Raw genomic sequence first — 230,686 nt, 5'->3', positions numbered from 1 at the left:
GAAAAACAAGCAGGCAGCAAAAAAAGGGCGGGGCTTGTCGCCCCGCCCTTCTTACCAGGCCTGATTCAATGCCCCCACAGAATCAAGGTGTCTCGCCTTGTGCCAGACGTGCCTGGATCGCCTGCACCACAGCCGGGAAATCGGCCACGGTTTCAATCACGTAATGAGCACCCGACTGACGCAAACGTTCGCTGGCACGCTCCACCCGCGCTTGTACCTCTGCCGGATCCGTTTGGGCCAGTTCCTCCAGGGACAGCCCCACTTCATTGCCCGACAGGCTCAACCCTACCGTCCACATACCGGCGCGGCGGCCTTCTTCAATACCCGGTACGGTATCGTCCACTTTGATGCAGCGACGCACATCGCCCACACCCAAAGCCAGCACATTGGCCAGTGCCATGAAGGGGCCAGGTCGGCCACCAGCAGGCAACTCATCACCGGCAATAATGCAGTCCGGCGCAATGCCTTGGCTGGCAGCGGCGGGCAACAAGACATCCAGCACCTGACGCGGATAGCCGGAGCAAGAGCCAATTTTGATACCCTTGGCACGTAACTCTTCCAGCACAGCAGCCGCACCTTCAATCGGGGCCGAGTATTCCGCTACCTTCTCGATCTGCATAGGCATAAAACGCTCATAGATAGCGTCAATGTCGGCATCGGTAGACGCACGATCGAACTGAGCCAACCACTGATTCTGAATCGACTCGGTGGCCAGCAAGGTACGGATGTGATCACGCTTGGACAAACCCATCGGACCACGGGCCTGCTCCAGGCTGATTTGAATGCCAAATGTGGCAAAGGCATCCACAAAAATCTGCGTCGGTGCCAAGGAGCTGAAATCGACCAGCGTGCCTGCCCAGTCAAAAATGACAGCTTCGACCTTGTCCGACATCAGCGTATTGAGCGCATTGAAATTCTGAGTCATTGTTTGCAACCTTCAGTCCTAAAAACAAGCCGGCTTAAAAACCGATTTATACCTGCACCGCATCCAGAGCATGTGCACCAATAAAATTACGTCCGCGTGGTCCTTGCAGTGCCTGGGCAATGCGCTGTTGCCACTGTTCGGGCGATACCCCGTAGCTGGCCGGATCAATGCTGACCCCCAGACTTTGCAAAAAACCACTTAAGGCCGAGACGGCTTGTGGTCCGTTGCGAGCGTCAAAAATCGACAATAAAAACTGATCCAGCTGTTCATCCTGGCCCAAGGCCATCTGCATGACGTGCGGCAAGCTAAAGGAGCATGCAATGCCGTGTGGCAAGCCTTGCTCCAGAGTCAGGTCATAGGACAGGGAGTGCGCCAGAGCTGTCTTGGTATTGGAAAAAGCCAGGCCCGCCATCGCTGCTGCCACAGCCAGTTGAGCACGCAGCTCCAGGTTGGACAGATCCTGCATCAACAAAGGCAAACTGCTGATCACTTGTCGTGCTGCCGATACCGCCAGGCTGGCCGACACGGGATTGCGATTCACGTTCCATAAGGACTCCAGCGCATGCGACAAGGCATCCAGACCACTGGCCAAAGTAGCGCCAGCGGGCAGGCTGCACATCAAGGCCGGATCAATAATCGCGGCCTGAGGCCAGGTCCAGGGCAGATGCAGGGAGTACTTGCGCCCCTGCCCCTTATCCCAAATGGTTGCCCAGGGGGTCACTTCGCTCCCGGTTCCTGCCGTGGTGGGCACGGCAATCAGGCTGCGCACCCGCCCTGGAGGCTGGCTCAGGCTGGTATTGCCCGACAAGCAGTAGAGCAGTTCGGCAAACGTCCCCGAAGGGGTGCTGGTCAACATGGCTTTGGCGCAATCAATCACACTGCCGCCTCCCAAGGCGATAATGCACTCGGCCTCAGGGTAGTCACGCCACAGACGCTCGTACAACGGCGCCAACCAGGACACATCCGGATTCGGTTGAATATCGGTTTCAATCGCAACCAGTTGCTCACCCAACAAGGCTTGCAGGCGCTCGCACTGCCCCAGCTCCCGAGCCTGCGGAAAGGCAATCAGAATGGCCCGGCGGCCGCCCAAGCGTTCAGGCAAACGCTCGAACGCACCATTGCCAGCATCAATCTGAACGGGATTGAAAAAATGCCACATAAGAATCTCGAATAAAAACGGCGATCAATCGCGGCCGTTGTTGCGAATAGCCTCGCGCAGGCGATTGGAAATCAGGTCAGCCACTACTACCATCACCGTAATGACCACGATGCAGGTTGCGGTTTCCTGATACTTGAACAGTTTCAGGCTGCTGACCAGCTCAAAGCCCAAACCACCGGCCCCCACCATGCCCAGCACGGTGGCCGAACGCAGATTGACCTCAAAACGATACAGAATCACCGCAATCCAGGCCGTAATCACCTGAGGCAACACCCCGAACACAATCACTTGCAAGGGACGGGCACCAGTAGCGCGCAAGGCATCCAGCGGACCTTGGTCAATCTCTTCTATGCTTTCCGCAAAAAACTTGCCCAGCATCCCCACACCGTGGACAGCCAGAGCCAGCACACCCGGGAAAGGACCAAGCCCCACCGCGGCCACAAACACCAAAGCCAGGATAAGTTCGTTGATACTGCGTATCACGTTCAAGCTTTGACGGGTAAAACTGTACAGATAACGGTTGACATTCAAGTTACGGGCCGCCAGAAACGACACCGGAACGGCTCCCAGCACACCTAGTACCGTGCCCCAAATTGCGATCTGAATCGTCTCGATAGCAGGCGGGACCAGACTGCCCAAAATACTCCAGTCAGGCGGGAAGGTGCGGCTTAAAAAGTCAGCAATCTGCGGCAGGCCAGCCGCAAACTCGGCGGCGCTTAACTGTGCGCCTTGCGCACTCCATTGCAGCCCCACGACAATCGCCGCGACCAACACAGCCGTAGTGACCCAGCTTTTAACACTCGTAGGCGTGGACATGACCCAGGAATACTTATGTTCCATGATCAGGCTCCCTTGGTCGCAATGGTCAGTGGTTCGTTCAGGAAAGAGGCCGCGGCCTCATTGACCTCTTGGGAGTGCGCACCGCCCTGCCCTGGCTCCGGGCCAGGATAGATACGGGTCAGATCATCTTCCGTCATCAGATCAGGAGCGCCGTTATAAACCACCCGACCATGGGCCAGGCCCACAATACGGTCGGCAAACTCACGGGCGTAATCGACCTGATGCAGGTTGCACACCACGGTAATACCCAGTTCCCGACTGGCGTCGTGCAAATAACGCATCACCAGACGGGCTGTTTTAGGGTCCAGGCTGGCAACCGGTTCATCAGCCAGAATGATGCGGGGACGCTGCGCCAGGGCACGGGCAATGCCCACACGCTGACGCTGGCCACCCGACAAGGAATCCGTGCGGGCCTGGGCTTTATGCGCCAGCCCCACCCGCTCCAGACAGTCTTTGGCCAAGGCAATATCAGCACGGCTGAACAGTTGCAGGATCGAGCTCCACACGGGAACCGCCCCCAAACGCCCGGTCAATACATTGCGCAGCACTGACAAACGAGGCACCACATCGTGATGCTGGAAAATCATGGCAACCTGGCGACGCAAGGCCCGAGTATCCTGAGCCGACATGGCATCAATACCAGCCACCGACATCTCTCCTGTATCGGCCTGCGCCAACCGATTCATGCAGCGCAGCAAGGTGGACTTGCCCGCTCCGGACTGACCCAGCACAACCAGAAACTCACCGGCTTGTGCATCCATGTCCACACCGCACAGGACATCATTGGAGCCATAGCTTTTGTTCAGGCCACGCAAACGGATCATTTCATGCTCCGCAGATCCAGGTTCAGCACCTTGGCGGTATCACGCACTACGTTGTAAGCAGCATCGTCAGTCGCCTGAAAACCATTCAACATGCCCTGATCACCCCAAGGTACATCTTTGATGTTGGCCAAGGCCTTGGCCACTTTCTCTTTCACACTGGGGTCCAGATCCTTGCGCCAGACCATGGGCGACTCGGGAATATCGTTGGAAGACCACACCACTTTCAAATCATCCTGAGCCAATTGGCCTTTGGAAATCGCGCTGGCGTAAATGCGGTCGGCCACAGCAGCAGCATCCACTTTCTTGTTGGCTACCGCCAGCAAGCTGGCATCGTGCGAACCGGAGAACACCACACGGGAGAACAGCTCTTCAGGCTTGTAACCATCGTTTTCCAGACCGGCTTTAGGGAACAGATGGCCGGACGTCGAGCTAGGGTCTACAAAGGCGAAGGTGCGATCTTTCAACTGATCCACCGTGTCAATCCCGCTATCGGCACGCACCACAATCAAGCTCTTGTAGGCGCTTTTACCTGTTTTCTTGGTAACAGCGACTGCGAAGGCTTCTACATCCGCCACCGAGTTGGCCAGCACGTAGGAAAACGGCCCCAGATAGGCCACGTCCAGCTTCTTGGCACGCAGGGCTTCGATAATGCCGTTGTAGTCCGTAGCCACAAAAGGCTCGACCTTCATGCCGGACTCGCGCTCCAGTTGTTCAATCACCTGCTTGCTCGATTCGATCATGGCCTGCGAGTCTTCGGCAGGAATAAGACCAATCGTCAAAGTGTCCTGGGCGGCCTGGGCGGCAGTTCCAAACACCGAAAAGACAATGGTGGCGGCACTTGCCGCGATAAAAGAGCGGCGGGCTGTCTGAAATACGTTCTTGTTCATGGCAGTCGTCCTGAAGGTTGCTGGGAGGAATACCGACATAGTAGAAAGATCACATTGCCTTCATATTATGGATTTAAGATTCAAAACATCAGTTATCTATAGATGGAGTCTATATGTCTGCCGCACGCCTACGTGCCTTTCTGGCTGTTGCCCGACATGGCAGTTTCAGCGCCGGGGCCCGCGCCCTGGGATTGGCCCAACCCACCGTGACCAAGCAAGTACAGGGGCTGGAACAGCAACATGATGTGGAGTTGTTTCATCGCCGGGGCAGAGGTGTCCAACTGACCCAGGTGGGGATGGCGCTGCTGCCGGTCGCGCAACAACTGGGCGCGCTGGAGGTCGATGCCTTCAACCTGCTGCATGACAGTGGGAAACTACATGTAGGCCGACTGCGTATTGGCGCAGTCGGCCCTTTTCATGTCATTGAAATGGTGGAGGCCTATCACCGACTGTTTCCCGGCGTGGACATCTCTATTCATATGGGAAACTCGGCACAGGTGCTGGCCGATCTGGCCGACTACGCCACCGACATTGCCGTGCTGGCCGGAGCCAGCGAGGACCCGGCCTTTCACACCGAACACTACGCCAGCCATGCTGTCATTTTGTTCGCCCCCTTGTCGCATCCTTTGGCCCAACACGACAGTGTGCCTTTAGCTGCCTTGCAGGACGCTCCCTTGCTGCAGCGGGAATCGGGCTCGACCACACGCGCCTGCCTGGAAGCAGCACTGGAAAAAGAAAATATCCGGCCCCGCGCCGTCATGGAAATCGGCAGCCGGGAAGCCTTGCGTGAAGCCGTCGCCCGGGGACTAGGCGTGGGGACAGTGTCCGAGGCAGAGTTCATCCCGGACCATCGTTTCAAAGCGGTTCGTATTCAAGGCGATCCCGTGCGCACCGACACCTATTTGTATTGCCTGACCGAACGCCGGGAGAGCCGAATGATCACACAATTTTTCACTGAGGCTTTGGGATTACGCAAGCAAATACAAACGTCGACATAGACGTATTTGTGAGCTTTCGGCTACTGTGCATAAGAAGGCCATGACAGTCAGCGATGTGTTTCGTCCATTTTCTGCGCGTAGACTCACCGTCTGAAGGCCCGTCAGTTTTGTTTGATTGACCCCCAGGGAGGACGAGAACCATGCTTGGCATGATGATGAATACCCCGCTGTTAGTGTCATCCATACTGCGTCATGCGGCCAACTACCACGCAGACCGCGAAGTTGTCTCACAAACGGTAGAAGGCCATATCCACCGCTACACCTATGCAGACCTGTCCAAGCGCAGCCAAAAACTGGCCAATGCGCTTCAGAAAATGGGCTTGCAGCAAGGAGACCGCGTAGGCACCCTGGCCTGGAACGGCTATCGTCACCTGGAGCTGTATTACGGCGTCTCAGGCTCCGGGCTGGTATGTCATACCATCAACCCGCGTCTGTTTCAGGATCAAATCGGCTACATCATTGAACACGCTGGCGACAGTGTCCTGTTTGCCGATCTGAGCTTCATGCCAATTCTGGAGGCCCTGGCCGAGCAACTGTCCAAGCTGAAAGCCGTGGTCATCATGACCGACGAAGAGCACATGCCCAAGTCGGACTTGCTGCCCAATCTGAAGTGCTATGAAACCCTGATTGCCGCCGAGTCCGATCATTTCGACTGGCCCGTGTTTGACGAGAACACTGCATCGGGCCTGTGCTATACCTCCGGCACCACCGGCAACCCCAAGGGCGTGCTCTACAGCCATCGCTCCACCATCTTGCACGCCTTTGCCTTGAGCCTGCCCGATGCTCTGTGCCTGTCGGCCTCCGATACCATTACCCCGATTGTGCCCATGTTCCACGTCAACGCCTGGGGCCTGCCTTACGCTGCCTTGATGGTGGGCGCCAAACTGGTCTTGCCCGGCCCCAAACTGGACGGCGCTAGCCTGCACACCTTGTTTGAAAACGAAGGCGTCACCATGACGGCCGGTGTACCTACCGTCTGGCTAGGTCTGCTGGACTGGATGCAGGCCAATGGCAAAACCTTCAGCAGCCTGCAACGTCTGGTCATTGGCGGTTCATCTGCACCACCCGTCATGATTACCCGCTTCCAGAAGCTGGGCGTAAAAGTGCGCCACGCCTGGGGCATGACTGAAACCAGCCCCGTCGGTCTGGCCGCCGCCTTGCTGCCCCAGCACGAATCCTTGCCTGAGAACGAAAAACTCAAACTGCTGGCCAAACAAGGGCGTCCGCTCTTTGGCGTCGAGTTCCGGGTAGATGGCGACGATGGCCAGCCCATTGCGCGCGACGGCAAAATGTTTGGTGCCATGATGGTGCGCGGCCCCTGGATTGCCAGCGCTTACTTCAACAATCAGGACAGTTCCGCCCACACAAAAGATGGCTGGTTCAATACAGGCGATGTGGTCACCATCGATAAAGACGGATTTATCCAGATCGTGGACCGCACAAAAGACGTGGTGAAATCCGGTGGTGAATGGATCAGCTCGATCGAGCTGGAAAACATTGCTCAGGCTCACCCGGCAATCAAGGAAGCCGCCGTGGTGGCCAAGCCTGACGAGCGCTGGGGCGAGCGCCCGGTTCTGGTGGTGCAATTGCAAGACGATGCCACCTTCACCAAGCAGGACATGATTGATCTGTTTACAGAACAAGTCTCCAAATGGAGCATTCCTGACGAGCTGATCGTGGTAGATGAACTGCCCCACACGGCAACCGGCAAACTCTTGAAAACCGCTATTCGCAAGCTGATTCAAGAAGATCTGGACAAACTGGCTACGCAAAACAAGGTGGTTTAAGCGACGCCTAGGCAGGCATCAAACCCAGCGTCAGACAGCACAATCAAGGAGCCAATCTAGGCGGCCTTGAAGTGCGATAGCAAACTGCCCTCCGAAGGTGTGGATAGTTATCCAACTTTCGGGGGGCAGTTTTTTTGCTTTTACCTTTACCTTGGCTTTTGCCAGGATCAGAGACATAGACTTGGGTTCTGGCTATGGCTATGGCTATGGTCGCTCAGTTTCAAGGCACTTAGCACTGAAATAGCAAGGCTTTTGTGAAGAACACCGCTTTAGCAGCAGCCTGAACATAATTCATTTTTGTGCAAATGGAAGACTCAGACTGCTGCGCTTGCTACTGCTAACCCACGTCTTTCCTGCAAATTACCCGCTGCATTCACGCTGCTGATGACCAGCCTCAACAGCAGGGCCTTTTCAAGGATGAACAGGGGTAGGAATGTCCCAGATATTCAGGCCCGCGTTCTCACGCTCCCAAGCCCTTACAGAGAACTTGGCACGGTTGAACAGGCCCAGATAGTTTTCATAGCGAATCTTGTTACCGACTTCCACAGGCAGTTCTCCCAGGAAGTCCCGCATCTTGGACAAGTCCGCGTGATACTGCTCTGGCGACATCAAGCCACCCGGCGTCACAGACGTGGGAGGGGTCGATTCAAAGCGGTTACGCGTGAAGATCACCACATCCGAGCCCCACAGAATCCGGTTTTGGTATTCCTTGAAGAAATTAAGCCAATCCTGGCGGCTGGGCATTCCGGGTTCGGGGTGAAGCATATAGTCCTGCACCAGATCCCAGGAAATATCGGTAGACCAGCTTGGGCAAGCATCCAACACTTTCTTTACGCGCGTAATGTGATCCTGAGTCGGCTTCACAAAACGCCCCAATCCAGTATGCGCCCATACCACTCTGGCCTTGGGTGCATGTCCGCACACATGTTTCAAACCCTCCACATAGTCCTGGTCGGGATAGACATGCTCCAGCTCACCCTGATAATTGACCTCTACCCGGTACATATCGTTGTGCAAAATCGCGACCAGGCCAATTTCCTCGATCGTTTTGAACAGATACTCCAGGGATTCGGAATAGAGCGACACCTTGCTGCCATCACCCGCGTCCGGAGGCAAGGGCACGGAGGGCGCCTTGGTTTGCTCTACCGTTTCACCGGCTAGTTTGCTGGACACCAGCTCCTTGTGAATGGTGAATTCGCCCACCCCGGCAAACACGCCTGGAAAACTAAGCACCGCACGCTTGATATGTTGCGAGGCATAGACGTCCATTGGATTGAACGCCGTGATCATGACATCCAGTTTTTCCTGATACTGGGGTGGCAGCCGCTCGTACTCGCGGGCAAACATGGCATCGACAAAGGAGTAGTAATACAGGTCGGCCTTAGGGCCAATATAGTAATTGGGCCCGTACATCTGATTGCCAGGGCCCTGAGCCTGATAGAGCTCGAACCCATCCCAACGCTGCTGCAAAGGAATAGGCATGATGGTCGAGCGCACAATCTGCTGCAAATTGCCGCCCATATACCTTTCTGCATATTCCTTTAAAGGAATCCCCTGCATGGCATAGTTGGATGCATGGAAATGTACGTCGGCATAAAGCTGGCTGGTATCCAGCCTGGGTTCCGGGCTTTGGGCCACAGCATGGCCCTGCAAGGCAGCCAATAAAATCAGACCGTAACCCGCTACTGTTTTTGCGTTTATATGATGACAAGTCATTCGTGTCTCCCTATCTACAAGTCGTGTGCAAAGCCTGATACTGCAACTTGTCGATAATACCGACACACTCATCCATAAATAGCAAAAAATAACAGATATTCTTTTTTAAACTTTATTTATATTATTTTCTATCTATTTAAATTTTCAATATTAATTGCCATACAAAAAAGATCACCACAATAACAAAAAAACCCAACCATAATTTCAAAAAACAATTAACAACAACTTATTAAAACCTGAACAATCAGGCTACTCACACCGCTTGGCTATCCAACTCAACGCCATCAAGCAAGCCGCCCCTAGGAGACAGAATTGGCAAATAGCAGTGATGCACCCAGACCCAGCAAGGCTGCACCAATTCCCTTGTCCAGCCATCTTTGCCGAGCCAGCATGGCGGCCCGCAAGCGTTTATCTGAAAACACCAGTGCCACCACGCTGAACCAGACCCAATGAGCAAAGGACATCCAGAAACCATAGGCAAAATTCAGCCAGAATGGTGCATCCGGCTGTACCAACTGAGTAAAAGTCGCCACCACAAACAACATGGTTTTAGGATTCAAGGCATTGGTTAAAAAACCCATACCAAACGCCTGCCAGGCGGTGGGCACACAAACTGCTTGACCATCGGTATCAGGCACAGCGCGGTTACTGAAAGACTGATAGCCCAGGTACATCAAGTACGCCGCCCCCACCACCTTCATCATCCAAAACAGAGTGGGAGATTGAGTAATCAGAATCGCTACCCCCAACACCGTGTAAACCACGTGCACTTGCACGCCGGCCGCAATGCCCAAGGCTGAAATCAGACCAGTCTTGCGACCAAAGGAATAGCCATTACGAGTGACCATGGCAAAGTCTGGGCCTGGGCTGATCACAGCCAGGATAGTAATGGTGGCAACCGCCAACAGTTCATGCATATTTAACAAGCCTAAGTTTGATGAAATCGGCGTTATGAACGACTGTTCATACAGCCAGAATGCAGTATCAGTCCTACACTCCTACTAATGGAAAAATCTCTGCCCACAGGACCTCACTGTCGAAAAAAAAATTTCTCTCAGAAACAGAGAATATTTTCAGATAATTTATGGCTACATCTAACTTTCAAGTTATTTTTTATTCCTGCTCCAACAACGAATATTTCGTCAAACCCAGAAAATTCATTAACCAAAAAATTATTTATTTCGTCCCAATCTCGCCATCAAAGGATGTCATTATTGATAATCCTGTGCTAATTTAAAAACGATAATTACTGCATCATTTCTGTGAGTTTTCATCGACTATGCAAATTCCCAACCTCACGGCTTTTCGCTACTTTGATACGGCGGCTCAGGCAGGCAGTTTTGTGCAGGCAGCGCAAGTACTCCATGTCACGCACGGCGCTGTCAGCCGACAAATTCGTGCACTGGAAGAATCGCTGGGAGTCGAGCTGTTTGAAAGGCGCAATCGGGCCGTATTTCTGACGCCTGCAGGTCGCCAGCTCTTGCATGTCACCGCCCCTATGTTTGAACGCCTGGAAGATGTTGTTCACCAACTGCAACAAAGCCAGCGCGAACATGCCTTGGCCGTCTCCTGCGAGCCCACTATTGCCATGAAGTGGCTGATTCCGCGTCTGGGGGGGTTCCAGGCCTTGCACCCCAATATCACCGTGCATCTGATTACAGCCGGAGGGCCGGTGAACTTCGCGCAAATGGGGGTGGATCTGGCCATACGCCGCGACGACTTTCATTGGGCGGACTCGGTCTGCGGCCTGAAGTTATGCGAGGAGCGAATAGGGCCTGTCTGCCAAGCGCAATACCCTCACACGCAGGACACGGCCCAACAGGTGCTGATACAGAGCAGTTCTCGACCCCAGGCCTGGGCCACTTGGGCGCGACTTAGTGGCCAGCCCATACGCGCTGCCAACAAGCTGGAACTGGAACATTTTTATTTGTGTATTCAGGCGGCCTTGTCCGGGCAAGGCATGGCGATCGTGTCGCATCTGATGGTGGAGGACGAATTGCAAAGCGGCCAGCTTATCGCCCCGCAGGGTTTTATCCCCGACGGCTCGGCGTACTATCTGCTCTCCCCGCAGGCTCTGGATCAAAACCCACGTGCAGAAGTCTTTGCTGACTGGTTGAGCGAGCAGATGGCGACATAGCCCTACTCACAGACAGCACCAGACACCTTACGGTGCCCTCCCAAAACACAATCATGGCTTTGCCTTTGCCATCCGCGTAGACAAATAGTCTGAAAAAACCACCAGTACACAAATCAACTATTCAATAATTGTTGAATTATTGTATTATATGCCCATGGAAGAATCTCACGTTATCCGCTCCCTGGCCGCCTTGGCCCACGAAGCCCGCCTGCGGGTATTTCGCGCACTGGTTGTAGCCGGTGCGTCCGGGCTGACACCCGGCACCTTGGCCGAACAGTTAAGCATCGCTCCCAATGCCCTGTCCTTTCATTTGAAAGAACTCAGTAATGCCGGCTTGATTCATAGCGAGCGCCAAGGCCGCAACCTGCTCTACAGCGCCACCTTTCCCGCCATGAACGATCTACTGGCCTACCTGACAGAGAACTGCTGTCAGGGTGAAAACTGCCTTACAGCGCCCAACTTGTGCCAACGCCCCTAAAAAAGCCAACTAACACCGATTCAAATCAACCAACCGCTTGTTGGCCTAATACCCAAGGCCTGACCGCCTGCCCCTGACGACAAAATTTGCCATGCTCACATCTGTCCTGATTTTCCTTGCCACCCTGATCTTGGTCATCTGGCAGCCCAAAGGCTTGGGCATAGGCTGGAGCGCCTCTCTGGGCGCGGCCGCGGCCCTACTTTCAGGTGTGGTGCAGTGGAGCGATCTGGATGTGGTGTGGGGTATCGTCTGGAATGCAACCGCTACTTTTATAGCAATCATTATCATCAGCCTGGTGCTGGATGAAGCCGGTTTCTTTGAATGGGCCGCACTGCACGTTGCCCGTTGGGGGGCAGGCAGTGGACGCAGGCTTTTTGCATTTATCGTGATTCTGGGCGCTGCCGTGTCTGCCCTGTTTGCCAACGATGGCGCTGCCCTGATTCTGACGCCTATTGTCATGGCCATGTTGCTGGCCTTGGGCTTCTCGCCCGCCGCGACCTTGGCCTTTGTCATGGCGGCAGGGTTTATTGCCGACACGGCCAGCTTGCCACTGGTCGTCTCCAACCTGGTCAACATTGTCTCGGCCGACTATTTCAAACTGGGCTTCACGGACTACGCCGCCATCATGGTGCCCGTCAATATCGTGTCCGTGCTGGCCAGCCTGCTCGTCTTGATCTTGTATTTCCGACGTGACATTCCTGCCCAATATCGCCTTGAGCAGTTGAAACCACCCGCACAAGCCATTACGGACATGGCGACCTTCAAGGCAGGCTGGATCGTGCTGGCTTTACTGCTGACCGGTTTTTTCGCACTGGAGCCCTTGGGGATTCCCGTCAGTGTCGTTGCCGCTGCCGGAGCCATCATTGTGCTGACGGTTGCCGCTCGTGGCACAGTCATCAGCACAAGGAAAGTGCTGCGCGGTGCGCCCTGGCAAATCGTCGTGTTCTCGCTGGGCATGTATCTGGTGGTGTATGGCCTACGTAATGCCGGGCTGACCAACCATCTGGCCCTGCTGCTCGATGAGTTCGCCCAGGCTGGCGTGTGGGGAGCCGCCATGGGCACAGGCGTCCTGTCTGCCCTGTTGTCCTCGGTCATGAACAATATGCCCACGGTCCTGGTCACGGCCCTGTCAATTGATGCTTCCAGCGCCCAGGGCGCCGTCAAAGAAGCCATGATCTACGCCAATGTCATCGGCAGTGACCTGGGGCCCAAATTCACACCCATAGGCAGTCTGGCCACCTTGCTCTGGCTGCACGTACTGGCCCAGAAAGGCACAAAAATCAGCTGGGGCTACTACTTCAAGGTAGGAGCCATCCTGACCACCCCCGTCTTGCTGATCACTCTGGCGGCCTTGGCCCTACGGCTAGGTATCGCCCACTAACCCCCTGACATCGAGCACAAGGCCATGAGCAACATCACCATCTATCACAACCCCGCCTGCGGCACCTCGCGCAATACCCTGGGCCTGATCCGCAATAGTGGTCAAGAGCCCACCATCATCGAGTACCTGCAAACACCACCAGACCGCGCCACACTGATCAGGCTGATAACAGACTGCGGCCTGAGCGTGCGCGAAGTCCTGCGCCAAAAAGGAACACCTTATGAGGAGCTGCAACTGGGCGACCCCAAATGGAGTGATGAACAACTGATTGATTTCATGTTGCTGCACCCCATTCTGATCAACCGTCCCATTGTGGTCACACCGCTGGGCACACGCTTGTGCCGCCCTTCGGAACAGGTGCTTGAAATACTGCCCCAGCCGCAGCAAGGCGCATTCCGGAAAGAGGACGGCCAAGCCGTCATTGATGAAAAAGGACAAAGAATTGAGCCAGCCTGACTTAGCCAATCTGGACAAGCACGCTTTTACGAGCCCGACACTGTCAGAGTTGCCGCCTCCAAGGCGGGCTACGCATGCGCCTCGAATTCTGCTTTTGTACGGCTCTTTGAGGGAACGCTCCTATAGCCGATTGTTGACGCAAGAGGCGGCGCGACTGCTGAACGCAATGGGTGCCGAAACCAAGATCTTTGACCCACACCAGTTGCCTTTGCCCGATGGCGCAACAGATGAGCACCCCAAAGTGCAGGAACTGCGTCAATGTGTACAGTGGGCCGAGGGCATGGTCTGGACTTCGCCCGAGCGACACGGTGCCATGAGCAGTGTCCTGAAAGCACAAATTGATTGGATTCCGTTAAGCATCGGCTCCGTACGCCCAACGCAAGGCAAAACACTGGCGCTCATGCAAGTCTCTGGCGGGTCCCAGTCCTTTAACGCCTTGAACCAGATGCGCGTCCTGGGCCGCTGGATGCGCCTGATCACCATTCCCAACCAGTCCTCCGTTGCCAAAGCCTTTCTGGAGTTTGACGACCAAGGCCGCATGAAACCCTCCCCCTACTACGATAGGGTGGTCGATGTCATGGAAGAACTGATCAAATTCACCTTGCTGACACGCGACTGTGCGGATTATCTGGTCGATAGATACAGCGAACGCAAGGAGACGGCACAGGAACTGTCAGCGCGGGTACAACAGCGCAGCATCTAGCACCCTGATCAGGGCGGGAAACACAGAGTCTGCCTGCTTTTACAATACAAAGCAGCCGTACAAGCCCTTCTGCGCTTGCGGCTGCTTTGCGCCATGCCTCACACTAGCATCAGATTCCCTTCATCTTTCCCTGCCAGGCTGTGCATATGCGTATTCTCTTAATCGAAGACGATTCCTCGCTGGGCAGTTCCTTGCAGTCCTGGCTACATATGGACGGCTATGCTGTGGACTGGTTACAACGCGGCGATCAAGTTGCCACGGCCTTGGCAACCCATACCTATCAATGCATCCTGCTGGATCGGGGCCTGCCCGGCCTGGACGGCGATGCCGTTTTGCGTAGCTTGCGAGGAGCCGGTAGCCCTCATGCCCACGTTCCCGTCATTGTGATCACCGCCCGCGATACCTTGGCAGACCGAGTGCAGGGCCTGGATCTGGGAGCAGACGACTATCTGGTCAAGCCGTTTGACCTGGAAGAGCTATCCGCACGAGTACGCGCGGCCTTGCGTCGCAGCGCGGCACAGGCCAGCTCCGAATGGCGTCACGGTCCCGTCGCTATTGACCCGACAGCCAAGCGTGTCACATTGAACGATCAGCCTGTGGCTGTAACCGCACGCGAATTTGCTGTTCTGCAGGCCTTGATGCACCACCCCACCCATATTTTGAGCCGCGCTCAGCTTGAAGAAGCCCTCTATGGCTGGAGCGAGGAAGTGGAGAGCAACGCGATCGAAGTCCATATTTACAATCTGCGCAAGAAACTGGGCAGTGACTTCATTGTCACTGTACGCAATCAAGGCTATGTGCTGGCCCCCGCATGAAACATCTGCTCCGTAAACTGACGCGTACCCGCTCCAGCCCTAATGCTTCGGCATCACGCCCGCAAGGCTGGTCCCTACGGCGTCGTCTGCTGCTGACCGTAATGGGAACCAGTATTGGCCTGTGGCTGGTCAGCCTTTCCATTGTGGTCAGTGTCGCCTGGCACGCTACCGGTGATGTTCTTGATGACGCACTGGAGGAAGGTGCCCGTCTGGTCTTGATGTTGGACCCGCAGGAGACTTCACCCGGATCCAATACAACGGGCACAGGCCTGAACCGTGACGAGGCGCTCAAACTGCGCATGTACTACCAGTTGGTCGCGGCAGATGGCCGTGTGCTGCTGCGCGGCGACGACACACCTGAAACGGCTTTTTTACCGCAGGCACACAGCAAGCAAACCACCACCGTCCGGGTCGATGATGAACTCTGGCGGGTTTACGTGCGCCCTGGGTCGGCAGGCGTGACCGCCCAGGTCGCCCAACCTATGGAAGAACGTCTGGAACTGCTGGAGGATATGGCAGAAAATCTAGCCTGGCCCGTGTTGGGACTGCTGGCGCTGCTGGGCCTGTCAAGCTGGTTCCTGATCCGACGCCTGATGCGTCCTTTGGAAGATACCGTCAAACGCATCAACGCCAAATCCCCCGATGACCTCACGCCCGTGCAGGGTGACCATCCGCCCCGTGAACTGCAGGCCATGCTCGATGCCCTCAACACCTTGATGGCACGTCTATCCACAGCACTGGAAAGTGAGCGGCGCTTTACCGCCGATGCCGCCCACGAACTGCGTACCCCTTTGGCTGGGCTGCGGATGCGCGTTCAATTAATTGAACGCGAACTGCAACTACCTGATGCCCATCTACAGCAATTACGCGCTGATCTGGATCGCTGCACCGCCCTGGTAGAAAGTCTGCTCGCCCTGACAAGACTGGAACCACAGGCAGAACCTCTGAAACGTGAAACCGTAGACCTGAATCAAATCCTGGACAACCTTAGCCCATCCCTGCCCTCGGTGTCAGTGAACATGGAAAGAGCCTTGGCCGTGACAAGCTTGCAGGCTGCGCCGGTATTGTTAAGCAGCGCCTTACGCAACCTGATTGGCAATGCCATTCGCTACGGCGGCGCAGGCGTCCGGGTACGAATCGAAACGACACGCAGACACGATGGCGGTGTACGCCTTGCGGTCCGGGACAAGGGGCCTGGTGTTCCCCTCGAACAACGGGCCAGACTGGGAGAACGGTTTTTTCGCGTACTGGGCACCGGCCAAGCCGGCAACGGCCTGGGCTTGTCTATCGTGGCCCGCATCGCGGCCTTGCACGATGCCAAACTATCCTTTGAAGAAGGGCTGGACGGCCAGGGCCTGAGTGTCATACTGGATTTTCCACCCCGTTAAGAGTCTTAAGATTGCCTTCAGGTTCAGGAGTTCTACTAACACTATTCCGCAATCGGCGGAACATTGACCCGATAACCCGATACAGGAAACCCAATCATGCGATTCACTTTACCTACCCTCGCCGCCGTCCTTGCCCTGAGCGCCAGCGCTGCTATCGCACAACCCGCCAGCTACACCGGCCCAAACAATGCACCTCAGGCGAGCAGCGCCGCTGGCTCTTACTCCGGCCCCAACAATGTGCCACTACTGACCGTCAAGCAGTTGCTGGAGACCGGCCGCGACGACCAAATCGCACGTTTACAAGGTCGTCTGGTCTCGTTTGAAGGCGATGAACGCTACATTTTTGAAGATGCCACCGGCCGTATAACCGTGGAGATCGACAACGAAGACTTCCCGGCTGGCCAGACCATCAGTGCTGAGCAAAAAGTGGAACTGACTGGGGAATTCGACAAAGGCCTGCGCAAGACGGAGTTTGAAGTCGACCGCCTGACCTTGGTTCCTTAAACAGCGCCTGTGCTGCGAAGCATCACCACGGCAGAAAGACGCAGACACCCCCAGCAATAAAAAACCCGCCTAGCTTGCGCTGGGCGGGTTTTCATATCGAATTCTTGGCGGACAGAGGGGGATTCGAACCCCCGATACGCTATAAACGTATACACGCTTTCCAGGCGTGCGCCTTCAACCACTCGGCCACCTGTCCTACTTATTTTTTCTGGCCAAGCAATTTGAAGCTGCTAATGCCAAGTCCATAATAATAGCAGCACTTATCCTTATAAGGCAAGTGCTGAAATTTTTTTGGGCTAAGCCTTGTTGCTGAGTGGTTACTGACTGCTGAACCGTAGGATAAGCCTGGTCTCAATTTATCGTGAGTTCGGACTCTTGGCCTGCTTCTAAAGAGACGATTGATACTGCTCGGCAGACTTAATCAAACGACCATCGGCACTTGCCTCAAGGCCACAGTCAAGGTGATAGGGTCGGAAAAACGGTAGGCTCAAATTCACAGGCTTGAAGGCATGCTCTTTGCAGTATCTGGCCGCCAGGCCGAACAGCAATACCTGACTTATTCCGAGTCCGGCGGATACGCCCCACCGACGGCTCGCAGCAAGGCTTCCCAATGATCACGTTGGCGTGCCAGAACACGCAGATCGGCACCTAGCAAGCGCACATCGGTAAACTCGAACGGCTCTACATCGTCCAGCCCGGCCAGCTCGGTAATATCGGCCACGCCTCGTCCCTGCCCCAGAATCTTGGGGGCCAGGTACATCAGCAATTGGTCAACCACACCTGCATCAATCAAGGCACCAGAAAGACGCGCCCCTGCTTCTGCGTGGACTTCGTTGATCTGCTGATCTGTCATCCAGTCCAGAACGGCGCGCACATCCACCTGACCTTCGTGCAAAGGCATGGGAATGACTTGTGCATTGCGATCTGCCAACTCGGCTTCGCGTTCGGGATCCCGACGATGGCTAAATACCCAGCAAGGCGAGCCATCCAGCAAGGCAGCATTGGGGGTCAGACGCAAATGCGTGTCCAGCACGGCTTTGATGGGTGGACGTGGCGTAGAAACCGCCCGTACATTCATTAGCGGATTGTCCGCGTTAACCGTACCTATGCCCGTCAACACGACACAACTGCGAGCGCGCCAATGATGACCATCGTCACGCGCCTGCGGCCCGGTAATCCATTGAGAGCTGCCATCGGGCAAGGCACTGCGGCCATCCAGCGAGGCGGCCATTTTCATCCACAACCAGGGGCGTCCACGTGTCATGCGGGCAAAGAAACCAGCGTTGATCGCCAGCGCCTGCTCGACGCACAAAGGGCCATCTACCGTAATTCCCGCCTGACGCAGGCGCGAAACACCATTGCCTGCCACCAAGGGGTTGGGGTCGTACATGGAAAAGACGACTCGCCCGGCACCTGCTTTAATCAGGGCGTCGGCACAGGGAGGCGTACGCCCGTGGTGACTGCAAGGCTCCAGGGTGACGTAGAAAGTAGCCCCGGCCACATTGACGCCGCGCTCTTTGGCTTGGCGCAAGGCCATCACTTCAGCGTGAGGCCCACCCGCCTGCTGCGTGGAACCTGAAGCCAGCAATTGGCCATCGCGCACAATCAGGCAGGCGACTCGTGGATTGGGAGCACTGATATACAGGGATTTTTCGGCCAGCTCCAGGGCTTGCCGCATCCAGATGACGTCTTCTTGCTCGACCATCGCCTTAGCCGCGGTCGGGATCGTTCATTTCGTCGATCGCCTGTACGAACTCGCGGATGTCCTTGAAGCTCTTGTAGACCGAGGCAAAGCGCACATAGGCCACCTGGTCCAGTTGCTTGAGCTCGGCCATGACCAGCTCGCCTATGGTCTCGGAAGAGACTTCGCGCTCGCCAGTCAGTTGAAGTTTTTCTTCGATGCGCTGCACAGCGGCATCGACCTGAGCCATGGGGATAGAGCGCTTGCGCAGTGCAACACCCATGCTCGCCCGCAGACGTGCGGGATCAAAATCCATACGAGTGCCATTGCGCTTGGCCACGACGGGCAGGCTCAGCTCAGCACGCTCGTAAGTCGTGAAGCGCCGTTCACAGGCCGAGCATTTGCGACGTCGCCGTATGGCGTCGCCTTCTTCGGTGATTCGAGAGTCGATCACCTGGGTATCGGCATGGTGGCAGAACGGACACTTCATTCAAGATCGCGGGCCTTGCGGCCCGCTCCGGCTGGATTACTTGGAGGAGTAAACGGGCAACTTGGCAGTCAGCTCGTGTACACGGCGACGAACGTCCGCCAAAACGGCTTCGTCGTGAGGGTTGTCCAGTACATCAGCAATCAGATGCGCCGTCAATTCCGCTTCGGCTTCCTTGAAACCGCGAGTGGTCATGGCAGGCGTACCCAAACGCACACCGCTGGTGACAAAGGGCTTTTCAGGGTCGTTAGGAATGGCGTTCTTGTTGACCGTGATGTGAGCCTTGCCCAGCGCTTCTTCGGCCACCTTACCCGTGATGCCCTTGGGACGCAGGTCCACCAGCATCACGTGACTTTCTGTGCGACCGGACACGATACGCAGACCACGCTCAACCAGAGTGCGGGCCAGCACGTCGGCGTTCTTTACGACCTGAGCGGCATAATCCTTGAACTCAGGAGCCAAGGCTTCTTTAAAAGCAACGGCCTTACCGGCGATCACGTGAATCAGTGGGCCACCTTGAATACCGGGGAAAATAGCCGAATTGACGGCCTTTTCGTGCTCGGCCTTCATCATAATGACGCCACCACGAGGACCGCGCAGGGACTTGTGAGTCGTAGAAGTCACGAAGTCAGCGTAAGGCACAGGGTTGGGGTAAGCACCACCAGCCACCAGACCAGCGTAGTGAGCAATGTCCACCATGAACAAGGCACCGTTCTCATGAGCAATACGAGCCATGCGTTCAAAGTCGATGCGCAGGGCGTAAGCCGAAGCACCACCGACGATCAGCTTGGGCTTGTGCTCTTTGGCCAGACGCTCCAACTCGTCGTAGTCCAGCTCTTCGTTCTCGTCCAGACCGTAGGACACGAAGTTGTACAGCTTGCCCGAGGCATTCACGGGGGAACCGTGGGTCAAGTGACCGCCTTCAGCCAGGCTCATGCCCAGAACGGTATCACCGGGCTTGAGTACAGCCATGTACACGCCCTGGTTGGCTTGCGAACCGGAGTTGGGCTGCACGTTGGCCGCTTCAGCACCAAACAGCTCTTTCAGACGGTCGATAGCCAATTGCTCGACCACATCCACGAACTCGCAACCGCCGTAGTAGCGCTTGCCAGGATAACCTTCCGCGTATTTGTTGGTCAGTTGTGTGCCCTGGGCCTGCATCACGGCGGGGCTGGTGTAGTTTTCCGAGGCGATCAGCTCGATGTGCTGCTCCTGGCGCACATCTTCGCTTTGGATCGCAGCCCAAAGATCGGGATCAACTTTGTCAAGAGTCGCAGAACGGTCAAACATGAGGGTTCCTAAGGATAAAGTAGGTAGCAAACTAAGAAAGCAATATTTTAGCGCGGAAGCGCATCAAACCACCCAGACAAACGTCTCCGGTGGCAGAAACCCCAAAAAATGCGGAAATAAGTAAGGCGGCAGCGGGCGGACTCAAAAGAATATGAAAAAAACTCAAATAGTCCGCCCAGGGCAATCAGGGCTGCTGAATCAAACGGGGATTCACGGTATATAGGCCGGTCAGGGATGCACGGCCCAGAATATGGCCTTCCATGGCGCGCAACACATCCTGCCCCGTAAAGCGCCCTTCCAAAGGTAGCTCGGCGATATCCAGGGCATAGACCGTAAAGACATAACGGTGCGGCAAGGCATCGTTCCACGGCGGGCACGGGCCGTCGTAGCCAAAGTAATCACCGTTCATGTCGCGGTCGCTGGCAAACCAGTTGGTAAAGTCGTTCACGCCCTGGCGCGTATCGTCCAGAGCCAGTGGGCCGGCTTTACCACGTGGCGTGATGCCCTTGGAATAAGAGCCTTCTGCCAGGCTACGCAGCTCGGGCGAAACGTTAATCAAGACCCAATGAAAGAAATCCACCCGAGGCAAATCCGCCGGTACCTCGCGCCCATCCTGATTCACATCGTCCGGTTTACTAGGGACATCGGGGTCGTGGCAAATAACCACGAAAGATTGGGTCTGCTCGGGAACATCGGACCATTCCAAATGCGGATTGGCGTTACCGGCCAAGGCGACTCTCGATTGTGCGTCGTAACGGCAAAATGCCAGACGCTCGGGAATCACGCTCTGATCTTGAAAAGAATCACTACGCAGTTTCATTGCAGACCTCCACAATCAATCAGCCGGTCAAAGTGACTCGCGCAAACTTGCGCTTGCCCACTTGCAGCACATAGCTGCCCGGCTCCAGTTGTAAACCTTTATCGTCCACACGTTCGCCATTGATGCGCACGCCGCCCTGCTCCACGTTGCGCTGGGCCTCGCTACCGGAAGCAACCAGACCCGCTTCGCGCAAGACGCGCAGCAAGGCCAATTCACCGGCCACGGTGACCTCGGGCATATCTTCGGGCATTTCGCCACGGCGGAAACGGGCATCGAACGTTTCCAGAGCCTGCGCGGCTGCTTGGGCGCTATGGAAACGTGTGACGATCTCCTGTGCCAGCTCCACTTTGACTTCACGTGGGTTACGGCCTTCTTCGATCTGCTTTTGCAGACTGGCAATATCTTCCAGACTACGGAAAGACAACAGCTCGAAGTAACGCCACATCAAGGTATCGGAGATGGACATCAATTTGCCGAACATGGAATCCGGCGTTTCACTGATACCAATGTAATTGCCTTTGGATTTGGACATTTTTTCTACGCCGTCCAAACCCACCAGCAATGGCATGGTCAAAATACATTGCTGTTCCTGACCATATTCTTTTTGCAATTCACGACCAACCAGCAAATTGAATTTCTGATCGGTGCCGCCCAATTCAACATCGGCTTTCAATTGAACGGAGTCGTAGCCCTGCAATAAGGGGTACAAAAACTCGTGCACCGAAATAGGTTGATTCGCCTTAAAGCGTTTGGTGAAGTCATCACGCTCCATCATGCGGGCTACGGTATAACGCGAGGCCAACTGAATCATGCCGCGCGAACCGAGCTTATCGCACCATTCCGAGTTATAGCGAACTTCGGTACGGGCCGGGTCCAGAACCAGTGCAGCCTGATCGTAATAGGTCTTGGCGTTGGCAATAACCTGCTCCGGCGTCAAAGGCGGGCGAGTCGTGTTGCGCCCGCTAGGATCGCCAATGGTCGAGGTGAAATCACCAATCAAAAAAATGACGGTATGCCCCAAATCCTGCAGTTGGCGCATCTTGTTGAGCACCACCGTGTGCCCCAGGTGAATGTCAGGAGCCGTGGGGTCCAGCCCCAGCTTGATACGCAAGGGTTGCCCCGTTGCATGGCTGCGCGCCAGTTTGCGAGCAAACTCGGATTCGACGAGCAATTCGTCGCAGCCGCGTTTAACGATGGCTAAATCAGCCAGGACTTCTGGAGAAAGGGGCTCTGAGGGGGATGACATAACAAATCTGGTGACAAACTAATGAGTAAAAATGCTCGAAAAATTAAGCCTAATGCGCTAGGATAGCCTGCTATTGCGAGACGTGCTTAATAAATGAGCAAGGTTTCGTAAACAAACCATTTTATCATTCCCGCGCAGGTCAGATTGCCAGGGCAGGAATGTTCTGTCCGCCCAGTACAACTGACCTCCGCTTGCCAGCCAAGCGGACAGTAAACCGTACATCCAACAAGGTTCTGGTTTTATGTTCAGCAAAGGGAAACGCTCCTGCTCCCACCTCGACATCCACCAGCCTCGGTTCGCCCGAGCCCTAGTTATCCGCACCGGTTTGATCGCGCTTGCCCTTGGCTCCTTTGTCGCTGCGGGTGCGCTTGCCGTGGTCATGCCCAGCAGCCCGGAACCCCAGATTTACCAAGCCCGCACTGCCTTGACCCTGCCTTCGGAGCTGACGGTGCTACAGGCTCAGGACCAGCAAGCCTACATTACTGAAACCCGTATCCGCCGCGGCGACACCTTGTCCGCCCTGCTCCAGCGCATGGAAATCAGTGAAGAAGGGCTATTGCAATTTCTGACGCATGATAAAAAGGCGCGTTCGATCTACAAGCTGTACCCAGGTCGAGCCATACAAGCCGCACTGGATGCCAACGGCAATTTGCAGTGGCTGCGCTACCGTCATACCCCCTATTCCGAGCAATCCGGCCAAGGCCAAGCCCGCTGGCTGGAAGTGCGCCCTGATGGCAATAACGGCTTTATCGCCCAGGAACAGAGCGATCTGGCCCAAACCCGAGTACGAGTGGCCCAGGCCACCATCAACAGCTCGCTGTTTGGCGCCAGTGATCAGGCCGGTATCCCCGACAACATCACCCTGCAAATGGCGGATGTGATGGGCAGCAAAATCGACTTTCTGAAAGACCTGCGCAAAGGCGACAGCTTCCGCGTGGTCTACGAATCCTACGGCCATGAAGGCCAGGACGTAGGTTCAGGCCGCTTGCTGGCAGTGGAGTTCAATAATCAGGGCAAAACCCATGAAGCCGCTTGGTTCCAGCCCGAAAACGGCTCTGGTGGCTATTACGATTTCAGCGGCCAAAGCCTCAAAGGTGCTTTTCTGCGTACGGCCTTGAAGTTCACCCGTATCAGCTCGACTTTTGGTGGTCGCCGCCATCCGGTGCATGGCGGCTGGCGTAACCACAAAGGCGTAGACTATGCAGCACCCTCTGGCACCCCCATCCATGCCACGGCAGATGGCACAGTGGAATTCATAGGTCGCCAGAACGGTTACGGCAACACCATCATTCTTAAGCATCACGGTCAGTTCACCACGCTGTACGCCCACCAAAGTCGCTTTGCCGCTGGTCTGCGCAAAGGAGACCGCGTAGAACAGGGTCAACTGATTGGGTACGTTGGCTCGACCGGCTGGGCAACAGGTCCGCACCTACATTACGAATTCCGAATTGCCCAAAAAGCCGTTGACCCTCTGTCGGTAGACCTGCCAGTAGCCCGCGTCCTGGATGCGCCGCAGCGCAAACAGTTCCAGCAGACCCTGGCTTCCTACCAGAGCAACTTTGCCTTGCTGCACACAGATGCTGAACCCGTAAAGCTGGCCAGCCGCTAAACCATGCAAGCCCCCCTGTTTATCGGACTGATGTCTGGTACCAGCATGGACGGTGTGGATGCCGTACTGGCATCCTTCGGTCCGCAGGGGGTGCAAGTACACCAAACCCATAGCCTGCCCATGCCAGCCGCTCTGCGAGACGAGCTGCTGGCTTTGCAGCATCCCGGGCACAATGAACTGGCCCGCGCCAGTGTTGCCGCCCTGCAGTTGACAGAGCTCTACGCCCAGGCTTGCCAGCCCTGGACCCAAGGCCCAGAGAAAGATCTGATCCGGGCGATTGGTGTACACGGGCAAACTATCCGCCATACGCCCGACCAGGGCTACACCCTGCAATTGAATGCCCCTGCCCTGCTGGCCGAGCGCTGCGGAATAGATGTGATTGCAGATTTCCGCAGCCGGGATATTGCTGCTGGCGGCCAAGGCGCACCCTTGGTGCCTATTGTTCATGAGGCGCTGTTCCGTCACGAACACGGGCGCGTCATTCTGAATCTGGGCGGGATTGCGAATATTTCCCTGCTACTGCCTGGCTGTGATGTTTTTGGTTTTGATACTGGTCCGGCGAATATGCTGCTGGATGCCTGGGTGAACAAACATCAAGGCCAGTCCTACGACAAAGACGGGCAATGGGCCAATAGCGCCGCCTCTGACCCTGCCTTGCTTGCCAGCCTGCTGAGCGAACCCTGGTTTGCTTTGCCTGCGCCTAAATCAACAGGCCGTGATCTATTTAACTTGGGATGGCTGCAGGAGCATCTGGATCGTATTGATCCGAAAGGCGAGCTTCAGCCTGCTGTGGTGCAATCCACCCTAATGGACCTGACCATACACAGCATTGCGCAGGCCATCCAGCCTTACGCAGATCATATTCAGGACTTGATTGTGTGCGGCGGTGGCGCAGCCAACCCCGCCATGCTGAAACGCCTGGGCGATCTGATGGCGATACCAATCCGTTCCAGCGCGGAACTGGGCATGGATCCGCAATCCATCGAAGCACTGGCCTTTGCCTGGCTGGCCTACGCGCATATCGAGCGTATTCCTGCCGGGCTGCCCGCTGTAACAGGCGCACGGCGCGCGACGGTGCTGGGTGCCTGCTATCCGGCTTGATCGGTATTTTTAGCCTTGCCTAGCAACAATAGCGTCTCGGACTCATCATTCATTGCTCGGAACTACGCGATCAGACTGAATCCGACAAGGCCTCTTTCCTCCTACACCACTAAAGAAGCACAAGTGTTTTCTGGCTAGAGCAGTCAACAATTGATCCGTTTCCAGGATTGAGCTATTCCGCTTCTCTGGCCGACCTCTGAATAGACGCCCACCACTCGACTCATCCAGCCAGGCTCTTGCGGGTCACGTCCTTACACCCCAAAGCCCCCCTCAACACCCCCCCACAAAAAAAACACCCCAGACCCTGCATTCAGAGTCTGGGGTGTTTTCCTACAAACCTGCTAAAGGCAACAACGCCAAGCAATCAGCGCCAGCCTTGCCTTCTTACATCGTGAAGGACGAGCCGCAGCCACAAGTGGTTGTCGCATTAGGATTACGGATAACGAACTGAGCACCGTCCAGGTCGTCTTTGTAATCAATTTCTGCGCCCACCAAGTATTGGAAGCTCATGGCGTCAACCAGTAATTGCACGCCGTCTTTATCAATAATGGTGTCGTCGTCGTTAACCAGCTCATCAAAGGTGAAGCCGTACTGGAAGCCGGAACAGCCGCCACCTTGCACGAAGACGCGCAGCTTCAGTTCGGGGCTGCCTTCTTCAATCAGGAGCTCACGGACCTTCTCAACCGCTGAATCGGTAAAAATCAGTGGGGAAGGAGGGGCTTGCAGATCAACGGATTCGGTAAGAGTGCTCATGTGGTTCTCCTGCCGGCCCCCGCCGGCATGAATAATTATCATGTGATCGCCTTGCACATGACCACCCGCGGGTAAGGTGATTAGTCTGGCGGGGCGATTTTTTCCTGGCGAGAAGCACGGATAACGCTTCCTTCCAGGACGTTCAGCGTCAAGGCGGTGGGTTCAAATCCTGGCGGCAAAGCCAGCCAACCCATGGCGCGCTGAAACTGGTTGAAGTTTAAAACCAAAGGATCGATCTGTTCTACAGACGACTCTGTCAGTACCGAGTCCGGCCCGGAACTGGGTGATAAATCGATTTTAACGTTTTTTCCGTCTTGCCGCCCAGTCAGCTGAAACTGCAGGCGACCTGAAAAAGTCTTTCCTTCTGGGGCGTTACGCTGCAGCAACACCTTGTACTCCAGCAAATCACCCCTTTGGACAACATCCATAGCCCGAACAGTAACAGAACCACTGGGACCGGGCGGGAGCAACTGCTCGTAAAAGGCCAACTGCTCACGTGTCTGCGCCAGCTCAGCCTGAGTAGACGACAAGGACTTTTCCAGCCCCTTACGTGTACTCTCTTCCAGCACCAATTGCCCGCGCAGCACCTCAAACTCGGTTTGAATCTGCTGCAGGGATTGCTGACTACGCGCCAGATTCTGCATCGCCAGCTGAATTTGTTCGGACTGGTCACCAGCTTGAGTCAGACTGCGGTAAAGCCACAGCCCACCGCCGCCCAGAAGCACTCCCAGTAAAACGGCCAGCCCAATCGTCGCCACCCCACCCCGCGAACGGGGAGGAGCGAGTGTATGAGAATGGGTTTGCGGTGATTCAGCCATAAACATTTGACCTATTCACCAAGGCCAAGTTCCCCTTAAGGCAAAATAGCAACGTGCTTCAAGCCGGTTTGCTCGGGCAGGCCGAACAAGATATTCATATTCTGCACAGCCTGACCCGACGCACCCTTAACCAGGTTGTCCTGCACCACCAGAATGATCAGTTGGTCGCCATTGCCAGGACGCTGCACGGAAATACGTAGCTGGTTAGAAGCACGCACCGAGCGGGTTTCTGGCAGGGTACCGGCAGGCAGCACGTCCACAAAAGCTTCTTTGGCATAGCGCTGCTCGTACAAGGCCTGGAAGTCTGTATCCATGGCTTCGGGCTTGATGCGCGCATAGATCGTGGAGAACATGCCACGAATCATAGGCACCAAGTGGGGCACAAAGGTCAGACCGACCGGACCACCAGCAAGGCGCTGCAACTGTTCCACAATTTCCGGATGGTGACGGTGACCCGACACGCCATATGCCTTGAAGTTATCACTGGCTTCGGCAAACAGATTGGGAACCGAAGCCCCTTTACCAGCACCGGACACACCGGATTTGCAGTCTGCAATCAGGTGTTGGGTATCAACCAGCGCGCCTTCCAACAAGGGAGCCAAGCCCAGCAGCACAGTAGTGGGGTAGCAACCAGGGTTACCAATAACCTTGGCTTGAGCAATCTTGTCGCGCAGCAGCTCTGGCAAACCATAAGCCGATTGACTCAGGATGTCCGGGCAACTGTGCTCCATCTTGTACCACTTCTGGAACACGTCCGTATCTTGCAGGCGGAAGTCCGCAGCCAGGTCAATAACACGTACACCCGCTTCCAGCAGACGTTCGACCTGACTCATGGCCACACCATGCGGAGTGGCAAAAAACACCACGTCGCACTGTTCCAGATTGGCGTTTTCAGGGGTAGAGAACTTCAGATTCACATGGCCACGCAAGTTCGGATACATATCCGAGACCGGCACGCCATCCTCTTTACGCGAAGTAATGGCGACCAGTTCCACCTGGGGGTGCTGACTTAACAGACGCAGCAGCTCGACCCCGGTGTAACCTGTACCGCCAACAATCCCTACCTTGATCCGGGTATCGCTATGTGTAGCCATGAACTTTCCTGAAAGAGAGACGAGCAAAAATTCTATCTTAACGTAGTCCTGCCTGTTCTGAAGCACCTGACCGGGCGAAGCAGGACAAATGTAGCCAGCAAACAAAAACCCCGGACAGGTCCGGGGTTTTTGAGCACCATAAACAGGTCGCGAGGCGAATTAACGCTTGCTGAACTGTTTGCGGCGACGTGCTTTGTGCAGACCGACTTTCTTACGCTCAACTTCACGAGCGTCACGAGTCACCAAGCCAGCTTGTTTCAGTTCTGTCTTCAGTGTTGCGTCGTAGTCGATCAGAGCGCGGGTGATGCCGTGACGGGCAGCACCGGCTTGGCCGCTTTCACCGCCGCCATGCACGTTGATCTTGATGTCGAACGATTCAACATGGTTGGTCAGCACCAGTGGCTGACGCACAATCATGCGACCCGTTTCGCGAGCAAAGTATTCGTCAACAGGCTTGCCGTTGACTACGATTTGGCCCGAACCCTTCTTGATGAAGACACGAGCGACGGAGGTCTTGCGACGGCCCGTACCGTAATTCCAGTTACCGATCATGACCTATCCTTAGATGTCCAGAGTTTTAGGCTGTTGAGCACTATGAGGATGCTCGGCACCAGCGTAAACCTTCAGTTTCTTGGCCATGGCGTAGCCCAGAGGGCCCTTAGGCAACATACCCTTGACGGCCTTTTCAACGGCACGGCCAGGGAAGCGCTCTTGCATGGTTTGGAAGTTGGTTTCGTAAATACCGCCTGGGTAATTCGAGTGACGATAGTACTTCTTATCCTGTGCCTTGTTACCGGTCACGGCAATGTCAGCAGCGTTGATGATAATGATGTAATCGCCAGTATCAACGTGAGGGGTGTATTCGGGTTTGTGCTTACCACGCAAACGGCGTGCGACTTCGCTGGCCACACGACCAAGGACTTTGCCTTTAGCGTCAATCACAAACCAGTCACGTTTGACTTCAAGCGGCTTGGCCACGAAGGTCTTCATGATGGTTCCTAAATATTAAAATTCTGGGTCAAAGCAACATGCTTGGCCCATACAATCCACCCGCTTTCTCAAGCCAGGCAGCTCCATTTGACCCTGCCAAGACGTTATATTCCGCCCGTGCATTTATGCCAAATAGCTCGCCATAATAACATAAATAGTGGATAACACTAGGATTTTGTACAAAAACACAGGTTTTTTGCCACATCCGAGAGCGCTCTCATAGAGGGAAAACGCATTTTGGGATCTGCACACTCCTTCAGCAGCATTGGGAGTCTTTGCCGGATTTACACCAGAAACCTCCCCAGCCCCCAAAAAGTTTCGCCTGCCGCCTACCTCTTTAGCTCTTAATAATCCGGCCAAACCTTTGCTCCAGAACACCAACCATCAAAAAACCCCTGCTTCCAACTGGAAAAACAGGGGTTAACAAGGCTAGCCTGTCGAGTCCGCACAGATTGCTCTGCCCGGACCCAGGTACTGGGATCAGCCTTTTTTCCGGTTCGCCAAAGCGATGCCCAGGTAGTTGTCGTAGGAACCTTCAGCGACACGGAACCAAGGCACGATCGCGTCACGAAAGCCCATGTAGTCGTCGTGAATCTTCTTGAACATGGGATCCTTGTCGCAGAATTCCTTGTACAAAATATTGGAGGTCTTGAAAGCCTCGTCCATCACATCACGTGGGAACGCTTTCAGGACAGCACCGCTGGCAATCAGACGACGCAATGCAGCCGGGCTTTGCGCGTCATACTGACAAATCATGCGTTCACCAGCTGCACGCGAAGCCGTTTCAATCAGGGCCTGGTATTGCTTGGGCAGTGCCTGGAAAGCGGCATCGTTCACGTACAGCGACACCTGAGCCGACCCTTCCCACCAACCGGGGTAGTAGTAGTACTTGGCCACTTTCTGGAAGCCCAGCTTTTCATCGTCCACGGGACCGACGAATTCCACGGCGTCCAGTGTGCCTTTTTCCAGCGATGGGTAAATATCGCCTGGCGGCACTTGCTGAGGCACCACACCCATGCGGGCCAGCACTTCACCGGCAAAACCGGCGGTACGCATCTTCAGACCTTTCAGGTCTTCCAGGGAATTGATTTCCTTGCGGTACCAACCGCCCATCTGGGTGCCGGTATTACCGAAAGCAAAGTTGATGATGTTACGGGTGGCGAACAGTTCACGCAGCAGCTTGGTGCCGTTGCCTTCCTGCATCCAGGCATTCATCTGACGAGCGTTCAGGCCAAATGGCACCGCTGTGTCAAAGCTGAAAGAAGGATCTTTACCGTAGTAGTAATACGAGGCCGTCTGACCACATTCGACCGTGCCATTGCTAACAGCGTCCATCACACCAAAACCGGGGACAATTTCACCCGCAGGGTACAGACGGATATTGAAGTTGCCATCGGAGGCTTCCTCAACCATCTTGCAAAACGCCTGGGCAGTCGAAAACAGAGCCGGGGTAGCGGGACCGTAAGTCGAGGTCAGCTTCCAGTTAATCTTGGGATTGCTTTGGGCAATAGCAGGGGCAGCAACAGCGGCGGTACTGGCTACGGCGCCAAGACCTGCCTTTTTCAGAAACGAGCGACGCTGCATGAATAACCTCCTTGTGGGTATTCGACGAAAATGGGGAAATATTTTTATGCTATGGATAGTACACTGGCGCGCCCCGAATGGGGTGCGGTGAAAGCCCGGATTATCCCGCAAATTCGGCCTTATCTTGCCGAGCCTTTGACCTGGAGCCTATGCCAGACACTGCCTGCAACACGGCCTGAACCACAAATAACTCCGAATTCAGGCCATCATCCTCTTGTCGCTGACGGGCCGCTTGCCTGAGCCAAGACATCACAATCTGGCCAGGTACTCCAGACAGCAGCTATCAGGAACCGGCCACCGACATCTGTTCAATCAAGATGGAACCCGTGCGCTTGGAACCGGCGGCAAAGGTATCGGCACCCACAGCCACAATCTGCGCGAACATCTCGGCCAGATTGCCCGCAATCGTGACTTCCTCGACCGCATGCTGAATACGGCCATTCTCCACCCAGTAGCCAAAGGCACCCCGCGAGTAATCGCCTGTCAGGTGATTAATGCCCTGGCCGATCAGCTCGGTAACCAATAAACCACGGCCCATTTTCTTCAACATGGCCTCCAAATCGTCCTCGGGACGGGTCAGACGCGAGCTAAGCAGCAAGTTGTGCGAACCACCGGCGTTCCCCGTAGAGGGCATACCCAATTTACGACCTGCGTAGGAGGACAAGAAATACCCTTTCAGCTCTCCGCCACGCACAACATCGCGGTCGCACGTACGTACCCCTTCCGAGTCAAACGGCGCACTGCCCATAGCGGCCGCCAAATGCGGGCGCTCCAGCACATCAATGTGTTTGGCCATGACAGACTTGCCCAGCGAGTCCAACAAGAAACTGGTCTTGCGATACAGGGCCGACCCGCTGGTGGCCTGCACCAGGGAACCAATCAAGCCTACCGCCAGCGGAGCTTCAAACAAAACCGGATAGCGGCCAGTAGGAATACGGCGGGCCGACAGACGCGACAAGGTACGCTCGGCCGCGTAACGGCCAACCGACTCGGGACTGGCCAGACGGGAAGGATCACGCGAGCTGCTGTACCAGTAATCGCGGTGCATATGATCACCCTTGCCGGCAATGGGGCTGACACTGAGCGAATGACGGCTGTAGGGATAGCCACCCAAAAAGCCGCGGCTGTTGCCCATCACAAAGTGCCCTTCCAGCGTATCGACCGATGCACCTTCGGAATTGCTGATCAGTGGGCTTAGTTCCAGCGCGGCTTGCTCGGCACGGATCGCCAGCTTAGTCGCCTGGTCGGCATCCAGCATCCAGGGGTGATGCAAGTGCAGATCGGGATAGCCCTGGGCCAACATGTCTTTTTCAGGCAGACCGGCGAACGGATCTTCAGCGGTATAGCGGGCAATATGCCAGGCCGCTTCCACCGTTTCACGCAGCGCCTTGACTGAAAAGTCCGAGGTCGAGGCCGAACCACTGCGCTGGCCTGCGAACACCGTCACACCCAAGGAGCGGTCTTGCGTCTGCTCTACCGTTTCCAGTTCCATCTGGCGCACCGAGACGGCCAGACCTTTGTTTTCTGAAATATCGACGGCAGCATCACTGGCGCCCAGTTTTTTGGCATGCCGCAGCGCCTCGTCTACCAATTCGCAAAACTGGAACTGATTGGCACTGATCGACAATTGGGAAATAGTTGGATGACTCATTGCTACTCTTTGAGGGTTAGGCGGTTATCATAGCCAATTGGCGACAATCTTTGCTATTTCACTTCTATGGCCCGTCCACGCACTGAAATCGATGAAAACGGTTACGACCGCCCCAGCAAATCGCAGGTAAAACGCGAAATGCACGCTCTGCTTGACCTAGGCAAACGCCTGATCGAGCTCTCGGACGACCGACTCAAACAACTTGATCTGGGCGAGTCCTTAATGGCCGCCATCAAGGATGCCAAGCGCATCAGCCCGACGGCCCGTGAAGGACGCCGCCGTCAAATCCACTATGTGGGCAAGCTGATGCGCAATGTGGATCCCGAACCGATCCTAAAACAACTGGACGTCTGGGAAAACGGCTCCAAGGAAGACACCCGTGCCATGCACAGGCTGGAAGCGCTGCGCGACCTGTTGTTGCGTGATGACGACGCTCTGACTGAATTCATGAATGAATTTTCCGGCGCCGATATCCAGCAATTGCGCACCCTGATTCGTGCCGCACGCAAAGAGGCGGAGAAAAATGCCACACTGGTACAAGGCCAGGATCCACAGCGCAAACACTACCGCGCCCTGTACCAGTACATCAAGACCTTGGTAGATCTTTCGGAGTCCGCATGAACCCGCTGCTTGAGTCGATTGAAATTGAAACCGGTGCCAATCCCCAGCATGCCGTTATCTGGCTACATGGTTTAGGTGCCGACGGCCACGATTTTGCCCCTATCGTGCCAGAGCTGGGCCTGCAAAACGCCCCCGCTATCCGTTTCATTTTCCCGCACGCCCCCATCCAGCCCGTCACCATCAACGGCGGCATGGCCATGCGTTCTTGGTACGACATTTATGTAGCTGACCTGGTACGTCACGAGGATGAAAGCGGACTGCGTAAATCTCAGATCGAGGTGCAAAACCTGATTGCACGCGAAAATGCCCGTGGCATTCCTACCGAAAACATTGTGCTGGCCGGTTTCTCGCAAGGCTGTGCCATGACCTTGCAAACCGGACTACGCTTGCCCGAACGTCTGGCCGGCATGCTCTGTCTGTCCGGTTACCTACCTTTGGCCGCAGCAGTAGAAAACGAGCGCCATCAGGCCAATCAAAACACACCTATTTTCATGGCGCATGGCAACATGGACCCAGTTGTGCCTCTGACCCGTGCCGAAGCCAGCCGTCAGCAGCTGGAGGCCATGGGCTATCAGGTGCAATGGAATGTCTACCCCATGCCCCACGCGGTTTGCCCGGAAGAAATCAGTGCGATTGGTCACTTTCTGAAGCAGGTACTGCGCTAATCAGCTCACAAGAAAAAAACGCCGCTGCAATCACAGCGGCGTTTTTTCTTGATTCAGCTTTTTATTGATACACCCGAGCGATACGCTCCTGCCATCTCTTTTCCCGAACCAGCACCCCATCCTCCTTTAGCACCCGCGTAAATGTCAGGTAGAAATAAGACTCATCGGACTCGATCCGGGCTTGGGCTGACATATCGATCTCCCGCCCCTGGATGCTAAACACATTGCGCCGATCGCCCTGATAGCGCGCCTTGGCGGGTGCAGCGTCGTTGACCTCCCAACGATACATTTCCTCGGAACGGTATAAATTGTCATGCAACACCCAGCTAAGCTCGTTGCTGGTCGTAAAGATCGCATCACCCGTCTCTTCGTTACGAACGCTGCTGAATACAGGACCGTCGCCGTCGATAGTGCGACCAAAGGGAGCCGCTTCGCTAGCCTGGGGTGGCGACATGATGCAAGCCTGCGTGCCCTGCTCCCGCACAGGCACCACCGGTAAATCCACCCAGGTATCAACCCCCGGAAACAGACTGGTGACACCCGCCGTCGGGCTGGGCCAGACCATGGGAAACTGCGCATTGCTTACCGCCAAACGAATGCGATGGCCCGGCTTGAAACGCCATGTGGTGAAGTGAATGGAGGTCTCCAGGTTGGTCGCCTCACCCGGCACCAAGGCCTGAGGCTCCAGACGCGAAACACGCTGAGAGGGATTGATGATTGCCCCGCTGACCAAAGAAACCTGCCCATCGGGGGCCACATCTTCCAGCCGTACCGTCCATTGATAAAAAGGCGCATCAGCCGCTACCTTCAGGCTTACCTTGGGCATGCCCATGATTTCCATGGCCTGGCTCAAAGGTGCGGAATCATAAACCAGGCTATGGGCATCGTCGGCTGACATGTCCCCCGTCTGCTCGCCCCACCAGCCGCCCCCCGCCAAACCCGTTCCGGCCTTGTAAGGTAAGGTCTGGGCCAAGCCTGAGGCAGGAGCAATAGCCGCCAGTTGGTGCCCGGCTTGAGGATGCAGGCGTTCAGTCCTCGCGCCCTCCACGGGCCATTGCGAATCGCAGCGCCAATAACCAGGCACGGTTTGCCGATCTGTAGCCGGAGCATGGCCGGTACGCATAAAGGCCATCCGGCGGGGTTCATCCAGAATCCCGGTATCTATATCTTTAAGCCAGTAGTCCCACCAGCGCACCGCCTTCTCGCGCCACTCATAATTCGGGCCAGGTACACCATACTCCGGCCAGGCATGGTTCCAGGGTCCCATCTCCACAATCACAGGGGCTTTCGAGGTTCGACTGACATCCAGCGCAAAATCGCGATAACCATCCAGCAAGCCACCAATCAAATAGGCCGGCACTTCCAAAGGCTGCTTCTTGAAGGCCAGAGACTCGGCGCGCCAGAAATCTCCGTCCTGCTGTTGACGCAGCCAGGTAAAAATCCAGGGCTCGCGGTCAAAACGGTTCTTGAAGTACTCCTGATCAATCCGATACTCCGGACTTTGCGGCATGGCGTTATCGGTATCAATCTGGTGCGCATAGGAGTCGATATGCAAGGCACCATCAATATAGTGAACGTCGTTGTAGAACAGATCGGTAGAACCGTGTGCCGCAATAATGGCCTTGAGTGCAGGCGGTTTTCTATGTGCTGTCATCAAGGAATTGAACGCACTCCAGGACAAGCCATACATACCCACCTTGCCGTTGGACCAGCTCTGGCGGGACAGTTGATCAATCAGCTCCTGGGCATCTGCAATCTCGGCAGCGGAATATTCGCTGACAGGGACCGGGCCAGTACTACCTCCCGTGCCACGCACGTCGACCCGCGCCACCACATATCCCCGCTTGGCAAAATAAGAGCCATACTCGTAGTCACCCAGCGCAAAAAAATCGTCCTTGCGATAGGGCAGCATTTCCAGAATGACTGGGAAGGTTTCTCCCGGTGCTTTGGCCAACGGTCGGTAATACGTCACCGCCAGGCGCACGCCATCCCGCATTTCCAAGCTGTCGTTCTCCAGGGAGAACTCGTAATGGTTTTTTTCTGACGACATCGTTGTCTGCCCGGAACAAGCCAGCAGACCGCCAATCAAGAACAAACCAAGCAGCCATCGCTGCACAGCAGCCAGATTCAATCGCATCATTGTGTCCCCGGTATAAAGTGCCGTCGGTGTTGAGCACCATCCATTGATGTGGCGGCAGCCGCGCTCAAACGCTGTGCTGCCTGCCATCACGAGCGCATCATAGTCCCGACACCGTTGAGTGAGTCGGGACATTAGGGGCACAATTAAACGGGTATTTCCCTGACAAACGGATTGAGCTGTCTGTGCTTAATCCGATCGACGCGTCTCACCCAGGTCCAACCAGACACGCCGCATACTGGGGTCCTCCGGATCCGCATCGTTCTGAAAACCCAAGCGCTTCATCAAGGCTTGCATAGGCGAGTTGGAAGCCAGCACATAGCCATCGATGTAGGTCAACCCTTGCTCGGCAGCGGCCTGGATCAGCGCCTCCATCAAGATCACGCCCAGACCGCGCCGCTGCCAGGCATCCCCTATCACCAGGGCATATTCCGCCCCCCGGCCATCGCCATTACGAAGATAGTGGGCAAAGCCAATAATCTCGTCACGGGGATGGTTACGGTTATCAGGATTGGGCGAACGCACGGTAGCAATCAGCGCCAGTTCCCGGTCGTAGTCGATGCGGGTGTAGCGGGACAGCATGCGTGGTGTCAGTTCACGCAACATGGACACAAAGCGCATGTAGCGGCTTTCGTCCGACAGGCCGCGCATAAAGGTCTGCAAAGCCTCGGCATCCTCGGGGCGGATGGGGCGCAAGGTCCAGCGCTGTCCGTCCTTGAACTGACGCCGTTCAATCATGTTGCGCGGATAAGGATGAATCGCCATGTGACGATAGCCGGCTGTCTCAGGCAGCACCAGCATGGACTGCTTGCTCAAGGAGATCGAGATACTCTTGATGTACAGGCTGTTCTCACCCGCCATAATGGGATCGAGCACCACACGACGCACGCCGGGCAGCTCACTCATCAAGTCCGACAAACGCTCCAGCACCTGCAACAACTGCGTCAATACCAAGGGCGTCAATTGCGAGGAAAGGCTCTTGCGCCACAAGGGACTACGCTCGACCAATTGACGCGCCAGATAACGGTTCAAGGGTGGCAGTTCCACCGCCGGATAGGACGAAGAAAGCCAATCCGCGTGATCGGCCCCACCAAAGACCGCATAAGGGCCCAACTTGTCATCGGTTTCAAAGCGCAGGCCCATGGGCGGAACATCGGGATCAGGTTCACCCTGATCGTGTGTCACACGCAAGTCGACAACCGGCACGTGAAAGTAGCGCAGCAAATCGCGACACTCCTGCTCGCTGGCCTCGCGGCGCTCGCTTTGAATCTGGCGCACCAATTCACGGGCAGGTTCTACTTCCGGCAAGGTGCCCAGCGGCAAAGGCGGCAAGGTCTGCTGCGACAAGTGCTGGTTGTAGTGATAGCGGGCCAGCAAGTCGAACGCATTGGCTGCGGTATCCGGAGTCCGGAAAGCCGGCGTCCCCACCCCATCGAGCAAATGACGCAAGGGCCGCATATCCGCATCCCCAATCAAACACGTAATGATGGGCTTGCGAGCACTGGCCGACAACATGGCCAACTCACGCGATACCGCCGGCATATCGGCCAAAGGGTCCGGGGTCAACAAGACCAGCACCCCGTCAATATCCTTATCGTCCAGCAAGGTGGAAATGACCGAGTCGATACGCATGGGCGTCAGTGGTACATAGGTCACCACTGGATTCTGAACCTGATCGCCAGGGGCCAGCAGGTTGTCCAGCGCCCGCTGGGTCGAGGGCGAGAGCTCTGGGCAAGTCACTGCCGCATCCGAACCCAGAACATCCAGGGCCATCTGCGCCGCACCGTTCCCATTGGAAAACAAAGCAATACGCCGCCCTTTGGGCCGACGGGTATAAACCAGCACTTTCAGAGCCGAGAACAACTGCACGAAGTAACGAATGCGCACTGCCCCTACACGTCGCATCAAGGCATTGAATACCGCCTCGTGGGCCTCGCCTTGCTGACGCTGGCCGCCTACCTTCAAGACCACCACCGGTTTGACCGCCGCCACCGCGTGCAAGGCACTGGTGAAACGGCGAGACGCGGGCGTATGTTCCAAATACAGCGCAATACTGTCCGTGCGCGGGTCCATGGCCAGATATTCCAGCACCTCGGGCACATCGATAACGGCCTCGTCCCCCACCGACACAATCGCAGAGAAACCCAGGCTGACATCTTCGGCCCAGTCCATCAAGGCCGAGGTAATGGAACGCGACTGAGATACCAGAGCCACACGGCCCGCCAGTGCCATTTGTGGCTCGTGGCTTAAATTGATGCCCAGATGCGGCCGCTGTATTCCAAAGGCACGTGGCCCCAATATCAGACAATTATTAATGCGGGCCCAGGAGCGCGCATACACCATGTCTTCCATGGGATCGCGGGAGGCCAGGTTCGAGGGCAGGAGCAGGACCACACGGGGTTTGTGTACCCGGATCGCATCCAGAGCCTGCGGCAAACGCACCGGCTCAATACAAACCAGCGCCAGATCCAGGCGCTGTGTCTCCGTCAATCCTTCCAGACGATCCGGCACTTGCACTTGCGTGGCGGTTATACGAGCCTGCGTGATCCGTCCAGCCAATCGGGCTGGCACCTCTTTGAACAGAGGCATAGGCAAGGTGGAGACGACCAACACCGAACGGGGCTCAAACAATGCTGTCAGACGATGCCTTAGGGCTGCCATGATTGTTCCGCCATAAGAAAACCACACACCAAAATAATGAATCCCCTCATCTTAAGCACAGCTGTCTACAAATAAAAGAGACTAGGCCAGCTATCTCTGTCTTGCATCATGCCGTCAGTTTTTACCCTGGAGCAGGCCGTTCATATACTTTCGTATAGAAACCATACGCCAATGCCTGGGGAAAAACGGCTCAAAGCCAGTCGCAAAGCGGCTTGCAAACCGTAAAATAACATTCGTTCGGAAAGCAGGAACGTTCATTTCCTCTGACAGGAAAAACACACTATGTCCAACGACGACAGTCGAAGAAACAGGCTGCACAGGCCCCTCAGACACACCTGATCCGCTCGGTTGTCTGCTGATAGGACTTGCGCAGCACAATCAGGAGCCAACCATGCACCGCATTATTCATACAGAACCGATCCGGGCCTTTGCGCCTTGCCGATCGCCACTTGCTACACCGTGCCATACCGAGCGCGCTGTCCCCAGCCATCGCCCCGCTCTTGCCTGGCGTAACAACACGGCCTGACGCTGACTAAATAAATCCGCTTGTTCTTACCTGTAGTCTGCCGACCCTCAAACCGGTCGGCAGGATCTGCTGCGTCCATCTCTTGGGATGGACGGCACAGTCACGCCTGTACCCCAGGAGCATTACCATGAGCATTCAACAACACCGTTCGCCACTGCGTTCAGTGGACAACGACGCCAAGCTGCGTACGGCCACCGAAACCGGGCTTAGCCTGGAGACAACCCTGGCCGCTGTGCAAGCCAATCTGAACGGCCTGACCGACGCCCAGGCCTTGAGCCGCCTGACCGAATACGGCCCTAATGAGGTCGCCCGGGACAAGCCTGCCCACGCCCTGGTTCAATTGGCCCTGGCCTTCAAGAACCCCTTTATTGCAGTGTTGATGGTGCTGGCTGCGGTCAGCGCCGTCACTGACATCATCCTGCCCATACGCTCAGGCGAAGAAGTGGACTACACCGGCGTGCTGATTATTGTGGTCATGGTCACCTTGAGCGGCCTGCTGCGTTTCTGGCAAGAGTACCGTTCCGGCAAAGCCGCCCAGGCCCTGAAAGCGATGGTGCGCACCACCGCCAGCGTACAACGACGCGCTACCGTGTCCAGTGCCACGGTCATACGCGAGATCCCCATGAGCCAGATCGTGCCCGGCGATATTGTGCGCCTGTCGGCTGGCGACATGATCCCGGCAGACCTGCGCCTGATCGAGTCCCGCGACTTATTCGTCAGCCAGGCTGCCCTGACAGGAGAAGCCCTGCCTGTTGAAAAGTACGATGTCTTTAGCGCCGTCAGCAGCAAGAGCGCCTCTGCTTCCAGCTCCCAGGCCAGTGTGCTGGAACAGAATAATATGTGCTTTATGGGCACCAACGTGGTCAGCGGTACGGCCACGGCTGTGGTTGTAGCCACCGGCGCCAAGACCTATTTTGGTTCGCTGGCCAAAGCCATTGTGGGTTCGCGCGCCGAGACCTCGTTTGACCGGGGCGTAAACAGTGTTAGCTGGCTGCTGATTCGCTTCATGCTGGTCATGGTACCCATCGTGCTGCTGATCAACGGTTTTTCCAAAGGCGACTGGACCGAAGCATTCCTGTTCGCGCTGGCCGTTGCCGTCGGCTTGACCCCTGAAATGCTGCCCATGATTGTGTCCTCCAACCTGGCCAAAGGTGCAGTCGCCATGGCCAAGAACAAAGTGGTGGTCAAACGTCTGAACGCAATCCAGAACTTTGGTGCCATGGACGTGCTGTGTACCGACAAGACCGGCACCCTGACACAAGACCGCATCATTCTGGAACACCATCTAGGCCTGGATGATCGCAACAGCCCACGCATTCTGGAACTGGCCCTGCTCAACAGCCTGCACCAAAGCGGCGTGAAAAACCTGATGGATCAGGCGGTGCTGCGCTTTGCAAAGCAAACCCCCTCTGCCTTGCAAGCTATTGGTTCCTACCGCAAGATCGACGAACTGCCTTTTGACTTTGTACGTCGCCGCCTGTCGGTTGTCGTACAGAATCCGCAGGGCGAACAGTTCATGGTCTGCAAAGGGGCGGTGGAAGAAATGCTTAGCATTGCCACCCACGTGCAAGAGGGCGATCAGCGTTTGCCACTGGATACCGAGCAGCGCGCCCGTCTGCTGAAAATGGCCTACCGCTACAACTCGGACGGCTTCCGTGTCTTGCTGATTGCCACTCGCCGTATTCCCGTCGAACAGGCCAAAAACCGTTACGAAGCCCAGGACGAACGAGAGATGATCGTGCAAGGCTTGCTGACCTTCCTGGACCCTCCAAAGGAAAGTGCTGCCCAAGCGATTGCCGCCCTGACCGAGCACGGTGTGGCCGTGAAAGTCCTGACCGGCGACAACGAAATCATTACCGCGAAAATCTGCCGTGAAGTAGGCCTGGCACCCGGCAAGCCTTTGCTGGGGCCTGAAATCGAGCTGATGCAAGACCCCGATCTGCGTTGCGCTGTCGAGCGTCACTCGGTTTTTGCCAAGCTCACGCCCCTACAAAAATCACGTGTGCTCAAAGCGCTGCAGGCCAATGGGCATACCGTCGGTTTTCTGGGTGACGGCATCAACGACGCCCCCGCCCTGCGCGATGCCGACGTGGGGATCTCGGTTGATAGCGGCACGGATATTGCCAAGGAATCGGCAGACATCATCTTGCTGGAAAAGAACCTGCTGGTTCTGGAAGAAGGCGTGATCAAAGGCCGCGAGACCTTTGGCAACATCATCAAGTACCTGAACATGACGGCCAGCTCCAACTTTGGCAATGTGTTCTCGGTGCTGGTGGCCAGTGCTTTCATTCCCTTCCTGCCCATGTTGGCCATCCACTTGCTGATTCAGAACCTGCTCTACGATATCTCACAACTGGCTTTACCCTGGGACCGCATGGACAAGGACTTTCTGCGCAAACCCCGCAAGTGGGATGCCAAAAATATTGGCCGCTTCATGATCTGGATTGGCCCGACCTCGTCCATTTTTGACATCACTACCTTTGTCTTGATGTGGTACGTGTTTGGGGCGAATACGCCTGAACTGCAATCGCTGTTCCAGTCCGGCTGGTTTATCGAAGGCTTGCTCTCGCAGACGCTGGTTGTTCACATGCTGCGTACACAAAAAATCCCCTTCATCCAAAGCACGGCGGCCCTGCCTGTGATGCTGATGACCTTCCTAATTGCCGCTGTCGGCATTTACCTGCCCTTTTCCGGTGTGGGGGCCATGGTTGGCCTGCAGCCTTTGCCTTGGGAGTACTTCCCTTGGCTGGTCGGCACCTTGCTGGCGTACTGCCTGGTCGCACAGGGTATGAAAATGCTGTACATCCGCCGCTTTGGCCAGTGGTTCTAAACCTGACAGGTCTGGGCTCCCACCCGTCCTGTCGGGAGCCCAGACCTGGATAGGCAATCAGATACAAGTCCAGGTATATGATGACGACACGAAAGATACGATCCTGCTGCCTGCCCCCACACGAAAGACATGAAACCACCTTTTAGCGTCTTGTCGAGCAAAACCTACCGCGCCTTGGCCCTGACCGGCATTTGCATCTTGATGGCGTTGGTCTTTATTGCCGATACCATCACCAACTACGCTATCGCCGCTGCGGTCTTTCATACTCCGCTGCTGCTGATAGCGATTCGTTTTCTGTCGGCCCGACAAGTCATTACCCTGGCAAGTTTCAGTATGGTGCTGACAGTGGTCAGCGTCCTGTTAACCCGTGCGGGCGACTACGAGGTGGGTCTGATCAATACCGGAATCAGCCTGGTTGCCATCGCCATCACCACGTATCTGGGACTCAAGCTCAAATCCGTGCAGGCAGCCGCACATGAAACGCGCGAACATTTGCTGCGCTTATCCCGTTTGACCACGCTGGGCCAGCTCAGTACCTCCATTGCCCATGAGGTCAGCCAGCCCCTGGCAGCCATCAACAGCAGCACCGGTGCCTGCCAGCGCTGGCTGCAAGCCTCGCCGCCAAATATAGAGAAGGCACAGGCTGCCGCACAGCGGATTGCGGACGACGCCCAACGTGCCAAAGATGTACTGGACCGGGTGCGCAGCATTACCCGCAACGAAGCCCCAACCAGCAGCGCTTTTGATTTGAACCTGGCCTTGACGGAACTACTCAAGCTGTCAGATGGCGAGATGCGGCGTCAGCATATTGATCTACGCCTGGCCTTGCAATCCGATCTGCCCCAGGTCTTTGCCGATCGGGTTCAGATTCAGCAAGTGATGGCCAATTTGCTGCTCAATGCCATCGAGGCCCTGTCACCCGCCTCGGACTTTCATGCGGCTCGTATCACGATAGAAACCCGCCTCTTGCCCGGCGATAAACCGCAAACCAGCAAGGTGCTGTTTTCCATTAAAGACAATGGTCCCGGCTTGTCGGACACGCAGTTACCCCAATTGTTTGATACGTTCTGGACCACCAAGGCTACCGGTCTGGGCCTGGGCCTGACCATCAGCCGCAGCATTATTGATGCCAATAACGGCCATATCTGGGCCACTGACCAAGCTGATGGCGGTGCTGCCTTTCATTTCACCTTACCTTTGGCGCCATGACAGATCATCTGGACTCTTCTCTGAACACGCCCACGGTCTACATCATTGATGATGACCCCTCCATTCGCGCCGCCCTGGACGACTTGCTGGCCAGCGTGGGGGTGAACGCACTGAGCTTTGCCTCTACGCGGGATTTTCTGGCGCATCCCTTATCTGACGCCCCCGCCTGTCTGGTGCTGGATGTGCGCATGCCCGAGCAAAGCGGCACGGACTTTCATTTACAGATGGAGTCGCGCGGGCTGCACATGCCGGTCATCTTTATTACGGGCCACGGCGATATTCATATGGCGGTCAAAGCCATCAAACACGGGGCCTGGGATTTTCTGACCAAACCTTTCGGGGATCAGGCCCTGATTGACGCCGTGCAATCGGCTCTGGCCGCGGATGCGCAACGCAAGGAACAGGCCAAAGCCCAGATGAGCTTGCAGCAACGCTGGGACAGCCTGAACGCGGGCGAACGTGATGTGTTTGTGCGCGTGGTGCAAGGCCTGCTGAACAAGCAGATCGCTGCCGAGCTGGATGTGAAGGAGGTCACAGTCAAAGTGCGACGTGCCCGCGTCATGCAAAAAATGCAGGCCGCTTCGCTGGCGGAGCTGGTGCGCCAGTTCGATCAGCTCAATACGGAAACAGGCCAGTAGGACACTTCTGCGCGGTGATTCTTTCTTAGTTGACGCGCTGGGTTAAAATACGCAGATTCGGTCCCGTATGCGGGCTTCCCAAGGTCAAGGCCACACACAAGTTATGAGCACGTCTACTTCCAACGTCATCCGTACCCGTTTTGCCCCCTCGCCCACTGGTTATCTGCACCTGGGCGGCGCGCGCACCGCACTGTTTTCCTGGGCTTTTGCCCGTCATCATCAAGGCTCTTTTGTGCTGCGCATTGAGGATACGGATCTGGAGCGCTCTACCCCCGAGGCGGTGCAAGGCATTCTGGATGGTATGCAATGGTTGGGCCTGGATGCGGACGAAGGTCCGTTCTACCAGATGCAGCGCATGGATCGTTACCGCGAGGTCATCGCCCAGTTGCTGAAAGACGGCCATGCTTATTACTGCTACAGCAGCCCCGAGGAAGTGGAAGCCATGCGCGAGAAAGCGCGTGTTCAGGGTTTGAAGCCTCGTTATGACGGCACCTGGCGTCCTGAGGCCGGCAAGCAATTGCCTGCCATCCCGGCGGACCGCAAGCCTGTGGTTCGTTTCAAGAGCCCGCAGTCCGGCGCAACCAGTTGGGACGATATGGTCAAGGGTCGCATCAGCTTTGATAACAGCGAGCTGGACGATCTGGTCATTGCCCGTCCTGACGGTACCCCTACGTACAACTTCTGCGTGGTGGTGGACGATTGGGACATGGCAATCACTCATGTGATTCGTGGTGATGACCACGTGAACAACACGCCACGTCAAATTGTGATTTTGCAGGCCTTGGGCGCGACTTTGCCCGAGTACGGTCATGTGCCCATGATTCTGGGCCCCGATGGCGAGAAACTGTCCAAGCGCCATGGTGCGGTCAGCATCATGGATTACGACAAGGATGGTTATTTGCCTGAAGCCATGGTCAACTATCTGGCTCGTTTGGGCTGGAGCCACGGCGATGACGAACTGTTCACCCGCGAGCAGTTGGTGGAATGGTTTGATACGCGCAGCCTGAGCAAGTCGGCTTCGCAGTGGGATCCCAAGAAGTTGAACTGGGTAAATGCCCACTACATCAAGGCCAGCGACAATGCGGATCTGGCCGAGCGCGTGGCTCCCCGTATTGAAGCCTTGGGAGGCAAGACCGACGGGCAGGATTTGCCTGGCATCATGGGTTTATTAAAAGACCGCGCCGAGACCTTGAATCAACTAGCTGAAGGTGCCCTGTTATTCTGCCGTCCTTTCGAGCCTGCCAGTGATGAGCTGCTGGCCGAGGTGTTGACGCCGGAAGCGCGTGTCTTGCTGCGTGATTTTGCCAGCAAGGCAATCAGCTTGCCACAGTGGAATACGGAGAATCTGGCTGCTTTGATCAAGCAGGTTCTGGCCGATCACGAGGTAAAAATGCCCAAGCTGGCAATTCCTTTGCGTGTCGCTGTGACAGGACAGAAACAAACGCCTGCGGTAGATGCGGTGCTGGCTCTGGTTGGACGCGATAAGGTTTTGGGGCGTTTGGCTGGGCTGTAAACATTATCGCCAAGTGCTTGAAGGGCATCTCATTCGAGGTGCCCTTTTTGTTTTTATCGCTTTTTATCGTTCGGTCCGTATCGCCAGAAAATGCAAGACAGCTACCGGATTCACACTCCCCCTTGTTGGGGGCCAACCGCCCACACAGTAAAACCATTGAAATGATGCCCCATACACTTGCCCTCGCCCCAAGGCTATGGGAAGCACTCAAACAGGCGCATTCAGGTGGCTGACTTCAACCGTGGCTTCACCTTTGTCACTGCTGGCCCAGACCGTGCCGTCCTGAACATTCAGATTGATGGTCATGCCACGCTCGGCCAGAGCGGCTAAAGCATCGGTCCCGGCGGCATCCAGCGCATAAACCTGTATATTGCGAGCGCGGCTGATCTTGTCCTTGATACCACTCCACCAGACGGACACATTGCGGCCATAGGCCAATACCGTCACTTTTTCAGCACGGCCACTGGCTTTGATCAGACGTCTATCGTCCGGCAGGCCCACTTCCAGCCAATGCAACAGATTGCCGCCCAGATCATGCTCCCACAGGGCGGGTTCATCCGAGTCGCTTAGCCCGCGTGAGAAGCTCAAAGCGTCATCCGCTTGCGCATACAAACCGTAAGCCAGCAAACGCACCATCAGCCGCTCTTCGGTCTCGGAAGGATGACGGGCCAGTGTCAGGGTATGACTGCCGTAGTAGGCCCGATCGTTATCGGCCACATTAAGTTCAGCTTTATAAATCGTTGCGCGCAGAGCCATGGAGCATCCAGCAAAAGAAACAGACAAAAAACTGGCCGCCCCCAGGACGGCCAGGAATCATTCAAACCGCCGCAATCAGAATGGCAGGCGGTAGCCAGGCGACATTCTGGTCAGGCGATAAGTCGTACCACTTTGATCACGCAGCACCAGATTGCGGGCTGTCAGGGTGACGATGTTGTAGTGGTTTTCGTAAATCGGGTCGCCCGGCTCGGTGATGACCCCATTGGATTCTTGCGTGTGGATCTGCAAGTCATTGCCCTTGCGTACCCAGCAACCGCTTTCGTTCAAACCTTGCGACGGCTTGTTGGGGCGTTTGACCTGTTCGGTGTACGCCATGGACCCATCGGCCTGCAGGGTGAACAAGGTACGCAGCTCGCCAACCACGCCTTTTTGGCGGTGCTTGCTTAACCAGTTACCAGCCAGTTGATCTCCAGCCGCAGCGGGCTGACATGCTGGATGAACAGGTTTGGCAGGAACAGTTTGTGCAGCAGGCTCGGGAGCTGGCGCCTTGACCGCGCAGGCGCTCAAAAAAACGGTCGCCAGCACAGCAACCCAGCAAGTGCGTCGCAAGATATTCGCCTTCGTCATAAAACCCCGTCTTTCATGCTTTTATACCGACCCACCGCAGGTCGGCGAATCCTGTTTATTCTACCCGAAGGCGCTTGTATTACCCCATAACAAGATGCTTCAAAGTGGCAAAGGCAGGCGGGTCACATTCTTGATCTCGCGCATGGCCACAATCGTGCGGGTTTGGCGCACACCCGGCATATTGAACAAGAAGCGGTGCAGGAAATCGTCGTAGGACTCGGCGCTGGGCACCATGATCTTCAGCAAAAAATCCGCATCACCGGTCACGGCGTGGCATTCCAGAATCTCGGGCGCATCGCGTACGGCACGGATGAAGTTATCGACAATTTCACCCGAATGACGGTCCAGACTGATCTGGGTAAACATGCAGCTTTGCAGGCCCACCTGACGCCGATCCACGCGCGCATAATAGCCCTGGATGACCTTGTTTTTTTCCAGGTTCTTGATGCGCCGCCATACGGGCGCAGTGGACAAACCCACCTGCTCGGAGACCTGCTGAGCCGAGGCTCGACCATCCAGCTGCAAGGCATCCAGGATTTTTAAGTCAGTTTTATCCATATTTAAACATTTACGAAATGAACATTTCAAAGAATAGGGAATACACGCAACTATAACGCAAAAAAAAGCGAGGACAGACTCTCTATCATGATCTCTATCTGGAGGTTTCATCATGACGCAGTCCGTCGACACTCAATACAAGCTAAGCGACAACCTGACCGCCCAATCAGGACGCATCTTTTTAACTGGCACACAGGCCCTGGTGCGCATGTTGCTGACCCAGGCTCGCCTGGATAAAGAGCACGGTTTGAACACCGCCGGTTTTGTTTCCGGCTACCGTGGTTCGCCACTGGGTGGCGTGGACATGATCATGTGGAAGGCCCAGAAGCATCTGGACCAGGCCAAGGTCCGTTTCCAACCTGCTATTAATGAGGACCTGGCTGCTTCCATGATTATGGGCACCCAGCAAGCGGGCGAGCGTGACGACCGCACTGTCGATGGCGTGTTCTCCATGTGGTATGGCAAGGGCCCCGGTGTAGACCGCGCGGGCGATGCCTTGCACCACGGCCATGCAGCCGGTGCGTCCCAGCACGGCGGCGTCCTGATGATTGTGGGTGATGACCACGTGGCCTCGTCCTCGTCCATCCCTCACGCCAGCGAACAATCCCTGATCGCCTGGGGCATCCCGGTGGTCAACCCCAGCTCTGTTGAAGAATACGAGCGCTTTGGCATTTGGGCTTGGGCCTTGTCGCGTTACTCCGGTTCCTGGGTAGCCTTCAAAGCCATTACCGAAACCGTGGAAAGCGGCCGCTCTTTCGAGATCACCCCTTTGGATGATCTGGCCCCAGCCTTGGCCGACAAGCAAGGCGGCAAACACCCCTATGACCCCAGCAAATTCCTGACGCCATCCATGGAAGGCACTCTGGATGCCCGCCTGGATAGCGTGCGCGAGTTTGCCCACAAGTACAGCCTGGACCGCATCCTTGAAGCGGCACCTGATGCGCGTATCGGTATTGTGTCCACCGGCAAAGCCACACTGGACACGCTGGACGCACTGCAACAGCTCAGCAGTCTGAAGGATCTGCCCGCCATTCGTCATCTGAAAATCGGTTTGAGCTGGCCAGTTAACCCGCAATCGCTGAACGATTTTATTGAAGGTCTGGACCACGTTCTGGTCATTGAAGAAAAAGGCCCGATCATTGAAGACCAGTTAAAGAACCTGCTCTTTAACCGTGCCCAGCGCCCCACTGTGTCGGGCAAGCGCGATATTGAAAATGAAGTACTGATTCCTGCTGATGGTCAGCTCAGCCCTGCCCGTGTGGCCGTGGGTCTGCGTCGCTGGCTGAGCCATCACGCCAATGTGCAATTGCCTGCCTGTACGGTGCAAAACCTGGCACCGATTGACACCAATGGTCTGACCCGCCGCCCCTACTTCTGTTCAGGCTGCCCGCACAATACCTCCACCAAAGTGCCCGAAGGCAGCCAGGCCATGGCCGGTGTGGGTTGTCATTACATGGCGACCTGGATGGACCGCAAAACCCGTGGTCTGACTCAAATGGGTGGTGAAGGCACGGACTGGGTGGGCCTGTCCCCCTTTATCCAAACGGGCCACATGTTCCAGAACATGGGTGAAGGCACCTACTTCCACTCTGGCTATCTGGCGATTCGGCAGGCCATTGCCGCCAATGCCAACATTACCTACAAGATTCTGTTCAACGATGCCGTCGCCATGACGGGCGGTCAGCCCGTTGACGGCCCGATCTCTGTGCCCCGCATTTGCCAGCAAACCATTGGGGAAGGTGCGCGTCGTGTGGTCATCACCACCGATGAGCCCGAGCGCTATCGCGGTGTCAGCCTGCCTGCCGGTGTGGACGTTCATCATCGTCGCGAGCTGGACCGCTTACAGCGCGAACTGCGCGAAATCCCAGGCGTCACCATTTTGATTCACGACCAGACCTGTGCGGCTGAAAAGCGCCGTCGTCGTAAAAAGAACGAGTACCCCGACCCTGCCCGTCGCCTCTTTATTAATAAGGCGGTCTGCGAAGGCTGTGGGGATTGCGGTGTGCAATCGAACTGCCTGTCTCTTGTGCCTGCTGAAACGCCCGAGGGTCGCAAGCGTCAGATCGACCAGTCCAGCTGTAACAAGGACTACTCCTGCGTGGACGGTTTCTGCCCCAGCTTTGTGTCGGTGATGGGCGGAGCCCTGCGCCGTGGTGATCAAAACGGTCAGGCCGACATGAAGGCCCAGTTGCTGGCCAAACTGGACACGCTGCCGCAAGCTGCCATTCAAGCTCGCGACTGCAATGTGATTGTGGCCGGCGTGGGGGGGACGGGTGTGATTACCATTGGTGCGGTGCTCTCCATGGCCGTGCACCTGGAAGGTCGCTCCAGCTCCGTGCTGGACATGACAGGTCTGGCGCAAAAAGGCGGCACAGTCATCAGCCACATTCGTCTGTCAGCCAACAAAGAGAACACAGGTGCCGTGCGTGTAGATCCCGGCCAGGCCGACCTGGCCATTTTGTGCGACGTGGTGGCAGCCGCCCACCCCAATGCCCTGTCTTGCCTGCGTCCTGGACATACTCACGCCATCATCAACGAATACCTGGCCCCTACCGCCGAATTCACCCGCAACCCCGATGCCCCGCTGGATGCACAGCACTTGCTGAGTCAATTGAAGGCCACCGCTGGCGAGAACCAGGTACGTTCTTTCAATGCTCACCAGGCCGCCACCCTGCTGTTTGGCGATAGCCTGCTGTCCAACATGCTCCTGATGGGCATGGCGTGGCAGCAAGGCTCCCTGCCCGTCAGCAGCGCGGCGATTGAACAGGCCATCCGCCTCAATGGTGTGGCTATTCAAGCCAACCTGGATGCCTTCCATTTGGGGCGCGTACTGGCTCACGACGAAAAAGCATTGGTCAGCCTTTTGGCTCCAGCCGCTCAAGTCGTAACCTTGCAGCGTCGTGAAACGTTGGAACAAATCATGCAGCGCTGCACCAGTAGCCTGGAGCAATACCAGAACGCCGCCTATGCCCAGCGCTTTTCCAGCACCATCCATGCGCTGCGTGAAGCCGAACAAAAACTGCGTCCTGGCCAGCGTCCCGTCTTGACTGAAAAAGCCGCGCGCAGCTTGTACAAGCTAATGGCCTACAAGGATGAGTACGAAGTGGCTCGCCTATTTAGCTCGCCCGCGTTCCGCCAGGATCTGGAACAGCAATTTGAAGGCGACTTCTCCTTGCGCTTTCATTTCGCACCGCCTTTACTGGCACGCCGTGATCCGGCCACAGGTCGCCCACGCAAGATCACCTTGGGCCCCCGCACGGCCACCTTGCTGCGCTGGATGGCCAAAGGCAAAGGTCTGCGCAACACACCGCTAGATCCCTTTGGCTACACCCATGAGCGCCGTATGGAGCGTCGCTTCTGGCGCGAATACCAGAGCCTGCTCAACAGCTTGAGCAAGAATCTGGATCAGACCAACTACGCCACGGCATTGGAACTGGCCGAACTGCCCCAACAATTGCGCGGCTTCGGTCCCGTGAAAATGGAGTCAGCCAAGCAATACGAAGCCCGGTTCGCGGAGTTAACGCAGCAATTGAAAAACACAGGTCTGACAATTCAGGCGGTTCCCGCCTAAGCCTTGCCCGCTACGACTGTCGCAACCATTAACCTGCCCTTTCAGCCCTGCCTATGCGGGGCTTTTTTTTGGGGGAATTGATGGCACAGGTACAGAACGCAACTTATTGGAGACAGCAAGCGGGGATTAACAAAGCCATATGCTTGTGCTACATGATTATTACTTGACTGTGTAAGGGCTTGCGTTAGACTGCTAAGCGTATAAGGTATTAACCTTAGACGCCTGCGTCATTTGAAAAAGGCCATTGCAGTTTTCCAGGCCAGGTCAAATGGGTGTGGACAAACTAAAGACTTGTTCTCAAGGAGCATGATCATGGCAACAGCCAAGAAAGGCGCAGCAAAAGCAGCAAGCACCAAAACAGCTAGCCCCAAAAAAGCAACGCCAGCCAAGCCCGCTACAGCACCAGTAAAAGCTTCCGCTACCAAGACCAGTCCCAGCAGCAAAACCGCTGCCCAAAAGTCCCCCACTAAAACCACTGCGACCAAGACCAGCAAGGCTGCTGTAAAAGCGCCTGCCAAGTCTGCAACCAGCGCACCGGCCAAGAAAACGGTTGCGAAAAAAGCAGCGGTGAAGAAAACCACTGCGGCAAAGAACACGACGGTCAAAGCTACCGCGACCAAAACAGCCGCCGTAAAAACCGTAGCCAAAAAAACAGCAGCGAAAAAAACGGTCGCTAAAAAAGCCGTGGCCAAAAAGGCCGTCGCTAAAAAAACAGTAGCTAAGAAAGCGACTGCGCCCAAAGCATCCAGCGCTAAATCTGCTCCTAAAAAACCTGCTGCCCCCGCTGCCGCAAAAAAAACGGCCAGCACCAAGGCAAGCAAACCCGTGGCCAAAAAAGCCACTCCCAGCAAGGCGGCAGCAAAACCTGCCACTAAAGCCGGCACCAAAGCAGCAGTAAAGACCGCGGCAAAAAAAGCCAGTCCTGCTGCCAGTGCCAAGAAACCCGTAGCTCCAAAGAAGAAAGAAGTTAAATCCGTGACCGCAGAAACCAAGACCCCAAAGACCAGCACAACGCCTAAAACCACCGCTAAGGTAGGTAATAAAACCGCAGCCCGCAAAGCGAGCAAAACGGCAGCATCACCAGCCGAACCGCTGCGCGACGACGTCAACCCCGCTGGCTCCTGGCCCTTCCCAACTGGCAAGCGTCCTTAATCACACGCCGCTTTTATATTTTTCCCCAAAGAGCCACCCTGGTCAGGGTGGCTCTTTGGTTTGTAGCACTTGCATGCGACAATTCCCTCTCCCATCAATTCATACCAAGCAACTATGTTCAGTGAAGTCGCCCTCTTCCTAATCCATATTGTTCTGTCGCTGCTGGGCACGATTTTGCTACTGCGTGCCTGGGTTTATGCGCTCAGAATCCATCCCTTCAACCCTTATTCGCAAGCCATGTTCAAAGTCACGGACTGGCTGGTCATGCCTTTGCGGCGCGTGATCAAAAGCGGCAACCGTTGGGACTGGACCTCCTTGGTCGCAGCCTGGCTAAGCGCACTGGTCTACCTGGTCCTCAGTGCGATGGTGCTGACCGGATCCATGTCTATGCTCTCGAACTTCCCCATGTTCTTGCTGGCAGCCGTCTTTACCTTGCTGCGCTGGGCCTTGAGCCTGATCTTCTGGGTTGTGCTGTTGCAAGCCCTGCTATCCTGGATTCAGCCACAATCACCCAGCATGCCTTTGCTGCGCTCGATTACTGCCCCCTTGCTGGACCCGATACGCCGTGTCCTGCCCGACTTGGGTGGCCTGGATCTGTCGCCGCTGGTCATCTTGCTGCTGACCCAAGTGCTTAATATGGTTATCACGCGCACGGCTTTCAGCCTGGTGCCAATCTAAGCACGACACGCTGCACGCTTAAAAAAACCTGGGCCACGCCCAGGTTTTTTACTTTGATGCGTCGCCATGCTTGATATTTGCCAACTTTCTGAACCGCATCAGAGTCATCCTCTAGAACACGGCAACCCGCAGCCATATTCAAGCAAACAAACTCATTCTGAATTAGGCTGATCTCCTCCAAAGTCTGGAAAAAACCTTCCTTTCCTGCCCCGAATTCAAGAGCAAGAACCAGGGTGTCTTGTCCCAAGGCGGACTTTATACTGGTCTCATCGCCAATCAGCACACCACTTCCATGACTCGTCTTCCATCAAAACAGGACCGGGCCCACCGCTACCGCGAGGCCGAACAATTCCTGGCCGCACTGGACCCGGACTGGCAAGCCTTGGTCACCCATGTGGGCCCTTGCATCCATCAACCGCGCCCCGAGCGCGACCCCTACGAGGCCCTGATCCGCTCGGTGGTGTATCAGCAATTGCACACCCGTGCGGCTGAACGCATCCTGCAACGCCTGATTGATATTTATCCGCACGGCCACTGCCCAACACCTGAACAGGTGCTGGCCACTCCCTATGAAACCTTGCGTGCTTGTGGCTTGTCCGGCGCCAAGGCCAACAGTATTTTGGGGCTGGCTCAGGCGCGTTTGGATGGCATCATTCCCGATCAGGCCACCGCTTTGCAAATGCCTGATGAAGAGCTGATCAAGCAATTGACCACGCTACGCGGCATAGGCCGCTGGACGGTGGAAATGATGATGATGTACACACTGGAACACGAGGATATTTTGCCTGCAGACGACTTTGGGGTGCGGGAGGGCTATCGCCATTTAAAGCGCCTGGACAAAGCCCCCTCAGCCCGAGCTTTACGTGACATTGGCCAAGCCTGGGCCCCCTATCGCAGCGTCGCATCATGGTATTTGTGGCGTATGCCCAAACACACACCCGTAGCGGCTCCTGCCCCAAACAAGGTACATCGAAGTCAACGCCTGCAGGCCAAAACGCCTCGCCCACAAGGCCCAGGCAAGCCAATTCGTTTTGCAATTACCCAATCCAGCTTGGGAGCACTGATGGTCGCAGAAAGCGAGCGCGGGATTTGTGCCATTGCTTTAGGCGATGATCCCAACATCTTGCTGGAACAGTTGCAGGATCGCTTCAAGACTGCCGAACTGATTGGTGCAGATTCCCTATTCAATCAGCGGGTCGCTCAAGTACTGGCTATGGTAGAAGAACCGACCCAAGGCTTAGATCTGCCCCTGGACATTCAAGGCACCGCCTTTCAACAGCGTGTCTGGGAGTTTCTGCGTCAGATCCCGGCAGGCCAGACCTTAAGCTATACCGAGCTTGCCAAACGCTTGAATATGCCCAATGGAGCCCGTGCAGTCGCACGAGCCTGTGCCAGCAATATTCTGGCCATTGCCATCCCCTGCCATCGAGTCTTGCGACAAAGCGGTGATCTGGCAGGCTATCGCTGGGGACTGGAGCGCAAGAAAACCTTGCTGGAGCGTGAACGCGCACAATAGAGGCACGACTTTTTAGCAGACATGAAAAACCCGGCCATTGGCCGGGTTTTGTGTGCGCAAAGCCCTGAGGCCTTGATTACATCGGCACCACACGAGTTGGGCCGTTACCGCTAAGCATACGGACACGCTGACCTACGGACAGAGGAACGTCGGCTTCCTGAGCCACCACACGGGTTTCGCCATTATCCAGTTGCACCGTGATCTCCAGCCCCTGGGTCTTGCCCATGCGGTTTTCAACCGCATTACCAACCAGACCACCCAAAATAGCACCACCAATACTTGCCAGGATGCTGCCACGGCCACCACCAATGCTGCTGGCGGCCACTCCACCCAAGGCCGCGCCACCGACGGTGCCCACGCCGGAGTTCTGATCTTCCTGAATAGTGACAGCGCGTACCGAAACAACGGTACCCAAACGCACGATTTGCTCTCGCTGAGCCTGACCGTAGCTGTACACCGAGCTGGATGCTGATTTATTGGCACAACCGGCCAACAAAAACACCGGGGCCGCCAAGCTTGCCACTACCAGCAGACGCACTTTGGGTCGATCAAAAAAAGAGACGTACATACGGTTTACTCCAAAAAACGTAGCTGGCCGAACCATAAAAAATGGTAGAACGCAATCTTACAGACTGCGCTCAATCCCATAGTGCTGTTTTAGCATGGCCGAGATATCTGACCGTTTAAATTCATGATTTTGCGGGCCATCGACCTGGATTTTAATACTGCCCATCAAGTTGCCCAAGCAGCAAGCCTCCTGCCAGCTCCAACCTTTTGTAAGTCCATATAACAAACCTGCGCGATGGGCATCGCCACAGCCGGTAGGATCAACCACATGGTCCACTGGCACAGGGGCAATGTCATAAGCCTGCCCGTTGTGGTAAAGCGTGCTTCCATACTCCCCACGCGTCACAATAGCGGCCTGCAAACCCTGTGCGATCTCGGCCATGCTCTTGGCGGTACGTTGCTCAATGACTTCGGCTTCATATTCGTTCGCCGTAAGAACTTGACACAGTTCCAACATTTCCAGCAGATCTTCGCCCGTAAACAAAGGCATGGCTTGGCCCAAGTCGAAAATGAACGGCGTGCCTTGTGCGTTCAGGCGACGAGCATGCGCAAACATACCATCTTTGGAGTCCGGAGCCACAATGCCCCACGCCGCTTCTTGACCGGACAGATCAATTTGGGCCGAACTGATCATGGCACCCGGGTGGAAAGAGGTAATCTGGCTGGCAGCCAAGTCTGTAGTGATAAAGCACTGAGGGGTGAACATATCAGGCATCACGCGCACCATGCTGGTATCAATACCCAGATTCTGCAGACGCTGCACATAATCCACACCATCACTACCTACCGCCCCCACGGGCACAGGACGGCCACCCAACATATTTAATGTGTAGGCCATGTTGCCAGCACAGCCACCCCACTCTTTACGCAAACTGGGCACAAAAAAGGACACACTCAGGGTTTTGATGCTATCGGGCAAGATGTGATCTTTGAAGTACCCCTCGAAAACCGCGATCGTATCAAACGCGATCGAACCACATACCAGCACTCGCTCGGTCATAAATTACCTTATGGAAAAAAAGGGCTAATCTGGTAGCCATTAACCTGGAGCGGCCCGGTATTCAAAGGCAGACGCACCATAATTTCACTGCGCGCTGCAAACGCGGGCTCGCGTCGCTCGGGAGCCAGATACTGATCGGGCGCGATATTGCGCCGGGCGATCAAGGCTCCGGAAAAATCTTTCAAGTCCAGAACCAGTGTCGGCCACTCCTGGGGCCGCTCAAACTCGTTGCGCAGCGTAAAACCCAACGTAGATTGCCCTGGCTGATTCGGCGCTTTATGCAAAGCCGAAGCCTGTACACGGATCTGGTCCAGACGGCGCTCGTAGGGCACCTTGCACGACAAGGTCTGGCAAGTACGCTCAAACACGGGCCGCAGCATCGGTATCTGGCTGACAATCTGCACGCGATACACGTACATCAGCTGCAATACGAACACGACAATGCCAAGGACACACAAGCTGGTCCAGATCAGCGAACCCACACGCTGGCCAAAACTGGCCTCACCCTCGTAACGCGTCTCGCGTTGCAAGGCGGGGTTGGGATCAATCACCCAACCTTGCTGGACGTGGTCCCCATCATCATCGTGGGTGCCGTCAGCCTGCCGTGAGGGGAAAGACGCACGCAAAGCACTGGCACGATCCCCCACACTGAATTGGGGCTCGGCAGCCGACCAGGGAGCCTGGCCAATATGGTGTCCACCCTCTGGTTCAGCGGCGGTGCCGGCCGATACAAAAAAAGCAGCGTCTTGATCCCCCCTGGTTACAGGCTCGGCTCGAGAGCGGGCGCGGATGACAGAAGGTTCTGACGGCCGCAAAGAGGGCTCTATAGACTCAACAGACGGTTCTGCCAGCCGCACAAAAGGCTCCGCAGCATTAACAGAAGACGCTGCCGGCGTAAGCGGCGCCTGTGCCAGAATGGAGTCGGGAAATTTGCGTACCTGCAAGGAGTCGTGCGCAGTGCCTTCATCACGCGGTGGTGCGTGACGAGAATGCTCTACAAAACGCGGCCCTGGAATAGGGCTTTGCAAGTCCACTGTCTGCACCTGCTCTTGCCGGTGTGAGGCCAATGGTTCAGGCCCCAGACGCGGCTCGGTCTGAACCGGTACAAGCGGGGAACGATAAGAAGGCTCAGGAGCTTGATCATCAATGACCTCTTCAAAGCCATCGAAGATATGCGCACATTGAATACAGCGTATATAGCCTCGGCGGCGCTGCAGCGTTTCTACACTGGCTGCAAACGATGTCCCGCAACGGGGGCAGCGAGTCTTTAGCTCCATGAACTCACCTTAGGTTCTACCGTCTTACAAGGGGCGTTGACCAGCCAAACACACCCAGCCATCACGCTCTTGCCAGACCGACAAGGGTAGGTAGGCGGAATAGACCTCGATCATTTCCTCGGCCTGCCAATCGTAAATGCCGGACAGAATCAAGTGCCCTCCCGGTTTGACACGGTTGGCCAGCATAGGGGCCAGCATACGCAGGGGATTGGCCAGAATATTGGCGACCACCAGATCGGTTTGCCCGGCGGGCATGGCATCGGGCAGCAAGCCTTCAACCTCGACCTGATTGACTTGCGCATTGTAGCGCGTGGCAATCACGGCCTGCTCGTCAATGTCCACACCCACAGTATGGCCGGCGCCCAGCTTGCGAGCCGCAATCGCCAAAATGCCGGAGCCGCAACCGTAGTCCAGCACTGTCTGGCCAGACCGCACATGATGGGCCAACCAATCCAGACACAGGTGCGTCGTGGGGTGGCTACCGGTACCAAACGCCAGGCCAGGATCCAGTTCAATACGAACCAAGCCATCATCACCTTCCTGGGCGACGGGCAGATCCTCGTCATCCTTGTGCCAGCTAGGCACGATCAGGATACGATCGCCCACCGGGATGGGGCCAAACTGCGACTGCGTCAAACGTACCCAATCCTCATCGGGCACTTCGCGCACGCTCCATTGAGCCTTTTCAGGCTCCAGTACACCGGCGTCAAAAAGCGGTTGTAGCAACTCTTCAGGCTCCAGCTCCTCGGGCAGCAAAGCGACGACCCGATTGCGGTCCCAGGCCAGCACATCCGGCTCGATACCGGGTTCGCCAAACAGGGGCTTTTCCTGGTCGGTATCACCGTCGGCATCTTCCACCGACACCGACAAGGCGCCTGCTTCAAGCAAGGCATCGGACAAGCGCTCGGCCTCGTGTTCCTGACAGCTCAGTAAGAGTTCACGCATACATAGTTTCCATAAAGCAAAACAGGGGGCTCGCCCCTGTTTTACGTAATCATTATTCTTATCAGGTCAGGCCTGTGGCCTGACCTGTTGCTGCCCTTACTTGTTACGTTGGGCCAGCTTTTGTTCCAGGTAGTGAATACTGGTGCCGCCAGCCTTGAAGCTGGCATCCTGCATCAACTCCCGGTGCAGCTCCACATTCGTCTTGATCCCTTCCACCACCATTTCAGACAAGGCAATGTCCATACGGGCGATGGCTTGCTCACGCGTTTTACCATAGGTAATCAGCTTGGCAATCATCGAATCGTAGTACGGGGGCACGGTATAACCGGTAAAGACATGCGAGTCGATACGCACGCCAGGGCCGCCAGGGGTGTGCCACTTGCTGACCAAACCTGGGCTGGGTACGAAATTGAACGGATCTTCTGCGTTGATACGGCACTCGATCGAGTGACCTTCAAACTCAATGTCACGCTGGCGCAGCACGAACTTCTCGCCCGCAGCCACTTTGATCTGCTCTTGAACCAGATCAATGCCGGTGATCATTTCAGTGATGGTGTGCTCAACCTGAATACGGGTGTTCATCTCAATAAAGAAGAACTCGCCGTTTTCGTACAGAAACTCGAAGGTACCTGCGCCGCGGTAACGCATCTTGCGGCAGGCATCAGCACAGCGCTCGCCAATACGCTCGATCAGGCGACGGGCAATACCAGGGGCCGGTGCTTCTTCAATCACTTTCTGGTGACGACGCTGCATGGAGCAATCGCGCTCGCCCAGCCAAATAGCATTGCGTTCACCGTCAGCCAATACCTGAATTTCGATATGGCGTGGATTCTCGAGGTACTTTTCCATGTAGACCTCGGGATTGTTGAACGCCGAAGCCGCTTCAGTCTTGGTCGTGGCAACCGCAGTCAGCAAAGCCGCTTCGGTGTAGACCACGCGCATGCCACGGCCACCACCACCGCCAGAGGCTTTAATGATGACTGGGTAGCCTACTTCACGCCCGATGCGAATGATTTCAGCCGGGTCGTCCGGCAAGGCGCCATCCGAACCGGGAACCACAGGCACACCGGCCTCGATCATGGCCTTTTTGGCCATGACCTTATCGCCCATCGTACGGATGCTCTCGGGACGTGGGCCAATAAAGACAAAACCGCTCTTTTCAACACGATCAGCGAAGTCCGCGTTTTCAGCCATGAAGCCGTAGCCAGGGTGAATGGCCTCCGCATCGGTCACTTCTGCTGCCGAGATAATGGCAGGCATGCTCAGGTAGCTGTCACGAGCCTGGGCGGGGCCAATACACACGGCCTCATCAGCCAGCCGCACGTACTTGGCATCACGATCTGCTTCAGAATAAACGACGACTGTCTTGATACCCATCTCGCGGCAAGCGCGCTGGATACGCAAGGCAATTTCGCCCCGATTGGCGATTAGGATTTTTTCAAACATATCATCAACCGATGACGAACAAAGTCTGGCCGTATTCCACCGGCCCGCCATTTTCAACCAGAATTTCTTTGATCACGCCGGACTTGTCGGCTTCGATCTCGTTGAGCAGCTTCATGGCTTCGATAATGCACAAAGGCTCGCCTTCCTTGACCGTTTGGCCCACTTCCACAAAAGGAGAAGCGCCTGGGCTAGGAGCACGGTAGAAGGTGCCAACCATAGGAGCCTTGACGGCGTGGCCTTCAGGAGCGGCGGGTGCAGCGGGAGCGGCGGCAGGAGCGCCAGCGGCAGGGGCTACCACCTGGGCTACCGGAGCCTCGGGTGCATAGACCACGGGAGCAGCCGAGCTTTGCGAAAATTTAACAATGCGAACCTTGTCATCGCCTTCAGTGATTTCCAGCTCGGCAATGCCAGACTCGGCGACCAGATCGATCAGGGTTTTGAGTTTTCTAAGATCCATGCGTACTTCCCGCAACGCCGCACTAGCCACTGACTGGGTCAGGACGGCATTAAAAAATATTGGTCAAAAAAACGAAATGAACCGCTTAACTATTCAAAGCGAACCGCAGGGCGGCTTCATAACCATACGCCCCCAAACCAACAATGACACCGCTAGCGATGTCAGAGAGATAGGAGTGGTGACGGAACGGCTCACGACGGTGAACATTGGACAGATGAACTTCAATAAACGCAATACCGACACCGGCAAGTGCATCCCGTATCGCTACGCTGGTATGGGTATAGGCCCCAGCATTGATCAGGATGAAATCGACGCCCTCGGTACGGGCTTGATGAATTCGATCAACGAGCCCGCCTTCGTGATTGCTTTGAAAAAAATGACACTGCGCACCATGCTGGTCGGCCAGCACCTGTAAACCGCTATTGATATCGTCGAGAGTCTGATGTCCATAGACATCGGGTTCCCGGGTACCCAGCAGGTTGAGGTTAGGCCCGTTAAGGACCAGGACATGTTTCGCCATAGCGGATTTTTCGTCAAGACAGACCGCCTTTTTACGCTAAATAACGTCATTTGTCCATAAACCTGCTTGGCTTACAAATAGTTAGCATTGGTTCAATGCCGTTTTAAACAGAGAAGCACCAGGTCTGCAATTTGACGAAATTAAGCGAAAAAGTCGGCCAGTTAGCGTTGAGCTTTAATAACTTCGTCCAACTTTTCGGGATCTATCTGGCCCAAAATGCGTTCACTGATCCGGCCATTGCTGCCGAACACCACGGTAAAGGGCAATCCACCCTTTTTATTACCCACGCTGCGCATTTGTTTCAAACCACCCGAGCCAGCCAGCAAAATGTCGTAGCTGACCGGCACGCGCTGCAGAAACTCCGTTACGTTATCCAGCGAGTCCACCGCAATGCCCACAAAGTTCACATCCGGATAGCGTTTGTGCAGCTCCTGCAGATCCGGCATCTCCTTGACGCACGGTGCGCACCAGGTAGCCCAGAAGTTGACCACCAGTGGCTTGCCTATATAAGTAGAGAGCGCGTGATCTTCGCCCTGAAGGTCCTTGAAACTTTGCGCCAGGAAAGGGTCTGAAGGCAGCAAACTGGCCCAAGGAGCGGGATGCAAGGCTAAAAGACTTGCACACACTAGCGATTTCTGCAAAAAAAGACGCCTACGCATACCGGCTCACACCTGAAAAATGTCATCCGGGCATGATAGCACCGGCCCTCACCAAAGCTCACGCATCAGATCAAACAGTCGTCTAGAATACAGGCCGGAGGATTGTCATGCACATACATATACTAGGCATTTGCGGCACATTCATGGGTGGTCTGGCCCTGATTGCCCGTTCGGCTGGCCATACAGTCACAGGTTGCGACGCCGGGGTCTACCCCCCCATGAGCACGCAACTGGAAGAACAAGGCATCGAGCTCATCGAAGGCTTTGGCGCAGAACAGACCGAGTTGGCCCCTGATCTCTATATAGTGGGCAATGTGGTCACGCGCGGCAATCCTCTGATGGAAGCCATTCTGGATCAGGGCCTGCCCTACACCTCCGGCCCGCAGTGGCTGGGCGAGAACATCCTGCACAAGCAACACGTTCTGGCCGTGGCCGGCACGCACGGCAAAACCTCCACCAGCTCCATGCTGGGCTGGATTCTGGAACAGGCCGAGCTGTCCCCCAACTTTCTGATCGGTGGTGTGGCTCCAGGCCTGGGCGTGTCGGCCCGTTTCAATCCTGAGCAATCCTTGTTTGTGATCGAGGCCGACGAATACGACACCGCTTTTTTCGACAAACGCTCCAAATTTGTTCACTACCGCCCCCGCACAGCCATTCTGAACAATCTGGAATACGATCACGCTGATATCTTCCCTGATCTGTACGCTATCCAGACACAATTTCACCATCTGGTACGCACCATCCCCTCCACCGGGCTGATTCTGCGCCCCACCCACACCCCAAGTCTGGACGAAACCCTGGCCCGAGGTTGCTGGACGCCGGTCGAACAGTTTGGCCCCGAAGGCGACTGGGACAGTCGAGCAATCAGCCCCACCTCGTTTGAAGTGATTTTCAAAGGCCAGACTCAGGGCACCGTCCAGTGGACACTGACGGGCGAACACAATCGTCTGAACGCCCTGGCCGCTATCGCCGCTGCCTACCATGTTGGCGTCAAGCCCGCACAAGCTTGCGCTGCGCTGAGCCAGTTCGCCGGTATCAAGCGCCGCATGGAAGTACGTGGCGTGGTCAAGGACATTACCGTCTACGACGATTTTGCCCACCACCCCACTGCCATTGCCACCACCCTGGCGGGTCTGCGTGGCCAAACCGGCAAGGCCTCCCGAATTCTGGCCGTACTGGAGCCACGCTCCAACACCATGAAGCTGGGTGCCATGGCGGCTCGCCTGCCCGGTTCACTGGAAGATGCCGACCTGGTGTTTTGCTATGGCCAGACCCAGGGCAAACACGCACTGGGCTGGGACGCAGCCCAGGTACTGGCGCCATTAGGCGATCGCGCCACAGCGTGGACTGATTTGGATAAAATGGTTCAAGCCATTGTTCAGGCCAGCCAGCCCGGCGATGCCATTGTCGTCATGAGTAACGGCAGCTTTGGTGGCATTCATCAGCGTCTGCTGGATCAACTGTCACGCTGACCCTCTTATCTATATAGCAGGTGCCCCCATGATCCTCTATCTACACGGCTTTCGTTCCTCGCCTTCGTCCTATAAAGCGCAGCGCCTGAAACAAGCCCTGCAAGACAGGGGCTTGCTGCACCTGTGGCGCTGCCCGCAGTTGCCCGCCAGCCCGGCCCAGGCCATTGCCATGTGCAAGCGTATTGTGGACACACAAATGCAGGCGGGCATGGACGCCGATCAATTATGTGTAATCGGCTCCTCGCTGGGCGGTTACTATGCCAGCCACCTGGCACAGCACTATCACAGCCGCGCCGTGCTGCTTAACCCGGTGGTCTACGCAGGACGGGATCTGGCAACCCAAGTGGGCGAACACGTCTGCTATCACTCGCCCGATCCCTTCCATTTCCTGCCCGACCATGTAGATGAGCTTAACGACATTCACGTACCGCGCCCCAGCGATCCCCAGCGCTTTTACTTGCTGGCCGCCAAAGGAGATGAAGTCCTGAGCTGGCGCGAAATGGCGGACTGGTACAAAGGCAGCCAAGGACACATTCTGGAGGGCGGAGATCACGGCCTGACCGACTTTGATCCTTGGATCGACGAAATTTTGCGCTTTGCCCTGCCACAACCTTAACTATCTTTACCGGATGGCCAGTCCCATCCAGATGGAAAATCATGTACGTCCTTTTTGAAGACAGCGGTAATTTCAAAGCAGAAAAAATCTTTTCTGACAGCGATACCACCATGCAGGTGGAATCCGCGTCTGGCAAACGCAGCAAAATCAAGAAAAACAGCGTTCTATTTACCTTCGAGCAGCCCGGCCCGGCAGAACTGCTGGAAAAAGCCCAGGCACTGGCCGAATCCCTGGATATCAACTTTTTGTGGGAATGCGCCCCTCAGGACGAATTTGAGGCCTCCACGCTGGCACAGGAATATTTTGGCCACGCACCCAACGCTATCGAAAAGACCGGCACCCTCTTTGCCTTGCATAGTGCGCCCGCCTACTTCCACCGTCGTGGCAAGGGACTGTATCGCCCCGCCCCTCCGGAAATTTTGCAAGCTGCCCTGGCTGCCATTGAGAAAAAGCGCCTGCAGCAAGAGCAAATCCAGACCTGGGCCGAACAGATGATCAAGGGCGAACTGCCGCCTGAAATCGCTCAGAAGGCAAGCACCTTCCTGACTCAGCCAGACAAGAACACACTGGAATGGAAAGCCTTTGACCAGGCCCAGAAAGAATTGGGTGTCAGCACGGAAAAGCTGCTGCTATCGCTGGGTGCCTGGTCCAATCCGCTGACCTTGCATCAACATCGCTTTCTGGCCGCGCATTTCCCCAAAGGCACGGGCTTTCCCCATATTTCCCTACAAGACTGGGGACAGGATCTGCCCGAGGCCAATGTCACCGCTTATTCAGTGGACGACGCCAATACGATTGAAATTGACGATGCCCTGTCCGTCCAGCATCCAGAACCGGGGCGCCTGCGTGTCGGGGTTCACATCGCTGTGCCTTCACTGGCCATGACACGCGGCAACGAGATCGACCAAATTGCCCGCAATCGCATGGCTACGGTGTACACGCCAGGCCATAAGATTCCCATGCTGCCGCCCGAACTGATCGCGCGTTTCTCGCTGGATCAAGGCCAAACTCGCCCTACCCTTTCGCTGTATGTAGATGCGGATATCAGCACCGGCGAAATCCTGTCACATCAAACCCGTCTGGAACGCATTACTGTGGCGGGCAACTTGCGTCAGCATGAACTGGACCCACTGATCAGCGAAGCAGCCCTGGCCGACGAAAACGCCGAGCTGCCTTACGAACAATGGCTGCGCCCCCTGTGGAACTTCTCACGCCAATTATCGGCTCAGCGTGAAGCGGTAAGGGGCAAGCCAGAAAACAATAACCGGGTCGAGTACAGCTTCGAGCTGGATGGCCCGCACGACGATCCCAACTCCATCATTCGCCTGGTGCCTCGTGTGCGCAATGCGCCGCTAAGCCTGTTGATTGCTGAATACATGATTCTGGCCAATCAGTTGTGGGGCGGCTTGCTGGCCGAGCACAATGTACCTGGCATCTATCGCTCCCAGCAGTTCATGCGTACCCGCATGTCCACCACGCCCGGCCCGCACGAATCCATTGGTGTGCCGCAATACATCTGGTCCACCTCGCCCCTGCGCCGTTATGTGGACCTGATCAACCAGGGCCAGATTCTGGCGGCTGCCGAGCACGGGATCTCTGCACGTCTGGCGGCCCCCTTTCAGCCCAAAGATGCGGATTTGTACGCCATCATTGGGGCCTTTGAATCGCAATACACCCAGTGGTCGGACTACCAGTCCTCTCTGGAGCGCTTCTGGTGCCTGCGCTGGCTGCAACAAAACGACATCAAACAGGTCCAGGCCAGCTTCATCAAGGAAGATCTGGTGCGCCTGACCAATGCGCCACTCGTGCTTCACGTACCTGGCCTGCCCACGCTGGAACGTGGCCAGGAAGTCACGCTGGATCTGTTGTCTTTCGACGAACTGGCTTTGACGGTAGAAGCCCGCTTGCGCTCGGTCGCCACGGCGGACTGACGACCATGGTCAAACCCGACCGCCGCCACGCGCCCAAAGATTATCTATGGCTGGCGGTCGCCCTTTCAGCACTGATTCACCTTTTGCTGATCTTCTGGCCCAGCCGCCCTCCCTCACCAGCGCCGGCCAATCATCTGGATGTAGCACTGGTCAATTTCAGTACCGATTCGGTGCCCTTAAGCCCGCAACTCTTGGCGCAACTGAATCTGGATGGAGGTGGAGAGCATCAGCAAGGACAGGCCAGCAACCCTTTGCCACTGACGGATCCTAATCTACCCAATCAGTTGGTGCTGGAAGCCTTGCGTGCCCGCCAGCAAAGCCTGGAAGCTGAACAGCAGCGCCTGCTCGGTGAGCTGGAAAGCCGGGACAAAGCCCCGCCTTCCACACCCAACCCTGAATATATTGGAGCTTCCATTGAGCCCGGCCCGGACGACCATGATCTGGACCCGCACATTCAAAATAGCCAGCTAGCTATTTTGCGCGAGCAAATCCGTGAACAGCAACGCCAACCACGCTATCACTATGTAGGCCCCAGCGCCAAAGCCAGCGAGCAGGCCCAGTATCTAGACCAGTGGCGTCAAAAAATTGAGCAAACCGGCACGCGTCACTACCCGAAACAGGATGGCAAACAGCTATACGGTCAGTTGCAAATGACGGTTTACATCCGACGCGATGGCAGCTTGCTGCGCGCCCAGATTACTGAACCCTCGGACCAGGCCGCCCTGAATCTGGCTGCACGACGTATTGTTGAGCTGGCCGCCCCCTTCGCCCCCCTACCTGAGCACGTGGCCCCCGGCGCGGATGTACTCGTCATTACCCGCAGTTGGAGCTTTACGCATGACAAACTCAGTATGCAAGGCGGGGGTACGCAGTAAGAGCGTATTGTCCACAGCAAGCCCAAGCAAGAGCAGCCCCTAGGGTAAAATACCTGCTTTCAGCCTGAGTGCTGAGTCCTCACAACAAGACACGCATCGCCTAACCATGCCCGACACGACCCCCGCCAAGCGCTACGGCGTTATTGGCCACCCTATCGAGCACAGCCGCTCCCCACACATTCATACGCAGTTTGCCAGCCAATTCAACCTGGCCCTGAGCTACGAGCGTATCCTGGCGCCGCTGGATGGCTTTGCCGCCACCGTGGAGGAGTTTTTCAAGAACGGCAGCGGCCTGAACGTCACTCTGCCTTTCAAAGAGCAGGCTTATGATCTGGTCGGCCCACGTCTGAGTCGTCGGGCCCGCATGGCCGGAGCCGTCAATACCTTGTGGCTGGAAGACGGCCAACTACATGGATGCAATACCGATGGCGTGGGCCTGTGCTCGGACCTGCTGCGTATCGGCCACAAGCCGGAAGGCAAACGTATCTTGCTGATCGGTGCAGGGGGTGCTTCACGTGGGGTGGTGTTCCCTTTGCTGGAGGCCGGTTGCGAGATGCTGCACATCATCAATCGCACCAGTGCCAAAGCCTACGACATTCGTGAACAGGTCGTCGCGCTAGACCCAGATGCCTCCCGCCGCCTGAGCGCAGGCGGTCTGGATGACCATTGTGGCGACTGGGATATTGTGATCAATGCCACCTCGGCCAGCCTGAACCAAAATCTGCCCGAACTGCCCAACGCGCGTTACCGCAGCAATTCCCTGGCCTACGATATGTTCTACGCCAGTGAGCCCACCGCTTTCATGCGCGCCGCCGAGCAAGCCGGTGCCACACAGAGCATAGATGGCCTGGGCATGCTGGTCGGCCAAGCGGCCGCCAGCTTTCAAATCTGGCACGGTGTGAAGGCCGATGTCGAACCTGTACTGGCCAAGCTGCGCCAGGAAATCGGGCAAGTCTGACGTGCGTCGCCTACTGGTCCACCCCTGGAAACTGGCGGGCCTAGCCGCCTTGGCTGTGGCTGCCGGTGTCCTGATCTATCAGATCGCCCTGTTTGTAATGGTGCTCTGGTACAGCGTGATGCCACCACGCATGACAACCTTCATGGCGGCAGAACAGGGCCAGTTACGCAGCGCCAATGCAGACGCCGAACTGCACTACCAGTGGGTCCCCTACGACAGGATCAGCGTCAACTTGAAACGTGCCGTGATTGCCTCCGAAGACTCAAACTTCCTGAACCACTCCGGTGTCGAATGGGATGCCATTCGTCAAGCATGGGAATACAACCGCCGCCAGTCAGAAAAAGGCTCTGCCCGCCGTCGCGGCGGCTCTACCATTTCCCAACAATTGGCCAAGAATCTGTTTCTGTCAGAGTCCCGAAGCTATTTGCGCAAAGGTCAGGAACTGATTTTGACCTATATGATTGAAACCGTCATGAGCAAGGAGCGTATCCTGGAGCTGTACCTGAACGTGGCTCAATGGGGAGAAGGTGTATTTGGTGCCCAGGCGGCAGCACGCCACTACTTCAAAGTCGATGCGGCCAAACTCAGTGCCATGCAATCGGCCCGTCTGGCAAGCATGTTGCCCAATCCGGCCTACTATGACAAAAACCGTAACAGCTCCTACTTACAATCGCGCACACGCACCATCAGTCAACGTATGCGACAAGTCGCTATTCCCTGACTGCAATCTGCATTTTTGTTAAGCTAGCCACGTCTTTCCTGGGCCCTATTTTCATGCGCACCGCTCGCCGCTATCTCGCTTCCGAAATCTATCGCTCCAGCGCTGTGGTGCTGATTGCCTTGCTTGGCCTGTTCAGCTTTTTTGCCCTGATCGAAGAGCTGGACAACGTAGGCTCCAAATTCACCCTGATGAATCTTTTTTACATCCAGGCCCTGGAGCTACCCACCCGTTTGTACGATCTGCTCCCCATCGGCCTGCTGATTGGTGCCACCCTGGCCCTGGCCAGCCTGGCACAACGCAATGAGCTCGTGATTTTGCGCGCCTCAGGCGTCAGCGGCCTGCATATGATGCTGATGCTCTGGACCATTACCTTGCCCTTGGTGGCCGGTGCTTTTGTCCTGTCCGAGTACGTCACCCCTATGGCCGAGATCAAATCCAGCGAGCAAGGCATGGCCTTACTGGGCCGCTCTGGTGGCGGGCGCCTGGACAGCGGCTACTGGTTCAAGGAAAGCAACGATAGTGGTGGGGTGCGCATCATCAATATTGCCAATCTGCAAGGCGATGGCAAAGTCAGCGATGTCAGCGTGTTTGACTTCTCGGACGGACAACGCCTGAGCTCAATGACACAAGCGCCAACGGGTCAATTCCACAAAAACCAGCTGGACTTGCAGGACGTGACCGAAACCTACGTCAGCGAACAATCCCACGAGGCCTTGGCCCAAGACAAGGCGCCGGACCAGCCTCTGGTTCGCATAGAAAAACGTCCAGACCTGTCACTGACCACCACACTGACACCTGATCGTCTGATTGCCCGAGTGGTCACACCCGAACGCATGTCCATTCTGGATTTGAAGGATTACATTGGCTATCTGGATGCGAACAAGCTGCAAACCAAACGCCAGGTTGTCGCCTTGTGGCGCAAAGTTGCCTACCCCTTCACCTTGCTGGTCATGATTACCATTGCCGCACCTATCGGCTTTATGCAGACCCGCCACGGCGGTGTAGGAACAAAAGTCTTTACAGGCATCTTGCTGGGCGTAGGCTTTTTCATGATCAACCAGTTGGCCTTGAACGTAGCCATGCTCAGTAACCTGGCGCCGTGGGTCACCGCACTGGTTCCAAACCTGATTGCCATGGCCATGGCCTTGAGTGCCCTTATCATGATGGAAAACCGGCACAATCGGCGTCGCCGAAACTCCAGTACGACTAACTAAATCATGTCCTTAGCTACTTCCCCTGCCATCTGGGCGATTGGTGATATTCAAGGCTGCTGCCGCCCCCTGGACAGCTTGCTCAGCCACCCTGATGTCGCAGCCGATAACCAGGCCAAGTTCTGGTTCGCAGGCGACCTGGTCAACCGTGGCCCGGACTCGCTCGGTGCGCTGCGCCTGATTCGCTCCCTGGGGGATCGCGCCGTCTGCGTGCTGGGTAACCACGACATCCACTGTCTGGCCGTAGCGGCCGGAGTGCGCAAATCCGGTAAACAAGACACCTTGCAGCCATTGCTGGCTGCCCCTGACGCAGCAGAACTGCTGGACTGGTTACGACACCAGCCGCTCGCCCACTACGAACATGGTCATTTGATGGTGCATGCTGGCGTGCATCCCGACTGGAGCCCACTACAAACGCTGGAATACGCCCACGAGCTGGAGGCACTGCTGCGTGCGGATGACTGGCAAGACAAAATTATCGAATTGTTCGGCAACAACCCGGATCGTTGGGATGCCGGACTGCAAGGCTATGACCGCCTGCGTGCCCTTGTCAGCACCCTAACGCGCATGCGTATGTGTGATGTGAATGGTCGCATGGACTTCAAGCACAAAGGGGCACCGGATGCCGAATCGGGTTTGTTGGCGTGGTTTGAATTGCCAAATCGCGCCTGTGCCCAGGTGCCTATTATTTTTGGTCATTGGTCTACGCTGGGCTTGCTGAACACGCCTACGGTGATCAGTCTGGATACCGGCTGCGTCTGGGGTCGTCAGCTTAGCGCTGTGCGTCTGCAAGACCGACACCTGGTTCAGATTCACTGCCCGGAAAGCAAAAAACCGGGCTGAGCCTCTCAGGCCTCGACGGTGACAGCTTCGGGACAAACGACGGCGCGAATCTGTTCACGGGCATTTTGTGCCGTTTGTGAGCGCCCCCACTCCGTACAGGACTGGGCTGGGATCAGGTCAAGAAAATGGCAATGCACCGACACCTTGCGGGCGCTTAGCAACACCCAGATGTTAGCTACCAGGGATTGCTCCCCCACAAAGGCAAAACGCTCACTGCGTTGCCCAGCTTGCTCAAACAACAAAGCCATCGGTTGAATATCGACATTCAAGGCAATGGCAGCCTCAAACAAACTGGCGTGGAAAGGCCGGACATCCATTCCTGTGGAGGTAGTGCCTTCAGGAAAAAGCCCTACAGCATCGCCACGCTCAAAGCAGCTTGCCATTTGCTGGCTGACAACCTGAATGGCACGACGCTGGCCACGCTCGATAAACACGGTCCCTGCACCGGCAACCAGCCAGCCGATGACAGGCCAGCGTCGAATATCGCTTTTGGCAATAAAAGACGTGCAGCGCACACTATTGATGACGAAGATATCCAGCCAGGACACATGGTTGGATACGTACAGTACAGCGCGATCCTGAACCGCCTGACCATGTGCAATAACACGCACCCCGCAGATACACATCAAAAGGCGCGACATGCGCAGCACCATGACGCGACGTCCACCTGGACGCAATACCGGAAAAAGCAGACCGACGCTTAACAAGCCGACCACGACCCACACAATCAGAACGACAGCGCGCCAACTAAAACGAAATAAACTAATCAAAAGGCTGCAACCTTATAGAGGGCTCAGGCCGATGGCAGGCTGTCCAGATATCGCTGCAGGATCACGCAAGCTGCCATGGCATCATCATCGTCATTATTGCCCAGCAATTCTTGAGCCTCCATGCTGGAGCCCCGCTCATCGACCAGGTCTACTACAACACCGTAGCGACCGTGCAGTTGGTTGGCAAAACGCCGACACCGCAGCGAAGCATACTGCTCGCCGCCATCCAGGGTCAAAGGCAAACCTACCACGACGCGATCGGGCTGCCACTCCTTGAGCAAAGCCTCGATAGCCGCAAAGCGCTGTTCCCGTGTAACGGGCCGCAAAATCGTATAAGGACGGGCCTGGCGCGTCAAGGTATTGCCCAGCGCCACGCCAATTTTTTTCAAGCCATAGTCAAAGGCCAGCAAGGTTTGCGCCGAGCTGACCATTGACGGTGTTTCATGTTCAGGCATGGCCCGCAGCACCTGTCAGGGTAAAAGGACTGATTCCCAGCAAAGCCAGGGCGCGATCGTAGCGCTCCCCAACCGGAGTAGAAAACAAGATTTCATGGGTAGCCTTGATGCTCAGCCAGGCATTGTCGGCCATCTCGCTTTCCAGCTGACCGGCGCCCCAACCGGCATAGCCCAGCGTGACCAGCATATGCACCGGTCCCTGGCCTTGAGCCACATCCTGCAGCACATCGCGGGAGGTTGTCAGGGTCAGATCACCCACCCCCAGGCTGGAGGTATAGGTTTTGTCGGAGTCATGGAGAACAAAGCCGCGATCCGTTTGCACGGGCCCACCGAAGTAGACCGAAGTCCCGGCCAGATCAGCCCGGTTTTCCACGTCCACTTCAATGCGCGACAACAATTCAACCAGGCTAAGATCCGTTGGTCGATTAATGACCAGGCCCAAAGCACCTTGTTCATTATGTTCACAGACATAAATCACCGTGTCGGCCAAGCTGCCCGATACCACACCGGGCATGGCAAGTAACAGGTGGTGCGTTAGGTCAGCGCTTTCTTGGATTAGCGGGGACTGGCTAGTGGCACTCATACACACCTCCCGTCAAAACAAACCACCTTGGAACTTGAGATGATCACACTTGGATCATTTCGAAGTCTTCCTTACGAGCGCCGCATTCGGGACAGACCCAGTTCGGAGGGACATCTTCCCAGAGTGTGCCCGGTGCAATGCCTTCCTCAGGCAAACCAGCTTCTTCATCATAAATCCAGCCGCAAATCAGGCACATCCACGTACGCATAGTATTCCTACTGTATTTGTAAACATAGTCCGATCCGCGTGCAAATCGGGGCAATCCATTAAAATGGGGTTCATATTACTAAATTACTCAACCTGTGACATCCAGAGCCTTGCTGGCCCTGCAGGTGTATCCAAGACAAGATGGCTGCTGAAATCAAAAATTCAAGTCCTGCCCTGGCGCTCGTGCTGGCTCCTTATGACCCAAGCGGTGGCGCCCACCTGCCTGCCGATGCCATTAATGGCGCCCATCTGGGCTGCCATATCGTCAGCGTACCCACTGCCTTGCTGGTACGCGACAGTGCCCAGCAAGAAAACATCCAAACTCTGGCCGAAGACATTGCCGACGATCAGGCACGCTGCTTGCTGGAAGACATGAACATTCAGGCCATCAAGTGTGGCCCCGTCTACAGCCCGGAAATCGCCAGCATGGTGGCCGAGCTTTGTTCCGACTATCCCGAGCTGCCTTTGGTGCTGCATCTGAGCGCCATGCCCACCGGACTGGACGAGCAGGATGCGGACGACGCTCTTGATGCCAGTTTACGCCTGCTCCTGCCTCTGAGCTCCTTATTATTGATCGACCACCCAAGCCTGGAGCGCTGGCAAGCCGACGAGCTACTGGGCGATACCCCGGACGCTGTAGAAACCCTGCTGAACAACGGTGCCAATGCTGTGCTGGTGACAGGCGTGCCAGGGGCTGCCGGGCAATGGCACACACGGTTCCAGGGACATCATGGCCGTCTGGACTACAGCATGCCGCTTGATGGCGGCCTGCGTCAGCAAGACATAGACAGTTTGCTGGCTACCGCCTGCCTGAGCTTTCTGGCTCAAGGTCACGAGCTGGATAACGCGGTAGAATCAGCCTTGCTGCATCTACAGGCACGCGCCACCGACACCTTCCAGCCCGGTATGGGCCACCGCCTGTTCAACCCTGTTACCCCCCAAAATGACTAACGCCGCCACCCTGCGCTTTCCTGCCGGTCTCTACGGCATTACTCCCGAATGGGACGACACTGCCCGCTTGCTGAACGCCGTACGTGCTGCTCACGAAGGGGGTTTGCAGGTGCTGCAATTTCGTCGCAAGAATGGCCCGGAACCAATCCGTCAACAACAGCTCAAAGAGTTGATCAAGTTATGCCTGTCTTTGGATCTGCCGCTATTGGTGAACGATCACTGGAGCTGGGCGCAAGAGTTTGACGTGCAAGGCGCACACCTGGGCAAAAGCGATGGCGAGCTGACCCAGGCCCGTCAGGCACTGGGGCCGCAAGCCCTGCTGGGACGCTCCTGCTACAACAGTCTGGATCTGGCTCGCCAGGCCTTGGCGGACGATGCAGACTACATTGCCTTTGGGGCCATGTACCCGTCCAGCGTCAAACCCGAAGCACCACCGGCTGAACTGAACACCTTGCGACAAGCTCGACTGCTTTGCCAAGAACAAGAACACGAGGGACGGCGTGCTGCCATTGTTGCGATTGGCGGCATCACACCCGAGAAAATGCCCGAACTGCTGCAAGCAGGGGTCGATAGCGTTGCCGTTATCAGCAGCCTGTTTGAGACCAGCGATATACGCGCCACGGCGCAACGCTTTACCGACTACTTTCACGCCCAGGACTGATCGCCTTTCGTGCGCTGATTTATCTAGCCTGGCCTTGACCTTTTCACATCTGGATTTTTGCCTCATGTCCCGTAACTCCGAACTTTTTGAACGTGCCTGCAAAGTCATCCCCGGCGGCGTCAACTCGCCCGTCCGTGCCTTCGGTTCCGTGGGCGGTACACCTTGCTTTGTCGAGCGCGCCCAAGGCCCTTACATCTGGGATGCAGACGGCCAGCAATACACAGACTACGTCGGTTCCTGGGGCCCGGCCATTTTGGGCCACTCCGATCCGGACGTCATCAAGGCCGTACAAGAAGCAGCCGTTCATGGCCTGTCCTACGGCGCGCCTACCGAAGGCGAAGTCGTTCTGGCTGAAACCCTGACCCAAATGCTGCCATCCATCGAGCAAGTGCGTTTGGTCAGCTCCGGCACCGAAGCCACCATGAGCGCCATCCGCCTGGCACGTGGCTTTACCGGCCGCAATACCATCATCAAATTTGAAGGCTGCTACCACGGCCATGCTGACAGTCTGCTGGTCAAAGCCGGTTCCGGCCTGCTGACCTTTGGCAATCCCACCTCCGCAGGTGTACCGGCCGAATTCGTAGCCCACACCCTGGTACTGGACTACAACAATCTGGATGCCGTACGCGACGCCTTCAAACAAAAGGGCGACGAAATCGCCTGCATTATCGTTGAGCCCTTTGCCGGCAATATGAACCTGGTTCGCCCAGCCCCCGGTTTCCTGGAAGGTTTACGCGAGCTGTGTACCGAATACGGCGCCGTGCTGATTTTTGACGAAGTCATGACCGGCTTCCGTGTTGGCCCCCAAGGCGTGCAAGGCCTGACCGGCATTCGCCCCGACCTGACCACATTGGCCAAGGTGATTGGTGGCGGCATGCCCGTCGGTGCGTTCGGTGGCCGCCGCGATATCATGCAATGCGTGGCTCCTGTCGGTGGCGTTTACCAGGCAGGCACACTGTCAGGTAACCCTGTCGCTGTGGCTGCGGGTCTGGCCACCTTGAAGAAACTGGCTCAACCCGGCTTCTACGACACCCTGACCGCCAACACCGCCAACTTGATTCAGGGCCTGAAAGCCGCAGCGCAAGAAGCCGGTGTCCCCTTCACCGCCGACCACCAGGGCGGCCTGTTCGGTATCTACTTCAGCGAGAACGTCCCCACTTCCCTGGCCGAAGTCTCCGCAGGCGACATCGAACGCTTCAAGCAGTTCTTCCACGCCATGCTGGATAAGGGTGTGTACTTTGCACCGTCAGCCTTTGAAGCCGGTTTTGTGTCGGTGCAGCACACCTCCGACATTACCGACACAACCGTGCAAGCGGCCCGCGAGGTTTTTGCCAACTTTAAAAACTAAACGCGCCGGACACAAAAAAGCGGGCCTAAGCCCGCTTTTTTATTGTCTGATGAGTCAGTCCTGTGCCATCTGACGCAACACAAAGCGCTGCAGCTTGCCAGTTTCGGTACGTGGCAAAGACGCCACGAACTCGATGGCACGCGGGTATTTGTAAGGCGCCGCATTCTCCTTCACAAAATCCTGCAGCTTTTTCTTGAGCTCGTCGCTACCGGTAAAGCCGGGTTTAAGCACAATAAAAGCCTGCACAATCTGGCCCCGCTCTTCATCGGCGGCGCCCACCACGCCACACTCGGCAACAGCCTCGTGCTTGAGCAAGGTGCCTTCCACCTCTGGGCCGGCAATGTTGTAGCCCGAGGAAACAATCATGTCGTCGTTACGGGCCTGGTAATACAGGTAGCCGTCCTCGTCCATCTTGAAGGTGTCGCCAGGGAAGTTCCAGCCACCCTGAACAAATTGCTTCTGGCGTTCGTCGTTCAAGTACTTGCAGCCCGTTGGGCCTTTCACTGCCAAACGACCCACCGTACCAACGGGCACCGGATTCAGATCATCGTCCAAAATCGTGGCGACATAACCGGGTACCACTTGGCCAATCGCACCGGCACGTACTTTTTCTGGTGGGCTGGATACATACACGTGAATCATTTCCGTGCCACCAATGCCGTCCGTCATCTCGATGCCGCTGGCCTGCTTCCAAAGCTGACGTGTGGCGTCCGGCAAGGCCTCACCTGCCGACACAGTGGCACGCAAGCTGGCCAAGGAGTACCGATCCACCAAACCGGCCATCTGACGATAGAAGGTGGGCGCAGTAAAGCTCATGGTCACCTTGAAGCGATCAATCATGCCCAGCAGATCCGAAGGCGTCAGACGCTCCAGCAATACCGTGGATGCCCCCGCACGCAACGGGAAGCACAGCAAACCACCCAAGCCAAAGGTAAAGGCCAAAGGAGGGGTACCGCAAACCACATCATCAGGCGTTAACCGCAACACATGACGCGAGAAGGTATCGCACATGGCCAGTACATCGCGGTGAAAATGCATACAACCTTTAGGCTGTCCGGTCGTGCCACTGGTGAAGGCGATCAGGCAAACATCATCGGCCGCCGTATCGCAGGCCGTGAAGTCCTCGGGTTTGCCAGCCAGCAGGGCTTCCAAACCCTGAGCGCTTTCATCGTTAAAGCACAGCAGTTGCTTGAGAGCCGGCGTATAAGAGTCATGCGCGCAATCCATGCAGTGTTCCAATTCTTCACGCAGGCGCTCGTCACATAAGGCAGCATGGATTTCGGCCTTGTCCAGAATCGTCTTTAGCTCCACGGCACGCAACAAAGGCATGGTGGGAACAGTCACCAAACCGGCCTTGATGCTGGCCAACCAGCAAGCGGCCATCATGGGGTTATTGGGGCCTCGTAGTAAAACCCGGTTCCCGGGCACCAACTTCATGTCCTCAACCAGAACATGAGCGATACGGTTGGTCAGCACATCCAGCTGCTTGTAGGTCAGGCTGCGATTCTCATCGCCCTGTGCCCACTGTAAAGCCACGCGATCACCATGCCCCGCTGCTACCTGCTCACCCAACAGCGCCACGGCGCAATTGAGACGAGCGGGATAATCCACATCCGGATTTCCTTCCAGCAACATCTCTGGCCACCACTCGATGGGTGGCAGATTGTCGCGTGCAAAGGTATCAAGGTGCGCTGAACGTTCCATCCTTATCTCCTGCGTAGATTACGCCCCACTCAGGCGTAGACCCTGTGCCATCCAAGGCGCCAGCCAAATTGGCAAGGTCTATATTGTTTAGTTCTAAAGGATATTAGCAAAAAAAACGCCTCAATATCCGCAAACCCAACTACGGGTTATCCGCAGTAGCGCGTCATTACTCGTCGTTTTCAGATGGCACCCCAGACTAGCTTGAAAATCCGTAAAGCCTTGCCCGCACATCGTAAAATTTAATAAAAAATTTCAAGATATAAGAAATAAATCAATCCGTAGCCTGATAATTTTTCAATTAAGAAAAATCACCCCAAGCATTATTCCCAAAACCCAAAAAAACATCGTAAATAGCAGAAAAATGATTAAGCAAACGGACGATACAGAAGCAAATGCCTTATACTTCAACTAAATAATCACTTGCAGTCAGACAGCTTAGCGCATCGAACCAAAGTAAAAGCACGGTCTACAGCGTAATCAAAGCTACGGTTACAAAAGTAAATAGCAGACAAGAGTTTGCATTTTTTTACTCAATGCTTTGTCACCCTTGCCAGTGCTTTCTATCAAGTTGATTAATTTAAGCTTAAAAACGAATTTACTTTGATCTGTCGCAATGTCAAACTTCGAACCAGCCCCTAAGATACCTTCCAAGCTAACCCAGCTTGCTCATGGCTGCGGTCTGCGTCCTTCAAAGCTAAATATTTTGGACATGCACCATTAAGGCAAGCTATCTATGATCATGAACGATATCCCCGCTTCCGCCGTCGCCGATGCCGCTCCCGACTTGGAAAGCCGTGCCCACAGCGACGACCACTTCGACACCCGACTGTGGTTGCGCTTGATGGCTTGCACCAATCTGGTTGAGGGCGAAATTCGCAGCCGTCTGCGTACCGAACACACCACCACCCTGCCCCGTTTTGACTTGATGGCGCAATTGCAACGTCAGCCCGCCGGCATGAAAATGAGCGAGCTGTCCCGCCACCTGATGGTCACCAACGGCAATATCACCGGCATTACGGACCAGTTGGAAAAAGAAGGCCTGGTCGAGCGCATCAAGGTGCTCACCGATCGTCGCAGCTCCCTGATCCGCCTGACACCCAAGGGCAAGCGCCAGTTCAAGAAAATGGCTGCCTCCCACGAACAGTGGTTGCAGGAGATGTTTGCCAACCTGTCGGAAAAGGCACGGGTCAACCTGTTTGAAGCCCTGGGCGAACTCAAACTGATCACTCGCAACAACGTCGCCATGGCGGCTCGCGAAAGCTAACAACGCCGCGCGACCAAAGCTATGCTCAGGCGGCTCAAAGCAAGTATCATGATTGCTTTGAGCCGCCTTTAACATTGTTTTTCGGATCGCGTCATGGCCGTCAATCTGTTCATCCCCTCTGAATCTGATATTCACCCCGTTGCCGGTGTCAAAATCGGTATTGCCGAAGCCGGTATTCGCAAGGCCAACCGACGCGACCTGACCGTGTTTGAATTGGCCCCGGGCACCAGCGTGGCCGGTGTGTTCACCACCAACCGTTTCCGCGCCGCGCCGGTGCAAGTGTGCGAAGCGCACCTGGCTACTCACGATGGCATCCGCGCCCTGGTTATCAATACCGGCAATGCCAACGCCGGCACAGGTCAACTTGGCCTGGAAAAAGCCCAGCAAACGTGTACAGCAACCGCAGGCCTGCTAAACATCCTGCCCCAGCAAGTGCTGCCTTTCTCTACCGGCGTGATTCTGGAACCCCTGCCTATGGATCGCCTGTTGGGCGCTCTGCCCGCAGCGGTCAGCGATCTGTCCGACAACAACTGGTTCAATGCTGCTCACAGCATCATGACCACCGACACGCAACCCAAAATCGTGTCTCGTCAAATCCAGCTATCGGGTAAAACGGTGACCTTGACCGGTATCAGCAAAGGCGCGGGCATGATTCGCCCCAATATGGCCACCATGCTGGGTTACCTGGCTACTGACGCCGGTATCGCTCCCGAACTGCTGCGTGATATGTGCCGTCTGGCGGCGGATCGCTCCTTCAACCGCATTACGGTTGATGGCGACACCTCCACCAATGACTCTTTCATCATCATGGCAACCGGCCAAAGCGGTGTCACGGTGGAATCGATTGCAGACCCGAACTACAACACCTTGCTGGACGCCCTGGTCGACGCCTCTCGCGAACTGGCCCAGAAAATCGTGCGGGACGCTGAAGGTGCCACCAAGTTCATGACCATTCAGGTTGATGACGCCGGTTCCAGCGAAGAAGCCCTGAAAGTGGCTTACGCGATCGCCCATTCGCCGTTGGTCAAGACCGCATTCTTTGCCTCCGACCCGAACCTGGGCCGTATTCTGTGCGCCATCGGCTACGCAGGCATTAGCGATCTGGACGTCAACAAGCTGCGTCTATGGCTGGGTGATGTGCTGGTCGCCGTGAACGGCGGTCGCAATCCGGACTACCAGGAAGAGGACGGCCAGCGCGTCATGCAGGAAGCCGAGATTCTGGTGCGTGTGTCCCTGGGTCGTGGTCAACACAGCGAAACGGTCTACACCTGCGACTTCTCGCACGAGTACGTCACCATCAACGCTGACTACCGCTCGTAATAAAAAAACCGCCTCCACCCAATGGGTGGAGACGGTTTTGCAGTTCAGACAGGCCCGCCTCTTTGCGGGCCTGTTCTATTTCTTGCCCATGCCCTTGACCAGCGAGAGCACCGCAAGAATCAAGAACACAACAAATAGTATTTTGGCAATGGACGCGGCACCAGCGGCAATACCGCCAAAGCCCAACACAGCGGCCACAATAGCAACAATAAAAAAGATGACGGCGTAGTAAAGCATACGATTCTCCTCATTATCAGTATGTACAGGATCATGGCTTTGTCTGGCGGGCCGTTTTTTACGGCTCAAGAAACAAGCATCAGACAAAAAACTGCTCCCGCCTCACTAACGGTCATACTTGTCGTAGAAATCCTTTACTTCGCGCTCTGCCTCTTCGCGGGTACGACCATAGCGCTCTTGCACCAAACCAGCCAACTGAGTGGCATCGCCCTTGATTTTGGCCCAATCATCATCGGTGATCTCACCCCAGACGCTGCGAGCCTTACCCGCCAATTGTTTCCATTTGCCTTCGATCGTGTCCTTATTCATACGTTTCCCCTAGTCAGGTTCGAAAAATAAATGACTTACGCTTCTGTGAACGCAACACCTCTACCGTAACGGAAGGACGGCAAAACAAAGGCCACAGATTGAGGGGAAATGTAACAAGTTAGCGCTTCTGCCCTGATCGGGGGAATCTCCCGCTCTGACCTGCCTTACACAGTCTGCGTCCTTGCCCAACCCTCTACAGCCTAGGGGAGACGAAAGGATTGGATGCAAAATACTGACAGGAGAAGGCCCAAGCCATTGACAGCAAAGCCTTTTTACTCTATTATTTTTTGCTTGGCATTTTGCGTGTCAAGATTTTTTTATGTTAGATGGCATTACAGCGGGCTGTTATTTGTTATTGGCCTTTTAAGCGATGCCTGTTTGACTCTTTAAGGGATTCCCTATGTACGCGGTTATAAAAACCGGCGGTAAGCAATATCGCATTACTGCTGGCCAAAAACTCAAAATAGAACAGATACCGGCAGACATTGGGCAAGAAATTTCGCTTGACCAGGTTCTGTCCGTCGGCGAAGGTGAAGCACTGCAAATCGGTGCTCCTTTCGTTGCTGGTGCTGTGGTCAAGGCTACCGTTCTTGCGCAAGGCCGTCACGACAAAATCAAGATTTTCAAAATGCGCCGTCGCAAGCACTACCGCAAAACGCAAGGCCATCGTCAAAACTACACCGAAATCCGCATCGAAGCGATCAACGCCTAAGTTGTTGCTAAAAGCGAATTTGGTATTTTCTTCATCTAGGAGCTAAAGAAATGGCACAGAAGAAAGGCGGCGGCTCTACGCGGAACGGCCGTGACTCACAGGCCAAACGTCTGGGCGTTAAAGTCTACGGCGGTCAGGTAATTTCGGCTGGCGGCATCATTGTTCGTCAGCGCGGCACTCAGTTTCACCCCGGCGTGAACGTGGGTATTGGTAAAGACCACACCCTGTTCTCCCTGGTCGATGGCAAAGTCAAATTTTCCGTCACTGGTGCTCTGAACAAGCGTACCGTTTCGGTCGTTGCTGGCGAATAAGCCACCCGATCCAAGCGTACTCGCTGCGAAAAAGCCCTGCCGCCCTAGGCAGGGCTTTTTTTATGCATGGCCCCTGTGCCATCCTGAAAACCCGCCCACCCGGCTTAGCCAGTCTCCCTACGGCCACAGCAAGAGATTAAAAATCGGCCACTATCACGGCACATACCGGCAGCTAAGCCAATCTCCTATACACTAAGCAATTGGGGTTTTTGTTTAAAATGGTCTGCTCCCAGACCAGCAGCAAATACTGTTCTGCGGCCCCTGGACCTATACAGCACTCATCACCATGAAATTCGTAGACGAAGCGACCATTGAAGTGGTCGCAGGCAAAGGTGGAAACGGCGCTGCCAGTTTCCGCCGAGAAAAATTTATTGAAAAAGGTGGCCCCAATGGCGGCGACGGCGGACGCGGTGGCAGCATTTATGCCCAGGCCGACCGTAACGTCAACACCTTGATCGACTACCGCTACGCCCGCCTGCACCGCGCTCGCAACGGCGAAAATGGCCGTGGGTCTGACCAGTACGGCGCGGGTGGTGAGGACATCACCCTGCGTGTGCCGGTAGGCACCATGATTTTTGACGCGGAAACCGGCGAGCAGCTGTTTGACATGAAGCGCCATGGCGAGAAAATCACCCTGGCCCAAGGCGGCGCCGGTGGTTTGGGTAACCTGCACTTCAAATCCAGTGTGAACCGTGCTCCACGTCAATTTACTTATGGCAAGGAAGGCGAGCATCGCAAGCTGCGCCTGGAACTGAAGGTACTGGCCGATGTCGGTCTGCTGGGCATGCCCAATGCCGGTAAATCCACGCTGATCACCCGCATTTCCAACGCCAAGCCTCGCATTGCGGACTATCCCTTTACCACCTTGCATCCTAACCTGGGTGTGGTGCGTTCGTCCGAAGCACACAGCTTTGTGGTTGCCGATATTCCTGGCCTGATCGAAGGTGCCTCTGAAGGTGCTGGCCTGGGCCACTTGTTTTTGCGTCACCTGACTCGCACCCGTATTTTGCTGCATCTTCTGGACGTATCCAGCCTGGATCCGGACGAGGATATTGTGGCCAAAGTAGCTGCGGAAGCCCGTGCCATTGTTGAAGAACTGCGTCTGTACAGCGAGGAGTTGTACGCCAAGCCACGCTGGCTGGTGCTGAACAAGCTGGACATGGTGTCTGATCCTGAAGACCTGAAAGCCCGCCTGCTCAAAGAGCTGAAATGGGAAGGCCCGGTATTCGGCATCTCCGCTCTAACCGGTGTGGGCACGCAAGATCTGGTGTATCAGCTGCAATCCTGGTTGGACGAAGAAAGCCGCAAAGAGCATATCGAGCAAGATATTGCCGACGGCACCCATATTTACGACGAGAGGTTTGCCCCAGACTGATCGTGCTACATAGGTCCCGGGCTTAGACTCCAGGACCGAACCCCAAAATGCCCGGAAGACGCGGTTAAACCAGCCGCCCTACTCCTGGCATTTTCTCTATTTACACGCCAAGCGATGGATTTCTGAACTCGTCATGCAGCACTCTTCTCATTCTGAATCGGCCGTTGCACAATCGCGCCGATTGGTTATTAAAGTAGGTTCGTCCCTGGTCACCAACGAGGGCAAAGGGATTGACCTGGATGCCGTAGAGCAATGGGCTACCCAGATTGCTCAACTGCATGCCCAAGGCAAGCAATTGGTGCTGGTCTCCAGCGGTGCCATTGCCGAAGGCATGGCCCGCCTGGGCTGGCCGCGTCGACCGAAGGCCATGAATGAGTTGCAGGCAGCGGCCGCCGTAGGCCAGATGGGTTTGATTCAAGCCTATGAGGTGGCTTTTGCTCGCCACGGTGTACGCACCGCCCAGATTTTGCTGACCCATGAAGACCTGGCCGACCGCCATCGCTACCTGAACGCACGCGGCACTATCAACACCTTGTTGGATCTGGGGGTGGTACCCATCGTGAACGAGAACGACACCGTAGTCACGGATGAAATCCGTGTGGGCGATAACGATACTCTGGGCGCTCTGGTCACTAATCTGATCGAAGCCGAAATACTGATTATTCTGACCGATCAAGCTGGCCTGTATAGCGCCGACCCGCGCAGCAATCCCGATGCGCAATTCATCTCGCTGGGACAAGCGGGCGATCCGACGCTGGAAGCCATGGCAGGCGGCTCGGGCAGCAATATCGGCACCGGCGGTATGATCACCAAGATTCTGGCCGCCAAGCGCGCCGCACAAAGCGGTGGCCACACCATCATTGCCTCGGGTCGGGAACAACAAGTCCTGTCGCGTCTGGCACAAGGTGAGCGCATAGGCACAGAGTTGCGTGCCACCCTGCCTGTACGTTCGGCCCGTCAACGTTGGCTGGTCGACCAACTACGTGTGCGTGGTCGCGTGTCGCTGGACGAAGGCGCAGTACGTGCCCTGGTAGACGGCCACAAGAGCCTGCTGCCCGTAGGTGTCACCCATGTCGAGGGAGAATTCGACCGTGGCGATGTCGTTGCCTGCGTGGACAAACACGGTGTGGAGTACGCCCGTGGCTTGGTCAATTACTCCTCGGACGACACCCGCCGCATCATGGGCCAGCCTAGCCACCTGATCAATGAATTGCTGGGTAGCGAACACGATACGGAGCTGATCCACCGCAACAATATGGTGTTCCCGCGCAGTGGGCCAGATCAGGACTAAGCCTTGACCCCTGCCCTGCCCGCCTGTTGAAATAGACGGATAAAACGTATCGAATTGCGACGGTCCGTGCGAACTTGCCGTGCCTGATCGCAACACTTCCCCTTTCGGGCGATGCGCCCAAGGAACCGTATGAAGATCCTCGTGTTAGGTGCTGGCGTAGAAGGCGTAACCAGCGCTTATTATCTTGCCCGCCAAGGACACAGCGTAACGGTCATTGACCGCATGGCTGGGCCCGCTCTGGAAACCAGTTTTGCCAATGCTGGCCAACTCTCCTTTGGCTATGCCTGCCCCTGGGCCGCGCCGGGTATCCCACGCAAGGCCATCAAGTGGATGTTCGACGAGCACCCTGCCCTGACGATTCGCCCCGATGGCACGCTGACACAAATCAAATGGCTGCTGGCCATGTGGCGCAACTGCACGGCAGATCGCTACGCCACCAATAAAGAACGCATGGTGCGTCTAGCTGAATACAGTCGCCATTGCATGGCCGAGTTGCGCGCCCAGACCGATATTCAGTTCGAGCACCGCTCCCAAGGCACCTTGCAGGTTTTCCGTACGCAAAAGCAACTGGATGGCATTGCTGCCGACATCGAGGTGCTGAAAGAAGCCGGTGTCCCTTACGAGCTGCTGTCAGCGTCTGAGCTGCACACGATTGAACCAGCGCTGCGGCATGTAGAGCACAAATTGAGCGGTGGCCTGCGTTTCCCTGAAGATGAAACCGGCGACTGTCAGATGTTCACCCGCCGTCTTAGCGAATTAGCTGAGCAGGAAGGCGTGGAGTTTCGCTGGAATCAGAATATTCAGCGTATTCACAGCAATGGCACAGAGATCAGCGGCGTGCAAAGCTCCGACGGCTTGCTGACCGCCGATGCCTATGTGGTAGCCCTGGGCTCTTGGTCTACGGGTCTGATGAAAGACCTGCAAGCCATTCCGGTCTACCCATTGAAGGGCTACTCCATTACCGCCACGATTGCGGACGCCTCCCGTGCGCCCCAATCCACCCTGCTGGATGAAAGCTACAAGATCGCCCTGACACGCTTTGACAATCGTATTCGTGTGGGTGGCATGGCCGAGGTGGTGGGTTTTAACAAGCGCCTGAATCCACGCCGTGAACAGACTTTGCTGATGGTCTTGAATGACCTGTTCCCCGGCAGCTACCAAAGTGATGCGGACCTGCACTTCTGGACCGGCCTGCGTCCCAAGACACCGGACAGCACCCCGATCGTGGGCCGTAGCCGTTACTCCAACCTATTTCTGAACACCGGCCACGGCACACTGGGATGGACCTTGGCTACCGGCAGTGCGCAATTGCTGGCTGATCTGATCAGCAACAAAGAGCCTGCAATCCGTGCTGACGACTTGTCGGTGCAGCGTTACTACTAAGCCCCTGCTCTAGAGCATCAACAAAGGCTTTGCCAGGTTTAACCGGCAAAGCCTTTTTCAACTCCCCTGCCCTAATGGCGCGCCGGTTCGGCCAGCAACTGGCAATTGGCCGCAAACATATAGCCCCAGTTATGGATAGAGCGTATCGGTAAAGCCGTCCCACCCTGGCTGAATTTGCGCCGCATACGGCTGACCAACACACCCAGGCGATTGATATGCAAGGCGCCGGGCGGATTGCTGATGACATCCGTTTTACTGGCAACAGCCCGCATCAGCTCGTAATGGCTGGCCCGGCGATCCTCCTCTCGCAGCAAACGGACCATAAAGGCGCGCTCCGTGCTGGTCAGACTAAATGACATGCCAACCGGTGATATCAAGGTCCAGCCTTCCTGATCCAGCACCCACTCCTGAATCAAGGAGGGTTCAGGAATAATGGGCATCTGCATCAAACGCCGTTGCAGACTCTGCAAACTGGCCGCCAGCAACTCCAAAGACGCATCCTTGGGACAAAACTGATCGCCGCCACTGTGCAAGGCTTGCAACATGGCCGAGTCCGTGGCGTCGGACTGCATCAAGATCCCGACTTGCGGACACAGCATCCGTAAGCGCACGGCTGCAGAGCAAATCTCTGCCAAAGTGCCTCCCAGCCAGGCAATACATAGTGAACCGGCATGACGCCCGCGCGTTTGAGCCAACTGCAATAAAGCCGTTACATCCGGACAAAAAATTAGACGATAACCACGTTCAGCCAGTGCCTGAATTTTTTGTTCTAGTAAATTCCGATCAGGGATAGCCGTGGCCAGGTAGAGCACAACAGGACCGCCAGCAATTTCATTTGCAACCGACATAGTTGAAACCTTAACTATAATGACATCTGATGACTATGTCGGACAGTATAAATCACGACTGTGATTTTTTATCAAAACCATCGTGCTGGCAGTTACATCAACAATCTGTTGTGTGAAACATTTCTCCGAACGCCTTCGCCATGCACGTCAATACCGCGGTCTTTCTCAGGCGGATTTGGCACGTCTATGCGGATTGACTCAAAGCGCCATCTCCAACTACGAAAACGGTACTCGTCGAGATGCCCGCGAAATACTGGAGCTGTCCAGAGCCTTGAATGTCAGCGCGGTATGGCTGCGCAAAGGTGTCGGCCAGATGGAGTTCTTGGACGACAGCTATACCTTGTCCGAACCTCAGGAAGGCGCTCCGATTGTCTCCTGGCCGTTCCGTCTGTTCTCCGTCGATGAGGTGGTTGCGCTAGCCGATAGCGAACGGGATTTGCTCGATCGCACTTTGCGTCATTTGCTGGACGGCATGAAAAAGCGCTAGACACTACTCGTTTCTGCCCCCTACCTGCTGTCGCCAAGCGCCGCACTCTACTCAGTGACTGGTAGTACACACAGCGTGATACCAGACTGCGCCCACACCTATCCTAACCTTCTCTTTGCCTAGCAAAGCAGATTGGGCCGGATCGTTTTATCACATACGGGGTTTTTCTTGAAAACCATCGTGCAGGGCGTTCCATGAACAATCTGTAGTGTGAAACACTTCTCTGATCGCCTCCGTCACGCCCGCCTGCAACGCGGCTTTTCCCAAGCCGAACTGGCCCGCCTGTGTAACCTTAGCCAAAGCGCCATCTCCAATTATGAGAGTGGCACGCGGCGTGACGCGCGCGAGATTCTGGATCTGGCCAAAGCCCTGAACATCAGCGCCCAATGGCTCAAGAACGGGCTGGGCAATATGGAGTTGAGCACAAGCCATGCGGCCACCTTGCAAGACTCCGGCGAAGGCCCGCCCATTGTGACCTGGCCCTTCAACCGCTTTTCCGTGGACGAGATTGTGGCTTTACCCCCCAAAGAGCGTGACCATCTGGATCAAACCATCCGTCACCTGCTCAACGGCATGAAAAGAAAATAAGCCTTATACGTCCACAAGCAGCTCTAAAGTACCTATACTTGTCGGCACGCAGGGGTACTCGCCATTTGGCGGGTTGAGATAAACCCTCGTACCAGTACGGATAATGCCGATGCTGGGAGCGTGTGCCACAGGTGCAATGCCTGCACGGCACTTCTTCCTATATCGGCTCCACCATTTCCTTGGAGCTGCAATGACAAGCAAAACCCCTTCTTTTACGGCCACTGCGGCCAGCGTAGACCCGGCTGCGATCCAGCCCTTACCCAACTCCCGAAAGACCTATCAAACCGGCTCACGGCCTGATCTGCGTGTGCCTTTTCGGGAAATCTCTCTGGCTGATACGCCCAGCCACTTTGGCGCCGAGCCAAACCCTCCCTTAAGCGTTTATGACACCAGCGGTCCTTACACAGACCCCTCGGTACAGATCGATATTCGCAAAGGTCTGCCTGCACTGCGCCAAGCCTGGATTAGCGAGCGCAATGACACCGAGTTGATGGCAGGACTCAATAGCCAGTACGGTCAGGCCCGCCAGGCTGATCCGGAGCTGGACACCTTGCGCTTTGAACTGAAGCGTCAACCCCGGCGCAGTACTTCGGGTGCCAATGTCACGCAAATGCATTACGCACGGCGCGGCATCATCACCCCTGAAATGGAGTTTGTGGCGATTCGGGAAAATCTGCGGCGCGAGCAATACATTGAAAGTTTGCGCGCCAGTGGCCCACAAGGTGAAGAGATGGCCCGCCGCCTGACCAAGGTACACCCCGGTCAGGGCTTCGGAGCCAGCTTGCCCACCACGGTAACACCCGAGTTTGTGCGCGATGAGATTGCGCGTGGCCGAGCCATTTTGCCCGCCAATATCAACCACCCGGAAACCGAGCCCATGATTATTGGCCGCAATTTCCTGGTGAAGATCAACGCCAATATCGGTAACTCGGCCCTGGGCTCCACCATTGGCGAAGAGGTCGAGAAAATGACCTGGGCGATTCGCTGGGGTGCAGACACCATCATGGATTTGTCCACGGGCAAGAATATCCATGAGACGCGCGAATGGATTATTCGCAACTCACCCGTTCCGGTGGGCACCGTGCCTATTTACCAGGCACTGGAAAAGGTCGGCGGCATTGCCGAGGATCTGACCTGGGATATTTTCCGCGACACCCTGATTGAACAAGCCGAGCAAGGTGTGGATTATTTCACCATTCACGCTGGTGTGCGTTTACCCTTCATTCCGATGACAGCCAGTCGCATGACAGGCATTGTGTCGCGTGGTGGTTCCATCATGGCGAAGTGGTGTCTGGCGCATCACCGCGAAAGCTTCCTGTACGAGCATTTCGAGGACATCTGCGAGATCATGAAGCAGTACGACGTGGCTTTCTCACTGGGTGACGGCTTGCGCCCCGGTTCGGGCTATGACGCCAATGATCAGGCGCAATTCGCGGAACTGCGTACCTTGGGCGAGTTGACTCAGGTTGCGTGGAAGCACGATGTTCAGGTCATGATTGAAGGCCCAGGTCATGTGCCTTTGCATCTGATTCCAGAGAATATGCAGTTGCAGCTGGAGCACTGTCATGAGGCCCCCTTCTATACCTTGGGGCCTTTGGCAACCGACATTGCACCGGGCTACGATCACATTACTTCCGGTTTGGGCGCGGCTATGATTGCTTGGCAAGGTACGGCGATGCTGTGCTATGTGACGCCCAAGGAGCATCTGGGCTTGCCAAACAAGAAGGACGTGAAGGACGGCATCATCACTTACAAGATCGCAGCACATGCCGCGGACTTGGCCAAGGGGCATCCTTCGGCGGCATTCCGGGACAATGCCTTATCCAAGGCGCGCTTTGAATTCCGTTGGGATGACCAGTTCAATCTGGGGCTGGACCCGGATACCGCGCGTGAATTCCACGACGAGACTTTGCCTAAAGACTCGATGAAAGTGGCGCACTTTTGCTCCATGTGTGGGCCCAAGTTCTGCAGCATGAAGATCTCGCAGGATGTACGTGACTATGCCAAGGCTAACGGCCTAGATGAGCAGTCCGCTGTGGATCAGGGGATGAAGGAGATGTCAGTACAGTTCGTTCAGCAGGGCAGCAAGCTGTATCAGGAGGCTTGAAGCTTTATTGAAGACGGGCCTGGTGTGAACATGATCGTTGTTTGATCAGGCCTTGATGGGTTAAAGCCCTGGGTGGATTTTTTCTGCCTGGGGCTTTTTTTGCGGGGTTCGTTGCTTCATTTGTTGCTTCATTTGTTGCTTCATTTGTAGGAACGCGAAGCTTGTCAGGCAAAAGAGATCGTTGCAGAAGACGCCAATTGAGCCTAGCTTCAGGGTGTCCGGCCTGAGAGTTTGCCGGTGCTCCGCACCGGTGCCCTTGTCGGAAGATAGCTACGGGCGCATCCTGAACTCACCGGGTACTTGGTCCCCCGGACCAAGTACAAGCGTCCGGCTCAAACAGCAGGATGCTTGCACCCCTACGCTATCTCCCGACCGCGGCAAACCCTCTGAGCCGCCCGGACACCCTGAAGCTAGGCTCAACTGGCTCACAATCGTTTTTTTCTGGACAGTTCAAACTGCATGCCTGGATGGCGTGTGACACTTTCCTAACCTGCGTCGAATCTCTGACCTCCCACCTCAGGCCTCTCACCTGAGACCTTTAACCTCCGACCTCTCACCTCAGTCCTTTCACCTCCGACGTCAAACGTCAAACCTCAAGCCTCAAACTTCAGATCCGAGATCCCAAATCTCAGACCCTTAATACATGATTGCTTGAATAGCCACGGTATGAGCCCTTGGGGGCGGTGGGGACCCGGGGGGGCGATTCAGAGTACTTGCCGCAGGCGGGGGCATGATCCGGGGTGCAAGCGCTCTGCTGTTTGAGCGGGACGCTTGTGGTTCGTCCGGGGGACGAACCACCCCGCGAGTTCAGAGTGCGCCCGGATGAGAACCTCGACAAGGGGACCGGTGCGCAGCACCGGCAAGTGCTCAAGCCCCTTCGGGTCCCCACCGCCCCCAAGGGCGTGCTCATTACTGGGTTCTACTCAATAATCAGCCTTACCCCCAAAGCAACGGTGACGCCATCAGCGACAACAGATAAGCGCCAATTGGCAGCTCACAACTAACAACAAGCAACAAGCAACAAGCAACAAGCAACAAGCAGAGGACCCTGCCCTCAAACTCCATTACTCCCCGATCGAGCACAAAAAAAGCCCGGTTAAAAAACCGGGCCTTTTGTCAGCACGCCTTAAGCCGGCAAGCAGAGACTTACTTCTGCGGAGCGTACAAATACAACTCCACACGGCGGTTCATGGCGCGGCCTTCAGCCGTGGCATTATCGCCAATAGGAGCATTCGGACCACGGCCTTCCACCATCAGACGACCTTGCCCCACACCTTGCTGTGTCAGGTAGTTGGTTACCGCACTGGCACGGTTGACCGACAAAGTCTGGTTGGTTTGCGCCGAACCGGTGCTATCGGTATGACCAACAGCCTTGGCACGCAACTCGGGATGCTGATTCATCGCACGAGCAACACTGTCGAGCACAGGCAGCAAAGCGGGTTTCAACTGATAGCGACCCGTATCAAAAGACACACTGCTAGGAATATTGACCCGCAAGCTGCCATCAGCCATTTCGGTCACATCCACACCCAGCCCAGTTGCCCCAGACTGCTGAACATCCTTTTTGATGCCAGACCAGTTATACGCAGCAATACCACCAGCCAGGGCGCCGATACCTGCACCGATCATGGCTGCCTTGCTGCTATCTCCGATCAAGGCCCCAATACCCGCCCCCACAGCAGCACCGCCGCCGGCACCCATTGCGGTACGACCGCCTGTGCTCATATTGTCCATAGTGCCGCAAGCGGCCAAAAGGGAAAGAGCACCCGCACATGCTGCTAATTTTGCAGAACGAATGGAAATTGTCATTATTGGCTCCGTAATCTTAAGTTAAGTACCAAGACCGCTTGAATGCCTCTAATACTAGCAAGAGGCACACCAAGCAGGTACTTCAAAACAGACTTCACTGCCTTGTTTAACAATTCTTGATCTTGCCAGCGACCATGCCAACTTCAGTCACCCATTGCCTTGGGGGCTACGCCCTTGAATACTTAAAACAACTCGGCACCCGAGTCAGCAACGACTTCTTTGTACTTCTTAAGATCATTGCTGACAAGCTCGCTGAACTCGGCCATGGTGCCAGGCTCAACATCCGAACCCATGGTAGCCAGGGCTTCACGTACGGCGGGATCCATCAAAGCCTTGGCGTAAGCGGCATGCAACTTGTCTAGAACGGGCTGAGGTGTACCGCCGGTGGCGAACACACCGAACCAAGTGCCCAGGTCGAATGGTTTCACGCCAGCCTGTTCCATAGTGGGAACCTCAGGCAAGAAAGTGGAACGATCCAGAGTCGTCACAGCCAAGGCTTTTACGGTATCGGCCTTGATCAACGGCGCGGCCGAAGCCAGGTTGTCAAACATGAAATGCACTTGGCCAGCCAGCAATGCTGTCTTGGCAGGATTGGCACCCGCGTAAGGAACGTGCACGGAATTGATCTGGGCACGAGTATTCAGAACCTCACCGGCCAGATGGCCTGCACTGCCATTACCGCCCGAGGCAAAGTTCATTTGACCAGGATGCTCTTTAGCGTAGTTGATCAGGTCCTGCACCGAGGCAATCTTGTTTTGCTCGGCAAACTCTTTGTTTACGATCAAGATGTTAGGCACCGAGGCAACCAGCGCGATGGGCGCAAAGCTTTCGACTGGGTCAAACGGTATCGCCTTGTACAACCAGGGGTTGATGGCGTTGATCGCCACCGCACCCATCATCAAGGTGTAGCCGTCTGGCGCAGCCTTGGCCACGATGCTGGCACCGATATTGCCACCTGCTCCTGATTTGTTCTCCACCACGACCGTACCCAGATCGTCTTTGACACGTTCAGCCAGCAAGCGCGCCATGCTATCCAAGGGGCCACCCGGCGGGTACGGCACCACGAACTGGATCGGTTTGGAAGGATAGGAATCCTCTGCCATGACAGCCGGGGCAGCCATGACAGCCGCAACACCAGAGACCGCCAGCAGCCACTTACAGACACGAAACATCACTTTTTTCCTTGAAATAAAAATGCATATGGGCTGCGTAAAGCAGCCCGTACAGAGCAACCACTGACCCTTAATGGATGATCTGGCTTAAGAACTCGCGTGTTCTTTCACTGCGTGGCGAGTCAAAGAACTCATCAGGCGTATTTTGCTCGATGATTTCGCCCTGATCCATAAAAATGACCCGATCTGCCACTTTACGTGCAAAACCCATCTCGTGGGTCACACACAGCATCGTCATACCGGTATGCGCCAGCTCGACCATTACCTCCAACACTTCCTTGACCATTTCCGGGTCCAGCGCCGAGGTCGGCTCGTCAAACAGCATGATCTTAGGCTCCATGCACAAGGAACGGGCAATCGCCACGCGCTGTTGCTGCCCACCGGAAAGCTGTCCAGGATACTTGTTGGCCTGCTCTGGAATACGCACACGCTCAAGGTATTGCATGGCCAGTTCCTGAGCCTGGGCCTTGGTCTTGCGACGTACCCACATCGGCCCCAAAGTCAGATTTTCCATCACAGTCAGGTGAGGAAACAGGTTGAAGTGCTGAAACACCATGCCCACATCACGCCGAATGGCCTCAACCTGACGCACATCGTTGGTGAGTTCCTCACCGGCCACAATAATCTGCCCTTGCTGATGCTCCTCCAAGCGGTTGATACACCGAATAAGGGTGGATTTTCCCGAGCCAGAGGGTCCACAAATAACGATGCGCTCGCCTGGGGCCACATCCAAGGTAATGTCGCGCAGCACATGAAACTGCCCATACCATTTATTGACGTTCTTTAGCTGAATAATGGCGTCTGCCATGCAAAACTCCTTGTCTGGCCAGCAAAGCCCCGGTGCTACCCAAGGCTTTGCCACCTGTGTCAGCGTTCATAACCCGTTTGCAAACGTCGCTCCAGCGAACGACTGTAGCGAGAGATGGAGTAGCAGAACACAAAATAAATCAGTGCGATGAACAGATAGGCTTCCCGGCTAAAGCCGCGCCAGGCCGCATCGGCCAGAGCGACTTTGGCGGCCTGAGTCAAATCGAAGATACCGATAATCACAACCAGGGAGGTGTCCTTGAACAAGGAAATAAAGATACCTACCAATGGCGGAATCACGATCTTGAGGGCCTGCGGCAAAATGATCTGGCGCATGGTGCGCCAGTAGCTCAAACCCAGCGAGGCGGCCCCTTCATACTGTCCTTTGGGAATAGCCTGCAAACCACCCCGCACAGTTTCCGCAATGTAGGCCGCCGCAAACAAAATAATCGCGATCTGGGCACGCAGCAGTTTGTCGATGTTAAAGCCCTCGGGCATGAACAACGGCAGCATCACCGAGGACATGAACAGCAAACTGATCAGTGGTACGCCACGAATCAGTTCGATGTAGACCACGCACACCGCCTTGACGGCCGGCAAGCGCGAGGTACGCCCCAGGGCCAGCAGCAAGCCCAAAGGAAAGGCGAAAGCGATGCCGAAGGTAGCCAGAATCAAGGTCAGCGGCAAGCCGCCCCACAGGCTGTTTTCTACATAGCTCAAACCCAGCACGCCGCCCCACATCAAAATACCCACGACGATCAGGCCGACCAGCCATAGCAAAGGCAGCCACGGTTTCCAAAACCAGCGCACGCAACTGCACACAATCAGCAGGGTCAGCAAGATAGAGGCCAGCAAGGGCCGCCATTGCTCGTCATAGGGATAGATGCCAAACAGGATCAGGCGGTGCTTTTCACGAATGAAAGCCCAGCACGCCCCGGCACTGGCCCGACAGTCCTGTGCGGTTTGTGCATCGAAATTGGCCTTGATGAACAACCAATCGATCATCGCTGGTACGGTCATCAACAACAACCAGGCCGACAGCGCCGTCAAAATGGCGTTCAAGGGGGAAGAAAACAGGTTCTGGCGCAGCCAACCCAATGTGCCCCGCTGCAGCGGCGGTGGCCCGCTTACGGTGGATGTAGGCGTATGACTCATTTAGCGCTCCACCAAGGCGATACGGTTGTTGTACCAGTTCATGAAGACCGAGATCGACAGGCTGACCGTCAGGTAGGCCGCCATGATGATCAGAATGCCTTCAATCGCCTGCCCTGTCTGGTTCAAGGTGGTGTTCACCACAGACACAAGATCGGGATAGCCAATGGCGACGGCCAAGGAGCTGTTTTTAGTCAGGTTCAGGTACTGGCTGGTCATGGGCGGCACAATCACACGCAAGGCCTGGGGCAGAACCACCAGACGCATCATGCGGCCACGGGACAGGCCCAGCGCCTGCGCCGCTTCCCACTGTCCTTTGCCCACTGCCTGAATACCGGAGCGCACCACTTCGGCGACAAAGGCCGAGGTATAAGTGACCAAACCGGCCAGTAAGGCGGCAAACTCGGGCGATAAGGTCGCGCCCCCGACAAAGTTGAAACCTTGCAGACGAGGTATATCCAGCGCCAAGGGCTCGGGACTGAGCAGTAGGGCCAGAACCGGCAGCAAAATAAGCAGCAAAATGCCAAAGCGGATGGTAGGAAAAGGACGGCCCGTTTTTTCCAGACGACGACGCGCCCAGTGAGCCATCAGGACCCACAACACCACGGCCAGACCTAGACCCATGAAGATCCAGTCCATGCCATCGCCCTGCAAGGTCGGCAGCTTCAAGCCACGATTCGATAGAAATACGCCACTTAACGGGTTCAAAGCCTGCCGGGGTCCGGGCAAGGTCTCGGTAATCAGGGCGTACCAGAAGAACAATTGCAGCAGCAGTGGCACGTTACGCATCACTTCTACGTACAAGCCCGCCAGGCGGGAAATCAGCCAGTTCTTGGACAGGCGTGCAATGCCCAGCAAGGTGCCAAACACGGTGGCGGCAATAATGCCGATCACCGCCACTTTCAGCGTGTTGACCAAGCCGACCAGAATGGCCCGCCCATACGTGTCCGAGGGCGTATACGCCAGAGCCGACTCGCCAATGGCAAAGCCTGCCTCTCGGTCCAGGAAATCAAAGCCTGTAGAAATATTGCGAACAGCCAAGTTGTGCAAGGTATTGGAAACCAGATACCACACACAAAAACCGAGCACGCCCAGAATCAGCACCTGGTAGATAATGCCGCGTGTGAACGGATCATTCCAGGACAGGCGCCGTTTAGGGGGCGCTGGCACGGCAGGTGTATTTTGTGCCATAGCGTAAAACCCATGGATGCAGCACTACGCGTAGCCCTGCGAGGTGGCGCACGTCTGGCCGAAGCCAGACGCAAAAACAAACAGCGAAGACCGAAATCTTACCGCACTGGCCAGCCGTACATCACCCCACCGTCACGCCATTGTGCATTCAAGCCGCGATCCAGCTTCAGTGCTGTCGATTTACCCAGATTACGCTCGAAGCTTTCGCCGTAATTGCCAACCTGTTTGATGATGTTGTAGGCCCACTTGTTATCCAACTTCAGACCTTTACCCAGCTCGCCAGACACGCCCAGAATGCGCTGAATATTGGGGTTATTGCTTTTGGTCATTTCATCCACGTTAGCGCTGGTAATGCCATATTCCTCCGCTTCCAGCATGGCGTTCAAAGTCCATCGCACCAGCGTGAACCAGTCATCGTCACCCTGACGCACGAACGGGCCCAGCGGCTCTTTGGAGAAGTCCTCAGGCAGGATATCGAACTCGTCCGGTGTCGTCTGGGCAGCACGCATGGCAGCCAGCTGGGATTTATCGCTGGTAAAGCCGTCGCAACGACCGGAGGTAAAGGAGCGCATCGCCTCTTCAGGATTGTTGATCACCACAGGGTTGAATTTGATACCCTGCCCCCGGAACCAGTCCGCCAGATTCAACTCGGTTGTGGTGCCAGGCTGTACACACACAGCGGCTCCATCCAGCTCTTTGGCACTTTTGACACCCAGGGATTTTTTCACCATCACGCCTTGGCTGTCGTAGTAGTTGATACCAGCGCTGACCAAGCCCAAGGTCGTGTCGCGCGAGATCGTCGCGGTGGTGTTGCGGGTTAGCACATCCACTTCCCCCGATTGCAGGGCGGTAAAGCGCTGCTGGGTGGTCAAGGGCGTCACCTTGTATTTTTTGGCATCCCCAAAAACAGCAGCGGCGATCGCACTGCACATGTCCACGTCAATACCAGACCAGGCTCCCTTACTATCGGCCAGCGAGAATCCTGCAATACCTGTTGAGACACCACACTGGACAAAGCCCTTTTTCTTGACCGAGTCCAGGGTTTCACCTGCTTGTGCATTAGCGGCCAGGGCCATCAACGCAACACTACATGCAATGGTTTTCACTAAGGTCATGGAATATCACCTCCTGTTTACTTTTGGTAAATGGATGCAGATTACAATTGCAGCTAAGCTGTGGTGTCCAATCGTAGAACCAGACTGTGCAAACACGCATCGGGGGTTTCCCTCTAACAATCTGACGAATACTTTTACCTACGTCGACACTTTCAGGCAGGCCCCCATAGCCATTCCCTAGGGGCTTTTCAAGCAGACTCCTCTTTAATTGTGCGTCGCGATGATCGAGTTCCAACACGTTTTTAAATCGTATGGCCGCAGTAAAAATATTCTAGCCGACATTAATTTTCGCATTGATGACGGCGAATTCATTTTTGTGTCCGGCCCATCGGGAGCAGGTAAATCCACTTTATTGCGTCTGATCGGGGGGCTGGAGCTGCCTAGCCGTGGCTCGGTCCAGGTCAATGGGCACAGGCTGGACAAGCTGCCCGCCCGCGCGCGCCCCTATCTGCGACGCGCTGTGGGCGTGGTCTTACAAGATACACACTTGCTGCAAGACCGCAGCGCCCTGGCCAATGTGCTCCTGCCCCTGGCAGTCGTAGGCCTGGAGCCCGGCACAGCCCAAGCACGTGCCCGCGCCGCCATGGAAAAAGTGGGGCTACGCGGCAAAGAAGATTTAAAGCCGGTGGAAATGTCCGGTGGTGAGCAGCAACGGCTGGCCATTGCCCGTGCAATTGTCAATCGTCCGGCTATTTTGATTGCGGACGAGCCTACCGCCAATCTGGACGCCGATAACGCCAAGCGCATCATGGATGTTTTGATGGACTTTAACCGGGTGGGTGTCACCACCCTGATTGCCTCGCACGATCTGAATTTGATGGCACGCTATGCGCGTCGCACCCTGCTGATTCAGGACGGCCGCTTTTCCGATCATCCAGGAGTGCTGGCATGAGAACCTGGCTGCGTCATCACCAATATGCTTTCCTGGTGGCTTTGCGCCGTCTGAAAGTGCAACCCTTCTCCTCCCTGTCCAATCTGCTGGTCATTGCCCTGACCCTGGCAGTACCTGTGCTGGGAGCCAGTATCTTGCTGGCCGCCCAGCCTGTCGTGCGCGAAATCCCTACCTCGCCCGAAATGACCGTGTTCATGAAACAGAACAGCACGCTGGAGCAAGCCCAGGCCTTCAGCCAGGCCGTGGGCAAAGAGTTTCAAACTGAACTGGCCAATATCAGGCTGGTCAGCAAGGAGCAGGCGCTCAAGCAATTGCAGAGCAACCCCAGTTGGACAGAGGCTTTGGGCGCCTTGCCCAGCAACCCCTTGCCCCACGCCATTGTGCTGACCCTGCATGAAACACCAGATCTGGTCACGCGGGCCGATACCTTAGCCAAAACCCTGCAAGGTCGCCAAGACGTGGATAGCGTGCTGCTCGATAGCGAATGGGTGCAGCGTCTGGCCGCGATCCTGAGTTTTATCCGCATTGGCTTATGGATATTGATGGCAGGTGTGGGCGTGGTGGTGATTGCCACCGTGTTCAATACCGTGCGCCTGCAAGCCCTGAACCAGCGTGAAGAAATTGCCGTGGCCCGTTTGGTCGGCGCGACCGAAGCCTTTGTACGCCGCCCTTTTCTGTACATGGGTGCGCTAACCGGCCTGCTTGCCAGCGCACTGGCATGTGGCCTGGCTCTCTTGGCCCTGACTCCGCTGAACAAGGCCTTATCCAGTCTGGCCCAAAGCTATGGCGTCCAGCTAGCGCTCAAGCTGCCAGAATTTTCTCTTTTGCTGACAGCTGCTATATTGGTCGCCATTTTGGGCGCACTGGCGGCTCGCTGGTCTGTTACCCGTAGTACCCAATATTGATGTCGCTTCCTGAACCCTGTTCCCAAAATCTGGCCGAAAAAGTGGTGGCCTGGCAAAGAACCTCCGGCCGCCACCACCTCCCCTGGCAGAACACGCAAGACCCTTACCGCGTCTGGCTTTCCGAAATCATGTTGCAGCAAACCCAGGTCGCCACTGTCCTGGGTTATTACGAGCGCTTTCTGGAACGCTTTCCTACCGTCAAGGATCTGGCCGCTGCCGAGCAAGACGAGGTCATGCCCTACTGGGCCGGTTTGGGCTATTACGCTCGCGCCCGTAACCTGCATCGCTGTGCCCAAGAGGTCATGGAAAAATGGGGCGGCCGTTTCCCGGGCAATGCCACGGATCTGGCGACCTTGCCCGGCATAGGTCGCTCCACCGCCTGTGCCATCGCCGCCTTCTGTTTTGGCGAACGCAGCCCCATCATGGACGGCAACGTAAAACGTGTGTTTACGCGCTATTTCGGAATTTATGGGCCCACGCAGAAAAAGGCCGTGGAAAACACCTTGTGGGCCAAGGCGGATGAAGTCGTCGAGCTTGCTCCGGCAAGCCTGGATATGGCGGCCTACACCCAAGGGCTAATGGACCTGGGCTCGCAATGCTGTACGCGCAGCAAGCCCACCTGTAGCCTATGCCCGCTGCAAAGCAACTGCTATGCCCATACCCATCAGGCCCAGTCCGAACTACCCAGCCCCAAAGAGCGTATCCGCCAGGATGAGCGCTATGCGCATGTGCTGATTCTGGAGCTGAACGGTCAGGTCTTGCTGGAGCAACGGCCTGACAAAGGTATTTGGGGTGGCCTGCTCACTCTGCCCCAGTTTGACGATGCCGTCAGCCTGCAAACGGCGGCACTGCACTGGTCTCATGAAGAAGCGATTGCGCTGGCCTCTTTCCAGCACGTGTTCTCACACTTCAAGCTGCACATCACACCGTGGCTGCTGCAAGTGGACGAATCTACCCTGGCCGAGCCAATGGCAGGCCAGCAATGGCAGGATCATGAAGCTCTGGAGCAAACCGCTTTACCTGCACCTATACGCAAGCTACTGCTGGGTTTGTATCAAAACCAAGATAGTGAACAACTGCTTCTACCTTGATGCCAAGACCCCCGGTATCATCCGGGGTAAGCGAGACAGCCCCTGGCTACGCGCAGCACCAAGCCAGGAGCACCCAAGGTCAAGCACTATGAAGGTCGCGCGGGCTTATCGTTGCTGATGCTCATCAGCATTCCGCAGGCCACACCCAGCGTCATCAAGGCAGTGCCGCCGTAGCTTAGAAATGGCAAAGGCACGCCTACCACGGGCAAAATCCCCGTTACCATGCCTATGTTCACGAACACATAGACAAACAGCATCATGGACATGGAACCGGCCAGCAGACGGCTGAACTGAGTATGAGCCACAGCGGCAATCGACAAGCCGCGCAGAATCAGCAAGGCATACAGCACCAGCAGCATGATGCCGCCATACAAACCGAATTCCTCGGCAAACACCGCAAAAATAAAGTCGGTGGTACGTTCGGGAACAAAGTCCAGATGAGACTGGGTGCCCATCATGTAGCCTTTGCCGTAAACCCCGCCCGAGCCAATCGCAATCATGGACTGAATGGTGTGAAAGCCCCTGCCCAGACGGTCGCTACCCGGATTCAGCAGCGTGCAGACCCGGTGTTTCTGATAATCGTGCAGCACCACCCAATCCAGGTCAGGCACGCAGATATAGTCTTCGTAATAAAGCAAAGCACTGATGCCCAGCACCAGCACGACCACAATCGGCACAATCAGCTTGAAGGACAGGCCTGCAAAATAAATAACGCAAAAGCCAGCAGCAAACACCAGCAAGGCGGTACCCAAGTCCGGCTGACGCACAATCAGCAGGAACGGAATCATCAGCAAAATACCCGCCACCACAAAATCCAGCAGGCTCATCTTGGGCCGCTGATAGCGGTGAAAATACCAGGCCAGCATCAAGGGCACAGAAATCTTGAGCATTTCCGAGGGCTGAATACGCGCCACCCCCAGATCCAGCCAACGCGTCGCGCCTTTGCTGGTCTCGCCAAAGAACTCCACCCCCAAAAGCAGTACCACCCCAACCGAATAAACGACTGGGGCCAACTTCATCCACATCGCCGGTGGAATCAAGGCCGCAACCCACATCACACCAAAGGCCAGCAGGAAATTGCGAACCTGGTCAGCAAAGCGCCAGTCCGTCCCCCCGACGGCTGAATGCATGATCGTCATGCCCAGCGCAGCCATTAGCACCAGCAACAGCAGCAAGGGCCAGTCAAAGGCAGTGACAGCTTTCAGGCCCAGTTGCAAAAGTCGCTTCATTGCATCTGCCCTCGCTCTACCAACCAGTAATCAAAGACCTTGCGCACAATCGGTGCTGCAACCGAACCACCCCATCCTGCGTTTTCCACAATCAGGGCAACTGCAATTTTAGGGTTTTCTGCCGGGGCGTAAGACATGAACAAGGCGTGATCACGCAACCGTTCGTCAATGGCGTTCGCATTGTACTTGGCACCGCGCAGGCTAAAGACCTGTGCGGTCCCTGTCTTGCCAGCAGCCTGATAGGCTGCTCCCGCAAAAGCGCGCCGTGCCGTGCCTTGGCGCACCACATCGACCAAAGCCTGTTTGACCACATCCACATTAGCCTGCTTCAAGGGGATCAGCTTGGCATCAATACGCACGGGCTGCTCAATTTCCGGGTCGTGGGGACTTAGCGTCTGGGTGACCAGGTGCGGAGGCCGCACAATGCCATTGCTCGCCAGCACAGCCGTGGCATGAGCCAGTTGCAACACGGTAAAAGAGTTATAGCCCTGGCCTACCGCCACGGAGATACTCTCCCCGGCATACCAGCGCTGTTGCGCCGGTTTGCGATAAGCCTTACGTTTCCACTCGGTAGAAGGCAAAATGCCTTGGCGTTCACCATCCAGGTCAATGCCAGTATGCTGGCCAAAGCCAAACTGCTTCATGAAGTCGTGCAGATTATCGACGCCGATTTCCGGGCCTAAGGAATAGAAATACGTATCCGAGGACACCACCAAGGCACGGTGCATATCGGTAGACCCGTAAACCGCCCCACCCGCGTTACGGAAACGCTGACCACCAAACTCAAAATAGCCAGGATCGGAAATACGATCGGTCGCCTTGCGCTTGCCGGTCTCCAAAGCCGCCAGCGCCACGAAGGGCTTGTAGGTCGAACCAATCGGATATGTACCGTACAGGGGACGATTAATCAGCGGATGATCGGGCGAGTCATTTAACTTGCGCCAGTTCTCTACGTCGATACCGTCGATAAACAAGTTCGGGTCAAAGGACGGTGCGGACACAAACGCCAGCACTTCCCCCGTGCTGGGTTCAATCGCCACCAACGCACCACGTCTCCCGGCAAACAAACCTTCGGCCATCTTTTGCAGGCCAATATCCAGCGACAGGCGCAGGCTGGCACCCGGTACAGGGTCCACGCGACTCAAGGTACGCACAGGACGACCTGAAGCGGCCACTTCCACCTCTTCAATACCCGTGCGTCCGTGCAGGGTCTTTTCCCAGGTTTTCTCAATCCCTTTTTTGCCAATCACCTGCGTGCCTCGGTAGTTACCGGTTTGCCCGGTTTCTTCAAGACGCTGCTGGTCGCCTTCGGAAATACGGCCTACATACCCCAGCACGTGCGCCGCTGACTCGCCGTGCGGGTACTCGCGCACCCAGCGGGCCTGTAAGGTCACTCCAGGGAATTTGAAAGCATGGGCAGCAAACCAGGCCGCTTCATCATCACTTAGGTTATTGCGCAGTAAAATCTCGGAATATCGGCTGTTTTGGGCGGCGTTCTGCTTGAATCGGCGACGATCGCGTGGACTTAGCTCCACCAATTCACCCACGCGATCCAGCATATCGTCTACGGGCTCACCCAGACTGGCTGGCACCACCGACAGCGTGTAGTCTCGATAATTACGAGCTAAAACCTCGCCATTGCGGTCCAGAATCTCGCCTCGTCGGGGAGTAATCGGGATGACAGCAATACGGTTTTGATCAGCTCGAGCGGCAAAGCCTTCGTAGCGCACCACTTGCAAGTACCACAAGCGCACGCCCAAAATTCCTAGCAGCACGCAGGCCAGAACGGCGGCCACCAGAACACGAAAAAAAATGCGTTGGCGCAACTGGTGTGAGGTTTTTTTGAATTCAAACATGGCCGCCCTACCAATCAGGACGAACCGGAGTCGGATTCGTCCAGACGTCGCTGCGGCAAGAACAGCACACTATCGGCCAGCGGCCACAAAGCGGCTGTCAGCAAGGTGCCAGCCGCCCACTCCCAGCCAGACCACTCCCCCACCAGCCAGGCGTGCAACACCTGCACGATCAACTGTGCCAGCAACATGACGACTGCCATGTGCAAAAAGTGAATCCACATACCGAAGTTCAAGATGCGCTTGCGCAAAAGCAAGGCACCATACACGACCAGCACGTAGGCCAGGGCATGCTCGCCCAGGAGACTGCCATCATGCACATCCACCAAGATACCCAGCACGAAGGCCAGGGACATGGGAACACGGCGTGGCTCATGCACGGCCCAAAAGCCCAGTACCAGCATCAACAGGTCCGGCGCAAAGGGCAGCAGGCGCCAGGGCAACATGGACCCCAGCCACATCAAAAGAATTGAGCCCCACACCAGCCACGGGCTGGAAGCACGCGAAAACGGGCTGCTATCAATAGGCTGCAAACTGCCTAGAGATGAAGACCGGACTTTGCGGCTAGGGGTGTCCGAGGACTCAGCGTGTCGCGTCATCAGCATCGTCCTGTTCAAGAGAGCGTTCGCTCTCGGGCACCAGCAAAATGAGAAAATGACGGTAACGCTCGGGGTGCGATAAAGGCGTCACCAAAGCCAGCGCAAAACCGGAGGCATCATCGCGCTCGATACTGCTGACCGTCCCGACCGGCAAACCAGCGGGGAACAAGCCGCCGATACCACTCGTGATCAAGGTATCGTCTGGCTCCAGATCCACGTCACTGGTCAGAAAACGCACCTCTACCTTGCCACCGGGGTTGCCACCAAAGGCAATCAAACGCAGGCCATTACGTAGCACCTGCACCGGCACCGAGACTTTGTCGTCGGTAATGAGCGCGGCCTCCGAGGTAAAACGCGTGACACGCACCACCTGCCCCACAACCCCGCCTTCGTCAATAACGGGCATACCGGGACGAATGCCACTTGCCGAGCCCTTGTTGAAAATCAGGTGACGCGCATACCCATTGGGCGGTTCGTACAGAACTTCAACCGCTACCGAGGGCTGGGTGACGGTATCGGCCACTTGCAACAAACGACGCAATTGTTCGTTTTCAGCAGAAAGCTGAGCGGCATGGGTAGAGAGCTGAGCCAGCTCGATGCGCTGGCGTTGCAAGGCCTCTTTTTCAGAACGGGCGGTCGAGGCCGCATCCGTCCAGCTACTGAAATACGTAACCAGATCACGCGGCGCGAGCATGACGCGCTGAAAGGGGTAGAGCACGGTGGCAATCGCCTGACGTACAGGCTCAAGCACAGAGTAACGAGCATCAGTGATCAACAGGCCCACTGTCAGCACCAAAAGAGCGGCCAAACGCAGCTCAGCAGATGAGCCACGCCTAAATAGCCGGATGGAGCCTTGTTCTCGCATTACTCAAACACTCGATCACTTGTCCCAACGAACAGGCATTGCCGTAGGGGCCAAGCAAGGATCAATCGTAAATGAATACGGACTCCAGACGCTCCAAATGCTCCAGAGCCTCGCCGCAACCCCGTACCACGCACGTCAGAGGATCTTCGGCCACCACAACGGGCAAACCGGTCTCTTCTTGCAATAGACGGTCCAGATCATGAACCAGCGCACCACCCCCGGTCAGGACAATGCCCTTGTCGGTGATATCCGCACCCAGTTCAGGAGGAGTTTGTTCCAGAGCGGTTTTAACCGCAGAGACGATCTGATTCAAGGGATCGGTCAGCGATTCCAGGATCTCGTTGGACGAAACCGTGAAACTACGTGGCACCCCTTCGGACAAATTGCGACCCTTGACTTCAATTTCACGAATTTCAGTGCCAGGAAATGCGGAGCCAATCTCTTTTTTGATCAATTCAGCGGTGGGCTCACCGATCAGCATGCCGTAATTGCGACGGATGTAATTAATAATGGCTTCGTCGAACTTGTCGCCACCAACGCGCACCGATCCTTTATAGACCATGCCGCCTAAAGAGATCACGGCCACTTCGGTAGTACCACCACCAATATCCACGACCATGGAACCACTGGCATCGGACACGGCCAGACCGGCACCGATTGCTGCCGCCATGGGCTCTTCAATCAGGTAGACCTTGCTGGCGCCCGCGCCTAATGCAGATTCTTTGATGGCGCGGCGTTCTACCTGGGTAGAGCCACAAGGCACACACACGATAATACGTGGGCTGGGGGCAAACATGCTGCGGGGGTGAACCATGCGGATAAACTGCTTGAGCATTTGCTCGGTCACAGTAAAGTCCGCGATCACACCATCCTTCATGGGCCGGATGGCTTCAATATTGCCAGGCACCCGACCCAGCATTTGCTTGGCCTCCTGCCCAACGGCCTGAATGATTTTTTTACCATTAGGTCCACCTTCATGGCGGATGGCTACAACGGACGGTTCATCCAGTACGATACCCTTGCCGCGTACATAAATAAGGGTATTGGCCGTACCGAGGTCGATTGCCATATCGCTGGAAAAGTAACTGCGTAGGAATCCGAACATGGGCGCGCAAAGTGTAAAGTGTTTGGGGGAAAAGACAGGTAAATTCGGCGCGGAACTCAAGCGTAAAACGACAGGCACAAGAACCAGGCAACGAATTCAAAAATACCTGGAAAGAAAACGATCAATGATAACTTATAATTGCACTACATTAGGACTGTTTTAATGGTCAGTTAAGTTCTGTAACCCCCGCATTTGCTGTAAAAGTGCCAAACTGTCCTTAACTGACAGATTTCCGCTTTTTTTTATTACTTATTTTCCAGTACCCACCCACATGTCTATCACTGAACAGGATGTTGCCCGTATAGCGCAACTGGCGCGCCTTGATCTTTCTGCTGAACAAGCCTCCCAGGTCGAGCACGATTTGACGCGCATCCTGGGCCTGATCCAGACCTTGCAAACCGTTGATACTCAAGGCGTTGAGCCGATGGCCCACCCTTTGTCCGCCCGCCAGCAGATCAGTCTGCGTCTGCGCGAGGACAAGGCCCTGCCTTGCGGAACGGTAGAAAGCCGCCAGGCCATGATGCGCAACGCCCCCGCCGAGCAGGATGGCCTGTTTCTGGTGCCCACGGTCATCGAATAAAGCAAAACCATGTCTTTTACCCCTGAATTCGCGACTATTGCAGCGCTGCGACTCGCTCTGCAAAACAAAACCGTCAGTGCCCGCGAGCTGGCCCAGCAAGCCCTGGACAACAGCGCCCGTCAAAAAGAGCTCAATGCCTTTGTTCAGCAAGACGCCGCCCTGACCCTGGCACAGGCCGATGCCGCCGATGCCCTGATTGCCCAAGGCAAGGCCGGTCCACTGACCGGCATCCCGATCGCCCACAAAGATTTGTTTGTCACCAAGGATTGGCAGACCACCGCCTGCAGCAAAATGCTGAAAGGCTATGTCAGCCCCTTTGACGCGACGGTGGTGACCAAGCTGCAGGCAGCCGGTGCTGTCTCGCTGGGCAAACTGAACTGTGACGAGTTCGCCATGGGTTCGCGCAACGAAAGCTCGGTATTCGGTCCCGTACGTAACCCCTGGGATCACACCATGGTGCCCGGTGGTTCGTCAGGTGGTTCCGCCGCTGCGGTGGCCGCTGGTCTGGTAGCTGGTGCAAGCGCAACCGATACCGGCGGCTCGATTCGCCAGCCTGCCGCCCTGTGCGGTGTCAGCGGCATCAAGCCCACCTACGGCACGATTTCCCGCTTTGGCATCATTGCTTACGGCTCCAGCCTGGATCAGGCCGGCCCTATCGCCCGTAATGCCCGCGACTTGCTCGATCTGCTGGAGACCATGTGCGGTTTCGACCCCCAAGATGCTACCAGTCTGGAATTTTGCGACGATCAGCCCAATAACGGCGCGCGGATTCGTCAGCAATTTGAACAGCAACAGTCGCAGCAAGAAGCCCAAGGCAGTCAGCCACTGAAAGGCCTGCGTATTGGTGTGCCCGCCCAGTTCTTTGGCCCCGGCCTGGACCCGGTCGTTGCCGACGCCATCGAAGCCGCCCTGAAAACCTACGAAAGCCTGGGTGCAGAACGTGTCACCGTGCAACTGCCCCTGACCGAGCTGTCTGTCCCTACGTATTACGTCATCAGCCCCGCTGAGGCCTCAACCAACCTGTCACGCTTTGACGGTGTACGCTTTGGCCACCGCGCCAGCCAGTACACCGACCTGAACAGCATGATCTCGCGTTCGCGCTCGGAAGGTTTTGGCCCTGAGGTGGTGCGCCGCATTCTGGTTGGCACTTACGTGCTCTCGCACGGCTACTACGACGCCTACTATCTGCAAGCCCAACGCGTACGCCGCATGATTGTGGACGACTTCCAAAAAGCCTTTGAACAGTGCGACCTGATCCTTGGCCCCGTCACACCGGCCCTGGGCCGCAAGCTGGGTGCCACCATCGAGGACCCCACTACCGACTGGCTGGGCGATGTCTACACGCTGGGCGTCAGTCTGGCTGGCCTGCCCGCCATGTCCATTCCTTGCGGCTTCAGTAACGATGAGCGCCCCTTGCCCATCGGCCTGCAAATCATTGGCAACTACTTCCGTGAAGGCCAATTGCTGGCCTTTGCCGACCGCTTCCAGCAAGTCACCGACTGGCATCAACGTCAACCAGGACAACAATAATGGAATGGGAAATTGTGATCGGGCTGGAAACCCATACCCAGCTCTCGACCGAATCCAAAATCTTCTCCAGCAGCAGCACCCGCTTTGGAGCCTTGCCCAACACGCAAGCCAACGAAGTCGATATGGCCCTGCCTGGCGCGCTGCCCGTCTTTAACCGTGGTGCTGCCGAACGGGCGATCCGTCTGGGTCTGGCCGTTGGTGGCCACATTGCGCCACGTTCCGTGTTCGAGCGCAAAAACTACTTCTACCCTGATCTACCCAAGAACTACCAGATCAGCCAGATGGAAATCCCCGTCGTCAGCGGCGGCACAGTCAGCTTCATGCTGGATGGCGAAGAAAAAACCATCAATCTGACACGCGCCCACCTGGAAGAAGATGCCGGTAAATCCCTGCATGAAAACTTCCGTGGTCCTTACGGCGAGTCCAGCACCGGGATCGACTTGAACCGAGCAGGCACTCCGCTGCTGGAGATCGTGTCCGAACCTGAAATGCGCTCGGCTGCTGAAGCCGTGGGCTATGCCCGCGCCTTGCACAGCCTGGTAGTCTGGCTGGGTATTTGCGACGGCAATATGCAGGAAGGCTCGTTCCGCGTCGATGCCAACGTATCGGTGCGCCCCAAAGGCCAGAAAGAATTTGGCACCCGTTGCGAACTGAAAAACATCAACTCCTTCCGCTTCCTGGAACGTGCCATTCAATACGAAGCACGTCGCCAGATCGAACTGATCGAAGACGGTGGCAAGGTCATTCAGGAAACCCGCCTGTACGACTCAGATCGCGATGAGACCCGCAGCATGCGCAGCAAGGAAGATGCACACGATTACCGCTACTTCCCCGACCCTGACCTGCCACCTCTGTTTATCAGTGAAGAATGGATCGAGCAGGTTCGTCAGAACATGCCTGAACTGCCCGCCCAGAAACAGGCCCGCTTCGAGCAAGAGTTTGAACTGAGCCGTTACGACGCCTCGCAACTGACGGTAGACCGCGCCACTTCCGACTTCTTTGAAGCCATCTTGCAAGCAGGTTCCAGCGCCAATGCCAAACTGGCTGCCAACTGGGTGCTGGGCGAGCTGTCGGCTGCCTTGAACCGTGAAGAAATCAGCATCGAACAGTCCAAAGTCAGCCCGGCACAATTGGCTCAGCTGATTGCCCGTATTGCTGACGGCACCATCTCCAACAAGATTGCCCGCGATGTCTTTGCGGCGCAGTGGGATGGCGAGCTCAATGGCGATGTAGATGCCATTATCGACGCCCGTGGCTTGAAGCAGATCAACGATGTGGGTGCCATTGAGGCCATGGTGGACGAAGTACTGGCCGCCAACCCCAGCATCGTCGAACAGCACCGTGCCGGTAAACCCAAGGCCTTCAACGCCTTGGTCGGCCAGGTGATGAAGGTTGCCAAGGGCAAGGCCAATCCGCAGCAAATCAATGAAATGCTCAAGCAAAAGCTGGACGCTTAAGTCCGGACTCTGCGCTTAGCGGATACAAAAACACCAGGCCAAGGCCTGGTGTTTTTTTTACTACTGAATCCTGCTTAACAAACGCGGGAGATCAGACGCCGTAGCGATCACGGTAGGCTTTCACCTGGGGAGCATGAGCGGCCAAGGTCGTATCGTCTGCCAATACCGCCATGATGTCAGCCAGCGAAGCAATGCTGATCACGGGAATACCGTAAGTCTGTTCCACTTCCTGCACAGCAGAATGTGCGGACAGTTCCTGGTCATTACCAGCGCGTTCCATGCGATCCAGAGCAATCAGCACCGCAGCAGGCTCTGCACCCGCCGCCTTGATGATCTGCATGGATTCACGCACGGACGTACCCGCTGTGATCACGTCATCAATAATCACGACCTTGCCTTGCAAGGGTGCTCCCACCAGGGTACCGCCTTCGCCGTGGTCTTTGGCTTCTTTGCGGTTGAAGGCAAAGGGCACGTCACGATCACCAATTTGAGGATGCTCAGCCAGGGCAATCGAGGTCGCGGCAGCCAAAGGAATCCCTTTGTAGGCAGGCCCGAACAGCATGTCAAACGACACGCCCGAATCCAGTAAAGCCTGGGCATAGAAACGGGCCAGTTGACCCACACTACGTCCCGTATTGAACAGGCCGGCATTGAAGAAGTAAGGACTCAAACGGCCAGACTTGACCTTGAATTCCCCAAAGCGCAGCACTCCCTGTTCCAGGGAAAAGCGCACAAAATTGCGACGATTATCGTTAGTAGCCGACATGACAGAGTATGAAAAAGATAGAGACGAACAGCATTTTAGCGTGTTGTGCGCCATCACTTGGCAGGTTCGGCCAGTTCTTCTAACAAGAAGTCGATAAAACTGCGCACTTTAGGTGTCAAATAGCGACGACTGGCATAGACGGCATGCAGTTGTTGCCGCTCTTCGGTGTAATCAGGTAGCAAGCGGACCAAACGACCACTGTTCAGATCATCCATGACCAGCCACTGGGGCAAATAGGCCAACCCTGCTCCGCCCAAGGCGCTGTAATAGGTCAGGTTCGTGTTGTCCGAGCGCATAAAAGGATTCAGGCGCAAGGACTCCGGCCCGTCCGGCCCTAACAGCTCGAAGCTGGGCTGCTGCAAATAACTGGGACTGATAGCAGGCAAACGCATCACCTCAGCACAGTTACGCGGCATGCCGTGCTGGGCAACAAACGCCGGGCTGGCCACCAGATGAAAAGGCATGGGGCAAATAAGACGCGCAATCTGATGCGGGGCAGGCTCGCGCATCACCCGCAGAGCCAGATCAAAACCTTCCGCCACCAAATCCACTTTGTGATTGCTCAGGCTCATATCCAGAGTCACTTCCGGAAAGCGTGTTTGGTAATCGTGCAACAACTGCGCCACTTTGCGATTTGCAAACCACACCGGAGCCGTCACCCGCAAGGCCCCTTGCGGCTGATGCCCTGAACCCGACAAAGCCTGCTGCCCGCGTTCCAGGGTATCGAGCGCCTGCAGGCAATAGTCAAAGTAAGTCTGCCCCAATTCTGTCAGACTCAAACGACGGCTGCTGCGATGGAGCAAGCGGGTGCCTAGCTGTTTTTCCAGATTGGCCAGGTGTTTGCTGACCATAGGCGCTGACATGTCCAGACGTTGCGCCGCCGCGGCAAAACTGCCCGCCACCACGATCTCTCTGAACACCCGCAAACTCTGAATCGTATCCATGCTTTCCTAATAAGAAAGTAACTAATGAAAATAGGCCTGTTTATTTCCTGATAGTAATTGATTAATCTAAAAAAAGTGCCAACCCGATGCCTGTCTGGACCTTGAACGGGCGGGACCAGCTCCAGGCTGACATCGAAACGATGTCACTTCCCCGGGTCAGGTGCTGTTTTACCGATACTGTCAACTTTCCAAAGGAAAACACATGAGCGCCCTTACTTCCAGCTGGACTCCTCGCATCCTTAGCCTGCTGCGCTTTGTCACAGGCTATTTACTGCTGACACACGGTACTGCCAAGATCCTCGGTTTCCCCAAAGTAGACATGTTTGCCAACCTGCAGATCACCTCTCTGTATGGGGTTGCAGGCATCCTGGAACTCGTTCTGGGCGGCTTGCTGGTGCTTGGGCTGTTTTCTCGCTTTGCAGCCTTTGTTGCATCGGGCCTGTGCGCGTTTGCTTATTTTATTGGTCACGCCACCTCCAGTACCTTTGCCACTCCAATTCTCAACGGCGGCGAAGCGGCGGTTCTGTTCTGCTTTGTGTTCCTCTATCTGGCTTTTGCTGGCCCGGGCCCCTGGAGCATTGACGCAGGTCGCAGCAAAGACTGATTGCCCCACTCAACCCCTTAACCCCTGCCTCTATCTGGCGGGGGGCAGGAGATCATCATGACAATGCCCACCTATTTCATTTCGCACGGTGGCGGACCCTGGCCCTGGATCTCCGAGGCACAAACCATGTACGCCCCGCTGCGTACTGCCTTGCAGGACATTCCACGCCAACTGGGCCGCACGCCCAAAGCAATCGTGATGGTCTCCGCCCACTGGGAAGCCCAACAGGCACATTTGCTGGTCGCAGCCGCAGCACAACCGAGCATGGTGTACGACTACTATGGCTTTCCACCCCATACCTACGAGATCCATTACCCTGCACCGGGCGATCCTGCATTGGCCCAGCAGGTCTGTAACCTGCTGGAAGGCGCTGGCCTGCCCACTCATCTGGATATGCAACGCGGCTTTGACCACGGCGCCTTCGTACCGGCTTATGTCATCTACCCGCAGGCCAAAGTGCCCATGGTTCAGTTGTCCATTCACGCCAACTATGACCCGGCCCTGCACTACGCCATGGGCCAAGCCCTGGCCCCCTTGCGGGACGAGGATGTGCTGATTATTGGCAGCGGCCTGAGCTACCACAACCTGCGCAATATGGGACCCGGTGGTGTGGAGCCCTCGGCCCAGTTTGATGCCTGGCTACACCAGAGCCTAAGCCTGGAGGATCCCGCTGTTCGCCGTCAGGCCTTGATGGATTGGGAACAAGCTCCGGCAGCACGTATTGCCCATCCGCGCGAGGATCACCTGGTCCCCGTCATGGTGGCTGCCGGGGCCGCACGTGGCGATACCGCGCATCGCTTTCACCATGAAACACACGCCTTTGGTGGCTTGACCGTGTCCAGCTACCGCTTTGGCTCGGCCACGTAACAAGCTCTGACGGCCACTGACATACAGGCAGGTTACGGGTTACAGTGCTGACGCTATAAGGAGAATTGCCACGTGTTACGCGTCACCTCGTTAAACGTCAACGGTATTCGGGCTGCTTTTCGTAAAGGTCTGCCCGCCTGGCTGGAAGCCCAGAAACCTCATATTGTCTGCATGCAGGAAATCAAGATCAGCGAGCCTGATCTGACCCCCGATCTGACCCACCCCGGTCAGTATCACGGGCATTTCCACCACGCGCAGAAAAAAGGCTATAGCGGCGTAGGCCTGTATCTGAATCACAAAGCGGAAAATGTGGTCGAAGGGATGGCCTGCGAGGAGTTTGATGCCGAAGGCCGTATCATTCGCGCCGACTGGCATGACCTGAGTGTCATCAGCGCCTACCTGCCCTCCGGTTCGTCGGGCGACGAGCGTCAAACGGCCAAGTACCGCTTTCTGGATCATTTTGAGCAGTGGATTAATGGCTTGATGCAGGAGCACCGTGATACTGGCCGCGAATTCATCATTTGTGGTGACTGGAATATTGCACACCACGAAGCCGATCTGAAAAACTGGAAAGGCAATCTGAAAAACAGCGGCTTTCTACCTGAAGAACGTGCCTGGATGACAAAAGTGCTGGACGAGCTGTCCTGGGTAGACGTGTATCGCAGCCTGCATCCCGATACCACCGACGAGTGCTACACCTGGTGGAGCAACCGCGGCCAGGCTTGGGCCAAAAATGTGGGGTGGCGCATTGATTATCAAATTGCCACCCCAGGTATTGCTGCCAAGGCGCGTCATGCCACGGTCTATAAAGAAGAGCGTTTCAGTGACCATGCGCCCTTGACGGTTGATTACGACTGGAGCTTGTAAGCCCAGTCTGAGAAGGTCAGCGCCTTAGCTGCCCTTCTCAATCATATAGCGCACCACACTACGCAATTGCTCGTCCGTGGCTTTGGGGGCAGCACCACGCGGTGGCATGGCGCCCTTGCCATTGATAACCACTTCCATCAGGGCGTCTTCGCCTTGAGCAATCAAGGGCGCCCAACGAGCCTTATCACCCAGACGGGGCGCATTGGCCATACCGGATGCGTGGCAGACCATACACGACGATTTATATAGTTTGAGGGCTTCGTCGGAATCGGCATGTGCTGCAGGAACAGCGGCCAACAAGAGTAAAGCGGCCATTGCAGATGACATCATGGTGGCGGGGCTATAGATTCTCATGGTTTTACCCTTTAAACAGTCGGCATGAACGCATGCCCGGCTGATACTTCGTTTGCAGAACAAGGGACCTGGTTTTCAAAGTCCATACCCCCTGCTTGTTCTTGGCTTGTTTACGATACTGCCTGCAAGCCCGGACGGAATTGATTCGTACTCCTGTTCCTCAATTCCGCGCTCCGGGCACCAACTCCTGCCTTAAGCCTTGATCGGGCCGGGAGGGCTGACTTGTTTCATCAAGTCATCGTTCCAGTCGCCTTCGACCAGGACGTGACCTGCGGCACCCAGCTCCATGGCTTCGATCAGGTTGTGGTTCACGTAGGCGTACACTCCAGGCTGCTTGAAGGTGTAGAGCGCCACACCGGCCGAACCGCCACGAATGAACCAGGTTTCCAGGTTCTTGGCGGGTGGGTCATCAAATTTACCCAGTTCCCAAACCCAGTCACCGTGCCCCCCGATCAGGTGGGGTCGCGTATCGCGGTTGGCCTGCGAGTGAATGAACAGCACGGTTTCACCCACTTTGGCCTTCATGGCACCGTCACCCATCAAGGCACCGACCTTACCGTTGAACACCACATGGCTGGGGATCAGGCCACGCATGGCTTCCAAGGTATCACCGTAGCTTTCCGCCGATGAACCATACTTTTTAAAGTTACCCTTTTCATCACGAGGGATGTAGAGGTCAAACTCACCAATGCTGTAGACACGGTCGTAATGCAAGGGGTTACCAGCCGAGTCTTTCAGGCCGTCGCGTGGCAGCACCATGACGGTACCGTGCATGCCCTGAACCACGTGCCAGGCAACCGAGCCTTCTGGTGCGCAGTGGTAAATGAAGGTACCGCTGCGGTCGGCCTTGAAACGCAGTGTGGCTTGCTCCCCAGGGTTCACGTTGGTCAGCTTGGCACCGCCCAGCGCACCGGTCGAGGCATGAAAGTCGATATTATGCGGCATGGTGTTGGTGGCCGGGTTCACCAGGGTCAGCTCCAGGTAGTCGCCTTCATGAACCACCATGGTAGGACCGGGCATGGAATCGTCGAACATCATGGCGTGCATGGTGGTGCCGTCACGGTCAACCTCGATTTCGCGCTCGGAGATGGTCATGCGAAATTCCACGACACGCGGCTCGGGACCCACTTTTTGCTCGTGTTTATGGACCATGGGAGGCGCAACCAGATCCACCTTGACCCGTTCCAGCTTGGCGATCTGCTCTTCTGTACGTGCAGCCAGCCAGGGCGCATTCTTTTTGGGGGCGGCTGTTTCGCGGGCTTGTACTTGCGCCGCCAACAAAGTGGTTCCTGCGGCCACACCTAGGCCAGCACTTTTCAAGAAATGACGACGTTCCATACTACCTCCGGTTTGATCCAGGCGTAATGCCTGCTGATTAAATAGTTGATTGCTCTAACAGTTACAGGATGTATTTGAACGCACTTAATCTACGCCATCTTTGTTGCAGCGCAAGCATTGGCGATGCGCACAAAAAAAACCGCCTCAACGGCGGTTTTAAAAAATACCTGTTAACGATACGCCGCAACCCGATCCGCAAGGATCGTCTGCTCAGCCATTCTGCAACTGATCAGCTTTCGCGACTCTCTTGGACGGCCATCAGTTTGTCCAGGGCCGAGAACAAATGGCGCCGCTCGGTAGCGGTGAGAATCTGTTCCAATTCCTCCTCCAATTTTCCGACCTGCTCTTCAGCAGGCAAGAGCAAAGTCTGGCCTTGAGCAGTCAGATGCAATTGCTGCAAACGTCGATCACGCGGGTCTGAATGGCGTTGGATCAAACCACGCTTGACCAGACGCTCGACCACCGGCACCAGATTGGACGGCGAGATATCCAGCGTTTCACCCAATTGGCGTAAATAGATTCCCGGATTGGCATCGAGCAAGATCAAAATAGAAAACTCGCTGGGCTTGAGATCATGCTCGGCAACACGATGCGCAAACAGCTTATGAATATGAATTTCCGTACGCGTGAGGCGATAGCCCAGAAAGCGCAGAAGGCGCGACTGGTCAACAGCGGATTCGAGAGCACTGTCCATGAGTTGGTGTCTGACTAAAAAGAGAAAAACGCCAGCAAGACAGTGTCGACATACTATCGACACCATCCTGAGCGGCACACCGTTGATCGGTGCAGACATCAATCATAGAACATAGACCTGTAAACCGTCTCAGACGAGCTTTTGCATGGGCACTGTGCGTGCCGCTGTCGCCTCTATCCTGCTCAAATAATAGCGGGCGTCCAGCAAGCCATGATCAAAGAAATAATCAGCACTGGCCACCTTACGCTCACACAAGCTGGTATCGGCCTGCAAGCGACTGACCCGCCCTGCCCGTGCCCAGGCAAATGCCATACACACGGTACCGACCAAGCGCAGATAATCCTCCGCACACCACGCCAGCACTTGCGTATCGTGTTGAGCACGGGAGCACAAATGGGTCGTCACTTCGTGCAGATGGTCGCTCCACTGCCTTAACGCTTTGCCCCACGGACAGTCCGCCATCGCACTCAGGCAAGCATCCGCCTCCCCGCGCCAGGTCTGGAGCAAAGGTTGCAAGGCCTCGGGGCCCACGGCAGCAATCTTGCGCTGCAGCAGATCCAGCGCCTGGATCTGGTTGGTTCCTTCATAAATCATGGCAATACGCACATCCCGAAGCGTTTGCTCAATACGATACTCATGCACGTACCCATAGCCGCCAAAAACTTGTAGTGCGTCGCTGGCCAGGGCAAAGCCCCGCTCTGTAAAGAACGACTTGACGACCGGTGTCAGCAAAGAGGCCAGACTCAGCGCCTGAGCCTGCTCGTCGCCCTCTGGCAGGCTCTGCGCCAAATCAAGCTGATGCGCTGTCCACGCCGCCATCACCCGCATACCCTCCGTCCAGACGCGTAAGTCGGCAAGGATGCGTTGCATGGCAGGATGATGGGCAATAGGGTCCGCTGCTCCCTTGGCCGTTGCCGGGCGAGGTTGCACCCGCATCTGATGACGTTCATGAGCATAAGTGCGTGCCAATTGCCATGCGGCTTCTGCATGGCCCAAGCCTTGCAAGCCAACATGCAAACGAGCCGAATTCATCATGACAAACATGGCAGCCAGACCTTGATGCGGCTTGCCAAGCAACCAGGCCTGGGCAGCCTCGAAACGCATCGTACAAGTAGCACTGCCCTTGATACCCATTTTCTTCTCAATACCATCGCAATAAATCGTATTGGGAACCAATCCCTGTTCCTGGGGAATCAGGCGTGGGGCCAGGAACAAGGACAGCCCCCGTGTACCGGCAGGGGCATCGGGCAGACGTGCCAGCACCAGATGAACGATGTTCTCGCTCATATCCTGATCGCCACCAGAGATGAAAATCTTGTTGCCATGCAAGCGGTAGGAACCATCTTGTTCGGGCAGTGCCTGGGTACGTAACAAACCCAAATCGGAACCGGCTTGTGGTTCTGTCAGGCACATCGTGGCCAACCAACGCCCGCTAACGATAGGCGGCAGATAGGTGCGACGAATGTAATCATCACCATGAGCATGCAAGCAGGCGTACGCACCATGCAAAATTCCCGGATACATGGCCCAGCCGTGATTGGCCGATGCCAGCATTTCATGCAAGGCCGTATCCAGCAACTGAGGCAGACCCTGGCCGCCCACGCTGGGATCGCAGGCCAAAGCAGGCCAGCCCGCTTCCACAAAATCGGCATAGGCTTTAGCAAACCCGTCTGGCGTCAAGACCCGTCCGTGCTCCAGACGACAGCCTTGCAAGTCCGCTGGCCCATTGAGCGGCGCCAATACGTCAGCACAGAAGCGTCCGGCCGCCTCGAGCACCCTATCTGCCGTTTCCTGATCCAGCCCCTGGTGCGCCGACAAACGGCACCACTCTTTTTCCGCCTGTAAGCAATACTGCTGCACAAACCGGAAATCCTCCAAGGGGGGCTGATAATGTAATGCTTGCATACTTAAGTCCTCTCTTGCTGCGCCAAACCGGCGACCAATTGACGATAAGGGCCAATCGCCCGGGCCAGGCACACGACTGACAGCAAGGCCGCCAAGGCTGAGACCAAACCCAATGACAACCCTACTTTCTGCTCGTCATAAAAAATAAAATCCGTGAAAAAAGCGACCAGAAACGGGCCCATGCCCAAGCCAATCAAATTGATCAGAAGCAGATAAATCGACGTGACCTGCCCCCGCAATTGATTGGGCGTAATCGCCTGCAAGATAGGAGGAGCCAAGGCAACGGGCATCCCCAGAAAGAAGGTCGTTGCTGCCACCGCTACCAACGCAAACTCAGCAGAAGGGGCAAAGGCCAGCGCCACGCCAGTCACGATCAGAACGCTGGTGGCGATCAAGGAAATAAGGATCGAGCCTACCAGCTTGCCGCGTGCGGTCAGATGATCAGCCAGAAAGCCACTGACCAGCATGCCCCCAATCCCAAATGTCAAAATAATGACCCCGTAAGCTGGGCCAATTTCACCCGGAGTCCAGCCCCACTGGCGGATAAAGGTAGCGGGCAGCCAGGCCGTGACGCCAAACGTGATCATGGCGGTCAGCCCCGGAGCCAACAGCAGTGGAAAGTAGGCCCGTTTATGACGCAGCACATAGCGCCAATCCGGGGCGCAAGCCGATCCGGCACGCGCGGTTGGGCTGGCCTCTTTCAGGCCCCGCCGCACCGGCTCCCGCACCGTTAGCATCAGCAGAACAAGGGGGATACCGGGCAAGGCCACAAAGATGAAGGCCGCCTGCCAGGGTTTGAAGCTGCCCAGCAGCGGAAACACCAGCGTTCCTGACTGGCTGGTCGCCTCAATGACCAGCCCACCCACAATGAAGGCAGTCGCCGATCCTATATAGACCCCCGATGTATAAATACTCATGGCACGGGCCCGGCGCTCGGGCGCAAAGTAATCGGCCAACATAGAATAGGCGGCCGGAGACAGGGCGGCCTCGCCAATGCCCACGAACATGCGGGCGACAAAAAGCGATGCGAAACCAGTCACATAGCCCCCTGCGGCAGTGGCCAACACCCACACCACCATTCCAATCACAATCAGGTTGCGGCGATTCCAGCGGTCTGCCAAGCGGCCCAGAAAAATCCCAACAAACGTATAGAAAATGGCAAACGCAAAACCGTGAACAATACTGAACATCCAATCTGACAGATGCAGATCCTTTTTGATGGGCTGCACCAACAGGCCCAAGATCTGGCGATCCACAAAGGACAGCGTATAGGCCAGCAATAAGACAATCGTGACGTAATACGCATAGCCCAAGGTCGAAGGCTCGGTGGAAGCGGGCACGCGTACACGGCCCGGCAAATAAGGCAGGCTCAAGGCAAGCTCCTGTGAAGGATGGAGAAAGGAATTAAATGGGCTGGCATGAACAGCCAGCCCTGGTGGACCTCAGCCGCTTTGACCCTGAATCAGCATCAGGGCATCTAATGCAAGCACACCTTGAGCTTCGGGCAACACAATCACCGGATTAAGGTCTATTTCACGAATAGCAGGCGTGCCACGCAACACCTGCCCGAGGCGGACGATCAGCTCGGCCAATGCCTCACGATCAAGCCTGGGGGAGCCTCGATAGCCATGCAACAAGGCCGCTGCCTGCAACTGATCGAGCTCATGCAATACCTGCCTTACGGACAGATCAGCATCCAGCAGACGAACATCACGCATGATTTCCGCCGTAACTCCTCCCATACCTACCAAAATGACCGGCCCCCATTGCGGGTCCTGACGCGCCCCTACAATCATCTCCAGGCCACGCCGTCCCATGGCCTCTACCAGCACACCATCCAGGACAATATTGCCGTCGTAGTTGGCCACATTGGCATGCAGACGCGTCCAGGCTTGCTCTAAAGATGGCCTGTCGCCAACGTTAAGAATGACACCGCCTGCATCACTCTTGTGGCTTAACTGCGCAGACTGAGCCTTGAGCGCAACAGGCCAACCCAGCGCCTGGGCGGTCTCTACCGCCTGCTCCAGGCTAGTAGCCAGTTCTCCACGAGCAAATGGTATGCCCGCTTGGGCCAGGATTTGCTTGGCCTGATATTCAGGCACAACGGTGCGATCTGCCGGCAAAGCTAAGGCTTTGGGTTCACTGTGACTGCTTTCAAAACGGCGTGCTTGCAACGCTGTCAACCGTTGCACGGCACGCAAGGCCCGCTCGGTACTGGGGAAATACGGAACGCCCAGGCTGCGCAGTTGCTCAATGAACTCGGGTGGGACAGCCGCCCCCTCATCCAATCCGGCCAGCACCACGGCTTTACGGGGACGCAAATCGTGTATGGCTCGCAGCACCGGGGGCATTTTGATGCCGCAGGTCACCGCATCGCCCTGAATCAGACCAATGACAAGGGTGGAGAAGCGTTCGTCCTCCAGCAACGCCGTCAAGGTACGGTAATAGAGGTCCGGATCGACCAAACCTTGTGCCGTCAGGTCCAAGGGATTGCTCACACCCACAAAACCGGGCAACACCGCCCTTAGCTGCGGCGAGTCCTGGTCACTGATCACCGGCAGATCCAGTTGCAAGGCCTCGGCCCAATCCAGGGTCAAGGCTTTGAAGGCGCCTGACTCTCCCAGAACCGCTACGCCCGCAGCCGGCAAGGCCGGACAACGAATGGCAATCTCGGCGATATCACCTAGCTCTTCCAGTGTTTCTGCAAAAACAGCACCCGCACGCTCCATCTTGGTGCGCATCAAGGAGTAGTCGCCAGCCAGAACCCCGGTATGTGTGGCCGCAGAAGCGCGAGCCGCACTGCTTTTGCCTGGATGAAGCAGGACAAGCGTCTTGCCCTGACGACGTGCCTGGGCCACGGCTGCCAGCATGCGCTCTGGATGACGAAATTGCTCGACAATCATCGCAATAACGCGGGTATGGCTTTGTTCCAGCAAGAACTCCACATAATCTTCCGCAACACTGGCCGCCTCATTACCCGTTGAGACGGCGTAGGACAAGGGCAAGTGACGGCTGGACAAGGTGGTGCACAGCACCGTCATCATGGCACCGCTTTGCGACACCACCCCGATGCACGGTTGCGACGCGCAGGTCTTGTCCCGAATATCCACTTGCACAAACGTCAGTGGCACACCTTGCTGATAATTGATGCTCCCCAAACAGTTAGGCCCTTCAATCACCATGCCAGCCTCAGCCGCGATTCGAGCAATCTCGCTTTGCTCGGCTTGGCCCTGCTCTCCGGCCTCGGCAAAACCTGCCGAGAAAATGATCGCCGCACCGACACGCCGCTTGGCCAGCGCACGAATGGTATCCAGGACGGCCGTTTGTGGAATCGCCAAGACAGCCACATCCACTCCGTCAGGAAGCTGTTCAACGGATGCCAGGCAAGGGCGGCCTGCTATCTGGGCGCGCTTGGGATTGATCAAGTAAATCTCACCGGCAAAACCGTTGCGTTCCAGATTACCCAGTACCGATGCACCCAGTGCGCCGGGTGTGGCAGACGCGCCCACAATAGCAATGGAACCGGGCTTTAACAGCCGTCCGATATCCGGCCGCTGAGCGGCCACCCTCTGTGTCCTTATCACTGTTGTCTCCCATTGGGTGATGTCAGCTCTCCTTCAGACCAAGGAGGCTGCCTCCCCTGCTGTGCCGTTTATCAGGCTTTTTGTTTGGAAAGGTCGTAGGTTCCCAGGCCAGGCTTGTATGTTTTATCGTCCAGGAACTGACGCATACCCTCTTTGCGGCCTTCGTTATCGAAACTGTTGGCTGCTTCCTGAACTCGCACCAGATAATCTTCAGCATTGTCGTAAGTCATTTCCCGCACACGACGAATGGCATCTTTGGTTGCCTTCAAGGCAATCGGGTTCTTTTGCAGCAAGGTTTGCGCAACCTGCGTCACGCGCTCTTGCAAGCTCTCCAAGGGCAAGGACTCATTGACCAGCCCCCACTGGGCTGCCGTACGCCCGTCGATGTTCTCACCCATCATGGCGTGATACATCGCATTACGGAACGACAAAAGCTCGACCGCAACCTTCGAGGCACCACCACCGGGCAAAATACCCCAGTTGATTTCAGACAGGCCAAACGTGGCCTCATCAGCGGCAAACGCCAGGTCGCAGGCAAACAAGGGGCCGTAGCCTCCACCAAAGCACCAGCCATTGACCATCGCAATCGTCGGTTTCTGAAACCAACGCAACCGGCGCCACCAACCGTAACTTTCACGTTGCGCCTTGCGCGTCCCTTCCAGGCCTGTGGCCTCGGTCTCCCGGAAATACTCTTTCAAGTCCATGCCGGCAGTCCAAGCCGAGCCCTCGCCACTGAGCACCACGACACCCACGTCCTCACGGAACTCCAGTTCATCGAGTACACGCATCATCTGACGATTCAGTTGCGGACTCATGGCATTGCGTTTTTCGGGACGATTGAATTTCACCCAGGCGATACGGTTCTCTACCGTACAAGACACGGTTTGCTCTTCTGTGCGTTCAATATTCATCAGCCTTCCTTGCTCTTGTGAAACTGGATCTCTATCCAATTAATTTGAATCAATAATTATTATGATAAATAACTATTATTGATCATCACAATACAGCGTTAACCCTAGGTGTTCGCAAACACAATCCACACAGCCTGACAAAACGGCCACCAGCTTGGCGCTCGTACTCGGAGCACACCAGTCCCTCCAACATAAAAAAACCGCCCGAAGGCGGTTTTCTTGTCGATGCGCTCTCATAGAAAAAGAGAGCGCCAGTAAAAAAGATCAGGATGTTTTGATGGCACCGACTGCATTGGCCGGCGTTATCCGACGCCGTGCAGAGATACGTACCCAAACCTGCTGGAACACGATCAAGGCACCGGCAATAAAGACGACGTCACCCAAGGTGCGCCACCAACGCAAAGATTGCAGGATGGGCTGCTGCATGAACTCTTCGCTGCGGGCGTACCACATGCCTTCCGAAATGCTGGCCCAAGCCTGAATAATCCCAGCAGGCAGCAAGCTGACGAACATCATCAGCACCAAACCACCGTTCAGTGCCCAGAAGCCCCAGCTCATCACACGGTCGTTATAGCGAACCTCGGGCGAGATATAACGTACCACCAGCAAGACAAAGCCCAGAGACAGAAAGCCATACACACCAAACAAGGCAGCGTGTGCATGCAGTGGTGTCGTGTTCAGACCCTGAATGTAGTACAGCGAGATAGGTGGGTTGATCAGGAAACCAAACACACCAGCACCGAGCATGTTCCAGAAGGCCACGGCCACAAAGAACATGACGGGCCAACGCAAATCGCTCATCCAGCCGGCTTGTTTCTGCATTTTCCAGTTATGGAAGGCTTCGTAACCCAACATGATCAAAGGCACCACTTCCAACGCACTGAAAGAAGCACCAATGGCCATGATCGGAGTGGTCGTACCCGAGAAGTACATGTGATGCAAAGTACCCGGCACCCCGCCAACCAGGAACAGCGAGGCGGCAGCCAGACCGGCAATGGTGGCACTACGCTTGGAAACCAGCCCCAAGGTCAGGAAGATAAAGCCCATGGCAACCGTGGCAAAGACCTCAAAGAAACCTTCAACCCACAGGTGAACCACCCACCAGCGCCAGTACTCCATGATGGTGATATTGGTGTGCTCGCCGTAGAACAGGCCAGTCCCGTAGAACAGGCCAATGGCCACGGTAGAGATGGTCAACAGAACCAGCAAGTGGTTGTCGCCCTTGTCTCGACGCAGAGCAGGCCACATGCCACGCAGCATCAGCAACAGCCAGAAAGCCAGACCAATGAACTTGATGATCTGCCAGAAACGCCCCAGATCCAGGTATTCGTAGCCCTGGTGACCAAACCAGAAGTTCAGCTCGGGAGGCAGAATGTTTTTGATAGTCAGGAAGTTACCGGCAAAAGAACCAATAAAGAGCACAACCAGAGCACCGAACAGGATGTCCACACCCAGGCGCTGGAACTTGGGATCCTCGCCCCCGTTAATCAAGGGCACCAGGAACAAGCCGGCGGTCAGAAAACCACTGGCAATCCACAAGAGAGCTGCCTGAATATGCCAGGTACGGGTCAGGGAATAAGGGAACCACTGCGACACGTCTATGCCATAGAACATCTGGCCTTCAACCGTGTAGTGTGCGGTAAAGCCCCCCAGGAAAACCTGGATGACAAACAGGGCAACCGTCAGGAAGGCATATTTTTTCAGGGCACGCTGTGAAGGGGTCAGACGGAAAGCCAGAACCGGGTCGGTAGCCGGGGCAACAGGGGCTTCCTCTTCTTTGTGCGTAAAGGCCCAGATCCAGACCAGCAGGCCAATACCGGCCAGCAAGAGCACGATACTGACGATGGACCAGACGATATTGGCCGTGGAAGGATAGTTATCCACCAAGGGCTCGTGCGGCCAGTTGTTGGTATAGCTGACGGTGGTGCCAGGACGATCAGTTACCGTGGCCCAGGACAGCCAGAAGAAAAAGCGGGTCATGTCCTGACGGCGCTGCAGCTCTGGCAAGGTGTTGTCCTTCATGGCAAAGCTCTCGCGGCTGGATTTCAGCTCGGGCGCGTCACCAAACAGGTCAATGTAGTACTGGGCGGTAGTGTCGATGGCCTTGGCGCGACGTTCACTGATCTGCAGCACGCCCGTCGCTTCATCAATGCGGTTAGGACGGTATTCGTCCTGCAGTTCCTGCCGCAAGGTGGCCTGCTGACTGGATGTCAGCTGATCATAGTTCAGCGAGTAGGTTTGCTGGGCAGCCAAATCCAGCCAGGCCAGAGCCTCGCGGTGCAACCAGTCGGCACTCCAGTCCGGTGCCTGGTAGGCCCCGTGCCCCCAGATCGAGCCCAGTTGCATACCGCCGGTACTTTGCCAGGCGGACTGGCCACGATGTATCTGTTCCTGTGAGGTAAATTCACGGCCATCCGGTGTGACTACCTTGACCGGCATGGGGGGTGCCTGACGATACACCTCCACACCTGTCCATCCCAGGATGGCAAAGGTGACCATGGTGACTGCCACCAGGGACCACCATAGTTTTTTATAGCTACGCATTTTCTTCTCCGTCTCGCTGATGAATCAAACGACCCAATCCAAACAGGTCCTGGCAGGACCCAGTTACCTGGTCAAAACCTGTTTGGGTACGGCCCCGGAACGGGGGACGGACCGAAGTACACGCCTTGTAGCGATGTTCTGCTAAGTCGGGGGTCATGTCATAGTCCTTAAAAATGTATGACAAGACCTCTAAAGCAAAGACCGTGCCAAGTCCAAGACGACATAGATCAATGGTTTGTCACCATCCTAGGTATAAACTACCCCAACAAAACTGGGTATTTTTCACCATAAGGGTATTCTCCACCCATGCTAGATCTTTTGATTGCCGACCTTGCCACCGAGATTCCCGGGCCCTTACGTCTACAGCGCATGGTGCATTTGCTGGCTAGGCACTTTGGCTGTGATGCAGCGGGTTTGCTGAAACTGGATGACACCGTATTGCGTATTGTTGCAGCCAGCGGCTTGGGCCATGACACCCTGGGGCGTCACTTCGTGATTGCAGACCACCCCCGTTTGAACCGAATTTTGAGCTCATCCAACCTGACCCGCTTTGAACCCCACTGTGGCCTGCCCGACCCTTACGACGGCTTGCTTGATGACAAACTGGGCCAGCCTTTGCCGGTACACGATTGCGTAGGGATTACCTTGCAAGCCCAGGGCACACCCTGGGGCATTCTGACGCTGGATGCCTTGCGGCCAGGGACGTTTTCAACCTCCATGCTGATAGAACTGAAGCACTGGTGCCTGGTGCTGGAGAGCGCGATCCGCATCAGCGAACTGGAAGAAGAGAACCGCAGTCTACGACTGCTCTCCACCTTGCCGCCCGATTATTTGTCACGCCATAACTCGGCCGCCATCATTGGCAACAGCAAACCGCTGCAGGAAGTCATTCAGTTGCTGGACACGGTGGCCTCCTCAGAGCTGCCTGTACTTTTACTGGGCGAGACGGGGGTAGGGAAAGAGCTGTTTGCACAGCGCCTGCATCAACGCTCACCACGTCACAACAGTCCCTTGATCTACGTGAACTGTGCTGCCCTGCCCGAGTCTTTGGCGGAAAGCGAATTATTTGGACATGTAAAGGGGGCCTTTTCCGGGGCGCATGAAAATCGCGCCGGGCGCTTTGAAGCAGCCCAGGGCGGCACCCTGTTTCTGGATGAAATCGGTGAGTTGTCTTTGACGATTCAGGCCAAGCTGCTGCGTACCTTGCAAAATGGCGAGATTCAACGCTTGGGGGCGGACCACCCCATCAAGCTGAATGTGCGTCTGGTTGCCGCCACCAACCGTGACCTGAGTCAGCAGATCGCCCAAGGCGGTTTCCGGGCGGACCTGTTTCACCGCCTGTCGGTTTTTCCACTTACCATCCCTGCCCTGCGCGAGCGCCATCAGGACATCTTGCTGCTGGCAGGCCATTTTTTGGAAATCAACCGATCCCGTTTGGGATTACGCGGAATTCGCTTGTCTCCCGACGCAGAAGCCGCTTTACTGGCTTATCATTGGCCGGGTAATGTTCGTGAACTGGAACATTTGATCAGCCGGGCAACTATCCGCCTGCTGGTCGACACGCCAGAACGTAACCAAATATTTACACTTAGCGCTGATAATCTCAATTTGTTACCTTCTATCCACCAGCCTGTCGCAGCGGCCAGTATGGCGGTTGATCCCCCCCGCCAATCCTTGCGTCAGTCCGTTGAGCAACTACAGAGCCAACTGATCCGACAGGCTTTGGAGGATACCACCGGTAACTGGAGCCAGGCTGCCCGGCAGCTAGGCATAGACCCCAGCAATCTACACAAGCTGGCCAGCAAACTAGGGCTAAAAACCCGCTCAGAAAGCTTAAGTGATGACTGACATCTCCTACCCCTCCTTGTTAGCCAACCTGCCCGTTTTCTCCACGCTGGACGCAAGCGGCATCGATGAGCTGTGGCAAGAAGGACGCCTGATCCACTACGACAAGGACAGCCAGGTCTTTCGCCAGGAACAAAGCAGCGACCATTTTTTCGTCCTGCTCCAAGGCCTGATCAAAGTCGTGCGCACCATGCCCAATGGCTCGCAACTGCTGGTACGTTTTGCCTTACCGGGCGATGTGATTGGCATTGCCCCAGCACTGCGCCGCCGCAACTACCCGGCTACGGCTATCAGCGTGACCACCAGCGCGGCATTGGCCTGGCCGGAGAAATCCTGGGACAGCCTGACGCAACGCTTTCCGTGCCTGCTCAATTCTGCGCAAGATACCGTCGCACAACGACTCAGCGATGCGGATGATCGCCTGTTGGAAATTCATAGTCTGGAAGTGGAGCAGCGGCTTGCTCACAGCCTGCTGCGTTTGATTCGCCAAGTGGGCCAAAGCGGCGCACAAGGCACATCCTTGAGCATTCCGGTGACCCGGCAAGATCTGGCTGACCTGGCCGGGACCACCTTGTACACGGCCAGCCGTGTCGTCAGTAGCTGGGATCACCAGGGCTTGATTCTGGCAGGCCGCAAACAAATTACGATTGCAGACCTGGACAAGTTTGCACAAGCCGTTCTGGAGCGTGGCTAAGTGCCAGCCTAATCGTCAGTGACCAGACGCAGCCCCAGATAACGCGGTGGCACACCAACCGAACACGCCCCGGTTTTAGGATCGCGGATAAAGTCGGGCATCACCGCAATATGCTCGCCCCCCAAGGTGCGTACACCGCAGTTTTCCAGGCGTGATTCTGCACGAGGCATGCTGATGCGGTGTACCCGTACGTGGCAGGTATTGGTCCATTCGGCCACCTGCCCACCAGCATCAAATACCCCATAAGCATTGGCCACGCCCTGCCCCAAGGGCGCTAAGGGCACCTCTTGCTCCTGTTTGCGCTTGTAGCTTTCCTGATATTCCTGCAGCCACAAAGCGGCCTGCTCATTCTCATCCAGCCCACCCTGCGCCGATTCAGGTACTTTCTGATCGGCGAAATAGCTCCATTCCAGATACTGCGGCAAACGGAATGTCTTGCCTGTACGCTCGCTTAACCAGGCAGCGTAATCCTGTCCGTCCTGCCAGCTCACCCCGACAACCGGCATATTCTTGGCCTGCCCTCGACCCACTGCGTCTGCAGCCTTGCAACGTTCTGCACGAACGCACTGATCGTACTCGTACTGGCTGACTTGATATTTCATCGCTTTCAGGGTCGGGGCCGGGGCATACATCACCGTATCGGACGCGACCAAGCGGCCATCGAGCAAGTACTCGCCAGCCTGCATGAGCTCACGTGCCGGGCCAGCCACTTCCACCAGCTCGGGCAAAGCGGACGGATTGCTGGACTCGCCAGCCGAACATCCGGCCAATATGGCCACTAACAGCACGGATCCCACTACATGGCTTCGCATTATGAACTCCCTAGAGACAATCACCATTGAAACGTAGCGAGAACATTGCGTCCTTGCTCCAAGGCAAACAGCGTCTATAAGAAGTCAAATTATCCAACCCGCTCTTTGGCCTGTTGCTTGAGCCTTATACTTGTTGTTTCCTCATCGTCCCTTGAATCCTCAGGCTGACACCCATGAAGACTGACTTGCCCGCAGGTTCCGATGATAGTGCGGCGGCAGTGCGCCGAATCGTCCAGCTCTATCAAGAGCTGGCACCAGACCGGCTCTCCGAGCTTGAGGCCTGTTACGCGCCTGATGCCTATTTCAAGGACCCCTTTAACGAAGTGCGTGGCGTGCCGGCCATTCGACGCATCTTCGAACATATGTTTACGGCGCTACAAGCACCACGATTTGTCATTACGCAGCAGATCGTCCAAGATCACCGGGCCTTTCTGGAATGGGAGTTCCGTTTTCGACTCCGTCGGTGGAAGCCGGACGTTGAACAATGCATCAAGGGGGCTTCGTTCCTGTCCTTTGATGAACAGGGACGGGTGTCTCATCATCGCGATTATTGGGATGCGGCCGAGGAGCTTTACGCAAAACTGCCGCTACTGGACGTATTGATGCGCTGGCTGCGACGCAAGCTTGCTACCTCTTGAGACAACAAGCAATCGGAACACACACAAGCCCCTGCTTGCGTTTGGAGATCACCCTACGGAGTGGGGGGCTTCAGGCCAGATCCTGCCAAACCATCAAACGTGGTGCTGGTCACCCATTCAATGATTTGCTCATGGGTGTACTGGCCGGACTCCTTGAGCAAACCCACCACAGGATCGCAAGCGCGCGCAAATAGGGTATAGAGCACAAGCTCAACGGGCAGACCCGTTTGGAGGCCGCCTGCTGTCTGTGCCTCGATAATCCAGGTGCTCAGACGATTACTCAAGGCGATCAGACGATCCATATACTCGTCATTCGATTGGAGCGAGGTGCTAAGGTTCGAGTTCTGCGCGGGCAACGACGGCATTTCCCCTTGCAATTGGGTGTGCATCGTCCAGCGCACCACTGATTTGAGCTGATCGATTGCTGCAATCGGCGCACCCAAGTCAGCCGCGCTCTTGGCCTGTCTACGCAACTCGTCCACAAAAGCCAAGGCGCGATCCAAGACGCCAACCATTGCGGCCGCAGCAAGCTCTTCCTTAGACGTGAATAACTTATACAGGCTGGCCTTGGCCATGCCCGCCTCGGCGGCAACTTCGTCGACCGTCATGGCGTCGTAGCCCTTGGTAGCCAATAGCCGGTTCACAGCGGTCACGATAGCTTCTTCGCGCACCCGCTGGATTTGTTGTTTGATTGAGGATCGAGCGTTCATACATCACATTTTAGGACGAATGGGACTATCTTGAACACTAGATAGTGCAAAAATAATATTTAGGGTTTATAGTTTGAACTAAGCAGTTCACATTTTAATCCTTATGGTCTATTGAGCACTATAGCAATACTCAAGGAGCTGCCATGCGTCGTATCGCTGTCATAGGTTCGGGCATTTCCGGTCTGGCCGCTGCCTTTCGTCTGGCCAGCACGCAGACCTCTCATCGCGTGTGCTTGATCGAGGCAAACAGCTATTTCGGCGGACATGCCAATACCGTCCAACTAAGCCTGGACGGAATTTGTCATGGTGTAGATACCGGGTTTCTCGTATTCAATCACCGCACCTACCCCATGCTCACGCAACTGTTCAAAGAGCTGGATGTGGAAACGGCACCGTCCGAAATGTCTTTTTCAGTGCAGGTGCCCGACGCCCACGGCAGACCGGGTATGGAATGGAGCGGCAGCTCCTTGAACGGGGTTTTTGCACAACGCAAAAATTTGCTGCGCCCACGCTTCATTGGCATGCTGCTCGAGATCATGCGTTTCAATCGTCTGACCACGGACATTGCCCAGCGCCAGGTCGAGTCGCAGCTCAGTGCCTCGATAGAAACCTTTCTTGATCAGCACGGCTTTAGCAGCGCCTTTCGCCACCACTATCTACTACCCATGATTGGCAGTATCTGGTCTTGCCCGACAGATCAAATGCTGCGTTTTCCCGTTACTACCTTGATTCGCTTTTGCCACAATCATGGGCTGATACAGATCACTAATCGGCCTCAGTGGCACACCGTTCGAGGGGGATCGCAACAGTATGTGCGTCGCATGATTGAACGGCTGCAACAAGACGGTCGCCATGAAACACGCTTGAATACCCCGGTGCTCAGCCTCAAACGCCTGCCACAGGGGGTTTTAGTAGAAATGCCCCACGGGTCGGAACAGTTCGATGCCATCGTACTGGCCTGCCATAGTGACCAGGCATTGCACTTGCTTGGCAAAGACGCGACACAACAGGAACAAGCCGTACTGGGCAGCATCCGCTATCAGGCCAATGAAGCGGTTTTGCATACCGATACCTCCGTCTTGCCACAACGCACAGCGGCTTGGGCGGCATGGAACTACGAGCGCGGCTCCTGCGTGAATTCAGAAGAGGCGGGGGTTTGCCTCCACTACCTGATCAACCGATTACAACCCCTGCCCTGGCAACAAGCCGTGCTGGTTTCCCTGAATCCAGTCCGCCCAATAGACCCGGACAAGGTGCATGCCCGTATTGGCTACCACCATCCGGTCTTTGACCAGGCCGCCATCCAGGCACAACCGCTTGTCGAGCAACTGCAAGGCCAACGCCGCACCTGGTTTTGCGGCGCCTGGTGTGGCTACGGGTTCCATGAGGACGGCTTGCGCTCTGGCCTGAATGCGGCCGACAAGGTCCTGCTGTCTCTTGAGCACGAACAGCCAGCGCCCCCCATCGAGATCAACGAGGAGGAAACGGTATGAGCACCGTCCCTCTTATTGGCTTTGGCCATATTTGGCACCGCCGGCTACGGCCGGTCGATCACGCCTTTCGTTACCCTGGTTATTTCCTGCTGCTTCCCATGCGCAGCCTGCGTGAGCACCCCGTTGCTGTGCTACGTCGCAATCGGCGCGGCTGGATCAGTTTTCACGATAGTGATCACGGCGACGGCAGCAATGACGCTCTGGCCTGGTTCGAGGCCTTGCTGCAAGAAGAAGGCATACAGGACGCCGATGGGGAAATCTGGTTGCATACCTTCCCCCGTGTCCTGGGCTATGTCTTCAAGCCCGTCAGCTTTTGGTACGCACATCGGGCAGACGGCTCGCTGGCGGCGATTCTGGCTGAGGTCAACAACACCTTTGGTGAGCGCCATGCCTATCTTCTTGCCGGACCGGATCTGGACTGGGACTGTGAGCAAGTGGCCAGCAAGCAATTTCATGTGTCTCCATTTTGCGAGACTCAGGGAGAGTATCGCTTCCGCTTCAAACGCAGTGACCGCGCCAACCTGGCACTCATTGATCTTTACGACGACGCAGGCCCCGTGCTGCGTACGGGCGTTCAAGGAGTGTTGCATCCCTTGAGCACCACGACCGTGCGCCGGGCCTTTTTTGGCACGCCGCTCATGACCCTTGGGGTCATTTTCCGCATCCACTGGCAAGCACTGCGCCTGTGGGCAAAGCGGCTTCCTTTCCATCGCAAACCACCAGCGCCCAAGCGCTCTGTCACACGATGAATACAAGCACCGCCACCCTCTTGCGCAAGTCCGCCGATGCAAAACGCGTCTTGCCACCTAGCGCGAACCGCGTCCTGAAGCTGTTGACGCATCTGCCTCATGGCCAATTGGAGCTTCAATTGCCCGATGGGCAACTGCGGCATTGCCCCAAACAGAGCGCCCCGGATGCAGACGCACGCTGCACAATCAAGCACTGGGAAGCGCTGGAGCGCGTTCTAAGCTCGGGCGATATTGGTTTTGCCGAAGGTTATATAGACGGCCTATGGGACAGTGACGACCTTAGCGGACTCTTGCGCCTGTGCATCGACAACCGCGACCACCTGGAGCAACTGGTATATGGTCACTGGTGGGGCCGTCTGGGCTTCAGGCTACGGCATATGCTTCGCCGCAACACACGGGCAGGCAGCGCCAAAAACATCCATGCCCACTACGATCTGGGCAACGATTTTTATCAGCTGTGGCTGGATCCGACCATGAGTTACAGCTCTGCGTGGTTTGAAGGTCTCAGCGGCAGCGCCTTGCAAGAGGCAGATCTGGAGCAGGCCCAGCAGAACAAAATACGACGTGCGTTGCGCGAGACAAGGCTGCAACCAGGTCAACGCCTGCTGGAAATCGGCTGCGGTTGGGGGGCACTTGCCCAGACAGCGGCCACGGAGTTCGGCGCACAGGTCAGCGGTGTGACCTTGTCGCGTGAACAACTTCACTGGGCCACGCAGCGCATCACCCAAGCAGGCCTGCAAACACAGGTGGATCTGCGTTATCAGGACTACCGGGACTTAGCTGCCGAACACGCGGCGCAGCCATTCGATGCCATTGTGTCCATTGAAATGTTTGAAGCGGTCGGACATGAATACTGGCGCACCTACTTCCAGACCTTACATGACTGCCTCAAACCGGGGGGCCATGCTTGCCTGCAATCGATCACCCTGCGCGAAGACCTTTTTGAGCGCTATTTGCACTCTTCCGACTTCATTCAGCAGTTCATTTTTCCGGGAGGACTGTTGCCCAGTGTCACGGCCTTCGAGCGCGAGGCGCAACGAGCAGGCCTGGAAATAGTCAAGAAGATGAGCTTTGGCAAGGACTATGCCGAAACGCTCAGACGCTGGCGTCAGGCTTTTGAGCACAAGCTCGATGCTGTACGAAGCCAGGGATTTGACGAACGCTTTGTACGCATCTGGCGATTTTATCTGGCCTACTGCGAGGCTGCCTTTGATATGGGCAACACCGATGTGGTCCAGTTCACATTGAGAAGGCCCGACCATGCCTGATCTTCGACGACGCAAAACCCTGATCTGGGGCATCAGTCTTCTCGCTCCTACCCTTACTGCCATGACCAATACTGTCTTGGCGGCCACACCGGCTGCCCCCCAGGAGCTGCGCTCCACCCTGCCCGCTGCCCATTTGCTTGGCAGCGGCCCCATGCGCTTTTTTGGACTGCGGGTTTACGAGGCGCGCCTGTGGGCGCTGCCGGACTTCGAGCCAGCACAGTATGCACGCCAGCCTTTCGCGCTGGAACTGATCTACGACCGCAAGCTGGAAGGAGAGGCGATTGCCGAGCGCTCAATAGCCGAAATGCGACGCGTCGGCAGCTTCTCTGAACAACAGGCACGCCAATGGTTGCTCCTGATGACAAAAGCCTTTCCTGATGTGCTGGCTCAGGATCGGCTGCTGGGGGTAACCGACGGGGCCGGCGATGTACGTTTTTTCCACAATGGACGCGAGACAGCACGTATTCAGGACGCAGAGTACGCGCGCCTGTTTTTTGGAATCTGGTTGTCTGAGCAAACGTCGGCGCCCGGTCTGCGCGCGGCATTGCTGAGCAAACGCTAAGAAAGGCACGACACCATGCCCTCCCAAGACCTTGGCCCCTCCACACCGCTGCACTGGCGTACAGGGCTCTCTTACGGGAGTCTTGGCCTACCGCTGGCTTTTGTGTCGCTGCCTTTATACGTCAACCTGCCTCATTACTATGCAGCGGTGGCGGGCGTGCCTCTGGCCAGTCTGGGTGCCGTACTGCTTGCCACTCGAGCCATTGACGCGGTGCTCGATCCCGCATTGGGACGCCTGGCCGATCGCCTTTTGCATCGAGGACAACGTCAAGCCTGGCTGGCAGCCGTGCTGGGCAGTGTCATCATGGTCTTGGGGTTTGCCGCCTTGTGGCATCCTCCCCTGGCTGTTCAAGAGGGGGCGCTAGTCTGGCTGGCGGTCAGCCTACTGGTATGCACCCTGGCCTATAGCGCCGTGAGCATACTGCATCAGGCCTGGGGTACCCGTTGGGGAGGTGACCCCCATTGGCGCGCACGCGTGACGGCATGGCGAGAAGGCGCCACGCTTGCCGGTGTCCTGCTGGCCAGCATCTTGCCTACCTGGCTGGGCTTTGACGCGACCAGTATCGTGCTCTTTCTGGCTCTTGCCCTAGGCTTGCTCGGACTGCATAGTCTGCAACGATTCACAGCAAGCCCAACACGTTACGGACATCGTCACATCAAACCTGCTCAGGCCGCCTCCCCCTGGGCAGATGCCAGTTTCCGCCGGCTGTTATCAGTCTTCATGCTCAACGGTGTGGCCGCTGCCATACCCGCCACCCTGCTCCCGTTTTTCGTAACGGACCGTCTGCAGGCAGCCGATATGCAACCACTTTTCCTCTTGTGTTATTTCGGTGCTGCGGCGGCCGGGCTGCCACTGTGGATCAAGGCCGTTTCGCGCTGGGGCCTCGCCCCCAGTTGGCGCGCTGGCATGCTGGCAAGCATCATCGCCTTTTCGCTAACACCCTGGCTTGATGCTGGTGACGGCAAGGTCTTCATCCTTATCTGCCTGGCAAGCGGGCTTGCCCTTGGCGCGGATCTGGCACTGCCAGGCGCTTTGCTGACCGGTGTCATCCATGAGTCCGGTCACGGTGGCTCGGGCGAAGGACGATATCTGGGCTGGTGGGCCTGTGCCACCAAGCTCAATCTGGCTTTAGCCGCCGGGCTGTGTCTGCCGCTGCTCGCCTTTCTGGGTTACCACAGCGGCACGACCGACCCGGCAGGCCTGCAGGCGCTGGCCTGGACCTATGGTGGCCTTCCCTGCCTGTTCAAACTGCTGGCGTGGGCATGCCTATGGCGCGCTGAGCACCTTCACACCTCCTGGAGACTGATATGAAATTGACAACATGCCGTGTCTCGACCCTGCCCTGGCGGCGCGCCATTCTGGGACTGACTCTCACCGGATTGCTGGCTGGGTGTGTAGGGCCCACCGTACAGGACTATGCCCAGGAGCGCCCCAAACTGGACCTGCGTCAGTATTTCAACGGGCCCTTAACCGCCCACGGCTTGTTCACAGACCGCTCCGGCAAAGTGGTCAAACGCTTCACCGTGCGCATGACAGGCACCTGGAATGGCGATGAAGGCGTGCTCGATGAGCACTTTGTCTACAGTGATGGCACCACACAGCAACGGATCTGGCATTTGAAATATCTGGGTGACGGCCATTACACCGGGCGCGCGGACGACGTGGTGGGACAAGCACAAGGGCAGACCGCGGGCAACGCCTTCCATTGGAATTATGTGCTGGCACTGCCCGTGGACGGCAAAGTCTGGAACGTCAACATGGACGACTGGATGTATTTGATGGATGGTCGCACCATGCTCAACCGCGCCGCCATGAGCAAATTTGGTTTTCATCTTGGTGACGTAACCTTGTCCTTCACTAAGGAGTAAGTGTGATGGCACTGCTGCACACGAAACTCAATCCGCCGATCAGTCAATGGCAAGGCAAATGCGCCTGGATTGTCGGCGCCTCATCGGGCATAGGCAAAGCCACCGCACAAGCACTCCATGCCCAAGGGGCACGTGTCATCATCTCGGCCAGAGATGCCGATGCACTGCACACTCTGGCTGATGGCCGAGATGGCTTTCTGGCCGTACCGCTGGATGTCACCCAACTCGACTCCATGGTGGCGGCCAAAACAATGGTTCAAGCCTACGCGGACAAGGCCCCGGACCTGGTGCTGTATTGCGCTGGCAGATACCAGCCTCAACGAGCGACGCACTTCGATCTGCTTGAAATGCAGCGACATCTGGCCGTTAACTATGTCGGCGCACTGCACCTGCTGGACACGGTTCTGCCGATGTTGCTTGCAGCCGGACGCGGTCACCTGGCTTTAGTCGGCAGCGTGGCCGGCTATCGAGGGCTGCCGATGTCCCTGGCCTACGGCCCCACCAAAGCGGCGCTGAACAACCTGGCCGAAAACCTCTATCTGGACCTGCACCCTTTAGGGCTGGGTGTTTCCATTATCAACCCGGGGTTTGTGGACACCCCATTAACTGCACAAAACAGTTTCAAGATGCCCGCACTGATCACCCCCGAAGAAGCGGCGCAGCATATCTTGCACGGCTGGAAACAGGGACAGTTTGAAATGAACTTTCCTCGCCGTTTCACTGGCTGGGTCAAACTCATGCGATGCTTGCCAGATAGCTGGTATTTCTGGGCGGTACGCCGTGTCACCGGCATGTAATTTCACCGGCGGCTCACTGTTAAACACGGAGAATCCGATGCGCATCCTTCTGACCGGGGGCACCGGCCTCATTGGACAGGCCCTTTGCCAACAATGGCAAGCTCAGGGCCATGAACTCTGGGTATGGAGCCGCACCCCGCAGCAAGTTCCCCAGTTATGCCCGGGCGCAAAAGGCGTAGCCACTCTTGAAGAGCTAAATGGCAACGCGCCATTTGACGCCGTCATCAACCTGGCTGGGGCCCCGATTGCCAATCAACGCTGGACTGATTCACGCCGCCAGCTTCTGTGGCGTAGTCGTGTAGATCTGACTCGCCGCCTGGTGGACTGGATGGGGCAGCAAGCGTCGGTGCCGCCCATATTGATCTCGGGCTCAGCCACAGGCTGGTACGGAGACGGTGGGCAACAGCCTTTATCCGAAGACAGTGCACCAAGCCACAAAGACTTCGGCAGCCAACTTTGTGTGGCCTGGGAGCAAGAGGCCGAACAGGCACGCCAATGGGGGGTACGCGTGGTCTTGCTACGCACCGCACCCGTCTTGGCCAACAATGCAGGAATATTGGCTCGGCTCCTGCCCTCGTTCAAGCTGGGATTGGGTGCCAGACTAGGTGATGGTCAGCAGTGGATGCCATGGATACACATTGAAGACCAGGTCGCTCTCATCGACTACCTTTTGCACAATCAAAGCTGTGAAGGCCCCTATAACGCGTGTGCGCCACAGCCTGTGCGCAATGCGGAGTTCACCCGCATCCTGGCGCAAGAGCTGGGCAAGCCAGCCCTGTTTCATGCCCCGGCCTGGGTGCTACGGCTGGCATTGGGAGAGATGTCTGTTCTGCTGCTGGGCGGACAACGACTGATTCCGCAACGCGCCCAGCAAGCGGGTTTCAGTTGGCGTCACCCTGAACTGTCCGAGGCCTTAAGGGATGTGCTTAACAAAGCCTGAACGGATCGTTTACAGAGGTGGTCTTGCCATCTTGCCCATCAAAAAACGGCGGACGCTAAGGTTCGGACATCGCCTTGGCCCAAGCCGTCCCGAGCAAAATTCACACACCTCCTGTCCGTGACGTCCAAGCGTCCGGCCACGAGACACTGCCGCGCCGTTCGGCGCGGCCTGAGCCTTGCGCGCTTACGTCAGAAAGTTCACAAAGCCGGTGATAATCACGGCGTTGAAAAAATCGATGAACAAGGAGCCCACCAAGGGAATCACAAAAAAGGCCTTGCGCGAGGGGCCATTATCTTCCGTGAAAGCCTGCATATTGGCCATGGCGTTCGGCGTTGCCCCCATGCCGAAACCACAATGCCCGGCCGACATCACAACAGCGTCATAGTCCTTGCCCATGACATTGAAGGTCACATATCGGGCAAAGAAGTACATCATCACGGTCTGGGCAATCAGGATCACCAGCAAGGGACCGGCCACTTGAGCCAGTTCCCACAACTTCATCACCATCAATGCCATGACCAGGAAGAAAGCCAGCGACACGTTGCCGATAATTTCAAACTCTTTTTCCGGCAAGCGGTAACGACGCCAATCAATCACATTACGGATAACGGCTGCCACCAGCATGGACCCCAGGTAGGCAGGCAGCACGATGCCGCGCTCACCCAACCATTCGATGATGACACTGCCCACCCCAATCGCAATGGACAGCAGAACGACCGCGTAGACCGGCATTTCAAAGCCACCGTCATCAAGCTGAACGGTTTCTTTAACCTGGGCTTGCATAGCATGGGGTACGTTTGCACCTTCATGCTGGCGACGATGACGACGGTGTGGTGCAGGGCCGTCAATCTTGTGTTTTTTCATCAGGCGTCGGCCCAAAGGACCACCAATGACACACCCCATCACCAGCCCCCAGGTCGACGCGGCAATGGCAGCGGGCAAGGCCCCCACAGCACCTGCGTTCTCCAGCAAGGGGCCAAAAGCGGCGGAGGTCCCGTGACCTCCTGTCATGGCGACCGAACCGGCCGCCAGGCCCAGCAAGGGATTGGCATCCATCAAAGCGGCCAGGGTGACACCCATCACGTTTTGCAGAATAATCAGGACAACCGCACAGCCCAAAAACAGGGCCACTGCCAGCCCCCCCTTTTTCAACAGCTCGAAACTTGCTGAAAAGCCAATGGTGGTAAAAAAGGCCATCAACAAGAAGTTGCGTATATCGTCGTTGAAAGAGAAGTGAAACGAACCCGTCTCGTGACCCACCAGGGCAATCAAGGCAAAAATCAAACCGCCAATAATGGGGCTGGGAATGAAATAGCGGGCCAGCACAGCAACGCGATTCTTTATATATTCTCCCAGCACGAGAAAAACAGCCGCTAAACCGACCGTTTGCGCTATATCGAGCTGAATATTCATCTATCCGTTCCTTACATCTTTGGAATAAGGGGCCTGCACCTATGTGTCTGACAGAGGCTTCAAACCAGTTTGTTCAAATAGGCGTGTCTATCGTTGCTACTTCGTCCTTGTGGGACAAAGGCATGACCACCAACAGCGTAGCAAAACCGAGAAAAATAACATGAACAGACGCCTAATGACGCCTATTTCCGTTAATCGGCCCGCCTTATTACAAAAAAACCCGCCTGCCGGCGGGTTGGGGAAAAGGTGATGCTTAGCGATCGCGTTCGATGGAAAACGCGCACAAGCTGAGCAATACCTGCTTGAATTCGCTCTCAGGCACATCCGCCAGAGCCTGCACCGCCAATTGGGCTTCCGCCTTGGCCGCTTCGCGGGTGTACGCCAACGCGTCAGTTTGCTCAATGGCCTGGGCCACTGCCGCAAAATCCGCATCACCGGTTTCAATGGCGGACTTGATCAACTGGACTTGTTCGGGTGTCCCCACTTCCATGACACGGATCAGTGGCATGGTGGGCTTGCCTTCGCGCAGATCGTCACCCACGTTCTTGCCCAATGCCTGGGCATCACCGGTGTAATCGAGCACATCATCAACCAGTTGAAAGGCCGTACCCAGGTGACGACCATACGCAGCCATGGCCTCTTCCATCTCGGGCGAAGCTCCGGCCACAATCGCGCCAACTTGCGCGGCCGCCTCAAACAGTTTGGCTGTCTTGTAGCGCACGACTTGCAGGTAACGTTCCAGAGAAACGTCCGGGTCGTGTACGTTCAGCAGTTGCAAGACCTCGCCTTCAGCGATCACCGTGGTGGCTGCCGACAACACGGCCATGGCAGGCATGGAGTTCGACTGCACCATCATCTCGAAAGAGCGCGAGTACAGGTAGTCACCCACCAACACACTGGCTGCATTGCCATAGACGGCATTGGCCGTGTGGCGACCGCGACGCATATCGGATTCATCAACGACATCGTCGTGCAGCAAGGTGGCCGTGTGGATGAACTCCACAACGCCAGCCAGCAAATGATGCGTGTTCCCCTGATAAGCCAGTGCGCGGGCTACCAGCAACAAAAGCGCGGGACGCATACGTTTGCCACCCGCACTAACGATGTATTCGCCGATTGTGCGTATCAGCACCACATCCGAATTCAAGCGCTCACGAATGACGACATCAAGAGCCTTCATGTCGTCGGCAATAGGTTCAATCAGGGTGGACAGGTTCAAAACAGAATTCCGGACGAGTAAGGGAGGGGGCCCGTAGCGGCCAACCATAACTGAGTGATTATACGATCTTGAATCGCTTTGGGCCCATTGTTACGCGTCCAGCACAACAGTGATCGCAGAAAAAGGTGCCAAATTAGCGATAATAAGCGTTTCAACCTGAAACGGAGACCGTCTTGAGCTCGCAAGACCTGAGTACCCTGATCAGCCGGGCCGAGCGGGTTCTCGCTCAATTGGAAGCCTGGCTCCCCCCTGCTCCCCCTCCTGTCAACTGGGATTGCGTGGCATTTCGCTGGCGCACCAATGGTACGCGTGGCTGGTTGGAAGGTGTCTCGCACGTCGCCACCATCCAACCGGACGATCTGCACCATATCGAACGCCAAAAAAGCATTATTGAGCGCAACACCCGCCATTTTCTGGCAGGCAAACCCGCCAATAACGTCTTGATGACCGGTGCGCGCGGGACGGGAAAAAGCTCGCTGGTCAAAGCCATGCTGGCCAAATTTGCCGACCAGGGCCTGCGCCTGATCGAGGTGGACAAGTCCGATCTAGGCGATCTGGGTTACATCATTGACCTGATCAGCAAGCGCCCCGAACACTTCATCATCTTCAGCGACGACCTGTCTTTTGAAGAAGGCGAAGCCGGTTACAAGGCGCTCAAATCCGTGCTGGACGGCTCACTGGCCTCCCCTGGCGACAATGTACTGATCTACGCCACGTCCAACCGACGTCACCTGATGCCTGAATACATGAAGGAGAACCTGAGCACCTCCACTTCCGCAGACGGCGAGATCCACCCCGGTGAGGCCGTTGAAGAAAAGGTATCCCTATCCGAGCGCTTTGGACTATGGTTGTCGTTTTACCCCTTTAAACAAGACGACTATCTGGACATTGTGTATTACTGGCTGGGCGCATTGGGTTGCCCTGCAGAACACATCGAAAGCTCGCGTACGGAAGCCTTGCAATGGGCTCTGGAACGTGGCTCGCGCTCCGGCCGGGTAGCACGTCAATTTGCTAGAGATTGGACCGCTAGACATGTCTAAACCCACGTTGGAAGTGGCCGTTGGCGTTTTACTGAACCAACACGGCCAAGTGCTACTGGGAAAACGCCCAGCCGATAAACCCTGGCCAGGCTGGTGGGAATTGCCTGGCGGCAAGATTGAAGCGGGCGAGAGCGTCGTACAGGCACTGGTACGGGAACTGCGCGAAGAACTCGGCATTGAAACGACCCACGCACACCCCTGGGTCACCTATACACACGAATACCCCAAGAACTTCGTCAAACTCTCTTTCTGTCTGGTGCGGGAATGGGAAGGCGAACCACAGTGCCTGGAAGGCCAGGAGCTTGCCTGGGTCAACCCTAAAGGTCCATTGGAAGTCGGCCCTGTACTGCCTGCTACCGAACCGCCGCTGAAATGGCTGCAACTGCCCGAACGCTATCTGATTAGCAACATCGACGAGCCAGCCCGCTTACCCGCCTATCTGGAACAACTGGAACAAGCTCTGCAACAAGGCCCGGCCCTGGTTCAGTTTCGTGAGCCTGCCTGGGCTGCCCGACCTGATGCCGAGTTCCATTTGCACCAGGCGTTCCTGCAAGTGGTGAACCTGTGCCAGCGTTACCAAGCGCGCTGCCTGGTCAACAGTCTGCACCCCGAGAGCTGGTGGGACCACGCCGATGGTGTGCACTTGCGCGCCAGCGACGCCCAAGCCCTGTCCGCGAAATGCCACGACACCCTGGCGACATTTCCCGCGATCAGCAAAGGCTTGATCGGCATGTCTACGCACAATGAAAGTGATATTGAAATAGCCCGCAAAATCCAGGCGGACTTTCTGGTTCTGGGCCATGTCCTGGAAACCGCCTCTCATCCCGGCGATCCCGGTATGGGCTGGGCCCGTTTTGCCAGTCTGGCCGAACAAGCTGGCCTGCCTGTGTTTGCAATCGGCGGACAATCGGCCAACACTCTGGCTCAAGCCCGCAATCACGGCGCACACGGCATTGCCGGTATACGCCATATGCTGGACAGCGACCCGGCATGATGCCGCAGGTCTCTATTTCGGAACACGAAGGCGTGCGCTACCTGCACCTGGGCTCGGCCTGGGTGCAGGGCGCCATGCGCCTGGATGCTCCCGATCAGCTGGAGCTGCACTACATCCGTCAAATGATGATCTGGAGCTTGTTCCAGACCGATCCGCGCCGTATTGCCCAGCTTGGCCTGGGCGCAGGCAGTCTGACGCGCTTTTGCTACCAGCATTTCCCCCAGGCGCGTATCGACGCGGTGGAAATCAATCCGGAAGTGGTGCAAGCCAGCCGGCTGCTGTTCAATTTACCGCCCGACGACCAACGCTTGAACGTACACACGGTAGACGCGCTGGACTATCTGGACGCGGTATATGGCGAGCTGGATGTGCTGCAAGTTGATGTCTACTCTGATCAGGCCGAGCACCCTGCACTGGAAAGCGAAGCCTTTTACCAGGCCTGCCGCAAAGCTCTGGGGCCGCAAGGACTATTGACGGTCAATTTACTGGGGTCGGAACGGGTACATGCGCGCAATCTGCATGCGTTGCAAGAGAGCTTCTCTGCCGTGGTCTGGCTACCTGAAACCCATGACGGGAATCTGGTTGCCCTGGCCTTTGTAGACCCGCCACAAATTGATTTTGATGATTTGTACCAACGTGCTGAAGAGATCCACGCCCTCTTGGGTTTGGACGACGGCAAGGAATGGGTTGACGGGCTATATGCCTGGATGGACCAGGACTGAGGCGGTTTCCGCGCAATATCAAGCAATGAATGAGCCGCAGTTGAACTACAAGTAAGCAAACTGCAGCCCCAATCTTGGGAGGTAGTCCAATCTTTGCTTGGTCCATACGGGCAAACCGGACGTTGCCGCTCCGGTCCAGCCCCAGGCCGGAGAGCATGGTGAAATTACCAAACCAAGCGCCAAGGAGCCTAGTCAACGCCAAACCAAACCTAACCTAAATCAGATCAGACTAGATCAGATCAATTCAGGTCAGGTCAGGTCAGGTCAGGTCAGGTCAGGTCAGTGTAGGTCAGGCCGAACCTATTCTGCTTTAGCGGCTGGATCAGCTTCCACCGCTTTCGGCTCTTCGGGGTTCAGGCCAGTCGCTACATCCCAGCCGCCGCCCAAGGCCACCATCAGTTTGACTGCCGCCCGCAAGCGTTGAGACTCCAGATCCAAGGCCTGCCGCTCGGCTGACAGGGCCGTGGCCTGGGTTTGCGCCAGACTCAGAAAATCCACCAGACCGGCATCAAACTGATTGCGCGTCAGCCGCAAGGACTCGCGGGCCGCCGCCAGAGAACGCGCTTGACTGGCTTGCTCCAGCTCCAGGCCATTACGCTCCGACAAGGCATCTTCCACTTCTTTCAGCGCATCCAGAACCGTCTGGCGGTAAGCCGCCAATTGTTCGTCATAACTGGCCTTGGCCTGCTCGACTTGTGCACGACGCGCTCCAAAATCCAGCAAGGTCAGGGCGAAGGCAGGCCCCAGGGACCAGACACGCGCGGGTGCCGTCAGCCATTCACTTAAATCACTGCTGCTAAACCCCCCGCTGGCTTTCAGGCTCAAGCTGGGAAACCAGGCGGCTTTGGCTACACCAATCTGGGCATTGGCCTGCGCCATACGACGCTCGGCCCGGGCCACATCGGGGCGACGTTCCAGCAAGCTGGATGGCAAGCCCACCGGAATATCCGGAGCCACTGGCCAAGGCGCATGCGGCACCACCTCGAACTGGGACGGCGCACGGCCCACCAACACCGCCATGGCATGCTGATAGGAGGCCTTTTCACGATTCAAAGCCAGGCGCTGAGTACGTGCGTTTTCAAGCTGACTTAAGGCTGCCGCTACGTCTCCCGGGGCCGAAAAACCGGCGTCCAGACGATTCTGATTAATTTGCAAAGAGCGCTCGTACGCGGCCACAGTTTCATCCAGCACGCGTTCGCTGGATTCCACACTGCGGTACTGCAAATAAGTTTGGGCCAATTGCGACTGCAGGCTCAAACGCGTGGCGGCCATATCCGCAGCACTGGCTTGCAGGCCTGCGTCACCCGCTTCTACCTGACGGCGAATCCGCCCCCACAAATCCACTTCCCAATTCACGGTGATGCTGGCATCGTAAGCGCTGCTGCTTTGGCTGGTATCACCCGAGCCGCCGCCCCGTCGCGTGGTTCCGACCGAGCTGTCCACTTTCGGAAACAGAGTCGAGCGCGTGTTGGACAAGGTGGCTTGCGCCTGCCGGACGCGTGCCTGTGCTTGCTGCAAGCTAAAGTTCTGCTCGTTCAGGCTTTGCATCAAGGTATTGAGCACGCCGTCATTAAAGCTTTCCCACCAGGGGCCGCGATCCTTCAAGTCAGCCGGTTCAGCCTGCTTCCAGGCCGTGGAACGCACCTTTTCCCGAAAGTGCTCCCCCACTGGGGCCTCAGGCCGCTGATAATCAGGGCCAACGGCACATGCGGACAGGAGCAGCACCATCCCAGCCAGTGCAAAGCGCGGAAACATCGTGGCAGTAGAAATAGGCATATCAGCTTATGTATTCAAGTTTGTCTGGTTCTTGCGGCGCATGAAGCGATGGCGCAAACGATCCAGATAAAGATAAACCACGGGCGTGGTGTACAAAGTCAGGATTTGACTGAGCACCAAACCACCCACAATGGTGACACCCAGCGGCTGGCGCATTTCCACGCCCGGCCCGGAGGCCAGAATCAAAGGAACAGCGCCAAAAATAGCGGACAAGGTTGTCATCATGATGGGGCGGAAACGCACCAGGCAGGCCTCGTAAATAGCCTCACGCGAGCCCATGCCGCGCTCACGCTCCATTTGCAAGGCGTAGTCCACCATCATGATGGCGTTTTTCTTGACGATACCAATCAACAAAAATACTCCGATCATGGCAATCAGATTGAACTCGCCACTGGTCATCATCAAGGCCAGCAAGGCCCCAATCCCAGCCGAGGGCAAAGTGGACAGAATGGTCAGCGGGTGCATATAGCTCTCGTACAACATCCCCAGCACGATGTACAAGGCCACCAAGGCGGCCAGGAACATAAGGGGTTGCTTGGCCAGGGCATCAAGCATCTGCGCCGTATTGCCCTCAAAGCCGGCCTGAATCTCGCGGGTAGGCAACTGAATCCGGGCCATGGCCTGCTCAATGGCCTCTGTCGCCTGACTGAGGGTGACGCCTTCGGCCAAACCAAAAGACACAGACTCGGCCACCAGCAAACCCATGTGGTTAATGCTGCGCGGCGCGGTGCCCGTCGTAAAGCGCGTAAAGGCGGACAAAGGCACGCGCGTGCCATCTTTGGCAACGACCTCAATCTCCTTCAAAGACTCCAGATCCTGAGCAAAACGCGGCTCGACCTCCATGACAACGTGATACTGGTTCAACCGTCCAAAAATTGTGGAAACCTGACGCTGGGAGAAGGAGTTGTTCAAGGTCCCTGCCACCATGGACATATCCACGCCCAGGCGCGTTGCCATATCCCGATCAATTTCCAGTTGAACCAGGCCAGCCTTGTCATCCGTGCCTGTGTCCACGTCTACCAGTTCAGGCAATTCGGCCATGGCCTGCTGAACCTTGGGCAACCAGGTTTTCAGCAACTCCAGGTCGCTCCCCAGCAAGGAGTAGTCATAAGAGCCACTGCGCCCGCCGCCGCCGCTACCGACCGGAATATCTTGCTGAGGCACCATGAACATGCGCGCACCCGGCGTGGTGGATAAAGGATCGCGCAGGCGATTCACAATATCTGTTGTGCTGGCTTTGCGCTCATCCATGGGCTTGAGCTCAACCAGAATGAAGGACGAGGTGCTACCACTACGACCACCGGCAAAGACAGCCACCGAACGGATGTCCGGGTCCTGATTCAGGATGGAACGGAAGTACTCCAGCTTAGGCTCCATGGACTGGAACGAGGTGCCCCTATCGACCCGGAAAAACCCCATCAACTGACCGGTATCCTGCTGTGGAAACAGCCCCTTGGGCACCACCGCATACAGGTACACATTCAACCCTATCGTGGCGAACAAGGAAAACAACATCAGGCGATGATGCTTGAGCGCCCAATCCAAAGAGCGACGGTAAGCACGCCAACTGACACTGCCTATCCAGCCCAGAAAACGACTAAGGGGATGGGTAGACTCATGCTCTTGCGGTCCTGGGCGCAGCAATCGGGCGGACATCATGGGAGTCAGCATCAAGGAGATCACCAGGGACACCAGCACGGCCGTACACAAGGTGACGGCAAACTCCATGAACAGGCGCCCAGCCAATCCCCCGATCAACCACAAGGGAATAAACACCGCCACCAGCGACAGGCTCATGGCCGTGACGGTAAAGCCCACCTCGCGCGTCCCGCGCAAGGCCGCCCGCATAGGGGACAAGCCTTTTTCCAGGTAACGCATAATACTTTCCAGCACCACGATGGCGTCATCCACCACAAAGCCCGTGGCCACAATCAAGGCCATCAAGGAAATGGTGTTCAGCGTAAAGCCGAACAAATGCATGAAAGCAAAGGTGCTAATCAAGGAAGCAGGCACGGCGATAGCGGGGATCAAGGCAGCGCGCCAGTTTCGCAGGAACAGCAAGACCACCAGCACCACCAGGGCCACCGCAATAATCAGCGTCAGTTGGGCCTCTTCCAGCGTGGCGCGGATACTGGGGGTGCGATCCTGCGCCACCGTCAATTGCGCCTGGCTGGGCAGCATTTCCTCGATATCCTGCAAGCGCGCGCGGATAGTATTGACCGTCTCAATAATGTTGGCACCGGCCTGCCGACGCACAATCAGCAAAACAGCTTCCTGGTTATTCCAATACCCCAGGCTGTGAATGTTCTCGACGGAGTCCTCGACCTTGGCGACATCTCCCAAACGGATAACCTGCCCGTCCTGATTCTTCAGAACCAAGGGCTCAAAAAAACGGGCCTGATTGTATTGTTTCCCTGAATTGATCTGCCACTGGCCCTGCTCACCTTCCAGATAGCCGTTGGGACGCAGGCTGTTGGCGTTATTGATCACCGAGCGCACATCATCGAGCGCAATACCGGCCGAGGCCAACGCCTTGGGGTTCAGCCCCACCCGTACCGCAGGCAAAGAGCCACCGCCCACCTCGACCGAGCCCACCCCCGGAATCTGAGCCAGTTTCTGCTGGACAATACCACTGGCCATATCAAAAAGCTGCGCCTTGTTCGCCGTTTGCGACGTCAGCGCCAGCACCATGATAGGCATGGACGAGGGGTTGACCTTCTCGTAGGTGGGCACACTGGACATACCCGACGGCAACATCGGGCGAGCCTGATTGATAGCGGCCTGCACATCACGGGCGGCCCCTTCAATATCTCGGTCCAGATCGAACACCAGTATGATCTGGGTGGAACCCTCGCTACTGCGGGAACTCATCTCAGAGACACCGGCAATGGAACCTAGTGCCTGCTCCAGTGGGGTGGCCACACTGGAGGCCATGGTTTCAGGGCTGGCACCGGGCAAATTGGCCGAGACCGCGATCACCGGAAAATCCATTTCCGGCAACGACGACACAGGCAATAAACGCAGGGCCAAAGCCCCCATGAGCACCATGGCCAGTGCCAGCAGGCTGGAGCCCACTGGCCGGAAGATAAACAGCCCTAGCAAACGCTTCATGACGGCTCGCGTACCGACTGAGCACCACGACGGGTAAAGCGATCAAAGAACAGGTAGATAACGGGGGTCGTAAACAAGGTCAACACCTGGCTGGCTAACAGCCCGCCCACCATCACCAATCCCAAAGGTTGGCGCAGCTCGGCGCCAGAGCCGGTCGCCAGCATCAGTGGAATGGCACTGAACAAGGCGGCCAGCGTTGTCATCAGAATGGGGCGAAAACGCAGCAAGGCGGCCTGATGAATCGCCTCCTGAGGGCTCATACCCTGCTCGCGCTGCGCCTCCAAAGCGAAGTCGATCATCATGATGGCGTTCTTTTTCACGATACCAATCAACAGGATGATCCCGATTACCCCCACCATGTCCAGATCCCGTCCGGCCAACAGCAAGGCCAGCAGCGCCCCAATCGCTGCCGAGGGCAAGGTCGACAAAATAGTAATCGGGTGGATATAGCTTTCGTACAACACACCCAGCACGATATACATGGTCAGCACAGCAGCCAGCATCAGCCACAGTGTGCTGGACAAGGAAGCATGAAACGCCTTGGCGGCACCCAGATAGCGGGTATCAATCGAGGTGGGCATGCCAATCTGGTCGGGCACGGTTTCAATCGCTTCAATGGCATCAGACAAGGAATAACCATCGGCCAGATCAAAGGACACATTCACAGACGGGAACTGCCCCAAGCGCTCCACCGATAGCGTGGTTGGCACCAGATCGATCCGCGCCAAGGACGTAATCGGCACGGGTGTGCCTGCTGCCGTCATCACATGGATATTTTCCAGATCCTGCGGGCCTTGGCGGTACTCATCCTTGACCTCCAGCACGACCCGGTACTGGGCAGACTGCGTGTAGATTGTGGAAATCAAACGCTGTCCGAAGGCGTCATAGAGCGCATCGTCAATATTTGCTTTGGTCACGCCCACACGAGCCGCCGCATCCCGGTCTATATCCAGCAGAACCTGCAGGCCATCGTTTTGCAGGCTCATGGACGCCTCTTTAATCTGCGGCAAGGCATTGACGGCATCCAGCCAACGCGGCATCCAGGTGGTCAACACCTCCGTCTCTGGGTCAGACAAAGCCATCTGGTACACATTGCGACTGATCTGGTCGTCTACCGTCAGTTCCTGAATGGACTGCTGATACACCGATAAGTCGGGAATATCCTTCAAGCGCTCATTGAGCCTGTCCATGATTTCATTGGCACTGGCCCGGCCCGAGCCAATCGGCTTCAAGGCAATTTGCAAACGGCCATTATTCAAGGTGGCGTTCGTGCCATCTACCCCGATAAATGAGGTGACGGCCTCTACATCCGGGTCTTCCAGCACAATCGCCACAGCTTGCTGCTGCAAATGGCCCATGGCGCGGAACGAGGCGGTTTGCGGCCCTTGGGTAATGGCCTGAATCAAGCCGGTATCTTGTTGTGGAAAAAAGCCTTTGGGCACAATCACGTACAGCAGGCCCGTCAAGACCACCGTCCCCACCGCAACCCACAAGGTCAAGGTCTGGTGACGCAGCACCACAATCAGGCCACGGTCATAAGCCGCAATAATGCGGTCCATCCGGTTCCCCAACCAGGTGGTGAAGCGGCCATACTGGCGCTCGTTCTCGGGTTTGAGCATGCGCGCACACATCATGGGCGTGAGCGTCAGCGAAATGAACAGGGACAGCAAGATGGCGACGGCCAGGGTAATGGCAAACTCACGGAACAGGCGGCCAATAACGTCGCTCATGAACAGCAACGGGATCAACACGGCAATCAAGGAGATGGTCAAGGACAGCAAGGTAAAACCAATCTGCGCCGCGCCCTTCAAGGCGGCTTGCAAAGCGGTTTCGCCCTTTTCGATGTAACGGGCGATGTTCTCAATCATCACGATCGCATCATCAACCACAAAACCTGTGGCAACCGTCAAGGCCATCAGGGTCAGGTTATTAATACTGAAGCCCCACATCAGCATGATGGCAAAGGTGGCGATCAAGGAAATAGGCACGACAACACTAGGGATCAGCGTGGCGGTCCACGTGCGCAGAAACACAAACGTCACCAGCACCACCAGCACGATGGCCAGCATCATTTCCTTTTGCACATGGTCAACCGAGTCCCGAATGGTCTGGGTCCGGTCCGTGGCCACGGTCACATCCACACCAACCGGCAAGGAACGACGTATTTCCGGCAGCAGGCTTTGAATCTGGTCCACCACATCAATGACATTGGCCCCAGGCTGTCGCTGAATATTCAACAAGATCGCGGGCACGGTGCCCATCCAGGCAGCCTGACGCACATCCTGAGCGTCCCGCACCACCTTGGCCAGCTCTCCCAGGCGTACAGCCGCACCGTCCTTATAGCTGACGATCAGGTTTTCGTAATCCTGTACGGTTTTCAACTGCTCGTTGGCGCCGATACTGGTGGAGCGCTGAGGCCCATCCAGATTACCTTTAGGCTGGTTCACATTGGCTGCAACAACGGCTTGCCGCAGATGGTTTAGCGTCAGATTACGCACTGCCAACGCGTTGGGATCGGCCTGAATCCGCATGGCCGGCTCCTGACCACCCGCAATGCTGACCAGACCCACACCCGTCACCTGCGAGAGCTTTTGTGCGACCCGTACATCAATCAGGTCACGCACCTCGTGCAAGGGCATATTGGGGGAGGTCACCGCCAGGGAAATAACTGGGGTGTCAGCCGGATTGACCTTGTTATAGATAGGCGGCGCGGGCAAATCATTGGGTAGCATCGTAGAGGCGGCATTAATCGCCGCCTGCACCTCTTGCTCGGCCACATCCAGGGGCAAGCCCAAATCGAACTGCAAGGTAATGCGCGATGCCCCACCCGAACTGGACGAAATCATCTGCGACAACCCAGACATACTGCCAAAGCGCCGCTCCAGCGGTGAGGTAATCAAGGCCGCCACCACATCCGGGCTGGCGCCCGGATAAAGCGTAACCACCTGGATGGTGGGGTAATCGACCTGCGGCAAAGCGGCCACGGGCAACATGCGATAGGCCAGCAAACCGGACACCAGCAAAGCCACCATCGCCAAGGTGGTAGCCACCGGGCGCAGGATAAAGATACGCGACATGCTCACGACTTACTCGCTTGCAGGACGTGGACGGCGACCCTCACCCGAACGTGCGCCTTGCTCTGCTTGAGCGCCTGCATCAGTTGGTGCCGGTTTTTCCTTGGCCTGGCCATCTTGCTGCATCACGTCGACCTCCGAGCCTTCGCGCAAACGGTCAGTGCCCTCCACCACCACGCGATCGCCTTCTTTCAGGCCAGTTTTAATCAGCGTCGATTCCAGGGTGGCAGTACCCAGCTCCACCACCTGAATATGAACCTTATCCTCGTCATCCAGGGTGTACACATAGGTCCCTACCGAACCCCGCTGTATCGCATGCGATGGAATCAGCAGACCTTGTTCCTGGCCCAAAAAGACGCGGGCATTGACGAACTGATTGGCAAACAGAGTTTCGTCGTCGTTATCAAACTCGGCCTTCACTCTCAGCGTGCCGGTATTGATATCGATCTGATTATCCAGAGCCTGCAAGCGGCCTTTATCCGACAAGAGCTGAGCTTTGCTGTCGATCAGGGACACACGCAAAGGCGACTCGCTTTGTTTCATGGCCTCCAGCAGACTGCTCAATTGGTTCTGCGGCAAGGAAAACTCCACGCCGATGGGATCAACCTGAGTAATCACGACAATCCCGTCGGTATTACCGGCAGAGACCAGATTGCCCTGATCGAGCTTACGCAGGCCCAAGCGGCCATCCAGAGGCGCCGTGATACGTGTGCGATCCAGTTGCACTTGGGCTCTAGCGACTTCTGCTTGATTGGATTTGATCTGAGCCTGCAACTGCTGAACAGCCGTTTCCTTGGTTTCCAAGGCCTGGCGAGCAATCGAATTCTGTTGGAACAGGACGCGATGACGAGCCAGCTCCTGCTGCGCCCCCTTCAACTGAGCCTGACTCTGTGCCAGTTGTCCACGGGCCTGATCCAGTTGCACTTGGTAGGTACGCGGATCAATCTCGGCCAACAAATCGCCGGCCTTCACACGCTGCCCATCCTTGAAGTGAATACGCTCCAGCACGCCATCGACCTCACCGCGTACCGCAACTGTCTGCAAGGGCTTGACCGTGGCAATCGCATTGACTGTTTGGTCGATCAAACCCGTCTTGACTGTGGCTACCTGAACCGGCACTTTGGTGGCCCCCATCATGCCGCGCGGCCCGCGCATGGGGGTAGGTGTATCTGAAGGGGAAGACAAGGCGTAATAAACAAGGCCTGCTGTCAGCAGCAGCCCTACCAACACCCAGACATAGAAGGATCGGGACCGCCGACCTTTGCCTGTGTTCAACTCCGACATGAATACTCCCCGGCTAAAACTTAATTGTCTCTATGCACGGTCTAATAAGCGTTTAAGCACTACCTATCGTGACGGCGACACGCATTATGCCGCCAAAACACGATAGCAATTAGCCTGAAACGATCAAGAGATACAAGCGCTGACAAAACAGCCCCCTTGCTAGACCACGCTGGCCCAGCAAGTATAAAAGCGGCTATCTGAACCTTATATGAACAGCGTTGTTAGCCAAAGTTGCAACGGGCTAGCCTAAAGGGGATATCTACCGTTACGGCCTGCGGTTTCAATTGATTGTCTTGCTGCACAAAGCGTATCCAGATGACGTAGCGGTTAGCGCTCATTTCCGGATAGATGCAGGCACCGGCATCCACCCATACTCGCAACAACTGGAAGGTCTTGCCTGCCAGCATTTCTTGATAAGAGCCGTCGCGAGCTAGCAGGTCAGCCGGGTCGCCCGACTGGCGCAGCAAGCGCAAAATCAAGGCCAGACCATGATAGAGCGGCAGGAAAGACTCCGACCAGCGGCGCAGGTCCTGGACACGATCCGTATCGGGCCGCTGCTGCCAGGAATAATAAGAAGGCATGTCCACCTGAGACGTACCGCCGGGCACCGCTACCCGGCCCCGCAAACTGGTCAACCATTCATTGTCGCGCAGGCCCTGCCCCACCCGCCCTTGGGCCGACAGGTCAGCAGCCGCACGCACAATTTGCTCAATCATCTTGTCCAGCGCCTGCAGCTGAACACCGGGGTGCTCGCGCAGCGCAGCCAGCGCCACGCGCTGACGCTCCAGATCCTGAAGAACGGCAGAACGTAAATCGGTCCGATCCGAGATGTCCAGCAAATCAAACAAAGTCGCTACAGCGATCTGATGCGAGTACGCATCCTGGTTGGCTGAAAAATGAAACAGCCTATCGAACAAATACTCGACTCTCAGTAAAGCCCGGACACGCTCATTGCAGGGGTATTCGTATAGAGTCACGCGTTTAAAACCTTTTTTTGTCGACTGTAGGGTCAGACACGTCGTGGTGTCGGGCCGTCAAGGCACACCAGCGTTGGTGTACTGCCCGCGCCCGCTCTTCCAACAGAGGCAAAGTCGTCTGCCCATCGTTCAGAACCACATCGTCGGCCACGTCCAAGCGTTGCTGACGTTGCGCCTGTGCTGCCATGATACGTTCAATTGTGGCCACTGCCAGCCCGTTACGCTTCTGTACGCGCGCGATCTGGGTCGCTTCATCACAATCGACAACGCAAATCCGATCCACACGGTCGCGCCATCGTCCTGACTCCAGCAGCAAGGGTACAACCACAACAAGATAACATCCTTGCGCTTTCAAGGCCTGTGCTTTTGTTACATCCCAAATCAAGGGATGAATGATGGCCTCCAGGCGATGGCGGGCATTGGGGTCAGCAAACACACAGGCCCGCATCCAATCCCGATCCATGGAACCGTCCGCTGCCAAGGCCTGCGTACCGAAGGCGGCACGAATCGGTTCAATGGCCAGGCCACCGGGCGCGGTCAGCTCATGCGCGATCACATCCGTATCCACAACGGCCGCCCCCCAAGAGGCAAAAAAATGGGCCACCTGGCTCTTGCCCGATCCAATTCCACCAGTCAGCCCAATCGTCAGCATGAACAATCCACAGATAAAAAACAAAACTGTAACGTACCCGCGCCAATCCTCCTACCCGCAATAGGCCTGAGACTGTCCCGCCCCCCTGGTCTAGCGTAGAATTCAGCTATCAACCCGTCCACGGAAGCCCGCCATGTCTTTCTCCACGATTTCCCCTCTGCGCTCCCTTACCTTGCTTTCGGTCGTTTTACTGGCCGCATGTGCCCAGGCGCCCGTTCAGCCCAGCCCTAACGAAGGCCGTGGCTCCACTCAGAAAGACGCCCTGCGCCAAGCGCAAGGCAGCAGTACCGCCCGTGCCCCCTCACAAATCAATTTGGGGTTTGGCAACCAGGAAGGCCTGCACGCCATTACACCGGCCCGCGCTGAACAGCCCGCCGTCCAGGCAGATCGCAGCGTTCCCGAACTGGCTGAACCCAAAACCTTCCTGGGCACCCTATCCTGCCCGCCACAAAGCGGCGCTTGCGAGCCCTACAAAATCAGCGTCACCCTGGCTCCCGCAGGGCAATGGCGTATGCGTGCCACCCCAGTCGGCGCGGGTCAAGAACACCACAAGAGCGGCTGCTGGGTTCCAATCGGTACACAACCCACCCGCATCGCCCTGTTGGCCGATAACGACTCGACGCTGGCAGACCTGAGCTTTGTGAACAACAACGTCTTGCGTATCAACACCTTCAACCAGCAGCGCCCCACACTGGAAAGCCACTTGACTCGCCAAGCCGACATCGACCCGGTCAGCGAACTGGACGGCCAGGCCAACCCAGCTTGCCGCTAAGCTAAGGCGCAGACAGGCCGCCCATCAAGCTGGGCGGTAACACATCCCGCAGACCTGGCTCGCTGAACACAAAACGAGTCAACTCAACCGCATTGCGCACGCGTAACTTCTGGAAAACGCGTGCCCGATGCGCTTCAACCGTACGCTGGGAAATCTCCAATTCAGCCGCAATAACCTTATTCGCCTTACCAATAGCGATATAAGACAATACGTCGCGCTCGCGCGGAGTCAGGCTTGCAAAAAGCACAGAGGCGGGAAGGTGACTATTCAATACCATGTCAGTCTCGTATATCTGTACCAGGCGAACAGGCCGCCTGCGAGGTGAAGAATTAACCATAGACAGAGTTTGTCATTTTAGGCAGGGACTACACGACTGTTAACTTATACGGGATGTTTTTGTCACAGGACTAATATAAAGACAAGAATTTCAATGTGTCGGAAAACAGCCATTTCTGCCGATAAATTAGCGATAAGCCTAGGCAAAACCAGCGCCCTACCGCCCACCACAATCAAATTACTCACCTAGGTCAAAATTATTAAGCGGGCAGGCACGAGCACAAACCCCACCCATCAACAGCCATCAGAGATGCCGACTCCACGGCGATGAGCCCCTCTGGCGCGCGGCTCAGGGGGACGGCGATTCAGACTGCGCCCGGAGCTATCTCTGGCCAAGGGCACCGGTGCACAGCACCGGCAAGTAGTCCGCCTTCCCCCTGAGCCTCGCGCCAGAGGGGCGACGTACTGAGTCCACCTATAGTTTGAAGGAACAAAGACCGCTACTACCCACGACCAGAAAAGCAGGCACAGACAAAGACAAAGACAAAGACAAAGACAAAGACAAAGACAAAGACTACAAAATCAAACCACACAGGTATAAAAAAAGCACAGCAAAAGCTGTGCTTTTCTCACCAAATAACACAAGAAATCAGGCTTTAACCATTTCCAGGTTGTCGATCAAGCGCGTCGCGCCCAACTTGGCCGCGGCCAATGCCACCAAAGGCTCACCAGCTGCGATTTGCTCTTCAGTTGGTTCCAGCAAGTCCGACTGACGACGCAAGGCCATATAGTCCACCTTCCAGCCCAGATCCAACATCTTTTTGGTCGCATAAGCCTCGATCTGCTCGCGGCTTTGACCTTGCTGCAAACGCTCATTCATCTCCTGCAGCGTGCCATAAATCTGCGGGGCCTGAGCGCGCTCTTCGGGACTCAAATAGCGATTACGCGAAGACATGGCCAAACCATCCTCTTCCCGCACCGTCTCGTGAGCCAGAATCTCTACCGGCAACTGGAACTGGCGCACCATCTGGCGCACCACCATCAACTGCTGATAATCCTTCTTCCCGAATACGGCCACACGCGGCTGCACACAGGAAAACAACTTCAACACAACCGTACAGACCCCTTCAAAGAAGTCCGGACGGAAGTGGCCTTCCAAAATTCGACCCAAATGATCAGGCGGGCTGACACGGAAACTTTGCGGCTCCGGGTACATCTCGCGCTCCGAGGGAGCAAACAAGACGTAGACATCGCGCTCTTGCTCCATCTTGGCCGCATCATCCTGCAAGGTACGCGGATAACGGTCAAAATCCTCGTTAGGACCAAACTGCAGACGATTGACAAAAATACTGGCCACCACCGGATCGCCATGCTGGCGAGCCATCTTCATCAAGTCCAGGTGGGCTCGATGCAAATTCCCCATGGTTGGAACAAATGCCACGCGTGTCTGACCCTGGAGCTGATCGCGCAGTTCTTGGATGTTATGGACGACTTTCAAAAAATTCTCCGCTACGGAATAAGATCAGGCCCATCGGCCTGCGCTCGAATATAGGTCAGGCGCAAATAAATAGGAGCGTAGGGCTCGGCCTGCGTGATTTCAAGCAGTGACTCTCGTGCCAATTCCAGCATGGCCAGAAAATGCACGACAAGCACCGCCGCTGGATCACCCTGATCCAGACGTTCATTAAACAGCTCAGTAAACTCCATGAAGCGCACGTGCTGCAAACGTCGCAGAATCTGGCTCATGTGATCGCGTACCGACAACTGCTCGCGCGTAATCTTGTGACTGGCATTAAGCTTGGCGCGCTTCAAGATACCCAGCCAGGCCTGGCGCAAATCATCCGCACTCACTTCGGGCGGAATGGCTTCCACAACCAACTCGGCCTGAGCGTTAGCCAACAGATAATCGCGTCCCATCAGGGGCAACTCGTCCAGACGACGCGCGCCCTCCTTCATGCGCTCGTATTCCAGCAAACGACGCACCAGCTCTGCACGCGGATCCTCAACTTCCTCACCCGTGTCCGCGCGCCGCACCGGCAACAACATCCGAGATTTGATCTCGATCAGCAGCGCCGCCATCAAAAGATACTCGCCCGCCAGCTCCAAATTCGTGGCGCGAATCTGCTCGACATAAGCCAAATATTGCCCAGTGACCTGAGCCATCGGAATGTCCAGCACATTGAAGTTCTGCTTGCGAATCAAATACAGCAACAGATCCAGCGGGCCTTCAAAAGCGTCCAGAAACACTTCCAGCGCATCAGGCGGGATGTACAGATCCTGGGGGATCGCAAACAGCGGCTCACCATAAAGACGCGCCAGCACATCCTCGGGCTGAGGAGCTGGCGTATCCACAACGGGCTGCTGTGCAATCTCAGTCACAGGCGCAGGCGTACAGATTTAGTTGTTTTCGTAGTACACGTAAGGTTTTTGAGGCGTACGAGCAGCCTTGTAACCATCTTGCAGTTCCTGATCAATCTGCTTGTCCCACAGACGATAGCGGCCTTCACGCTGCCGTGCTTCGGTATCCGCGTTCTGCTCTTTATACTGTTTAAGAAACTGGGTAATTTCGGATTCGAAATTCTTTGCCATAATACCTGTACGCCTAAAATAAATTGGATAACAGAAAAGTTTGAGTTTACTGCACCGCACACCAGAGAGTTCGCCGCATGGCATCTGAACAGACCGAAGCCACCAAACCGGCAACCCTGTCCCCTCAAGAGCGTCGAGCCATACGCATTATTCCCTACATTGTGGGATGTGCATTGTTCATGCAAATGCTGGACTCTACGGTTGTCGCCACTGCTCTGCCCACGATGGCCTTATCGCTGGATACCAGCGTCATCCGCATGAATACCATCATTACCAGCTACCTGCTGGCCGTGGCTGTATTCGTTCCTATCAGTGGGTGGGCTGCAGACCGCTTTGGTGCGCGCAAGGTGTTCCTGGCCGCCATTCTACTCTTTACCGCCAGTTCTGTTGCATGTGCCCTGTCCCAGACCCTGTCACAACTGATCATTTCCCGCGTGATACAAGGCATGGCGGGAGCCATGATGGTTCCGGTAGGTCGCATTATCTTACTGCGACGGGTGCCTAAAGATGAGCTTTTAAGCGCCATGGCGGTGCTGACTTTACCCGCCTTGCTGGGCCCTATCATCGGTCCGCCTGTGGGTGGCTTTTTAGTCACCTATGCCAGTTGGCACTGGATTTTCCTGATCAACATCCCCGTGGGGGTACTGGGTATCGCTCTGGTACTGCGTTACATCCGCGAGGACTACCCCACCGAGCGCCCGCCCCTGGACTGGCTGGGCTTTATCTTGAGCGCCATCTGTCTGGCCACGCTGGTAACCAGTTTCGAGAACGTAGGCCACGGCACCATTAGCTGGGCCACCCTGGGCTGGCTGACTTTGGCGGGTCTGGTCGCGGGGGCATGGTACATCTGGCATGCACGGCAAGTAGCTTATCCCATTATTGATTTGTCCTTGCTACGCACCAAGACCTTTGCCATTTCTGTATTGGGCGGCAATCTGTGCCGCTTCTCGCTAGGGGCCTCACCATTTCTGTTAGCGATCATGCTGCAAACCAACTTTGGCATGAGCGCATTGTCGGCGGGTCTGATCACCTTCACCGGGGCGATTGGCGCTCTGGGCATGAAACTGGTGGCTCCACCCATCATCCGACGCTACGGTTTTCGCAAAGTCCTGATCGTCAACGCCTGGCTGACAGGCTTGTTCATCGCCCTGTGCGCCATGTTCCAGGCCACTACACCCATGTGGCTCATGATTGCCGTCCTGACTGCAGGCGGCTTTTTCCGCTCCCTGCAGTTCACCGCCGTCAACACCCTGACCTACGCCGACCTGGAATCCGAAGCCATGAGCCAGGCCAGCAGTTTCGCCGCCATGGCGCAGCAGTTGGCTATCAGTCTGGGCGTGGCATGTGCGGCGGTAACGCTGAATGTCAGCATGGCATTGCGCGGCGCCAGCAGCGTAGAGACCCAGGATACGATCTGGGCCTTTCTGATTCTGGGCGCGATTACGGCGATATCGAGCCTGTCTTTTGCCCGGCTGTCAGCCAGTGATGGTGAGTCGTTGCAGAAGAAGTAGGTCTACTTTTCTCACATCAAGTGCAGACCGACAAAACTACAGGAGCAAGTCAAGAAGCTCTTAAACCGGCTTATCCTCATCTTCCAGCAACATCACCAGCTTGCAGTCCGGGCGTATTGCCAGGCGAAAGGTAAATTGCTGAAAGCGGCGCACGCCCTGGCTGGGGTGTCGAAAATCTCGCAAGCCCCCTTCCCGCTCCACCACGGTCTGGCGTCCCCACCAGAAAGCGAATACCTGGCTTTGATGCGCCAGTTCCTGGATCAGAGCCTGTACATCGGCTTCATCGGCATGGGCACCTACGTCGGCGCGGAACTCGGCCACGACGCGGCTGGCGCGCTGCTCCCAGTCCACCACCAGCTCACGCGCTGCCGGGTCCAGGAAGATATAGCGCAATAAATTGGGCTGTTCGCTACGATCGGGCCAGCCATCGAACAAACCCAACAAGGCTTCGTTGCGGGCCAGTACGTTCCAACTACGATCCAGAATGTAAGCTGGGGCGGAGATGCTATCGACGCAGGCGCTCAGGCCTTGCGGCAAGGGTTGAATATCACCCTGCCAATGTTCGGGGTCGGCGCAGTCGGCCAGCTCAAACAGGTAGTGGCGCTCGGCTCGGGCCAATTTCAGGACCGTTGCCAGACGGGCGCAGACCGTGGGGGATACGGTCACGTCGCGACCCTGCTCGATCCAGGTGTACCAAGTGGTGCTGATATCGCACAGTTGAGCCACTTCTTCGCGACGCAAACCAGGAGTGCGACGGCGCACACCAGGGGCCAGACCCAGGTCTACAGGCCGGATACGTTCTCGCGCATGACGCAAGAAACGTCCCAAAGCCTGACGCCGGGTTTGGGACGCGCTCTCGGCACCTCCCGGATTAGGCCCCGTCGTTCCCATATCAGCCTAATACGCCCGACAAGGTGCGACGTACGTCTTCTTCCGTACGACCACTGCGCTGGATATAGTCTTGCAACTGGTCTTCACCAATATTGCCCACGTTGAAGTACTTGGACTGCGGGTGGCTGAAGTAGAAGCCCGACACGCTGGAAGCCGGAATCATGGCGTAGCTGTCGGTGATGAACATCTCGATGTCTTCACACTGCAGGACACGGAACATATCGTGCTTGACCACATGCTCCGGGCAAGCCGGGTAACCGGGTGCAGGACGAATGCCCTGGTATTTCTCGTCGATCAGCTCTTCGTTGGACAGGCGCTCGTCGGTGACATAGCCCCACAAATCCGTGCGGACACGAGCATGCAGACATTCAGCAAAGCCTTCGGCAAAACGGTCACCCAGCGCCTTGATCATCAAGTCGGAGTAATCATCGCCAGCAGCCTGGAACCGCTCGGACAGTTTGTCCACGCCAATCCCGCCAGTCACCGCAAACATGCCGATGTAATCAGCCACGCCGCTTTCTTTGGGAGCAATGTAGTCGGCCAGACACTTGCTATCGACGCCTTCACGCTTGACGCCTTGCTGGCGCAGGTTGCGCCAGGTGAACAGAACTTCGCTGCGCGATTCGTCCGAATAGACCTCGATATCTTCACCATTGACGGTATTGGCGGGGTAGAACGCAATCACGCCGTTTGCCGTCAACCAGCGACCTTCAATGACTTTCTTCAACATAGCCTGCCCTTCGGCAAACAAGGTCTTGGCCTGCTCGCCCACCACCTTGTCTTCCAGAATGGCCGGGTACTTGCCAAACAAGCTCCAGGTCTGGAAGAACGGCGTCCAGTCGATAAACTGGGCAATATCGGCCAAGTCGTAATTCTTGAAAGTACGGCGACCAATGAATTTGGGGCGTGGCGGCACGTAGGTGGTCCAGTCGATGGCTGGCTTGTCTTGGCGCGCTTTTTCCAGCGAGATCAACGGTGTGGCTTTGCGATTGGCATGGCGCTGGCGCACTTGTTCGTACTCCTCGCGCACCTCGGCCAAGAACTCGTCCACGTTATCTGACACCAACTGAGTAGCCACACCCACGCAGCGGCTGGCGTCCGGCGTGTAGATAACCGGGCCGTCGTAATGCGGGGCAATCTTCACCGCCGTGTGTACACGACTGGTGGTCGCGCCACCAATCATCAGGGGGATGTTGCGCTCACGGAAGTAGGGGTCACGCTGCATCTCAGACGCAACGTAGGCCATTTCTTCCAGGCTGGGGGTGATCAAGCCGGACAGGCCCACAATATCGGCGTCCACTTCTTTGGCCTTGGCGAGGATCTCGGCACACGGCACCATCACGCCCATATTCACCACTTCAAAGTTATTGCATTGCATCACCACGGACACAATGTTCTTGCCGATATCGTGTACGTCGCCTTTCACTGTGGCAATCACCATGCGGCCTTTGGAACGCACGTCACCACCTGCAGCCTCAATCTGGCGTTTTTCTTCTTCGATGAAAGGAATCAAGTGGGCCACGGCCTGTTTCATCACACGCGCAGATTTCACCACCTGCGGCAGGAACATCTTGCCCTGACCGAACAGGTCGCCCACCACGTTCATGCCGTCCATCAAGGGGCCTTCAATCACGCTGATAGGGCGACCACCCTGGGCGTCGATCTTCTGACGAACTTCTTCCGTATCTTCCACGATGAAGCTGGTAATGCCATGCACCAAAGAGTGGATCAAACGCTGCTCAACCGTGGTTTCGCGCCAGCTCAGGTCTTCCTCTTTCTTGGCGCCCGAGCCTTTGACGCTCTCGGCCATTTCCACCAGCCGCTCGGTGGGGGTGCGTTCGTCAGCCGGATCGGTTTTGCCTTTAGGCTCGGCCCGGTTCAGAACCACGTCTTCGATCAGATCACGCAGATGCGGTTCGATATCGGCATACACACCCAACTGACCGGCATTCACGATGCCCATAGTCAGGCCTTCCTGAATGGCGTAGTACAGGAAAACCGTGTGAATCGCCTCGCGCATGGCTTCATTGCCACGGAAGGAAAAACTGACGTTGGAAATACCACCGGACAGACGCGCATGCGGCAGATTCTTGTGAATCCAGCTAACGCCCCGAATGAAGTCCAGGCCGTAATTAGCGTGTTCGTCCATGCCAGTTGCCACGGCAAAGACGTTGGGGTCAAAAATAATGTCCTCTGGCGGGAAACCAACCTCGTCCACCAGCAAGCGGTAAGCACGTTCGCAGATTTCCACCCGGCGCTCGTAGCTGTCTGCCTGGCCTTGCTCATCAAAGGCCATGACCACTACAGCGGCACCGTATTTACGGCACAAGCGAGCATGCTCCAGGAAAGGCTCAATGCCCTCTTTCATGGAAATCGAGTTCACGATGGCCTTGCCTTGTACGCAGCGCAAACCCGTTTCGATCACGTCCCATTTGGAGCTGTCGATCATGATGGGCACGCGGGCAATGTCCGGCTCGGAGGCAATCATGTTCAGGAAGCGGTGCATACAGGCTGCCGAGTCCAGCATGCCTTCGTCCATATTGATATCGATAATCTGTGCGCCGTTCTCCACCTGCTGACGGGCCACCGACAAGGCTTGTTCGTAGTTTTCTTGCTGAATCAGGCGCAAGAAAGCCTTGCTGCCCGTTACGTTCGTCCGTTCGCCCACGTTCACAAACAAGGTATCTTCGTCAATATTCAGTGGCTCCAGACCCGACAAACGGGTTTTGACAGGAACCTCGGGAACAACGCGTGGAGGCAACTTGCGGCACAGCTCGGCAATGGCGGCAATATGCTCGGGCGTCGTACCACAGCAGCCACCGACCATATTCACCAAGCCGGCTTGCGTGAATTCCTGCAGCAGGCTGGACGTATCGGCTGGCGTTTCATCAAAGCCGGTTTCTGCCATGGGGTTGGGCAAACCAGCGTTGGGGTAGACACACACATAGGTGTCACAAATCTTGGACAGCTCGGCCACGTAAGGACGCATCAAGGCGGCGCCCAAGGCACAGTTCAGGCCAATCGTAATGGGACGGGCATGACGCATGGAGTTCCAGAAGGCCTCTACCGTCTGACCTGACAAGATCCGGCCCGATGCATCCGTAACCGTGCCCGACACCATCACTGGCACGCGCTCACCGCGCTCATCAAAAACCGTTTCCAGCGCAAAAACAGCCGCCTTGGCGTTCAGCGTGTCAAAAACGGTTTCGATCAGCAAAATATCGACGCCACCATCGAGCAAGGCACGAACCTGCTCCGTATAGGCCACACGCAGTTGGTCAAAGGTGACGTTACGAGCAGCCGGGTCATTCACATCCGGGGAAATAGAAGCCGTCTTGGGCTGCGGGCCCAAGGCACCAGCCACAAAGCGCGGCCATTCAGGTGTGCTGAAGGCATCACGTGCCTGACAGGCCAGTTGAGCCGAAGCCAGGTTCAGGTCATAGCTGATGCCCTGCAAATCGTAGTCACCCTGGGCCACATCGGTTGCACCAAAGGTATTGGTCGTGATCACATCGGCCCCGGCCGCCAGGTATTTCTCGTGAATTTCACGAATAATGTCGGGTCGCACCAGCGACAGCAATTCGTTATTGCCCTTCACATCCTTGTGGTGATCCGCAAAACGATCGCCCCGAAAATCAGCCTCACCCAATTTGTAACGCTGAATCATGGTGCCCATCGCACCGTCCAGAATCAGAATTTGCTGCCCCAAACGGTGCGCAAATTCAGCACCACGCGTATAGGCAGAGATCGGATAAGGCAAAGCAGGATAGGACACTAAAAAGCTCCGTAGCACGAAACGGGACGTTGACGGCATCTGACAGCAAGAGCCGCGAGAATGGTGGATTGGCGCCACAATTGTAGCGCCTTGTACGGCAAATCCACCCCAAACACTTAACCTTTGCGCCAGCGGCATGTAACATTTTCCGCTCGGAAAGAGGTGCTTTCCGGCCCATGCAGCCGTGGGCCTGGGAAAGTCAAATGGGAAACGTGAGCGGTTCCATCCTGGAACTGCCAAACGTGCTGCCCCCGCAACGGTACCTGCTACACGCAAAGCCCGACACCAGCCTGCTTCTCGAGCCTGAATTCATGGCCGTCCCACGGTGGGCGGCTTCGCTTATTGATGTGCGGGGACGCACATCCCACAGGAATCTCCATGACTCTACTGTCCATCAGACCTTTGATGGTCGCCCTGGCGGGCGCCCTGCCTTTGATCGCCACGGCCCAAACTGCCCCTGTCACCAAGCTGGATCAAATTGTTGTTACCCCTAGCCGCATGGCTCAATCACTGAAAAACGTGGTGGGTGACGTGACGGTGATTGATCAGGAAACCTTGCAAAAAGCGGGTCAAAGCAGTGTGGCTGAGATTTTGCAGCGTCAGCCTGGGGTGGAGATTTACAGCAGTGGGGGTCCGCAAACTACGACTGGCGTTTTTTTACGCGGTACTGACCCCAAACATACCCGCGTCATGATCGACGGCATGCGTATCAACAGCCCCACCAGTGGTTCGGTGAACTGGCAGGCGATTGACCCTGCCCTGATCGAGCGTATTGAAATTGTGCGTGGCGCAGGCAGCAGCCTGTATGGCTCGGATGCGATTGGGGGTGTCATTAATATCATCACCAAAAAAGGTGGCGGCGACCGTGCCTTGAGCGCCTGGGGAAATGTGGGCCTGGGTTCGCAAGACACCTTCAAAGCCAGCGCCGGTTTTTCAGGGGCGTCTCAAGGTTGGGACTACAGCCTGGCCTCCAGCTACAGTACCAGCGATGGTTTCAATGCGACCAATCCACTATTGGACTGGGCCTATAACCCCGACAAGAATGGCTACACCCAGCATGGTCTGAGTGGATCGCTAGGATATGAGTGGGCACAGGGCCAACATCTTGGACTGACAGCTATCAACACCTATATGGACGGCCAGTTTGACAACGGTTCAACCGAACCTCGCACACCTAGAGCCCTGACCCGTCAGCAGGCCTATGGCCTAACCAGCACCAACAAACTGTCCGACTTCTGGATCAGTCGTTTAAGCGCTTCTTTGAGCAAAGAGGCAATAGATTCACGCACAAAAGCCCCGTCCATCTTCTCGTCTATCCAACGCCAATATAGTTGGCAAAATGATCTCACTCTCGCTCAGGGGCATACTGTCTCCTTGTTGGCTGAGCGCCAGGAAGAACGAATTACTCATTCGACTATTCAGCAACAGGATCAACGCAACACCAATGCTTTTTCCCTGATTTACCGGGGCGACATTAATCAGCATCACCTTCAGGCCAGCGTCCGCAATGACAATATCAGCGGCTACGGCAACAAAGTCACTGGTGGCTTAGGCTATGACCTGGACATCAGCGATAACTGGACAGTTGGTCTGGCTGCCAATACTGGTTTTCGCGCCCCGACCTTTACAGACCTGTACTGGCCAAGTGGATTTGGATACCAAGGAAATCCAGACCTGAAACCAGAAAAATCACGCAATATCGAGGGCCATATCCGTTATACCGACGACACTACCGAATTAGGTCTGGTCGTCTACCAAAACCACATCAAAGACTTGATCAGCACCGGCCCGTACGATGCAGCGCTTGGTTACAGCATGCCTATCAATACCAAAAACGCTCGTATCACTGGCGTAACCTTGACGGCAATAAAGCAACTTGGCGACACCACTCTGAGCGCCAGCGCTGACTTTACCAACCCAAAAGATCTGGACACAGGCAACCGTCTAATTCGCCGCGCCAAACAAAACTACAAAGTGGCTGTTGAACAACGCTTCGGAGCGCTGAAAACAGGGGCTGAATATCAATTTGCGTCCCATCGATTCGAAGACCCCGACAATAGCCAGCGTCTGGGCAGCTACGGCCTGTTGAACCTGACCGCCAGCTACCCGCTGACTTCCAGCCTGGAAGCCCAACTGCGCTGGAACAATGTGTTCGACAAGGACTACACCTTGGCTCGTGGCTATAACAACGCCGGCTCCAGCGTGTTCCTGAACTTTGCCTGGCGCATGTAAGCAGTAAAATCAGCTTTGCTTGATTCTGGCGCGGCTCTTGGGCCGCGCCATTGACTTAAAGGCGCATGATGCCCCCTTTGCCTGCGACTTATCGCCTTCACCACCCGAAGCGCTCTGTCTGGAGCGGATTGGGGCTATGGGGTTTGCATTCCCTGTGCGTCCTGCTTTTGGGATTACCTATCCTGACGCAAGCTCAGGAGCAAGACTCCCTGCAATCACAGGCGCAGATTCAAGCACAGCCCGAAGCACAGACACAGACACAGACACAGACCAGCACAAAGCAAAGTACTCAAGAAGTACAGAGTCAGCAGCAAGATAAAAAAGCACAAAACGCCGCAGCCGAACAAGACGCCCCCCCCACAACAACTGTCGCTCCAGCCCGTGCGATTAGCCTTGCTCCCCACATTACCGAGATCCTGTTTGCCGCCGGTGCTCAAGACCACTTGATCGCCGTAGACAGTTCCAGTGACTACCCCCCTGCCGCCAAGGATCTACCCCGCGTTGGGGACGCCTTGCGCGTGAACCCCGAACGGCTGCTGGAACTAAAACCCGATCAAGTCTGGGCTTGGCAAGCCAACCAGATCGGGCCTGAATTACAGCGCCAGCTACAGCAAACCCATATCAGCCTGATCTTTGCCGCCCCTGAAAAACTGGACGACATTCCCGCCTTTGTCCGTCTGGCAGGAGACAGCCTGGATACAGCCGATGTCGCCGTTCCCATCGCTGCTTTGCTGGACAATCAGATTGCCGCCCTGCGCCATAACAGCCGCCTGGGCGAGACCGTCAGCGTGTTTCTGGAAATCGGTTCCGAGCCTTTATATACCTTGGCACGCGATCCTTTGATTCAGGATGTGCTGAACACCTGCAAGGCACAGAACATCTATGCCCACCATGCTGCCGTCGCCCCCACCATCAGTCTGGAAGACGTGCTGCACAAGCGCCCGCAGGTGGTCATCATGGCCTACCGTGATCCGGCCCAATTGCGCGCCCGCCATCTGTTCTGGGAAAAACATCTGGGGCTAAGCCCCCACGCCTTGCTGAACCTGAACCCGGATGCGCTGTACCGCCCCGGCCCCAGGCTGATAGAGGCCACTCGCGAGCTGTGCGAGCAACTGGATCGCTATCGAGCCCAGGTATCCTGAACGGCTTTCTACTCCAGCCTAGAACTGATACTTCACTGCCAGCATCATGTTGCGCGGCTCGCCCCAGGTATACGTGCTGTACCAGGAGAACATAGAGTAATAGCGCTTGTCGAACAGGTTATTGACGGTAAAGGTGGCCGACAAATTCTTGTTGAAGCGATACCGCGCCATCGCATCCACCAGCCAATAGCCCGCAACGGTATGCTGAACCTTACCCGGCGATCCGGGTCGACTGACATCACCCCAGGTTTTGCTTTGCCAACGGGCACCGCCCCCCAAGGTCAGGCCATTCAGGTCACCCTCAAAATCGTACGTGGTATAGATGTTGAACTGATGCTCGGGCGACAAGGTAGACACTTTATCGCCATCCTGGCGCGATAGCTTGTAAGCGTAACCCGCATGCATCTGCCATTGCGGCGTCAACTGCCCAGCTACTTCCAGCTCTACGCCATGCGTGCGCACACCTTGAGTCGCCTCATACGCGATACCTCCCGATGGCGTGCGCCCCCCCGTTTCCTTGCCGAAGTTATCCTGACGCAGTTGGAAATAAGCCAGGCTGGACGTCAAACGCCCCCCCATGAATTCGCCTTTGAGACCGACCTCGTAGTTATCGCCACGCAAGGGGTCCAGAGTACGGCCTCCCTCGTCTTGCAAGCTCTGAGGCTGGAAAATGTTGGTGTAACTGGCATAGACGGAGAAATTATCGTTCAGGTCATACACAGCCCCAAAGTAAGGCACCCATATGCCTGTCTCACGCATCTCAAGCTTGTTGTAGTTGGCGTAGCGTGTACCCAGTAGCAACTTCAAATCATCGCGCAGGTTCAGACGTGTGCTGACATATAGACCATTTTCGCGTGTCACTTCACGGTCGTCGCCCAGGTGCTGCCAGTTCATGCGCGGCCAGCGACCATCCCATTCGTAGTAATTCGAGACATCGGTATTGCTGTTTTCACCGTAAGACGTGTTAGTCCAGCGACGGCGCGATACACCTGCGCCAACCACCAGCTCATGCTCACGGCCGAACAGCTCAAAAGGACCAGTCGCATAAAAGTCAGCCGTATTGGAGACTGTCTTGCCCACGTAGCGTCCAGACCATAGGGAAGTACCTTTGCCGGTTAAAGGATCGGGATTGCCAGCCGCTACCGAAGCCAGCTCAGAGTCATAACCATTGATCAAGCGATTGAGCTGCACCTTGGCCATCCAACCGTTGTCGAATTCGTGCTCCAAGGTGGCAAAGGCCGAACGGGTGTACTGGTTCCAGCGACTCCAGCGCGTACCGTTATTAAAAGAACGGTCCATCTCGTTGAAGTTGCCCTGTGCGTCATAAATCGGTATACCCCCCCAGGTTGATCCTTTGGGATCGTTGTCCTGCAAATCAGCACCCAGGGTCAAGCGGGTATCCGGTGTCAGGTCGGCTTCAACAATGCCGTACAACACCAAAGTCTGACGTTGGTAGTGGTCCAGATGGCTTTTCTTGTCCTGATAGGCGCCGACCAGACGGCCCCGTAGGGAACCTGACTCGTTCAAAGGGCCGGAGAAATCCGCTTCACCACGGTAATTACTCCAAGAGCCCAAGCCCGCACTGGCATACCCCTGAAACTCGCGCGTCGGCTTTTTGCGAATCATATTGATCGTCGCGCCTGGGGTTCCACTGCCAGTGAGCAAACCGGAGGCGCCTTTCAATACCTCGACACGATCGTAAATCGCTGTATCCGTGAGCGAATGGCCAGCCGAGTACGGTGAATCACGCAAGGTGGGGATGCCGTCATATTGAAAGTTCTGAACACCAAAACCGCGTGCTTCGTAAGCGGTACGCTCACTGTCATAAGTAATGATGCTAAGGCCAGGAGTATGACGCACTACGTCATCGATACTGGTCAGGTTAAAGTCGTCCATCTGCTTGCGTGTAGTCACGCTGATGGCCTGCGGCGTCTGGCGTGGTGTCAAGCGCAAACGGGTTGCCGTGGCAATTGTGCCCGCCGCATACGTGCCTGAACCTTCGGTGATGTCGCCCAGCGCATTGCGGCGTACCTCAATACTGGCCAAAGACTGCACACCGGCGCCGTCAGCCAAGGTGTCACTATCGGGCAGGGCAATCAAGATATAGCCCTGATCCCGGCTTTGAACCTGAAACGGCTGCCCGGCCAGCAAGGCAGCAAAGCCGTCCTGCACGGAATACTGTCCTTGCAAACGCGGTGCGCGCAGACCTTGCAGTCGGGAAGAATCCATCACCAGCGCCACCCCGGCCTGTTGAGCGAACTGGCTCAAGCGGCTAGCCAGATCCCCGGCTTCCAGCGCATAAGCTTGGGTCGTCTGGGCCGAGGCCGGTGCCACATTCAGCATCAAGGCCCCTACAAAAGCCAGACCCAGCAAGCGGCGGCAGATATTGGGCATGAACGACGTTTTCACAAGCGCCAAAGGCGGCGCATTCTTCGGGACCATGAAATCTCTCCTTCTTTGGCAAGGTCTATCTGTTAAAGACGCACGAGCCCAAAAAAGCGGCAATCAAGGCCTGAAATTAATCGTCAATCCTTCGTTTGGCGTGTTTTGCACCTGCAATCGGGGATACAAATTCTTCAACAACGCCAAGGCCGACAAAGGTTTGTCAGCAGGCAAGACAGCACTAACCGTCAAGCCCTCCATGCCATGCGGATTGATCTGTGTTTTGCCGGCATACTGGCGGGTGATCTGCTCCAGAGCCTGCGTCAAAGGGACATGCTCCAGAAGCAGTTGCCGCTGGTCCCACGTGCGTATGACGCTGTTCACATCCGTCTGGCGGTTTACCCCCAGGCCTTGCGCATTGATCTGCACCTGATCGCCCGGCCCCAGTTCGCGAGCCGCTTGTGGGCCTTGGGTACGCGGATACGCCAGAACCCGAGAGGACAGCACGGTCAGCAAGGTGCCTTGAGGCTGCTCCTGCACGATAAATTCAGTGCCCAAGGCTTGCGAGACGGCCTGGCTGCTCAAGACCCGCAACAGTCGATCCGGCTGCTTGGCCACCACCACACGAACCTGCCCTTCCAACAGCTCAATATCCCGGTACTGCTTGCTATATAAAATCTTGACTTGCGATGCCCCAGCCAGCTCCAGACGAGTGCCATCCTCCAGCACCACACTGCGCCATTGTCCAGCGGCAGTAAGGACGGACTGATTGGACCAAGGCAATACAAAGGCCAGAATCGGCAAGATAAGCACCACGGCCCAGAGCAGGAGCATCGTGCCCTGACGCCAATCGCGCAAAAGCTTGGGCCGCGCTGACAATCCTGCATCCAGCGCACTGCGCCCAGGAGGGGTATTAGCCTGTACGGCCAGTTTTCTTACCCTGCACAGCACCGCCTCCATAGCCGCAGCCGCTGCTTCATGACGCGGGTCCAGCACGCGCCAGGCCATGAACTCGGCCTGGGCCTGTTCGGTAAATTGTTCGGGATCGGACAAGAGCACAACCCATTGGGCGGCTTGTCGCTCTATTTCCTCGTTGGACATGGGGTTCAAGCTGGAATCAAGGTCTGAACATGGAGCAAAGCCTGCACCAGATCATTGCGCACGGTGCGCTCACTGACACCCAAGCGCTTGGCCACCGTGGATTGCGTTTCCCCGTCCAGATAGCAGCTCAGGAACACCATGCGAGCCCGCGCGGGCAATTCATCCAGAGCCTGGGCCAACAAGGCCAGCACTTCCAGCGTGTGGGCGCACTGCTCGGCCGAGGGTGCTTGCACCCCTTGGGCCAAGGTCGCCTCTAAGGCTTCCAGATAAGCTTGTTCGACAGCCATGCGTCGGCTGCGATCAATTAGCAGCCTTCTGGCCGTGGTCGCCAGAAACGCACGGGGGTGGCGTAAATGATGAACGGCACAGGGGGCCAGCAGCAAACGCACAAACGTGTCCTGAACCAGATCTTCTGCCGTAAAGCTGCAATGCAAACGCGCGCGCAACCACCGCAACAACCAGCTACGGTGATCCTGATAGAAATCTCCCATCCCGATGGGTGCTGACGGATAGTCCATAGACCCTGAATGCACTAATCAATAATCATTCTCATTCCAAAATTATGACATGAAAAGACAAGGATTCTGACGGCGAAGGCCGCAAGCGTCGTCTGGCCACGACAGATCACCACTAAAACAGCTAACCACCCTGCAAGGGTCATCTAAAACAAACAAGGAGCGGATGCGGGCTGAAATCAAGAAAACGGACATAGCCAAAAAGGCCACGCCCGCCCAAGGGTCAACACAGAGAAGCTTGCAGCGGCGCGGATCACTCCCCAAACTTCAGGGGCATCTACGACGCTGCAAAACAACCCTTACATCACAAAGGACGGCAGGGTCAGCACAGCGTGAGTGGGTTGGCAGCGCAAGCCTTCCACATCGTTCAGACGGGCTTTGGCACGACGGGACAGATGCTTGAGGACCTGGCTGCGCTCCACGGCAGGCAGTGTGGACAGTGCGTTTTCAATGGTGCGACCGGACAGGTCGTTAAGAGCATAGGCAAACTCGCGCGCACCGTGGGTTTGCAGCAGCTCCAGCAGGTAGCCCTGGCGCTGGCGGGATGCAGCCAGGCGCAGAGCGTCTTGCAGCGCATTATTGTGTGGAGTAGAACGGAACAGGTTGAGGCGGAACATAGCATTCTCCTTCGGACACGAGGGCCCAGAAAGAGTGCTCACCTCATCAGAGGGGCCCGCTTTGTGGTCCAGCGTCCAATTGACAGATCATTAAGGAGGCTTGCCCTTTACAGGAACAAAGCCATAAAGAAGGATCAGGGTCCATTTACTTTTAAACGTGAGTAGTTAAAAAAAGGGCAACGGTTTTTGCACCAACGATATTTTCGCACCTGACCCAAGGCTTGTCCGTCAGGCATTGGCACACTTTCCATCACCTTGTGGACATCAAATTTATACTTAGGGATATGTGATTTTGCAGGGCACCCACAAGCCCCCCGACTAAAGAGGCTTTACTGTCTGCTACTCACGCGCCCTTCCCCCGAACACCAGCAAGCTTATATAAGGGTTTTCCTGCGAGTACCGGCCAAATGGATTATTCTTGCAGTGTTTGCCCAGCAAAAATCACTTATCTCTCCGTCACCAAAGACGGATGCGCAACAAAGCACCACCATGACCCAAACAGTGAACAACGACCCCTTTATCCTGGCCGGAACCAGCTACCAATCCCGGCTGTTGGTAGGCACCGGTAAATACAAAGATTTTGATGAAACTCGTCTGGCTATTGAAGCCAGCGGCGCTGACATTGTGACCGTGGCCATTCGCCGCACCAATATCGGCCAAAACGCCAACGAGCCCAATCTGCTCGATTACCTGCCCCCCTCCAAATACACCCTGCTGCCTAACACTGCGGGTTGCTACACCGCCGATGACGCCGTGCGGACCTTGCGTCTGGCCCGCGAACTGCTGGACGGTCACAAGCTGGTCAAACTGGAAGTGCTGGGCGACTCCGGCAATCTGTTCCCCAATATGCCCGAAACCCTGAAAGCCGCCAAAACCCTGGTGGATGAAGGTTTTGATGTGATGGTGTATTGCGCTGATGATCCTATCCAGGCCCGTATGCTGGAAGATATTGGCTGTGTGGCCATCATGCCTTTGGCCTCCCTGATCGGTTCGGGCATGGGCATTATCAACCCCTGGAACTTGCGCCTGATCATCGATCAGAGCAAGGTGCCGGTGCTGGTGGATGCCGGTGTCGGTACGGCCTCGGATGCCGCTATTGCCATGGAGCTGGGCTGTGATGGTGTCCTGATGAACACCGCCATTGCCGGTGCCCGTCAGCCTGTAATGATGGCCAGTGCCATGAACCTGGCAGTACAAGCCGGTCGCCAGGCGTATCTGGCTGGCCGTGTACCCCGCAAATACTACGATGCCGACCCCAGCTCCCCTACCGAAGGGCTGATTCACTCCCGTACCTGATCGAGACATGATTCCCAATACGCTGACCATTGCCGGAGTTGACCCCTCCGGCGGCGCCGGTATTCTGGCTGATGTCAAAGCCATGAGCGCCCTGGGTGCTTATGCCACCGCTGTCATTGCCGCTTTGACGGCACAAAATACCCAAGGGGTCACCGGCATCAGCCCCGTTCCTGCCGACTTTGTGCGCCAGCAGATTGATACGCTGTTTGCCGACGTGCGCATTGATGGCGTCAAGATAGGCATGTTGGGCCAGGAGGCCGTCACCACTGTGGTGGCCGAACGCATGGCTCACTTCAAACCCAAGCATCTGGTGCTGGACCCGGTGATGATCGCCAAAAGCGGCGACCATTTGCTGGAAAAGTCGGCTGTCCATGCCTTGCGCGAGCAACTGGTGCCCCAGTGCACCATGATCACACCCAATCTGCCCGAAGCCGGTGTTCTGCTGGACGCCCGCCCGGTAGAAACCGTCAAGGAAATGCGTCAGGCCGCCGAGCGCCTGCGTCGCCTGATGAGTCACAGCGATCAGCGCTGGGTATTCCTGAAAGGGGGCCACCTGCCCGGTTCGGACTGCATAGACCTGCTGCACGATGGCGACAAGATGATCGAAATGCCCGCCAAGCGTATTGATACGGCCAATACACACGGTACCGGCTGTACCTTGTCAGCTGCGCTAGCCGCCCTGCTGCCCCAATACAGCAATGTGCCTGACGCCGCCCTGGCTGCCAAAAAGTACTTGTACGAAGCCATTGCCCGCTCGGGTGAACTAACCGTGGGCAACGGACACGGTCCGGTGCATCACTTCCATAAACTGTGGCCATCGTCCTGATACGTGCCGTTTGATCGGGTCGCTTGAAGGCCCCTGTCTTATGCCTACACTTGGAATTATTGTCGCCATGCGCGAAGAGCTGGAGATTGTGCTGGAACGCTTGCAAGAGCCCCAGACCCTCCAGCGTGCCGGCATGGACTTTCATCGCGGCAGCTATCTGGGTAAACCTGTGGTGGCCGTAGTCTGCGGCGTGGGCAAGGTCAATGCCGCCGCTTGCACCCAGATGCTGATCTCGGAATTTGCCGTGGGCAGCATCATCAATATCGGTATTGCCGGTGCGGTTGAGCCCAGCATCCGGCCAGGCGACATCGTCATTGCCGATACGCTGGTCCAGCACGATGTGGAGCTCAAAGCCCTGGGTCTGGCGCCAGGACAGGTTTTCCGTCTGGATACCTTTGATTTTCCGACAGACCCCGCCTTACTGGCCATTGCCCAAACTGCCGCCCAACAAATTGAAGGGCATCAGGTCCACACGGGCCGAATTGTTACCGGCGACCAATTTATCGCATGTAACGATAAAATACAGTGGTTAAGCGCCACCTTTAATGCCTTAGCCTGCGAAATGGAAAGTGGCGCCATTGCCCAGGTGTGCTATCTGAATACCGTGCCTTTTGTCTGCATACGCAGCATTTCAGACAATGCCAACAACGACGCACACATGGACTTTGACACCTTCTTGCCCATTGCCGTCAACAACGCCAGCACCTTGCTTCACGCGATGGTGCCGTCCTGCTAAGCCCGACTGCGCCTCTTTATCGATGCGCTGGCTTATAATCGGCTCTTTGCCAAGCCTTTAGTTTTCTGGAAGCTATGAACCATATTGCGCTGTCTGAACTCGAACGTGCCCGTTACTACATGGTGGAACAACAGATCCGTCCCTGGAACGTATCCGACGAAAACGTGCTGCAAGCATTGGTCGAGGTCCAGCGCGAACGCTTTGTTCCCTCGTCTTTGCGCTCTTCGGCCTTTTCGGACACCGAACTGCCACTGATCATCAATGCCGTGGACACGCACGAGACCATGCTCTCGCCCAAAGTGGAAGCCCGTTTGGCTCAAGAGCTGCTTTTGCAGTCTAGCGACGGTGTGCTGGAAATTGGTACCGGCTCGGGCTATCAGGCCGCTTTGCTGGCTCACCTGTCCCAACAAGTCACCTCCGTCGAAATTGACAGCAAACTGGCCGCTTTTGCCCAGGAAAACCTGCAGCGCAACAATGTACGCAACGTCAAGGTTGAAGTGGGCGATGCACATGCCGGCTGGGGCACCACCGAGTACGACGCCATTTTGGTCACCGGCTCCGTGCCCACCATTCCTGATGCCTTGAAGTACCAGCTCTGTATCGGGGGCCGTCTGGTGGTGGTGGTCGGTCAAAACCCGGTCATGACAGCCGTGCGTATTACTCGCACCAGCGCCGCCAGCTTCGATACCACACCGCTGTTCGACACCTGGATCAAACCTTTGCGCGGCACGGCCGTTTCACAATTCCGCTTTTAAGTGCCTATGCGGTTCATGACCTCCTTGCGCCTGACGCTGCTCTGCCTGCTTGCCTTAAGCAGCACGGCCCAGTCGCAAGACCTGCTGCAAGCCTGGAATCAGGCCCTGGCTCGTGAACCGCAATTTGGCGCGGCTCAGGCAGCACATCAAGCCGACCAAGAACAAGTGCCGCAGAGTCGAGCACAATTGTTGCCACAGATCAGCGCCATCGGCACAGCCGAACTGCAAGAGCGCCGCCAAACCAGCAAGCTGTCCAATCAACACTCCAGCGACCGAGCCGCCTGGGCACTCACACTGAGCCAACCGGTTTACAACCGCAACGCCTGGGCTCGTTACGAACGCGCTCAGTTATTGGCGCAGGGTGCCGATATTCAACTGGCGCTGGATCGACAAGACTTGATGCTACGCGTCAGCCAACGCTATTTTGATGTGCTGGCAGCACAAGATGCGCTATCTACCTTGAAAGCCCAGCAAGCTGCCATTGACGAGCAATTGCGCGCCGCTGACCAGAATTTTCAACTGGGCGGCACCACGATTACCGATACCTACGAAGCCAAATCGCGTCTGGATCTGACACGAGCTAGCGTCTTGCAAGCGGAAAATGCCCTGCAAGTGGCTCAGGACAAGCTGGCGGCGCTGACGCTGGAGCGTTATGAAACACTGGCTCGCCTACGTGAGCCTTTGCGTCTGCCCGCCCCACAACCTGCAAATCTACAAGACTGGTTGGATCAGTCCAGCCAATCCGGTTTAAGTGTGGCACTGGCCGATATCAAGGCACGTGCCGCCCAAGAGCAGTTGAAAAGCACCCAGGCCCTGCACGAACCTACCCTGGCCTTGAAAGCCCAGACCGGCAGCGGCAGCGACCAGACCCTGTTTGGCCAAGCTGGCGGTGGCCCACGTTCTCTGAACAGCGCCGTCGGTCTGGAGCTAAGTATCCCCATTTTCCGAGGCGGCGAAACCAGCTCTCAAGTCCGTGAACAAAGCTCGCGCCTGCAACAGGCCCGCTACGATCACCAGTTCGCCATTGAGCAGTCCATCCAGCAGACGCGCCAGTACTTCTCCGGCGTCACCTCGGGTCTGGTCCGTGTGCAGGCACTGGAAGCGGCCACCAAGTCCAGCCAAGACGCTCTGGAGGCCAACAAGCTGGCTTACGAGGTCGGTGTGCGTGTGAATATCGATGTGCTCAATGCCCAGCAGCAGCTTTACGAAGCACAGCGCAGTCTGGCCCAAGCCCGTTATGACGTTCTGATGAACAGCCTACGCTTGAAAGCAGCCAGCGGCACGCTGAGCGAAAACGACCTGCGGGCCGTGAACGATCTGCTACAACCGGCGTCCTGAAGCGACCCAGGCAAGACTGCAGCAAAGCGCTCCCATTGAATCCTTGAGATTCTGAAAGCCCGAGATATACACGTCGCGCTCTTTGCTCACAGCAGCAATGTCAGATCCATCAGCAGCGCCATCCAAACGCAAACGAAACAACGCCAAGCCCTGCGCGGACAACTTCAGTGCTCATGTCCTTGTCTTTGTGTACAAGACACGATGCCTGGATCAAACAGACAAAAAAATCCCGGACTATGCCGGGATTCAATCCTTCAATACCGCTTGTTTAGTCACGCAGCTTTTTAACCAGGGCCGTGGTCGAGCGCTGAAACTCAAAAGGAATGGCGACCGCATCGCCTCCCCAGCTACGCACTAAAGCCGTTTCTGGCAAGGCTTCCATATCGTAGTCACCGCCCTTGACGATCAAGTCCGGGCGCAGTGCCGCGATCAAGGCTTCGGGTGTGTCTTCGTCAAACAAGACCACCGCATCCACACAAGCCAGCGCAGCCAGCAAAGCGGCACGATCCTGTTCAGGGTTGATGGGGCGCTCCGGCCCCTTGTTCAAACGTCGCACCGAGGCGTCAGTATTCACACCGACAATCAGCGAAGCACCCAATTGGGCCGCTTCGTCCAGGTAGCTGACATGTCCACGGTGCAGGATATCAAACACACCGTTGGTAAAGACCAGCGGGCGCGCCAGGCGCCCCTGTTCCATAGCCTCACGCAAGGCATCCAGACCCAGCACCTTAGCCTCGAAACGTACGCTCATATCAAGCCTGAACCAGAGTCGAGTCCGAGCCGACCTGGCGTGCCAGATCCTTGCGGTAGCGGTTCAACTCCTGCACGGTTTCAAAGGAGCTACCCATCAACAGCGACATATTGTGCAAGATGCGAGAGCTAACCTTGTGCTCCCATTCCTTGTCGAAGCGAATCTGCGTATCCAGCCAGGTTTCCAGCCAACCGGGCGATGGCAGCTTGGACTGCACCGTATCGTCCGGGAACATGGCTTTGTTCACATGCAAGTTGGTGGGGTGCAACGCTTGAGCGGTACGATGCGCCGAGGCCATCAGAACACCGATCTTGGAGAAAGCCAGACGGGCTTGCAGGCCAAATTCCTGACCCTTATGCACCAGAGCACGCTTCATGTAGCGCAGGTAAGCACCGGCGTGACGGGCCTCGTCCTGAGCCACAATCTTGTAGATGGCCTTGATCACAGGCTCAGTGTGCCAGTCGGCGGCACGACGGTACCAGTGATTCAGGCGCACTTCGCCGCAAAAGTGCAGCATCAGCGTTTCCATGGCTGGGGCCGGATCAAAGTCAAAGCGCACTTTATGCAGCTCTTCTTCGGTGGGCATCAGCTCGGGGCGGAAACGGCGCAGGTATTCGATCAAAACCAGCGAGTGCTTTTGTTCCTCGAAGAACCACACGGACATAAAGGCGCAAAAGTCGCTGTCATCTTTATTGTCACGCAGGAACATTTCGGTAGCAGGCAAGGCAGCCCACTCGGTAATGGCGTTCATTTTGATGGTGTAGGCCTGCTCGTCTGTGAGCTTGCTGCCATCAAAGTCATCCCACGGTATGTCATGCGCGAAATTCCAGCGCACCGCTTCCATGGATTTAAATAAGTCATGGTAAAGCATAACGATTCCTAAAAAGAATCAAGCGGTTCCTTGAGGGCGGCCATTTACCGTCCGGAAGGCGCCGGAAAGCGCCAGCTTAACAATCAGCTGGCGGACCTGCGTCTATCGTAGAACCTGCAGTTATCAGAAATATGTCAGCCACAAAAAAACTGACGCGTTGCGGAGAGATCACACTTATCGCCCCACCAAAGCCCAGATGGCCACACCGACCGCAAGCGCCAATACCGCACACAAGGCCGTCAGCAATCGGTTAGTCTGCTGCTGCGACTGGCGCAACAGCTTAAGTTCCTGGTTCAACGCCTGCCCTGTCTCCGGTCTATTCAAGCTGGAATAAACCAGACGCGGAAGCTGCGGCATGATCTGGGCCCACTGCCCGGCTTCCTGTTTCAAACGCGAGTAAAAGCCCGATGGACCAATACGCTGGTACATCCACTTTTCCAGATACGGTTTGGCGGTATCCCACAGATCCAGTTCCGGATCCAGGTCCCGCCCCATCCCTTCCACATTCAGAAGGGTTTTCTGCAGCAGCACCAGCTGCGGCTGAATTTCTACATTGAACCGGCGCGACGTCTGGAACAGGCGTAACAGCACTTGCCCCAGGGAGATCTCGGACAAGGGCCGGTCAAAATACGGCTCACATACCGCGCGCACCGAACCTTCCAGCTCCTCTTCGCGGGTTTCAGGTGGCACCCAGCCGGACTCAATATGCAATTGAGCGACCCGACGATAATCGCGCCGGAAGAAAGCCAAGAAGTTTTGCGCCAGATAGTTTTTGTCGAACTCGGACAGAGACCCCACGATACCAAAGTCCAGGGCAATGTAACGGCCCAACGATTCCGGTGCGTCCGAGACGTAAATATTACCGGGGTGCATGTCGGCATGGAAAAAACCGTCGGTAAACACCTGGGTGAAAAAAATCTCCACCCCTTTACGAGCCAGGTCTTTCAAGTCCACATTGGCGGCGCGCAAGCGGTCAATCTGGTTGACCGGAATGCCCTTCATACGGTCCATGGTGAACACGGTCGAGGCGCAATAATCCCAATGCACTTCGGGCACGATCAGCAACTCAGTCCGCTCTACATCTTTGGTGAAATTGCGGCGCAACTGACTGCAATTGGAGGCTTCACGGATCAGATCCAGCTCGTCATTCAAGTACTTGTCGAACTCGGCCACCACCTCACGCGGTTTCAGGCGACGGGCATCAGGGCCCAGGCGTTCCATAAACCCGGCCAGCACACGCATCAAGCGCAGATCTTTGTGGATGACCTCGCGCATACCAGGACGCAATACCTTGACGGCCACTTCGCGGCCATCATGCAGCTCAGCAAAGTGAACCTGAGCAATCGACGCCGAGGCGATGGGCTCACGATCAAACTTCTTGAACAGCTCATAAGGCGACGCACCCAAAGCCTTCAGAATCGTGGCCTCGGCCACCTCGGAGGGAAAGGGGGGCACACGATCTTGCAACAAAGCCAGTTGCTCGGCGATATCCAGCGGAATCAGATCCCGGCGGGTAGAGAGCACCTGACCGAACTTGACGAAGATAGGCCCCAAGCTTTCCAGGGCCAAACGCAAGCGCACACCGCGCGGCAGCTTGGGTTTGCGACCCAGGCGCACAACGCGCAACAACCGGTAAGCCCAGGGATGGCGGATACTCGACAGCACCAGCTCGTCCAGGCGATAACGGAATACAACCAGCAAAATGGTCAGCAAACGGCACAAGGAGAACATGCTCAGGACTCCCGCCGACGCGTATCAAGACGATTCAAACGCTGGTCCAATTTGTCCAGGCGCTGAGTCAAAACGGCTGATTGCTCGCGCAGCCGGTCAAGCTCGGGACGCGTCACCAGCAAGCCACTTTCTTCAGTCAGGTATTCGCTGGCATTGCCGGCCAGACGCTGGCCCAGATCCCGCAAGCCGGTAAACGCCCGGCGCGCACCGCTAAACAGACGCACTGCCATGACATCACCAACAATTTGGGCCAGATCGTGCTCGGCATCCCAACGCAGATTAGCGGCCAGGTCCGACACCAGATTGGCCAGACCGGCTTCACCTTGCACATGCATTAACTGCGTCACTCGGCTGAAATCGCCGTCTTGCAGGATTTGAGGCAATTCGGGCAGCTTGTTCTGAGGAAGAGTCAGCGTGACATCGGGCACCACGGCAGGATGGCCCTGCTCCAGCTTTCCCTGAGAACTGATGGTGTAGACCAGTTGCAAACGGCCCACAATCAGCGAGACGGTTTTACCTGCATAGCTGCGCAAACGCTCACGCGCCCAATCCTCGCGATCAAGCAAGGCGTTCAGCAAACGCACGCCCACGGCGCCAGGTTCTAGGAATGAAGGGATACCAAGCATGTCCATGCAAGTCTACTGCCGCAGCGAGTAAACCAGTCCAATTAAAACAGCCAGTTTAACCCGACACAGACACGGCCGGATGTACAGGACGACAGGAACACGGGCAAAGGGAATCACAGAGAAGCGAGAGCGCTCATAACAGAACAGCCGCCTGGATTAGAAGGCGGCTGTTTGTATAGACAAAGATCAAGCGTTGGGGTCAACCGGGATCTGCTGAATACCAGCCAGCAGCCAGCCTGCGCCATCGGCCTTGAACAGATTCCAGACTTCCTCAAAGCGGAAGGCTTCGGCACCCGCCTCTTCGCGCAACATACCGGAGTAGCGCACGCTGGCCAGATGGCCGTCGGCCACTTTCTCGATGCCCAGCAGCTCAGCATTGAGCAGAACCACTTGGGTCACGTTCTCGCCCTGGCGCTGAGCAATCTGAGGAGAGGCTTCTTTGAGCAAATCGTCGGTCAGGAAGGCACGCAATTGTTCCACATCACCCTTGTCCCACAGTTTCTGGATTTCCACGAACTGCGTCTTAGCATTGGCCAGGAAGGTCGGTGTGTCGAAATCACCGGGAATGAACCAGCTTTCGTCTACTGGAGGTGCGGGAACAGCGGCGGCAGCAGCGGGCTGAGCAGCAGGAGCGGCAGCAGGCGCAGGTGCTGGCGCAGCCTGTGGTTGTTGCCAGGGGCTCGGTGCCGGATCGGCATTACGCATCATGGACTGGCCACCGGCCTGTTGCATGGCAGGGCGAGCAGCCGAGCCACGGAAACGACGCACAATGAACAGAACAGCGAAGATAACCAGACCAATCAGCAAGAGGCTGGACATCATTTCCAGGAAAGCGCCGCCCAGACCCATGCTGGACAGCAAGGCAGCAATACCCAGACCTGCAGCGATACCGGCGATCGGGCCCAGGAAGCGGGACATGCCCGACTTGGCAGCGGTACCCGCTGCGGCCGTACCGGCAGCAGCAGCGCCAGCGGCAGGAGCAGCCGAACGAGTGGCATTATTCGCTGCAGCAGGAGGCGTCGCTGCCGAGCGATTGCTGGTGATATTGGAGGATTGGCGGCCAAAGCTGGATCCACCACCCATGCGACGTGCTTCCGCATCATAAGAAACGGTCAGCAAAGCGCCGGTGCTAAAGGCCAGTACAGCAGCCATGAAGTAACGAGAAAGCCGTCCAGACATAGTCACAAACTCCTGACCAGAACACGCGTTTAAGACACAGAGCTTTAAAGCCCGCGGCCAAGCCATCCCAGTCGAATATTCAAGAAAACTTACGATAAGCTGAACATTAACATGACAAGTTCTCATGCACCATGTTTTTTTTACCGTAAATGACAAGCCAAAAAACGAACGGCACCCAAAGGTGCCGCTATATATATATAGAGAGAGAGGGTAGGCCCGGCCTCAATCCAGGCGGATGCCTTCATGCAGCGCAGCGACACCGGCTGTCAGATTGAAATATTGCACACGCTCCAACCCCACTTCGCGCATCATGTCAGCCAGAGTGTCCTGATCGGGATGCATGCGAATGGATTCAGCCAGATAGCGATAGCTTTCCTCGTCCTTGGCGACGAATTTGCCAATGCGAGGCAGGATATTGAAGGAATACCAGTCATACGGGGCCTGCAAGGGCTTGGCCACACGGGAAAACTCCAGCACCAGCAATTTGCCGCCTGGACGCAACACCCGCTTCATTTCAGCCAGTGCGCGATCTTTATGCGTCATATTACGTAAACCAAAGGCCACCGAGACGCGATCAAAATAACCGTCAGGAAAAGGCAGGTGCTCGGCATCACAGACCGCAACAGGTGTGATGATGCCCTTGTCCTGCAAACGGTCACGCCCCACGCGCAGCATGGAGCTATTGATATCGGTATGCCAAACCTCGCCGTCGGCACCTGCCTGGCGCGCAAAGGTCTTGGTCAAATCGCCCGTTCCCGCCGCGATATCCAGCACTTTCATGCCGGGGCGTACAGCCGCTCGACCGATAGTGAAGGCTTTCCAGATACGGTGCAGGCCGCCCGACATCAGATCGTTCATAATGTCGTAATTGTTAGCCACCGAATGAAAGACTTGGGCAACTTTGCCCGCTTTTTCACTTTCAGCGACGGTTTGAAAGCCAAAGTGCGTATCGGCGTGCTGGGCGGTAGGGTGTTGAGGACGCTGTTTTTCCATAATGGCATAATCGTAACGCAGATTTCCCGGTACAGAAACGAAAATCCAGCTCGCTGAGCGCTGCCCTTTTTTACACATTCACAAACCTGAAACATTAACGCCATATGATGGCGTTATTACGTGCAGTCAGGGATTGAAGCGCCCCCTGTGTTTCTCTTGAGTCGCCTGACTACCAGTCGCTCAAGTGCAATACAAACAGCCTGCCTGACCATCTTTTATTTTTATCGGACCAGCCTGAAGCTAACAATGAGTACAAGCATATTAGTCGTGGAAGATGAGCCTGCAATCCAGGAGCTGATCTCTGTCAATCTGTCCTTTGCCGGCCATAAAGTGCTGCGCGCCTTCGATGCCGAACAAGCCCAGATCCTCATTCGCGCCGAGCTGCCTGATTTGATTCTGGTGGACTGGATGCTACCCGGCTCCTCAGGCATTAACCTGGCCCGCAAACTGCGCTCGGACGAACGTACCCGTCATATCCCAGTCATCATGCTGACGGCAAAAGGCTCGGAGCAGGACAAGGTCGATGGTCTGGAAGCCGGCGCGGACGATTACATCACCAAGCCCTTTTCGCCCAAAGAACTGATTGCCCGCATCAAGGCTGTGTTGCGCCGCCGCGCACCTCAGCTAACCGATGACGTAATCTCCATTGGCGACCTGCAGTTGGACCCCAGCACGCACCGCTTGTCCAGCCAGGGTATGGCACTGACCATTGGGCCTACCGAGTTTCGCCTGCTGCATTTCTTCATGACGCACACCGAACGTGTCTTCACCCGCTCCCAACTGCTGGATCAGGTCTGGGGCGACCACGTGTTTGTGGAAGAGCGCACAGTAGACGTCCATATCCGTCGCTTGCGCAAGGCGCTGGAGCCTAGCGGACACGACAAACATATTGAAACGATCCGTGGCTCGGGCTATCGTTTTGCCCTTTCTCCTCTGGAAAAGGCCCCAAGCGCCTGATCCCATGTTCAGCATATTTACGTCTATTGTTATCTGGGCCCTGTTGGGCAGCCTGATCGGCTGGTGGCTCGGGCCATTCACCGGTCTGGCCTTGTTTTGCGGCGGCCTGTTAATGCTGATTTTCATCAGCACCTTGCAGTTGTCCCGCGTTGAGCGCTGGACCCGTAACCTGAGTGATCCCCCTCCGCCCGCCATTGGCCCCTGGGACGCCATTCTGGCCCCCATCTATCGCCAGTTGCGCCGTGACCGGCAGGAAATTCAGGAGTTGAATCGCTACGTGGATGGCATCATGATGGCCGCCGAGGCCCTGCCCGACGGTGCCATCACCCTGAACGGGGAAATGGAGCTGCAGTGGTGCAATCAGACCGCCTGTGAGCACATCGGCCTGAATCTGGCCACGGACCGTCATCACAGCATCTTCAATATCCTGCGCGAACCCGAGTTCTCCCGTTACGCCCGCCAACCCCAATGGGACGGCCCATTGTTGCTGCACCTGAGCAAAGACGGACGCGAACGCTCCTTGCTACTGCAATTGACACCCTATGGCCTGGGCCAGTTCCTGATCGTGACCCGCGATGTCACCCAGGTTGAAATGCTGGAGACCACCCGCAAAGACTTTGTGGCCAATGTCTCCCATGAGCTGCGTACCCCCTTGACGGTCCTGCTGGGGTTTCTGGAAACCTTGCAGGACATGCCGGCCGAGAGCCTGCCGTTGGAGCAGCGTCAGCGTTACGAGCAAATGATGCTGGAGCAGACCCGTCACATGCAGTCGATTGTGTCCGACTTGTTAACCTTGTCGACACTGGAATCCTCGCCCACGGTGGAAGGGGAAACCGTGCAGGTCAGCCAATTGATTGAAAGCGCGCTGAAACAAGGCGAGGCCATCTCCGGCGGACAACACAGCTTTGTCACGGACATTGATCCGCGTATTGCCATTCAGGGCATGGAAACCGAATTAAGCTCGGCCGTCTCCAACCTGATTACCAATGCAGTGCGCTATACCCCCAAGGACGGCACCATCACTGTGCGCTGGTATTTGAATGACAGCGGCGAGGCCTGTTATTCCGTCCAGGACACGGGTATCGGCATTGCTGCCCAGGACATTCCCCGCCTGACCGAGCGCTTTTACCGCGTGGACAAGGGCCGTTCGCGCTCCACAGGCGGCACGGGCCTGGGCCTGGCCATTACCAAACACATCATCGTGCGACATAATGCCGAACTGCAAATTCAAAGCCGTCTGGGAGTAGGCAGCGTGTTTATGTTGCGTTTCCCCAAGAGTCGGGTTCGACTGCAGGACTGCTAGAACATGTGGGGCCATATTGGTCCTACAATAAACGGCTCTGAAGACCACGTTGGCGGATTTATGCCGCACAGGAGCCAAGCATGTCCAATACCCATGAGCTGCGCCCTTTCCACCTTGCTTTTCCGGTCCATGATCTGGCCGTTGCACGCCAGTTCTATGGCCAGACATTAGGCTGTCCCGAAGGCCGATCCTCTGATCAGTGGATCGACTTCAATTTCTACGGCCACCAGATTGTGGCTCATCTGGCTCCTTCAGAATGCGGCAGCAATGCCACCAGTGCGGTAGACGCTCACAACGTGCCCGTGCGTCACTTTGGTGTCGTGCTGGATATGCCCACCTGGCAAACCCTGGCTGACAAGCTGCTTGCCGCTGGCACCCAATTTGTGATCGAACCCTATATCCGTTTCAAGGGCGAGCCTGGCGAGCAAGCCACCATGTTTTTCATGGACCCATCGGGCAACGCCCTGGAATTCAAAGCCTTCAACAGCCTGGACTCCCTTTTCGCCAAATAAAGATGCACAAAACCTGGCTACTTACCGAACAAGGCGACCGCTGTTTGCTCGTGCAGTTCAGCGGTGAGCTTTCTTTGGAGACCGGTTTGCGCTGCACCCGCGCCGCACGCTTGCTGCGCGACCACGCGCCCGCCTGTGTCCGTGATCTGGTCCCCAGCTTTACTGCGGTTGCCATCCACTTTTATCCGGATGGCAGCAGCGACCAGCTCGCCCGTTTGCACAACTATGTTCACCAGGCACTGGCCGAGCTGGATGCCAGCCAGGATCAGGCTGCCCCCGGTGCCCTGGTGGATATTCCCGTCTGTTACGGCGGCCCCTTCGGCCCCGACCTGCCCGCCATTGCCGAGCAGTTGAGACTGAGCCAGGAACAAGTCATTGAACTGCACAGCAGTCAAGTACAACTGGTATTTATGGTGGGCTTTGCGCCCGGTGCCCCCTATGTGGGCATCTTGCCCGAACAACTGAATGTGCCGCGCCGTGCCACCCCCCGCACCGTACTGCCCAAAGGCTCGGTAGCCATTGCCAACCAGCAAACCATTATTTACCCCAACGAATCTCCTGGCGGCTGGCATTTGATTGGCCGCTCGCCAGTTAGCCTGTTCGACGCCCGGCGCTCCCCCGCTGCCCTGCTCGCCCCCGGTGACCAAGTGCGCTTTGTGCCCCTGCCTCATGAACAGTTTGATCACTGGACACCTGCATGACGGTACATATCCTCAAGCCAGGCATGATGAGCAGCCTGCAAGACCGAGGTCGGTATGGGCACCAACACCTGGGGGTTTCACCCAGCGGTGCCATGGATGAACGCGCACACCGGCTCGCCCATTTGCTGGCAGGCAATACCGTTGCACAAGACCTGGCCAGCCTGGAAATTACCGTACAGGGCCCAAGCCTGCGGTTTGACGCACCCGCCCTGTTTGTCCTGACCGGCGCGGAGATGAATGCCAGCCTGGACGGTCAGCCCGTGGCAGTGCTGCGCCCTACTCTGGCGCGCGCCGGACAGACACTGACCATGCAGTCCGTCAAACCCGGCCAAGGTGCCCGCAGCTACCTGTCTGTCTACGGCGGTTTTCAAGTCGAATCCTTGCTGGGTAGCCAAAGCACCCATATGCGCGTTGGTCTGGGTGGTTTTGAAGGTCGCGCCTTGAAAAAGGGCGATCAGATTCAACTGGCTCGGCCCCTGCCCAATCAGGAAGCGACACTAAACAGGCTGCAAGCCGTACTGGATGAGCTACGGATTTACATGCCTGCTGCACTGGCCTTGGCCCCGCGAGAACGCCTGCGTGTCATGTTGGATCAAGCCGATTTGTTCACTGACGAATCACTGGAACTGTTTCAAAGCCAAAGCTACCGTATCAGCCCCGCCTCGGAACGCATGGGCTATCGCCTGGAAGGTCAGCCATTGCAGCGTAAAACGGCTAAAGAGCTGCTCTCCGCCCCCACCTGCTTTGGAACGATTCAAGTCCCCAACGATGGCCAGCCTATTGTGCTGATGGCCGACCGGCAAACCACCGGGGGCTATCCACGAATCGGACAGGTCGCCAGCGTGGATCTAGCTCAAATTGCACAGCGCCTGCCTGGGCAGAATCTGGGCTTTGAAGTGGTAACGGCAGAACAGGCCCATGCGTTGTCAGTTCGTCAGGAACAAGCCTTTACACGGCTAAATGACAGCCTGGAACCGTTGCGGCAAGCCTTAGAGCAGTGTGTAGCACAGGTTTGACACAACAAGCGTAGACAGCGTGTCTAGGGCTGAACTACGCTTGCTTCCAAGCGGCCCTCAGGCCACAAACCAACAGCGCAACCTGGCACAAGCACCTCAATTAAGCGTGGCGATGGGCTGCCAGCTAATCCCCCCTTGTTATCAGGCAATACGCCGCTGCACCTGCAATCATCACGCTCAGGTTCCAAATAAAAAACACCTCGCCTTAACAAGCGAGGTGTTTCTGTTCTGACAACTCTGCACGACGCCATACTGGTAGGGCGCCATCCACTGACTTACAAAAACAGCTTGTAAGCCGGGTTGTCTGTCTCGTCCCAGTGCGGGTAGCCCAGATTGTCCAGGAAGGCCTTGAACTCTTTCTTGTCCGAAGGCGGCACCTGGATACCGATCAGGATATGACCGTAGTCATCGCCCTGATTACGGTAGTGAAACAAGCTGATATTCCAGTCCTGATTCATGCTGGACAGGAATTTACGCAAGGCGCCAGGGCGCTCTGGAAACTCGAAACGCAGCAGGACTTCGTTCGTAGCCTGGCTGGACACTCCACCCACCATGTGACGCACATGGGTTTTGGCCAGCTCGTTGCCCGTCAGATTCAAGGTACCAAAGCCTTTCTTGACGAAACGCTCTTCCAGCTTTTCAATTTCCGCTTCCGAAGAAATCGACATCCCCACAAAGACGTGCGCCTTTTCCATGTTGGACATGCGGTAATTGAACTCAGTCACCGAACGCGTCCCCAGGGCATCACACAGGCGACGAAAACTACCTTTGGCCTCGGGAATCGTCAAGGCAAACAAGGCTTCACGAGCCTGACCCACATCCGCACGGTCTGCCACCATACGCATACGATCAAAGTTCATGTTCGCGCCGGACGTTACCGCGATCAGTGTCTTGTTCTTGAGCTTGTTTTGAGCAGCGTAGCGCTTGGCGCCGGCCAAAGCCAGAGCGCCGGCTGGTTCCAGCACGCTACGCGAGTCCTGGAACACATCTTTGATAGCCGCGCAAATCGCGTCGGTATCCACAATGACAAAGTCATCTACATACTGGCGCACCAGACGGAAGGTTTCCGACCCCACTTGCTTGACAGCAGTGCCATCGGAAAACAAACCCACGTCCGACAAATTCACACGTCGACCCGCTTTGATACTGCGCACCATGGCACAGGAATCTTCGGTCTGCACGCCAATTACTTTGATTTCGGGGCGCAGGGCCTTGATGTACGTTGCCACGCCGGCTGCCAGACCACCACCGCCAATCGCGACAAAGACCGCTTCAATCGGGCCGGGGTGCTGTTGCAGGATTTCCATGGCCACCGTGCCCTGCCCGGCGATCACATCAGGATCATCAAAGGGATGCACAAAGGTCAGGCCTTCGCTCTTTTGCAGTTCCAAAGCGTGCTGGTAGGAGTCCGAGTAGCTCTCGCCCGCCAGGACCACTTCGCCGCCCAGATTGCGCACACCGTCAATCTTGACTTGCGGCGTGGTGGTTGGCATCACAATAACGGCGCGGCAGCCCAGCTTGCGCGCTGACATGGCCACGCCTTGTGCGTGGTTGCCAGCCGAAGCGGCCAGTACACCCCGTTTTAATTCTGCGGCCGACAGATTGGCCATCTTGTTATAGGCACCGCGCAGCTTGAAGCTAAAAACAGGCTGATAGTCTTCACGCTTGAGCAGTACCGTGTTACTAATTCGTGCCGATACCTGGGGAGCGGGTTCAAGTGGTGTTTCGATGGCAACATCGTACACTTTCGAGGTCAAAATTCGCTTTAGGTAATCGTTCGACATTTCTCAGGCTTCAATTAACAGCCGGTTTGCCACCAAGGCCAGTCGCAGGCCCCTGCCTGAGACTGCTCACCGGGAAAGAAAAACAGAATACCATAGGCAGATGCCCTAACTGGCGTCCATTACTCTCTTCAAACACCCATCCACTTTACTTATGCAAGCCTGGATCTCTGATCTTATTTCGTGGCTCTTGACCACCCTGTCTCTGCCCGAAATCGGTTTAAGTGCCATTTTCATCGTCAGTCTGGTCTCGGCTACTCTCCTTCCCCTAGGCTCGGAGCCTGCGGTGTTCGCCTATATCAACCTGGCCCCGGATATGTTTTGGCCTGCGGTACTGGTGGCCACGGTAGGCAATACGGCTGGCGGGGCGATCAGCTATGCCACTGGCCTGGCTGCCGAAAAAGCGTACGAAGCCTGGCGCGAAAAGCACCCGCAAAACACCGAGGACGGAAACACGCCCAAGAACAAGGCCGCTGGTCGCTGGCATGAACTGGGGCAACGCTGGCTGACCCGCATGGGCCCGCCCGCTCTGCTCCTGTCCTGGCTACCAGTGGTAGGTGACCCCCTGTGTGCCGTCGCCGGTTGGCTACGCCTGCCGTTTTGGCCCAGCCTGTTTTACATGGCGGTGGGAAAACTGGCGCGCTACATCACCATGACTGCGGGTCTGCTGTGGATTTTCCCCAAATTGGGTTGGTAATTTGCTGCAAACTGGCTGCAAAGCACCTCTTATCCCTGACTTGCCCATGTAGTAAGGGGGCAGCCTGGCTACGATTCGTATACACTTGTCTTTTGCCTATCTGCTCCTCGCTGAGCCGCCCTTGACGGGCCTTGCCAACTATCGCCATGAACGCCCCCATTGCAAGCAAGCACCTGGCTGCCCAGGCACGCAACACCGACACGCCGCGCCTGCGTGAAATCCCCTACAACTACACCTCTTACTCGGACCGGGAAATTATCCTGCGACTGCTGGGTGAGGAAGCCTGGGAAAAGCTGTCTGAGCTACGCTCTGAACGCCGCACCGGCCGCTCCGCACGCATGCTGTTTGAAGTGCTGGGTGACATCTGGGTTGTCAAACGCAACCCTTATTTGCAGGACGATCTGCTGGATAATCCCAAGCGCCAACGTCAACTGATCGAAGCCTTGAATCATCGCTTGAACGAAATCGACCAGCGCCGAGACAGCGCCGTACCCGATCGCGATGCCAAGGTTTTGCGGCTGTTGCACGCTGCCCGTGGCGCCGTGGCCGCATTCGAACAGGAATTTACCGATACTCGCGAGCTACGCCAGAAAATCGTGCGCTCCCTGTCGCGCCTGACCGCCAAGGACAACATCAAGTTCGATGGTCTATCGCGCGTCTCGCACGTCACTGACGCAACCGACTGGCGCGTGGAATATCCCTTTGTCGTGCTCACCCCAGACCACGAAAACGAGATGGCCGCGCTGGTCCGTGCCTGTATTGAATTGAAGCTGACCATTATCCCACGTGGGGGTGGTACGGGTTATACGGGCGGTGCTATTCCACTTAGCTGGCGCTCGGTGGTGATCAATACCGAAAAGCTCGATGCCATTGGCAAGCCCGAACAAACCACGCTACCTGGCATGAACGAACCCGTCACCACCATCCTGACCGGTGCTGGCGTAGTAACACGCCGTGTGGCGGATGCCGCCGAAGCGGCTGGTGCCGTTTTCGCAGTGGACCCGACCTCGGCCGACGCCTCCTGTGTCGGTGGCAACATCGCCATGAACGCGGGCGGAAAAAAAGCCGTTCTATGGGGTACCGCGCTGGACAACCTCGCCTGGTGGCGCATGGTCGATGCCCAGGGCAACTGGCTGGAAGTGACCCGTCTTGAACACAATATGGGCAAGATCCACGACGTGGAAATGGCTCATTTTGAAGTCAAATGGTTTGATGGCCGTTACGCCCCTGGTGCCCAGTTGCTGCGCAGCGAAACCCTGCATATTGAAGGCCGGCGCTTTCGCAAGGAAGGTCTGGGGAAAGACGTCACCGACAAATTCCTGGCTGGCCTGCCCGGTATCCAGAAAGAAGGCTGTGATGGTCTGATCACGCAGGCCCGCTGGGTACTGCACCGCATGCCTGCGCATACACGCACCGTCTGTATGGAGTTTTTCGGCCAGGCCAAACAGGCCGTGCCCTCCATTGTGGAAGTCATTGACTACCTAAACGGCGAAGGCAAGCGCATCGGCGCGATTCTGGCCGGTCTGGAGCACCTGGACGAACGCTATCTGCGTGCCGTGGGCTATGCCACCAAGAGCAAGCGCGACGGCCTGCCCAAAATGGTCTTGATTGGCGACATCGTAGGCGACGACCCTGATGCCGTGGCCACCGCTGCCTCCGAGGTAGTGCGTCTGGCCAATGGCCGCTCCGGTGAAGGGTTTGTGGCCGTCAGCGCCGAAGCCCGCAAGAAGTTCTGGGCCGACCGTGCCCGTACCGCTGCCATTGCCCGCCATACCAACGCCTTCAAGATCAACGAAGACGTGGTGATCCCCCTGCGCCGCATGGGTGAATACACCGAAGAAATCGAACGCATCAATATTGAGCTGTCCACGGACAACAAGCTGCGCTTGACCCGTGAACTGGAAGACTTCCTCCAGGGCGATCTGCCCGTAGGCAAGATCGAAGACCACAACGACGCCGAGCACACACGCGAAGAGATCCTGAACGAGCGTCGTCACGATGCCCTGCAAATCGTACGCACTGTACGCCAGCGCTGGCAGTGGCTGCAGGACAATCTGGACAAGCCGCTGAAGGACTCGCAAGCTGAGCTGGCCGAGATTGGCGTGCCGCTGGAAAGCACCGCTATCGACGCGCGTTTGCAAGAAGACCCGAACACCTCGATTTTCCAACTATTGCAGGATCACACGATCCGCACGTCCTGGAAGAGCGAGATTCGTGAAAACCTGGAACACATTTTCCCTGGTGCCGACTGCGCTGCCGTACTGACCGAACTGCAGGCTATTCACGACCGTGTGCTGAAAAGCCGTGTGTTTGTGGCTCTGCACATGCACGCCGGTGACGGTAACGTACACACCAATATCCCCGTGAACTCGGACGACTACGGCATGCTGCAGCAGGCCAATGTCACCGTGGCTCGCATCATGCAAATTGCGCGTGGTCTGGACGGTGTGATCTCCGGTGAGCACGGTATTGGTTTGACCAAATACGAGTTCCTGACGCAAGAAGAGCTGGATCCCTTCCAGAACTACAAGCGCGAAGTGGACCCGAACAACCACTTCAACGCCGGCAAGCTGATGCCCGGAGCGGATTTGAGCCGCGCCTGGACGCCCAGCTTCAACCTGCTGGGCCACGAATCGCTGATCATGCAGCGCAGCGAAATCGGCTCCATTTCCCACGCCATCAAGGACTGCTTGCGTTGCGGCAAGTGCAAACCAGTCTGTGCCACCCACGTGCCACGGGCCAACCTGCTGTACTCGCCCCGCAACAAGATTCTGGCCACCTCTTTGCTGATCGAAGCCTTCCTGTACGAAGAGCAAACGCGTCGCGGGATCAGCCTGAAGCATTGGGAAGAGTTTGAGGACGTGGGCGACCACTGCACCCTGTGCCACAAGTGCTACAACCCCTGTCCGGTGGATATTGACTTTGGCGATGTATCCATGGAAATGCGTTCCTTGTTAAAACGCATGGGCAAAAAGTCCTTTAATCCGGGCTCGGCAGCGGCCATGTTCTTTTTGAACGCCAAAGATCCACGCGTCATCAAAGCGACTCGAACCGCCATGATCGAAGTGGGTTACAAAGCCCAGCGTGCTGCACACAATCTGCTGGCAGCTCCCGCCCGCAAACAGGTCAGCGCCCCGCCTGCCACCATTGGCAAGGCCCCTATTCGTGAACAGGTCATCCACTTCATCAACCGCAAGATGCCTGGTGGCCTGCCCAAGCAGACGGCTCGTAAATTGCTGGATATCGAGAACTCGGATTACGTGCCTATCATCCGTAATCCTGAAGCCACCTCGGTGGACTCAGAAGCCGTGTTCTACTTCCCCGGCTGTGGTTCGGAGCGTTTGTTCTCACAAGTAGGCCTGGCAACCCAGGCCATGCTCTGGCATGTAGGCGTACAGACGGTTCTGCCTCCTGGCTACCTGTGCTGTGGCTACCCGCAGCGCGGCAGCGGTCAAAGCGACAAGGCCGAGAAGATCATCACCGACAACCGTGTGCTGTTCCACCGCATGGCCACCACCCTGAACTACCTGGACATCAAAACCGTGGTGGTCAGCTGTGGTACCTGTTACGACCAGTTGGCGGGCTACGAATTCGACAAGATCTTCCCCGGTTGCCGCCTGATCGACATCCACGAATACCTGCTGGAAAAAGGCTTGAAACTGGAAGATGTGCAAGGCGTGCGCTACATGTACCACGACCCTTGCCACAGCCCCATGAAGCTGCAAGACCCCATGAAAACGGTCAAATCCCTGGTGGGCGACAGTACCATCAAGGCAGACCGCTGCTGTGGCGAGTCGGGCACGCTGGCTGTGTCGCGTCCGGATATCTCCACGCAAATCCGTTTCCGCAAGCACGAAGAACTGCAGAAGAACCAGGATGCTGTTCGCGCCGATGGCTTCCAGGGCGAAGTCAAAGTGCTGACCTCCTGTCCGTCCTGCCTGCAAGGTTTGTCCCGTTACGAGGACGAAACCAAGATGGATGCGGACTACATCGTGGTGGAAATGGCCAAGCACATGCTGGGCGAGAACTGGATGGCGGACTACGTACGCCGTGCCAACGATGGTGGTATTGAGCGCGTTCTGGTGTAAACCACGCGCATCACTCCCCCTGAACAGGCCGGCTTTATGTCGGCCTGTTTTATACGTGGTGTGTGAGTATTTTTTACCGCTGGGCCGATTCCAAGGTAGAAGCGCCCCTCGGGGAGCCGCAAACCGAAGGCGCAGCATGAGGGACTTTTTCCTGGCTGGGCTATTCTCAAGGGTACTCTTCGGATGGCAGCTATGCGAAGGTGCCACGTTGAGCACTTTTCTACGGGGCAACCCAAGCAACGCCCCCTCGAGGCACATGTAGCCCAAAACGCAGTATGGAAGCTTTTTCAGAATAGGGGTTTTATGTCTGTTGATGATCCATTGCTAATCAGCCTGCAGGCCCTGCTCCAAAGCGAACGCACTGCGTCTTTAGGCACACTCAGCAATCAGGGATTGCCGGTAGTCTCCCGCGTCCCCTTTGCGATCTGCCCCGAACAAGCCAGCATCATCATCCACATCAGCGAAATGGCGGCTCACACCCGTTATTTGCTACAACGCCCCGATGCCAGCCTGATGATCAGCCAAAGCGAACACGGTCAGGATGCCGTCCATGACCTACCCCGCGTCACCTTTCAGATGCTGGCTCGCAAACTGGAGCGCGAGCAGCCCGACTGGGAACAAGCCAAGCAGGCCTATACCGCCCGCTTTCCCGATATGGAGTTTCTGAGCAGTTTCACGGACTTCCATTTCTTCGCGCTGGACCTGGTCAGGGTGCGCCATATTGCCGGGTTTGCAGCGGCACGAACATTGAAACCAGAACTGGTACGCACCTTGCTGGCAGAGCCTGTGGCCAATTAAGGTCCCTGGGTTTGAAATCACAGCCACCCTTGGAAGCGCTGAAATCCCGCTCCGGTCATCACCACGTTAAAGCACCTTAAAACAGCAGCAAACAGGGGTACCTTCACCCCTTCCAGGCTCCAGTCAACATCCCAAATGTTGCAACCCGTGCAACAAAATCATCACTAACTGGTTTTCAGACACAGAAACCAGATCATCAATTAAACGCCTTGTTCACAAGAAGAATCGCCACTCTCTATCCAGGCTCCCCGACTCAGTCGCACGTTTTCGCATGTTTCAAACGCTAAACATGACAAAACGTAAATTTGACCGCTATAAGATTCAACAGATACGACGTTAAATAGCACGCATGGACCCGACAACACGACCTCACAACGAGTTGCCGCCACGCATAGAAAAACACCCTGGAGAGGAAGAGATGTCGAACAAGAGACGCAGCACCTATGTGCTGGTGCAAATGGCCTTATTGAGCCTGGTTTTGCCTGGCACCGCCCACGCGGAACCAGATAGCTCGCTGCAACAATGGCGGACTAAAGAATACAAACGTCAGCCTGGCCTGGACATGATCAACGCCGCCCAAGCCTATTCGCTGGGTTTTACCGGCAAAGGCGTCACGGTCGGCTATCTGGACTCCGGCATTGCAGGCAATCATCCCGAATTTGCCGGTGCCATTGCGGGTGGCTTTGATTTCAACACCAATACCCCCTACGCCAATGGCCAAGGCATCGACTCTGACCCTCCATCAGGTCACGGCAGCCACGTTGCGGGCATTATGGGCGCACGTCGTGATGGCGTTGGCATGCATGGTGTCGCGTTCAACAGTCAGCTTTTTGCCGTCGCTTACGACGGCGCGGATGAGGACGACGACATACTTGGCAATGATCCTTATGAACCAGACCCACGTGAAGCGGCCGCCGCCTTTGATCGCGTTGCCTCACAAGGTTGGAACTATTTGGCCCAGTTCAAGCTGCCCATCATCAACAGCAGCCTGGGAGTCAATGGTTGCAACAATGCCAGCTCCCCACCACCCTGTAATGTCGTGGACTACGGCTCACCCGAAGGCGTGCTGGATTGGCAGCCACTGGCTATCGAGGCTTTTCACAACAGCGTAGATGCAGGCTCCCTGATGGTATTTGCCACCGGCAATGAATCGCAGGACCACCCTGACCTGCTGGCTGGCTCTCCCTACTGGTTTCCTGAGCTAAAAGATAATTGGCTGGCGGTAACGGCTCTGGGCGAGGATGGATCTTTAGCCTCCTATGCGAACAAATGCGGCGTGGCAGCCGAGTGGTGTCTGGCCGCCCCAGGGGGGGACGACAAGCCCGGAATCAATTCAGTCAATTCCTCGGGTGGCTATATCGCTTTTAGCGGCACCTCTATGGCCTCCCCGCATGTCGCGGGTGGAGCGGCTTTGGTGAAGGAGGCTTTCCCCTATTTCACCGCTTACCATTTGCAGCAAACCCTGCTGACCACCGCAACCCCTCTGGGCGACCCCAGCACGTACGGCTGGGGTTTAATGAACGTGGGTAAGGCCGTGCAAGGCCCCGCACAATTTACCCGCCTGTTCGATGTAGACACGCTGGGCTACCACTCCACCTTCGCCAATGACATCAGCGGTATCGGAGGCTTGCACAAGCGCGGTTCCGGCTCTTTGGAGCTGACGGGCAATAACAGCTATACCGGTGACACCACCGTCAGCGGAGGTCGTCTGGCCGTCAATGGCACGCTGGCCTCTGCCGTAACCGTCGAGCGTGAGGGAACGCTGGGTGGTTCCGGTACGGTCGCACAAGTCGATAACTACGGCACCCTGGCCCCAGGTAATTCGGTAGGCACCTTGACCGTCAGCGGCGACTACACGGCTCATGCCGGTTCGGTGCATGAACTGGAAGTTGGTCCTGCTGGTGCGACAGATCGTCTGGTGGTTGGCGGTGCAGCCCATATCGACGGCACCCTGAAACTGGCCGGTGGTCCCTTCCGCCAGAACGTGGCCTATTCCTTTCTGGATGCGGCTAATGGTGTGACAGGTCAGTACAGCCACATCACTTATGACATGGCTTTCCTGTCGCCCACACTGCTCTACGGCCCCAGCCTGTCCTTGATGATCAAACGCAATGACACGCCGTTCGCTGCGTTTGCCAATACAAGTAACCAGAAAGCCGTGGCCAATGCCTTGGATACCGGCTCGGACCAACCGCCAGCCGCTATGGCTGAACTGTATGACACGGTGCTCAATGCACAATCCGGCAGCGTGGCAGGCTACATGGAGCAGCTACAAGGTCAGATCCATGCCGGCACCACCTCGGCGCTGCTCAGCAATGGCGACCTGCTGCCGCGCACCTTGGGCAAACAAGCCTCAAGCGCACGTAATACAACCGGCAAAGAGACCGTCCTGTGGGCTGAAGTGATCCATCAACAACGAGATCTGGACGGTGACGACAATAGCCAGGATGTACGCCACAAAGTAGGCGGCCTGTTCCTGGGTGGCGATACGGCTATCGGCGAACAAGGCTGGCGCATGGGCGCCTCTCTGGGCTATCTGGAAAACCGCATCAAGCTGGATGATCGCCGTCAGACCTCGCGCAGCAATAGCTACAGCGCAGCCCTATACGGGACGCAGGCTTGGGAAATGGGCTCGGGCAGTCTGAACCTGCTGGCTGGTGGTGCTTACACACGCCACAGCCTGGACAGCGAGCGCTCCATCTCTGTTCACCAATACGAAACACTAAAAGCGGACTACAAGGCGCACAGCATTCAGGCCTTTGCCCAACTGGGTTACCGCATGCCAGTCAGCCCACGCTCCAGCGTAGAGCCTTATGCCAGCGTCAATTGGCACCAACTACGCCACGGCTCCTTCAGTGAATCGGGTGGCCAAGCCGCCTTGCGTGGCGACTCGCAACGCCAGAACCTGAGTACCGTCACATTGGGTCTGCGCGGCACCACGGAACTGGACCTGTCCAAAACCACCTTGTCCCTGAGCGCCGGTTTGGGCTGGCGTCACGCCCTAGGTGACACCACACCCGAGCGTGAACTGGCCTTTGCGGCTTTGCCCGGCAGCAGCTTCCGCGTAAGCGGCGCGCCTATCGCCAAGAATGCTGCTGTTGCCGAATTGGGCGCCGAGCTGAAAGCCGGCAAAAGCACCTCCTTCGGTCTGAACTACCAGGGTCAGTTTGGTCGTAATCAGGATCATGCGGGCTCTCTGTTCATGAAGGTGCGTTTCTGATTTAAGGCCCCGAGGCGGGGTTGGCGTTCCGCCGATCCCGCGGCAGGCATAACAGACCGCCATCAAGAATCCCTGCGATGCGCGTGCATGACAGGGGCCCCACAAGAACACGATCTCGACAATACAGCAGCCCATAACTGCCGGATTAAACGGCTATGCCGTTAAATGACAGATGCCTTGAGAACCTCCACGGCAGGTTTTCACAACGAGTGGCCACCCTCCTTAGAAAATCCAAGTAGATAAGACATGTCGAACAAGAAACGCAACACCTCTATGTTGGTGCAGTTGGCTTTGTTAAGCCTGACTTTACCTGGCATCGTCCATGCCGATTCTGAGAGCTCACTGGAACAATGGCGCACTAAAGAATACAAGCGTCAACCCGGCCTGGACATGATCAATGCAGCCAAAGCCTATTCGCTGGGCTTTACCGGCAAAGGCGTCACGGTCGGTTATCTGGACTCGGGCATTCAGGCAGATCACCCTGAGTTTGCCGGCGCCATTGCTGGGGGCTTTGACTTTGCCAACAATACCCCCTACGCCAATGGCCAAGGAGTCGATACTCAGCCTCCTGCCGGACACGGGAGCCATGTTGCCGGAATCATTGGTGCGAGACGCGACGAAGCAGGCATGCACGGCGTCGCCTTCAATAGCCAGCTTTTTGCTGTTGCCTACGGCATCAATGCTGAGGACGATAACGACGATGATGATGCTGGTGGTGATGATGACGCTACCCCGACTCCAGACGATATAAGGGCCTTTCAAGATCGAATGCTCTCTAATGGCTGGAACTATCTCGCCCAGTTCAAGCTGCCTATTATTAATAGCAGTCTGGGGCTCAATGACTGCCGCGACTCATATGCCCCACCCTGCCATGTACTGGACTACGGCTCAGCTCAAGGCGCTCTAGATACGCAGCCTCTGATTATCCAGTCCTTTAAGAACAGCGTACAGGCCGGCTCCCTGATGGTATTTGCTACCGGCAATGAGTCTCAAGACCACCCTGATTTTCTGGCCGGCTCTCCCTACTGGTTTCCCGAACTGAAAGACAACTGGCTGGCCGTAACGGCAGTCGGGGAAGATGGTTCTTTGGCCGTCTACGCTAATAAATGTGGTGTTTCCGCCGAGTGGTGTTTGACCGCGCCAGGGGGAGAGTGGGCCCCTGGCATTAACTCCGTCAACTCGGATGGAGGCTATATTTATAAAAGCGGCACCTCCATGGCATCGCCACACGTGGCCGGAGCCGCAGCGTTAGTTAAAGAAGCCTACCCCTACTTCACCGCCTATCATCTGCAACAAACCCTGCTGACCACCGCAACCCCTCTGGGCGACCCCAGCACGTACGGCTGGGGTTTAATGAACGTGGGTAAGGCCGTGCAAGGCCCCGCACAATTTACCCGTCTGTTCGATGTGGACACGCTGGGCTACCACTCCACCTTCGCCAATGACATCAGCGGTATCGGAGGCTTGCACAAGCGCGGTTCCGGCTCTTTGGAGCTGACGGGCAATAACAGCTATACCGGTGACACCACCGTCAGCGGAGGTCGTCTGGCCGTCAATGGCACGCTGGCCTCTGCCGTAACCGTCGAGCGTGAGGGAACGCTGGGTGGTTCCGGTACGGTCTCCAAGGTTGATAACTACGGCACCCTGGCTCCAGGCAACTCAGTTGGCACCCTGACCGTCAACGGCGACTACACCGCCCATGCCGGTTCGGTGCATGAACTGGAAGTCGGCCCCGCAGGTGCGACAGATCGTCTGGTGGTTGGCGGTGCCGCTCATATCGACGGCACCCTGAAACTGGCCGGTGGCCCCTTCCGCCAGAACGTGGCCTATTCCTTTCTGGATGCCGCCAACGGTGTGACAGGTCAGTACAGCCACATTACGTACGACATGGCTTTCCTGTCGCCAACGCTGCTCTACGGCCCCAGCCTATCCTTGATGATCAAGCGCAATGACACGCCGTTTGCCACATTTGCCAATACCGGCAACCAGAAAGCCGTGGCTAACGCTTTAGATACCGGCTCGGACCAGCCACCAGCCGCGATGGCTGAACTGTATGACACGGTGCTTAATGCCCAGTCCAGCCAGGTCGCAGGCTATATGGAACAGTTGCAAGGCCAAATCCATGCGGGCACCACCTCGGCTCTGCTGAGCAACGGCGACCTGCTGCCTCGCACCTTGGGTAAACAAGCCTCGGGCGCACGTAATACAACCGGCAAAGAGACCGTCTTGTGGGCCGAAGTGATCCATCAACAACGAGATCTGGACGGTGACGACAACAGCCAGGATGTACGCCACAAAGTGGGCGGTCTGTTCCTGGGCGGGGATACGGCTATCGGTGAGCAAGGCTGGCGTATGGGCGCCTCCTTGGGCTATCTGGAAAACCGCATCAAGCTGGATGATCGCCGTCAGAGCTCGCGCAGCAATAGCTACAGCGCGGCCCTGTACGGCACACAGGCTTGGGAGCTAGGTTCAGGCAGTCTGAATCTGTTGGCTGGTGGTGCTTACACCCGCCACAGCCTGGACAGCGAGCGCTCCATCTCCGTTCATCAGAACGAGACACTGAAGGCAGACTACAAAGCGCACAGCATTCAGGCCTTTGCCCAATTAGGTTACCGCATGCCGGTCAGCCCTCGCTCCAGCGTAGAGCCCTATGCCAGCGTGAACTGGCATCAACTACGCCACGGCTCCTTCAGTGAATCGGGTGGCCAAGCCGCCTTGCGCGGCGACTCGCAACGCCAGAACCTGAGTACCGTCACACTGGGTCTGCGCGGCACCACGGAACTGGACCTGTCCAAAACCACCCTGTCCCTGAGCGCCGGTTTGGGCTGGCGTCATGCCCTGGGTGACACCACACCCGAGCGTGAACTGGCCTTTGCCGCCTTGCCAGGAAGCAACTTCCGCATCAGCGGCGCGCCTATCGCCAAGAATGCCGCTGTTGCCGAACTGGGCGCCGAGCTGAAAGCCGGCAAAAGCACCTCCTTTGGCTTGAACTACCAGGGACAGTTTGGCCGTAACCAGGATCATGCTGGCTCTCTGTTCATGAAGGTTCGTTTCTAAGCAGGGCAAAAAGGCACGGGGCCAAGGTACTGTCAGTCCCGTGTCTGATCAAACAGACAGGCATGAAAAATCCCTGCGATGCTCAAAAGGCATGACAGGGACTCAGGCTAAAAAACCAAACCGGCACACGCCGGTTAATAGCAATTAGCGGTCAGATTCGTTAAAGCTACAGACGGTGTATACCGACAGGCCAGAATCCTTAACGGCTTGAGAACCACCCAACTCAGGCAGATCAATGATCGCAGCAGCTTCCACCACATTGGCACCCAGGCGCTGCAGCAAACGTGCGGCAGCCAGCAAAGTACCACCGGTCGCGATCAGGTCGTCGATCAGCAAGACACGCTGACCAGGGCGCACGGAATCGGTGTGCATCTCGACGCTGGCATTGCCATATTCCAGGGAATACTCTTCGGCCACGGTATTGAAAGGCAGCTTGCCCTTTTTACGCACTGGCACAAAACCCAGGTTCAACTCATAGGCCAGAACCGAACCTACGATAAAGCCGCGTGCATCCACACCCGCCACCAGATCCAGTTTTTGTCCCATGTAACGATAGACAAATAAGTCAATCAACACCCGAAAGGAACGCGGGTCTTGCAAAACCGGGGTGATATCGCGGAAAGTCACCCCTGGCTTAGGCCAGTCCGGCACATTGCGAATGATTTGACGGATGTACTGGGTGGGATCAATTTGCATGTCAAAGCTTCTACAACAAAAAATCCGGACGCGAAGGGCGCTCTTGGATACGTTGCAAGTGTACACAATTGGGCAGCAGCAACAAGGGCTTACCCGGCTTGTGCCCGTCAGTTGTACTAATACGACGCGATTGGGGAAGAATCCCTGCAGACTTGACCCAAAGCGACCTTTTAGTTTGGCTCTAAAGTATTTACTAGAGTGCCGGATTGTCGCTGCAAACGACCCGCTTCAAAGTGATAAACGCTATCGACCAAAGGCAGCAAACGGGTGTCATGCGTAGCCATAATCACGGTTTTTCCTCGCGCCGCAGCCAGAATATCCTGCATCAAAGCCTGACTGGTCGGGCCATCCAGACTGGCTGTAGGCTCGTCCAGAAACCAGATATGGGCGGGTGACAAAAGTACCCGTGCCAGACACAGGCGACGCTGTTGCCCCAAGGACAACTGCTGCCCCCCTTCACCCAACCAGGTATCCAGCCCTTGCGGTAAATCGCGTACCACACTGTCCAGTTGGGCATCGTGAAGAACCTGCCAGATTTGTTGCTCAGAAGCGGTCGGTTCAGCCAGCAAAAGGTTATCGCGTACCGAGCCAAGAAACAGCGGCGAGTCCTGCGCCAGCAAAGCGCAATGATCAAACCAGCTAGCGCGGCTCCAGTCCTGGGCCGCTTCACCCTCTATCAGATACTGCTGGCCCGAGACTGGCAACAAGCGCATCAGCACGCCCAGCAAGGTGGACTTGCCCGAGCCGCTAGGCCCAAAAATGGCAATATGCTCTCCGGCTTGGACTTGCAGCGACAAGTGATCCAGCACCGGCTGCGAACCATAGGCAAAGCTCAAGTCCGTGATTTCCAAGCTGGCTGGTTTATCCAGCACAATGGCCTGCGCTTGCTCCTGATCGGTCTCTTCAGGCTCGTCCAGAATCGTCAGCAAACGATTGCTGGCCGCCTGCACCTCTCCCAGGCGAGATGCGCCGCGCATCATGGGGGCCATGATCTCAAACAAACCTAACAGAGCCAAAACCAAGCCTACCCATAAGGGGCCGCTCATCGCTTCCAAATTGACTTGCTGTGCTCCTACCAGCAGGCAGATCATCAGGGCCACACCCATCAAGACCTGCTGGGAAAACTGCCCGACAATACCCCAGCCATTGCTGCGCAAACGGGCTTGCCCCAGTTCCTGGCCAAGCTTGTCCACTTGCTCTTGCACGGCATCCGCAGCTGCAAACACCTGAATATCGGCATAGGCGCGGATCGCCTGATGCACCAGAACACGCTGGCGGTTCTCCAGTTGATGCACCTGCTGGGCTGCACGGCTGGCACCTCGGGCACAGATATACGGAATCAGACAAGCAGCGATTAGCAAGCAGGCCAAAATCAACCACGCCCACCAGGACAGCCAGGTTTGCAGCACCGCGCTAAATACCAGAGCTGCCACGACAGCAGTAGTCAGCGGCACCAAAATCAGCAGAAGGACCAGATCCAGCACAGCAACGTCGGAAGTCAAGCTTGAAGCCAGTTCCCCATCCCGGAACTGGGCCAGGCGCGACTGACTGAACCGGCTCAATCGTCCAAAAACCAGGCTACGAATACGTACCTGCAGATCCAGGGTCAGGGCATGTCCAACCACTCGCTCCAAATAGCGTGAGGCGATACGCCAGAAAGACAGGCCACGAATCATGGCCGAAGGACCGAACAGGTTGAATACGATACCCATAGCGGCCAGGAAGGCGCTGCTCAGGAACCAGCCCGCCACTCCCAGAAGGCCCACACCCGCCGCTACTGTGCTGATCGCCAACAGAACCGTAAACAATACGGCACCACGTCGTGCGCGCAGGCTGGAGCCTAAAAGACGAAACCACGCTTTCATGTCGTCAGAACTCCTTGGGCGATGTGCAGTTGATTCGAGCACATTGCCGCCAGCTCCTGGTCATGCGTGGCTACGACCAGACAGCGTCCCTGACAAAAACGCAGAATATTGTGCATAACGCGATCCCGTGTCGCCGCATCCAGGCGGGAACTAGGTTCGTCCAGCAAAACCACATGCGGATCGGTCAAAAACAGGCGGGCCAATGCCAGGCGCTGAATCTGCCCACCGGAAAGACCAAATCCACCCTCACCCAGAGCCGTTTGCAAACCATCAGGCAAAGCGCGCACGAACTCGGCCGCACAGGCTTGTTCCAAGGCTTGCCACAACTGATCATCACTAGCTTGAGGGGCAGCCAGACGCAGGCCGTCAGCAATCGTACCCATGGCTAAAAAAGCCTGCTGGGAAATCAGCACAACCCCATCATGGCGCGTCAGCAGGCGCCCGGCCGTATCACTGTTACGCAGCAGAATTTCGCCCTGTGCCAAAGGGCGCAAACCAATCAGGCTTTCCAGCAAACTGGTCTTGCCCGAACCACTGGCCCCCAGCACCGCGTAAGACTGATTGATATAGAGTTGCAGACCGGGCACTTCCAACAAGGTCCCCTGCCCGCCCAACTGTGGCAAATGCAGCTGCCGCAGCACCAAGACCGGCAAATTCGGAAAAACAGTTTTAACGTCTGCACTGGTGGGAGCAGCAGGAATCAAGTCTTGTCCCAGGTTCGCCCACAGTCTGTCGACCTCTACCGCAGCGGCACGTGCTGCCGCCCGATCGTGATAATTGGCGGCTAATTGGCGCAAGGGCTGGTAAGCCTCTGGAGCCAGGAGCAAACAGAACAAACCCTGCTGCAAGCTGACACCGGCAAAAGACTCACCCAGATAGCCCAGATAACCCAAACCGATATAAACAGCGATCCCAGCCACACCCAATGCCGCAAAAAACTCCAGCACGGCCGATGACAAGAACGCGATGCGTAGCACTTTCATGGTGCGTGTGCGTAGCTCCTGACTAGCCAGCTCCACACGCTGCAGCTCGTCCTGTCCGCGCCCCATCAGGCTCAAGGTAAAAATTCCGCGCAGCCGGTCGGCAAAAAAGCCAGACAGGCGCAAGGTTGTTTGTTGTTGCTCCCGGCTGGCGGCCTCCGCCCCCCAGCCAACCAGGGCCATGAACAAAGGAATCAGAGGCGTGCTCAACAAAAGAATCAAGGAAACAATGCCATCGACCGGCAAGACTGCCAACACCAGTGCCAAAGGCACCAGTGCGGCGGCCGCCATGCAAGGGATATAGCGCGTCACAAAGCCATCCAGGGCTTCGATTTGCGTGATCAAACTGGTAGAGAGCTCACCGCTGTTGCTGGCCCGTAAACGAGGCACCGTACTCCGGAACAAGCGGGCAAACAACTCAGAGCGCAGCCCTTGTTTCAGTTGCTCTGAAACCTTTTGCGCACGACGCTCGCCCAAAGCGGAAATGGCGGCGCGCAGCAGCAAGAGTGCGGCCACCATCAGGATAGAAAAAAGCTGCCCTGTCCAAGGCAGACCATCGACCACAATTGCCTGCACAATCTTTGCCAGCAACCAGGCCTGGGGGATCAGTAAAGCGCCCGCCAGCACCGGGGCCAGCATAGAGGCCCGCAAAGCCGTGCGGGCTCGGCTGGAGAATTGCCCCAGCCACTGTTGCGCCGTTGGACTTTGCGGGGTCAATCAAACCTCGATATCTGCATTAGCTTTGGAAGATGTCGCGTTCTGTAAAGCCGTGTTCTCACGCAACTCGAACCACATCGCATTCAGAATGGAAAATGCGCAGGCCAGACCCAAGCCGAGAATCCAAGAGAAGTACCACATATGCGCTGGCCTCCTTAGTAAGAATGAGAAGAGTCTTTCATGCTGGCAACCGACACCTTGCCACGCATTACGCTATACACCCAGGAGGTATAGAGCACGATGATGGGCAAGAACACCAAGGTCACCAGCAACATGATCCACAAGGTCAGATGACTGGCCGAGGCATCAAACAAGGTCAGGCTGGAGCCGGGGTTCAAAGACGAAGGCAGCAAGAAAGGAAATACCGCAAAACCAAAGGTTAGGATAATGCCCGCCAAGGCCAGGGACGAGAACAGCAAAGCCAGCAAGCCACGACCACGGCCAGCCAACAAGGCGCCCAGCAACAAACCTGCAAAGCCGACAATGGGCGCCGCCCACAAGGCAGGCCAGGTCCGGTAGTTGGCCAACCAGGCGCCTTCGACCATTTCAACCGTTTTGCCAATGGGGTTGGACATGGCATGGGCCACTTCGGGCCAAGGCATGCTGTAGCCATTCATGGCGCTAATCCACCAGCCACCGACCGCAAAAGCCACGATAGACAGCAAGCCCAAAGGCTTGGCCCAGGCACGCGCACGGCGAGCCACATGATCACTACCCTTCCAAGCAACCACTACCGCCCCTTGGAATGCCAACATCAAGACGCTGAGCAACCCGCACAGGATGGCGAAAGGCTGGAACAGACCGAAGAAATTGCCTTCGTACATCGGGCGCAACGTTGTTTCATCAAAGCCGAACGGCACGCCCAGCATGACATTACCAATTGCCACACCAAACACCAGGGCACAAACCAGACCGGAAGCGGTCCAGACCGCGTCCCAGTTACGCCGCCAGCGTGACGAGCTGAGCTTGCTGCGGTACTTGATGGCAACCGGGCGCACAATCAAAGCCACCAAAAGCAGCATCATGGCCAAGTAAAAACCCGAAAAAGCCATGGCATACAGCAAGGGCCAGGCCGCAAAGGCCACACCACCGGCCACGATCAACCAGACCTGGTTACCTTCCCAGACCGGGCCGATCACGTTGTACAGCGTGCGCCGCTCATCATCACTGCGAGCAACCAGTGGCAGCACCATCGCCACCCCAAGGTCAGCCCCGTCCATGATGGCAAAGGCAGCCAGCAAAACGCCCAGCAGCAACCACCAGATGATGCGCAAGGTGTCGTAATCGAGAAGAATCAGATTATCCATGATGGTTCCCCCTCCTTAACCGCGCAGCAACGGAGCGTTGCGCGAACCATAAGACAAAGCGGAAGGTGTGGCGGCCTCGCCAGCCTCGTCCGGACCTTTGCGAATTGAATGCAGCATGACCTTGATACCAATCACCGCCAAGGTGCCGTAGAGCAACAGGAAGATCGTCATACTGATCATCAGGTCTACAAAGGACAGGCCAGAAGCTGCGTAGTAAGTCGGCAAGACACCTTCAATCGCCCAGGGCTGACGTCCAAATTCGGCCACAAACCAGCCACACTCAATCGCAATCCAAGGCAGGGGAATGCTCCAGACCGCCGCTTTGAGCAGGCGCGGGTGACGTTGCAGACGGTCACGCGATGCCAGGAAAAAGGCCACCCCAAAGAACAGGATAAAGTACAGACCCAAAGCCACCATGACGCGGAAGCTCCAGAACAAAGGCGCAACCTGCGGCACCGTGTCCCAGGCGGCCTGGGCGATGGTATCGGTATCGGCCTTGGTGATGTCATCTGTATAGCGCTTGAGCAACAAGGCGTAGCCCAGGTCTTTCCAGTTATTGTCAAAGACGCGGCGAGCCTCGATATTGCCCGCATCAGCGCGAACTAACTGCAGAGCTTCATAAGCGCGCAAGCCATTGGCAATACGGATCTTGGCATGCTCGACCAGCTCATTGATACCCAGCATAGGAGTGCTGACTGAGCGCGTCCCGATCAAACCCATCACCCACGGAATTTCCACGGCAAAGCGGTTCTCACGGGCTTCCTGATCAGGCCAGGCCAGGAGATTGAAACTGGCCGGCGCTTCCTCGGTTTCCCACATGGACTCCATGGCCGCAATCTTCATTTGCTGGTGTTCAGTGGTGAGATAACCGCTTTCATCACCCAGCACCACCACGGACAGGGACGCCGCCAAGCCAAAACTGGCCGCTACCGTCATCGAGCGCTTGGCCAGATCTATATGGCGACCACGCAGCAGGTACCAGGCACTGATGCCCATGACGAACATGGCACCGAGCACGTAACCGGCACTGACGGTATGAACAACTTTGGCTTGTGCGACAGGATTGAGAATGACCTCGGCAAAGTCGGTCATTTCCATACGCATTGTGTGGGGGTTGAAGATGGCGCCGACCGGGTTCTGCATCCAGCCATTGGCGACCAGAATCCACAAGGCCGACAGATTGGTGCCGATAGCAACGAGCCAGGTAACGATCAGGTGTCCCAGTTTGGAGAGACGATCCCAGCCGAAAAAGAACAGGCCGACAAAGGTTGCTTCCAAGAAAAAAGCCATCAATCCTTCAATGGCAAGTGGCGCTCCGAAAATATCGCCTACATAGTGACTGTAATAGGCCCAGTTCATGCCGAACTGAAATTCCATCACAATCCCGGTGGCCACACCCAGGGCAAAGTTAATGCCAAAGAGCACGCCCCAGAATTTGGTCATGCGGCGCCAGATGGCTTTGCCCGTCATGACATAGACGCTTTCCATAATGGCCAGCAAAAAAGACAGGCCTAGCGTCAAGGGAACAAATAAAAAGTGAAACATCGCGGTGGAAGCAAACTGCAACCGCGATAAGGTAACAACATCCAGATCAATCATGACGATCCCCAGTTTGATCAGCTTTGCGAATCTTTCCGGCGAAACCCAGCACTTTCTGAACTTTGCTACCTAAACGCATCAGATTTTGCAGGGTCTCAGGCGGTAAGTGATGAACCTCGTCAAACCAACCACAAGCCAACTCGATCAATTCCAGCATTTCATTAATGCGTTGCTGCCCGTATGCTTCTTCGTCATTGACGGGAGCTTCCATAAGGATACTTCGCAATAAGGTCAATGTGGGATCAATCTCGCGCTTGCGCTTTTCTTCCACCAGAGTACGAAAAATATCCCAAACATCATTGGGAGATTCAAAGTATTCGCGGCGCTCGCCGATCTTGTGCGTCATGTTGACCAGTCGCCAGGACTGCAATTCGCGCAAGCTCATGCTGACATTGGAACGGGAGATGCCGAGCGTTTCAGCAATCTCGTCGGCGTGAAGGGCTTCAGGGGCAATGAACAGCAAGGCATAGATCTGGCCTACCGTCCGGTTGACCCCCCAGCGCCCGCCCATCTCCCCGAAGTGCAGAATAAAACGCTCTGCCTGTGGTCCTAAATTCATGGCTTCCTGAATTTTCAGTAATTACTGAAATTACAATACAAGACGTATCTTAACCCTAAACTAATCTGTCTGCCACTGGTCAAAGGGCATCTGGCCTTACAATTTGCCTCCTGCAAATCTGCATGCCAAGCACACACTTCACGTTTACAATTTCGCCATGAATACATCGGCACTTTTAGATCCTGCACATATCCTGTCTTCAGCACAACGCACCTTCGCCATTGAAGTTGACGCGTTACAAGCGCTGGGCGGACGTCTGGACCAAAGTTTTGTAGAAGCCACCAAGCTGCTGGTGCACTGCCAGGGTCGCGTGGTGGTGACGGGCATCGGCAAGTCCGGCCATGTGGCACGCAAGATAGCCGCTACGCTGGCCTCAACCGGCACCCCCGCTTTTTTCATGCACGCTGCCGAAGCCCTGCACGGTGATTTGGGCATGATTACCAAGCAGGATGTAGTGATTGCCATCTCCTACTCCGGCCAGGCCCAGGAGCTGGTCACGGTGCTGACTGTGCTGCGTCGCATGGGAGCCAAGCTGATTGCCATTACCGGCAACGCCCAATCCGAACTGGCGCAAAATGCTGACCTGCATCTGGACGCACATGTGGAGCACGAAGCCTGCCCACTCAACCTGGCTCCTACGGCCAGCACCACGGCCGCTTTAGTATTAGGCGATGCACTGGCCGTTGCCTGTCTGGAAGCACGTGGCTTTAGCCGTGAAGATTTCGCTCGCTCCCACCCCGGTGGCGCGCTGGGTCGTCAATTACTGACGTTTGTGCGCGATATCATGCGCAGCGGCGAACAATTGCCCATTGTTTCCCCCGAGACCCTGGTTCCCGATGCCCTGATAGAAATGTCCAGCAAAGGCATGGGCATGACCATTGTCACTGACTCGCAAGGCCATCCCGTGGGGATGTTCACTGATGGCGACTTGCGCCGCCTGATTGCACGCGCGGGCGACATACGCAAGCTGCCCGTGTCCGAAGGCATGTCACGCGAACCGCGCAGCATTGCTGCCGACGCCCTGGCCATTGAAGCGGCCGAGCAAATGGATGCCTTGCGTATCAGCCAAATGCTGGTATTGGACACAAACGGGCTACTATTGGGAGCTCTGCACATGCACGACCTGTTGGCTGCAAAGGTAATCTGATCATGATGAATACGCCCACCATCCCGCTCCACCCCGCTGAAGCTCAAATCCTGGCCAAGTTGCCCGAGAACATACGCAGCCAATTACGTCAGCTGCGCATGATGGTATTTGACGTGGACGGTGTGCTGACCGACGGACGCCTGTGGTACAGCGCTAACGGCGAGGAATTCAAGAGCTTTCACGCTCTGGACGGCCACGGTTTGCGCATGCTGGGGGAAAGTGGCATTCATGTAGCCCTGATTACCGGACGCGAAAGCGGTATCGTGTCACGTCGCGCTGCCGAGCTGGGCATTCCTTTTGTCCATCAGGGCGTACGTGACAAGATTGCTATCCTGACCCAACTAGCCCAGGAAAACGGCTTATCGTTAAGCGAAATGGGTTATATGGGCGACGATTTGATCGATTTGCCGGCCATGCAACGCGTGGGATTTTCCGCCAGTGTGCCCGAAGCCCCTTTCTACATTAGCCAAATTGCCAGCTGGGTGGCCACGCAGCCTGCCGGCCACGGTGCCGTGCGTGAATGTTGTGATGCCATCCTGGCCTCCCAGGGCCGCCTTGCCGCCTTTATTACCGGTGGCCCCTTAAAGACGACAGGAGTCATTCAGTAATCATGCGTGACCGTCTGCCTACCGTCATTTCCCTGCTGTTGCTGGCCATGCTGGTGCTGGCAACATTGTGGGCGGTCGACTACACCCAACGCTCGGTTGCCATTGATCCGCCGCGCCGTGTGACCCACGAGCCCGACTCCTGGGCGCGCAACTTCACCATGATCAGCTCTGACCAAACCGGGATGGCCATCAGCAGGCTAGACGGCAAGATTGCTTACCATTACCCGGATGACGACTCGCACGACATTACCTCCCCGCGTGCAGTCAGCAACCGAGCGAACTCGCCGCTGACCATTGCCACCTCCGACACCGCACATATGAATGCAGGTGGTGATGTGATCACGATGAAAGGCAATGCCCACATCCACCGCCTGGCCACACCCGAGGACGAGGCCATGGATGTGCGCAGCGAAGTACTGATCATCCTGCCTGAAGAGGATGTGGTCTACACCAACGAACCTGCATTGGTCGTCAACGGCCAGTCCACCATGCGCGGTACCGGGATGCGTTACGATAATCGCGTTCGTCAATTGAACGTCATGTCGGAATCCGACGTTAAAATCTCGGGCCAACAAACACAAAAAGCGCGTTCTTCCAATAGCTCTAAGGATTCCCCTCCATGACCACGCCTGACAGCGCCCGCCTGAGCCACAAGCCCATGCTCTCTTTTAGCCTTTTGCGTGGTGCTTTGGCCCTGTGCCTGAGCACTGTAACCCTGGCTTTGCTGCCCACGGCCCCGGCTCTGGCACAAGCAGCGGCCTCTGCTGCTGCCGAACCGGACACCTCCGTGCTGTCCGACACCCTGACTTACGACGATATTGCCAAGCAGACGATCTACAAAGGCAATATCATCCTGACCCGTGGCGCCATGACCTTAATGGCAGACCAATTGGCCATCGAGCAAGATGCGGAAGGATTCCAGCATGGCACGGCCACGGTCAGCGAGCGCGCCCGCGTCACCATTCGACAGGAAGACCCGGCCAAATTTGAATTGATGGTCGCCGAAGGTGTCCGAGCTATTTACAACGGTAAAACCGAAGAGGTCGAACTGATTGGCAAGGCTGTCGTCAACCGTTATGTTTGCGGCAAGTTGCAAGACTCCGTCCAGGGCCAACGCATTATCTATCGCCAAAAAGATGGCACGTACCAGGCCTTTGGTGGCTCGGACTCCGCCACCCGGGATGGCCGGGTTCGCTCCGTGGCCCGCCCACGCGCCAATGCCGACGCTGCTCTGGCCGAATGCCAACGCAAGTCTTCCCCCCGCAAATAGTCCGGACACCTCTGAATTATGGTTGCTCCTAACAACCCGTCTACCCCTACCCGCGCCAGCCACTCAACCAAAGGCAGCCTGATTGCACAGGGCCTGCGCAAAACCTACGGCAAACGTACGGTCGTGCAGGATGTTTCTCTGAACGTGGAAAGTGGTGAAGTCGTCGGCCTGCTAGGCCCGAACGGGGCTGGCAAAACCACCAGCTTCTATATGATTGTGGGCATTGTGCCCGCCGATGCAGGTCGCATTGAAATTGATGGCACGCCCATTACCGCCATGCCCATGCACAAGCGGGCAAGGCTGGGCCTGTCCTATCTGCCTCAGGATGCCTCCGTCTTTCGCCGCCTGACGGTCGAAGAAAACATCCGCGCCGTGCTGGAGCTGCAACTGGACGATAACGGTCGCAGCATCAGCAAGAACGATATCAACGAGCGCCTGGAAACCCTGATTAGCGAACTGCAAATTGCACACATCCGACAAAATACCGCCCTATCCCTGTCTGGTGGCGAGCGCCGCCGCGTAGAAATTGCCCGCGCGCTCGCCAGCAATCCCCGTTTTATTCTGCTAGACGAACCTTTTGCCGGGGTAGACCCGATCGCCGTGATCGAAATTCAGCGCATTGTGCAGTTTCTAAAAGGTCGCAATATCGGCGTGCTGATTACCGACCATAACGTGCGCGAAACCTTGGGCATCTGCGACCGCGCCTACATCATCAGCGAAGGCACAGTACTGACAAGCGGGCACCCATCCGAGATCATCGACAACGAAGCCGTGCGCAAGGTTTATCTGGGATCGAACTTCCGAATGTAAGCCGATTTTTGGCCCTGTAACGGGGCCAATCAAAACAAGGGTTATCCAGCACATCACAGATTGATTCAGGTCATGTTATCTGACCCACATATAGGTATACTGGAATATCCAGAATCAGTAGTAAGGAGGCTAAAGACGATCAACCTTCCCCTTCTTGAACACGTTGTTTGACTACTACGGAGAGCCTATATGAGCCTTAATATCACTGGCCGTAATCTTGACATAACTCCTGCCATTCGCGACTACGTCAAAAGCAAAATTGGTCGAATTGAAAAACATTTCGATAACGTAGTTGACTCGCAGGTTATGCTTTCCATTGAACGTCTGAAGCACAATGCCGAAGTAACCGTCCGCGTTCCCGGCAAAGATATACACTGCGCCTCTTCAGACGAAAACTTGTATGCTGCTATCGATCTGCTGGCCGATAAAATCGACCGCCAGATTCTGAAATACAAGGAAAAGGCAAACAGCCATGCGCATGAGCCCGCCAAGCGGCTCGAAGTTCCGGCAGCCTGATCAGGCCGACCTGTTACAGCAGGGATAACCTGCCAACAAACCCCGTACTTTCAAAAGTTCGGGGTTTTGTGTTTCTTGGCACAGTGTCCGCCTGTTGTTAGCCATCCAAAAAAAGTTTAGCTAAAAAACATTCCCCCCTATAATGGCCGTCATGAATCTCTTGTCGCGTATTTTGCCTTTGTCCAACGTGGTTCTGGATCTTGCTGTTACCAGCAAGAAGCGCGCTTTTGAACAAGCCGGATTGATTTTCGAGAACCATCACGGCATTGCTCGGACAGCCGTTTTCCATAGCCTGATCGCGCGTGAGCGTCTGGGCTCCACAGCGCTTGGCCACGATGTCGCCGTCCCGCATGGTCGCATCAAGGACCTGAAAGAGCCTTGTGCCGTTTTCATGCGCTTGGCCGAGCCGGTACGCTTTGACGCCAGCGACGGCCGTACCGCCAGCCTGCTATTCTTTTTGCTGGTTCCCGAAACGGCGACTCAAATCCACCTGGACCTGCTGGCCGAGATCGCCCGTTTGATGGCCGATCAGGACATCCGCCAGGCGCTTGCTCAGGAAACGGACCCTGTTCAAATTCATCAGATCCTGACCCAGACCCCTGATCTCAACGCGGAACATCCCGATGCTGACAGTTCAAGAACTGGTCAATGACAATAACGACAAGCTCGAGGTAAGCTGGGCAGCCGGAAAACACGCTGCTCAACGCCCTATCCCCGATCTTGGCGCCTCTGCGGCAGACCTGGTCGGTCACTTGAACTTGATCCACCCTGGCCGCATTCAGGTTTTCGGCCCTGAAGAACTCTCTTTCTACCACCGCTTTGATATCAAGCGTCGCCTGCATCATCTGGATGATCTCAGGCAAGGTGGGGTTCCCGCCCTGTTCATTGCCAACGATGCCGTTGCACCCGATGACTTGATCCAGTTTTGCGAAGATCAAGGGATCCCGCTACTCTACACCCCTATCGATGCGGCACAGCTGATTGATCTGCTACGCATCTATCTAGGCAAACGTCTGGCCCCCAAAATCACCATGCACGGCGTGTTCATGGATGTCCTGGGTCTGGGGGTACTGATCACTGGCGAGTCCGGTCTGGGCAAAAGCGAATTAGCGCTGGAGCTGATCTCCCGCGGCCACGGGCTGGTCGCAGACGATGCGGTTGAGCTCTCACGCACCGCACCCAACATGATCGACGGACAATGCCCACCCCTGCTGCAAAACCTGCTAGAGGTACGTGGCTTGGGTTTGCTGGACATTCGCACCATTTTCGGCGAAACCTCCGTTCGTCGTAGAATGAAGCTTAAACTAATTGTGCACCTGGTTCGTTCCAACCCCGACAGCTTCGAGCGTCTGCCTACTCAAGACCAGACCCAGGAAGTACTAGGGGTCGATATCAAACGCGTCATGCTTCAAGTGGCCGCCGGCCGAAACCTGGCCGTGCTGGTAGAGGCCGCCGTGCGCAACACCATCCTCGCCTTCCGCGGCATTGATACCATGGGCGACTTCATCGAACGCCAGGCATTGGCTATCATGAATAGTCGCGAAGACTAGGCACCTAAGGGTCTGTTAGCATTAAACGGCCCTGACGGCTTTGTCCTGTTTCACCTAACCGCTGCCCAACGGGCAGTGACTCGGAGCCCTTTGCCACGATGCTGAAAGTTGTATTGATTACCGGCATATCCGGTTCGGGAAAATCAGTTGCCTTGCGCCTGCTGGAAGATACCGGCTATCTGTGCATCGACAACTTGCCACCCCGATTTCTGGCCGAATTTGTCGAACGCTCTGCTGAGCAAGGGCTCGAGCGACTTGCCGTTGCCATTGACGTGCGCGGCGCTGGTGATCTGGACATCCTTCCCGGCGTTATCAGCAAACTGAACGAAGAAGGCTACGCCCTGCGCGTGCTGTTTTTGAACGCCAACGATCACACCCTGATGCAGCGGTACTCGGAGTCGCGCCGCCGCCACCCACTGACAGACCGTTTACGTCAGGATGGCCGCTCGCCTTCCTTGCAGGAGTGCATTGAAGCCGAACGTGAAATGACCGCCCCTTTGCGTGAACTGGGCCACATTATCGACACCTCCGACCTGACCCCGGGTCAGTTGCGTGCCTGGATACGCGATCTGGTACAGGCTGATCGCGCCAGTGTCGTGTTGACTTTCGAGTCCTTTGCCTACAAGCGTGGCGTACCGGGCGATGCAGACCTGGTTTTCGACGTGCGCTGCCTGCCAAACCCCCACTACGACCCGGAACTACGCCCCATGACGGGCCGCGATGAGCCAGTTGCAAAATGGCTGGCCCAGTTCGGCTCTGTAGAAACCATGGTGGATGATATTGCGGGCTTTGTACGCCGCTGGTTGCCTTTGTATATGCAAGACACCCGCAATTACCTGACGGTCGCCATAGGCTGCACGGGCGGGCAACATCGCTCCGTGTACGTTACTGAACAACTGGCACTGCGCTTTGCTGATTACGCCCCTTTGCTGGTACGCCATCGCAATCAACCTCCCATCAATCCCGTGCCATGAGCCATCCGACCTTACTGAAATTAGGTGCAGCCTTGGGCATCTTGGCCCTATTGGCTGGATGCACCTCCAGCCCAAAGCGCGCCAAAACCAAACCAGGGGCTACGGTTTCAGCACCGCGCGGAGGGGGGTATTACAAAGATGACGGCCCCCACGATCGAATACCCGTCAATCTGCAGGCCACCCCCGACGCCGTTCCCCGAATAGAACCTATCGCCCGCAGCAATACCCGTCCCTACACCGTGCTCGGCAAAAGCTTTGTTCCACACAAATCACACAAAGCCTTTACCCAGACCGGCACAGCTTCTTGGTACGGGCGCAAGTTCCACGGCAAGAAAACCGCCAATGGCGAAACCTACGATATGTACGCCATGACAGCGGCACATCCCACCTTGCCTATTCCCAGCTACGCCCGTGTCACCCGCCCTAAAACCGGCAAATCGGTGATTGTGCGCATTAACGACCGCGGGCCCTTCCACAGCTCACGCATCATCGACTTATCCTATGTTGCCGCCGCCAAACTGGATCTAATTGCGCCCGGCAGTGGCACCGTGATGGTGGAATCCATCACTCAGGAAGAAATTCGTAGTGGCAGTTTTAGTCGTGAACAGGTCAATGTCGTTGAAGCCCCCGCTGCCCGCACGGCGCCGGCTCCCGCAGCGCCCAAATCCAGTCTGACCATCACCGAAACACTGGAGCCCACCCCTGACGCCCTGGCTGCTCTGCCCCCGGAAGAATTGACTGTTGAGCTGGACGATACACCCAGCTGGAGCAGCGATGCGAACGATCAGCAACTGATCGTGCAATCTTCACCCACAACTGCCAGCAAACCCCTGGCCCCGTCTGGTCAGAACCGGGTCTATCTGCAATTCGGTGCGTTCTCCGCACGCGAAAACGCCGCCGCATTGGCGCAGCAACTGAACCGCCAGATTTCGCAAGTGGAGTACCGAGACGCCCAAGTTCAGATGCACAACGATTTGTACCGCGTGCAAATTGGTCCGTATCAAAACCGGACCGAGGCTATCAATGCCGCTTACCGCATCCAACAAAAAACCGGCTTGAGCCCCTCGGTCGCCGTCCGCTAAGCCACACCCAGCTCACCACAACATCCCCTTCATGAACGGCAGCCCCAAAGTTGGACATTGATCCACGCTTTGGGGTGTTTTTCATGGCGAAATACGATAGCCAGTTCAAGCTGTCCGTTGTTCATCGTGATCTATCGGAGCAGCATGAAGGCCTGAAACCCAATCATCCTAGTCCTTGGGCGAATTGGCCAAACCCCAGGCATACAGAACATCACGAGCAATTCCGGTCGCCTGGCTGGCGATCCGGGCAGCGTCACGCAGCGAGACCTGTTCCAGCAACGCCTTCATCCAACGCTCTGTAGTGGCATCCAGCGCAGGCGCATCCTCGTCCACTTCTCGCACCGCATCATGCAAAATAAGAACAAACTCGCCCTGCTCTCGATGGCTGTCTTCATCTAGCCAGGCCAAGGCCTGCCCCAAAGGCACGGTATGAATCTGCTCGAAGCGCTTGCTCAGTTCACGTGCAAACGTCAGCTCACGCTCCGGCCCACACACCTCTTGCATATCACGCAAACTGGCTCGCAAACGGTGAGGGGACTCAAACATCAATACCGGCATACCCAGGCTGGACCAATGCTGTAGCCACTTGCGACGCGCCACCGTTTTAGGCGGCATGAAACCGGCGAAGGCAAAAGCGGGGTTCTCATCGCTGGTCGCGCCACTGCCCATCAAGGCGGTAATAACAGCCGATGCTCCGGGCAGCGGTACTACCTGAAAACCTGCCTCACGCACCGAGCGCACTACGCGGGCGCCAGGATCGCTGACAGCGGGCGCGCCTGCATCCGACACCAAAGCCACTCGTTGCCCTTGCTCCAGACGCTCGATAATGGCTTGAGCCGCCTGCGCCTCGTTATGACGATGTGCAGCCATCAAGGGTGTTTGTATGCCCCAGGCCTGCAAAAAAGGACGCGTAGCCCGCGTATCCTCTGCCGCAATAATGTCGCACAGTTCCAGCGCCTGCCAGCCGCGCAGGCTAAGGTCTCCCATATTGCCAATGGGCGTGGCCACTACGTACAGGCAAGACTGCGGCCAGACCTGGCCTTGCACCTTGTCCATCATGCTTTGCCAGACGCCGGCATTCCCTGTTCGGTTTTCGGTATCGCTCATGCTCGATCCTGCTTGTTCATCTTCATGTGTTCCTATGAATCCCTTTGAATACGCTCGCCAGGCTCAAAACCGGCAATTGCGGCGCAGGCGGCGTAGTCGTCCTGCCGCCAGAAAGGAAAAACCACTGCGTTCGTCCAGCCAGGAAAGCGGCGATCAGGCCGAACAACGAGCCTGCGATCATGTCACCGCCCACGGCGCCCGCGTTCTGGCTCGTCAACTGGGTACTCGCTTTGGGGAAATTGACCTGGTTCTGTGGCACCAGAATCATCTTGTCTTTCTGGAAGTGCGCCAACGCAATCACAAGGGCTACGGAGGGGCGCTTGCCAGTGTAAACCGGGACAAGCAACGGCGCTTGATCCTGACAGCACAACAATGGCTGCCAACACTATGCCAGCGCTATTTCCAGGGCAAGCTGCCCGCTTGCCGTTTTGACGTCATTGCCATTGAAGACGACACCCTGACCTGGATCCACAATGCCTTTGAGCAAAGCTAAGTCACGGGACAGCGGCCTGGCCTTGGTGAAACTCTCCAGCAGGCACACAGTCTCATACAGAAAAACACCAACTACAGCCTCCTGATTCGGCCTGCTTACAGCATCTGGTTTCAATACCGTGGCGTTTTTTTCAACATGACACGATCTGCCTGCCCCACAGGGAAATTCTCCGTGCGATAATGCGCGCTATGGACCTTATCGCCTTAATGACTTCGCATTTCGACGATTCCGTCGATACTCTCAAAGCCAGCACACGCGAACTGGCCGAACCTTTGGCCGCCGCTGTAGAGCTGTTGTTTGCCACCTTGGCCAACGACGGCAAGATTCTGGCTTGCGGAAACGGCGGATCAGCAGCCGATGCCCAGCACTTTATTGCAGAGCTGGTGGGCCGCTTTGAGCGCGACCGTTTGCCCTTGGCTGGCATTGCCTTGAATACCGACACCTCTATCATGACGGCAGTGGGTAATGACTATGGCTTTGACAGTATCTTTGAACGCCAGGTCAGCGCCTTGGGCCAGACTGGCGATATTCTGGTCGCCATCTCAACCAGCGGCAATTCGCCAAACGTCATCCGTGCCATTGAGGCAGCTCGCGAACGCGATATGGTCATTATTGCCTTGACCGGTAAAGGCGGCGGACAAATCGCTGAGTTGCTCTCGGATACCGACATCCATCTGTGCGTACCGCACGATCGAACCATGCGCATTCAGGAAGTACATATTGTTCTGTTGCACGCCATGTGCGATGGCATTGATGCGCTGCTGCTCGGAGATCCACTATGAAACACCGTTTGATTCTGGCCGCCTTACTGGCCAGCACCACCCTGACCGGTTGCGGTCTGCTGGTAGTGGGCGGCGCCGCTGCCACAACCGCCGTTGTCGCTACCGACCGCCGTACCACGGGCGAACAAGTCGAAGACAAAGCTATTGTCATGAAAGCGGGCGCAGAAACACGCCGCCTGCTGGAAAACAAGGAAGGCCGCATCAACACAACGTCTTACGCCGGAGTGGCCCTGCTGACCGGTGATGTCCCCACCCAGGCGGACAAGGAAGAAGCCGCCCGTCTGGTGTCCAAAGTCGATAAAGTGACACGCGTGGTCAACGAACTGCGTGTCGGCGAACCAACCCCGCTGAGCGTACGCTCGAACGACTCGTGGATCACCACCCGCGTCAGCACGGCTTTGCTAAACGCCAAAGACGTACCCAGTCGCACGATTTCCACCACCACCGAGCGCGGCGTGGTCTACCTGCTGGGCCGTGTCACACGCGAAGAAGGTGAGCGTGCTGCGATTGCAGCCTCCAGCGTGCCTGGCGTGAACAAAGTCGCCAAGCTCTTCGATTACATCAGCGCTGAAAGCCTGGCGCAGCCCTTGAGCACCAATACACAGCCAAGCACCAGCTCTGGCACAGAGGCCTCTGAAACGGCCCCTGCACCCGCCTCTTCTGTAGAAGTTATGCCCGTCCAATGAAAAAAGTAGTCATCATTGCCTTTGTTGTGGCCATCGCCGTGGGTCTGGGCGTCTGGACCATGTCCGGTAGCAGCTCCAAGGCCAGCGCTCCCGATGTCGCCTTTACCGACCTGAATGGCAAGCACTTTGAAACCAAAGACTTGCAGGGCAAAGTCGTCCTGGTGAAATTCTGGGCCACGGACTGCACCACCTGTGTGGCGCAAATGCCCGACAACATCGAGAACTTCAATGCCTTGTCCAGTAAAGGCTTTGATATTGTGGCTGTGGCCATGAAGCACGACCCCATTAATTACGTGCGCAACTTCACCCAATCCCGCCAACTGCCGTTCACGGTTGTCCATGACGACAAGGGCGAAATCGCCAAGGCTTTTGGGGATGTCCGTCTGACTCCTACTGCCTTTTTACTCGACAAACAGGGCCACATCATCAAGCGCTACCTGGGTAACTACGACAAGCAGGAATTCATTGCCACCGTCGAAAAAGCCCTGGCCAGCAGCTAAAAACCTGTTTCTGCCCCCAGCCACATAACCCCGGGTACCAGCAGTGGACCCGGGTTTTCTTCAAGTGAGCGCATCAATGAGCACCACAGATTCGCAGAATTACTCCTCGACCGTCAAAGCAGAAGTTTTGTCCGAGGCCCTGCCTTATATTCGTCGTTTCCACGGCAAGACCGTTGTCATCAAATACGGTGGCAATGCCATGACAGAAGAAGCGTTGCAGCGCAGCTTTGCCCATGACGTCGTCTTGCTCAAGCTGGTTGGCCTGAACCCCGTTGTGGTGCACGGTGGCGGTCCCCAGATCAATGACGCTCTCAAGCGGGTGGGCAAAGAAGGTACCTTCATTCAAGGCATGCGCGTCACCGATGCAGAAACCATGGAAGTGGTGGAGTGGGTGCTAGGCGGGCAAGTACAGCAAGACATCGTGATGATGATCAATGAAGCCGGTGGCAAGGCCGTAGGTCTGACCGGTAAAGACGGCGGTATGATTCGCGTCACCAAGAAAATGCTGCCTGATGCCGAGCATCCTGGCGAGCTGCTGGACATTGGCTTTGTGGGCGATATTGAAAGCATCCAGCCTGAAGTAGTCAAAGCATTGCAGGACGATCAGTTCATCCCTGTGATCTCATCCATTGGTTACGGCGAGGACGGCCAAGCCTACAACATCAATGCCGACGTGGTGGCCGGCAAGATGGCTGAAGTGCTTAGCGCTGAAAAACTGGTCATGCTGACCAACACCCCCGGTGTGCTGGACAAGGCTGGTCAACTGTTGCGCCGTCTGTCGGCCCAGACCATTGATGAACTGTTTGCTGATGGCACGATCTCCGGCGGCATGCTGCCCAAAATCTCTTCGGCCCTGGATGCGGCGCGCAATGGCGTCAACTCCGTACATGTCATCGACGGCCGTGTCCCCCACTGCCTGTTGCTGGAAATCCTGACTGACCGTGGTGTTGGCACCATGATCAGCTCGCACTAATCCGTGCGCGCTCCTATCCGTGCCCATTCCTGGGCGCGGCCTTTGTCAGCCTGCCAGCCAGATGAAACCATCTGGCTGTTTGATCTGGATAACACCCTGCACAATGCCTCCAAAGGCATTTTCCAGGCGATTGATGGGCGCATGCGCATCGGCGTGGCGCAAACGCTGGGTGTGAATATGGACGAGGCCGACCGCTTGCGTCTGGAATACTGGAAGCGGTACGGCGCCACCATGATTGGTCTGCAACGTCATCATGGAGCAGATCCGGCCACTTTCCTGAAACACGCTCACGACTTTGATGTACCGTCTCTGATCAGTGCTGAACCCGGTCTGGCCCATCAATTGCGTCGTCTACCGGGCTATAAGCTGCTGCTGACCAACGCTCCGCTGGAGTACGCACAGCGTGTCTTGAAAGCCTTGAATCTACTGCCCGTTTTTGATGGGTTGTGGGCTATTGAACATATGCAGCTACAAGGCCGCTATCGACCCAAGCCCTCCCAGGCGCTGATGAAGCAGGCGCTGGCCGTGCTGAAATCCCAGGCCCGTGACATCGTGTTGGTCGAAGATACGCTACGCAATCTGAAAAGTGCCCGCCAGCTAGGGATGCAAACCATCCATATCTATAACGCGGGCACCCCGTTCAGCGCTCTGTATCATGGACGCAGCCCATATGTAGACCATCGCATCAACCGCATCGCGCAACTGGTCAAGAACTGGCCACGCCTCTGAGGTGACTTAGAACGCCAGTTGGCGCTCCCCTTGCTGGATAGTGACCCACTTCAGTTCCGTCATGTCCGCAATCGAGTAGCGGCCATTTTCCTTACCGTAGCCACTGTCCCTGAAGCCACCAAAAGGCGCGTTCGGATCATCATCAAAGGAATTGTCATTGATGTGAACCGAACCTGCCTCGATGCGTTCGGCAAAATCCATGGCCTTTTGCAGATCATTGGTCAGAATTGCGGAAGACAGGCCATAGGAAGTGTCATTGGCCATTTCCAGGGCATGCTCGTAGTCACGAGCCTTGTAGATGGCAGCCACAGGGCCAAAGGTCTCTTCGTAGTACAGGTTCATGTCGGGAGTGACATCGCACAAGGCGGTGGGCTGAATCACATTGCCTTCCCGGCCACCACCTGCCAGCAAAGTTGCGCCCTTGGAGACGGCATCCTGAATATGAGCCTGCACAAAATCGGCCTGTTCAGAACTGATCAACGGGCCAACGGCCGTTTTCGGCAAAGCGGGATCACCAGTAGGAATGCGGGCAACCTGCTTGGCAAAGGCTTCGCAGAACGCATCGTAAATGCCCTGCTCCACAATAATGCGCGAGTTCGCCATGCACACCTGGCCCTGGTTGAAATAAATGCCGAAAGCGGCGGAACGCACGGCGTAGTCCAGCGTGGCGTCGTCCAGCACCACCACCGGGCTTTTACCGCCCAACTCCAGCACAATACGCTTTTGATGACGGCCAGCCAGATCTGCCAGGATACGGCCCACACGAGCCGAACCCGTGAAGGTCACCAGCTTGACGCGCGGATCGGAGAACAAGGTATCACCCAAGGCTTCGTCCGTAGTCAGCAGCACAGTCAACACACCTGGGGGCAGGCCCGCTTCTTCCAGAATCTCTGCAAACATCAGCGCAGCCATAGGCGTGTGCGGCGAAGGCTTCAGAATGAAACTGTTGCCCGCAGCCAGTGCAGGAGCCAGTTTCTTGCCATTGAGCAACAGAGGTGCATTAAAAGGACCAATCCCGGCAACCACCCCCAAGGGGCGACGAATGCTCATGGAAATACGGCCAGGCAGGTCCGAAGGCATGGTTTCACCCCGAATATCGCGAGTCTGACCTGCGGCAATACGGAAGGTACTGACGATGTAATCGCACTCGAACATGGCCTTACCAAAGACGTTACCGCCCTCCTCAATCAGCACACGCACGATGTCGTCGCGGCGGCGTTCCACAATGTCGGCCGCACGGCACAAGATGGCTTCACGTTCACGGGCCAGCATCTTGCCCCAGACACGCTGTGCACGTTCTGCACTGGCCAGCGCTTCTTCAATATCCTGCTTGGTCGCAAGGAAAACACGTGCCAGCGCTTTGCCCGTGTAAGGATTCACCAGATCCTTATGCAACTGACCTTCTGATTGCCAGGCCTGTCCGTTGATGTAGGGGTAGATCTGCTTTAGCTGCTCTGTCATGACTGCTCCTTTCCTGTATTGTCTCCAGGTGCGCTTTGGGCACCCTTCATGGTTAAACCCGATAGCCACCGAGGTGCGCCATAGCTCACCATGCAGTACTGTCTTAGATACTATTCTTGAGCCGATTGCCTCTCTGTGTCGTGGACTGGGGCGCAGCCCAATCTGGACAATGACGCAGAAGACGGAAAAAACCGCATGAGCACGAACTATCACTGGGACACGCAGGCTTTGCCTCCCGGACAAAGCGCCAAGCTCTGGACCCAAGCCATTTCGCAGTCTTTCCAGCACGTGCAAACACAGTGTTACGGACAGAACTTTCGTGGCACCTTGCGCTCGCAACGCCTGGGGGAAGTGGCGATCAACCGGCTGACCGCGCAACCTTATCGGGTCAGCACGGGCAGGCCGCAAACGGACCAGCCCTGGTTGTTCTTGAATGTGCATCAGCAAGGCCACTGCCGCCTGATTCAGAACGGGCGCGAACAGTGGTTGCCGGCGGGCAGCTTAAGCTTGAATGTGGGCAACAGCCCCTTCACACTGGATTTTGTGGACGAGGTCACCATGACTACGCTGCGCTTGCCACTGGATGGGCTGCTGCCCTATACCGGCCCTTTGAATGATGTGGTCGCCCAGCCATTGGCCCCTGGCGCCAGCCTGCACTTGCTGGAGCACTATCTACAAGGCTTTTTGCTATCTGCCGACAGTTTGCGGGCAAATCAGCATAATCAGGCCTGGCGTTGCCTGCGCGACTTGCTGGTCATGAGCATTAACGAAAGACGCTCGGCCCCGCTTGATCCAAGCACGGCACGGTACGAAGATGCGCTGGCCTACCTGTCTGACCGGCTGAGCGATTCCACCTTGAATATTGCGGCCTTGTCCGAACACCTTGGCATGGCGCCGCGCACCACCCAGGCGCTGTTCAAAGCCAAGGGGACCACTTTTACCGCCCAATTGATGCAACTGCGGCTGGAAGCAGCCGCACAACTGCTGCGCCAGACACCATCCAGCACGGTGGCGCAAGTAGCATATTCAGTGGGTTTTTCGGATCTGTCCTACTTTCACCGCCAGTTTCGACGACGCTTTGATATCACGCCAGGCCATTTTTATGGTCATGGCCTGGAGTCGTGAAGCAGCGATCAAAAACAGATCAGGCGTGATCAGTGTGCTCAATGGCCGCTGAACCGCATACCGGGCATGCCGGGTCTTTGCGGAAACGTACGGTATGCCAATTCATATTGAAAGCATCCACACTTAACAAACGCCCCACCAAGGGCTCTCCGAAGCCACCTAACAGCTTCAAGGCCTCCACCGCCTGTGCGCTACCCACCATGCCCAACAAAGGCGACAGAACGCCTGTGGTGGCGCAGCGCAGTTCTTCGACATCATCGGCTTCGGGAAACAGACAGTGGTAGCAAGGAGCCTCGGGCTGACGCAAGTCATAGGTACTGACTTGGCCCGAAAAACGAATCGCCGCACCGGACACCAAAGGTTTACGCAGTGCCACGCAGGCACGGTTGATGGCATGGCGAGTGGCGAAGTTGTCGCAGCAATCCAGCACCAGGTCCACTTGCTGAACCCAATGCATCAAGCCCGCTTCGTCCAGACGTTGAACGACAGGCGTGACCTTCACTTCGGGATTGAGCTGCTCGATATGCAGCTTGGCGGACTCAACCTTGTCCCAGCCCAGGCGATCCGTGGTGTGAGCAATCTGACGCTGCAGATTGCTCAGTTCCACCTGGTCATCGTCCACCAGAATGATGGAGCCCACACCCGAAGCAGCCAAATAAGCCACCACGGGGGAACCCAGCCCCCCGGCTCCAACAACCAGGATGCGGGAAGCCAGAATCCGCTCCTGCGCTTCTACCCCGAATTCATCGAGCAGAATATGCCGCGCATAGCGCAGTAATTGCTGATCTTCCACGTCAAGAACCTGTGTTTACGGGTTTACCGGTTCGAGCCCCTTGGGGGTGATTCGGAACCGCTCAACGCTGGGTTGCTGATTCAGGGGACTTTTTTTTTCTGGCGACTCGGACTCTACTTCCTTTTCACGCTTGGCAGCCGCTTGCTTGGCCGCAGCTACTTTCGCTGGATCATTTTTGATCACAGGACGGCCAGCCAAATGATTCAGTGCCTGTTGCAACTGGAAGTCGTCGTCACCGCCAAATTCAAACATTTTGAACTCTGGGCTCATGCCCAGATCAGGCTGATCTGCTTCGGCGCTTTCGTCCACCTTGCTGTTGAGCAGGTGGCGCTTCAAGTCCACTTCACGCGGCAGACGGAACAAATTACCCTGAGCGGTATCGTCCACCACCACATCTGGCTGTACGCCCGTTACCTGAATGGACGTGCCGTTAGGCGTGTAGTACAGGGCAGTCGTCAGTTTCAGGCCCGACTCCTCGGACAGAGGAACAACACTTTGCACCGAGCCCTTGCCGAAGGTGCGGTTACCAATAATGGTGGCGCGTTTGTGGTCTTGCAACGCCCCGGCCACAATTTCCGATGCCGAGGCCGAACCTACGTTCACCAGAACCACAATCGGCACGTTCTTGAGCCAATCCAGCTTCTTCAGAACATCGGCGTCCGTATCCAGCTCGCCCAGTACGGATTGCATGGATTTAACGTAATACTCGCGATTGGACGAAGGAATGCGACCCTTGGTCGACACCACCAGGTCTCCCGAGTCCAGGAAGGCGGAAGACACGCCAATGGCGCTTTCCAGCAAACCACCGGGGTCGTTACGCAGATCAATTACCAAGCCTTTCGGTGCGCCCGGGCCTTTGTGGACTTCGGACAATTGCTTGATCAGATCCGCAGCCGTGCGTTCCTGGAACTGGGCAATGCGCACGTAGGCTACGTCATCAGCCAACATCTTGGAGCGCACGCTGCGCACCTTGATGACATCGCGCACCAGGTTGAATTCCAATGGCTTGTCGCGGCCAGCACGGCGTATCGTCAGCTTGATCGATGTTTTCGGCTCACCACGCATCTGTTTGACGGCATCGTTCAGGCTCAAATCCTTGGTGGGTTTGCCATTGATGTGCGTAATGATGTCGCCCGCCAGAATACCGGCGCGCGCGGCAGGCGTATCCTCAATAGGCGAGATGACTTTGGGCATCCCGTCCTCGCTGCCAATCTCAATGCCCAGGCCGCCAAAGCCGCCTTGAGTCATGGCTTCCATTTCCTTGAAAGCATCGGCATCCAGATAGGCCGAGTGGGGATCCAGATCGGTAAACAAACCTTTGATTGCGTTATTGACCAAGGTCTGATCCGTCAAAGGCTCCACATACGTGTTCTTGATGGCAGCGAACACATTGGCGAACTGCTGCAGTTCGCGCAAAGGCAATGGCTCGCCGCGTTGAGCGACCGCAGTAATGCCCAGGCTGATCAAAATACCGCCCACAGCACCTGCTGCCACTAGACCAATGCTGCCAATCCTTCGAGTGCTCATGCACATTCCCATTATTTTCAGATTCAAGACGGGGCCACCTCCCGGAGCTGACCCGACCATGCATTATAAGAGTAGCGTAAAGTGGCGACCAGCGTGAACTGGGCTGGAGTCGCTACCCGGCGCAACAAATGCGAGCAAAAGTAAACGCCAGAAAAAAAAGCGGCTCAGGAACCCAGCCAAACCTGCGGATTAATGGGCTTGCCTTGATGGCGCAACTCAAAGTACAGGCCGGGTTCAACCTGCCCGCCAGTGGCTCCCACCCGCGCAACAGGCTCTCCACGTCCCACAATATCGCCTACTTGCTTAAGCGTGCTCTGGTTATAGGCATAGACGCTTAAGTAATCACGACCATGATCGATAATCAGCAAATTACCAAAGCCGGTCATCCAGTTGGCAAAGACCACACGGCCCGGGGCCACCGCACGAACGGTGGTGCCTGCCTGTGCGCGCAACACAACGCCGCGCCAAACGCCACCATCGGGGCGCTCTGCCCCGAACTTGCCTTGCATTTCACCACGTACCGGATAAGGCAAACCACGTTTCAGACCCTGGAAGCCACCTTCTGGTTCCAAAGCTGGGGCAGAAACCTGCTCGGCAGGCTCTTCAACGACCTGAACTTCACGCACTTTTGGGGCGACCGGTTTGCTGATCGGTTCACTAGGCTCGGACGAAGCATCCAGACTATCTGACCATAAACGCTCGTTCGCAGTTGGCGGCGTATAGGTCAGCGGTGGCCGCGGAATGACGGGTTCTGGCTGTTGTGGCTCGGCAGGTTCCGGTTTGCTGCGTGGCAAGGCCGCAGGCAGAGGCGGTTGTGTGGCCCGAGCCCGCTCCAACAACTCCCGCTCGCGTTCCAGGCGCGCCTGTTCACGGTCAGCCTGCTCTTGCTGGGCTTTGCGCTGCAACTCTTGCTGACGTGCCAGCTCGGCTTTACGCGCTTGTTCTGCACGGCGCGCGGCTTCACGTCGGCGTTGTTCTTCAGCGCGACGGGCCAACTCAGCCTGTCGCGCAATTTCAGTTTCCAGACCGGAGATCAAATCCCCCAGCCGTTTGTCATTACTTTGCAGATTCGCAGCCTGACCACGCTGCCGTTCCAGTTCAGCGCTGATATCAGCCACCACCTTGGCCCGTTTTTCTTTCTGCTCTTCTAAGGCCACCTTTTGGGCAGCGGCTTCTGTGGCCAGCTTTTCCTGCTCTTTTTCACGCGCCGCAACCTGGGTCTGCAAGCGGTCCAGGCGCTCTACGGTGCGGCGTACCTTATGAACCTGTTCAGTCTGCTGACGCGAGACATAACCCAGATAATGCAGTTCGCGGTTAATGGCGTTGGGATCATCGCCCGACAGCAGGGCGGACCAAGGCGAGACGCCGTTGGCATATTGCGCGCGCAATTGCTCGGCCAGCTCCTGCTGACGTTGCTCTTTGATCACTTGCTGTTCGCTGATTTGTTTGCCCAGTGTGCCCAGTTGCTGGTGCAATTGCTCTTGCCGCTGCTCGATCTGAGCCAACGTGCGGTCGATATCGGAAATAGCCTGCTCGGATTCGCGCAAGGCATTGGCAGCATCACGACGCGAGCTTTCGCGGGTGTCGATCGACTTACGCAGCGATTCAATTTTCTGGCGCAGCTCTGCCTGCTGCTTTTGAGCCTGGGCCTGACGGGCAGCCAAGTCCGGATCCGCAGCCAGGGCCGGTAAGGCCCAGGCTGCCAGCAACAGGCAGACGCTGTAGCGCCACATTATTTACTGCGCCTTGCCCTGATTGGCAACGGCTTGCATCTGAGCCGCAATCGCTTCCTGGTCGCCCAGGTAGTAATGACGGATCGGACGCAAGTTTTCATCCAGCTCGTACACCAGAGGTTGGCCGGTAGGAATGTTCAGATGAACGATATCCTCGTCGGAGATTCCATCCAGATGCTTGATCAGCGCGCGCAGGCTGTTGCCGTGAGCCGTGACCAAAACGCGCCGGCCGGAGCGAATAGCAGGAGCGATGGACTCCTCCCAGAAAGGAACGACGCGGGCCACGGTGTCTTGCAGACACTCGGTGCGCGGCAGTTGATCGGCGGGTACACGGGCGTAGCGGGCATCAAAACGCGGGTTGCGTGGATCGTCCTCAGCCACTGGATCAGGAGCAATCGCGTAAGCACGACGCCAGACCAAGACTTGATCCTCTCCGTACTTTTGTGCGGTTTCGGCTTTATTTAAGCCTTGTAAAGCACCATAATGGCGTTCGTTCAGGCGCCAGCTCAAACCCACGGGGGTGTGCATGGCGTCCATCGAATCCAGGGCGATCCACAAGGTACGGATAGCGCGCTTGAGGACCGAAGCGAAAGCCAGGTCGAACTCAAAACCGTTTTCTTTAAGCAGTTCACCGGCCTGCTTTGCCTGTTGACGCCCGGTTTCGGTAAGATCGACATCGGTCCAGCCAGTAAACCGGTTCTCCAGGTTCCACTGGCTTTCGCCGTGCCGCATCAGTACAAGTTTATACATGGTAAAAACAGCCTCGAGGTTGAAAAATTGGCGCCACTCTATAATCGTGTGATCTTGCCCTTTTTTCTTGCTTTTCTTGGTAATCAACAGGATTTAACGTGGACTTCATCTTAAGTCAGAACAATCTTCTAATTTTAGCAATTGCGGTGCTTGCCGGCATTATGCTGTTAATACCCAGCTTTTTCAAAGGCCGTGCGGGACGCGCAGTTTCAAGCTCGGAAGCGGTACAAATGGTAAACCAGAAAGACGCCATTTTGATTGATCTGCGCAGTGCCGATCAGTTCAAGGCCGGGGCAATTGCACAATCTCGCAACATTCCTGCGGCTGACCTTGACGCCAAGGCCGGCACGCTGCCCAAAGACAAGCCCGTCATTCTGGTGTGCGATACCGGGCGCAGCGCCCCGCGCAGCGTGGCCGTCCTGCGCAAGCACGGCATCACCGAAGCCTACACACTGCAAGGCGGCATCCAAGGCTGGCTGCAGTCCAGTCTGCCCGTCAAAAAATCGTAAGCTCCCCCTTCTACGAGGCTCTCATGGCAAAAGTCACGATGTACTCCACAATGGTGTGCCCTTATTGTGTGCGCGCTGAAATGCTGCTCAAGCAACGCGGCGTCACTGAAATCAATAAAATCATGATTGATCGTGAACCCGAACAGCGCGCTCTCATGATGGAGCGCACCGGTCGGCGTACCGTTCCCCAAATCTACATTGGCGACACCCATGTAGGTGGCTACGATGATCTGGCCGCTTTGGACCGCGAAGGTGGCCTGCTGCCTCTGCTGGCTGCCTGATTTTTTTTCTAACAATTTTTTTACCCCATAGGATCACCCATGGCCGACCAGAACACCCCAGCCGCTGAACAAGAAGCTCAACAACCCAGCTTCAGCCTGCAGCGCACCTACATCAAAGACCTGTCCATCGAAATGCCCAATGCGCCCCAGATCTTTCTGGAGCAAGAGGCCCCTTCCGTGGAAGTGTCCATCAATGTGGGTGGCCAACGTCTGGCTGACACAGTCTACGAAAGCACCGTCACCGCTACGGTGACCACTCGCATTGGCGACAAGGTCATGTACCTGGTGGAAGCCACCCAAGCCGGTATCTTCGAAGCTGCCAACATTCCTGAAGAACAGCTCGAACCCTTGCTGGGCATTGTGTGCCCCACCATGCTGTACCCCTACTTGCGCGCTGCCATGGCTGACGCCATCAACCGCACTTCCCTGCCTGCCCTGCACCTGACTGAAGTGAACTTCCAGTCCCTGTACGAGCAGCGCCTGGCGCAGCAACAAGGTGCCGACCAAGCTGACGGCCAGCCTTTGCAGGCCTGATGATGTCAAGCGCGCACACTCCTGTTCGTGTCGCAGTCCTGGGCGCCGGCAGTTGGGGAACGGCACTGGCCGCCCTGGCCAGCACCCAGGCTCCCACGATGGTGTGGGCGCGCAAGGCAGCAACAGCACAAGCTATCGGGCAGGAGCATCGTAACCCTGCCTACCTGCCTGATGTCGTGCTGCCCGACTCGTTGCAGGCTAGCGACAGCCTGCAGCAAGTCATGGAGTTTGCCCTGGCTGATGACACCGGCCCTGCCCTGCTGATTCTGGGCGTGCCTGTACGTGGTCTGGCGCAAACCTGTGTGGATTTGGCGCAGTACCTGCCTGCCACACGCCGCCACCCCGTCTTGCTGGTCTGGACGTGTAAAGGTTTCCATCAGGAAAGCGGCTTGTTACCCCACCAGATTGTGCGTGAAAACCTGCCCGACCATCCTTGGTTAGGCCGTGCCGTCCTCTCTGGCCCCTCGTTCGCCCTGGAAGTGGCCAAAGGCCTGCCTGTTGCCCTGACACTGGCTTGCGAACCTGCTGATATGGCTGGCATTGCCCTGGAGGCCTTGCATGGCAAACAAGCGCGTCTTTACACCAGCACCGACATGATCGGCGTGGAAGTGGGCGGCGCTGTCAAAAACATCATGGCCATTGCCTGTGGCATTGCCGACGCACTGGGCCTGGGCCACAACGCCCGTGCTGCCCTGATTACCCGAGGTCTGGCTGAAATGCAGCGCCTGGGTGTTGCGCTGGGCGGACAAGCAGAGACTTTTTCCGGGCTGGCAGGTCTGGGAGATCTGGTCCTGACAGCCACGGGCGAATTGTCCCGCAACCGCCAGGTGGGACTGGCGCTGGGTGCCGGTCAAAGCCTGGACAGCATCCTGGCCACCGGCATCACCGCTGAAGGAGTGCGCTGTGCTCGTTCGGTTCTGGAAATGGGCCGGGCGCACAAGATTGAACTGCCGATTACCTCAGCGGTCTGTCAAATCCTGTTTGAGCAGTTGCCTCCAAGCGAAGCGGTCCACGCCTTGTTAACCCGCGAGGCCAAGCCAGAAGGCCACTGATACCGTCCGCCTGCCGATCTGGCATCCTACCCACGCGGTCAGACCTGCGGTCAACCGTCTCTTACTCAAAATCAAAACAATGTCATTGCTTGCTCGTTCTCGTGATCTTCTAATCCGCTCCGTTCTGGGGCTGGCCTGCACTGGTTTGCTGGCACCCTCGGCTCTGGCCCAATCCAGTTGGCCCGAGCGTCCCATTCAAATGGTAGTGCCCTTCCCAGCCGGCTCCTCGCCTGACGCGCTGGCCCGTGCCATTTCCGAGCCCCTGTCTCAAGCATTGGGCCAAACGGTGATTGTTGACAACCGTCCTGGCGCAGGTGGCAATATCGGCACACGCTTTGTGGCACATGCCAAACCCGACGGCTACACCCTGCTGCTAACCATCAATGGCCCCATGGTGACGGCCCCCACCCTGTACAAGAGCTCGCTGGGTTACGACCCGCTGAAAGACTTACAGGCTATCTCCATGATTGGCACCAGCCCGAACGTACTGATCGTTCCTGCTGACTCACCCGCCAACACAGTAGAAGAATTCATCGCCCTGGCGAAATCTCAGCCCGGCGAATTGAACTACGGTTCGGTGGGCCCCGGGAGCTCAGCCCACCTGGCTATGGCCATGCTGGAACATGCTGTTGACATCAAGCTGGAACAAATCCCCTACTCGGGCTTCCCACAAATCCTGACCGCCATTATTGGTGGTGACATTGACGCTGCCTTCATGGTGCCGGGCATTGCCATGCCCCAGGTTGAGGCCGGCAAAGTGAAAGCCCTGGCCGTGACATCCCTGCAACCCAGCGAACTGTTACCCGGTCTGAAGACCATGACACAAGCCGGTTTGGCAAACTTCGAGGCTATCTCGTGGGATGCTTTCTTCGTCCCCCACAACACCTCGGATGATGTGGTCAAACGCCTGAACCAGGAAATTACAACGATCTTGCAACGCGAGGATATCAAGGCCAAATTGAACGCCTTTTACTTCTCATCCGAGCCCTCCACACCGCAAGCGCTGACGGACAAAATCATTGCCGACAAAGCCCGTTGGGATGAAGTGATTGAACGTCTGAATCTATCGTTGGAATAACACTGGTAACGGGATTCAAAAAAAAACGGCCCTGCGAACTCATCGTTTGCAGGGCCGTTTGCTTTGAAACTTTCAACGGAAAACCGATACGCATAAATCAGCGTTTTTCGTGACAAGCATCCGCTTGTTTAAACACCACCTTCATAACCCGCTTGCCGCCAGGCCTCAAAAACGCAAATCGCCACGGCATTGGACAAGTTCAAGCTGCGTTGCCCCGTCAACATGGGCAGACGAATTCGTTGTTCGTTGGGAAACAGCTCTAGTTGTTCTGCAGACAAGCCTGCAGTTTCACGGCCAAACACAAACACATCACCTGGCTGAAAGCATTGCTCGGCCAGCA

The 230,686-nt window shown here is 56.4% G+C and carries 211 protein-coding genes, 1 tRNA gene and 1 riboswitch (2 of these 213 only partly in view); of the genes, 107 read left to right on the top strand and 105 right to left on the bottom strand.

What is annotated here, in order from left to right:
• Window positions 1-2, top strand: a 2-nt sliver of a protein-coding gene (locus tag CA948_RS16560; protein WP_108728571.1) for a LysR substrate-binding domain-containing protein. It extends 892 nt beyond the left edge of the window; just 2 of its 894 coding nucleotides fall inside the window; its start codon lies beyond the left edge, outside the window; the stop codon is cut by the window's left edge — 2 of its three bases fall inside, at window positions 1-2.
• Between the two features lie 80 nt (window positions 3-82).
• Here the strand turns inward: CA948_RS16560 and phnX are convergent, their stop codons facing one another.
• Genes phnX through phnD form a run of 5 tightly spaced genes read right to left on the bottom strand, consistent with a single transcriptional unit; the run spans window position 83 to window position 4,635 of the window.
• A complete protein-coding gene (gene phnX / locus CA948_RS16555) occupies window positions 83-925 on the bottom strand; it encodes a phosphonoacetaldehyde hydrolase (protein WP_094197682.1) in 843 nt (280 codons plus the stop codon).
• Window positions 926-971: 46 nt separating this feature from the next.
• The gene (gene psrA / locus CA948_RS16550) at window positions 972-2,084 is read right to left on the bottom strand and encodes an iron-containing alcohol dehydrogenase PsrA (RefSeq protein WP_108728570.1); all 1,113 of its coding nucleotides are present in this window, start codon (window positions 2,082-2,084) and stop codon (window positions 972-974) included.
• Window positions 2,085-2,108: 24 nt separating this feature from the next.
• A complete protein-coding gene (phnE, locus tag CA948_RS16545; RefSeq protein ID WP_395013916.1) occupies window positions 2,109-2,900 on the bottom strand; it encodes a phosphonate ABC transporter, permease protein PhnE in 792 nt (263 codons plus the stop codon).
• A gap of 26 nt (window positions 2,901-2,926) precedes the next feature.
• Window positions 2,927-3,748: a phosphonate ABC transporter ATP-binding protein gene (gene phnC, locus CA948_RS16540; RefSeq protein ID WP_108728569.1), complete on the bottom strand. Its 822-nt coding sequence runs from the start codon at window positions 3,746-3,748 to the stop codon at window positions 2,927-2,929.
• On the bottom strand, window positions 3,745-4,635 hold the full coding sequence (gene phnD / locus CA948_RS16535; protein WP_094197686.1) for a phosphonate ABC transporter substrate-binding protein: 891 nt from the start codon (window positions 4,633-4,635) through the stop codon (window positions 3,745-3,747). The genes phnC and phnD overlap by 4 nt, the downstream gene beginning before the upstream one ends.
• A gap of 113 nt (window positions 4,636-4,748) precedes the next feature.
• Here phnD and CA948_RS16530 point away from each other — a divergent pair, with 113 nt between their 5' ends.
• Together CA948_RS16530 and CA948_RS16525 are read left to right on the top strand one after the other, a co-directional pair.
• Window positions 4,749-5,633, top strand: a complete 885-nt coding sequence (locus CA948_RS16530; protein ID WP_108728568.1) for a LysR substrate-binding domain-containing protein — start codon at window positions 4,749-4,751, stop codon at window positions 5,631-5,633.
• Between the two features lie 140 nt (window positions 5,634-5,773).
• A complete protein-coding gene (locus CA948_RS16525; protein WP_108728567.1) occupies window positions 5,774-7,420 on the top strand; it encodes a long-chain-fatty-acid--CoA ligase in 1,647 nt (548 codons plus the stop codon).
• 411 nt (window positions 7,421-7,831) lie between these two features.
• On the opposite strand, the gene CA948_RS16520 is transcribed toward CA948_RS16525, so the two are convergent.
• Together CA948_RS16520 and CA948_RS16515 are read right to left on the bottom strand one after the other, a co-directional pair.
• A complete protein-coding gene (locus CA948_RS16520) occupies window positions 7,832-9,136 on the bottom strand; it encodes a hypothetical protein (protein WP_108728566.1) in 1,305 nt (434 codons plus the stop codon).
• Between the two features lie 299 nt (window positions 9,137-9,435).
• The gene (locus CA948_RS16515) at window positions 9,436-10,053 is read right to left on the bottom strand and encodes a LysE family translocator (protein WP_108728565.1); all 618 of its coding nucleotides are present in this window, start codon (window positions 10,051-10,053) and stop codon (window positions 9,436-9,438) included.
• Between the two features lie 362 nt (window positions 10,054-10,415).
• On the opposite strand from CA948_RS16515, the gene CA948_RS16510 reads away from it, so the two are divergent.
• From CA948_RS16510 to CA948_RS16475, 8 genes are all read left to right on the top strand, one after another.
• Window positions 10,416-11,273 (top strand): LysR substrate-binding domain-containing protein, encoded by an 858-nt coding sequence (locus CA948_RS16510; RefSeq protein ID WP_108728564.1) that lies wholly within the window; start codon window positions 10,416-10,418, stop codon window positions 11,271-11,273.
• 154 nt (window positions 11,274-11,427) lie between these two features.
• Window positions 11,428-11,751 carry an ArsR/SmtB family transcription factor gene (locus tag CA948_RS16505; protein ID WP_094198429.1) on the top strand — a complete coding sequence of 108 codons (324 nt, stop codon included), beginning with the start codon at window positions 11,428-11,430 and terminating at the stop codon, window positions 11,749-11,751.
• 91 nt (window positions 11,752-11,842) lie between these two features.
• Window positions 11,843-13,132, top strand: a complete 1,290-nt coding sequence (locus CA948_RS16500; RefSeq protein WP_108728563.1) for an arsenic transporter — start codon at window positions 11,843-11,845, stop codon at window positions 13,130-13,132.
• Between the two features lie 24 nt (window positions 13,133-13,156).
• Window positions 13,157-13,588, top strand: a complete 432-nt coding sequence (gene arsC / locus CA948_RS16495; RefSeq protein ID WP_094197694.1) for an arsenate reductase (glutaredoxin) — start codon at window positions 13,157-13,159, stop codon at window positions 13,586-13,588.
• The gene (gene arsH / locus CA948_RS16490; protein WP_203226727.1) at window positions 13,557-14,291 is read left to right on the top strand and encodes an arsenical resistance protein ArsH; all 735 of its coding nucleotides are present in this window, start codon (window positions 13,557-13,559) and stop codon (window positions 14,289-14,291) included. The genes arsC and arsH overlap by 32 nt, the downstream gene beginning before the upstream one ends.
• A 146-nt stretch (window positions 14,292-14,437) precedes the next feature.
• Window positions 14,438-15,106 (top strand): response regulator transcription factor, encoded by a 669-nt coding sequence (locus tag CA948_RS16485; protein ID WP_094197695.1) that lies wholly within the window; start codon window positions 14,438-14,440, stop codon window positions 15,104-15,106.
• Window positions 15,103-16,494 (top strand): ATP-binding protein, encoded by a 1,392-nt coding sequence (locus CA948_RS16480; RefSeq protein ID WP_108728562.1) that lies wholly within the window; start codon window positions 15,103-15,105, stop codon window positions 16,492-16,494. Before CA948_RS16485 ends, CA948_RS16480 begins: the two co-directional genes overlap by 4 nt.
• Before the next feature lie 96 nt (window positions 16,495-16,590).
• Window positions 16,591-16,998 (top strand): YgiW/YdeI family stress tolerance OB fold protein, encoded by a 408-nt coding sequence (locus CA948_RS16475; protein ID WP_108728561.1) that lies wholly within the window; start codon window positions 16,591-16,593, stop codon window positions 16,996-16,998.
• Window positions 16,999-17,103: 105 nt separating this feature from the next.
• On the opposite strand, the gene CA948_RS16470 is transcribed toward CA948_RS16475, so the two are convergent.
• The 6 genes from CA948_RS16470 to tyrS all read right to left on the bottom strand — a co-directional run bounded on the left by CA948_RS16470 (window position 17,104) and on the right by tyrS (window position 22,522).
• Window positions 17,104-17,194: transfer RNA gene (locus tag CA948_RS16470), tRNA-Ser, on the bottom strand.
• 360 nt (window positions 17,195-17,554) lie between these two features.
• A complete protein-coding gene (gene ribD / locus CA948_RS16465; protein ID WP_108728560.1) occupies window positions 17,555-18,703 on the bottom strand; it encodes a bifunctional diaminohydroxyphosphoribosylaminopyrimidine deaminase/5-amino-6-(5-phosphoribosylamino)uracil reductase RibD in 1,149 nt (382 codons plus the stop codon).
• A 4-nt stretch (window positions 18,704-18,707) separates the two neighbouring features.
• Complete coding sequence (gene nrdR, locus CA948_RS16460; protein WP_094197704.1) at window positions 18,708-19,169, bottom strand: transcriptional regulator NrdR; 462 nt, start codon at window positions 19,167-19,169, stop codon at window positions 18,708-18,710.
• A gap of 36 nt (window positions 19,170-19,205) precedes the next feature.
• Window positions 19,206-20,456, bottom strand: a complete 1,251-nt coding sequence (glyA, locus tag CA948_RS16455) for a serine hydroxymethyltransferase (protein ID WP_094197705.1) — start codon at window positions 20,454-20,456, stop codon at window positions 19,206-19,208.
• A gap of 184 nt (window positions 20,457-20,640) precedes the next feature.
• Window positions 20,641-21,276: a YbhB/YbcL family Raf kinase inhibitor-like protein gene (locus CA948_RS16450; protein WP_094197706.1), complete on the bottom strand. Its 636-nt coding sequence runs from the start codon at window positions 21,274-21,276 to the stop codon at window positions 20,641-20,643.
• 19 nt (window positions 21,277-21,295) lie between these two features.
• Window positions 21,296-22,522, bottom strand: a complete 1,227-nt coding sequence (gene tyrS / locus CA948_RS16445; protein WP_094197707.1) for a tyrosine--tRNA ligase — start codon at window positions 22,520-22,522, stop codon at window positions 21,296-21,298.
• Between the two features lie 325 nt (window positions 22,523-22,847).
• Between tyrS and CA948_RS16440 the strand changes: the two genes are divergently transcribed.
• Together CA948_RS16440 and CA948_RS16435 are read left to right on the top strand one after the other, a co-directional pair.
• The gene (locus CA948_RS16440; RefSeq protein ID WP_420866717.1) at window positions 22,848-24,131 is read left to right on the top strand and encodes a M23 family metallopeptidase; all 1,284 of its coding nucleotides are present in this window, start codon (window positions 22,848-22,850) and stop codon (window positions 24,129-24,131) included.
• Window positions 24,132-24,134: 3 nt separating this feature from the next.
• Window positions 24,135-25,232: an anhydro-N-acetylmuramic acid kinase gene (locus CA948_RS16435; protein ID WP_108728558.1), complete on the top strand. Its 1,098-nt coding sequence runs from the start codon at window positions 24,135-24,137 to the stop codon at window positions 25,230-25,232.
• 384 nt (window positions 25,233-25,616) lie between these two features.
• Here CA948_RS16435 and erpA read toward each other — a convergent pair whose 3' ends face one another.
• From erpA to pmbA, 7 genes are all read right to left on the bottom strand, one after another.
• Window positions 25,617-25,985: an iron-sulfur cluster insertion protein ErpA gene (gene erpA, locus CA948_RS16430; RefSeq protein WP_003801826.1), complete on the bottom strand. Its 369-nt coding sequence runs from the start codon at window positions 25,983-25,985 to the stop codon at window positions 25,617-25,619.
• An 80-nt stretch (window positions 25,986-26,065) separates the two neighbouring features.
• On the bottom strand, window positions 26,066-26,803 hold the full coding sequence (locus tag CA948_RS16425; RefSeq protein WP_159086149.1) for a DUF6776 family protein: 738 nt from the start codon (window positions 26,801-26,803) through the stop codon (window positions 26,066-26,068).
• A 35-nt stretch (window positions 26,804-26,838) separates the two neighbouring features.
• The gene (gene argC, locus CA948_RS16420; RefSeq protein ID WP_108728556.1) at window positions 26,839-27,897 is read right to left on the bottom strand and encodes an N-acetyl-gamma-glutamyl-phosphate reductase; all 1,059 of its coding nucleotides are present in this window, start codon (window positions 27,895-27,897) and stop codon (window positions 26,839-26,841) included.
• Window positions 27,898-28,056: 159 nt separating this feature from the next.
• Window positions 28,057-28,449 (bottom strand): 30S ribosomal protein S9, encoded by a 393-nt coding sequence (rpsI, locus tag CA948_RS16415; RefSeq protein ID WP_094197714.1) that lies wholly within the window; start codon window positions 28,447-28,449, stop codon window positions 28,057-28,059.
• A gap of 9 nt (window positions 28,450-28,458) precedes the next feature.
• Window positions 28,459-28,887, bottom strand: coding sequence for a 50S ribosomal protein L13 (gene rplM / locus CA948_RS16410; RefSeq protein ID WP_094197715.1), 429 nt, complete (start codon window positions 28,885-28,887; stop codon window positions 28,459-28,461).
• A gap of 480 nt (window positions 28,888-29,367) precedes the next feature.
• Window positions 29,368-30,471, bottom strand: coding sequence for a TRAP transporter substrate-binding protein (locus CA948_RS16405; RefSeq protein WP_094197716.1), 1,104 nt, complete (start codon window positions 30,469-30,471; stop codon window positions 29,368-29,370).
• Window positions 30,472-30,754: 283 nt separating this feature from the next.
• Entirely contained in the window at window positions 30,755-32,122 is a 1,368-nt protein-coding gene (gene pmbA, locus CA948_RS16400) for a metalloprotease PmbA (protein ID WP_108728555.1), read from the bottom strand.
• A 66-nt stretch (window positions 32,123-32,188) separates the two neighbouring features.
• Between pmbA and yjgA the strand changes: the two genes are divergently transcribed.
• Both yjgA and CA948_RS16390 read left to right on the top strand, forming a co-directional pair.
• The gene (yjgA, locus tag CA948_RS16395) at window positions 32,189-32,743 is read left to right on the top strand and encodes a ribosome biogenesis factor YjgA (RefSeq protein ID WP_094197718.1); all 555 of its coding nucleotides are present in this window, start codon (window positions 32,189-32,191) and stop codon (window positions 32,741-32,743) included.
• A complete protein-coding gene (locus CA948_RS16390; RefSeq protein ID WP_094197719.1) occupies window positions 32,740-33,408 on the top strand; it encodes an alpha/beta hydrolase in 669 nt (222 codons plus the stop codon). The genes yjgA and CA948_RS16390 overlap by 4 nt, the downstream gene beginning before the upstream one ends.
• A gap of 61 nt (window positions 33,409-33,469) precedes the next feature.
• On the opposite strand, the gene CA948_RS16385 is transcribed toward CA948_RS16390, so the two are convergent.
• On the bottom strand, window positions 33,470-35,548 hold the full coding sequence (locus tag CA948_RS16385) for a CocE/NonD family hydrolase (RefSeq protein ID WP_238988615.1): 2,079 nt from the start codon (window positions 35,546-35,548) through the stop codon (window positions 33,470-33,472).
• Between the two features lie 186 nt (window positions 35,549-35,734).
• Complete coding sequence (locus CA948_RS16380; RefSeq protein ID WP_094197720.1) at window positions 35,735-38,206, bottom strand: bifunctional acetate--CoA ligase family protein/GNAT family N-acetyltransferase; 2,472 nt, start codon at window positions 38,204-38,206, stop codon at window positions 35,735-35,737.
• A 653-nt stretch (window positions 38,207-38,859) separates the two neighbouring features.
• On the opposite strand from CA948_RS16380, the gene mgtA reads away from it, so the two are divergent.
• The 4 genes from mgtA (at window position 38,860) to gltX (ending at window position 44,922) form a co-directional block, all read left to right on the top strand.
• On the top strand, window positions 38,860-41,562 hold the full coding sequence (mgtA, locus tag CA948_RS16375) for a magnesium-translocating P-type ATPase (RefSeq protein ID WP_108728554.1): 2,703 nt from the start codon (window positions 38,860-38,862) through the stop codon (window positions 41,560-41,562).
• 129 nt (window positions 41,563-41,691) lie between these two features.
• Complete coding sequence (locus tag CA948_RS16370) at window positions 41,692-42,771, top strand: sensor histidine kinase (protein ID WP_166727080.1); 1,080 nt, start codon at window positions 41,692-41,694, stop codon at window positions 42,769-42,771.
• Window positions 42,768-43,409, top strand: a complete 642-nt coding sequence (locus tag CA948_RS16365; RefSeq protein ID WP_094197722.1) for a response regulator transcription factor — start codon at window positions 42,768-42,770, stop codon at window positions 43,407-43,409. The genes CA948_RS16370 and CA948_RS16365 overlap by 4 nt, the downstream gene beginning before the upstream one ends.
• Window positions 43,410-43,512: 103 nt before the next feature.
• On the top strand, window positions 43,513-44,922 hold the full coding sequence (gltX, locus tag CA948_RS16360) for a glutamate--tRNA ligase (protein WP_094197723.1): 1,410 nt from the start codon (window positions 43,513-43,515) through the stop codon (window positions 44,920-44,922).
• Between the two features lie 207 nt (window positions 44,923-45,129).
• Here gltX and CA948_RS16355 read toward each other — a convergent pair whose 3' ends face one another.
• From CA948_RS16355 to CA948_RS16345, 3 genes are all read right to left on the bottom strand, one after another.
• Entirely contained in the window at window positions 45,130-45,678 is a 549-nt protein-coding gene (locus tag CA948_RS16355; RefSeq protein WP_094197724.1) for a YaeQ family protein, read from the bottom strand.
• Window positions 45,679-45,753: 75 nt separating this feature from the next.
• Window positions 45,754-46,266 (bottom strand): hypothetical protein, encoded by a 513-nt coding sequence (locus CA948_RS16350; protein ID WP_108728553.1) that lies wholly within the window; start codon window positions 46,264-46,266, stop codon window positions 45,754-45,756.
• 99 nt (window positions 46,267-46,365) lie between these two features.
• Window positions 46,366-46,824: an Lrp/AsnC family transcriptional regulator gene (locus CA948_RS16345; RefSeq protein WP_009460635.1), complete on the bottom strand. Its 459-nt coding sequence runs from the start codon at window positions 46,822-46,824 to the stop codon at window positions 46,366-46,368.
• A gap of 112 nt (window positions 46,825-46,936) precedes the next feature.
• Here CA948_RS16345 and CA948_RS16340 point away from each other — a divergent pair, with 112 nt between their 5' ends.
• Complete coding sequence (locus CA948_RS16340; protein WP_108728552.1) at window positions 46,937-50,395, top strand: indolepyruvate ferredoxin oxidoreductase family protein; 3,459 nt, start codon at window positions 46,937-46,939, stop codon at window positions 50,393-50,395.
• 227 nt (window positions 50,396-50,622) lie between these two features.
• On the opposite strand, the gene CA948_RS17950 is transcribed toward CA948_RS16340, so the two are convergent.
• Complete coding sequence (locus CA948_RS17950) at window positions 50,623-51,462, bottom strand: hypothetical protein (RefSeq protein WP_203226726.1); 840 nt, start codon at window positions 51,460-51,462, stop codon at window positions 50,623-50,625.
• A 199-nt stretch (window positions 51,463-51,661) separates the two neighbouring features.
• Between CA948_RS17950 and CA948_RS16330 the strand changes: the two genes are divergently transcribed.
• Window positions 51,662-52,225, top strand: coding sequence for a YggT family protein (locus tag CA948_RS16330; RefSeq protein ID WP_094197728.1), 564 nt, complete (start codon window positions 51,662-51,664; stop codon window positions 52,223-52,225).
• On the opposite strand, the gene CA948_RS16325 is transcribed toward CA948_RS16330, so the two are convergent.
• Window positions 52,206-52,508 carry a hypothetical protein gene (locus CA948_RS16325; RefSeq protein ID WP_108728550.1) on the bottom strand — a complete coding sequence of 101 codons (303 nt, stop codon included), beginning with the start codon at window positions 52,506-52,508 and terminating at the stop codon, window positions 52,206-52,208. The genes CA948_RS16330 and CA948_RS16325 overlap by 20 nt on opposite strands.
• Window positions 52,509-52,517: 9 nt before the next feature.
• Between CA948_RS16325 and CA948_RS17805 the strand changes: the two genes are divergently transcribed.
• Window positions 52,518-53,741, top strand: a complete 1,224-nt coding sequence (locus CA948_RS17805) for a methylated-DNA--[protein]-cysteine S-methyltransferase (RefSeq protein ID WP_108728549.1) — start codon at window positions 52,518-52,520, stop codon at window positions 53,739-53,741.
• 76 nt (window positions 53,742-53,817) lie between these two features.
• Here CA948_RS17805 and CA948_RS16315 read toward each other — a convergent pair whose 3' ends face one another.
• The 8 genes from CA948_RS16315 to CA948_RS16280 form a co-directional block, all read right to left on the bottom strand.
• Window positions 53,818-54,309 (bottom strand): outer membrane lipoprotein, encoded by a 492-nt coding sequence (locus CA948_RS16315; protein WP_003801873.1) that lies wholly within the window; start codon window positions 54,307-54,309, stop codon window positions 53,818-53,820.
• Window positions 54,310-54,366: 57 nt separating this feature from the next.
• A complete protein-coding gene (locus CA948_RS16310; RefSeq protein WP_108728548.1) occupies window positions 54,367-55,308 on the bottom strand; it encodes a carbohydrate kinase family protein in 942 nt (313 codons plus the stop codon).
• An 8-nt stretch (window positions 55,309-55,316) separates the two neighbouring features.
• Window positions 55,317-56,585, bottom strand: a complete 1,269-nt coding sequence (locus CA948_RS16305; RefSeq protein ID WP_108728547.1) for a zinc-ribbon and DUF3426 domain-containing protein — start codon at window positions 56,583-56,585, stop codon at window positions 55,317-55,319.
• A gap of 24 nt (window positions 56,586-56,609) precedes the next feature.
• Window positions 56,610-57,530 carry a 50S ribosomal protein L11 methyltransferase gene (gene prmA / locus CA948_RS16300; RefSeq protein ID WP_094197732.1) on the bottom strand — a complete coding sequence of 307 codons (921 nt, stop codon included), beginning with the start codon at window positions 57,528-57,530 and terminating at the stop codon, window positions 56,610-56,612.
• Window positions 57,531-57,626: 96 nt separating this feature from the next.
• Entirely contained in the window at window positions 57,627-58,976 is a 1,350-nt protein-coding gene (accC, locus tag CA948_RS16295) for an acetyl-CoA carboxylase biotin carboxylase subunit (RefSeq protein WP_094197733.1), read from the bottom strand.
• Between the two features lie 4 nt (window positions 58,977-58,980).
• Window positions 58,981-59,433: an acetyl-CoA carboxylase biotin carboxyl carrier protein gene (gene accB / locus CA948_RS16290; RefSeq protein WP_094197734.1), complete on the bottom strand. Its 453-nt coding sequence runs from the start codon at window positions 59,431-59,433 to the stop codon at window positions 58,981-58,983.
• Window positions 59,434-59,518: 85 nt separating this feature from the next.
• Window positions 59,519-59,953, bottom strand: coding sequence for a type II 3-dehydroquinate dehydratase (gene aroQ / locus CA948_RS16285; protein WP_094197735.1), 435 nt, complete (start codon window positions 59,951-59,953; stop codon window positions 59,519-59,521).
• Between the two features lie 161 nt (window positions 59,954-60,114).
• Window positions 60,115-60,612 carry a TlpA family protein disulfide reductase gene (locus CA948_RS16280; protein ID WP_094197736.1) on the bottom strand — a complete coding sequence of 166 codons (498 nt, stop codon included), beginning with the start codon at window positions 60,610-60,612 and terminating at the stop codon, window positions 60,115-60,117.
• Between the two features lie 107 nt (window positions 60,613-60,719).
• On the opposite strand from CA948_RS16280, the gene mpl reads away from it, so the two are divergent.
• The 8 genes from mpl (at window position 60,720) to CA948_RS16240 (ending at window position 69,239) form a co-directional block, all read left to right on the top strand.
• On the top strand, window positions 60,720-62,084 hold the full coding sequence (gene mpl / locus CA948_RS16275) for a UDP-N-acetylmuramate:L-alanyl-gamma-D-glutamyl-meso-diaminopimelate ligase (RefSeq protein WP_094197737.1): 1,365 nt from the start codon (window positions 60,720-60,722) through the stop codon (window positions 62,082-62,084).
• 28 nt (window positions 62,085-62,112) lie between these two features.
• Entirely contained in the window at window positions 62,113-62,700 is a 588-nt protein-coding gene (locus CA948_RS16270; RefSeq protein WP_094197738.1) for a YqiA/YcfP family alpha/beta fold hydrolase, read from the top strand.
• Between the two features lie 41 nt (window positions 62,701-62,741).
• Entirely contained in the window at window positions 62,742-64,631 is a 1,890-nt protein-coding gene (locus CA948_RS16265) for a ribonuclease catalytic domain-containing protein (protein WP_108728546.1), read from the top strand.
• Window positions 64,632-64,636: 5 nt separating this feature from the next.
• Entirely contained in the window at window positions 64,637-65,506 is an 870-nt protein-coding gene (locus CA948_RS16260) for an energy transducer TonB (RefSeq protein WP_108728545.1), read from the top strand.
• Window positions 65,507-65,612: 106 nt separating this feature from the next.
• Window positions 65,613-66,464 (top strand): shikimate dehydrogenase, encoded by an 852-nt coding sequence (gene aroE / locus CA948_RS16255; RefSeq protein ID WP_094197741.1) that lies wholly within the window; start codon window positions 65,613-65,615, stop codon window positions 66,462-66,464.
• Entirely contained in the window at window positions 66,415-67,185 is a 771-nt protein-coding gene (gene mtgA / locus CA948_RS16250) for a monofunctional biosynthetic peptidoglycan transglycosylase (protein WP_321268741.1), read from the top strand. Before aroE ends, mtgA begins: the two co-directional genes overlap by 50 nt.
• Before the next feature lie 53 nt (window positions 67,186-67,238).
• Window positions 67,239-68,399 carry an LPS export ABC transporter permease LptG gene (lptG, locus tag CA948_RS16245; RefSeq protein ID WP_094197743.1) on the top strand — a complete coding sequence of 387 codons (1,161 nt, stop codon included), beginning with the start codon at window positions 67,239-67,241 and terminating at the stop codon, window positions 68,397-68,399.
• Window positions 68,400-68,402: 3 nt separating this feature from the next.
• Entirely contained in the window at window positions 68,403-69,239 is an 837-nt protein-coding gene (locus CA948_RS16240) for a symmetrical bis(5'-nucleosyl)-tetraphosphatase (RefSeq protein WP_108728543.1), read from the top strand.
• 5 nt (window positions 69,240-69,244) lie between these two features.
• Here CA948_RS16240 and CA948_RS16235 read toward each other — a convergent pair whose 3' ends face one another.
• From CA948_RS16235 to CA948_RS16220, 4 genes are all read right to left on the bottom strand, one after another.
• Entirely contained in the window at window positions 69,245-70,009 is a 765-nt protein-coding gene (locus tag CA948_RS16235) for a lysophospholipid acyltransferase family protein (RefSeq protein WP_094197745.1), read from the bottom strand.
• 23 nt (window positions 70,010-70,032) lie between these two features.
• Window positions 70,033-70,440 carry a Holliday junction resolvase RuvX gene (ruvX, locus tag CA948_RS16230; RefSeq protein ID WP_094197746.1) on the bottom strand — a complete coding sequence of 136 codons (408 nt, stop codon included), beginning with the start codon at window positions 70,438-70,440 and terminating at the stop codon, window positions 70,033-70,035.
• A gap of 16 nt (window positions 70,441-70,456) precedes the next feature.
• Window positions 70,457-70,978: a YqgE/AlgH family protein gene (locus CA948_RS16225; RefSeq protein ID WP_376914154.1), complete on the bottom strand. Its 522-nt coding sequence runs from the start codon at window positions 70,976-70,978 to the stop codon at window positions 70,457-70,459.
• Window positions 70,979-71,090: 112 nt separating this feature from the next.
• Entirely contained in the window at window positions 71,091-71,255 is a 165-nt protein-coding gene (locus CA948_RS16220) for a rubredoxin (protein WP_009460582.1), read from the bottom strand.
• A 140-nt stretch (window positions 71,256-71,395) separates the two neighbouring features.
• Here CA948_RS16220 and thiD (CA948_RS16215) point away from each other — a divergent pair, with 140 nt between their 5' ends.
• The 3 genes from thiD (CA948_RS16215) (at window position 71,396) to hemL (ending at window position 74,214) form a co-directional block, all read left to right on the top strand.
• Window positions 71,396-72,205 (top strand): bifunctional hydroxymethylpyrimidine kinase/phosphomethylpyrimidine kinase, encoded by an 810-nt coding sequence (gene thiD / locus CA948_RS16215; protein ID WP_108728542.1) that lies wholly within the window; start codon window positions 71,396-71,398, stop codon window positions 72,203-72,205.
• Window positions 72,198-72,866: a thiamine phosphate synthase gene (gene thiE / locus CA948_RS16210; protein ID WP_094197749.1), complete on the top strand. Its 669-nt coding sequence runs from the start codon at window positions 72,198-72,200 to the stop codon at window positions 72,864-72,866. Before thiD (CA948_RS16215) ends, thiE begins: the two co-directional genes overlap by 8 nt.
• A gap of 64 nt (window positions 72,867-72,930) precedes the next feature.
• Window positions 72,931-74,214, top strand: a complete 1,284-nt coding sequence (gene hemL, locus CA948_RS16205) for a glutamate-1-semialdehyde 2,1-aminomutase (RefSeq protein ID WP_108728541.1) — start codon at window positions 72,931-72,933, stop codon at window positions 74,212-74,214.
• Window positions 74,215-74,268: 54 nt separating this feature from the next.
• Here the strand turns inward: hemL and CA948_RS16200 are convergent, their stop codons facing one another.
• Window positions 74,269-75,918, bottom strand: coding sequence for an AMP-binding protein (locus CA948_RS16200; protein WP_108728540.1), 1,650 nt, complete (start codon window positions 75,916-75,918; stop codon window positions 74,269-74,271).
• Between the two features lie 733 nt (window positions 75,919-76,651).
• Between CA948_RS16200 and CA948_RS16195 the strand changes: the two genes are divergently transcribed.
• Together CA948_RS16195 and argJ are read left to right on the top strand one after the other, a co-directional pair.
• Window positions 76,652-77,182, top strand: coding sequence for a MarR family winged helix-turn-helix transcriptional regulator (locus CA948_RS16195; protein WP_009460574.1), 531 nt, complete (start codon window positions 76,652-76,654; stop codon window positions 77,180-77,182).
• Between the two features lie 93 nt (window positions 77,183-77,275).
• Window positions 77,276-78,502, top strand: coding sequence for a bifunctional glutamate N-acetyltransferase/amino-acid acetyltransferase ArgJ (gene argJ / locus CA948_RS16190; protein ID WP_108728539.1), 1,227 nt, complete (start codon window positions 77,276-77,278; stop codon window positions 78,500-78,502).
• A 75-nt stretch (window positions 78,503-78,577) separates the two neighbouring features.
• On the opposite strand, the gene CA948_RS16185 is transcribed toward argJ, so the two are convergent.
• Together CA948_RS16185 and CA948_RS16180 are read right to left on the bottom strand one after the other, a co-directional pair.
• Window positions 78,578-78,739 carry a DUF1328 domain-containing protein gene (locus CA948_RS16185; RefSeq protein WP_009460570.1) on the bottom strand — a complete coding sequence of 54 codons (162 nt, stop codon included), beginning with the start codon at window positions 78,737-78,739 and terminating at the stop codon, window positions 78,578-78,580.
• Window positions 78,740-78,844: 105 nt separating this feature from the next.
• On the bottom strand, window positions 78,845-79,048 hold the full coding sequence (locus CA948_RS16180; RefSeq protein ID WP_094197753.1) for a CsbD family protein: 204 nt from the start codon (window positions 79,046-79,048) through the stop codon (window positions 78,845-78,847).
• A gap of 400 nt (window positions 79,049-79,448) precedes the next feature.
• On the opposite strand from CA948_RS16180, the gene rplU reads away from it, so the two are divergent.
• The 5 genes from rplU (at window position 79,449) to CA948_RS16155 (ending at window position 84,120) form a co-directional block, all read left to right on the top strand.
• Entirely contained in the window at window positions 79,449-79,760 is a 312-nt protein-coding gene (gene rplU, locus CA948_RS16175) for a 50S ribosomal protein L21 (protein ID WP_003801901.1), read from the top strand.
• A gap of 50 nt (window positions 79,761-79,810) precedes the next feature.
• On the top strand, window positions 79,811-80,071 hold the full coding sequence (gene rpmA, locus CA948_RS16170; RefSeq protein ID WP_094197754.1) for a 50S ribosomal protein L27: 261 nt from the start codon (window positions 79,811-79,813) through the stop codon (window positions 80,069-80,071).
• A gap of 286 nt (window positions 80,072-80,357) precedes the next feature.
• Window positions 80,358-81,446 carry a GTPase ObgE gene (gene obgE, locus CA948_RS16165; RefSeq protein ID WP_094197755.1) on the top strand — a complete coding sequence of 363 codons (1,089 nt, stop codon included), beginning with the start codon at window positions 80,358-80,360 and terminating at the stop codon, window positions 81,444-81,446.
• A 133-nt stretch (window positions 81,447-81,579) separates the two neighbouring features.
• The gene (proB, locus tag CA948_RS16160; protein WP_108728538.1) at window positions 81,580-82,737 is read left to right on the top strand and encodes a glutamate 5-kinase; all 1,158 of its coding nucleotides are present in this window, start codon (window positions 81,580-81,582) and stop codon (window positions 82,735-82,737) included.
• Between the two features lie 129 nt (window positions 82,738-82,866).
• Complete coding sequence (locus CA948_RS16155) at window positions 82,867-84,120, top strand: D-amino acid dehydrogenase (protein WP_094197757.1); 1,254 nt, start codon at window positions 82,867-82,869, stop codon at window positions 84,118-84,120.
• 71 nt (window positions 84,121-84,191) lie between these two features.
• On the opposite strand, the gene CA948_RS16150 is transcribed toward CA948_RS16155, so the two are convergent.
• Complete coding sequence (locus CA948_RS16150) at window positions 84,192-84,968, bottom strand: response regulator transcription factor (protein WP_108728537.1); 777 nt, start codon at window positions 84,966-84,968, stop codon at window positions 84,192-84,194.
• Window positions 84,969-85,080: 112 nt separating this feature from the next.
• On the opposite strand from CA948_RS16150, the gene CA948_RS16145 reads away from it, so the two are divergent.
• From CA948_RS16145 to thiC, 3 genes are all read left to right on the top strand, one after another.
• Window positions 85,081-85,455 carry a helix-turn-helix domain-containing protein gene (locus CA948_RS16145; protein ID WP_108728536.1) on the top strand — a complete coding sequence of 125 codons (375 nt, stop codon included), beginning with the start codon at window positions 85,081-85,083 and terminating at the stop codon, window positions 85,453-85,455.
• A gap of 210 nt (window positions 85,456-85,665) precedes the next feature.
• Window positions 85,666-86,043: a helix-turn-helix domain-containing protein gene (locus CA948_RS16140; protein ID WP_094197760.1), complete on the top strand. Its 378-nt coding sequence runs from the start codon at window positions 85,666-85,668 to the stop codon at window positions 86,041-86,043.
• Between the two features lie 190 nt (window positions 86,044-86,233).
• On the top strand, window positions 86,234-88,150 hold the full coding sequence (gene thiC, locus CA948_RS16135; protein ID WP_108728535.1) for a phosphomethylpyrimidine synthase ThiC: 1,917 nt from the start codon (window positions 86,234-86,236) through the stop codon (window positions 88,148-88,150).
• Window positions 88,151-89,296: 1,146 nt separating this feature from the next.
• Here thiC and CA948_RS16130 read toward each other — a convergent pair.
• The 6 genes from CA948_RS16130 to CA948_RS16105 form a co-directional block, all read right to left on the bottom strand.
• Window positions 89,297-89,884: a YiaD family glycine zipper/OmpA-like lipoprotein gene (locus tag CA948_RS16130; RefSeq protein ID WP_476774937.1), complete on the bottom strand. Its 588-nt coding sequence runs from the start codon at window positions 89,882-89,884 to the stop codon at window positions 89,297-89,299.
• A 257-nt stretch (window positions 89,885-90,141) separates the two neighbouring features.
• Window positions 90,142-91,131 (bottom strand): Bug family tripartite tricarboxylate transporter substrate binding protein, encoded by a 990-nt coding sequence (locus CA948_RS16125; protein WP_094197762.1) that lies wholly within the window; start codon window positions 91,129-91,131, stop codon window positions 90,142-90,144.
• A gap of 70 nt (window positions 91,132-91,201) precedes the next feature.
• Window positions 91,202-91,939 carry an amino acid ABC transporter ATP-binding protein gene (locus tag CA948_RS16120; protein ID WP_094197763.1) on the bottom strand — a complete coding sequence of 246 codons (738 nt, stop codon included), beginning with the start codon at window positions 91,937-91,939 and terminating at the stop codon, window positions 91,202-91,204.
• Between the two features lie 59 nt (window positions 91,940-91,998).
• On the bottom strand, window positions 91,999-93,093 hold the full coding sequence (locus tag CA948_RS16115) for an amino acid ABC transporter permease (RefSeq protein WP_108728534.1): 1,095 nt from the start codon (window positions 93,091-93,093) through the stop codon (window positions 91,999-92,001).
• Window positions 93,094-94,281, bottom strand: a complete 1,188-nt coding sequence (locus CA948_RS16110; RefSeq protein ID WP_108728533.1) for an amino acid ABC transporter permease — start codon at window positions 94,279-94,281, stop codon at window positions 93,094-93,096. It abuts the gene before it with no gap.
• A 98-nt stretch (window positions 94,282-94,379) separates the two neighbouring features.
• A complete protein-coding gene (locus tag CA948_RS16105) occupies window positions 94,380-95,396 on the bottom strand; it encodes an amino acid ABC transporter substrate-binding protein (protein ID WP_094197766.1) in 1,017 nt (338 codons plus the stop codon).
• 220 nt (window positions 95,397-95,616) lie between these two features.
• On the opposite strand from CA948_RS16105, the gene CA948_RS16100 reads away from it, so the two are divergent.
• Genes CA948_RS16100 through mutY form a run of 3 tightly spaced genes read left to right on the top strand, consistent with a single transcriptional unit; the run spans window position 95,617 to window position 98,284 of the window.
• Window positions 95,617-96,288: a cell division ATP-binding protein FtsE gene (locus CA948_RS16100; RefSeq protein ID WP_094197767.1), complete on the top strand. Its 672-nt coding sequence runs from the start codon at window positions 95,617-95,619 to the stop codon at window positions 96,286-96,288.
• Window positions 96,285-97,193 (top strand): cell division protein FtsX, encoded by a 909-nt coding sequence (locus tag CA948_RS16095; RefSeq protein ID WP_108728532.1) that lies wholly within the window; start codon window positions 96,285-96,287, stop codon window positions 97,191-97,193. The genes CA948_RS16100 and CA948_RS16095 overlap by 4 nt, the downstream gene beginning before the upstream one ends.
• The gene (gene mutY, locus CA948_RS16090) at window positions 97,193-98,284 is read left to right on the top strand and encodes an A/G-specific adenine glycosylase (RefSeq protein WP_108728797.1); all 1,092 of its coding nucleotides are present in this window, start codon (window positions 97,193-97,195) and stop codon (window positions 98,282-98,284) included. The genes CA948_RS16095 and mutY overlap by 1 nt, the downstream gene beginning before the upstream one ends.
• Before the next feature lie 86 nt (window positions 98,285-98,370).
• Here the strand turns inward: mutY and rodA are convergent, their stop codons facing one another.
• The 5 genes from rodA to CA948_RS16065 all read right to left on the bottom strand — a co-directional run bounded on the left by rodA (window position 98,371) and on the right by CA948_RS16065 (window position 103,935).
• Window positions 98,371-99,513: a rod shape-determining protein RodA gene (gene rodA / locus CA948_RS16085; RefSeq protein WP_094197770.1), complete on the bottom strand. Its 1,143-nt coding sequence runs from the start codon at window positions 99,511-99,513 to the stop codon at window positions 98,371-98,373.
• Window positions 99,510-101,369 carry a penicillin-binding protein 2 gene (mrdA, locus tag CA948_RS16080; RefSeq protein WP_094197771.1) on the bottom strand — a complete coding sequence of 620 codons (1,860 nt, stop codon included), beginning with the start codon at window positions 101,367-101,369 and terminating at the stop codon, window positions 99,510-99,512. The genes rodA and mrdA overlap by 4 nt, the downstream gene beginning before the upstream one ends.
• A gap of 14 nt (window positions 101,370-101,383) precedes the next feature.
• Window positions 101,384-101,965, bottom strand: a complete 582-nt coding sequence (mreD, locus tag CA948_RS16075) for a rod shape-determining protein MreD (protein WP_108728531.1) — start codon at window positions 101,963-101,965, stop codon at window positions 101,384-101,386.
• Window positions 101,949-102,830: a rod shape-determining protein MreC gene (gene mreC, locus CA948_RS16070; RefSeq protein ID WP_108728530.1), complete on the bottom strand. Its 882-nt coding sequence runs from the start codon at window positions 102,828-102,830 to the stop codon at window positions 101,949-101,951. Before mreC ends, mreD begins: the two co-directional genes overlap by 17 nt.
• Window positions 102,831-102,891: 61 nt before the next feature.
• Window positions 102,892-103,935, bottom strand: a complete 1,044-nt coding sequence (locus CA948_RS16065; RefSeq protein WP_003801946.1) for a rod shape-determining protein — start codon at window positions 103,933-103,935, stop codon at window positions 102,892-102,894.
• A 271-nt stretch (window positions 103,936-104,206) separates the two neighbouring features.
• Here CA948_RS16065 and gatC point away from each other — a divergent pair, with 271 nt between their 5' ends.
• The 3 genes from gatC to gatB are packed head-to-tail and all read left to right on the top strand — an operon-like array spanning window position 104,207 to window position 107,502.
• Window positions 104,207-104,515 carry an Asp-tRNA(Asn)/Glu-tRNA(Gln) amidotransferase subunit GatC gene (gene gatC / locus CA948_RS16060; RefSeq protein WP_108728529.1) on the top strand — a complete coding sequence of 103 codons (309 nt, stop codon included), beginning with the start codon at window positions 104,207-104,209 and terminating at the stop codon, window positions 104,513-104,515.
• Between the two features lie 9 nt (window positions 104,516-104,524).
• Window positions 104,525-106,045 (top strand): Asp-tRNA(Asn)/Glu-tRNA(Gln) amidotransferase subunit GatA, encoded by a 1,521-nt coding sequence (gene gatA, locus CA948_RS16055; protein WP_108728528.1) that lies wholly within the window; start codon window positions 104,525-104,527, stop codon window positions 106,043-106,045.
• Window positions 106,045-107,502 (top strand): Asp-tRNA(Asn)/Glu-tRNA(Gln) amidotransferase subunit GatB, encoded by a 1,458-nt coding sequence (gene gatB, locus CA948_RS16050; RefSeq protein ID WP_108728527.1) that lies wholly within the window; start codon window positions 106,045-106,047, stop codon window positions 107,500-107,502. Before gatA ends, gatB begins: the two co-directional genes overlap by 1 nt.
• A gap of 91 nt (window positions 107,503-107,593) precedes the next feature.
• On the opposite strand, the gene pyrE is transcribed toward gatB, so the two are convergent.
• Together pyrE and CA948_RS16040 are read right to left on the bottom strand one after the other, a co-directional pair.
• Window positions 107,594-108,268, bottom strand: a complete 675-nt coding sequence (gene pyrE / locus CA948_RS16045) for an orotate phosphoribosyltransferase (protein WP_094197776.1) — start codon at window positions 108,266-108,268, stop codon at window positions 107,594-107,596.
• A gap of 53 nt (window positions 108,269-108,321) precedes the next feature.
• Window positions 108,322-109,212, bottom strand: coding sequence for a LysR family transcriptional regulator (locus CA948_RS16040; RefSeq protein ID WP_094197777.1), 891 nt, complete (start codon window positions 109,210-109,212; stop codon window positions 108,322-108,324).
• 202 nt (window positions 109,213-109,414) lie between these two features.
• Here CA948_RS16040 and CA948_RS16035 point away from each other — a divergent pair, with 202 nt between their 5' ends.
• The 3 genes from CA948_RS16035 (at window position 109,415) to CA948_RS16025 (ending at window position 111,550) form a co-directional block, all read left to right on the top strand.
• Window positions 109,415-109,816, top strand: a complete 402-nt coding sequence (locus tag CA948_RS16035) for a DoxX family protein (protein ID WP_094197778.1) — start codon at window positions 109,415-109,417, stop codon at window positions 109,814-109,816.
• 57 nt (window positions 109,817-109,873) lie between these two features.
• Window positions 109,874-110,683: a DODA-type extradiol aromatic ring-opening family dioxygenase gene (locus CA948_RS16030; RefSeq protein WP_094197779.1), complete on the top strand. Its 810-nt coding sequence runs from the start codon at window positions 109,874-109,876 to the stop codon at window positions 110,681-110,683.
• A gap of 72 nt (window positions 110,684-110,755) precedes the next feature.
• Window positions 110,756-111,550 (top strand): exodeoxyribonuclease III, encoded by a 795-nt coding sequence (locus CA948_RS16025; protein WP_094197780.1) that lies wholly within the window; start codon window positions 110,756-110,758, stop codon window positions 111,548-111,550.
• Window positions 111,551-111,574: 24 nt separating this feature from the next.
• On the opposite strand, the gene CA948_RS16020 is transcribed toward CA948_RS16025, so the two are convergent.
• From CA948_RS16020 to CA948_RS15985, 8 genes are all read right to left on the bottom strand, one after another.
• Window positions 111,575-111,904: a c-type cytochrome gene (locus CA948_RS16020; RefSeq protein ID WP_094197781.1), complete on the bottom strand. Its 330-nt coding sequence runs from the start codon at window positions 111,902-111,904 to the stop codon at window positions 111,575-111,577.
• 192 nt (window positions 111,905-112,096) lie between these two features.
• Window positions 112,097-113,242, bottom strand: a complete 1,146-nt coding sequence (gene nirK, locus CA948_RS16015) for a copper-containing nitrite reductase (RefSeq protein ID WP_094197782.1) — start codon at window positions 113,240-113,242, stop codon at window positions 112,097-112,099.
• Between the two features lie 229 nt (window positions 113,243-113,471).
• Window positions 113,472-113,936 (bottom strand): MarR family winged helix-turn-helix transcriptional regulator, encoded by a 465-nt coding sequence (locus CA948_RS16010; protein WP_094197783.1) that lies wholly within the window; start codon window positions 113,934-113,936, stop codon window positions 113,472-113,474.
• A 129-nt stretch (window positions 113,937-114,065) separates the two neighbouring features.
• On the bottom strand, window positions 114,066-115,841 hold the full coding sequence (locus CA948_RS16005; protein WP_108728526.1) for an acyl-CoA dehydrogenase family protein: 1,776 nt from the start codon (window positions 115,839-115,841) through the stop codon (window positions 114,066-114,068).
• A 2-nt stretch (window positions 115,842-115,843) separates the two neighbouring features.
• A complete protein-coding gene (locus CA948_RS16000) occupies window positions 115,844-117,214 on the bottom strand; it encodes a spinster family MFS transporter (RefSeq protein WP_108728525.1) in 1,371 nt (456 codons plus the stop codon).
• A 69-nt stretch (window positions 117,215-117,283) separates the two neighbouring features.
• A complete protein-coding gene (locus CA948_RS15995; RefSeq protein WP_234354343.1) occupies window positions 117,284-119,407 on the bottom strand; it encodes an acetate--CoA ligase family protein in 2,124 nt (707 codons plus the stop codon).
• Window positions 119,408-119,496: 89 nt separating this feature from the next.
• On the bottom strand, window positions 119,497-120,336 hold the full coding sequence (locus CA948_RS15990; protein ID WP_094197787.1) for a p-hydroxycinnamoyl CoA hydratase/lyase: 840 nt from the start codon (window positions 120,334-120,336) through the stop codon (window positions 119,497-119,499).
• A 264-nt stretch (window positions 120,337-120,600) separates the two neighbouring features.
• Window positions 120,601-122,880 (bottom strand): nitric-oxide reductase large subunit, encoded by a 2,280-nt coding sequence (locus CA948_RS15985; RefSeq protein ID WP_108728524.1) that lies wholly within the window; start codon window positions 122,878-122,880, stop codon window positions 120,601-120,603.
• A gap of 306 nt (window positions 122,881-123,186) precedes the next feature.
• On the opposite strand from CA948_RS15985, the gene norR reads away from it, so the two are divergent.
• Both norR and CA948_RS15975 read left to right on the top strand, forming a co-directional pair.
• A complete protein-coding gene (gene norR / locus CA948_RS15980; protein WP_108728523.1) occupies window positions 123,187-124,728 on the top strand; it encodes a nitric oxide reductase transcriptional regulator NorR in 1,542 nt (513 codons plus the stop codon).
• Entirely contained in the window at window positions 124,721-125,419 is a 699-nt protein-coding gene (locus CA948_RS15975) for a Crp/Fnr family transcriptional regulator (RefSeq protein WP_094197791.1), read from the top strand. Before norR ends, CA948_RS15975 begins: the two co-directional genes overlap by 8 nt.
• 8 nt (window positions 125,420-125,427) lie before the next feature.
• On the opposite strand, the gene CA948_RS15970 is transcribed toward CA948_RS15975, so the two are convergent.
• Entirely contained in the window at window positions 125,428-126,231 is an 804-nt protein-coding gene (locus tag CA948_RS15970; RefSeq protein WP_159063954.1) for a formylglycine-generating enzyme family protein, read from the bottom strand.
• 173 nt (window positions 126,232-126,404) lie between these two features.
• Between CA948_RS15970 and CA948_RS15965 the strand changes: the two genes are divergently transcribed.
• Window positions 126,405-126,869 (top strand): nuclear transport factor 2 family protein, encoded by a 465-nt coding sequence (locus CA948_RS15965; RefSeq protein WP_108728522.1) that lies wholly within the window; start codon window positions 126,405-126,407, stop codon window positions 126,867-126,869.
• Window positions 126,870-126,922: 53 nt separating this feature from the next.
• On the opposite strand, the gene CA948_RS15960 is transcribed toward CA948_RS15965, so the two are convergent.
• Window positions 126,923-127,579, bottom strand: coding sequence for a TetR/AcrR family transcriptional regulator (locus tag CA948_RS15960; protein ID WP_094197794.1), 657 nt, complete (start codon window positions 127,577-127,579; stop codon window positions 126,923-126,925).
• Window positions 127,580-127,722: 143 nt separating this feature from the next.
• On the opposite strand from CA948_RS15960, the gene CA948_RS15955 reads away from it, so the two are divergent.
• Genes CA948_RS15955 through CA948_RS15920 form a run of 8 tightly spaced genes read left to right on the top strand, consistent with a single transcriptional unit; the run spans window position 127,723 to window position 135,256 of the window.
• Window positions 127,723-129,072 carry an NAD(P)/FAD-dependent oxidoreductase gene (locus CA948_RS15955; protein ID WP_108728521.1) on the top strand — a complete coding sequence of 450 codons (1,350 nt, stop codon included), beginning with the start codon at window positions 127,723-127,725 and terminating at the stop codon, window positions 129,070-129,072.
• A complete protein-coding gene (locus tag CA948_RS15950) occupies window positions 129,069-129,821 on the top strand; it encodes a DUF1365 domain-containing protein (protein WP_094197796.1) in 753 nt (250 codons plus the stop codon). Before CA948_RS15955 ends, CA948_RS15950 begins: the two co-directional genes overlap by 4 nt.
• A complete protein-coding gene (locus tag CA948_RS15945; protein WP_094197797.1) occupies window positions 129,818-131,089 on the top strand; it encodes an SAM-dependent methyltransferase in 1,272 nt (423 codons plus the stop codon). Before CA948_RS15950 ends, CA948_RS15945 begins: the two co-directional genes overlap by 4 nt.
• Window positions 131,082-131,651: a chalcone isomerase family protein gene (locus CA948_RS15940; protein WP_094197798.1), complete on the top strand. Its 570-nt coding sequence runs from the start codon at window positions 131,082-131,084 to the stop codon at window positions 131,649-131,651. The genes CA948_RS15945 and CA948_RS15940 overlap by 8 nt, the downstream gene beginning before the upstream one ends.
• A gap of 15 nt (window positions 131,652-131,666) precedes the next feature.
• Window positions 131,667-132,962 (top strand): MFS transporter, encoded by a 1,296-nt coding sequence (locus CA948_RS15935; RefSeq protein WP_108728520.1) that lies wholly within the window; start codon window positions 131,667-131,669, stop codon window positions 132,960-132,962.
• A complete protein-coding gene (locus tag CA948_RS15930; RefSeq protein WP_108728519.1) occupies window positions 132,959-133,519 on the top strand; it encodes a DUF3833 domain-containing protein in 561 nt (186 codons plus the stop codon). The genes CA948_RS15935 and CA948_RS15930 overlap by 4 nt, the downstream gene beginning before the upstream one ends.
• 5 nt (window positions 133,520-133,524) lie before the next feature.
• On the top strand, window positions 133,525-134,316 hold the full coding sequence (locus CA948_RS15925; RefSeq protein WP_108728518.1) for an SDR family NAD(P)-dependent oxidoreductase: 792 nt from the start codon (window positions 133,525-133,527) through the stop codon (window positions 134,314-134,316).
• A gap of 37 nt (window positions 134,317-134,353) precedes the next feature.
• Window positions 134,354-135,256 (top strand): TIGR01777 family oxidoreductase, encoded by a 903-nt coding sequence (locus CA948_RS15920; protein WP_094197802.1) that lies wholly within the window; start codon window positions 134,354-134,356, stop codon window positions 135,254-135,256.
• Between the two features lie 183 nt (window positions 135,257-135,439).
• Here the strand turns inward: CA948_RS15920 and gltS are convergent, their stop codons facing one another.
• Together gltS and ispB are read right to left on the bottom strand one after the other, a co-directional pair.
• Window positions 135,440-136,669 carry a sodium/glutamate symporter gene (gltS, locus tag CA948_RS15915; protein ID WP_108728517.1) on the bottom strand — a complete coding sequence of 410 codons (1,230 nt, stop codon included), beginning with the start codon at window positions 136,667-136,669 and terminating at the stop codon, window positions 135,440-135,442.
• Between the two features lie 253 nt (window positions 136,670-136,922).
• The gene (gene ispB, locus CA948_RS15910; protein WP_094197804.1) at window positions 136,923-137,888 is read right to left on the bottom strand and encodes an octaprenyl diphosphate synthase; all 966 of its coding nucleotides are present in this window, start codon (window positions 137,886-137,888) and stop codon (window positions 136,923-136,925) included.
• A 173-nt stretch (window positions 137,889-138,061) separates the two neighbouring features.
• On the opposite strand from ispB, the gene CA948_RS15905 reads away from it, so the two are divergent.
• From CA948_RS15905 to CA948_RS15895, 3 genes are read left to right on the top strand one after another with little or no spacing between them, the layout of a single operon-like run.
• The gene (locus tag CA948_RS15905) at window positions 138,062-138,928 is read left to right on the top strand and encodes an ATP-binding protein (protein WP_094197805.1); all 867 of its coding nucleotides are present in this window, start codon (window positions 138,062-138,064) and stop codon (window positions 138,926-138,928) included.
• Window positions 138,921-139,922 carry a Nudix family hydrolase gene (locus tag CA948_RS15900; RefSeq protein ID WP_108728516.1) on the top strand — a complete coding sequence of 334 codons (1,002 nt, stop codon included), beginning with the start codon at window positions 138,921-138,923 and terminating at the stop codon, window positions 139,920-139,922. The genes CA948_RS15905 and CA948_RS15900 overlap by 8 nt, the downstream gene beginning before the upstream one ends.
• Window positions 139,919-140,644 (top strand): spermine/spermidine synthase domain-containing protein, encoded by a 726-nt coding sequence (locus CA948_RS15895; RefSeq protein WP_166727095.1) that lies wholly within the window; start codon window positions 139,919-139,921, stop codon window positions 140,642-140,644. Before CA948_RS15900 ends, CA948_RS15895 begins: the two co-directional genes overlap by 4 nt.
• A 300-nt stretch (window positions 140,645-140,944) precedes the next feature.
• Here the strand turns inward: CA948_RS15895 and CA948_RS15890 are convergent, their stop codons facing one another.
• The 6 genes from CA948_RS15890 to coaE form a co-directional block, all read right to left on the bottom strand.
• Entirely contained in the window at window positions 140,945-142,420 is a 1,476-nt protein-coding gene (locus tag CA948_RS15890; protein ID WP_108728515.1) for an efflux transporter outer membrane subunit, read from the bottom strand.
• Between the two features lie 6 nt (window positions 142,421-142,426).
• A complete protein-coding gene (locus CA948_RS15885; RefSeq protein ID WP_094197808.1) occupies window positions 142,427-145,531 on the bottom strand; it encodes an efflux RND transporter permease subunit in 3,105 nt (1,034 codons plus the stop codon).
• The gene (locus tag CA948_RS15880) at window positions 145,528-148,614 is read right to left on the bottom strand and encodes a multidrug efflux RND transporter permease subunit (RefSeq protein ID WP_108728514.1); all 3,087 of its coding nucleotides are present in this window, start codon (window positions 148,612-148,614) and stop codon (window positions 145,528-145,530) included. Before CA948_RS15880 ends, CA948_RS15885 begins: the two co-directional genes overlap by 4 nt.
• A gap of 3 nt (window positions 148,615-148,617) precedes the next feature.
• Window positions 148,618-149,889: an efflux RND transporter periplasmic adaptor subunit gene (locus tag CA948_RS15875; RefSeq protein ID WP_108728513.1), complete on the bottom strand. Its 1,272-nt coding sequence runs from the start codon at window positions 149,887-149,889 to the stop codon at window positions 148,618-148,620.
• A 221-nt stretch (window positions 149,890-150,110) separates the two neighbouring features.
• Entirely contained in the window at window positions 150,111-150,866 is a 756-nt protein-coding gene (gene zapD, locus CA948_RS15870; protein ID WP_094197811.1) for a cell division protein ZapD, read from the bottom strand.
• 4 nt (window positions 150,867-150,870) lie between these two features.
• On the bottom strand, window positions 150,871-151,518 hold the full coding sequence (gene coaE / locus CA948_RS15865; RefSeq protein ID WP_094197812.1) for a dephospho-CoA kinase: 648 nt from the start codon (window positions 151,516-151,518) through the stop codon (window positions 150,871-150,873).
• A 133-nt stretch (window positions 151,519-151,651) separates the two neighbouring features.
• On the opposite strand from coaE, the gene CA948_RS15860 reads away from it, so the two are divergent.
• The gene (locus CA948_RS15860) at window positions 151,652-152,290 is read left to right on the top strand and encodes a hypothetical protein (protein WP_094197813.1); all 639 of its coding nucleotides are present in this window, start codon (window positions 151,652-151,654) and stop codon (window positions 152,288-152,290) included.
• A 1-nt stretch (window position 152,291) separates the two neighbouring features.
• Here the strand turns inward: CA948_RS15860 and CA948_RS15855 are convergent, their stop codons facing one another.
• The 4 genes from CA948_RS15855 to CA948_RS15840 all read right to left on the bottom strand — a co-directional run bounded on the left by CA948_RS15855 (window position 152,292) and on the right by CA948_RS15840 (window position 155,155).
• Window positions 152,292-152,567 (bottom strand): response regulator transcription factor, encoded by a 276-nt coding sequence (locus CA948_RS15855; protein ID WP_094197814.1) that lies wholly within the window; start codon window positions 152,565-152,567, stop codon window positions 152,292-152,294.
• A 648-nt stretch (window positions 152,568-153,215) separates the two neighbouring features.
• A complete protein-coding gene (panC, locus tag CA948_RS15850) occupies window positions 153,216-154,064 on the bottom strand; it encodes a pantoate--beta-alanine ligase (protein ID WP_108728512.1) in 849 nt (282 codons plus the stop codon).
• An 11-nt stretch (window positions 154,065-154,075) separates the two neighbouring features.
• Complete coding sequence (locus CA948_RS15845; protein WP_094197816.1) at window positions 154,076-154,918, bottom strand: segregation and condensation protein A; 843 nt, start codon at window positions 154,916-154,918, stop codon at window positions 154,076-154,078.
• 45 nt (window positions 154,919-154,963) lie between these two features.
• A complete protein-coding gene (locus CA948_RS15840) occupies window positions 154,964-155,155 on the bottom strand; it encodes a DUF3460 family protein (RefSeq protein WP_009458738.1) in 192 nt (63 codons plus the stop codon).
• A gap of 77 nt (window positions 155,156-155,232) precedes the next feature.
• On the opposite strand from CA948_RS15840, the gene CA948_RS15835 reads away from it, so the two are divergent.
• Window positions 155,233-156,666 (top strand): DHA2 family efflux MFS transporter permease subunit, encoded by a 1,434-nt coding sequence (locus CA948_RS15835; protein WP_108728511.1) that lies wholly within the window; start codon window positions 155,233-155,235, stop codon window positions 156,664-156,666.
• A 60-nt stretch (window positions 156,667-156,726) separates the two neighbouring features.
• On the opposite strand, the gene CA948_RS15830 is transcribed toward CA948_RS15835, so the two are convergent.
• Both CA948_RS15830 and metH read right to left on the bottom strand, forming a co-directional pair.
• Window positions 156,727-157,557 (bottom strand): helix-turn-helix transcriptional regulator, encoded by an 831-nt coding sequence (locus CA948_RS15830; RefSeq protein ID WP_108728510.1) that lies wholly within the window; start codon window positions 157,555-157,557, stop codon window positions 156,727-156,729.
• A gap of 1 nt (window position 157,558) precedes the next feature.
• Window positions 157,559-161,332, bottom strand: a complete 3,774-nt coding sequence (gene metH / locus CA948_RS15825; RefSeq protein ID WP_108728509.1) for a methionine synthase — start codon at window positions 161,330-161,332, stop codon at window positions 157,559-157,561.
• 143 nt (window positions 161,333-161,475) lie between these two features.
• A riboswitch (cobalamin riboswitch) is annotated at window positions 161,476-161,641 on the top strand.
• 69 nt (window positions 161,642-161,710) lie between these two features.
• Between metH and CA948_RS15820 the strand changes: the two genes are divergently transcribed.
• Both CA948_RS15820 and CA948_RS15815 read left to right on the top strand, forming a co-directional pair.
• On the top strand, window positions 161,711-163,564 hold the full coding sequence (locus CA948_RS15820; protein WP_108728508.1) for a TonB-dependent receptor domain-containing protein: 1,854 nt from the start codon (window positions 161,711-161,713) through the stop codon (window positions 163,562-163,564).
• A gap of 167 nt (window positions 163,565-163,731) precedes the next feature.
• Window positions 163,732-164,706 (top strand): ABC transporter substrate-binding protein, encoded by a 975-nt coding sequence (locus tag CA948_RS15815; protein ID WP_420866730.1) that lies wholly within the window; start codon window positions 163,732-163,734, stop codon window positions 164,704-164,706.
• An 18-nt stretch (window positions 164,707-164,724) separates the two neighbouring features.
• Here CA948_RS15815 and CA948_RS15810 read toward each other — a convergent pair whose 3' ends face one another.
• The 4 genes from CA948_RS15810 to CA948_RS15795 all read right to left on the bottom strand — a co-directional run bounded on the left by CA948_RS15810 (window position 164,725) and on the right by CA948_RS15795 (window position 169,321).
• A complete protein-coding gene (locus CA948_RS15810; protein ID WP_238988612.1) occupies window positions 164,725-167,148 on the bottom strand; it encodes a TonB-dependent siderophore receptor in 2,424 nt (807 codons plus the stop codon).
• 63 nt (window positions 167,149-167,211) lie between these two features.
• On the bottom strand, window positions 167,212-168,189 hold the full coding sequence (locus CA948_RS15805; protein ID WP_108728506.1) for a FecR family protein: 978 nt from the start codon (window positions 168,187-168,189) through the stop codon (window positions 167,212-167,214).
• Between the two features lie 5 nt (window positions 168,190-168,194).
• Window positions 168,195-168,707, bottom strand: coding sequence for a sigma-70 family RNA polymerase sigma factor (locus CA948_RS15800; protein ID WP_108728505.1), 513 nt, complete (start codon window positions 168,705-168,707; stop codon window positions 168,195-168,197).
• 296 nt (window positions 168,708-169,003) lie between these two features.
• Entirely contained in the window at window positions 169,004-169,321 is a 318-nt protein-coding gene (locus CA948_RS15795; RefSeq protein ID WP_094197826.1) for a hypothetical protein, read from the bottom strand.
• 489 nt (window positions 169,322-169,810) lie between these two features.
• Here CA948_RS15795 and CA948_RS15790 point away from each other — a divergent pair, with 489 nt between their 5' ends.
• The 5 genes from CA948_RS15790 (at window position 169,811) to CA948_RS15770 (ending at window position 174,272) form a co-directional block, all read left to right on the top strand.
• Window positions 169,811-170,617, top strand: a complete 807-nt coding sequence (locus tag CA948_RS15790; protein ID WP_108728504.1) for a thiazole synthase — start codon at window positions 169,811-169,813, stop codon at window positions 170,615-170,617.
• Window positions 170,618-170,624: 7 nt separating this feature from the next.
• Window positions 170,625-171,443 (top strand): bifunctional hydroxymethylpyrimidine kinase/phosphomethylpyrimidine kinase, encoded by an 819-nt coding sequence (thiD, locus tag CA948_RS15785; RefSeq protein ID WP_108728503.1) that lies wholly within the window; start codon window positions 170,625-170,627, stop codon window positions 171,441-171,443.
• Window positions 171,444-171,483: 40 nt separating this feature from the next.
• Complete coding sequence (locus CA948_RS15780) at window positions 171,484-172,179, top strand: 5'-methylthioadenosine/adenosylhomocysteine nucleosidase (protein ID WP_094197828.1); 696 nt, start codon at window positions 171,484-171,486, stop codon at window positions 172,177-172,179.
• Window positions 172,180-172,253: 74 nt separating this feature from the next.
• The gene (locus CA948_RS15775; RefSeq protein WP_094197829.1) at window positions 172,254-172,934 is read left to right on the top strand and encodes a protein-L-isoaspartate O-methyltransferase family protein; all 681 of its coding nucleotides are present in this window, start codon (window positions 172,254-172,256) and stop codon (window positions 172,932-172,934) included.
• A 15-nt stretch (window positions 172,935-172,949) separates the two neighbouring features.
• Window positions 172,950-174,272, top strand: coding sequence for a TolC family outer membrane protein (locus tag CA948_RS15770; RefSeq protein WP_108728502.1), 1,323 nt, complete (start codon window positions 172,950-172,952; stop codon window positions 174,270-174,272).
• Window positions 174,273-174,540: 268 nt separating this feature from the next.
• On the opposite strand, the gene rfaE2 is transcribed toward CA948_RS15770, so the two are convergent.
• The 6 genes from rfaE2 to ubiE form a co-directional block, all read right to left on the bottom strand.
• On the bottom strand, window positions 174,541-175,023 hold the full coding sequence (rfaE2, locus tag CA948_RS15765; RefSeq protein WP_094197831.1) for a D-glycero-beta-D-manno-heptose 1-phosphate adenylyltransferase: 483 nt from the start codon (window positions 175,021-175,023) through the stop codon (window positions 174,541-174,543).
• A gap of 1 nt (window position 175,024) precedes the next feature.
• Window positions 175,025-175,894, bottom strand: a complete 870-nt coding sequence (locus tag CA948_RS15760) for a ferritin (RefSeq protein ID WP_094197832.1) — start codon at window positions 175,892-175,894, stop codon at window positions 175,025-175,027.
• 174 nt (window positions 175,895-176,068) lie between these two features.
• Window positions 176,069-177,625, bottom strand: coding sequence for a ubiquinone biosynthesis regulatory protein kinase UbiB (ubiB, locus tag CA948_RS15755; RefSeq protein ID WP_094197833.1), 1,557 nt, complete (start codon window positions 177,623-177,625; stop codon window positions 176,069-176,071).
• 2 nt (window positions 177,626-177,627) lie between these two features.
• Window positions 177,628-178,257 (bottom strand): ubiquinone biosynthesis accessory factor UbiJ, encoded by a 630-nt coding sequence (locus tag CA948_RS15750; RefSeq protein ID WP_094197834.1) that lies wholly within the window; start codon window positions 178,255-178,257, stop codon window positions 177,628-177,630.
• Window positions 178,258-178,437: 180 nt separating this feature from the next.
• Entirely contained in the window at window positions 178,438-179,430 is a 993-nt protein-coding gene (locus tag CA948_RS15745; protein WP_094197835.1) for a Tim44 domain-containing protein, read from the bottom strand.
• A 222-nt stretch (window positions 179,431-179,652) separates the two neighbouring features.
• A complete protein-coding gene (gene ubiE / locus CA948_RS15740; protein WP_108728794.1) occupies window positions 179,653-180,423 on the bottom strand; it encodes a bifunctional demethylmenaquinone methyltransferase/2-methoxy-6-polyprenyl-1,4-benzoquinol methylase UbiE in 771 nt (256 codons plus the stop codon).
• 246 nt (window positions 180,424-180,669) lie between these two features.
• Here ubiE and phoB point away from each other — a divergent pair, with 246 nt between their 5' ends.
• From phoB to CA948_RS15715, 5 genes are all read left to right on the top strand, one after another.
• On the top strand, window positions 180,670-181,380 hold the full coding sequence (gene phoB / locus CA948_RS15735; RefSeq protein WP_094197836.1) for a phosphate regulon transcriptional regulator PhoB: 711 nt from the start codon (window positions 180,670-180,672) through the stop codon (window positions 181,378-181,380).
• 4 nt (window positions 181,381-181,384) lie between these two features.
• Window positions 181,385-182,683: a phosphate regulon sensor histidine kinase PhoR gene (phoR, locus tag CA948_RS15730; RefSeq protein ID WP_108728501.1), complete on the top strand. Its 1,299-nt coding sequence runs from the start codon at window positions 181,385-181,387 to the stop codon at window positions 182,681-182,683.
• 80 nt (window positions 182,684-182,763) lie between these two features.
• Window positions 182,764-183,195, top strand: a complete 432-nt coding sequence (locus CA948_RS15725; protein WP_108728500.1) for a VOC family protein — start codon at window positions 182,764-182,766, stop codon at window positions 183,193-183,195.
• A gap of 2 nt (window positions 183,196-183,197) precedes the next feature.
• Complete coding sequence (gene pxpB, locus CA948_RS15720; RefSeq protein ID WP_108728499.1) at window positions 183,198-183,896, top strand: 5-oxoprolinase subunit PxpB; 699 nt, start codon at window positions 183,198-183,200, stop codon at window positions 183,894-183,896.
• The gene (locus CA948_RS15715; RefSeq protein ID WP_108728498.1) at window positions 183,893-184,912 is read left to right on the top strand and encodes a 5-oxoprolinase subunit C family protein; all 1,020 of its coding nucleotides are present in this window, start codon (window positions 183,893-183,895) and stop codon (window positions 184,910-184,912) included. Before pxpB ends, CA948_RS15715 begins: the two co-directional genes overlap by 4 nt.
• Before the next feature lie 275 nt (window positions 184,913-185,187).
• On the opposite strand, the gene ilvA is transcribed toward CA948_RS15715, so the two are convergent.
• Entirely contained in the window at window positions 185,188-186,696 is a 1,509-nt protein-coding gene (gene ilvA / locus CA948_RS15710) for a threonine ammonia-lyase, biosynthetic (RefSeq protein ID WP_108728497.1), read from the bottom strand.
• A 151-nt stretch (window positions 186,697-186,847) separates the two neighbouring features.
• On the opposite strand from ilvA, the gene CA948_RS15705 reads away from it, so the two are divergent.
• The 5 genes from CA948_RS15705 to CA948_RS15685 all read left to right on the top strand — a co-directional run bounded on the left by CA948_RS15705 (window position 186,848) and on the right by CA948_RS15685 (window position 198,553).
• A complete protein-coding gene (locus CA948_RS15705) occupies window positions 186,848-187,390 on the top strand; it encodes a YqaA family protein (RefSeq protein WP_094197842.1) in 543 nt (180 codons plus the stop codon).
• A 146-nt stretch (window positions 187,391-187,536) separates the two neighbouring features.
• Window positions 187,537-191,478, top strand: a complete 3,942-nt coding sequence (locus tag CA948_RS15700; protein ID WP_094197843.1) for a DUF3683 domain-containing protein — start codon at window positions 187,537-187,539, stop codon at window positions 191,476-191,478.
• 303 nt (window positions 191,479-191,781) lie between these two features.
• Window positions 191,782-192,276 (top strand): HugZ family pyridoxamine 5'-phosphate oxidase, encoded by a 495-nt coding sequence (locus tag CA948_RS15695; RefSeq protein ID WP_108728496.1) that lies wholly within the window; start codon window positions 191,782-191,784, stop codon window positions 192,274-192,276.
• Window positions 192,277-192,694: 418 nt separating this feature from the next.
• Window positions 192,695-195,496 carry an autotransporter domain-containing protein gene (locus CA948_RS15690; protein WP_108728495.1) on the top strand — a complete coding sequence of 934 codons (2,802 nt, stop codon included), beginning with the start codon at window positions 192,695-192,697 and terminating at the stop codon, window positions 195,494-195,496.
• 246 nt (window positions 195,497-195,742) lie between these two features.
• A complete protein-coding gene (locus CA948_RS15685) occupies window positions 195,743-198,553 on the top strand; it encodes an autotransporter domain-containing protein (RefSeq protein WP_108728494.1) in 2,811 nt (936 codons plus the stop codon).
• A 144-nt stretch (window positions 198,554-198,697) separates the two neighbouring features.
• Here CA948_RS15685 and CA948_RS15680 read toward each other — a convergent pair whose 3' ends face one another.
• The 7 genes from CA948_RS15680 to CA948_RS15650 all read right to left on the bottom strand — a co-directional run bounded on the left by CA948_RS15680 (window position 198,698) and on the right by CA948_RS15650 (window position 206,276).
• Window positions 198,698-199,249, bottom strand: coding sequence for an adenine phosphoribosyltransferase (locus CA948_RS15680; RefSeq protein ID WP_094197849.1), 552 nt, complete (start codon window positions 199,247-199,249; stop codon window positions 198,698-198,700).
• A 170-nt stretch (window positions 199,250-199,419) separates the two neighbouring features.
• A complete protein-coding gene (cydC, locus tag CA948_RS15675; protein ID WP_094197850.1) occupies window positions 199,420-201,114 on the bottom strand; it encodes a thiol reductant ABC exporter subunit CydC in 1,695 nt (564 codons plus the stop codon).
• Window positions 201,111-202,811, bottom strand: coding sequence for a thiol reductant ABC exporter subunit CydD (gene cydD / locus CA948_RS15670; RefSeq protein WP_230019313.1), 1,701 nt, complete (start codon window positions 202,809-202,811; stop codon window positions 201,111-201,113). Before cydD ends, cydC begins: the two co-directional genes overlap by 4 nt.
• Complete coding sequence (gene cydX, locus CA948_RS15665; protein WP_108728493.1) at window positions 202,812-202,952, bottom strand: cytochrome bd-I oxidase subunit CydX; 141 nt, start codon at window positions 202,950-202,952, stop codon at window positions 202,812-202,814.
• A gap of 14 nt (window positions 202,953-202,966) precedes the next feature.
• Complete coding sequence (gene cydB / locus CA948_RS15660) at window positions 202,967-204,118, bottom strand: cytochrome d ubiquinol oxidase subunit II (protein ID WP_108728492.1); 1,152 nt, start codon at window positions 204,116-204,118, stop codon at window positions 202,967-202,969.
• A 15-nt stretch (window positions 204,119-204,133) separates the two neighbouring features.
• Window positions 204,134-205,717 carry a cytochrome ubiquinol oxidase subunit I gene (locus CA948_RS15655; RefSeq protein WP_108728491.1) on the bottom strand — a complete coding sequence of 528 codons (1,584 nt, stop codon included), beginning with the start codon at window positions 205,715-205,717 and terminating at the stop codon, window positions 204,134-204,136.
• Window positions 205,710-206,276, bottom strand: a complete 567-nt coding sequence (locus tag CA948_RS15650) for a GbsR/MarR family transcriptional regulator (protein ID WP_108728490.1) — start codon at window positions 206,274-206,276, stop codon at window positions 205,710-205,712. The genes CA948_RS15655 and CA948_RS15650 overlap by 8 nt, the downstream gene beginning before the upstream one ends.
• A 157-nt stretch (window positions 206,277-206,433) precedes the next feature.
• Here CA948_RS15650 and CA948_RS15645 point away from each other — a divergent pair, with 157 nt between their 5' ends.
• The 10 genes from CA948_RS15645 to CA948_RS15600 all read left to right on the top strand — a co-directional run bounded on the left by CA948_RS15645 (window position 206,434) and on the right by CA948_RS15600 (window position 214,233).
• Window positions 206,434-207,423: a KpsF/GutQ family sugar-phosphate isomerase gene (locus tag CA948_RS15645; RefSeq protein ID WP_108728489.1), complete on the top strand. Its 990-nt coding sequence runs from the start codon at window positions 206,434-206,436 to the stop codon at window positions 207,421-207,423.
• Between the two features lie 2 nt (window positions 207,424-207,425).
• The gene (locus tag CA948_RS15640; RefSeq protein ID WP_094197856.1) at window positions 207,426-208,031 is read left to right on the top strand and encodes a KdsC family phosphatase; all 606 of its coding nucleotides are present in this window, start codon (window positions 207,426-207,428) and stop codon (window positions 208,029-208,031) included.
• Window positions 208,032-208,033: 2 nt separating this feature from the next.
• Window positions 208,034-208,654, top strand: a complete 621-nt coding sequence (lptC, locus tag CA948_RS15635; protein ID WP_094197857.1) for an LPS export ABC transporter periplasmic protein LptC — start codon at window positions 208,034-208,036, stop codon at window positions 208,652-208,654.
• Window positions 208,651-209,301 carry a lipopolysaccharide transport periplasmic protein LptA gene (lptA, locus tag CA948_RS15630; RefSeq protein ID WP_094197858.1) on the top strand — a complete coding sequence of 217 codons (651 nt, stop codon included), beginning with the start codon at window positions 208,651-208,653 and terminating at the stop codon, window positions 209,299-209,301. Before lptC ends, lptA begins: the two co-directional genes overlap by 4 nt.
• A gap of 18 nt (window positions 209,302-209,319) precedes the next feature.
• Window positions 209,320-210,111 carry an LPS export ABC transporter ATP-binding protein gene (gene lptB, locus CA948_RS15625; protein WP_094197859.1) on the top strand — a complete coding sequence of 264 codons (792 nt, stop codon included), beginning with the start codon at window positions 209,320-209,322 and terminating at the stop codon, window positions 210,109-210,111.
• 189 nt (window positions 210,112-210,300) lie between these two features.
• Entirely contained in the window at window positions 210,301-210,627 is a 327-nt protein-coding gene (gene hpf / locus CA948_RS15620) for a ribosome hibernation-promoting factor, HPF/YfiA family (RefSeq protein WP_009458652.1), read from the top strand.
• 151 nt (window positions 210,628-210,778) lie between these two features.
• Complete coding sequence (locus tag CA948_RS15615) at window positions 210,779-211,279, top strand: PTS sugar transporter subunit IIA (protein WP_162496918.1); 501 nt, start codon at window positions 210,779-210,781, stop codon at window positions 211,277-211,279.
• A complete protein-coding gene (gene hprK, locus CA948_RS15610) occupies window positions 211,251-212,177 on the top strand; it encodes an HPr(Ser) kinase/phosphatase (RefSeq protein ID WP_094197861.1) in 927 nt (308 codons plus the stop codon). The genes CA948_RS15615 and hprK overlap by 29 nt, the downstream gene beginning before the upstream one ends.
• A 98-nt stretch (window positions 212,178-212,275) precedes the next feature.
• Entirely contained in the window at window positions 212,276-213,151 is an 876-nt protein-coding gene (gene rapZ, locus CA948_RS15605) for an RNase adapter RapZ (protein WP_094197862.1), read from the top strand.
• Window positions 213,148-214,233 (top strand): septal ring lytic transglycosylase RlpA family protein, encoded by a 1,086-nt coding sequence (locus CA948_RS15600; protein WP_108728488.1) that lies wholly within the window; start codon window positions 213,148-213,150, stop codon window positions 214,231-214,233. The genes rapZ and CA948_RS15600 overlap by 4 nt, the downstream gene beginning before the upstream one ends.
• 168 nt (window positions 214,234-214,401) lie before the next feature.
• On the opposite strand, the gene rsmI is transcribed toward CA948_RS15600, so the two are convergent.
• Window positions 214,402-215,340: a 16S rRNA (cytidine(1402)-2'-O)-methyltransferase gene (gene rsmI / locus CA948_RS15595; protein WP_094197864.1), complete on the bottom strand. Its 939-nt coding sequence runs from the start codon at window positions 215,338-215,340 to the stop codon at window positions 214,402-214,404.
• Window positions 215,341-215,374: 34 nt separating this feature from the next.
• Here rsmI and CA948_RS15590 point away from each other — a divergent pair, with 34 nt between their 5' ends.
• The 6 genes from CA948_RS15590 to CA948_RS15565 all read left to right on the top strand — a co-directional run bounded on the left by CA948_RS15590 (window position 215,375) and on the right by CA948_RS15565 (window position 219,503).
• The gene (locus tag CA948_RS15590) at window positions 215,375-215,833 is read left to right on the top strand and encodes a YraN family protein (protein ID WP_094197865.1); all 459 of its coding nucleotides are present in this window, start codon (window positions 215,375-215,377) and stop codon (window positions 215,831-215,833) included.
• 188 nt (window positions 215,834-216,021) lie between these two features.
• Window positions 216,022-216,615, top strand: coding sequence for a phosphoheptose isomerase (locus CA948_RS15585; RefSeq protein ID WP_162496917.1), 594 nt, complete (start codon window positions 216,022-216,024; stop codon window positions 216,613-216,615).
• Window positions 216,612-217,301: a BON domain-containing protein gene (locus tag CA948_RS15580; RefSeq protein ID WP_094197867.1), complete on the top strand. Its 690-nt coding sequence runs from the start codon at window positions 216,612-216,614 to the stop codon at window positions 217,299-217,301. Before CA948_RS15585 ends, CA948_RS15580 begins: the two co-directional genes overlap by 4 nt.
• The gene (locus tag CA948_RS15575; protein WP_094197868.1) at window positions 217,298-217,801 is read left to right on the top strand and encodes a peroxiredoxin family protein; all 504 of its coding nucleotides are present in this window, start codon (window positions 217,298-217,300) and stop codon (window positions 217,799-217,801) included. Before CA948_RS15580 ends, CA948_RS15575 begins: the two co-directional genes overlap by 4 nt.
• 76 nt (window positions 217,802-217,877) lie before the next feature.
• Window positions 217,878-218,774: an acetylglutamate kinase gene (gene argB, locus CA948_RS15570; protein ID WP_009458643.1), complete on the top strand. Its 897-nt coding sequence runs from the start codon at window positions 217,878-217,880 to the stop codon at window positions 218,772-218,774.
• Window positions 218,775-218,777: 3 nt separating this feature from the next.
• Window positions 218,778-219,503 carry a pyrimidine 5'-nucleotidase gene (locus CA948_RS15565; protein ID WP_108728487.1) on the top strand — a complete coding sequence of 242 codons (726 nt, stop codon included), beginning with the start codon at window positions 218,778-218,780 and terminating at the stop codon, window positions 219,501-219,503.
• 6 nt (window positions 219,504-219,509) lie between these two features.
• Here CA948_RS15565 and CA948_RS15560 read toward each other — a convergent pair whose 3' ends face one another.
• A complete protein-coding gene (locus tag CA948_RS15560) occupies window positions 219,510-220,964 on the bottom strand; it encodes an aldehyde dehydrogenase family protein (protein WP_108728486.1) in 1,455 nt (484 codons plus the stop codon).
• Window positions 220,965-221,159: 195 nt separating this feature from the next.
• On the opposite strand from CA948_RS15560, the gene CA948_RS15555 reads away from it, so the two are divergent.
• Window positions 221,160-222,089 (top strand): AraC family transcriptional regulator, encoded by a 930-nt coding sequence (locus CA948_RS15555; protein ID WP_108728485.1) that lies wholly within the window; start codon window positions 221,160-221,162, stop codon window positions 222,087-222,089.
• A 19-nt stretch (window positions 222,090-222,108) separates the two neighbouring features.
• Here the strand turns inward: CA948_RS15555 and CA948_RS15550 are convergent, their stop codons facing one another.
• The 4 genes from CA948_RS15550 to gpmA form a co-directional block, all read right to left on the bottom strand.
• Window positions 222,109-222,882, bottom strand: coding sequence for a HesA/MoeB/ThiF family protein (locus tag CA948_RS15550; RefSeq protein ID WP_108728484.1), 774 nt, complete (start codon window positions 222,880-222,882; stop codon window positions 222,109-222,111).
• A 15-nt stretch (window positions 222,883-222,897) separates the two neighbouring features.
• Complete coding sequence (locus CA948_RS15545) at window positions 222,898-224,409, bottom strand: S41 family peptidase (protein ID WP_162496916.1); 1,512 nt, start codon at window positions 224,407-224,409, stop codon at window positions 222,898-222,900.
• Between the two features lie 164 nt (window positions 224,410-224,573).
• The gene (locus CA948_RS15540; RefSeq protein ID WP_108728482.1) at window positions 224,574-226,142 is read right to left on the bottom strand and encodes a murein hydrolase activator EnvC family protein; all 1,569 of its coding nucleotides are present in this window, start codon (window positions 226,140-226,142) and stop codon (window positions 224,574-224,576) included.
• A 3-nt stretch (window positions 226,143-226,145) separates the two neighbouring features.
• Window positions 226,146-226,892, bottom strand: coding sequence for a 2,3-diphosphoglycerate-dependent phosphoglycerate mutase (gene gpmA / locus CA948_RS15535; RefSeq protein ID WP_094198442.1), 747 nt, complete (start codon window positions 226,890-226,892; stop codon window positions 226,146-226,148).
• Between the two features lie 230 nt (window positions 226,893-227,122).
• Here gpmA and CA948_RS15530 point away from each other — a divergent pair, with 230 nt between their 5' ends.
• The 5 genes from CA948_RS15530 (at window position 227,123) to CA948_RS15510 (ending at window position 230,346) form a co-directional block, all read left to right on the top strand.
• A complete protein-coding gene (locus CA948_RS15530; protein ID WP_238988611.1) occupies window positions 227,123-227,401 on the top strand; it encodes a rhodanese-like domain-containing protein in 279 nt (92 codons plus the stop codon).
• Between the two features lie 23 nt (window positions 227,402-227,424).
• A complete protein-coding gene (grxC, locus tag CA948_RS15525) occupies window positions 227,425-227,682 on the top strand; it encodes a glutaredoxin 3 (protein ID WP_009458616.1) in 258 nt (85 codons plus the stop codon).
• 39 nt (window positions 227,683-227,721) lie between these two features.
• Window positions 227,722-228,216, top strand: a complete 495-nt coding sequence (gene secB, locus CA948_RS15520) for a protein-export chaperone SecB (RefSeq protein ID WP_108728481.1) — start codon at window positions 227,722-227,724, stop codon at window positions 228,214-228,216.
• Complete coding sequence (locus CA948_RS15515) at window positions 228,216-229,268, top strand: NAD(P)H-dependent glycerol-3-phosphate dehydrogenase (RefSeq protein WP_108728480.1); 1,053 nt, start codon at window positions 228,216-228,218, stop codon at window positions 229,266-229,268. The genes secB and CA948_RS15515 overlap by 1 nt, the downstream gene beginning before the upstream one ends.
• Window positions 229,269-229,347: 79 nt before the next feature.
• The gene (locus tag CA948_RS15510; RefSeq protein WP_108728479.1) at window positions 229,348-230,346 is read left to right on the top strand and encodes a Bug family tripartite tricarboxylate transporter substrate binding protein; all 999 of its coding nucleotides are present in this window, start codon (window positions 229,348-229,350) and stop codon (window positions 230,344-230,346) included.
• Between the two features lie 128 nt (window positions 230,347-230,474).
• Here the strand turns inward: CA948_RS15510 and CA948_RS15505 are convergent, their stop codons facing one another.
• A protein-coding gene (locus CA948_RS15505; RefSeq protein ID WP_108728478.1) for a tRNA (cytidine(34)-2'-O)-methyltransferase crosses the window boundary here: on the bottom strand, window positions 230,475-230,686 show its 3' end. It continues 259 nt past the right edge of the window; the window shows 212 of its 471 coding nt (coding positions 260-471); its start codon lies beyond the right edge, outside the window — the gene reads right to left on this strand; the stop codon is at window positions 230,475-230,477.

This window comes from Alcaligenes aquatilis (assembly GCF_003076515.1).
Lineage (GTDB): Bacteria > Pseudomonadota > Gammaproteobacteria > Burkholderiales > Burkholderiaceae_B > Alcaligenes > Alcaligenes aquatilis.
Note: the sequence above shows the minus strand (reverse complement) of the source record. Positions and strands in the feature narration are given on the sequence as shown.

Bases quoted from the DNA above. Each gene is read 5' to 3' on its own strand.
- phnX (WP_094197682.1), bottom strand. From the start codon at position 925: ATGACTCAGAATTTCAATGCGCTCAATACGCTGATGTCGGACAAGGTC.
- psrA (WP_108728570.1), bottom strand. From the start codon at position 2,084: ATGTGGCATTTTTTCAATCCCGTTCAGATTGATGCTGGCAATGGTGCG.
- phnE (WP_395013916.1), bottom strand. From the start codon at position 2,900: ATGTCCACGCCTACGAGTGTTAAAAGCTGGGTCACTACGGCTGTGTTG.
- phnC (WP_108728569.1), bottom strand. From the start codon at position 3,748: ATGATCCGTTTGCGTGGCCTGAACAAAAGCTATGGCTCCAATGATGTC.
- phnD (WP_094197686.1), bottom strand. From the start codon at position 4,635: ATGAACAAGAACGTATTTCAGACAGCCCGCCGCTCTTTTATCGCGGCA.
- CA948_RS16530 (WP_108728568.1), top strand. From the start codon at position 4,749: ATGTCTGCCGCACGCCTACGTGCCTTTCTGGCTGTTGCCCGACATGGC.
- CA948_RS16525 (WP_108728567.1), top strand. From the start codon at position 5,774: ATGCTTGGCATGATGATGAATACCCCGCTGTTAGTGTCATCCATACTG.
- CA948_RS16520 (WP_108728566.1), bottom strand. From the start codon at position 9,136: ATGACTTGTCATCATATAAACGCAAAAACAGTAGCGGGTTACGGTCTG.
- CA948_RS16515 (WP_108728565.1), bottom strand. From the start codon at position 10,053: ATGCATGAACTGTTGGCGGTTGCCACCATTACTATCCTGGCTGTGATC.
- CA948_RS16510 (WP_108728564.1), top strand. From the start codon at position 10,416: ATGCAAATTCCCAACCTCACGGCTTTTCGCTACTTTGATACGGCGGCT.
- CA948_RS16505 (WP_094198429.1), top strand. From the start codon at position 11,428: ATGGAAGAATCTCACGTTATCCGCTCCCTGGCCGCCTTGGCCCACGAA.
- CA948_RS16500 (WP_108728563.1), top strand. From the start codon at position 11,843: ATGCTCACATCTGTCCTGATTTTCCTTGCCACCCTGATCTTGGTCATC.
- arsC (WP_094197694.1), top strand. From the start codon at position 13,157: ATGAGCAACATCACCATCTATCACAACCCCGCCTGCGGCACCTCGCGC.
- arsH (WP_203226727.1), top strand. From the start codon at position 13,557: ATGAAAAAGGACAAAGAATTGAGCCAGCCTGACTTAGCCAATCTGGAC.
- CA948_RS16485 (WP_094197695.1), top strand. From the start codon at position 14,438: ATGCGTATTCTCTTAATCGAAGACGATTCCTCGCTGGGCAGTTCCTTG.
- CA948_RS16480 (WP_108728562.1), top strand. From the start codon at position 15,103: ATGAAACATCTGCTCCGTAAACTGACGCGTACCCGCTCCAGCCCTAAT.
- CA948_RS16475 (WP_108728561.1), top strand. From the start codon at position 16,591: ATGCGATTCACTTTACCTACCCTCGCCGCCGTCCTTGCCCTGAGCGCC.
- ribD (WP_108728560.1), bottom strand. From the start codon at position 18,703: ATGGTCGAGCAAGAAGACGTCATCTGGATGCGGCAAGCCCTGGAGCTG.
- nrdR (WP_094197704.1), bottom strand. From the start codon at position 19,169: ATGAAGTGTCCGTTCTGCCACCATGCCGATACCCAGGTGATCGACTCT.
- glyA (WP_094197705.1), bottom strand. From the start codon at position 20,456: ATGTTTGACCGTTCTGCGACTCTTGACAAAGTTGATCCCGATCTTTGG.
- CA948_RS16450 (WP_094197706.1), bottom strand. From the start codon at position 21,276: ATGAAACTGCGTAGTGATTCTTTTCAAGATCAGAGCGTGATTCCCGAG.
- tyrS (WP_094197707.1), bottom strand. From the start codon at position 22,522: ATGTCATCCCCCTCAGAGCCCCTTTCTCCAGAAGTCCTGGCTGATTTA.
- CA948_RS16435 (WP_108728558.1), top strand. From the start codon at position 24,135: ATGCAAGCCCCCCTGTTTATCGGACTGATGTCTGGTACCAGCATGGAC.
- erpA (WP_003801826.1), bottom strand. From the start codon at position 25,985: ATGAGCACTCTTACCGAATCCGTTGATCTGCAAGCCCCTCCTTCCCCA.
- CA948_RS16425 (WP_159086149.1), bottom strand. From the start codon at position 26,803: ATGGCTGAATCACCGCAAACCCATTCTCATACACTCGCTCCTCCCCGT.
- argC (WP_108728556.1), bottom strand. From the start codon at position 27,897: ATGGCTACACATAGCGATACCCGGATCAAGGTAGGGATTGTTGGCGGT.
- rpsI (WP_094197714.1), bottom strand. From the start codon at position 28,449: ATGATCGGTAACTGGAATTACGGTACGGGCCGTCGCAAGACCTCCGTC.
- rplM (WP_094197715.1), bottom strand. From the start codon at position 28,887: ATGAAGACCTTCGTGGCCAAGCCGCTTGAAGTCAAACGTGACTGGTTT.
- CA948_RS16405 (WP_094197716.1), bottom strand. From the start codon at position 30,471: ATGCAGCGTCGCTCGTTTCTGAAAAAGGCAGGTCTTGGCGCCGTAGCC.
- pmbA (WP_108728555.1), bottom strand. From the start codon at position 32,122: ATGAGTCATCCAACTATTTCCCAATTGTCGATCAGTGCCAATCAGTTC.
- yjgA (WP_094197718.1), top strand. From the start codon at position 32,189: ATGGCCCGTCCACGCACTGAAATCGATGAAAACGGTTACGACCGCCCC.
- CA948_RS16390 (WP_094197719.1), top strand. From the start codon at position 32,740: ATGAACCCGCTGCTTGAGTCGATTGAAATTGAAACCGGTGCCAATCCC.
- CA948_RS16385 (WP_238988615.1), bottom strand. From the start codon at position 35,548: ATGATGCGATTGAATCTGGCTGCTGTGCAGCGATGGCTGCTTGGTTTG.
- CA948_RS16380 (WP_094197720.1), bottom strand. From the start codon at position 38,206: ATGGCAGCCCTAAGGCATCGTCTGACAGCATTGTTTGAGCCCCGTTCG.
- mgtA (WP_108728554.1), top strand. From the start codon at position 38,860: ATGAGCATTCAACAACACCGTTCGCCACTGCGTTCAGTGGACAACGAC.
- CA948_RS16370 (WP_166727080.1), top strand. From the start codon at position 41,692: ATGAAACCACCTTTTAGCGTCTTGTCGAGCAAAACCTACCGCGCCTTG.
- CA948_RS16365 (WP_094197722.1), top strand. From the start codon at position 42,768: ATGACAGATCATCTGGACTCTTCTCTGAACACGCCCACGGTCTACATC.
- gltX (WP_094197723.1), top strand. From the start codon at position 43,513: ATGAGCACGTCTACTTCCAACGTCATCCGTACCCGTTTTGCCCCCTCG.
- CA948_RS16355 (WP_094197724.1), bottom strand. From the start codon at position 45,678: ATGGCTCTGCGCGCAACGATTTATAAAGCTGAACTTAATGTGGCCGAT.
- CA948_RS16350 (WP_108728553.1), bottom strand. From the start codon at position 46,266: ATGACGAAGGCGAATATCTTGCGACGCACTTGCTGGGTTGCTGTGCTG.
- CA948_RS16345 (WP_009460635.1), bottom strand. From the start codon at position 46,824: ATGGATAAAACTGACTTAAAAATCCTGGATGCCTTGCAGCTGGATGGT.
- CA948_RS16340 (WP_108728552.1), top strand. From the start codon at position 46,937: ATGACGCAGTCCGTCGACACTCAATACAAGCTAAGCGACAACCTGACC.
- CA948_RS16330 (WP_094197728.1), top strand. From the start codon at position 51,662: ATGTTCAGTGAAGTCGCCCTCTTCCTAATCCATATTGTTCTGTCGCTG.
- CA948_RS17805 (WP_108728549.1), top strand. From the start codon at position 52,518: ATGACTCGTCTTCCATCAAAACAGGACCGGGCCCACCGCTACCGCGAG.
- CA948_RS16315 (WP_003801873.1), bottom strand. From the start codon at position 54,309: ATGTACGTCTCTTTTTTTGATCGACCCAAAGTGCGTCTGCTGGTAGTG.
- CA948_RS16310 (WP_108728548.1), bottom strand. From the start codon at position 55,308: ATGACCGAGCGAGTGCTGGTATGTGGTTCGATCGCGTTTGATACGATC.
- CA948_RS16305 (WP_108728547.1), bottom strand. From the start codon at position 56,585: ATGGAGCTAAAGACTCGCTGCCCCCGTTGCGGGACATCGTTTGCAGCC.
- prmA (WP_094197732.1), bottom strand. From the start codon at position 57,530: ATGCGTGAACTCTTACTGAGCTGTCAGGAACACGAGGCCGAGCGCTTG.
- accC (WP_094197733.1), bottom strand. From the start codon at position 58,976: ATGTTTGAAAAAATCCTAATCGCCAATCGGGGCGAAATTGCCTTGCGT.
- accB (WP_094197734.1), bottom strand. From the start codon at position 59,433: ATGGATCTTAGAAAACTCAAAACCCTGATCGATCTGGTCGCCGAGTCT.
- aroQ (WP_094197735.1), bottom strand. From the start codon at position 59,953: ATGGCGAAACATGTCCTGGTCCTTAACGGGCCTAACCTCAACCTGCTG.
- CA948_RS16280 (WP_094197736.1), bottom strand. From the start codon at position 60,612: ATGCGTAGGCGTCTTTTTTTGCAGAAATCGCTAGTGTGTGCAAGTCTT.
- mpl (WP_094197737.1), top strand. From the start codon at position 60,720: ATGCACATACATATACTAGGCATTTGCGGCACATTCATGGGTGGTCTG.
- CA948_RS16270 (WP_094197738.1), top strand. From the start codon at position 62,113: ATGATCCTCTATCTACACGGCTTTCGTTCCTCGCCTTCGTCCTATAAA.
- CA948_RS16265 (WP_108728546.1), top strand. From the start codon at position 62,742: ATGTACGTCCTTTTTGAAGACAGCGGTAATTTCAAAGCAGAAAAAATC.
- CA948_RS16260 (WP_108728545.1), top strand. From the start codon at position 64,637: ATGGTCAAACCCGACCGCCGCCACGCGCCCAAAGATTATCTATGGCTG.
- aroE (WP_094197741.1), top strand. From the start codon at position 65,613: ATGCCCGACACGACCCCCGCCAAGCGCTACGGCGTTATTGGCCACCCT.
- mtgA (WP_321268741.1), top strand. From the start codon at position 66,415: ATGTCGAACCTGTACTGGCCAAGCTGCGCCAGGAAATCGGGCAAGTCT.
- lptG (WP_094197743.1), top strand. From the start codon at position 67,239: ATGCGCACCGCTCGCCGCTATCTCGCTTCCGAAATCTATCGCTCCAGC.
- CA948_RS16240 (WP_108728543.1), top strand. From the start codon at position 68,403: ATGTCCTTAGCTACTTCCCCTGCCATCTGGGCGATTGGTGATATTCAA.
- ruvX (WP_094197746.1), bottom strand. From the start codon at position 70,440: ATGGTCAGCTCGGCGCAAACCTTGCTGGCCTTTGACTATGGCTTGAAA.
- CA948_RS16225 (WP_376914154.1), bottom strand. From the start codon at position 70,978: ATGCCCGGTGTGGTATCGGGCAGCTTGGCCGACACGGTGATTTATGTC.
- CA948_RS16220 (WP_009460582.1), bottom strand. From the start codon at position 71,255: ATGCGTACGTGGATGTGCCTGATTTGCGGCTGGATTTATGATGAAGAA.
- thiD (WP_108728542.1), top strand. From the start codon at position 71,396: ATGGCTGCTGAAATCAAAAATTCAAGTCCTGCCCTGGCGCTCGTGCTG.
- thiE (WP_094197749.1), top strand. From the start codon at position 72,198: ATGACTAACGCCGCCACCCTGCGCTTTCCTGCCGGTCTCTACGGCATT.
- hemL (WP_108728541.1), top strand. From the start codon at position 72,931: ATGTCCCGTAACTCCGAACTTTTTGAACGTGCCTGCAAAGTCATCCCC.
- CA948_RS16200 (WP_108728540.1), bottom strand. From the start codon at position 75,918: ATGGAACGTTCAGCGCACCTTGATACCTTTGCACGCGACAATCTGCCA.
- CA948_RS16195 (WP_009460574.1), top strand. From the start codon at position 76,652: ATGATCATGAACGATATCCCCGCTTCCGCCGTCGCCGATGCCGCTCCC.
- argJ (WP_108728539.1), top strand. From the start codon at position 77,276: ATGGCCGTCAATCTGTTCATCCCCTCTGAATCTGATATTCACCCCGTT.
- CA948_RS16185 (WP_009460570.1), bottom strand. From the start codon at position 78,739: ATGCTTTACTACGCCGTCATCTTTTTTATTGTTGCTATTGTGGCCGCT.
- CA948_RS16180 (WP_094197753.1), bottom strand. From the start codon at position 79,048: ATGAATAAGGACACGATCGAAGGCAAATGGAAACAATTGGCGGGTAAG.
- rplU (WP_003801901.1), top strand. From the start codon at position 79,449: ATGTACGCGGTTATAAAAACCGGCGGTAAGCAATATCGCATTACTGCT.
- rpmA (WP_094197754.1), top strand. From the start codon at position 79,811: ATGGCACAGAAGAAAGGCGGCGGCTCTACGCGGAACGGCCGTGACTCA.
- obgE (WP_094197755.1), top strand. From the start codon at position 80,358: ATGAAATTCGTAGACGAAGCGACCATTGAAGTGGTCGCAGGCAAAGGT.
- proB (WP_108728538.1), top strand. From the start codon at position 81,580: ATGCAGCACTCTTCTCATTCTGAATCGGCCGTTGCACAATCGCGCCGA.
- CA948_RS16155 (WP_094197757.1), top strand. From the start codon at position 82,867: ATGAAGATCCTCGTGTTAGGTGCTGGCGTAGAAGGCGTAACCAGCGCT.
- CA948_RS16150 (WP_108728537.1), bottom strand. From the start codon at position 84,968: ATGTCGGTTGCAAATGAAATTGCTGGCGGTCCTGTTGTGCTCTACCTG.
- thiC (WP_108728535.1), top strand. From the start codon at position 86,234: ATGACAAGCAAAACCCCTTCTTTTACGGCCACTGCGGCCAGCGTAGAC.
- CA948_RS16130 (WP_476774937.1), bottom strand. From the start codon at position 89,884: ATGGACAATATGAGCACAGGCGGTCGTACCGCAATGGGTGCCGGCGGC.
- CA948_RS16125 (WP_094197762.1), bottom strand. From the start codon at position 91,131: ATGTTTCGTGTCTGTAAGTGGCTGCTGGCGGTCTCTGGTGTTGCGGCT.
- CA948_RS16120 (WP_094197763.1), bottom strand. From the start codon at position 91,939: ATGGCAGACGCCATTATTCAGCTAAAGAACGTCAATAAATGGTATGGG.
- CA948_RS16115 (WP_108728534.1), bottom strand. From the start codon at position 93,093: ATGAGTCATACGCCTACATCCACCGTAAGCGGGCCACCGCCGCTGCAG.
- CA948_RS16110 (WP_108728533.1), bottom strand. From the start codon at position 94,281: ATGGCACAAAATACACCTGCCGTGCCAGCGCCCCCTAAACGGCGCCTG.
- CA948_RS16105 (WP_094197766.1), bottom strand. From the start codon at position 95,396: ATGACCTTAGTGAAAACCATTGCATGTAGTGTTGCGTTGATGGCCCTG.
- CA948_RS16100 (WP_094197767.1), top strand. From the start codon at position 95,617: ATGATCGAGTTCCAACACGTTTTTAAATCGTATGGCCGCAGTAAAAAT.
- CA948_RS16095 (WP_108728532.1), top strand. From the start codon at position 96,285: ATGAGAACCTGGCTGCGTCATCACCAATATGCTTTCCTGGTGGCTTTG.
- mutY (WP_108728797.1), top strand. From the start codon at position 97,193: ATGTCGCTTCCTGAACCCTGTTCCCAAAATCTGGCCGAAAAAGTGGTG.
- rodA (WP_094197770.1), bottom strand. From the start codon at position 99,513: ATGAAGCGACTTTTGCAACTGGGCCTGAAAGCTGTCACTGCCTTTGAC.
- mrdA (WP_094197771.1), bottom strand. From the start codon at position 101,369: ATGTTTGAATTCAAAAAAACCTCACACCAGTTGCGCCAACGCATTTTT.
- mreD (WP_108728531.1), bottom strand. From the start codon at position 101,965: ATGACGCGACACGCTGAGTCCTCGGACACCCCTAGCCGCAAAGTCCGG.
- mreC (WP_108728530.1), bottom strand. From the start codon at position 102,830: ATGCGAGAACAAGGCTCCATCCGGCTATTTAGGCGTGGCTCATCTGCT.
- CA948_RS16065 (WP_003801946.1), bottom strand. From the start codon at position 103,935: ATGTTCGGATTCCTACGCAGTTACTTTTCCAGCGATATGGCAATCGAC.
- gatC (WP_108728529.1), top strand. From the start codon at position 104,207: ATGTCTATCACTGAACAGGATGTTGCCCGTATAGCGCAACTGGCGCGC.
- gatA (WP_108728528.1), top strand. From the start codon at position 104,525: ATGTCTTTTACCCCTGAATTCGCGACTATTGCAGCGCTGCGACTCGCT.
- gatB (WP_108728527.1), top strand. From the start codon at position 106,045: ATGGAATGGGAAATTGTGATCGGGCTGGAAACCCATACCCAGCTCTCG.
- pyrE (WP_094197776.1), bottom strand. From the start codon at position 108,268: ATGTCGGCTACTAACGATAATCGTCGCAATTTTGTGCGCTTTTCCCTG.
- CA948_RS16040 (WP_094197777.1), bottom strand. From the start codon at position 109,212: ATGGATACGATTCAGAGTTTGCGGGTGTTCAGAGAGATCGTGGTGGCG.
- CA948_RS16035 (WP_094197778.1), top strand. From the start codon at position 109,415: ATGAGCGCCCTTACTTCCAGCTGGACTCCTCGCATCCTTAGCCTGCTG.
- CA948_RS16030 (WP_094197779.1), top strand. From the start codon at position 109,874: ATGACAATGCCCACCTATTTCATTTCGCACGGTGGCGGACCCTGGCCC.
- CA948_RS16020 (WP_094197781.1), bottom strand. From the start codon at position 111,904: ATGAGAATCTATAGCCCCGCCACCATGATGTCATCTGCAATGGCCGCT.
- nirK (WP_094197782.1), bottom strand. From the start codon at position 113,242: ATGGAACGTCGTCATTTCTTGAAAAGTGCTGGCCTAGGTGTGGCCGCA.
- CA948_RS16010 (WP_094197783.1), bottom strand. From the start codon at position 113,936: ATGGACAGTGCTCTCGAATCCGCTGTTGACCAGTCGCGCCTTCTGCGC.
- CA948_RS16005 (WP_108728526.1), bottom strand. From the start codon at position 115,841: ATGCAAGCATTACATTATCAGCCCCCCTTGGAGGATTTCCGGTTTGTG.
- CA948_RS15990 (WP_094197787.1), bottom strand. From the start codon at position 120,336: ATGAATATTGAACGCACAGAAGAGCAAACCGTGTCTTGTACGGTAGAG.
- CA948_RS15985 (WP_108728524.1), bottom strand. From the start codon at position 122,880: ATGCGTAGCTATAAAAAACTATGGTGGTCCCTGGTGGCAGTCACCATG.
- norR (WP_108728523.1), top strand. From the start codon at position 123,187: ATGCTAGATCTTTTGATTGCCGACCTTGCCACCGAGATTCCCGGGCCC.
- CA948_RS15975 (WP_094197791.1), top strand. From the start codon at position 124,721: ATGACTGACATCTCCTACCCCTCCTTGTTAGCCAACCTGCCCGTTTTC.
- CA948_RS15970 (WP_159063954.1), bottom strand. From the start codon at position 126,231: ATGCGAAGCCATGTAGTGGGATCCGTGCTGTTAGTGGCCATATTGGCC.
- CA948_RS15965 (WP_108728522.1), top strand. From the start codon at position 126,405: ATGAAGACTGACTTGCCCGCAGGTTCCGATGATAGTGCGGCGGCAGTG.
- CA948_RS15960 (WP_094197794.1), bottom strand. From the start codon at position 127,579: ATGAACGCTCGATCCTCAATCAAACAACAAATCCAGCGGGTGCGCGAA.
- CA948_RS15955 (WP_108728521.1), top strand. From the start codon at position 127,723: ATGCGTCGTATCGCTGTCATAGGTTCGGGCATTTCCGGTCTGGCCGCT.
- CA948_RS15950 (WP_094197796.1), top strand. From the start codon at position 129,069: ATGAGCACCGTCCCTCTTATTGGCTTTGGCCATATTTGGCACCGCCGG.
- CA948_RS15945 (WP_094197797.1), top strand. From the start codon at position 129,818: ATGAATACAAGCACCGCCACCCTCTTGCGCAAGTCCGCCGATGCAAAA.
- CA948_RS15940 (WP_094197798.1), top strand. From the start codon at position 131,082: ATGCCTGATCTTCGACGACGCAAAACCCTGATCTGGGGCATCAGTCTT.
- CA948_RS15935 (WP_108728520.1), top strand. From the start codon at position 131,667: ATGCCCTCCCAAGACCTTGGCCCCTCCACACCGCTGCACTGGCGTACA.
- CA948_RS15930 (WP_108728519.1), top strand. From the start codon at position 132,959: ATGAAATTGACAACATGCCGTGTCTCGACCCTGCCCTGGCGGCGCGCC.
- CA948_RS15925 (WP_108728518.1), top strand. From the start codon at position 133,525: ATGGCACTGCTGCACACGAAACTCAATCCGCCGATCAGTCAATGGCAA.
- CA948_RS15920 (WP_094197802.1), top strand. From the start codon at position 134,354: ATGCGCATCCTTCTGACCGGGGGCACCGGCCTCATTGGACAGGCCCTT.
- gltS (WP_108728517.1), bottom strand. From the start codon at position 136,669: ATGAATATTCAGCTCGATATAGCGCAAACGGTCGGTTTAGCGGCTGTT.
- CA948_RS15900 (WP_108728516.1), top strand. From the start codon at position 138,921: ATGTCTAAACCCACGTTGGAAGTGGCCGTTGGCGTTTTACTGAACCAA.
- CA948_RS15895 (WP_166727095.1), top strand. From the start codon at position 139,919: ATGATGCCGCAGGTCTCTATTTCGGAACACGAAGGCGTGCGCTACCTG.
- CA948_RS15890 (WP_108728515.1), bottom strand. From the start codon at position 142,420: ATGCCTATTTCTACTGCCACGATGTTTCCGCGCTTTGCACTGGCTGGG.
- CA948_RS15885 (WP_094197808.1), bottom strand. From the start codon at position 145,531: ATGAAGCGTTTGCTAGGGCTGTTTATCTTCCGGCCAGTGGGCTCCAGC.
- CA948_RS15875 (WP_108728513.1), bottom strand. From the start codon at position 149,889: ATGTCGGAGTTGAACACAGGCAAAGGTCGGCGGTCCCGATCCTTCTAT.
- coaE (WP_094197812.1), bottom strand. From the start codon at position 151,518: ATGCTGACGATTGGGCTGACTGGTGGAATTGGATCGGGCAAGAGCCAG.
- CA948_RS15860 (WP_094197813.1), top strand. From the start codon at position 151,652: ATGTCTTTCTCCACGATTTCCCCTCTGCGCTCCCTTACCTTGCTTTCG.
- CA948_RS15855 (WP_094197814.1), bottom strand. From the start codon at position 152,567: ATGGTATTGAATAGTCACCTTCCCGCCTCTGTGCTTTTTGCAAGCCTG.
- CA948_RS15840 (WP_009458738.1), bottom strand. From the start codon at position 155,155: ATGGCAAAGAATTTCGAATCCGAAATTACCCAGTTTCTTAAACAGTAT.
- CA948_RS15835 (WP_108728511.1), top strand. From the start codon at position 155,233: ATGGCATCTGAACAGACCGAAGCCACCAAACCGGCAACCCTGTCCCCT.
- CA948_RS15830 (WP_108728510.1), bottom strand. From the start codon at position 157,557: ATGGGAACGACGGGGCCTAATCCGGGAGGTGCCGAGAGCGCGTCCCAA.
- CA948_RS15820 (WP_108728508.1), top strand. From the start codon at position 161,711: ATGACTCTACTGTCCATCAGACCTTTGATGGTCGCCCTGGCGGGCGCC.
- CA948_RS15810 (WP_238988612.1), bottom strand. From the start codon at position 167,148: ATGGTCCCGAAGAATGCGCCGCCTTTGGCGCTTGTGAAAACGTCGTTC.
- CA948_RS15805 (WP_108728506.1), bottom strand. From the start codon at position 168,189: ATGTCCAACGAGGAAATAGAGCGACAAGCCGCCCAATGGGTTGTGCTC.
- CA948_RS15800 (WP_108728505.1), bottom strand. From the start codon at position 168,707: ATGGACTATCCGTCAGCACCCATCGGGATGGGAGATTTCTATCAGGAT.
- CA948_RS15795 (WP_094197826.1), bottom strand. From the start codon at position 169,321: ATGTTCCGCCTCAACCTGTTCCGTTCTACTCCACACAATAATGCGCTG.
- CA948_RS15790 (WP_108728504.1), top strand. From the start codon at position 169,811: ATGACCCAAACAGTGAACAACGACCCCTTTATCCTGGCCGGAACCAGC.
- thiD (WP_108728503.1), top strand. From the start codon at position 170,625: ATGATTCCCAATACGCTGACCATTGCCGGAGTTGACCCCTCCGGCGGC.
- CA948_RS15780 (WP_094197828.1), top strand. From the start codon at position 171,484: ATGCCTACACTTGGAATTATTGTCGCCATGCGCGAAGAGCTGGAGATT.
- CA948_RS15775 (WP_094197829.1), top strand. From the start codon at position 172,254: ATGAACCATATTGCGCTGTCTGAACTCGAACGTGCCCGTTACTACATG.
- CA948_RS15770 (WP_108728502.1), top strand. From the start codon at position 172,950: ATGACCTCCTTGCGCCTGACGCTGCTCTGCCTGCTTGCCTTAAGCAGC.
- rfaE2 (WP_094197831.1), bottom strand. From the start codon at position 175,023: ATGAGCGTACGTTTCGAGGCTAAGGTGCTGGGTCTGGATGCCTTGCGT.
- CA948_RS15760 (WP_094197832.1), bottom strand. From the start codon at position 175,894: ATGCTTTACCATGACTTATTTAAATCCATGGAAGCGGTGCGCTGGAAT.
- ubiB (WP_094197833.1), bottom strand. From the start codon at position 177,625: ATGTTCTCCTTGTGCCGTTTGCTGACCATTTTGCTGGTTGTATTCCGT.
- CA948_RS15750 (WP_094197834.1), bottom strand. From the start codon at position 178,257: ATGGACATGCTTGGTATCCCTTCATTCCTAGAACCTGGCGCCGTGGGC.
- CA948_RS15745 (WP_094197835.1), bottom strand. From the start codon at position 179,430: ATGTCTGGACGGCTTTCTCGTTACTTCATGGCTGCTGTACTGGCCTTT.
- ubiE (WP_108728794.1), bottom strand. From the start codon at position 180,423: ATGGAAAAACAGCGTCCTCAACACCCTACCGCCCAGCACGCCGATACG.
- phoB (WP_094197836.1), top strand. From the start codon at position 180,670: ATGAGTACAAGCATATTAGTCGTGGAAGATGAGCCTGCAATCCAGGAG.
- phoR (WP_108728501.1), top strand. From the start codon at position 181,385: ATGTTCAGCATATTTACGTCTATTGTTATCTGGGCCCTGTTGGGCAGC.
- CA948_RS15725 (WP_108728500.1), top strand. From the start codon at position 182,764: ATGTCCAATACCCATGAGCTGCGCCCTTTCCACCTTGCTTTTCCGGTC.
- pxpB (WP_108728499.1), top strand. From the start codon at position 183,198: ATGCACAAAACCTGGCTACTTACCGAACAAGGCGACCGCTGTTTGCTC.
- CA948_RS15715 (WP_108728498.1), top strand. From the start codon at position 183,893: ATGACGGTACATATCCTCAAGCCAGGCATGATGAGCAGCCTGCAAGAC.
- ilvA (WP_108728497.1), bottom strand. From the start codon at position 186,696: ATGTCGAACGATTACCTAAAGCGAATTTTGACCTCGAAAGTGTACGAT.
- CA948_RS15705 (WP_094197842.1), top strand. From the start codon at position 186,848: ATGCAAGCCTGGATCTCTGATCTTATTTCGTGGCTCTTGACCACCCTG.
- CA948_RS15700 (WP_094197843.1), top strand. From the start codon at position 187,537: ATGAACGCCCCCATTGCAAGCAAGCACCTGGCTGCCCAGGCACGCAAC.
- CA948_RS15695 (WP_108728496.1), top strand. From the start codon at position 191,782: ATGTCTGTTGATGATCCATTGCTAATCAGCCTGCAGGCCCTGCTCCAA.
- CA948_RS15690 (WP_108728495.1), top strand. From the start codon at position 192,695: ATGTCGAACAAGAGACGCAGCACCTATGTGCTGGTGCAAATGGCCTTA.
- CA948_RS15685 (WP_108728494.1), top strand. From the start codon at position 195,743: ATGTCGAACAAGAAACGCAACACCTCTATGTTGGTGCAGTTGGCTTTG.
- CA948_RS15680 (WP_094197849.1), bottom strand. From the start codon at position 199,249: ATGCAAATTGATCCCACCCAGTACATCCGTCAAATCATTCGCAATGTG.
- cydC (WP_094197850.1), bottom strand. From the start codon at position 201,114: ATGAAAGCGTGGTTTCGTCTTTTAGGCTCCAGCCTGCGCGCACGACGT.
- cydX (WP_108728493.1), bottom strand. From the start codon at position 202,952: ATGTGGTACTTCTCTTGGATTCTCGGCTTGGGTCTGGCCTGCGCATTT.
- cydB (WP_108728492.1), bottom strand. From the start codon at position 204,118: ATGGATAATCTGATTCTTCTCGATTACGACACCTTGCGCATCATCTGG.
- CA948_RS15655 (WP_108728491.1), bottom strand. From the start codon at position 205,717: ATGATTGATCTGGATGTTGTTACCTTATCGCGGTTGCAGTTTGCTTCC.
- CA948_RS15650 (WP_108728490.1), bottom strand. From the start codon at position 206,276: ATGAATTTAGGACCACAGGCAGAGCGTTTTATTCTGCACTTCGGGGAG.
- CA948_RS15645 (WP_108728489.1), top strand. From the start codon at position 206,434: ATGAATACATCGGCACTTTTAGATCCTGCACATATCCTGTCTTCAGCA.
- CA948_RS15640 (WP_094197856.1), top strand. From the start codon at position 207,426: ATGATGAATACGCCCACCATCCCGCTCCACCCCGCTGAAGCTCAAATC.
- lptC (WP_094197857.1), top strand. From the start codon at position 208,034: ATGCGTGACCGTCTGCCTACCGTCATTTCCCTGCTGTTGCTGGCCATG.
- lptA (WP_094197858.1), top strand. From the start codon at position 208,651: ATGACCACGCCTGACAGCGCCCGCCTGAGCCACAAGCCCATGCTCTCT.
- lptB (WP_094197859.1), top strand. From the start codon at position 209,320: ATGGTTGCTCCTAACAACCCGTCTACCCCTACCCGCGCCAGCCACTCA.
- hpf (WP_009458652.1), top strand. From the start codon at position 210,301: ATGAGCCTTAATATCACTGGCCGTAATCTTGACATAACTCCTGCCATT.
- CA948_RS15615 (WP_162496918.1), top strand. From the start codon at position 210,779: ATGAATCTCTTGTCGCGTATTTTGCCTTTGTCCAACGTGGTTCTGGAT.
- hprK (WP_094197861.1), top strand. From the start codon at position 211,251: ATGCTGACAGTTCAAGAACTGGTCAATGACAATAACGACAAGCTCGAG.
- rapZ (WP_094197862.1), top strand. From the start codon at position 212,276: ATGCTGAAAGTTGTATTGATTACCGGCATATCCGGTTCGGGAAAATCA.
- CA948_RS15600 (WP_108728488.1), top strand. From the start codon at position 213,148: ATGAGCCATCCGACCTTACTGAAATTAGGTGCAGCCTTGGGCATCTTG.
- rsmI (WP_094197864.1), bottom strand. From the start codon at position 215,340: ATGAGCGATACCGAAAACCGAACAGGGAATGCCGGCGTCTGGCAAAGC.
- CA948_RS15590 (WP_094197865.1), top strand. From the start codon at position 215,375: ATGAATCCCTTTGAATACGCTCGCCAGGCTCAAAACCGGCAATTGCGG.
- CA948_RS15585 (WP_162496917.1), top strand. From the start codon at position 216,022: ATGGACCTTATCGCCTTAATGACTTCGCATTTCGACGATTCCGTCGAT.
- CA948_RS15580 (WP_094197867.1), top strand. From the start codon at position 216,612: ATGAAACACCGTTTGATTCTGGCCGCCTTACTGGCCAGCACCACCCTG.
- CA948_RS15575 (WP_094197868.1), top strand. From the start codon at position 217,298: ATGAAAAAAGTAGTCATCATTGCCTTTGTTGTGGCCATCGCCGTGGGT.
- argB (WP_009458643.1), top strand. From the start codon at position 217,878: ATGAGCACCACAGATTCGCAGAATTACTCCTCGACCGTCAAAGCAGAA.
- CA948_RS15560 (WP_108728486.1), bottom strand. From the start codon at position 220,964: ATGACAGAGCAGCTAAAGCAGATCTACCCCTACATCAACGGACAGGCC.
- CA948_RS15555 (WP_108728485.1), top strand. From the start codon at position 221,160: ATGAGCACGAACTATCACTGGGACACGCAGGCTTTGCCTCCCGGACAA.
- CA948_RS15545 (WP_162496916.1), bottom strand. From the start codon at position 224,409: ATGAGCACTCGAAGGATTGGCAGCATTGGTCTAGTGGCAGCAGGTGCT.
- CA948_RS15540 (WP_108728482.1), bottom strand. From the start codon at position 226,142: ATGTGGCGCTACAGCGTCTGCCTGTTGCTGGCAGCCTGGGCCTTACCG.
- gpmA (WP_094198442.1), bottom strand. From the start codon at position 226,892: ATGTATAAACTTGTACTGATGCGGCACGGCGAAAGCCAGTGGAACCTG.
- CA948_RS15530 (WP_238988611.1), top strand. From the start codon at position 227,123: ATGGTAAACCAGAAAGACGCCATTTTGATTGATCTGCGCAGTGCCGAT.
- grxC (WP_009458616.1), top strand. From the start codon at position 227,425: ATGGCAAAAGTCACGATGTACTCCACAATGGTGTGCCCTTATTGTGTG.
- secB (WP_108728481.1), top strand. From the start codon at position 227,722: ATGGCCGACCAGAACACCCCAGCCGCTGAACAAGAAGCTCAACAACCC.
- CA948_RS15515 (WP_108728480.1), top strand. From the start codon at position 228,216: ATGATGTCAAGCGCGCACACTCCTGTTCGTGTCGCAGTCCTGGGCGCC.
- CA948_RS15510 (WP_108728479.1), top strand. From the start codon at position 229,348: ATGTCATTGCTTGCTCGTTCTCGTGATCTTCTAATCCGCTCCGTTCTG.